The sequence below is a fragment of the Thalassotalea piscium genome, from assembly GCF_030295935.1.
Lineage (GTDB): Bacteria > Pseudomonadota > Gammaproteobacteria > Enterobacterales > Alteromonadaceae > Thalassotalea_B > Thalassotalea_B piscium.
This window is the reverse complement of record NZ_AP027362.1, coordinates 1,441,785-1,672,470: the sequence shown is the minus strand read 5'-3', so window position 1 is coordinate 1,672,470 and position 230,686 is coordinate 1,441,785. Positions and strand designations below refer to the sequence as shown.

199 protein-coding genes, 2 tRNA genes, 3 rRNA genes, 1 pseudogene, 1 riboswitch and 2 other annotated features (1 of these 208 running past the window's edge) are annotated in these 230,686 nt (G+C 37.6%); of the genes and pseudogenes, 90 read left to right on the top strand and 115 right to left on the bottom strand.

Annotation, left to right across the window (positions count from 1 at the left end; genetic code table 11):
- The 6 genes from QUD79_RS07250 to QUD79_RS07225 all read right to left on the bottom strand — a co-directional run.
- A protein-coding gene (locus QUD79_RS07250; RefSeq protein WP_184423982.1) for a BatA domain-containing protein crosses the window boundary here: on the bottom strand, positions 1 to 624 show its beginning. Its footprint begins 831 nt before the window's first position; only the first 624 of its 1,455 coding nucleotides appear in the window; the start codon lies at positions 622 to 624; the stop codon falls past the left edge of the window.
- Positions 621 to 1,532 (bottom strand): DUF58 domain-containing protein, encoded by a 912-nt coding sequence (locus QUD79_RS07245; protein ID WP_286290508.1) that lies wholly within the window; start codon positions 1,530 to 1,532, stop codon positions 621 to 623. The genes QUD79_RS07250 and QUD79_RS07245 overlap by 4 nt, the downstream gene beginning before the upstream one ends.
- A gap of 16 nt (positions 1,533 to 1,548) precedes the next feature.
- Complete coding sequence (locus QUD79_RS07240) at positions 1,549 to 2,556, bottom strand: AAA family ATPase (protein WP_184423981.1); 1,008 nt, start codon at positions 2,554 to 2,556, stop codon at positions 1,549 to 1,551.
- Between the two features lie 65 nt (positions 2,557 to 2,621).
- Positions 2,622 to 3,323 carry a DUF4159 domain-containing protein gene (locus QUD79_RS07235; RefSeq protein ID WP_184423980.1) on the bottom strand — a complete coding sequence of 234 codons (702 nt, stop codon included), beginning with the start codon at positions 3,321 to 3,323 and terminating at the stop codon, positions 2,622 to 2,624.
- A gap of 59 nt (positions 3,324 to 3,382) precedes the next feature.
- A complete protein-coding gene (locus QUD79_RS07230; RefSeq protein WP_184423979.1) occupies positions 3,383 to 4,717 on the bottom strand; it encodes a TldD/PmbA family protein in 1,335 nt (444 codons plus the stop codon).
- A 39-nt stretch (positions 4,718 to 4,756) separates the two neighbouring features.
- Positions 4,757 to 6,385 (bottom strand): TldD/PmbA family protein, encoded by a 1,629-nt coding sequence (locus QUD79_RS07225; RefSeq protein WP_184423978.1) that lies wholly within the window; start codon positions 6,383 to 6,385, stop codon positions 4,757 to 4,759.
- Positions 6,386 to 6,701: 316 nt separating this feature from the next.
- Here QUD79_RS07225 and QUD79_RS07220 point away from each other — a divergent pair, with 316 nt between their 5' ends.
- From QUD79_RS07220 to rlmA, 3 genes are all read left to right on the top strand, one after another.
- Complete coding sequence (locus tag QUD79_RS07220; RefSeq protein WP_286290503.1) at positions 6,702 to 9,371, top strand: CHASE domain-containing protein; 2,670 nt, start codon at positions 6,702 to 6,704, stop codon at positions 9,369 to 9,371.
- Positions 9,372 to 9,584: 213 nt separating this feature from the next.
- Positions 9,585 to 10,391 carry an exodeoxyribonuclease III gene (gene xthA / locus QUD79_RS07215; protein WP_184423977.1) on the top strand — a complete coding sequence of 269 codons (807 nt, stop codon included), beginning with the start codon at positions 9,585 to 9,587 and terminating at the stop codon, positions 10,389 to 10,391.
- On the top strand, positions 10,391 to 11,203 hold the full coding sequence (gene rlmA, locus QUD79_RS07210; protein ID WP_184423976.1) for a 23S rRNA (guanine(745)-N(1))-methyltransferase: 813 nt from the start codon (positions 10,391 to 10,393) through the stop codon (positions 11,201 to 11,203). The genes xthA and rlmA overlap by 1 nt, the downstream gene beginning before the upstream one ends.
- Before the next feature lie 15 nt (positions 11,204 to 11,218).
- Here rlmA and yfbV read toward each other — a convergent pair whose 3' ends face one another.
- The gene (gene yfbV / locus QUD79_RS07205; protein ID WP_281401824.1) at positions 11,219 to 11,644 is read right to left on the bottom strand and encodes a terminus macrodomain insulation protein YfbV; all 426 of its coding nucleotides are present in this window, start codon (positions 11,642 to 11,644) and stop codon (positions 11,219 to 11,221) included.
- Between the two features lie 174 nt (positions 11,645 to 11,818).
- Here yfbV and QUD79_RS07200 point away from each other — a divergent pair, with 174 nt between their 5' ends.
- The 7 genes from QUD79_RS07200 (at position 11,819) to QUD79_RS07170 (ending at position 18,446) form a co-directional block, all read left to right on the top strand.
- On the top strand, positions 11,819 to 13,021 hold the full coding sequence (locus tag QUD79_RS07200; protein ID WP_184423974.1) for an acetate/propionate family kinase: 1,203 nt from the start codon (positions 11,819 to 11,821) through the stop codon (positions 13,019 to 13,021).
- 1 nt (position 13,022) lies between these two features.
- Positions 13,023 to 15,134, top strand: coding sequence for a phosphate acetyltransferase (gene pta, locus QUD79_RS07195; protein WP_184423973.1), 2,112 nt, complete (start codon positions 13,023 to 13,025; stop codon positions 15,132 to 15,134).
- A 528-nt stretch (positions 15,135 to 15,662) separates the two neighbouring features.
- Positions 15,663 to 16,043, top strand: coding sequence for an ACT domain-containing protein (locus QUD79_RS07190; protein ID WP_184423972.1), 381 nt, complete (start codon positions 15,663 to 15,665; stop codon positions 16,041 to 16,043).
- 10 nt (positions 16,044 to 16,053) lie between these two features.
- Positions 16,054 to 16,398 (top strand): ArsC family reductase, encoded by a 345-nt coding sequence (locus tag QUD79_RS07185; RefSeq protein ID WP_184423971.1) that lies wholly within the window; start codon positions 16,054 to 16,056, stop codon positions 16,396 to 16,398.
- Positions 16,398 to 17,540 carry a succinyl-diaminopimelate desuccinylase gene (gene dapE, locus QUD79_RS07180; protein WP_184423970.1) on the top strand — a complete coding sequence of 381 codons (1,143 nt, stop codon included), beginning with the start codon at positions 16,398 to 16,400 and terminating at the stop codon, positions 17,538 to 17,540. The genes QUD79_RS07185 and dapE overlap by 1 nt, the downstream gene beginning before the upstream one ends.
- A gap of 5 nt (positions 17,541 to 17,545) precedes the next feature.
- On the top strand, positions 17,546 to 18,256 hold the full coding sequence (locus tag QUD79_RS07175; protein ID WP_184423969.1) for a M15 family metallopeptidase: 711 nt from the start codon (positions 17,546 to 17,548) through the stop codon (positions 18,254 to 18,256).
- Positions 18,249 to 18,446 carry a hypothetical protein gene (locus QUD79_RS07170; RefSeq protein WP_184423968.1) on the top strand — a complete coding sequence of 66 codons (198 nt, stop codon included), beginning with the start codon at positions 18,249 to 18,251 and terminating at the stop codon, positions 18,444 to 18,446. Before QUD79_RS07175 ends, QUD79_RS07170 begins: the two co-directional genes overlap by 8 nt.
- 161 nt (positions 18,447 to 18,607) lie before the next feature.
- Here the strand turns inward: QUD79_RS07170 and QUD79_RS07165 are convergent, their stop codons facing one another.
- Together QUD79_RS07165 and QUD79_RS07160 are read right to left on the bottom strand one after the other, a co-directional pair.
- Entirely contained in the window at positions 18,608 to 19,651 is a 1,044-nt protein-coding gene (locus QUD79_RS07165; RefSeq protein WP_184423967.1) for a T6SS phospholipase effector Tle1-like catalytic domain-containing protein, read from the bottom strand.
- Between the two features lie 143 nt (positions 19,652 to 19,794).
- Entirely contained in the window at positions 19,795 to 20,490 is a 696-nt protein-coding gene (locus QUD79_RS07160; protein ID WP_184423966.1) for a LysM peptidoglycan-binding domain-containing protein, read from the bottom strand.
- A 164-nt stretch (positions 20,491 to 20,654) separates the two neighbouring features.
- Here QUD79_RS07160 and QUD79_RS07155 point away from each other — a divergent pair, with 164 nt between their 5' ends.
- Positions 20,655 to 21,095 carry an energy transducer TonB gene (locus QUD79_RS07155; RefSeq protein WP_184423965.1) on the top strand — a complete coding sequence of 147 codons (441 nt, stop codon included), beginning with the start codon at positions 20,655 to 20,657 and terminating at the stop codon, positions 21,093 to 21,095.
- Between the two features lie 291 nt (positions 21,096 to 21,386).
- On the opposite strand, the gene speA is transcribed toward QUD79_RS07155, so the two are convergent.
- Together speA and speB are read right to left on the bottom strand one after the other, a co-directional pair.
- Positions 21,387 to 23,342 carry a biosynthetic arginine decarboxylase gene (gene speA, locus QUD79_RS07150; protein ID WP_221435167.1) on the bottom strand — a complete coding sequence of 652 codons (1,956 nt, stop codon included), beginning with the start codon at positions 23,340 to 23,342 and terminating at the stop codon, positions 21,387 to 21,389.
- 22 nt (positions 23,343 to 23,364) lie between these two features.
- Complete coding sequence (gene speB, locus QUD79_RS07145; protein ID WP_286290490.1) at positions 23,365 to 24,309, bottom strand: agmatinase; 945 nt, start codon at positions 24,307 to 24,309, stop codon at positions 23,365 to 23,367.
- A 259-nt stretch (positions 24,310 to 24,568) separates the two neighbouring features.
- Here speB and QUD79_RS07140 point away from each other — a divergent pair, with 259 nt between their 5' ends.
- From QUD79_RS07140 to QUD79_RS07125, 4 genes are all read left to right on the top strand, one after another.
- Positions 24,569 to 25,531 (top strand): adenosylmethionine decarboxylase, encoded by a 963-nt coding sequence (locus QUD79_RS07140; protein ID WP_184423964.1) that lies wholly within the window; start codon positions 24,569 to 24,571, stop codon positions 25,529 to 25,531.
- Positions 25,521 to 26,387, top strand: coding sequence for a polyamine aminopropyltransferase (gene speE / locus QUD79_RS07135; protein ID WP_184423963.1), 867 nt, complete (start codon positions 25,521 to 25,523; stop codon positions 26,385 to 26,387). Before QUD79_RS07140 ends, speE begins: the two co-directional genes overlap by 11 nt.
- A gap of 31 nt (positions 26,388 to 26,418) precedes the next feature.
- Entirely contained in the window at positions 26,419 to 27,009 is a 591-nt protein-coding gene (locus QUD79_RS07130) for an AAA family ATPase (RefSeq protein ID WP_184423962.1), read from the top strand.
- Positions 27,010 to 27,157: 148 nt separating this feature from the next.
- Positions 27,158 to 27,553, top strand: a complete 396-nt coding sequence (locus tag QUD79_RS07125; protein ID WP_184423961.1) for an ExbD/TolR family protein — start codon at positions 27,158 to 27,160, stop codon at positions 27,551 to 27,553.
- A 327-nt stretch (positions 27,554 to 27,880) separates the two neighbouring features.
- On the opposite strand, the gene QUD79_RS07120 is transcribed toward QUD79_RS07125, so the two are convergent.
- The 14 genes from QUD79_RS07120 to QUD79_RS07055 form a co-directional block, all read right to left on the bottom strand.
- Entirely contained in the window at positions 27,881 to 28,717 is an 837-nt protein-coding gene (locus QUD79_RS07120; protein WP_184423960.1) for a bifunctional allantoicase/(S)-ureidoglycine aminohydrolase, read from the bottom strand.
- A 12-nt stretch (positions 28,718 to 28,729) separates the two neighbouring features.
- On the bottom strand, positions 28,730 to 30,904 hold the full coding sequence (locus QUD79_RS07115) for a malate synthase G (RefSeq protein WP_184423959.1): 2,175 nt from the start codon (positions 30,902 to 30,904) through the stop codon (positions 28,730 to 28,732).
- A gap of 637 nt (positions 30,905 to 31,541) precedes the next feature.
- Complete coding sequence (locus tag QUD79_RS07110) at positions 31,542 to 32,201, bottom strand: TetR/AcrR family transcriptional regulator (protein WP_184423958.1); 660 nt, start codon at positions 32,199 to 32,201, stop codon at positions 31,542 to 31,544.
- A gap of 25 nt (positions 32,202 to 32,226) precedes the next feature.
- The gene (locus tag QUD79_RS07105) at positions 32,227 to 32,928 is read right to left on the bottom strand and encodes a GntR family transcriptional regulator (protein ID WP_184423957.1); all 702 of its coding nucleotides are present in this window, start codon (positions 32,926 to 32,928) and stop codon (positions 32,227 to 32,229) included.
- Between the two features lie 528 nt (positions 32,929 to 33,456).
- Positions 33,457 to 33,571 (bottom strand): 5S ribosomal RNA (gene rrf, locus QUD79_RS07100).
- A 224-nt stretch (positions 33,572 to 33,795) separates the two neighbouring features.
- Positions 33,796 to 36,791: ribosomal RNA gene (locus QUD79_RS07095) — 23S ribosomal RNA — on the bottom strand.
- Between the two features lie 396 nt (positions 36,792 to 37,187).
- A tRNA-Ala gene (locus QUD79_RS07090) sits at positions 37,188 to 37,263 on the bottom strand.
- 128 nt (positions 37,264 to 37,391) lie between these two features.
- Positions 37,392 to 37,468 (bottom strand) — tRNA-Ile (locus tag QUD79_RS07085).
- Positions 37,469 to 37,583: 115 nt separating this feature from the next.
- Positions 37,584 to 39,126 (bottom strand): 16S ribosomal RNA (locus QUD79_RS07080).
- The 16S, 23S and 5S rRNA genes sit together here with 2 tRNA genes alongside, the layout of an rRNA operon.
- Positions 39,127 to 39,697: 571 nt before the next feature.
- Positions 39,698 to 40,237 carry a D-glycero-beta-D-manno-heptose 1,7-bisphosphate 7-phosphatase gene (gene gmhB, locus QUD79_RS07075; RefSeq protein ID WP_184424794.1) on the bottom strand — a complete coding sequence of 180 codons (540 nt, stop codon included), beginning with the start codon at positions 40,235 to 40,237 and terminating at the stop codon, positions 39,698 to 39,700.
- 87 nt (positions 40,238 to 40,324) lie between these two features.
- Positions 40,325 to 41,086, bottom strand: coding sequence for an SDR family oxidoreductase (locus QUD79_RS07070; RefSeq protein WP_184424793.1), 762 nt, complete (start codon positions 41,084 to 41,086; stop codon positions 40,325 to 40,327).
- Between the two features lie 32 nt (positions 41,087 to 41,118).
- On the bottom strand, positions 41,119 to 42,249 hold the full coding sequence (locus tag QUD79_RS07065) for an enoyl-CoA hydratase/isomerase family protein (RefSeq protein ID WP_184424792.1): 1,131 nt from the start codon (positions 42,247 to 42,249) through the stop codon (positions 41,119 to 41,121).
- A gap of 41 nt (positions 42,250 to 42,290) precedes the next feature.
- Positions 42,291 to 43,301 (bottom strand): oxidoreductase, encoded by a 1,011-nt coding sequence (locus QUD79_RS07060; RefSeq protein WP_184424791.1) that lies wholly within the window; start codon positions 43,299 to 43,301, stop codon positions 42,291 to 42,293.
- Between the two features lie 124 nt (positions 43,302 to 43,425).
- The gene (locus tag QUD79_RS07055; RefSeq protein ID WP_184424790.1) at positions 43,426 to 46,806 is read right to left on the bottom strand and encodes a methylmalonyl-CoA mutase family protein; all 3,381 of its coding nucleotides are present in this window, start codon (positions 46,804 to 46,806) and stop codon (positions 43,426 to 43,428) included.
- Between the two features lie 194 nt (positions 46,807 to 47,000).
- Here QUD79_RS07055 and QUD79_RS07050 point away from each other — a divergent pair, with 194 nt between their 5' ends.
- Together QUD79_RS07050 and QUD79_RS07045 are read left to right on the top strand one after the other, a co-directional pair.
- Complete coding sequence (locus tag QUD79_RS07050) at positions 47,001 to 47,903, top strand: AraC family transcriptional regulator (protein WP_184424789.1); 903 nt, start codon at positions 47,001 to 47,003, stop codon at positions 47,901 to 47,903.
- A gap of 347 nt (positions 47,904 to 48,250) precedes the next feature.
- Positions 48,251 to 48,760 carry a flavodoxin family protein gene (locus tag QUD79_RS07045; RefSeq protein WP_184424788.1) on the top strand — a complete coding sequence of 170 codons (510 nt, stop codon included), beginning with the start codon at positions 48,251 to 48,253 and terminating at the stop codon, positions 48,758 to 48,760.
- Between the two features lie 73 nt (positions 48,761 to 48,833).
- On the opposite strand, the gene QUD79_RS07040 is transcribed toward QUD79_RS07045, so the two are convergent.
- The 3 genes from QUD79_RS07040 to QUD79_RS07030 form a co-directional block, all read right to left on the bottom strand.
- Positions 48,834 to 49,286 (bottom strand): hypothetical protein, encoded by a 453-nt coding sequence (locus tag QUD79_RS07040; protein WP_184424787.1) that lies wholly within the window; start codon positions 49,284 to 49,286, stop codon positions 48,834 to 48,836.
- Between the two features lie 59 nt (positions 49,287 to 49,345).
- Positions 49,346 to 49,957: a HutD/Ves family protein gene (locus QUD79_RS07035; protein ID WP_184424786.1), complete on the bottom strand. Its 612-nt coding sequence runs from the start codon at positions 49,955 to 49,957 to the stop codon at positions 49,346 to 49,348.
- A 90-nt stretch (positions 49,958 to 50,047) separates the two neighbouring features.
- Positions 50,048 to 51,232, bottom strand: a complete 1,185-nt coding sequence (locus tag QUD79_RS07030; protein ID WP_184424785.1) for an acetyl-CoA C-acyltransferase — start codon at positions 51,230 to 51,232, stop codon at positions 50,048 to 50,050.
- Positions 51,233 to 51,486: 254 nt separating this feature from the next.
- On the opposite strand from QUD79_RS07030, the gene QUD79_RS07025 reads away from it, so the two are divergent.
- From QUD79_RS07025 to QUD79_RS06985, 9 genes are all read left to right on the top strand, one after another.
- On the top strand, positions 51,487 to 51,879 hold the full coding sequence (locus QUD79_RS07025) for a MerR family transcriptional regulator (protein ID WP_184424784.1): 393 nt from the start codon (positions 51,487 to 51,489) through the stop codon (positions 51,877 to 51,879).
- A 58-nt stretch (positions 51,880 to 51,937) separates the two neighbouring features.
- The gene (locus QUD79_RS07020; protein ID WP_184424783.1) at positions 51,938 to 53,107 is read left to right on the top strand and encodes an isovaleryl-CoA dehydrogenase; all 1,170 of its coding nucleotides are present in this window, start codon (positions 51,938 to 51,940) and stop codon (positions 53,105 to 53,107) included.
- A 109-nt stretch (positions 53,108 to 53,216) separates the two neighbouring features.
- Positions 53,217 to 54,824: a carboxyl transferase domain-containing protein gene (locus QUD79_RS07015; protein WP_184424782.1), complete on the top strand. Its 1,608-nt coding sequence runs from the start codon at positions 53,217 to 53,219 to the stop codon at positions 54,822 to 54,824.
- 9 nt (positions 54,825 to 54,833) lie between these two features.
- Positions 54,834 to 55,694, top strand: a complete 861-nt coding sequence (locus tag QUD79_RS07010) for an enoyl-CoA hydratase/isomerase family protein (RefSeq protein WP_246454987.1) — start codon at positions 54,834 to 54,836, stop codon at positions 55,692 to 55,694.
- A 4-nt stretch (positions 55,695 to 55,698) separates the two neighbouring features.
- On the top strand, positions 55,699 to 57,720 hold the full coding sequence (locus QUD79_RS07005) for an acetyl/propionyl/methylcrotonyl-CoA carboxylase subunit alpha (RefSeq protein WP_184424781.1): 2,022 nt from the start codon (positions 55,699 to 55,701) through the stop codon (positions 57,718 to 57,720).
- Between the two features lie 11 nt (positions 57,721 to 57,731).
- Positions 57,732 to 58,640 carry a hydroxymethylglutaryl-CoA lyase gene (locus tag QUD79_RS07000; protein ID WP_184424780.1) on the top strand — a complete coding sequence of 303 codons (909 nt, stop codon included), beginning with the start codon at positions 57,732 to 57,734 and terminating at the stop codon, positions 58,638 to 58,640.
- Between the two features lie 54 nt (positions 58,641 to 58,694).
- On the top strand, positions 58,695 to 59,396 hold the full coding sequence (locus tag QUD79_RS06995; protein ID WP_184424779.1) for a CoA transferase subunit A: 702 nt from the start codon (positions 58,695 to 58,697) through the stop codon (positions 59,394 to 59,396).
- A gap of 27 nt (positions 59,397 to 59,423) precedes the next feature.
- The gene (locus QUD79_RS06990; RefSeq protein ID WP_184424778.1) at positions 59,424 to 60,080 is read left to right on the top strand and encodes a 3-oxoacid CoA-transferase subunit B; all 657 of its coding nucleotides are present in this window, start codon (positions 59,424 to 59,426) and stop codon (positions 60,078 to 60,080) included.
- 484 nt (positions 60,081 to 60,564) lie between these two features.
- Positions 60,565 to 60,651, top strand: a riboswitch (cyclic di-GMP riboswitch).
- A 60-nt stretch (positions 60,652 to 60,711) separates the two neighbouring features.
- On the top strand, positions 60,712 to 61,071 hold the full coding sequence (locus QUD79_RS06985) for a DUF3718 domain-containing protein (protein WP_221435209.1): 360 nt from the start codon (positions 60,712 to 60,714) through the stop codon (positions 61,069 to 61,071).
- Between the two features lie 106 nt (positions 61,072 to 61,177).
- Here the strand turns inward: QUD79_RS06985 and rnd are convergent, their stop codons facing one another.
- The 7 genes from rnd to rnm form a co-directional block, all read right to left on the bottom strand.
- Positions 61,178 to 62,320, bottom strand: coding sequence for a ribonuclease D (rnd, locus tag QUD79_RS06980; protein WP_184424777.1), 1,143 nt, complete (start codon positions 62,318 to 62,320; stop codon positions 61,178 to 61,180).
- A gap of 131 nt (positions 62,321 to 62,451) precedes the next feature.
- Positions 62,452 to 63,315, bottom strand: coding sequence for a 23S rRNA pseudouridine(2605) synthase RluB (gene rluB / locus QUD79_RS06975; RefSeq protein WP_184424776.1), 864 nt, complete (start codon positions 63,313 to 63,315; stop codon positions 62,452 to 62,454).
- 61 nt (positions 63,316 to 63,376) lie between these two features.
- On the bottom strand, positions 63,377 to 64,006 hold the full coding sequence (gene scpB / locus QUD79_RS06970) for an SMC-Scp complex subunit ScpB (protein ID WP_184424775.1): 630 nt from the start codon (positions 64,004 to 64,006) through the stop codon (positions 63,377 to 63,379).
- A gap of 38 nt (positions 64,007 to 64,044) precedes the next feature.
- Complete coding sequence (locus QUD79_RS06965; RefSeq protein WP_184424804.1) at positions 64,045 to 64,833, bottom strand: segregation and condensation protein A; 789 nt, start codon at positions 64,831 to 64,833, stop codon at positions 64,045 to 64,047.
- Positions 64,834 to 64,998: 165 nt separating this feature from the next.
- Entirely contained in the window at positions 64,999 to 65,679 is a 681-nt protein-coding gene (locus QUD79_RS06960) for a hypothetical protein (RefSeq protein WP_184424774.1), read from the bottom strand.
- A 471-nt stretch (positions 65,680 to 66,150) separates the two neighbouring features.
- Positions 66,151 to 66,771 carry an L-threonylcarbamoyladenylate synthase gene (locus tag QUD79_RS06955; RefSeq protein ID WP_184424773.1) on the bottom strand — a complete coding sequence of 207 codons (621 nt, stop codon included), beginning with the start codon at positions 66,769 to 66,771 and terminating at the stop codon, positions 66,151 to 66,153.
- Positions 66,772 to 66,825: 54 nt separating this feature from the next.
- A complete protein-coding gene (rnm, locus tag QUD79_RS06950) occupies positions 66,826 to 67,695 on the bottom strand; it encodes an RNase RNM (protein ID WP_246454986.1) in 870 nt (289 codons plus the stop codon).
- Positions 67,696 to 67,784: 89 nt separating this feature from the next.
- Positions 67,785 to 67,885 (top strand) — a sequence feature (Trp leader region).
- A 193-nt stretch (positions 67,886 to 68,078) separates the two neighbouring features.
- Between rnm and aroF the strand changes: the two genes are divergently transcribed.
- Genes aroF through trpA form a run of 7 tightly spaced genes read left to right on the top strand, consistent with a single transcriptional unit; the run spans position 68,079 to position 75,855 of the window.
- On the top strand, positions 68,079 to 69,092 hold the full coding sequence (aroF, locus tag QUD79_RS06945; RefSeq protein ID WP_184424772.1) for a 3-deoxy-7-phosphoheptulonate synthase: 1,014 nt from the start codon (positions 68,079 to 68,081) through the stop codon (positions 69,090 to 69,092).
- Complete coding sequence (locus QUD79_RS06940) at positions 69,089 to 70,717, top strand: anthranilate synthase component 1 (RefSeq protein WP_184424771.1); 1,629 nt, start codon at positions 69,089 to 69,091, stop codon at positions 70,715 to 70,717. Before aroF ends, QUD79_RS06940 begins: the two co-directional genes overlap by 4 nt.
- Positions 70,717 to 71,385, top strand: a complete 669-nt coding sequence (locus QUD79_RS06935) for an aminodeoxychorismate/anthranilate synthase component II (RefSeq protein WP_184424770.1) — start codon at positions 70,717 to 70,719, stop codon at positions 71,383 to 71,385. Before QUD79_RS06940 ends, QUD79_RS06935 begins: the two co-directional genes overlap by 1 nt.
- Positions 71,378 to 72,400, top strand: a complete 1,023-nt coding sequence (gene trpD, locus QUD79_RS06930) for an anthranilate phosphoribosyltransferase (protein ID WP_184424769.1) — start codon at positions 71,378 to 71,380, stop codon at positions 72,398 to 72,400. Before QUD79_RS06935 ends, trpD begins: the two co-directional genes overlap by 8 nt.
- Entirely contained in the window at positions 72,400 to 73,788 is a 1,389-nt protein-coding gene (trpCF, locus tag QUD79_RS06925) for a bifunctional indole-3-glycerol-phosphate synthase TrpC/phosphoribosylanthranilate isomerase TrpF (RefSeq protein ID WP_184424768.1), read from the top strand. Before trpD ends, trpCF begins: the two co-directional genes overlap by 1 nt.
- A gap of 1 nt (position 73,789) precedes the next feature.
- Entirely contained in the window at positions 73,790 to 75,028 is a 1,239-nt protein-coding gene (trpB, locus tag QUD79_RS06920; RefSeq protein ID WP_184424767.1) for a tryptophan synthase subunit beta, read from the top strand.
- A complete protein-coding gene (trpA, locus tag QUD79_RS06915) occupies positions 75,028 to 75,855 on the top strand; it encodes a tryptophan synthase subunit alpha (protein ID WP_184424766.1) in 828 nt (275 codons plus the stop codon). Before trpB ends, trpA begins: the two co-directional genes overlap by 1 nt.
- 28 nt (positions 75,856 to 75,883) lie before the next feature.
- Here the strand turns inward: trpA and QUD79_RS06910 are convergent, their stop codons facing one another.
- From QUD79_RS06910 to QUD79_RS06880, 7 genes are all read right to left on the bottom strand, one after another.
- The gene (locus QUD79_RS06910; RefSeq protein WP_221435207.1) at positions 75,884 to 76,774 is read right to left on the bottom strand and encodes a DMT family transporter; all 891 of its coding nucleotides are present in this window, start codon (positions 76,772 to 76,774) and stop codon (positions 75,884 to 75,886) included.
- A gap of 193 nt (positions 76,775 to 76,967) precedes the next feature.
- Positions 76,968 to 77,540 (bottom strand): hypothetical protein, encoded by a 573-nt coding sequence (locus tag QUD79_RS06905; RefSeq protein WP_184424765.1) that lies wholly within the window; start codon positions 77,538 to 77,540, stop codon positions 76,968 to 76,970.
- 138 nt (positions 77,541 to 77,678) lie between these two features.
- Positions 77,679 to 77,852, bottom strand: coding sequence for a hypothetical protein (locus QUD79_RS06900; protein ID WP_184424764.1), 174 nt, complete (start codon positions 77,850 to 77,852; stop codon positions 77,679 to 77,681).
- 167 nt (positions 77,853 to 78,019) lie between these two features.
- Positions 78,020 to 79,690, bottom strand: coding sequence for a glutamine--tRNA ligase (gene glnS, locus QUD79_RS06895; protein ID WP_184424763.1), 1,671 nt, complete (start codon positions 79,688 to 79,690; stop codon positions 78,020 to 78,022).
- 180 nt (positions 79,691 to 79,870) lie between these two features.
- A complete protein-coding gene (locus tag QUD79_RS06890) occupies positions 79,871 to 81,109 on the bottom strand; it encodes a lytic murein transglycosylase (protein ID WP_184424762.1) in 1,239 nt (412 codons plus the stop codon).
- A 356-nt stretch (positions 81,110 to 81,465) separates the two neighbouring features.
- Positions 81,466 to 83,700: a xanthine dehydrogenase family protein molybdopterin-binding subunit gene (locus QUD79_RS06885; RefSeq protein WP_246454985.1), complete on the bottom strand. Its 2,235-nt coding sequence runs from the start codon at positions 83,698 to 83,700 to the stop codon at positions 81,466 to 81,468.
- 1 nt (position 83,701) lies between these two features.
- On the bottom strand, positions 83,702 to 84,169 hold the full coding sequence (locus QUD79_RS06880; protein WP_184424761.1) for a (2Fe-2S)-binding protein: 468 nt from the start codon (positions 84,167 to 84,169) through the stop codon (positions 83,702 to 83,704).
- 286 nt (positions 84,170 to 84,455) lie between these two features.
- Between QUD79_RS06880 and QUD79_RS06875 the strand changes: the two genes are divergently transcribed.
- Positions 84,456 to 85,481, top strand: coding sequence for a GGDEF domain-containing protein (locus QUD79_RS06875; RefSeq protein ID WP_286290451.1), 1,026 nt, complete (start codon positions 84,456 to 84,458; stop codon positions 85,479 to 85,481).
- Here the strand turns inward: QUD79_RS06875 and QUD79_RS06870 are convergent.
- From QUD79_RS06870 to QUD79_RS06860, 3 genes are all read right to left on the bottom strand, one after another.
- Positions 85,478 to 86,176: a hypothetical protein gene (locus tag QUD79_RS06870; RefSeq protein ID WP_184424760.1), complete on the bottom strand. Its 699-nt coding sequence runs from the start codon at positions 86,174 to 86,176 to the stop codon at positions 85,478 to 85,480. The genes QUD79_RS06875 and QUD79_RS06870 overlap by 4 nt on opposite strands.
- A 94-nt stretch (positions 86,177 to 86,270) precedes the next feature.
- A complete protein-coding gene (locus QUD79_RS06865; protein WP_184424759.1) occupies positions 86,271 to 87,452 on the bottom strand; it encodes a DUF4339 domain-containing protein in 1,182 nt (393 codons plus the stop codon).
- A gap of 62 nt (positions 87,453 to 87,514) precedes the next feature.
- Positions 87,515 to 87,943 (bottom strand): DUF4339 domain-containing protein, encoded by a 429-nt coding sequence (locus QUD79_RS06860; RefSeq protein WP_184424758.1) that lies wholly within the window; start codon positions 87,941 to 87,943, stop codon positions 87,515 to 87,517.
- A 310-nt stretch (positions 87,944 to 88,253) separates the two neighbouring features.
- Here QUD79_RS06860 and lepB point away from each other — a divergent pair, with 310 nt between their 5' ends.
- From lepB to QUD79_RS06825, 7 genes are all read left to right on the top strand, one after another.
- Complete coding sequence (lepB, locus tag QUD79_RS06855) at positions 88,254 to 88,922, top strand: signal peptidase I (protein WP_184424757.1); 669 nt, start codon at positions 88,254 to 88,256, stop codon at positions 88,920 to 88,922.
- 5 nt (positions 88,923 to 88,927) lie between these two features.
- Positions 88,928 to 89,479, top strand: a complete 552-nt coding sequence (locus QUD79_RS06850; protein WP_184424756.1) for a YkgJ family cysteine cluster protein — start codon at positions 88,928 to 88,930, stop codon at positions 89,477 to 89,479.
- A gap of 572 nt (positions 89,480 to 90,051) precedes the next feature.
- Positions 90,052 to 90,282, top strand: coding sequence for a DUF2789 domain-containing protein (locus QUD79_RS06845; protein ID WP_184424755.1), 231 nt, complete (start codon positions 90,052 to 90,054; stop codon positions 90,280 to 90,282).
- Between the two features lie 54 nt (positions 90,283 to 90,336).
- Positions 90,337 to 90,564, top strand: coding sequence for a DUF6429 family protein (locus QUD79_RS06840; protein ID WP_184424754.1), 228 nt, complete (start codon positions 90,337 to 90,339; stop codon positions 90,562 to 90,564).
- Between the two features lie 139 nt (positions 90,565 to 90,703).
- Entirely contained in the window at positions 90,704 to 90,871 is a 168-nt protein-coding gene (locus tag QUD79_RS06835; protein WP_184424753.1) for a hypothetical protein, read from the top strand.
- 125 nt (positions 90,872 to 90,996) lie between these two features.
- Entirely contained in the window at positions 90,997 to 91,230 is a 234-nt protein-coding gene (locus QUD79_RS06830; protein WP_184424752.1) for a hypothetical protein, read from the top strand.
- A gap of 367 nt (positions 91,231 to 91,597) precedes the next feature.
- A complete protein-coding gene (locus tag QUD79_RS06825; protein ID WP_281401846.1) occupies positions 91,598 to 91,723 on the top strand; it encodes a hypothetical protein in 126 nt (41 codons plus the stop codon).
- A gap of 185 nt (positions 91,724 to 91,908) precedes the next feature.
- Here the strand turns inward: QUD79_RS06825 and QUD79_RS06820 are convergent, their stop codons facing one another.
- Positions 91,909 to 92,619 carry a hypothetical protein gene (locus QUD79_RS06820; protein WP_184424751.1) on the bottom strand — a complete coding sequence of 237 codons (711 nt, stop codon included), beginning with the start codon at positions 92,617 to 92,619 and terminating at the stop codon, positions 91,909 to 91,911.
- Positions 92,620 to 92,721: 102 nt separating this feature from the next.
- On the opposite strand from QUD79_RS06820, the gene QUD79_RS06815 reads away from it, so the two are divergent.
- Together QUD79_RS06815 and trxC are read left to right on the top strand one after the other, a co-directional pair.
- A complete protein-coding gene (locus QUD79_RS06815) occupies positions 92,722 to 93,300 on the top strand; it encodes a uracil-DNA glycosylase family protein (protein ID WP_184424750.1) in 579 nt (192 codons plus the stop codon).
- A gap of 87 nt (positions 93,301 to 93,387) precedes the next feature.
- Complete coding sequence (gene trxC / locus QUD79_RS06810; RefSeq protein WP_184424749.1) at positions 93,388 to 93,825, top strand: thioredoxin TrxC; 438 nt, start codon at positions 93,388 to 93,390, stop codon at positions 93,823 to 93,825.
- A 453-nt stretch (positions 93,826 to 94,278) separates the two neighbouring features.
- Here trxC and QUD79_RS06800 read toward each other — a convergent pair whose 3' ends face one another.
- Positions 94,279 to 94,554 (bottom strand): DUF2753 family protein, encoded by a 276-nt coding sequence (locus QUD79_RS06800; protein ID WP_184424748.1) that lies wholly within the window; start codon positions 94,552 to 94,554, stop codon positions 94,279 to 94,281.
- A gap of 263 nt (positions 94,555 to 94,817) precedes the next feature.
- Between QUD79_RS06800 and QUD79_RS06795 the strand changes: the two genes are divergently transcribed.
- Together QUD79_RS06795 and QUD79_RS06790 are read left to right on the top strand one after the other, a co-directional pair.
- Positions 94,818 to 95,408, top strand: a complete 591-nt coding sequence (locus tag QUD79_RS06795; RefSeq protein WP_184424747.1) for a zf-TFIIB domain-containing protein — start codon at positions 94,818 to 94,820, stop codon at positions 95,406 to 95,408.
- A 218-nt stretch (positions 95,409 to 95,626) separates the two neighbouring features.
- Positions 95,627 to 96,067, top strand: coding sequence for a hypothetical protein (locus tag QUD79_RS06790; protein WP_184424746.1), 441 nt, complete (start codon positions 95,627 to 95,629; stop codon positions 96,065 to 96,067).
- 172 nt (positions 96,068 to 96,239) lie between these two features.
- Here QUD79_RS06790 and QUD79_RS06785 read toward each other — a convergent pair whose 3' ends face one another.
- Complete coding sequence (locus tag QUD79_RS06785) at positions 96,240 to 96,377, bottom strand: glutaredoxin domain-containing protein (protein WP_246454983.1); 138 nt, start codon at positions 96,375 to 96,377, stop codon at positions 96,240 to 96,242.
- 2,058 nt (positions 96,378 to 98,435) lie between these two features.
- Here QUD79_RS06785 and QUD79_RS06780 point away from each other — a divergent pair.
- Positions 98,436 to 99,161: a hypothetical protein gene (locus QUD79_RS06780; RefSeq protein WP_184424745.1), complete on the top strand. Its 726-nt coding sequence runs from the start codon at positions 98,436 to 98,438 to the stop codon at positions 99,159 to 99,161.
- 57 nt (positions 99,162 to 99,218) lie between these two features.
- Here QUD79_RS06780 and sucD read toward each other — a convergent pair whose 3' ends face one another.
- The 8 genes from sucD to sdhC form a co-directional block, all read right to left on the bottom strand.
- On the bottom strand, positions 99,219 to 100,091 hold the full coding sequence (sucD, locus tag QUD79_RS06775) for a succinate--CoA ligase subunit alpha (protein ID WP_077338398.1): 873 nt from the start codon (positions 100,089 to 100,091) through the stop codon (positions 99,219 to 99,221).
- Positions 100,091 to 101,257 (bottom strand): ADP-forming succinate--CoA ligase subunit beta, encoded by a 1,167-nt coding sequence (sucC, locus tag QUD79_RS06770; RefSeq protein WP_184424744.1) that lies wholly within the window; start codon positions 101,255 to 101,257, stop codon positions 100,091 to 100,093. Before sucC ends, sucD begins: the two co-directional genes overlap by 1 nt.
- Positions 101,258 to 101,423: 166 nt before the next feature.
- Positions 101,424 to 102,929 (bottom strand): 2-oxoglutarate dehydrogenase complex dihydrolipoyllysine-residue succinyltransferase, encoded by a 1,506-nt coding sequence (gene odhB, locus QUD79_RS06765; protein ID WP_184424743.1) that lies wholly within the window; start codon positions 102,927 to 102,929, stop codon positions 101,424 to 101,426.
- A gap of 42 nt (positions 102,930 to 102,971) precedes the next feature.
- Complete coding sequence (locus QUD79_RS06760; RefSeq protein ID WP_184424742.1) at positions 102,972 to 105,776, bottom strand: 2-oxoglutarate dehydrogenase E1 component; 2,805 nt, start codon at positions 105,774 to 105,776, stop codon at positions 102,972 to 102,974.
- A gap of 154 nt (positions 105,777 to 105,930) precedes the next feature.
- The gene (locus QUD79_RS06755) at positions 105,931 to 106,641 is read right to left on the bottom strand and encodes a succinate dehydrogenase iron-sulfur subunit (RefSeq protein ID WP_184424741.1); all 711 of its coding nucleotides are present in this window, start codon (positions 106,639 to 106,641) and stop codon (positions 105,931 to 105,933) included.
- Between the two features lie 12 nt (positions 106,642 to 106,653).
- Complete coding sequence (gene sdhA / locus QUD79_RS06750) at positions 106,654 to 108,423, bottom strand: succinate dehydrogenase flavoprotein subunit (protein ID WP_184424740.1); 1,770 nt, start codon at positions 108,421 to 108,423, stop codon at positions 106,654 to 106,656.
- Positions 108,424 to 108,771, bottom strand: coding sequence for a succinate dehydrogenase, hydrophobic membrane anchor protein (gene sdhD / locus QUD79_RS06745; protein ID WP_184424739.1), 348 nt, complete (start codon positions 108,769 to 108,771; stop codon positions 108,424 to 108,426).
- Positions 108,765 to 109,139 (bottom strand): succinate dehydrogenase, cytochrome b556 subunit, encoded by a 375-nt coding sequence (sdhC, locus tag QUD79_RS06740; RefSeq protein WP_184424738.1) that lies wholly within the window; start codon positions 109,137 to 109,139, stop codon positions 108,765 to 108,767. Before sdhC ends, sdhD begins: the two co-directional genes overlap by 7 nt.
- 389 nt (positions 109,140 to 109,528) lie before the next feature.
- Here sdhC and QUD79_RS06735 point away from each other — a divergent pair, with 389 nt between their 5' ends.
- The 3 genes from QUD79_RS06735 (at position 109,529) to tcdA (ending at position 113,615) form a co-directional block, all read left to right on the top strand.
- Entirely contained in the window at positions 109,529 to 110,815 is a 1,287-nt protein-coding gene (locus tag QUD79_RS06735) for a citrate synthase (RefSeq protein WP_184424737.1), read from the top strand.
- A gap of 150 nt (positions 110,816 to 110,965) precedes the next feature.
- Entirely contained in the window at positions 110,966 to 112,348 is a 1,383-nt protein-coding gene (locus QUD79_RS06730; RefSeq protein WP_286288804.1) for an IS4 family transposase, read from the top strand.
- 478 nt (positions 112,349 to 112,826) lie between these two features.
- Positions 112,827 to 113,615 (top strand): tRNA cyclic N6-threonylcarbamoyladenosine(37) synthase TcdA, encoded by a 789-nt coding sequence (tcdA, locus tag QUD79_RS06725; protein ID WP_184424399.1) that lies wholly within the window; start codon positions 112,827 to 112,829, stop codon positions 113,613 to 113,615.
- A gap of 10 nt (positions 113,616 to 113,625) precedes the next feature.
- Here tcdA and QUD79_RS06720 read toward each other — a convergent pair whose 3' ends face one another.
- Complete coding sequence (locus QUD79_RS06720; protein WP_184424400.1) at positions 113,626 to 115,266, bottom strand: SufS family cysteine desulfurase; 1,641 nt, start codon at positions 115,264 to 115,266, stop codon at positions 113,626 to 113,628.
- A gap of 159 nt (positions 115,267 to 115,425) precedes the next feature.
- On the opposite strand from QUD79_RS06720, the gene QUD79_RS06715 reads away from it, so the two are divergent.
- On the top strand, positions 115,426 to 115,638 hold the full coding sequence (locus QUD79_RS06715) for a hypothetical protein (protein ID WP_184424401.1): 213 nt from the start codon (positions 115,426 to 115,428) through the stop codon (positions 115,636 to 115,638).
- 11 nt (positions 115,639 to 115,649) lie between these two features.
- On the opposite strand, the gene QUD79_RS06710 is transcribed toward QUD79_RS06715, so the two are convergent.
- The 9 genes from QUD79_RS06710 to rimP form a co-directional block, all read right to left on the bottom strand.
- Positions 115,650 to 117,059: a tetratricopeptide repeat protein gene (locus QUD79_RS06710; protein ID WP_184424402.1), complete on the bottom strand. Its 1,410-nt coding sequence runs from the start codon at positions 117,057 to 117,059 to the stop codon at positions 115,650 to 115,652.
- A 15-nt stretch (positions 117,060 to 117,074) separates the two neighbouring features.
- Entirely contained in the window at positions 117,075 to 117,959 is an 885-nt protein-coding gene (nlpI, locus tag QUD79_RS06705) for a lipoprotein NlpI (protein WP_184424403.1), read from the bottom strand.
- A gap of 399 nt (positions 117,960 to 118,358) precedes the next feature.
- Positions 118,359 to 120,488 (bottom strand): polyribonucleotide nucleotidyltransferase, encoded by a 2,130-nt coding sequence (gene pnp / locus QUD79_RS06700; protein ID WP_184424404.1) that lies wholly within the window; start codon positions 120,486 to 120,488, stop codon positions 118,359 to 118,361.
- Between the two features lie 267 nt (positions 120,489 to 120,755).
- Positions 120,756 to 121,025 carry a 30S ribosomal protein S15 gene (gene rpsO / locus QUD79_RS06695; RefSeq protein ID WP_184424405.1) on the bottom strand — a complete coding sequence of 90 codons (270 nt, stop codon included), beginning with the start codon at positions 121,023 to 121,025 and terminating at the stop codon, positions 120,756 to 120,758.
- Positions 121,026 to 121,172: 147 nt separating this feature from the next.
- On the bottom strand, positions 121,173 to 122,129 hold the full coding sequence (gene truB / locus QUD79_RS06690) for a tRNA pseudouridine(55) synthase TruB (RefSeq protein ID WP_184424406.1): 957 nt from the start codon (positions 122,127 to 122,129) through the stop codon (positions 121,173 to 121,175).
- 3 nt (positions 122,130 to 122,132) lie between these two features.
- Positions 122,133 to 122,543 (bottom strand): 30S ribosome-binding factor RbfA, encoded by a 411-nt coding sequence (gene rbfA / locus QUD79_RS06685; protein WP_184424407.1) that lies wholly within the window; start codon positions 122,541 to 122,543, stop codon positions 122,133 to 122,135.
- Positions 122,544 to 122,649: 106 nt separating this feature from the next.
- On the bottom strand, positions 122,650 to 125,304 hold the full coding sequence (infB, locus tag QUD79_RS06680) for a translation initiation factor IF-2 (protein WP_184424408.1): 2,655 nt from the start codon (positions 125,302 to 125,304) through the stop codon (positions 122,650 to 122,652).
- Between the two features lie 24 nt (positions 125,305 to 125,328).
- A complete protein-coding gene (gene nusA / locus QUD79_RS06675) occupies positions 125,329 to 126,825 on the bottom strand; it encodes a transcription termination factor NusA (protein WP_184424409.1) in 1,497 nt (498 codons plus the stop codon).
- 39 nt (positions 126,826 to 126,864) lie between these two features.
- Positions 126,865 to 127,323: a ribosome maturation factor RimP gene (gene rimP, locus QUD79_RS06670; RefSeq protein WP_184424410.1), complete on the bottom strand. Its 459-nt coding sequence runs from the start codon at positions 127,321 to 127,323 to the stop codon at positions 126,865 to 126,867.
- Positions 127,324 to 128,270: 947 nt separating this feature from the next.
- Between rimP and QUD79_RS06665 the strand changes: the two genes are divergently transcribed.
- The 12 genes and pseudogenes from QUD79_RS06665 to QUD79_RS06610 all read left to right on the top strand — a co-directional run bounded on the left by QUD79_RS06665 (position 128,271) and on the right by QUD79_RS06610 (position 142,913).
- Positions 128,271 to 130,145 (top strand): EAL domain-containing protein, encoded by a 1,875-nt coding sequence (locus QUD79_RS06665; protein WP_184424411.1) that lies wholly within the window; start codon positions 128,271 to 128,273, stop codon positions 130,143 to 130,145.
- Positions 130,146 to 130,634: 489 nt separating this feature from the next.
- Positions 130,635 to 131,216 carry an electron transport complex subunit RsxA gene (rsxA, locus tag QUD79_RS06660; RefSeq protein WP_184424412.1) on the top strand — a complete coding sequence of 194 codons (582 nt, stop codon included), beginning with the start codon at positions 130,635 to 130,637 and terminating at the stop codon, positions 131,214 to 131,216.
- Positions 131,216 to 131,770 (top strand): electron transport complex subunit RsxB, encoded by a 555-nt coding sequence (gene rsxB / locus QUD79_RS06655; RefSeq protein ID WP_184424413.1) that lies wholly within the window; start codon positions 131,216 to 131,218, stop codon positions 131,768 to 131,770. Before rsxA ends, rsxB begins: the two co-directional genes overlap by 1 nt.
- Before the next feature lie 11 nt (positions 131,771 to 131,781).
- Positions 131,782 to 134,022: an electron transport complex subunit RsxC gene (gene rsxC / locus QUD79_RS06650; RefSeq protein WP_286290404.1), complete on the top strand. Its 2,241-nt coding sequence runs from the start codon at positions 131,782 to 131,784 to the stop codon at positions 134,020 to 134,022.
- A 1-nt stretch (position 134,023) separates the two neighbouring features.
- Entirely contained in the window at positions 134,024 to 135,070 is a 1,047-nt protein-coding gene (gene rsxD / locus QUD79_RS06645; RefSeq protein WP_184424414.1) for an electron transport complex subunit RsxD, read from the top strand.
- A gap of 14 nt (positions 135,071 to 135,084) precedes the next feature.
- On the top strand, positions 135,085 to 135,714 hold the full coding sequence (gene rsxG, locus QUD79_RS06640; RefSeq protein ID WP_184424415.1) for an electron transport complex subunit RsxG: 630 nt from the start codon (positions 135,085 to 135,087) through the stop codon (positions 135,712 to 135,714).
- Positions 135,711 to 136,415, top strand: coding sequence for an electron transport complex subunit E (locus tag QUD79_RS06635; RefSeq protein WP_184424416.1), 705 nt, complete (start codon positions 135,711 to 135,713; stop codon positions 136,413 to 136,415). The genes rsxG and QUD79_RS06635 overlap by 4 nt, the downstream gene beginning before the upstream one ends.
- A 15-nt stretch (positions 136,416 to 136,430) precedes the next feature.
- The gene (gene nth / locus QUD79_RS06630) at positions 136,431 to 137,063 is read left to right on the top strand and encodes an endonuclease III (RefSeq protein ID WP_184424417.1); all 633 of its coding nucleotides are present in this window, start codon (positions 136,431 to 136,433) and stop codon (positions 137,061 to 137,063) included.
- Between the two features lie 158 nt (positions 137,064 to 137,221).
- Complete coding sequence (locus QUD79_RS06625; RefSeq protein WP_184424418.1) at positions 137,222 to 138,238, top strand: helix-turn-helix domain-containing protein; 1,017 nt, start codon at positions 137,222 to 137,224, stop codon at positions 138,236 to 138,238.
- Positions 138,239 to 138,486: 248 nt separating this feature from the next.
- Positions 138,487 to 139,692 (top strand): amidohydrolase family protein, encoded by a 1,206-nt coding sequence (locus tag QUD79_RS06620; RefSeq protein WP_184424419.1) that lies wholly within the window; start codon positions 138,487 to 138,489, stop codon positions 139,690 to 139,692.
- 211 nt (positions 139,693 to 139,903) lie between these two features.
- A pseudogene (locus QUD79_RS06615) lies at positions 139,904 to 140,139 on the top strand (endonuclease III); the annotation flags it as partial.
- 866 nt (positions 140,140 to 141,005) lie between these two features.
- Positions 141,006 to 142,913 carry an aminotransferase class V-fold PLP-dependent enzyme gene (locus tag QUD79_RS06610; protein ID WP_184424420.1) on the top strand — a complete coding sequence of 636 codons (1,908 nt, stop codon included), beginning with the start codon at positions 141,006 to 141,008 and terminating at the stop codon, positions 142,911 to 142,913.
- Positions 142,914 to 143,048: 135 nt separating this feature from the next.
- Here the strand turns inward: QUD79_RS06610 and QUD79_RS06605 are convergent, their stop codons facing one another.
- The 4 genes from QUD79_RS06605 to QUD79_RS06590 all read right to left on the bottom strand — a co-directional run bounded on the left by QUD79_RS06605 (position 143,049) and on the right by QUD79_RS06590 (position 147,218).
- Positions 143,049 to 145,121, bottom strand: coding sequence for a S9 family peptidase (locus QUD79_RS06605; RefSeq protein WP_184424421.1), 2,073 nt, complete (start codon positions 145,119 to 145,121; stop codon positions 143,049 to 143,051).
- 581 nt (positions 145,122 to 145,702) lie between these two features.
- On the bottom strand, positions 145,703 to 146,170 hold the full coding sequence (bfr, locus tag QUD79_RS06600; protein ID WP_184424422.1) for a bacterioferritin: 468 nt from the start codon (positions 146,168 to 146,170) through the stop codon (positions 145,703 to 145,705).
- Positions 146,171 to 146,197: 27 nt separating this feature from the next.
- A complete protein-coding gene (gene bfr / locus QUD79_RS06595) occupies positions 146,198 to 146,662 on the bottom strand; it encodes a bacterioferritin (protein WP_184424423.1) in 465 nt (154 codons plus the stop codon).
- Positions 146,663 to 147,023: 361 nt separating this feature from the next.
- Entirely contained in the window at positions 147,024 to 147,218 is a 195-nt protein-coding gene (locus QUD79_RS06590; RefSeq protein ID WP_184424424.1) for a (2Fe-2S)-binding protein, read from the bottom strand.
- Between the two features lie 749 nt (positions 147,219 to 147,967).
- On the opposite strand from QUD79_RS06590, the gene QUD79_RS06585 reads away from it, so the two are divergent.
- Positions 147,968 to 148,387: a VOC family protein gene (locus tag QUD79_RS06585; RefSeq protein WP_184424425.1), complete on the top strand. Its 420-nt coding sequence runs from the start codon at positions 147,968 to 147,970 to the stop codon at positions 148,385 to 148,387.
- A 396-nt stretch (positions 148,388 to 148,783) separates the two neighbouring features.
- On the opposite strand, the gene QUD79_RS06580 is transcribed toward QUD79_RS06585, so the two are convergent.
- Positions 148,784 to 150,889, bottom strand: coding sequence for a spermidine synthase (locus QUD79_RS06580; RefSeq protein ID WP_184424426.1), 2,106 nt, complete (start codon positions 150,887 to 150,889; stop codon positions 148,784 to 148,786).
- A 189-nt stretch (positions 150,890 to 151,078) separates the two neighbouring features.
- On the opposite strand from QUD79_RS06580, the gene QUD79_RS06575 reads away from it, so the two are divergent.
- Both QUD79_RS06575 and QUD79_RS06570 read left to right on the top strand, forming a co-directional pair.
- A complete protein-coding gene (locus QUD79_RS06575; protein WP_184424427.1) occupies positions 151,079 to 151,612 on the top strand; it encodes a YaeQ family protein in 534 nt (177 codons plus the stop codon).
- Positions 151,613 to 151,738: 126 nt separating this feature from the next.
- Positions 151,739 to 153,061 carry a M20/M25/M40 family metallo-hydrolase gene (locus QUD79_RS06570; RefSeq protein WP_246454955.1) on the top strand — a complete coding sequence of 441 codons (1,323 nt, stop codon included), beginning with the start codon at positions 151,739 to 151,741 and terminating at the stop codon, positions 153,059 to 153,061.
- 47 nt (positions 153,062 to 153,108) lie between these two features.
- On the opposite strand, the gene QUD79_RS06565 is transcribed toward QUD79_RS06570, so the two are convergent.
- From QUD79_RS06565 to topA, 3 genes are all read right to left on the bottom strand, one after another.
- Positions 153,109 to 153,549: a GNAT family N-acetyltransferase gene (locus QUD79_RS06565; RefSeq protein WP_246454956.1), complete on the bottom strand. Its 441-nt coding sequence runs from the start codon at positions 153,547 to 153,549 to the stop codon at positions 153,109 to 153,111.
- 12 nt (positions 153,550 to 153,561) lie between these two features.
- Positions 153,562 to 154,455, bottom strand: coding sequence for a DMT family transporter (locus tag QUD79_RS06560; protein WP_184424429.1), 894 nt, complete (start codon positions 154,453 to 154,455; stop codon positions 153,562 to 153,564).
- Positions 154,456 to 155,096: 641 nt separating this feature from the next.
- Positions 155,097 to 157,757, bottom strand: a complete 2,661-nt coding sequence (gene topA / locus QUD79_RS06555; RefSeq protein ID WP_184424430.1) for a type I DNA topoisomerase — start codon at positions 157,755 to 157,757, stop codon at positions 155,097 to 155,099.
- Positions 157,758 to 158,387: 630 nt separating this feature from the next.
- Between topA and QUD79_RS06550 the strand changes: the two genes are divergently transcribed.
- Positions 158,388 to 159,500 carry an arginase family protein gene (locus tag QUD79_RS06550; protein WP_184424431.1) on the top strand — a complete coding sequence of 371 codons (1,113 nt, stop codon included), beginning with the start codon at positions 158,388 to 158,390 and terminating at the stop codon, positions 159,498 to 159,500.
- Positions 159,501 to 159,588: 88 nt separating this feature from the next.
- Here QUD79_RS06550 and QUD79_RS06545 read toward each other — a convergent pair whose 3' ends face one another.
- Complete coding sequence (locus tag QUD79_RS06545) at positions 159,589 to 162,120, bottom strand: Ig-like domain-containing protein (RefSeq protein ID WP_184424432.1); 2,532 nt, start codon at positions 162,118 to 162,120, stop codon at positions 159,589 to 159,591.
- 171 nt (positions 162,121 to 162,291) lie between these two features.
- Between QUD79_RS06545 and QUD79_RS06540 the strand changes: the two genes are divergently transcribed.
- The gene (locus QUD79_RS06540) at positions 162,292 to 163,638 is read left to right on the top strand and encodes a dicarboxylate/amino acid:cation symporter (RefSeq protein WP_184424433.1); all 1,347 of its coding nucleotides are present in this window, start codon (positions 162,292 to 162,294) and stop codon (positions 163,636 to 163,638) included.
- A gap of 41 nt (positions 163,639 to 163,679) precedes the next feature.
- On the opposite strand, the gene sohB is transcribed toward QUD79_RS06540, so the two are convergent.
- Together sohB and QUD79_RS06530 are read right to left on the bottom strand one after the other, a co-directional pair.
- Entirely contained in the window at positions 163,680 to 164,720 is a 1,041-nt protein-coding gene (sohB, locus tag QUD79_RS06535) for a protease SohB (protein WP_184424434.1), read from the bottom strand.
- A gap of 201 nt (positions 164,721 to 164,921) precedes the next feature.
- Positions 164,922 to 167,351, bottom strand: a complete 2,430-nt coding sequence (locus tag QUD79_RS06530; RefSeq protein ID WP_246454957.1) for a VolA/Pla-1 family phospholipase — start codon at positions 167,349 to 167,351, stop codon at positions 164,922 to 164,924.
- 240 nt (positions 167,352 to 167,591) lie between these two features.
- Here QUD79_RS06530 and QUD79_RS06525 point away from each other — a divergent pair, with 240 nt between their 5' ends.
- Entirely contained in the window at positions 167,592 to 168,329 is a 738-nt protein-coding gene (locus tag QUD79_RS06525) for a YciK family oxidoreductase (RefSeq protein WP_184424435.1), read from the top strand.
- Between the two features lie 230 nt (positions 168,330 to 168,559).
- Here QUD79_RS06525 and fadD read toward each other — a convergent pair whose 3' ends face one another.
- The 8 genes from fadD to QUD79_RS06485 form a co-directional block, all read right to left on the bottom strand.
- Entirely contained in the window at positions 168,560 to 170,215 is a 1,656-nt protein-coding gene (fadD, locus tag QUD79_RS06520) for a long-chain-fatty-acid--CoA ligase FadD (protein ID WP_184424436.1), read from the bottom strand.
- A gap of 146 nt (positions 170,216 to 170,361) precedes the next feature.
- Positions 170,362 to 171,222, bottom strand: a complete 861-nt coding sequence (locus tag QUD79_RS06515) for an alpha/beta fold hydrolase (RefSeq protein WP_184424437.1) — start codon at positions 171,220 to 171,222, stop codon at positions 170,362 to 170,364.
- Positions 171,223 to 171,249: 27 nt separating this feature from the next.
- Positions 171,250 to 171,840, bottom strand: a complete 591-nt coding sequence (locus tag QUD79_RS06510) for a Slp family lipoprotein (protein WP_184424438.1) — start codon at positions 171,838 to 171,840, stop codon at positions 171,250 to 171,252.
- Between the two features lie 15 nt (positions 171,841 to 171,855).
- Positions 171,856 to 172,545: a M50 family metallopeptidase gene (locus tag QUD79_RS06505; RefSeq protein WP_184424439.1), complete on the bottom strand. Its 690-nt coding sequence runs from the start codon at positions 172,543 to 172,545 to the stop codon at positions 171,856 to 171,858.
- A complete protein-coding gene (locus QUD79_RS06500; RefSeq protein ID WP_184424440.1) occupies positions 172,545 to 172,901 on the bottom strand; it encodes a hypothetical protein in 357 nt (118 codons plus the stop codon). Before QUD79_RS06500 ends, QUD79_RS06505 begins: the two co-directional genes overlap by 1 nt.
- A gap of 102 nt (positions 172,902 to 173,003) precedes the next feature.
- On the bottom strand, positions 173,004 to 173,705 hold the full coding sequence (gene tsaB, locus QUD79_RS06495) for a tRNA (adenosine(37)-N6)-threonylcarbamoyltransferase complex dimerization subunit type 1 TsaB (RefSeq protein ID WP_184424441.1): 702 nt from the start codon (positions 173,703 to 173,705) through the stop codon (positions 173,004 to 173,006).
- Positions 173,706 to 173,714: 9 nt separating this feature from the next.
- Positions 173,715 to 175,649 (bottom strand): DNA repair helicase YoaA, encoded by a 1,935-nt coding sequence (gene yoaA, locus QUD79_RS06490; RefSeq protein ID WP_184424442.1) that lies wholly within the window; start codon positions 175,647 to 175,649, stop codon positions 173,715 to 173,717.
- A gap of 610 nt (positions 175,650 to 176,259) precedes the next feature.
- Positions 176,260 to 176,442, bottom strand: coding sequence for a DUF6435 family protein (locus QUD79_RS06485; protein ID WP_184424443.1), 183 nt, complete (start codon positions 176,440 to 176,442; stop codon positions 176,260 to 176,262).
- Between the two features lie 135 nt (positions 176,443 to 176,577).
- Between QUD79_RS06485 and QUD79_RS06480 the strand changes: the two genes are divergently transcribed.
- Positions 176,578 to 176,994 (top strand): hypothetical protein, encoded by a 417-nt coding sequence (locus tag QUD79_RS06480; protein ID WP_184424444.1) that lies wholly within the window; start codon positions 176,578 to 176,580, stop codon positions 176,992 to 176,994.
- A 77-nt stretch (positions 176,995 to 177,071) separates the two neighbouring features.
- Here the strand turns inward: QUD79_RS06480 and QUD79_RS06475 are convergent, their stop codons facing one another.
- Entirely contained in the window at positions 177,072 to 177,407 is a 336-nt protein-coding gene (locus QUD79_RS06475) for a hypothetical protein (protein ID WP_184424445.1), read from the bottom strand.
- A 538-nt stretch (positions 177,408 to 177,945) separates the two neighbouring features.
- Positions 177,946 to 178,082, top strand: a sequence feature (His leader region).
- Between the two features lie 144 nt (positions 178,083 to 178,226).
- Here QUD79_RS06475 and hisG point away from each other — a divergent pair.
- From hisG to hisA, 6 genes are all read left to right on the top strand, one after another.
- The gene (hisG, locus tag QUD79_RS06470; protein ID WP_184424446.1) at positions 178,227 to 179,126 is read left to right on the top strand and encodes an ATP phosphoribosyltransferase; all 900 of its coding nucleotides are present in this window, start codon (positions 178,227 to 178,229) and stop codon (positions 179,124 to 179,126) included.
- Positions 179,127 to 179,139: 13 nt separating this feature from the next.
- Positions 179,140 to 180,456 carry a histidinol dehydrogenase gene (hisD, locus tag QUD79_RS06465; protein ID WP_184424447.1) on the top strand — a complete coding sequence of 439 codons (1,317 nt, stop codon included), beginning with the start codon at positions 179,140 to 179,142 and terminating at the stop codon, positions 180,454 to 180,456.
- Positions 180,456 to 181,571, top strand: a complete 1,116-nt coding sequence (gene hisC, locus QUD79_RS06460) for a histidinol-phosphate transaminase (protein ID WP_184424448.1) — start codon at positions 180,456 to 180,458, stop codon at positions 181,569 to 181,571. The genes hisD and hisC overlap by 1 nt, the downstream gene beginning before the upstream one ends.
- Position 181,572: 1 nt before the next feature.
- Positions 181,573 to 182,655 carry a bifunctional histidinol-phosphatase/imidazoleglycerol-phosphate dehydratase HisB gene (hisB, locus tag QUD79_RS06455; protein ID WP_184424449.1) on the top strand — a complete coding sequence of 361 codons (1,083 nt, stop codon included), beginning with the start codon at positions 181,573 to 181,575 and terminating at the stop codon, positions 182,653 to 182,655.
- A gap of 14 nt (positions 182,656 to 182,669) precedes the next feature.
- Positions 182,670 to 183,293, top strand: coding sequence for an imidazole glycerol phosphate synthase subunit HisH (gene hisH, locus QUD79_RS06450; RefSeq protein WP_184424460.1), 624 nt, complete (start codon positions 182,670 to 182,672; stop codon positions 183,291 to 183,293).
- Between the two features lie 130 nt (positions 183,294 to 183,423).
- A complete protein-coding gene (gene hisA / locus QUD79_RS06445; protein WP_184424450.1) occupies positions 183,424 to 184,161 on the top strand; it encodes a 1-(5-phosphoribosyl)-5-[(5-phosphoribosylamino)methylideneamino]imidazole-4-carboxamide isomerase in 738 nt (245 codons plus the stop codon).
- A 315-nt stretch (positions 184,162 to 184,476) separates the two neighbouring features.
- Here the strand turns inward: hisA and QUD79_RS06440 are convergent, their stop codons facing one another.
- Positions 184,477 to 186,549, bottom strand: a complete 2,073-nt coding sequence (locus QUD79_RS06440) for a TonB-dependent receptor family protein (protein WP_184424451.1) — start codon at positions 186,547 to 186,549, stop codon at positions 184,477 to 184,479.
- Between the two features lie 561 nt (positions 186,550 to 187,110).
- On the opposite strand from QUD79_RS06440, the gene hisF reads away from it, so the two are divergent.
- Both hisF and hisIE read left to right on the top strand, forming a co-directional pair.
- Positions 187,111 to 187,887, top strand: a complete 777-nt coding sequence (gene hisF / locus QUD79_RS06435) for an imidazole glycerol phosphate synthase subunit HisF (protein ID WP_184424452.1) — start codon at positions 187,111 to 187,113, stop codon at positions 187,885 to 187,887.
- Positions 187,881 to 188,501, top strand: a complete 621-nt coding sequence (gene hisIE, locus QUD79_RS06430) for a bifunctional phosphoribosyl-AMP cyclohydrolase/phosphoribosyl-ATP diphosphatase HisIE (RefSeq protein ID WP_184424453.1) — start codon at positions 187,881 to 187,883, stop codon at positions 188,499 to 188,501. The genes hisF and hisIE overlap by 7 nt, the downstream gene beginning before the upstream one ends.
- Positions 188,502 to 188,580: 79 nt before the next feature.
- Here hisIE and QUD79_RS06425 read toward each other — a convergent pair whose 3' ends face one another.
- Positions 188,581 to 188,745 carry a hypothetical protein gene (locus QUD79_RS06425; protein WP_184424454.1) on the bottom strand — a complete coding sequence of 55 codons (165 nt, stop codon included), beginning with the start codon at positions 188,743 to 188,745 and terminating at the stop codon, positions 188,581 to 188,583.
- 495 nt (positions 188,746 to 189,240) lie between these two features.
- Between QUD79_RS06425 and QUD79_RS06420 the strand changes: the two genes are divergently transcribed.
- From QUD79_RS06420 to QUD79_RS06405, 4 genes are all read left to right on the top strand, one after another.
- The gene (locus QUD79_RS06420) at positions 189,241 to 189,540 is read left to right on the top strand and encodes a DUF6559 family protein (RefSeq protein WP_184424455.1); all 300 of its coding nucleotides are present in this window, start codon (positions 189,241 to 189,243) and stop codon (positions 189,538 to 189,540) included.
- Positions 189,541 to 189,597: 57 nt separating this feature from the next.
- Entirely contained in the window at positions 189,598 to 190,101 is a 504-nt protein-coding gene (locus tag QUD79_RS06415; protein WP_246454958.1) for a GNAT family N-acetyltransferase, read from the top strand.
- Positions 190,102 to 190,247: 146 nt separating this feature from the next.
- On the top strand, positions 190,248 to 190,715 hold the full coding sequence (locus QUD79_RS06410; RefSeq protein WP_184424456.1) for a helix-turn-helix domain-containing protein: 468 nt from the start codon (positions 190,248 to 190,250) through the stop codon (positions 190,713 to 190,715).
- Between the two features lie 404 nt (positions 190,716 to 191,119).
- Positions 191,120 to 192,502 carry an IS4 family transposase gene (locus QUD79_RS06405; protein ID WP_286288804.1) on the top strand — a complete coding sequence of 461 codons (1,383 nt, stop codon included), beginning with the start codon at positions 191,120 to 191,122 and terminating at the stop codon, positions 192,500 to 192,502.
- A 54-nt stretch (positions 192,503 to 192,556) separates the two neighbouring features.
- Here QUD79_RS06405 and adk read toward each other — a convergent pair whose 3' ends face one another.
- From adk to recR, 3 genes are all read right to left on the bottom strand, one after another.
- Positions 192,557 to 193,201 carry an adenylate kinase gene (adk, locus tag QUD79_RS06400; protein WP_184425671.1) on the bottom strand — a complete coding sequence of 215 codons (645 nt, stop codon included), beginning with the start codon at positions 193,199 to 193,201 and terminating at the stop codon, positions 192,557 to 192,559.
- A 230-nt stretch (positions 193,202 to 193,431) separates the two neighbouring features.
- Positions 193,432 to 195,393: a molecular chaperone HtpG gene (gene htpG, locus QUD79_RS06395; protein WP_184425669.1), complete on the bottom strand. Its 1,962-nt coding sequence runs from the start codon at positions 195,391 to 195,393 to the stop codon at positions 193,432 to 193,434.
- Between the two features lie 166 nt (positions 195,394 to 195,559).
- Positions 195,560 to 196,165, bottom strand: coding sequence for a recombination mediator RecR (gene recR / locus QUD79_RS06390; protein WP_184425667.1), 606 nt, complete (start codon positions 196,163 to 196,165; stop codon positions 195,560 to 195,562).
- Between the two features lie 220 nt (positions 196,166 to 196,385).
- On the opposite strand from recR, the gene QUD79_RS06385 reads away from it, so the two are divergent.
- The 3 genes from QUD79_RS06385 to QUD79_RS06375 all read left to right on the top strand — a co-directional run bounded on the left by QUD79_RS06385 (position 196,386) and on the right by QUD79_RS06375 (position 199,706).
- Complete coding sequence (locus tag QUD79_RS06385; RefSeq protein ID WP_184425665.1) at positions 196,386 to 197,651, top strand: MFS transporter; 1,266 nt, start codon at positions 196,386 to 196,388, stop codon at positions 197,649 to 197,651.
- Positions 197,652 to 197,982: 331 nt separating this feature from the next.
- The gene (locus QUD79_RS06380; protein ID WP_184425663.1) at positions 197,983 to 198,696 is read left to right on the top strand and encodes a substrate-binding periplasmic protein; all 714 of its coding nucleotides are present in this window, start codon (positions 197,983 to 197,985) and stop codon (positions 198,694 to 198,696) included.
- Between the two features lie 116 nt (positions 198,697 to 198,812).
- A complete protein-coding gene (locus QUD79_RS06375; RefSeq protein ID WP_184425661.1) occupies positions 198,813 to 199,706 on the top strand; it encodes a prenyltransferase in 894 nt (297 codons plus the stop codon).
- Between the two features lie 88 nt (positions 199,707 to 199,794).
- Here the strand turns inward: QUD79_RS06375 and curA are convergent, their stop codons facing one another.
- From curA to QUD79_RS06360, 3 genes are read right to left on the bottom strand one after another with little or no spacing between them, the layout of a single operon-like run.
- Positions 199,795 to 200,874, bottom strand: coding sequence for an NADPH-dependent curcumin/dihydrocurcumin reductase (gene curA / locus QUD79_RS06370; protein WP_221435248.1), 1,080 nt, complete (start codon positions 200,872 to 200,874; stop codon positions 199,795 to 199,797).
- Between the two features lie 26 nt (positions 200,875 to 200,900).
- A complete protein-coding gene (locus QUD79_RS06365; protein WP_184425659.1) occupies positions 200,901 to 202,058 on the bottom strand; it encodes an iron-containing alcohol dehydrogenase in 1,158 nt (385 codons plus the stop codon).
- Positions 202,059 to 202,075: 17 nt separating this feature from the next.
- The gene (locus QUD79_RS06360; protein ID WP_184425657.1) at positions 202,076 to 202,762 is read right to left on the bottom strand and encodes a type 1 glutamine amidotransferase domain-containing protein; all 687 of its coding nucleotides are present in this window, start codon (positions 202,760 to 202,762) and stop codon (positions 202,076 to 202,078) included.
- 142 nt (positions 202,763 to 202,904) lie between these two features.
- Between QUD79_RS06360 and QUD79_RS06355 the strand changes: the two genes are divergently transcribed.
- The 3 genes from QUD79_RS06355 to QUD79_RS06345 all read left to right on the top strand — a co-directional run bounded on the left by QUD79_RS06355 (position 202,905) and on the right by QUD79_RS06345 (position 205,483).
- The gene (locus QUD79_RS06355) at positions 202,905 to 203,825 is read left to right on the top strand and encodes a LysR family transcriptional regulator (RefSeq protein ID WP_184425655.1); all 921 of its coding nucleotides are present in this window, start codon (positions 202,905 to 202,907) and stop codon (positions 203,823 to 203,825) included.
- An 89-nt stretch (positions 203,826 to 203,914) separates the two neighbouring features.
- The gene (lgt, locus tag QUD79_RS06350; RefSeq protein ID WP_184425653.1) at positions 203,915 to 204,700 is read left to right on the top strand and encodes a prolipoprotein diacylglyceryl transferase; all 786 of its coding nucleotides are present in this window, start codon (positions 203,915 to 203,917) and stop codon (positions 204,698 to 204,700) included.
- A 3-nt stretch (positions 204,701 to 204,703) separates the two neighbouring features.
- On the top strand, positions 204,704 to 205,483 hold the full coding sequence (locus QUD79_RS06345) for a ribonuclease H family protein (RefSeq protein WP_184425652.1): 780 nt from the start codon (positions 204,704 to 204,706) through the stop codon (positions 205,481 to 205,483).
- Positions 205,484 to 205,508: 25 nt separating this feature from the next.
- On the opposite strand, the gene QUD79_RS06340 is transcribed toward QUD79_RS06345, so the two are convergent.
- The 7 genes from QUD79_RS06340 to moaB all read right to left on the bottom strand — a co-directional run bounded on the left by QUD79_RS06340 (position 205,509) and on the right by moaB (position 209,818).
- Positions 205,509 to 206,570, bottom strand: coding sequence for an ATP-binding cassette domain-containing protein (locus tag QUD79_RS06340; protein ID WP_184425650.1), 1,062 nt, complete (start codon positions 206,568 to 206,570; stop codon positions 205,509 to 205,511).
- Between the two features lie 20 nt (positions 206,571 to 206,590).
- Complete coding sequence (gene modB / locus QUD79_RS06335; protein WP_184425648.1) at positions 206,591 to 207,271, bottom strand: molybdate ABC transporter permease subunit; 681 nt, start codon at positions 207,269 to 207,271, stop codon at positions 206,591 to 206,593.
- Entirely contained in the window at positions 207,271 to 208,032 is a 762-nt protein-coding gene (modA, locus tag QUD79_RS06330) for a molybdate ABC transporter substrate-binding protein (RefSeq protein WP_184425645.1), read from the bottom strand. Before modA ends, modB begins: the two co-directional genes overlap by 1 nt.
- Before the next feature lies 1 nt (position 208,033).
- The gene (gene moaE, locus QUD79_RS06325; protein ID WP_184425643.1) at positions 208,034 to 208,483 is read right to left on the bottom strand and encodes a molybdopterin synthase catalytic subunit MoaE; all 450 of its coding nucleotides are present in this window, start codon (positions 208,481 to 208,483) and stop codon (positions 208,034 to 208,036) included.
- A gap of 2 nt (positions 208,484 to 208,485) precedes the next feature.
- Entirely contained in the window at positions 208,486 to 208,734 is a 249-nt protein-coding gene (gene moaD / locus QUD79_RS06320; RefSeq protein ID WP_184425641.1) for a molybdopterin converting factor subunit 1, read from the bottom strand.
- A 70-nt stretch (positions 208,735 to 208,804) separates the two neighbouring features.
- Positions 208,805 to 209,272 (bottom strand): cyclic pyranopterin monophosphate synthase MoaC, encoded by a 468-nt coding sequence (gene moaC / locus QUD79_RS06315; protein WP_184425639.1) that lies wholly within the window; start codon positions 209,270 to 209,272, stop codon positions 208,805 to 208,807.
- 3 nt (positions 209,273 to 209,275) lie between these two features.
- Positions 209,276 to 209,818 (bottom strand): molybdenum cofactor biosynthesis protein B, encoded by a 543-nt coding sequence (moaB, locus tag QUD79_RS06310; protein ID WP_184425637.1) that lies wholly within the window; start codon positions 209,816 to 209,818, stop codon positions 209,276 to 209,278.
- Between the two features lie 234 nt (positions 209,819 to 210,052).
- Between moaB and QUD79_RS06305 the strand changes: the two genes are divergently transcribed.
- Positions 210,053 to 211,123, top strand: a complete 1,071-nt coding sequence (locus QUD79_RS06305; RefSeq protein ID WP_184425635.1) for an MBL fold metallo-hydrolase — start codon at positions 210,053 to 210,055, stop codon at positions 211,121 to 211,123.
- 831 nt (positions 211,124 to 211,954) lie between these two features.
- Here the strand turns inward: QUD79_RS06305 and QUD79_RS06300 are convergent.
- From QUD79_RS06300 to QUD79_RS06235, 14 genes are all read right to left on the bottom strand, one after another.
- Positions 211,955 to 212,281: a YbaB/EbfC family nucleoid-associated protein gene (locus QUD79_RS06300; RefSeq protein WP_184425633.1), complete on the bottom strand. Its 327-nt coding sequence runs from the start codon at positions 212,279 to 212,281 to the stop codon at positions 211,955 to 211,957.
- Positions 212,282 to 212,370: 89 nt separating this feature from the next.
- Positions 212,371 to 214,596 (bottom strand): DNA polymerase III subunit gamma/tau, encoded by a 2,226-nt coding sequence (gene dnaX / locus QUD79_RS06295; RefSeq protein WP_184425631.1) that lies wholly within the window; start codon positions 214,594 to 214,596, stop codon positions 212,371 to 212,373.
- Between the two features lie 24 nt (positions 214,597 to 214,620).
- Positions 214,621 to 215,166: an adenine phosphoribosyltransferase gene (apt, locus tag QUD79_RS06290; RefSeq protein ID WP_184425629.1), complete on the bottom strand. Its 546-nt coding sequence runs from the start codon at positions 215,164 to 215,166 to the stop codon at positions 214,621 to 214,623.
- Positions 215,167 to 215,223: 57 nt separating this feature from the next.
- Positions 215,224 to 215,607, bottom strand: coding sequence for a response regulator (locus QUD79_RS06285; protein WP_184425627.1), 384 nt, complete (start codon positions 215,605 to 215,607; stop codon positions 215,224 to 215,226).
- Positions 215,608 to 215,647: 40 nt separating this feature from the next.
- Entirely contained in the window at positions 215,648 to 215,770 is a 123-nt protein-coding gene (locus QUD79_RS06280) for a hypothetical protein (RefSeq protein ID WP_281401855.1), read from the bottom strand.
- A gap of 208 nt (positions 215,771 to 215,978) precedes the next feature.
- On the bottom strand, positions 215,979 to 217,235 hold the full coding sequence (locus QUD79_RS06275; RefSeq protein WP_184425625.1) for a tetratricopeptide repeat protein: 1,257 nt from the start codon (positions 217,233 to 217,235) through the stop codon (positions 215,979 to 215,981).
- 10 nt (positions 217,236 to 217,245) lie between these two features.
- Complete coding sequence (locus QUD79_RS06270; protein WP_184425623.1) at positions 217,246 to 217,857, bottom strand: energy transducer TonB; 612 nt, start codon at positions 217,855 to 217,857, stop codon at positions 217,246 to 217,248.
- A 6-nt stretch (positions 217,858 to 217,863) separates the two neighbouring features.
- Positions 217,864 to 218,265: an ExbD/TolR family protein gene (locus QUD79_RS06265; RefSeq protein ID WP_184425621.1), complete on the bottom strand. Its 402-nt coding sequence runs from the start codon at positions 218,263 to 218,265 to the stop codon at positions 217,864 to 217,866.
- Positions 218,266 to 218,277: 12 nt separating this feature from the next.
- Entirely contained in the window at positions 218,278 to 218,802 is a 525-nt protein-coding gene (locus QUD79_RS06260) for a MotA/TolQ/ExbB proton channel family protein (protein ID WP_184425619.1), read from the bottom strand.
- Positions 218,802 to 220,151, bottom strand: a complete 1,350-nt coding sequence (locus tag QUD79_RS06255; protein ID WP_184425617.1) for a MotA/TolQ/ExbB proton channel family protein — start codon at positions 220,149 to 220,151, stop codon at positions 218,802 to 218,804. The genes QUD79_RS06260 and QUD79_RS06255 overlap by 1 nt, the downstream gene beginning before the upstream one ends.
- A complete protein-coding gene (locus QUD79_RS06250; protein WP_184425614.1) occupies positions 220,151 to 220,930 on the bottom strand; it encodes a DUF3450 domain-containing protein in 780 nt (259 codons plus the stop codon). Before QUD79_RS06250 ends, QUD79_RS06255 begins: the two co-directional genes overlap by 1 nt.
- A 610-nt stretch (positions 220,931 to 221,540) precedes the next feature.
- Positions 221,541 to 223,247, bottom strand: coding sequence for a tetratricopeptide repeat-containing sulfotransferase family protein (locus QUD79_RS06245; protein WP_184425612.1), 1,707 nt, complete (start codon positions 223,245 to 223,247; stop codon positions 221,541 to 221,543).
- Between the two features lie 60 nt (positions 223,248 to 223,307).
- Positions 223,308 to 224,951, bottom strand: a complete 1,644-nt coding sequence (locus QUD79_RS06240) for a tetratricopeptide repeat-containing sulfotransferase family protein (protein ID WP_184425610.1) — start codon at positions 224,949 to 224,951, stop codon at positions 223,308 to 223,310.
- Positions 224,952 to 225,081: 130 nt separating this feature from the next.
- Positions 225,082 to 227,958, bottom strand: coding sequence for a TonB-dependent receptor domain-containing protein (locus QUD79_RS06235; RefSeq protein WP_184425608.1), 2,877 nt, complete (start codon positions 227,956 to 227,958; stop codon positions 225,082 to 225,084).
- 797 nt (positions 227,959 to 228,755) lie between these two features.
- Here QUD79_RS06235 and QUD79_RS06230 point away from each other — a divergent pair.
- Complete coding sequence (locus QUD79_RS06230; RefSeq protein WP_184425606.1) at positions 228,756 to 229,520, top strand: TSUP family transporter; 765 nt, start codon at positions 228,756 to 228,758, stop codon at positions 229,518 to 229,520.
- Positions 229,521 to 229,525: 5 nt separating this feature from the next.
- Positions 229,526 to 230,134, top strand: a complete 609-nt coding sequence (gene priC / locus QUD79_RS06225; protein ID WP_184425605.1) for a primosomal replication protein PriC — start codon at positions 229,526 to 229,528, stop codon at positions 230,132 to 230,134.
- The last annotated feature ends 552 nt before the right edge of the window (positions 230,135 to 230,686 follow it).

Genomic DNA, 230,686 nt, shown 5'->3' with positions numbered 1-230,686 from the left:
AACCAGTGAATTTAACGAATATTGTTGGCTACTTTGTTGTGATGTGATGAACCACTTTATTGGTTGATTTAATAGTGGTTTTTCACCTGTAAAATTGATTGCATTAGCTTCTGTAAAAACTAAAATCTCTTTTGCCTGTTTAAATTTTTTACTTACTTTACTTAATTGTTGCCATATATTTAAAGGTTCAGCCGGCTCAACTTCAGTAACGTTTGTGAATGTTGTAAAGCTTTCCAAAGTTTGTAATGAGAGCACGTTGAAATCAGAAGATGTTAAGTATTCACTAATTTGCTCACGCTGCTCAGGCGTGGCCGCTTTAAACCATGTTTCACTCACTAAAACAAAAGTCTCGTCGCCGCTATAATCATTAATAAACGGTTGAGATAAAATAGCAACCGAGCATAAAACAATTAAACAACGAAGTAACAACAATAACCGCTGAGTAAGCTTGATTGTTGACATTTTTACAGGTTTTGACTGTGGTAAAAAGCGGGTTGTACCCCATTTAACAATTCGGCCCCGGCTCTTACTCAATAAATGAATGATCACAGGAATTGCTAGTGCAGCTAACCCATAATAAGCTAATGGCTGCAAAGAGGTTATAGAAAATAGTGACGTGGTCATACTGACAGCACTCTTTGCCTTGCCGCTAAGTATTGATAAAGCGTTTCGTCAATAGGCTGGTCAATATCTACCCGCCAGTGCGTCACCCCTTTACTACTTAGGTAACTATTTAACTCTTGATTGAAAGCAGCCCTATTGGCTAAGTAACTATTTTTCGCTAATTTTGGAGATAATAAATACGCTTGTTGGCTTTCAAGGTCTTCAAAACGGATAACGTCATCAAAGTCGAAATTAATTTCATCACTTGACTCAAGTTGCACCGCAATAACTTCCGTTCGTTTATCAACAAGTTGATTAATTAATTGATAAATTTCATCATTTGCTTGATAGAAATCACTAAAAACAAATACGATACCGGAACGGCGCATTGTTTGTAATTGCGTATACACCTGCTGATAGTCAGGAAAGTTATCACATGGTTTTATTGCATTTAAAGTTAATAGTAGTTTCTGCCAGTGCTTATAACCGCCATGCGCTGGCAGAAAAGTAGGTTTTTCTGCAGATAAAGCAATACAACCAAGGCTATCTCCCTGTAGTTGTGCAATATATCCAATAGTTGCCGCAACTACCTTAGCAAACTGAAGCTTAGTTATATTGTTAGAGTTGTTTTTGTTCGCTTGATTACGATGAGACATAGAGGCACTGCTATCAAGTGCAAACCAAAGGCAAGTATCACTTTCACGTTCAGCTTCACGTACAAAGTACTTGTCGGTTCGCGCAAATAGTTTCCAGTCAACCTTAGCCAAGTCATCGCCAGGTTCATAAGCTCTATATTGACTAAATTCAATACCAACACCGCGTTGAATACTGCCGTGGCTGCCGTGTAAAAAACCTTGAGCTAATGTTCTCGCAATAAAAGGCAAATCTTTACTGCGTGATAATGCTTTAAGATCAAGTAAGTTATTCACAATAGCGGTCAACCTATTAACTCAAGTCGCTAACAGGTTTTAACGTATCTGACAGTAACGCTGCAATAACCTCGTCTGTTGAAACTTGCTCAGCCTCAGCTTGAAAGTTAAGGAGTATTCGGTGACGTAATACTGCAGGTGCAACAAATTCAATATCAGCAATTGTAACAGCATACCGCCCAGACATTAATGCTTTAGCTTTAGCGCACAACACTAATGCTTGACCGGCTCTAGGTCCTGCCCCCCAACGAACATAATCAGCTACTAATTTGCAGGGAGAATTCTCCCCCTCTTTTACAGGACGAGTATTCCTGACAATTTGAGTCACGTAAGCCACTAATGCGTTTGAAATTTCAACATCGCGTGTTAACGACTGTAAGTTAAGCATTTCTTGTGCTGAGAGCACTTCGATTAATGTCGCCGCAATATTACCTGTTGTTCGTTTTAGAATTTCAATCTCTTCTTCAGCACTAGGATACCCTACACGAATAAACATTAAAAAACGGTCAAGTTGCGCTTCTGGTAAAGAGTAGGTTCCAGCCTGCTCTACTGGGTTTTGTGTCGCTAAAACGAAAAATGGTTTGGGTAAGTTATAACTTTTTCCTGCATAACTTATCGACTTTTCTTGCATTGCTTCAAGTAAAGCCGCTTGAGTTTTGGGTGGTGTTCGATTTATCTCATCGGCTAACAATATATTAGTAAAAACTGGACCTTGTTGAAATTTAAAAAATCGGTCGCCACTGTCATGATCAGTTTCTAATATTTCAGTGCCAATAATATCACTCGGCATTAAATCAGGCGTAAATTGCACACGATTAAAGTCCATCGCTAAGGTTTTTGACAATGAACTTACCATGAGTGTTTTTGCTAAACCAGGTACACCCTCCAATAAACAATGTCCGCCTGCCATAATACTAATGAGTAATTCTTCAATTACCTGCGATTGACCAACTATAACTTTACCAATTTCATTAATAGCTTGATTCAGTTTTGCTAACGTTTGTTCTACTTCTTGTTCGTTCATGAGTTAACCAATAATTAAAATTATAAAATATGCGTTATGGTAAATAGAGCCACGCTCAACACGCATTATGCAGTCATTGCATACATCACAATGTTTACAGCAAATCGGGTGTTATCTACGCGCATAAAGCGCTTGTTACGAAAGTCGAAGTCCCATTCACAACCTAAGTCTTTATTACTATATAGCACGCCTATTCGCCCATTTACTTCAATAGCTTTAAGGTAGTCATGCACTAAGTCATCGCCCCAGCCATTTAGCTCTATTGAGGTCCGCGGTGGCCCATCAAATTTAAAAAAAGAGGTATAAATAGGATGTGTATTAGGTATTTTTTTTAACGCATCGTCGCCAAATATTGTTGCCATTTGCTGCTCAAATGTTCGGGCAAACATTCCATCAATATCATGATTACAGTCATCTACAAATACAAAACCGCCATTTTCAACATATTGTTTAAAATTTTGGGTCTCTTCAGGTGTAAATTGTACTAAGCGATGCCCTGCTAAATAGCAAAAAGGGGCCGTTAACATTACAGGGTCAGACAAAGGAACAATGCGTTCTTTTATGTCTACTCGTAAACTTGTGTATTCAATTAAGGAATTTAATACATTCGCAGGCATTCTTTCATCGACTTCCCAGTCTCCCGACTCGTAACTTAGTCGCGTAAAGTAGAAGTCAAAATCACCGTTTGCATTAACACTTAAAGACATCGGCAAACAACTTGAAGCAGACAGTGCGGCAAGTGCTTTTAAAAATTTACGTTTGTTCATATGGCCTTAAATCAGGTTGAGTACTGTAGCAGTACCCAACCTATTTTCAGTTAGGCTTGTTATACAGCGTCAGATAAGCTACTAAAAGTAAAGTCGCGAATCTTCATTGGTGGTACTAAATTACCATCAATACGTTCAGGCTTACCTAAAGCTTCAATATTGTTTAACATAACAATTGGACTTTCATTAAAACGGAAGTTTTTAATCGGGTATTTAATTTTTCCATTTTCTATATAAAAAGTGCCATCACGTGTTAGTCCGGTATAAAGTAAAGTTTGCGGATCTAAACCACGAATATACCAAAGACGAGTCACTAAAATACCACGACGAGTATTTTTGATCATATCTTCAAGCGACTCGTTTCCACCAGCCATAATAAAATGACCGCCACTTGGTACATAATCGGTGTCTGTTTTCTTCGCCCAAAAAGGTGAATTAGGCATATTAGTGATCACACCATCTTTAATCCAATCAATTTTATTTCTTGGATAACCATTACCAGCAAATGGAGCAACGGGTACTAAAGCATCGTTTGGATCAGAGTAAATATGAACACGCTCATCAAACATTTTTTGACCCAGTTTATTCGTTGGACCTTTTTCACCTTTTTTTAGCTTGTTACTTAAAAAGCTACGTCCTTCATCGGCTTGTCGCTGGTTCATTGATCTCACTAAGTTATTTAATAAACCAACACTTGCTGCAGGCTCTAAAATAACAGTATATTTGCCTGGCTCCATTTCTTTTGCATCAACCGAGCCTTTTGATTTATCAATAGCTACTTGAGATGCTGATTTAGTATCTAGCAATGCTACATCGCTATAATCACGTGAAACCCAACCAGAGCCTCTACCATCTTTAGTACGTATCGTAACTGAAAAATCTACATTACTAGATTTGTTATAAGCAAAAGCACCAGCACTATTCATAATGGCTGTTGCTCTTATCGACTCTTCCAAGAAACCAGATGAAACCAAGTCGTTAGCTTTAGATGGTTTAATGCTATTTTCAGCCGCTTGCGCTCTATCGTCTGGCGTTACGTTAGCAGTACTTTCAAAAAAGTTATTCGCTTTTAGGTACTTTTGTTTACCAAAGTTTGGCATATGCTCGGGGTTTTCAGGTGCAAGTTTTGCCAATTCTTCAGAGCGACGCACTACTTTTTCTAATGAAGCGTCATCAAACTCGTTAATTGCAGCAGTACCTATGCGTTTACCAAAAGTTGACTGTACACTTAACGTTAAATCACTTTGTTCGCCTGCTGTTGAAACACTATTTCTTGCATATCGAATGTTACCAGAGACTTCGCCATTTAAGTTACATTCAATTTCGTCGGCTTTAGAGTACGCTATTACTTTACTTAGCAATTCTTTAGCATGTTTTTCTGTAAATATAGTCATGATAAAATTATTCCTTTCTTTGTATTATTCTTGGCAAAATCACACGTTTCGTGCGGTGTTAATAACATTAATATTGTTAAATCGCGTGGTTGGACAACCATGCGACACTGCACTTACTTGTGATGGTTGACCTTTACCATCAAAGAAAGAGCCCCCAAGTCGATAATCAGACTTACCGGCTAGTTGTGTACAACTATTCCAAAATTGTTGCGTGTTTGATTGATAGGCAACATCTTCAATTTGTTCGGTAATTTTACCGTCTTTAATTTGATAAAATAACTGGCCGCCGAATTGGAAGTTATAACGTTGCTGATCAATCGAATACGATCCACGACCCGCAATATAAATACCATTTTCAACATCTTTAATAACGTCGTCGGCAGAAATATCTTTTTTGTTTGGACGAAGTGAAACATTAGGCATACGTTGAAATTGCACATCACGCCAGCTTTGTGCATAACAACAGCCATGAGATTCTTTTTGATCAATCATATGTACTTGATCACGTGTTGCTTGATAATTAACTAACGTACCGTCTTTTACTAAATCCCAGTCTTTGGTTTTAACACCTTCATCGTCATAACCAACATTGCCTAACGAATAAGGCTGTGTTTTATCAGCAAACAAGTTAACAATTTCAGAGCCGTAATTAAACTTACCACTGCGCCACTTATCTAGCGTTGCAAAACTGGTCCCTGCATAGTTAGCCTCGTAACCTAATACGCGGTCTAGCTCTAAAGGGTGTCCTACTGATTCATGAATAGTTAACATTAAGTGAGCAGGGTCTAACACTAAGTCATACTTGCCTGGTTCAACTGATTTGGCTTTCAATTTAGCTTGTAGCTGTTGACCTGCTGCGGCAGCATCTTCAACCATATCGTAAGAGTTTTTATAACCGACACTTGCACCGGTTATACGAATTTTATCTTCTTCTTTACCGTCTAAGTACTCAAACCCCATACCTACAGGGTTACCTAAACCACTTCGTTGTTTAAAGCCTGACGCGCCAATTGCTGTAGCATTGAATGGTGCCCATAAACGATGAACATCTTGGTCAATGTATGAGCCATCTGTTGAGGCAAAGTATTTTTGCTCATTAACTAAAAACAACATAGAAGAGATATAGTTAGCACCATTTTTAAGTGCTGCATCGTTCACAGACAACAACAAATCTACCTTATCTTTGATAGGTATTTCCATTGCATTTTTTTGAATGGGTGTTTTCCAGCTTACTTCGCCAACGCCTTTAACTGGCGCTAATACAACAGGAGACGTTTGGAATTTAGCATTTGCTTTAGCTACAGCAACAGCCTTTTCAGCTGTTTTTGCGACACTGTCGGGTGTCATATTCGATGTTGAAGCAAAACCCCAAGTTCCATTAGCAATAACACGAACCCCTATACCTGCAGATTCAGTATTTACAATATTATCTACCCTTACTTCGCGCGTAGTAATAAATTGATTCAAGTATCGACCAATACGTGCATCAGCATAAGTTGCACCTTTAGCCTTAGCCGCATTTAATGCGATATCAGCTAGTTTCTTTTTATAAGCAATGTCCATTGGCTTATCGAGTAATTGCTCTGCAGATATAGCAATACCAGAAATTGGTAATGCTAATGCTCCTGCCCCAACGCCAGACAGCTTAATAAATTTACGTCTATCCATCAGTTTTCCCTTGTTGTAATTATTGTGAGTAAGACCTAGTTGTAAGTTTATAGTTATAAGTTTTACTAATATGGTTATAACTTATACAGTCAGTCTATACCAAATAGTTTATACAACTCAATTACCCTCAACGTGAAAAAGTAACAGTTCAACGAGAAAGAAGTTACAAAGTATTTCGACTTAACTTCAACACGCCCATACATATTCTTTGATCTTATGAATGTAAAGTTGACTGAAACGTGTAAAAAACAGATTATTGCTATACTGTTGATGTATCGTCTACCTAGTTAATTGATTTAAATGAAAGGATTACTGAGTGATTAAAGTTCCAAGAAAAATTAAACATCTGTCATTGCAGGTATTTATTCAACTTTTTATCATTATTATTGGTACTTCAATTACTGTATTTAATCATACCAAACACCTTGAAATGTTAGACAGTCAAGTAACTGAAGCATTAAATAAAAGACTTAATGTTATAACAACCGGTATAAACGATAGATTAGACCTATATCATTATGGTCTAAATGCTATACGAAGTGCTATTCACGGGATAGGAATAGACAACTTAAATTATCAAACAATTGCTAACTATTCATACAGCCATAATGACCAATTAGAACTTCCTGGCGCGAATGGCATTGGTTTTATTAAAAGTGTTTCTCGCAAAGAGCTAAGCAACTTTTTAATTGATGCACAAAATGATCGGCCAGATAACAACTTTAAGGTTAAGCTATCAAACAATCACGTTAGAACGCAGTTTATTATCCAGTATATTTTTCCTGAAGATAAAAACAAACAAGCAATTGGACTTGATATTGGCTCTGAAACCATGAGAAGAACCGCAGCACTCAATGCTGCTAGCAACAATCAAGTTCAACTTACTGGTCCAATTACTCTAGTACAAGCAAATAAAAAAGCTAAGCAAGGCTTTTTAATTTTATTGCCAGTGTATAAGTCGATTATTGCGCCAACTAATAGCGAAGAACGCATAAACGAATTGATAGGTTGGACCTACTCACCTTTACTTATCGACGAAGTTTTAAAGTCACTCGAAAGCTTTGACCTTAACCACTTACGCATTACTGATGTAAGTGATAGCGCACCATTAACTTTTTTTACTTATGGTAATGAACAAGATATAACTGACTACGTTGTTTCTAGCAACGCAAGTGTAATGGGACGTAATTGGAACATAACACTAGAAGGTACAAATGCATTTATTGATGAGTTAAGGCTACCACAAAAATACGAAGTTCTGCTTAATGGCGGCTTATTAACCTTGTTAGTTATGTTAACTGTATTAGCTGGGCAACTGGTTTATTACCGAAAAGCACAAAAAGCTTATATCGAAAAAGAATTAGCCAAAAAATATGAACAAGCACTAGAAAAAGCCAATATATCTTTAGAGGCTGAAATAAAAGCAAGAACTGAGCAACTCGCTAAAACAAATATGCTCCAGCGTAGCATTTTAAACAGTGCGAGCTATTCCGTTATTGCTACTGATATTAAAGGGGTAATTACTGAATTTAACCCTGCCGCTGAAAAATTACTAGGTTATAAAGCAGCTGAAGTTATCGGTATTGAAACCCCTGCACTTTTTCACATTGAAGAGGAAGTAATAGCGCAAGCTAAGCGATTATCTAAAGAGTTAAATATGCCCGTAGGTGCTAATTTTGATGTGTTTGCACTAAAGGCTTCAATGATGCGGTCAGACGTTAACCAATGGACATACAAAACAGCTACCGGTAAGTTCATACAAGTAAAACTGAATATTACCGCAATGCTAAACAATAACGAAGAAGTGGTTGGTTATGTAGGTATTGCCTATGATTTAACGGCACAAATAGCCCATGAAAAAGCGCTAGCCGATGCAAAAAATCAAGCGGAAAAAGCATCTTTAGCGAAATCTGAATTTCTGGCAAATATGAGTCATGAGATCCGCACCCCAATGAATGGTATATTTGGCACGTTGCAATTATTACAAGAGCTTTCTCTTAACAATAAAGCTCAAGAGTATGTAAAGACTGCTTTATATTCAACGAAAGCGCTTACAACGATTATTAATGATATTCTTGATTTTTCAAAAATAGAGGCAGGAAAGTTATCTATTGAAAATAAAACGTTTGAATTAGATGAATTAATTACTTGTCTACACTCAGATCTTTCTATACCCGCAAATGACAAAAACCTAAATTTAACCTTCAATTTATCCGTTGAACAAAACTATTGGTTAGGTGACTCGGTACGGTTGAGGCAAGTTTTTCTAAACGTAATTGCTAATGCAATAAAGTTTAGTCATAAAGGTGGTATAACAATAGATATAACACTTAACGAACAAGGAGCATTAGTCTTTGTTGTTGCTGACACAGGAATTGGTATGTCACAAGAAGCCATCTCTCGGTTATTTAAACGGTTTGAACAAGCTGATGCATCAACAACTAGAGAGTATGGTGGTACTGGATTAGGGTTATCCATTACCCGTTCATTAATTGAATTAATGAACGGGACGATTACAGTAGAAAGTGAATTAAATGTTGGTAGTAAATTCATTATTACCTTACCACTTAAAAAAGCAGAAGCTATAGCTAATAATAAAAGTGTTAAAGCGCTTAAACATCCTGATCTCAGCGGTAAAATAATATTATTGGCAGAAGATAATAAAATTAATCAGGTTGTTGCAACCGCAATGTTAGAGCCCTGTAATGCAACAATAGTTATTGCTAATAATGGACTAGAAGCAATAAGCTTATATAAAGAAATATCACCCGACATTATTTTTATGGATATTCAAATGCCTAAAATGGATGGTGTAGAAGCGTGTAAAAAAATCAAGCGTTTAGATAATGATCAAATAATAATCGCATTAACTGCAAATGTGCTTAGTGAGCAAAAAGCCCTATACAAAAAACACTTTAATGGTTATCTGGCAAAACCGATCGAAAAAGCTGAATTAATAGAGATGCTGCACTCACTCTTTCCTTAATTTTTTTTCGGCTTTAGATTTAATTAAAATAAGTATTCAAATATACTATACACTGTTGAACTTTCTTTTTAGTCGCTACTTTGACTGTTTTTAACAAAGATAAGTTAACAGTGAGCTATAGTCACTAAATCAAATATATTACACATCTGACACCAAGCTAATAAATTACATTTAGGACTGGTTAATAAACTTTAATAGGCACAATTAATAACAATGAAAATCATCTCTTTTAATATTAACGGTTTACGTGCACGACTCCACCAACTTCAAGCAATAATAGATAAACACAAGCCTGATATTATTGGCCTTCAAGAAATTAAAGTACATAATGATGCATTTCCGTTAGCTGATGTTGAAGCAATGGGTTATCACGTTTATTTTCATGGTCAAAAGGCACATTACGGTGTCGCAATGTTATGTAAAAAAGAAGCTGACGTTGTTATTAAAGGTTTTCCTACCGATACAGAAGAATCGCAAAAGCGAATGATTATGGTACAGACCACCAACGAGGCAGGAGAAAAAGTAACGGTATTAAATGGTTACTTCCCTCAAGGTGAGAATATATCTCATGAAACAAAATACCCTTATAAAAGACAGTTCTACAAAGATTTAATGAGCTACCTCAATATAAATCATTCTCCTGAAGAGAATATCGTTGTTATGGGTGATATAAATATTTCACCAACAGATATTGATATTGGCATTGGCGAAATTAACCGTAAGCGTTGGTTAAAAACAGGAAAATGTAGTTTTCAACCAGAAGAGCGTGAATGGTTAGCAACCCTATTAAATTGGGGCTTTAAAGATACCTTTAGAGAGCTACATCCAACAAGGGGAGAAAGGTACTCATGGTTTGATTATCGCTCAAGAGGCTTTGACGATAACAGAGGTTTAAGAATTGATGTGATATTAGCAACACCAAACTTTGCCGCAAGATGTATAGAGTCTGATATTGATTACGAACTAAGAGGAATTGAAAAGCCTTCTGATCATGCACCTATTTGGTCAACTTTTAATTAATGAACAACCTTGCTCACTACCTTTGTCCTATCTGCCAGAATGAATTGGTTATAGATGGCTCGATTTATCGCTGCTGCGATAATCATTGCTTTGATCAAGCGAAAGAAGGTTATGTCAATCTTTTACCTGTTCAGCTAAAACACTCTAAACAACCTGGTGATAATAAAGCAATGGTAAATGCTCGAAGAGATTTTTTAGCAAAAGGTTATTACCAACCTTTAGTAAAGCTACTAGTTGATTTGCAGCAACAATACGCGATAAATGCTACTAATATACTAGATGCTGGCTGCGGTGAGGGTTATTACACACATCAACATGTTACGTCATTTAACAATGTTTATGGGGTAGATATTGCCAAAGAAGCGATAAAGAAAGCGGCTAAAAAACACAAAAACGCACAGTTTAGTGTTGCTACCCTTTCTCACCTTCCTTTTGCAGATGGTTTTTTTCATTGGATTATATCGGTATACGCGCCAATTTTAGAGCAAGAGTTTAGTCGCGTATTAGCTGATCAAGGTTATTTAATAACGGTGACTCCTGGCAAGCGCCATTTGTACGAGTTAAAAGAGATCATTTATCAATCAGCAAAAGAGCATAATGATGAAAAGGAAGTCATTCAGTCACTTTCATTAATTCATGAACAACGACTTAGCTACCCAATGGTGCTAAAAACTGCAGATGACCTCTTAAATTTATTATCAATGACACCATTTGCCTTTAAAGCATCTAGTGAGGCAGTTACGGTTCTGTCACAACAAACACAATTCAACTGCCAAGCTGACTTTATTATTCGCTTGTATCAGAAAAACTAACGTTAAATTTAATTGTTAATGGGAATGACGTGAATTAGCATAGCTAATATTAAGTAATGTTGCTAAGTCTACGTAGCGAGGTTTATTACGAGTGAGTTTAATGTCACCATCTTGCTCGTTCACTTTAGCAACGCCTTGTTTATACCAGTCAGCAAGCGCTGGCGGCAGAAACTTGTCGGCTTTCACCCCTAGCATAACAACGGCTTGAAATGGGATACTTAATATAAAAAAGAAGTAAACAAGTGCTTGGGCTAAAATATTAGCGCCACCAAAGTATAATTGCATAACAAAAACAAAAAACGCCACGCCAGGTAAATACCGATAGACAAATCTACCAATCTGCACAGCACGATACTCATCAAAATATTGGCTAAGTTCAGCTTTATTTGGCCATAAATCCATATATTTACAGCCTAATTTGAAAATTTCTATTACGCTCATATTCATAGACAACAAAAATAGAGTAACTATTATCAAAAAGATAGCATATTATCTGCAAAAAAGAGAAACAATCATTAGTTTTTAACATCTTTTTGTAAAATATTGTTTGGTATCAAAACATTTAAATTCAAAAACGCTATAATTTCGTTAACAAATTTAAATAGTTAATCAAATATGAAAAAGTCTTTAGTTTTAGTTATTAATTGTGGCAGTTCATCGTTAAAGTTTTCTTTGATGGAGCCGAACAGTGGTGAAGAAGTTTTTAATGGCATTGCACAATGTCTTTTATTAAACAATGCCTCTATCTCCTTTAAAATGAATGGTGAAAAGCAAGAGTTATCATTAAAGGCTCCCTTTGATCATGACGTTGCAATATCGGCATTAGTCGCCTTCATTAACAACAACCATCTATTTCATCAAATTACGGCTATCGGTCATAGAGTGGTTCATGGTGGTGAAAAGTATTGCCACCCTACTTTAATTACGCCAAAAGTTAAACAACAAGTACATAAACTAGCCAAACTAGCGCCTTTGCATAATCCGGCTAATTTAGTTGGAATTGAAGCCGCTGAGAAAGTGTTTGGACACTTAGCACAAGTTGCTATTTTCGATACAGCCTTTCATCAAACTATGCCTGAAAAAGCTTACATATACGGATTACCATATAGTCTTTATAAAGAACATGGAATTCGTCGATATGGTTTTCATGGAACAAGTCATTACTTCGTGGCAAAACAAGCAAGTATTCATTTGAACAAACCTCTTGAACAATGCAATTTAATTAGCGCGCACTTAGGTAACGGGTGTAGCATTAGCGTAATTGCTGACGGTAAAAGTGTTGACACCAGTTTAGGCTTTACCCCACTTGAAGGCGTTGTTATGGGCACACGCAGCGGCGATGTTGATCCAGGTATTATCTTTTATCTGGTTAATCAACTCGGCTACTCGTTAGATCAAGTAGATAACTTACTCAACAAAGAAAGTGGATTACTTGGAATTTCAGGCCTTAGTAACGACTGCAGAACAATTGAAGCAGAATTACTTTCAGGTAATGTACGCGCTAAACTGGCAATTGATGTATTTTGCTATCGCATCGCTAAAAAAATTGCCAGCTTTAGTGCAAGTTTACAAACACTTGATGGCTTAATTTTTACCGGTGGTATTGGTGAAAACTCTAGCACCATCAGAGGGCTTATTTTAAATCAGTTATCGCTACTGGGCTTTACTGTTGATGAACAATTAAATTTAGAAAAACGTTTTGGCCAACAAGGTAATATTAACAGTACAAATAGTCGAGCTTGTTGGGTTATTCCAACAAACGAAGAATGGGTTATCGCTGAGCAGACACAACGATTACTGACAAGTATAGGAGAATAAAATGGCGAATCGGTTAATGTTGGTACCTGTTGGCTTTGGTGTGGGGCTAACAAGTGTTACTTTAGGTCTTATGCATGCATGTCAACAAAAAGGGATAAAAGTTGGACATTTCAAGCCTATTAGCCAACCATCAAGAAATTCGCTTGCAGATAAGAACCAGACGATTAGTTGGTCTGGTAATGACTCTTCTATTCCCCTAAGTTATGTTGAAGAAAAAATGGGGGATGGTCAGCACGATGTAATTTTAGAGCAAATAGTTGCTCACTATAATCACTTTAGTAAAGATTACGATCTAGTAATTATTGAGGGGGTAATTCCAACAACACGACAACCATATGCTGGCAGAATTAACAAGGAAGTAGCACAAGCACTTTCAAGCAATATTGTGCTTGTAGCCTCTCCAGATAGCGATAGTACCGAAGAGTTTGAAGACCGTATAGAAGTTAGTGCAGCAACTTTTGGCGGATTAAAAAGTAAAAAGTTACTCGGGTGTATTATTAACAAGCTCAATTCACCAGATAAAGACGAATTTGGATTATTACCGCGAGAAAATGAATTTGAACACAATCCCGACCTCACTCCTTGGCAAAATTTAACGATATTTAATCATGAGGGCTTTAGTCTTTTAGGCTCAATTGCTTGGGAGTTAGATTTAATTGCGCCAAGAGTTATTGATATTGCAAATTACCTTAATGCAACAGTGATCAATGCAGGTGATATGGAGCATCGCCGTATTCGTAGCATCAGCTTTTGTGCACGCAGTGTTAGTAACTTAGTTAGTCATATACAGCCAAGTCGTTTAATTGTTACCCCTGGCGATAGAACCGACATTATTATTGCCACCTGCTTATCGGCACTTAACGGTACAAAAGTAGGTGCATTAATACTAACAAATGGTTATTTACCTAATAAAGACATAATGGCGCTATGTGAACATGCTTTAGCTGCTGGGCTTCCGGTGTTATCTGTTCCGTGGGATACATGGCAAACCTCTCGTCATTTAATGAACTTTACGCCCGAGCTACCGCAAGATGATATTCAGCGTCAAGACAGAGTTAAACAGTATATTGCTGACAATCTATCACCTAGTTGGATTGAACAACTGTCACAAAAAGCTAATCAATTAAATCCTATGTCACCGCCAGCATTTAGACATAAATTAACAGAGTTAGCTAAACAGGCTAATAAGTTAATTGTTTTACCTGAAGGCACTGATATTAGAACAATTAAAGCAGCCGCAATTTGTGCCGAACGAGGCATTGCTCGGTGCCAACTTTTAGGCAACAAAGAGCAAATTCTAAAAATAGCAGAACAACAAGGTATAACCTTACCCTCAGGCTTAATTATTACGGACCCTGATCTCATCCGAGATAACTACATCAACCCGTTAGTTGAGCTAAGAAAACACAAAGGTATGACTGATGTCGTTGCAAAGCAAGAATTAAAAGACAACGTGGTACTCGGCACATTAATGTTAAAGCTAGGACAAGTAGACGGATTAGTTTCAGGAGCGGTTAATACCACGGCAAATACAATACGCCCTGCTTTACAGTTAATTAAAACGGCACCAAATAGTTCATTAGTTTCATCAATATTTTTTATGCTTTTACCTGACCAAGTATTAATTTACGGTGATTGTGCAATAAACCCAGAGCCTAACGCTGAACAACTTGCCGATATTGCTATTCAATCAGCAGACTCTGCAATTCAGTTTGGGATAGATCCTAAAGTAGCGATGATCAGTTATAGCACTGGTACATCTGGTCATGGAGCCGATGTAGAAAAAGTGAAACTAGCCACTAAACTTGCGCAAGACAAACGCCCTGACCTTATTATTGATGGACCGCTACAATATGATGCTGCAATTATGGAGAATGTTGCAAAAACTAAAGCACCAAACAGTCCTGTTGCTGGTCAAGCCAATGTATTCATTTTTCCTGATCTTAATACCGGAAACACAACTTATAAAGCAGTTCAACGCTCGGCTGATTTAGTCAGCATTGGTCCAATGCTACAAGGTATGGGTAAACCCGTTAATGACTTATCCAGAGGCGCACTTGTTGATGATATTGTTTACACTATTGCCCTTACCGCAATACAAGCTAAATTTTAAGCTATGTAGGTAAATTAACCATAAATAGCTCATACTTTAGTGAAGTTTTTGTCAAAGAGATGCTTTTTCCTATCAAACAGCCATTTTTACGCTAAAATTACACTTTATCGTTTGTTTTTTGGCTAGCCAAAAAACAAACGACCGTATAAACCAAACAATTACAGTAAGATACAAACATAGCCAAAGGTTGTGCACAGTGATATCCACAGGTTTTGTGGATATAAAGAAAACATTTAAAAGCAATTGCTTATGCTATTACAGCCAAAAACAAAAACTTAACATGCATTTACCGCACGTTCTAAAAGAATTCACGAACAAAGGTCTATTTATCTAAGTTATATAAATCACCTTAACTTTACTAAAGATAATTTCTGTTTGCGCTAGTCGTTTATAATAGAAGTCGTTATAGTTATATCAACGGTTATTGCAATAACACTCTGCGTTTTTACAGTAAGCAGAACATAACCAGAATACGTTTAAATTTTATGTAATTATTATTACTTTTAACCAACATATAAGCACATTTTAATGGCTAATTTAACACTAAAAATTTTACAACAAACTTTTGCTATTCACAGCCTTCATCCTAATAGTATCATTCCACCGAATGTTTTTAGTGCATCAATGTATTTTATTGCTAAAACTAACGATGAAATATCAATTGTATTACCAGAAGATGTGTCGATAGAAAGTGAAGAAAAAGAACTTGATTGGCGAGCATTTGAAGTTGTAGGACCATTAGGTTTTTCACTCACAGGTATACTTTCGAATATTTCAACAATACTCGCTAATGAAAAAATTAGTATATTTGCTATATCTACCTTCGATACCGATTATATTTTAGTAAAATCAACAACTGTTGATGCGGCTTTAGCTGCATTGTCATTAAACCAATATCAAATAATTTAATAGGAAAGTTATGACTACCGTTTATGGTATAAAAAATTGCGATACCGTTAAAAAAGCACTTAAATGGCTAGATAAAAATAATATTGCCTACACGTTTCACGACTTCAGAGCTGATGGTATTGATGAAAAATTAGTAAGCGACTTTACCAATAAACTTGACTGGGAACTACTGTTAAATAAACGTAGCACAACTTTCCGTTTACTTGATGATGAAATTAAAAACAATCTAAATGAAACGACATTTAAACAACTAATATTGTCGCAGCCTACATTGATCAAACGACCGGTACTACTTAGTAATAATACATTACACCTAGGCTTTAAAGATGAACAATATCAAGTGATTTTTAACTAATGGCATTTACAAACACCGATGTTATTACATTAGCTAAAGCATTAATATCTCGACCTTCGGTTACACCTGAAGATGCTGGCTGTCAAACTCTTATTTTTAGCCGCTTAGCACCTTTAGACTTTAATAATGAAACCATGATATTTGAAGATACAACCAATTTATGGGCAAGAAGAGGTACCACTTCTCCTGTATTTTGCTTTGCGGGTCATACCGACGTTGTACCTGCAGGTAACCTTGAGCTTTGGCAAACTCCGCCTTTTGAGCCTACCGTTATCGATGGCATGTTATACGGGCGAGGTGCAGCCGATATGAAAGGTAGTTTAGCTGCAATGATTATTGCAACGGAAAAGTTTGTCAATAACCACCCCAATCATAAAGGCTCTATCGCTTTTCTAATAACTAGCGACGAAGAAGGACCTTTTATTAATGGCACAACACGTGTTATTGATACCCTTGAAGCGCGCAAAGAGAAAATAGATTATTGTATCGTGGGGGAACCTTCTAGTAGCGAAGAAGTTGGAGATGTGATAAAAAATGGTCGTCGTGGCTCCATATCTGCTGAACTTGATATACACGGTAAACAAGGTCATGTTGCCTACCCTGAGCATGTTACTAACCCAATACATTTAGCGATGCCTGCATTAGCAGAACTCAGCCAAATACATTGGGATAAAGGTAATGATTTTTTCCCTGAAACTAGTTTTCAAATTTCCAATATACAGTCAGGTACCGGGGCAACTAATGTTGTTCCTGGACACCTAACCGCTTGGTTTAACTTGCGTTACAGTACAGAGCTAAGCGCTCAAACGATTGTTGATAAGGTAAATGCTGTGTTAAGCAAACATCAGCTCGACTTTGAAATACAATGGACTTACAACGGCCAACCATTTATTACTGAACCAGGGGTATTTATCAATGCAGTTGAGAATGCTATTTTAACTACAACAGGTATCACAACAACACTTTCAACTTCGGGCGGTACTTCAGACGGCCGCTTTATCGCACCAACCGGAGCCGAAGTTATTGAGCTTGGTCCATGTAATAAAACCATCCATCAAGTTAATGAATCTGTTTCTTGTGTAGATCTTAATTTGTTAGCTGATATTTATTATCAGACTCTCGTTAATGTTTTAGCTCCTTAGATATAATGAAAAATAGTAAAGTGAACCTAAATCAGTACAGTAGTTGTCAAGCTCTTGGTAAAAGCGATAACCATTTAACTTGGTTACCTACTAACCTAGCATTACATCATAGTGTTGTAGAACCTTGGAACACTATGGTAAACCATGCTAAAAAATCGGGACTAGAACTCACTATTGCTAGCAGTTACCGCAGCTTTGAACGACAATTATCAATATGGAATAGAAAGTTTACCGGTGAATTAGCCGTTCGAAATAAACATAATGACCTGATAGAAATACAGCATTTAAACGATACCGATAAAGTAATGGCAATATTAACTTTCTCAGCCTTACCTGGTGCAAGTAGGCATCATTGGGGTACAGATATAGACATTTACGCTTCAAACTTGTTACCGGATAAACACGCGTTACAATTAGAACCGTGGGAATATCAAGCTCAAGGGTATTTTTATAAACTATCTCTGTGGTTGGCTAAAAATGCGGACCAGTTTGGTTTCTTTTTTCCTTACGCGCACGATCAAGGTGGTGTTGCTATCGAACCTTGGCATATTTCATATAAACCCATTGCACAGCATTATCAAGATCAATTAACATTACCCCTACTCAGCCAAACACTAAAATTGAGTAATATTGAAGGTAAAGCAGCTATTTTAGCCAATTTGCCGATTATTTTTGAACAATACATCACAAATATTAACGAGGAACATTATGGATAACTGGTTAGCTTGGGTTGTTATTGTTATTTCAGCTGTTATTTTTATTGGTAATTTGAGTACTTTCCAAAAGAGCACTAAATTTCCTATGCGTAAAAAAGGGTTAAATGATTTAAAAGAAACATTACCGCGCAGCCATAAAACCGACCATAAGCTACCGACACACCCCAATAAAAACATACATAAAAAGTGATAATATAGTTTATTTAATGGCATTAGATTAAATACGAGATGCTATATATCATTAACCCGAGCTAAGGTTAGTTATGAAAATAAATGCCTTGTATTTGACTGTTTTCACTGCGTATAAAATAGATCACTTAATTAAACAAGTATTAATACCAATTAAAATGTTTACTCTTCTAAAATTGGCCAACCATTCGATTTTATCTCATTTACAAGGTTTGTTGGCCGATAGCTTTTGTCTGCATCATAGCGTGCTTTAACAGAGCTATGTAATTTGAGTTTGTATTCTTTATCGGTTAATTGTAATTTACGATAAGCTTTGCGTTTAACACGATAAAACGACTTTCTAGATTCTGTAATGGTTGCTGTAACTTTTGGTTTTAGCTCATTAACTAAATGTGATTCAACAAATAATGTATGTACTTGGGCTTCTTTGATCATCCATTGCAGTGGAATGTCTGATAATAACCCTCTATCTTCGTCGTCAGGAGCATAACTACCACCAACATTACTATGAGCTCCACAAAACCATACTTGCTTAATATCTACACTGTTGCGTGGTTGCCAAATAGTTGGTGTAAAGTCTTTACGGTGTTCATCAATGGCTAATGCATGTCGAGCAATTTGGATGTTTGATCCCATTTTAGTATCGTAAAACTCATCTTCATCTTCAAACAGTCCCAAAAATGAAATGGGGATCCCCATTGCGCCAACGGTATCCCAAACACCAACAAACTTAACAGACTTGCTAGCATGACAATTATCAGCGATAAACATTTCAGACAATGCACTTCTGGGTTCGTAGTCTTTATCACCATTTTTATAGTGTTCAAAGGCTTGCTCAATTAAATGTGCCTTATCTCGTTTTAAAATACCGCAATTATTAATTAATCCACATAACGAGCGGACTGTATAAGCTCCACGACTGAATCCAAAAAAATAAAGTTCATCTCCGTCATTATAATTTTGTACTATATAACGATAGTTATCTTTTATATTTTTTTGTATGCCTGCGCCGGTAGCTCCACCGACAACAGAATTATAATAAGAGCCTACACCCCAATCATAAAATACCTGTTGAGAAACACCATCGTCACCGATTGGTTTTATCGCACGAGCCAGTTTTAAAACATTGGTAGGAAAATCTTTTTCGAGGTCTTTTTCGGGACGATTCCATGTGCCATCTGCACAAATTACAATTCGCTTAACCATGCGTCAACTCCTTCTGTTGAATTATGGTTAATAATATAGCTTAGTTTACACAATAGCTGCAATATAGAGCATCAGATTACCGCGTTAGCCATAGCGTAGGTTCTTACGTTTTCTATGTGATTATTGTAATTTCGTTTAAGCAGCTAAAAAGGCAATTCATTTAAGCGGAAGAATTCAGCTCTCATTGCTTCTTTTTCTCCCCTCATAGCTATTGATTTTCTTGATGGACACGTTAACGATTCATTATCCATCAAGTGACCAATATGCCCTTGATTAAACTTGCTTTTATTAGTGTTAAAGATGGCTATCATTGCGCTAAAAACATTAACACGCCAGTTATCTTTATAACGATTAGCGATACTCCAAAGAGTTTCTTTAGGCTCACGTTCCAGCAAACAGGTTTGTTCAGTGCTAGATGGCTGAATAGACACTGGTACTGCATGTTGTTGATTATTATTGGTTATAATTACAGAAGGTGTGTTGGTCGTTGATTTTAACTCGTTAGATACATCTACTTGCTGTACTTTCGCCCAAGCTTGGCCATTAAATTCATATACTAGAATATAGCTTTCACCTATTGCTGGTCGTAAACTTGCGAGTCTAACCATAAATGTATTCAGGCGATGCGCTGCCATTTCTGTTTCAGTGCTTTGTGATAATAATGTAAACTTTAAAGGTAAGTTTTGACCACTGCCTACGATATTTAGCTTTAAAAAAAGTGGGGCACGCTCAGGTGATTCAATATCATGCAAGCTAACATAGTCGATTTGCGCGTATGCAGTATTTAATAAGGCACTTATTTGAACAAGAAACAATAGTGATAAAATTCGTGCCAACATAGTTTACCTTTAATGTTAGTAGTTAAGCTTTATTAGCATGATATTTCAAGGTTATATAATCAAGCACTTATTGCAATAATTTTTGGAAAAGTTGATCTTTTAGCAACAAATTTGTTAATTTGATGTGTGCTTACCTATTGATAATATTACCAAGGAAGGAAAAAATGAAAAAGAGAATCGCAATATTAAGTTCAATATTAGGGTTGCAGTTTTCTGCTATGGCTCAAACTAATAACTATGCTGACGTTAAGCTTACTCACCTAAATCCTGAAAAGTCTGCTGCGACATGGATTAGAGCTAAACAAGTCACCCCTAGATACCCTATGGATCTAGCGATAAAAGGTATAGCTGGCTGCGGAGTCTTTAAGCTGACAATTAATGAAGACGGTAAATCACAAGGTATAGAGCTAGTTTCTTCTATTCCTAAGAATAGTATTTTCAAACCTGCTAAAAAGGTCATTAAAAAGTGGCGTTGGAAAAACATTTCAGGTCAGCCAAACCAAGCTGAAGAAAAGACAATACGCTTAGATTTTTGTTTAGGCGGAAATTCTGAAGAAGAAGCAATAGCTAGGTGTGCTGAACAAGCAAACCTTAAATGTAAATAATACTTAAAAAACTTTCCAACTGAGCGTGAGAACAATAGGTAATTTCTACGCTTTCGCTAACTAAAAATAAATCAGGTTTAAACGTTTCTAATAGGTAGTGCCTATTCAGTTTTTTACTGTGTTCTTTTTTTTTACCGGGCGTACACCCGTTTAGCTTTATAGGAGTATTAAACGAACTGCTGTAAAAACTTACTACAAAGATCAACACGCCCTAGGTTTAAGCCCTAAAACAACTAAAAGAAAGCTTGCTCTTTCTTGGTTAATTACCTCAAAAGAGCAAGCTTCAATGGTTTAGCTTTTTAAATAGGTATAACCCGCTAAGCACTCTTCATAGAAATCTGTTAATTGAACTCCTTCTCGTGGTTTTATTTTGCCACGTTGAACTTGCTTATCAATTTCTTTCTTAATAACTTGCGCCATAATAACTGGCGTATACTGCATTGTTGAAAGCACATTTTCTACGGATGATCCTTTTACCGTTTCTTCGATATAAAAGTCTTTCGGGTCATCATCGTAACTAAAGACATGTACTTCATTTAAACGGCCAAATAAGTTGTGCATATCGCCCATCACATCTTGGTATGCCCCTGTTAAAAAGATCCCTAAAAAGTAATCTTCATTGGCATTAAGTTGATGTAAAGGAATATTACTTACCACTGTGTCTTCACCAATAAACTTATCTATTTTTCCGTCGCTGTCACAGGTAATATCAACCAAACTACATAGTTTCGTCGGCGCTTCATTTAAGCGAGAGATAGGTACTATAGGTAGTACTTGATCAATCGCCCAAGAGTCTGCCGCAGACTGAAAAACAGAAAAGTTAGCTAAGTACTGCGACGATAACATGGTTGAAATTTCACGTAACTCCTCTGGAATAAATTCCTCTGTTGATACCTGTTTTTCAATACTGTTTAAAATACGCCAGTACATAGTTTCAACTTTTGCTAATTCATCTAACGTAAATATACCAAACTTAAACGCTTGAAAAGCTTGCTCTTTTAATTGGCAAATATCATTATAAACTTCTTGATAGTTGCCCTGCGCCATATCAGCTTCAATCTCACGCATGTTAGTAACAATAATGTGCTCACTAGTCGCTTTCTTTGTTGAATACTGCGTGCCACTTGGGTGTATTTCACCAATAACTTGAGTGATCACGCAAGAGTGATGCGCTGTCATAGCTCGGCCACTCTCGCTAACAATATGTGGGTGTGGTACCGATTCAAGATCGCAATTTTGTTTAAAGCCATACACAATATCTGAAACATATTCTTCTAAGCCGTAGTTACATGACGAGTCATTCGTTGACTGCGAGCCATCGTAATCAATAGCTAAGCCACCACCTACATCTACATACTCTAAAGGCACACCTAATTGCACTAATTTTGAGTATATTAATGATGACTCTTGAACCGCTTCTTTCACTGCACGAATATCAGTAAGTTGGCTACCAATGTGAAAGTGCAATAATTTAATGCTCTCTTTCATCCCTTCTTTTTCTAGTAACGTTACGGCGTTTAATATTTCAGCAATACTTAAACCAAACTTTGCACGTTCGCCACTTGAGCTTTCCCATTTCCCTCTGCCCTTCACCATCATTTTTACACGAAGGCCAATAACAGGAGTTATGTTTAACTCTTTTGCTAGTGGAATGAGTTTTACTAACTCACTGAACTTTTCAATAACGATAATAATATTACGCTTTATTTTTAAACCAAGCAGAGCTAAACGTAAATACTCTTCATCTTTATAGCCGTTTAATATTGTCAAAGAGTTTTCGTTAGTATTGTATGCTAAAGCTGCGATTAATTCTGGTTTTGAACCTGCTTCTAAGCCATAGTTAAAGCGACTGCCTGCATCAACGATTTCTTCAATGACTTCTCGCATTTGGTTCACTTTTACCGGAAATACACCAAGGTATTTACCTTCGTAATCGGCTTCTTCAATTTTCGCTCTAAAGGTTTTATTAAGCTGTTCAACTTGTGATCTTAAAATATCATGAAAACGAATTACCGCCGGAAACTCAATACCGCTTTCAACCATTTCATCGATGACTTCGCGTAGGTTAATTTTAAGATCAGGATGATCATAACGAGGGCTAACAAGAATATTGCCGCACTCGCCAATATCAAAATAACCATTACCCCATCGTTTAACGCGATATGTTTTTTCTGCGTCTTCTATAGTCCAAGCTGAGCTAAGCTCATCAGAAACATTGATTTTTTCTTCGTTACTTGGATTGTTCAATTTGCTCAAGGCTTTATCTCAACTATGCTAAACAAAATATAAGTTCACGAACAACTTTTGCGGCAAAAACGTCGCTATTACCGCTGCTGTCAATTTCAGGTGCTAGTTCAACCACATCACACCCAACAAAATTCTTTTCTTTTAAAAGCTTACATAAGCTAATAAATGAATGAAAGTCTTCCCCACCCGGCTCAGGTGTACCAGTGCCAGGGAAAAAGCTTGGATCAAAATAATCAAGATCTAACGTTAAGTATATTGGTCGATCTTTAGCAATATTATTTACAGCATCTAAAAATTCCTTTCTCGATGTTTTTATGGTTTGATTTGCTTTCATCCATTGGTACTCTTCTTTTGTACCTGAACGAATCCCATACTGTATTAATTGATGCTGCTCGCCAAAATGATCGAGTACTCTTCGAATAATAGAGGCATGTGAATAATGAAATCCTTGATAACCATCTCTTAAATCTGCATGTGCATCTAAATGTATTAATACTAGATCAGGGTACTGCTCAAGATATGCTTTAATTGGCGCATAAGAAATAGAATGCTCACCACCCAAAGTTATTATCTTTACTTTATTTTTAAGTAAATCAATATCAGAAAACAGCTCAGTGAAATCATCACTCGCATATTGCCATTGCTGCTCAAGAATACTGTGTTTTTCTGCTTCATCACTTTCACTTTTCGCATTAAGCGCTGGGCGAATCTTTAAGTTGCCCAGATCATAATAGGTATAGTCACTTAAATCTGCATTAAAGTATGGCGAATAGGTTTCAATACCATCTGCCACCGCTCTTAACGCATTAGGCCCAGCTTTAGTACCCTTTCGAAAACAAGCTGTACCGTCATATTCAAAACCAATAATATGTATACAATTAGCATGTATGCCTTCAGCACTTTTTGATAATTGAAATGGAATATCTACACTATCTAAGTCAATAGTTAGTTGTTTTATTATCGTCACGTTAGTTTACCTTTATATACGCGAAAATGTACGCGAAAAAAACTTGGCGCATTATCCAAAAATATTAGAGAAAGTATATAAAAATTTTTAGTTATTTGTATTTATTTTACAACTTTATTTTTAACCTCATCTCTCTTAAAAATTATAATGATAAATTTGTTTGTTAACTATTGAAAAACATACTAAAATTCATTTTGTAATCAACACTTAAATTAATCAATAAAAATTGTTATAAACAACACAAAAAGAGGGTTAACTATTGTTTTTTGAAGGCGCCGAAAAAAAAGCTGAAATACAAACAGATCTTAAACAAATATCTTTGCTAAATGATCTACCCGATAGTTTCTGGAAAACACTGGTTTCATGCTGTAAAGCACAAGTACTTTCCACAATTAGTAATCCTCAATGCAAAGCTTTTTTATTGTCTGAATCCAGTTTATTTGTTTGGGACGACAGACTACTGATATTAACATGTGGTGAAACACAACTTGTTAACTCTATCGAATACTTTATCCAACAAGTTGGAACAAAAAAAATAAAGCAGCTCACTTATCAACGTAAAAATGAATATTTTGCCCACGCACAACCTAGTTGTTTTGGCGATGATATGAAGCAACTTTCACCATATATTAAAGGTTGTGCTTACCGTTTTGGCGAGCTAGATGGTCACCATAATTATCTGTTTCATTATGAGAATGATTTTACTGCACTACCCGACGACAAAACTTATGAGTTTCTTGCTTATCAAATTAGTGAAACAGCGTCTGAGCTATTAACGTCTTCAAACATATCAGCAGAAAAAATTCGAGAGTTTTTATCTATTGACTCATTATTGCCTGATTACGTTATTGATGACTTTGTGTTTAAGCCGTATGGCTATTCTTTAAATGCAATTAAGGAAGATAGATACCTAACCATTCATGTAACACCACAAGCAGGTAGTAGTTATATTAGCTTCGAATCAAATATCGACCTTATTGTTGTTGCACCTCTTTTTATTGATATATTAAAACCATTGTCTTTTGATATTTTAAGTTTTAATGAACATGAATTCTCACAAAAAACATTACCGTTTAAAGAAGCAAACTATGTCAGTAAATCGTTAGTAGAAAAAACGTTACCTAATGGCTATCACGTTAATTTTGCAAACTTTATTCTACCCCAATTACAATTTACACAACCTACTCAATTAAGCGTTGAAGGAGAAAACCATGCACTCTAATTTATGGATCGAAGAGACATTTGAAGATTATCTAGGCTTACGCTTTAAAGTTGAAAGAATATTATTTTCTGGTAAAAGTGAATTCCAAACGGTTGATATTGTAGAAACTAAAGGTCATGGGAAAATGCTACTTAATGACGGTTTAGTAATGGTAACAGAGCGTGATGAATTTGCTTATCATGACATGATCACTCATCTACCTTTATTCACACATCCATGTCCCAAGAATGTGTTGGTCATTGGTGGAGGGGACGGTGGAACAGCACGTGAAGTGATCAGGCATACAGGCATAGAAAAGTGCACTATGGTTGAAATTGACGCTATGGTAGTTGATGCTTGTAAACAATATATTCCTCAAACCTCCTGTGCACTTAATAATAAAAAAGTTAATTTAGTTATTGGTGATGGCGTTAAGTTTGTTAAAGAAACGAGTGAAAAGTTCGATGTTATTATTGTTGATAGCACTGACCCCATAGGTCCCGCACAACCCTTATTTGGCGAAGAGTTTTATCAAGACGTATACAACTGTTTATCTGACGACGGTATTGTGGTTTCACAAGGAGAGTCTTCTTGGTATGCAATTGATATTCAAAGATCATTATTAACTGTACTTAATCGTGTTTTTCCAAAATGTTTTTTATATAACTTTAGCAATTTAACTTACCCTGGTGGCCTTTGGTGCTTTACATTCGCGTCTAAAAAACATCACCCGATTAATGATTTCAATGAACAAAGAGTAAAAGATAGTGGACTAACCTTTAGCTATTATAATACCAGACTACATACTGCAGCATTTGCGTTACCTAGCTTTGTGATAAGTGAATTAAGCGATTTAATAGATAACAGTGAATTATAACGTTATTATTGTTGAGAGAGTTCAGAGCAATATGAATATAGTGAATATGAAAAAGCGCATTGTTATCACAGGTGGTCCAGGGGGTGGAAAAACAACAGCTCTTGACCTTATACGTCGTGAGTTTTCAGGAAAAATTGCATCTGTTCCCGAATCTGCAACTATGATATTTAGTGGTGGGATTGAGCGTTCAACAAATAATAGCGTATTAAAGGCGCAACAAACTGCAATTTTTAATTTGCAAAAAAACCTTGAAGATATTCAGCGCGCAGCATACCCTGAGTGTCTAATTTTGTGTGATCGAGGTACGCTTGATGGTCTTGCTTATTGGCCAGATAGCGAAGATAATTTCTTTACACAAATGAATACCACATTAGAAGAAGAGTTTTCTCGCTACGATGCGGTTATTTTTTTTGAAACGGCAGCTCGTTCAGGGGAGAATATTCGAAGCAACAACCCAATAAGAAACGAGTCTGAGCAACAAGCGGTCGAATTAGATACAAAACTAAAAAAAATATGGTCAAAACACCCAAATTTTAACTTAGTTGGTAGCTCAGAGTCATTTATTCGTAAAGTAATGTTTGGTATTATGACGATAGAAAATGTGATTGGGCAATACAGATAACAAAAAAAACCTAATTATTTTGTATCTTAGCTTATAACGTATACAAACAAGACTTTACTTTTTTATTATATTTTTACATTTATTTGAAATATTCTTTGTTATTACGTAACTTTTCGTACATAGTAATGAAAACTATAAGGGAAACATCATGAGTAGAAAAAGAAAGGCAATAGAAAATAATGATGCCGATGTAGATATGACACCTATGTTGGATATCGTATTTATCTTACTAATATTCTTTATTGTAACAACATCGTTTGTTAAAGAAGAAGGGTTGCTAATAAACAAACCAAAACCAAATAAAAACCCAAGTGCTGCTACCCCCATGGTACTTGTTAAAATAACTGAAAGCGGTATCGTTAGTTTAAACAATAAAATTGTTGATATAGAACGATTACCGGCACGAATTGAAAGTTTTCTTGCTGAAAATGCTACCACAAGTGCCGTAGTTATTGCCGACTATAAAACAAATCACAAAGATGTTGTTAGTGTAATTGATAAAATTAATGAGTTTCCTCAATTAACAGTGTCAATAGGTAAATAATAGCTACCTACTTAAGTAATTATTATTAACTAGTTTATTATAGCAATAAGTAACTCCAAAAATAAAAAGCCCGTTATCTAGATAACGGGCTTTTTATTTGATTAATTCTAAGCAGTTATAATATTGTTTTTTTTATCGATAGCATTACTCAAAAACACAGCGCTTACGTACAAACTCAATAAAGCAGGTAGATTTATACCAATCTCACTAACTATGTGAACATTTCTACTGGCTAAAACAGTCAACTACTGCGTATAAAATAGATCACTTAATTAATGAAACTGGTATTACTTATTAAGTTTGCCCTACCTGCCTTTTCGAGCGATATTAGTTTTTGGGACGAATAAAAGGCATATGTCTATTAACGTCTTTATACAGTAAGTATCTGAACGGCCCAGGGCCACCTGCATAACACGACTGAGGACAAAATGCGCGTAGCCACATAAAATCACCAGCCTCTACTTCAACCCATTCACCATTTAAATGATAAACAGCTTTACCTTCTAGTACATAAAGTCCGTGTTCCATTACATGCGTTTCATCAAAAGGTATTACACCACCTGGTTCAAAGGTTACAATATTGACATGCATATCATGTCGCATATCTGATTGCTCAGTAAACCTTGTTGTTTTCCACACACCTTCGGTATTTGGCATTTCAATTGCTTCTACATCGTGATCACTGGTAACAAAAGCTTCTGGTGCATTTATCCCTTCAACAAACTGGTAAGCTTTCCTGATCCAATGAAACTTCACATGGTTGTCGCTATTATTTTTTATTGTCCATTTACAGCCAGGAGGTAAGAATGCATAGCCACCGGCTTTCATATGATGGTTTTCATCTTCAATACATACATCCATTTCGCCTTCTACAATAAAGAGTACGGCTTCTGCACTTTGATCAAGCTCTGGCTTATTTGACCCCCCACCTGCTCCAACTTCAACGATGTATTGAGAAAATGTTTCCGAAAAACCACTTAATGGGCGTGCAATAACCCACATCCGCATATTCTCCCAAAAAGGTAAATAACTGATCACAATATCGGTTAATACTCGTTTAGGTATGATTGCATAAGCTTCTGTAAAAATAGCTCGATCAGACAATAATTGTGTTTGTGGTGGTAAGCCACCTGTAGGTGCATAATATGTGTGCTTTGATTTCATAATTTCTATTCCTTAAAGCTTTGCCGCTATGAGTTTGTTTCGGTATTCATGTAACAAAGGTTCTGTGTACCCGTTAGGTTGTTCTTTACCATTGAGAACTAACGCTAATGCCGTCTGAAAAGATAAGCTTTTTTCAAAATCAGCAGACATAGCTTTATAGTTAGGATCATGCGCGTTTTGTTTATCGACAACGCGCGCCATTTGTTCTAGAGCAGTGTTAACCTGAGATTTGCTTAAAATATTATGCGTTAACCAATTACAAATGTGCTGGCTTGATATGCGTAAAGTTGCCCTATCTTCCATTAAACCAACATTATTAATATCCGGAACTTTAGACGCTCCGATACCTAAATCGATCCACCGGACAACATATCCCAGTAAGCCCTGCGCATTATTATGAAGCTCCTTCTCTATTGCTGATTGACTAAGTTTACTAGTGTTATTTAATAAAGGCACTGTTAATAGGTCATCGATATCAGCGCGTGGCCTTTTAGCAATGCTTTCCTGTATCTTACTAACGTTAACTTGATGATAGTGTATAGCATGGAGTGTAGCTGCTGTTGGAGATGGCACCCATGAGGTATTAGCACCAGCTAAAGGATGAGCAATTTTTTCTTTCATCATTCCAGCCATTTCATCAGGTGTAGCCCACATTCCTTTACCTATTTGAGCCTTACCTGAGAAACCACAAGCTAGCCCAATATCAACATTCCAATTTTCATATGCTTTAATCCAAGGCTGCTCCTTCATATCCCCTTTAGGAACCATTGGACCAAGCAGCATACTTGTATGAATTTCATCTCCTGTTCTGTCTAAAAATCCTGTATTTATAAAAACAACACGACTTTTTACGGCCCTTATACACTCTTTTAGGTTTACAGTTGTACGACGCTCTTCATCCATAATTCCAATTTTAATGGTGTCTCTAGCAAGTCCTAATGTATCTTCAACTGCACCAAACAGTTTGTTCGTGAACGACACTTCTTCTGGTCCGTGCATTTTGGGTTTAACAATATACACATTCCCATTAGCAGAGTTACGGTTAATTTTAGATTTTTTTAAATCATGCAAGGCTATTAATGTGCTGATCATCGCATCCATAATCCCTTCTTGAATTTCTGATCCATGTTTGTCTATTATTGCCGGACTTGTCATTAGATGGCCTACATTTCGACAAAACAATAAGCTGCGTCCTGGTAAATAAAACTTTTTACCAGAAAGATCATAATACTCTCTGTTTTTATTGAGTACTCGCTTAGTTACTTTACCTGATTTATCTATAGATTCACTTAAGTCACCTTTCATTAAACCTAGCCAATTACGATATACATGAATTTTTTCTTCAGCATTTACGGCAACAACTGAATCTTCAAAGTCTTGTATTGTTGTAAGCGCAGACTCTAACGTGATGTCTTTTATACCTGCAGTGTCTATATTACCTATGGCTGAGCTTGGATCTATCTCTATGGCTACTCGTAAGCTATTATGGGTAAATAATATCGAACTAGGCTTACTTTTATCACCCTGTATTCCAAGTAGCTGTTTAGGTCTTTTTAATTCAGTAGTAGTTCCATCAATTAAACAGACCAAAAGTTTCTGGTCACTAATGCAATAACGAGTTGCTTGCGAGTGTGAACTTTGAAGTAAAGGAAAGTTTTCGTCTAAAAACTTTCGACCATAAGCAATGACTTTAGCTGCCCTTATAGGATTAAGCTCTGTATTTTTTTGTGAACCATCTTCATCACCAATTACATTTGTTCCATAAAGCGCATCGTATAAACTTCCCCAACGTGCATTTGCTGCATTTAATGCAAATCGAGCATTTGACGTAGGTACTACTAATTGAGGACCAGCCTGTATTGAGATTTCTTTGTCGACATTAGATGTACTAATGTTAAAGTCTTCACCTTCAGGCGCTAAATAACCAATTTCTTCGAGAAACTTTTTATACTGCGTTGAATCAAAGTTATTTTGATACTTTATATTCCATTCATCTATCTGCTGTTGAAGAAATATACGCTTAGCTAGTAATTTTCTGTTCTCAGCGCCAAATTCATGCACTATTGTTGAAAAGCATTGCCAAAAGTGGTCTTCTGGAATATCTAAACCTTGTAAAACTTCATCTGTAATAAATGTAACTAGATTACTGTCAACCTTTAGTGATTCTTTTTGTAGGTATTTGGTCATGCTCTACTAACTCGATAAGATTTATATTTTATGCGTATAAATGTAAACAAACCACCACCAACTGTCAATAAAGACCAGTAATTGCATACAAGATTGTTGACAATCCAAACAGTAATTGCATAGACTATATTTGCCTAATACTTTTCATAAGCTGGGCCCTACATTAATCTTAAGTAAAAGAATCTGGTGTAAAAGATGAAATGTGCATATCGACGCTAAACTCATCGAACCATCTATTTTTATTCACTTGTGACAACATAAGATATGAAAAACTGTGTAAGAGATAACCACATAAGAATATGGGTGTGTAAAAAAAACTCTCAGAGTAATTCGTACTAAATAAATTTCATAGAGCGGAATTTATTTACAAGGATATTTTTAAATAATTATACAAACTTCATTAATTAGTTGATCTATTTTATGTATAGTAAAGCTGTCGAATAAAGGATCTATTTTTCTTGTTCTAATAAGTAAATAAACAAATCAGCAGTTGATTGTTGTAGCCATTTGAAATGATCATAGTTAGTGAGATTGGTATTAGACAGAGAAAAACCTATAATAGAATTTAGAATGCATATAGGCTATCAGGACGTTTAAATAAGGGATAAACAACATCAAATTTACAAACAATTAGCCGCTATACATATCCCTTATATGTCATTCCACATCCTTTGAGAATAATGTGTTTTATCGTTTTTTTGGCTTGCTCAAAATCATCATAGCTAAGTTCACGATTAAAAGCTGCCTCAATTTCTACAGCAGAATTAGCGTAATACTGAGTTGCTCCCCAAATTGTAAATAACAAATGGTACGGGGATATAACATCTATTTTACCTTGCAACTGCCAAGACTCTATAACCTTCGCTTTATCTGCAATCCAAAGTTTGAAGTCAGTATTTAAATACTCACTTAAATGAGGTGCTCCATGTAGTATTTCACTGGCGAAAATTATTGATGCGGTAGGGTTAATACGTGAATATTCAATTTTTGCGTCTATGTAGTTTGCAATAGTTTCGCTCGGATCATCGGTTGACTTGATGTCTGAAAAGGCATTATTCCATAAATCTGTAATATGAGTGAGCACAGCACCATAAAGTGCTAATTTATTTTCGAAATAGTAATGAATATTAGTTCTGGGTAACTTCGCTGTTTCTGCAATGCGAGATATTGAAGCACCATTGAATCCATACTGCTTAAATTCTTGAGCGGCTGCCTCTAGAATCTTACTAATATTTAGCGTACGTGCCTTTTGTTGTCGGCTTACTAATGCTTCATTGGTAACTTTTATTTTTTTCATATATCAATCTGTAACTTAGGGATAACTAGTGCTTTTTAAAAACATCTACCAAATCACTCATCGGTTTCTTCTGTTCTAGTTTTAAACGATTAGTAATTCCATCTATATGTTGAGACATAAGCTTGCTAGCTTTTTCAACTTGACCTTTTTGCATCACATCTATTAATTCGAAGTGTTGATAATAGGAGCATTTAGGCGAATCTGGTGTTTGATACAGCACAATAACTAAAGATGTTTGCGGTATTAAAGTAGTGACAATTCGCTCAAGTGTAGAATTTTTAGATAATTTAGCTAACATCAAATGAAAGTCTCCACCTAACTGTATACCTTCAACAATTTGTTCTAAATCTATATTATCTTGTTCTGCTTTTACGATTCGCCTTAAAAGGTCGTAATCGCTTGCTGTAGCATGCTTAATAACATCTTTAATAATTGCTACTTCAATTAACTTCCTGGCTTCAAGAATATTCATCGCTTGTTTAGTAGTAGGTGTAGCAATAAAAGCACCTTTATTAGGTTGAATTTCAATAATATGATCTTGCGACAATCGTAATAAGGCGCTACGAACAGTAGTACGACCGACATTAAATATTTTAGATAAATTATCTTCGGTGAGTTTGGTACCAGGATGTAAACGAAATGATAATATGGCATCAAATATTTCTTTGTAGATTTCTTTATCACTTATTTTTTTATTTTTTTCATGAGTTTCTAGCGCTTTTTTCATCACTTTCCTAAATACAAACCGATAGTTTATCTTAAATACTACAATATGTAGTATATACACAAATATCATAAAGATGCGAGTAACAGAAAGCAAAAAAACCGTAGGATAAGCTATGGATTTTTGACGTGCATGGATGCACTAATGTCGAGCTGCCATGTTCTTACAAGGATGTAAGTCATTAGGGTAATGCAGGATCAATTACCGAGATGGCAAGGAACGACCTAAAGAGAAGTCTAGCAATGTCCCACTCTCACATAAAAGGAAGAACACCCACACGCTATACCATCCGCCGCTACTGCGTTTCACACAAAGCAAAAAGCCCGACTCTTGCGGATCGGGCTTTTGACGTGCATGGATGCACTAATGTCGAGCTGCCATGGATGGCAAGGAACGACCTAAAGAGATGTCTAGCAATGTCCTACTCTCACATAAAAAGAAGAACACCCACACGCTATACCATCCGCCGCTACTGCGTTTCACACAAAGCAAAAAGCCCGACTCTTTCGAATCGGGCTTTTTTAAAGAGAAGTCTAGCAATGTCCTACTCTCACATGGGAACTCCCACACTACCATCGGCGCTACTGCGTTTCACTTCTGAGTTCGGAAAGGGATCAGGTGGTACCACAGTGCTATTGTCGCTAGACAAAAAACGTTTTGTACATGGATGTACTTATGTCGCGAAGCCATGGATGGCTAGGAGCGACGTATCTCCATCTACAAATTAATTCGGAAAGCTTTATAAATACGTGTTATTCAATCTAATTCACTCTAACTCACTACTGAGTACGTGATTTGTGCTTATCGCACTCGTCAAACAAACAACCCGTTTACGTCTCTATCGAGCACGCAAAACTATTTGGGTGTTGTATGGTTAAGCCTCACGGGTAATTAGTATTGGTTAGCTCAATGCCTCGCAGCACTTCCACACCCAACCTATCAACGTTGTAGTCTCCAACGACCCTTTAGGGAGCTTAAAGCTCCAGTGAGAACTCATCTCAAAGCCTGCTTCCCGCTTAGATGCTTTCAGCGGTTATCAGTTCCGAACGTAGCTACCGGGCAATGCCATTGGCATGACAACCCGAACACCAGTGGTTCGTCCACTCCGGTCCTCTCGTACTAGGAGCAGCCCTCTTCAATTCTCAAACGCCCACGGCAGATAGGGACCGAACTGTCTCACGACGTTCTAAACCCAGCTCGCGTACCACTTTAAATGGCGAACAGCCATACCCTTGGGACCGACTTCAGCCCCAGGATGTGATGAGCCGACATCGAGGTGCCAAACACCGCCGTCGATATGAACTCTTGGGCGGTATCAGCCTGTTATCCCCGGAGTACCTTTTATCCGTTGAGCGATGGCCCTTCCATACAGAACCACCGGATCACTATGACCTACTTTCGTACCTGCTCGACGTGTCTGTCTCGCAGTTAAGCTGGCTTATGCCATTGCACTAACCGTATGATGTCCGACCATACTTAGCCAACCTTCGTGCTCCTCCGTTACTCTTTAGGAGGAGACCGCCCCAGTCAAACTACCCACCAGACAGTGTCCCCAAGCCCGATAAGGGCCCTAGGTTAGAACATCACGCATACAAGGGTGGTATTTCAAGGTTGGCTCCACCGCATCTAGCGACGCGGTTTCAAAGCCTCCCACCTATCCTACACATGTAGGAGCAATGTTCACTGTCAAGCTATAGTAAAGGTTCACGGGGTCTTTCCGTCTAGCCGCGGGTATACGGCATCTTAACCGCAAATTCAATTTCACTGAGTCTCGGGTGGAGACAGTGTGGCCATGATTACGCCATTCGTGCAGGTCGGAACTTACCCGACAAGGAATTTCGCTACCTTAGGACCGTTATAGTTACGGCCGCCGTTTACCGGGGCTTCGATCATGAGCTTCGCCGAAGCTAACCCAATCAATTAACCTTCCGGCACCGGGCAGGCGTCACACCGTATACGTCATCTTTCGATTTTGCACAGTGCTGTGTTTTTAATAAACAGTTCCAGCCACCTGGTTACTTCGACTCTCCGATGCTTACGCAGCAAGTGCTTCACATTAGAGAGCGTACCTTCTCCCGAAGTTACGGTACTATTTTGCCTAGTTCCTTCACCCGAGTTCTCTCAAGCGCCTTAGTATTCTCTACCTAACCACCTGTGTCGGTTTGGGGTACGGTTCCTATATATCTGACGCTTAGAAGCTTTTCCTGGAAGCATGGCATCAATGACTTCGTGTCCTTGGACACTCGTCTCGTATCTCAGCCTTAAGGATACCCGGATTTACCTAAGTTTCCAGCCTACATACTTTCACACGGACTACCAACGCCGTGCTCACCTAGCCTACTCCGTCCCTCCTTCGCAATATATAGAAGTACAGAAATATTAATCTGTTTCCCATCGACTACACCTTTCGGTCTCGCCTTAGGGGCCGACTTACCCTGCCCTGATTAACATGGGACAGGAAACCTTGGTCTTTCGGCGGGGGAGTTTTTCACTCCCCTTATCGTTACTCATGTCAGCATTCGCACTTCTGATACCTCCAGCAAGCTTTACAACTCACCTTCAACGGCTTACAGAACGCTCCCCTACCACTAGGACGTATCCTTAAGGTATCTGTTGACTTCGCTTCCCAACTCAACGTTCGGGTGAGCTTGACCGTTTTTCTTCTCTAAAACAATGAGAAAAACGTTAGTCTTAAATAGCTTAAGTGATACGTCCTAATCCGCAGCTTCGGTGCATAGTTTAGCCCCGTTACATCTTCCGCGCAGACCGACTCGACTAGTGAGCTATTACGCTTTCTTTAAAGGATGGCTGCTTCTAAGCCAACCTCCTAGCTGTCTATGCCTTTCCACATCGTTTCCCACTTAACTATGACTTTGGGACCTTAGCTGGCGGTCTGGGTTGTTTCCCTCTTCACAACGGACGTTAGCACCCGCAGTGTGTCTCCCGCATATCACTCATTGGTATTCGGAGTTTGCAAAGGGTTGGTAAGTCGGGATGACCCCCTAGCCTTAACAGTGCTCTACCCCCAATGGTGTTCGTGCGAGGCTCTACCTAAATAGATTTCGGGGAGAACCAGCTATCTCCCGGCTTGATTAGCCTTTCACTCCGACCCACAAGTCATCACCGCATTTTTCAACATACGTGTGTTCGGTCCTCCAGTTGATGTTACTCAACCTTCAACCTGCCCATGGGTAGATCGCCGGGTTTCGGGTCTATACCTTGCAACTAAACGCGCAGTTAACACTCGCTTTCGCTACGGCTCCCCTATTCGGTTAACCTTGCTACAAAATATAAGTCGCTGACCCATTATACAAAAGGTACGCAGTCACCCCGAAGGGCTTCCACTGCTTGTACGTATACGGTTTCAGGTTCTATTTCACTCCCCTCACAGGGGTTCTTTTCGCCTTTCCCTCACGGTACTGGTTCACTATCGGTCAGTTAGGAGTATTTAGCCTTGGAGGATGGTCCCCCCATGTTCAGTCAACGTTTCACGTGTGCCGACCTACTCGATTTCATGATAAGTTTATTTTCGTGTACGGGGCTATCACCCTGTATCGCTGCCCTTTCCAGAGCATTCCACTAATTTACAAACCACTTAAGGGCTAATTCCCGTTCGCTCGCCGCTACTAAGGAAATCTCGGTTGATTTCTTTTCCTCGGGGTACTTAGATGTTTCAGTTCTCCCGGTTCGCCTCTTTACGCTATGTATTCACGCAAAGATACTTGCTTATGCAAGTGGGTTTCCCCATTCGGATATCTCAGTCTGTAACGGTTTTTATCACCTTAACTGAGCTTTTCGCAGATTAACACGTCCTTCATCGCCTCTAACTGCCAAGGCATCCACCATATACGCTTAGTCACTTAACCATACAACCCCAAATAGTTTCCTATTGTGGTGTCTTGATGACAAGACCAAGACTGAATGTATGTCTGACATTTTCACGTACTCGTTATGGTACTTATTGCTAAGTAGTCATAATGGAGTTACTTGAATTAGATTTTTCGTTAACAGATAACAAGTTATCTCTTAACCAGCTCGTTCGATGACCGATAAAATCATCTGACTCGCTGTGGGTAGTTATCATTATGCATTTGAGCGCGCGACACGCCATTTGCCTGATAAATACCGGTATTTATATCAGCTTTCCAAATTGTTAAAGAGTTCGTTTTAGGACGCATTCGCCTAACCCGTGGTTTAAAAAACCAAACGTAATCTATTCATCTGAATACCTTAAGTTTGGTTTCTATTTCCTTTAGAAGAAGTGGTGGAGCTAAGCAGGATCGAACTGCTGACCTCCTGCGTGCAAGGCAGGCGCTCTCCCAGCTGAGCTATAGCCCCTCTTTTACTCAAAGAGAGTGGGTAACATGTTATTAAAGCAACTTCAATTACGTGATAGACAAGGCGAATAAATACGACGTGTGCAACGCGCACATGAGTGTTTATTCAACGCAGTATCTCGCGTAATTTGGTAGGTCTGGGCAGACTTGAACTGCCGACCTCACCCTTATCAGGGGTGCGCTCTAACCAGCTGAGCTACAGACCTATATAAATTGCCCGAAGCTTACATGTTAGGACTTCTTCTTTACTTTAGTTATCATTGCAATTTGTGTAGACACTCTGAAATGCAAGCATTTCCATTGAGCCGTTTTACTTCAAGATAAGGAGGTGATCCAACCCCAGGTTCCCCTAGGGTTACCTTGTTACGACTTCACCCCAGTCATGAATCACAAAGTGGTGACCGTCCTCCCGAAGGTTAAACTAGCCACTTCTTTTGCAACCCACTCCCATGGTGTGACGGGCGGTGTGTACAAGGCCCGGGAACGTATTCACCGTAGCATTCTGATCTACGATTACTAGCGATTCCGACTTCACGGAGTCGAGTTGCAGACTCCGATCCGGACTACGACGTACTTTGTGTGATTCGCTCCACCTCGCGGTATTGCAGCACTCTGTATACGCCATTGTAGCACGTGTGTAGCCCATCCCGTAAGGGCCATGATGACTTGACGTCGTCCCCACCTTCCTCCGGTTTATCACCGGCAGTCTCCTTAAAGTTCCCGACTTAACTCGCTGGCAAATAAGGATAGGGGTTGCGCTCGTTGCGGGACTTAACCCAACATTTCACAACACGAGCTGACGACAGCCATGCAGCACCTGTCTCACAGTTCCCGAAGGCACAAATCTATCTCTAGAAATTTCTGTGGATGTCAAGGGATGGTAAGGTTCTTCGCGTTGCATCGAATTAAACCACATGCTCCACCGCTTGTGCGGGCCCCCGTCAATTCATTTGAGTTTTAACCTTGCGGCCGTACTCCCCAGGCGGTCAACTTAGCGCGTTAGCTACGCTACCCACAGATCAAGTCCACAGACAGCTAGTTGACATCGTTTACGGCGTGGACTACCAGGGTATCTAATCCTGTTTGCTCCCCACGCTTTCGTGCCTCAGCGTCAGTATCTGTCCAGGTGGCCGCCTTCGCCACTGATGTTCCTTCCAATCTCTACGCATTTCACCGCTACACTGGAAATTCCACCACCCTCTACAGTACTCTAGCTAACCAGTTTCAAATGCAGTTCCGAGGTTGAGCCCCGGGATTTCACATCTGACTTAATTAACCGCCTACGCACGCTTTACGCCCAGTAATTCCGATTAACGCTCGCACCCTCCGTATTACCGCGGCTGCTGGCACGGAGTTAGCCGGTGCTTCTTCTGTTGCTAACGTCACAGTGCAAGGGTATTAACCTTACACCTTTCCTCACAACTGAAAGTGCTTTACAACCCGAAGGCCTTCTTCACACACGCGGCATGGCTGCATCAGGGTTTCCCCCATTGTGCAATATTCCCCACTGCTGCCTCCCGTAGGAGTCTGGGCCGTGTCTCAGTCCCAGTGTGGCTGATCATCCTCTCAAACCAGCTAGAGATCGTCGCCATGGTAAGCCTTTACCTTACCATCTAGCTAATCTCACTTGGGCTAATCTAAAGGCGAAAGGTGCCGAAGCATCCCCTCCTTTGGTCCGTAGACATTATGCGGTATTAGCAGTCGTTTCCAACTGTTGTCCCCCACCTAAAGGCATATTCCCAAGCATTACTCACCCGTCCGCCGCTCGTCAGCAGATAGCAAGCTATCTCTGTTACCGCTCGACTTGCATGTGTTAAGCCTGCCGCCAGCGTTCAATCTGAGCCATGATCAAACTCTTCAATTAAAAATCGTTTGTGCGCTCCTCTACCTAAGTAAAGGCTCGCTGCTCAATGAATTCTGTCGTGTTATCCACCGAAGTGAATAACTACATAAAACGTACTAATTATTCTTCCCTAATAAAAGGAGAGAAAATTAATACTTATTTGTGTGACTTCTTCATTGCGCTGTTTTTGCTACCTAAGTAGCTGGTAAAATCAACATCAATGTGAGTGCCCACACAAATTGCATGATAACTAATTGTTAAAGAAATTCTTCGACTTACAAGAAGTGGAAGAAAAGTTAAAGCACATTCGTTTAACTTTATCGCTGTAGGCCTTGCCTTAAGCGAGATGCGCATTCTACGCATTTGAATTTTAATGTCAACAGGTTTTTTAAAAAGTTTTTAAATTTATCAAAACATTTTTAAACCTTAGTTAACCGTTTAAGAAGCTAAAGCGCTTAGTAAACATTTTAAATCCACTTACTTCGGGTTTCCCTGAAGAAGTGGAGCGCATTTTAGGGATTTTTGCCGCTACGTCAACAGTTAATTTTAATTTATTAAAGCATTTTGTTTAAGTGCTTATTTAACGAACAAATCAAACAATAAACAGGCATGCTTGTGCAATATTATCAACGCGCTGTGCCTTCACTTCATTGTTATCATGGTATTGGCTAGATAATAATAGTCTATTATTTATTCCTGCAGCTTTAGCTGCTTGCATGTCAGAGACTTTATCGCCAATAAATACACTTTGTCCAACATCAATATTATGTTCACGCACTGCTTGTAAAATCATTCCTGGCTCAGGTTTTCTGCAATCACATTTAATAAGGAATTCTTTATTAGCATTTGTTGGATGATGTGGACAATAGTAAACATCATTTATAGTAATACCTTTATAGCTAAACTGCTTTTTCATCCATTGCGTTAATTTTTCAAATTGCTCAATTGAATATTTGCCGCGACCAATACCTGATTGATTGGTTATAACAATTAATTGGTAGCCCTTTTCCTGCGCTAGATGGCATAAGGAGAAAATACCCTGAACAAATTCAAAGTTTTCACTTTGATAGACATAGCCATGATCAATATTAATGATCCCATCACGATCGAGAAAAAGTGCTTTATTCTTCATATAAATGTTATCTTTTCAGCATTAAAATTAAAAAAGCGAGTATAACTCGCTTTTATCAGTGTTTAATATCAATTTGTATAACAACAATTACATTGCTAAACCGCCATCTATTTCTACTACTCTGCCAGTAAAGAAATCGTTTTCAAATATATATTTTACGGTATGAGCAATTTCATCTGCTTCACCAAGGCGCCCTACAGGTTTCATTTTTTCTAATCGATCGCGCATTTCAGGTTTCATTGCATCTGTCATCGCGGTACGAATTACACCAGGTGCTATTGCACCGACACGAATACCATGACGACCAAGTTCTCTTGCCCAAGTAACAGTCATAGCAACAACACCAGCTTTAGAGGCTGCATAGTTTGTTTGGCCCATGTTACCTCCACGAGCTATTGATGACATATTAATGATAACGCCTTTTCTACCACTTTCAATCATGTGAACAGCAGCTTCGCGGCCGCATAAAAACACTCCCGTTAAATTAACGTCAATGACTGATTGAAATTGATCTAAAGACATTTTTTTACTCACTACACCATCTTTAGCTTTGACAAACATTCCATCACGTAAAATACCGGCATTATTAATTAAGCCATCAATACCGTTAAAATCAGTATTAATTTGAGAGAAAGTTGCTTCAACTTCACTTTCATTCGTTACATTCGCCAAATAATACTTTGCGCTTGAGCCAGCATGTTCAACTAGGGTTACCGTCTCTTTTAATGCCTCTTCATTTAAATCAATTAATGCTAATTTAGCGCCATGCTGAGCTAAATTAAGAGCCATAGAACGACCAAGTCCTTGCCCGCCACCAGTTATTACAATTACCTTGTCAGCTAAATTCATTTACTTTCCTTTACTATTATTTTAAAACTTTTTTAATTTTGTTGATTCACTAGAGTAAAAAACCAGTCAACTTCTTTTGGATCAACTTTACTGATTTGATTATATTTCCAGTGCGGCTGGTTGTCTTTGTCAATAAGAAGAGCCCTAACGCCTTCAAAAAATTCAGTGTGTTGGCAGCAACGCATCGACAAGTTTAACTCATGTTTAAAGCACACTTTCAGCGGCAAACCTGCGCACTTATTTAGTTGATGATAAATCAAATTTATACTCAATGGACTGCCATGTTTTATTTTCTGTTGTGCTTTATTAAACCAAGCCGACTCTATATTTTCGTTGATAACATCATGATAAATAGTGATGATATCACTAGCAGATGTTACTTTTTCTATAACCGCTAAGTGATCTAAAATATTTGAATGAGACTTTTCAACATAGAGTGTTTGATATTTATTAAGTAATTCAGATAATAATTGTTGATTTTCCTTATTATTATCTGCCCAAGGAAGATTAATAAACTCATAAAGTATTAATTGCTTACTTGTAGATTGAATTTGGTAATCCGCTAACTTGAGTTCTTTCGCATCAGCTCCATTAAAGTTCATTCCCGTTAGACCTAGAAATAAGCCAACACCTTTAGGCATTTGATTTAAAAACCAACTTGCTCCAACATCTGGATATAAACCTATTGTAACTTCAGGCATTGCCATTAACGTTCGTTCAGTAACAACTTTATGACTTGCTCCTGCCATTAAACCAATACCACCTCCCATAACATAACCATCAGCCCATACGAATATTGGCTTTTGTGACTCATGAATGAGTAGATCTAATTGGTATTCTTTTGTAAAAAACTCAACGCCTAAAGAATCCTTAACTGTATTATCAGTGAGCCTTTCGTCTACAACACCTTGACGCATTGCAACAATATCATGATAAATACTAACGACATCACCACCTGCGCAAAATGCTTTATCTCCAGCACCTAATAGCACAATTACCGCAATAGCATCATCATTTTGCCAATGCTTGATTTGATTTAGCAGTAAATCAATCATAGTTAAGTTGAGTGCATTTAACGATTTTTCTGAATTTAGCAGGGCTGTGCCAATTTTTTTACCATTTGTTGTTTGTACTTCTGAGAATAGCACTAAGTCTTGATGCATTGTACCTTACCTATTTTATCTGTTGGTCTATCTCTTAAAAACTATAAGTTAGCGTCAATTTCAACAACAGTTCTGCCCGTTACTGTACCTTCGACGTAAGCTAAAAATGCATCTGGTAGCTCGCTAAAAGCAATGGTAGTTGCTGCAATTAAATCAAGCTTTGTAGGTTTTAAATCTGATGCTAAACGCTTCCAGCCCTGTTCTCTAACTGACAGTGGCATTTCAACTGAATTAATACCTAACAAACTGACACCACGTAAAATAAATGGCATTACTGTAGTATCAAGTGTAATTCCACCAGCGAGTCCTATTGATGCAATATTACCCCAAACATTAGTTGTACGCGTTAGCCAGGATAAGGTTTCACCGCCAACATTATCAATAGCACCGCCCCATTGCATGCTTTCAAGTGGTTTTGTCCCCATTTCAATCTCGTGTCGGCTGATAAGGCGACTGGCTCCAAGGGCTGTTAAATATTCTTCTTGTTCAGTTTTCCCAGTAAAGGCGACAACTTCATAACCGATATTAGACAACATATTAATGGCAAAACTGCCAACGCCACCTGTTGCGCCCGTAACAACAATAGGTCCACGCTCTGGAATTTGGCCATTATCTTCCATGCGTTGAATCGCAAGTGCTGCAGTATAGCCAGCAGTACCAATTGCCATTGCGTCTCGTAAGGTTATGCCATCAGGTAGGTTAACTACAGAATCTGCTTTTACGCGGGCGAATTCTGAATATCCCCCATCATAAAGTTCAGATAATTGTGCTCCGCATACTAAAACTTTATCGCCAGCTTTAAACCTATTGTCAACTGAGCTAACAACAACACCCGATAAATCAATTCCGCCAACCAGTGGATAAGTACGTAATATGCGCCCTTTTCCCGTGGCCGCTAGTGCATCTTTATAATTAATGTCAGAATAGGCTACTTTGACCACCACTTCACCGTCAGTTAAGTCATTAAGCGTTATTTGCTCAAAACCACTATTAATTTTTTTATCTTCACCTTGATGGATTCTAAATGCATTAAAACGTTCTGGAACGATCATATTAATAACTCTATAGTAATTAAGGGATATAAAGTGTAAGTAATCAGTTAGTCTAGCTCTATTAGACTATAGTGTTATTACGCTGTAAATTGAGTACGTACAGCGTAATATACGACGTTATCAACTACATATTGCGTCGATACTGACCGCCCGCCTCAAACAATGAGTTTACAATCTGCCCCAATGAACAGACTTTACAAGCGTCCATCATCAATTCAAATATATTCTCATGTTTAATAGCTGCTTCTTGTAAGCGTTTAAGTAGTTCTTGCGCCTCATTTTCATTAGCTTTATTTAAACTGGCTAACATGTCAATTTGGTAATTTTTTTCTTCTTCTGTTGCTCGAATAACCTCATCAGGTATTACCGTTGGAGAGCCTTTTGAACTTAAAAAGGTGTTAACACCAATAATTGGGTATTCACCAGAATGTTTTAAATGTTCGTAATGTAAGCTTTCTTCTTGAATTTTGCCACGTTGGTACATTGTTTCCATTGCACCTAACACACCACCACGCTCGTTAATTCGATCAAACTCCGTAAGCACTGCCTCTTCAACTAAATCAGTTAACTCTTCAATAATAAAAGCACCTTGAATAGGGTTTTCATTTTTAGATAGTCCTAATTCTCGGTTAATAATTAATTGTATAGCCATTGCTCGGCGTACACTATCCTCAGTTGGTGTTGTTATCGCTTCATCATAAGCATTAGTATGTAATGAGTTACAATTATCATTGATGGCATAAAGTGCCTGTAACGTTGTACGAATATCATTAAAGTCAATTTCTTGCGCATGTAATGAACGACCCGAGGTTTGAATATGATACTTAAGCATTTGTGCACGAGGATTTGCATTATATTTGTTTCTCATCGCTTTTGACCAAATACGACGAGCAACCCTACCAATAACGGCGTATTCTGGGTCAATCCCATTTGAAAAAAAGAACGATAAATTAGGACCAAATTCGTTAATGTCCATTCCACGACTTAGGTAATATTCAACAAAAGTAAAACCATTAGCTAAAGTTAACGCTAATTGAGTAATAGGATTAGCGCCTGCCTCTGCAATATGATAACCAGAGATCGATACTGAATAGAAGTTACGAACCCCCTTCTCAATGAAATACTCTTGTACATCGCCCATTAAACGTAGTGCAAATTCAGTTGAAAAAATACAAGTATTTTGCGCTTGATCTTCCTTAAGAATATCAGCTTGAACCGTTCCTCTAACTAAAGTTAACGTTCTTGCCTTTATGTCTTCATACACTTTTGGAGGTAATACTTGATCACCAGTCACTCCTAATAACATTAAGCCTAAGCCATCATTACCTTCGGGCAGTTCGCCTTGATAAGTTGGGCGCGAACAACCTTTATCTTTATAAATTTTAGTAATAGTGGCCGCTACTTCCTTTTCTAATCCATTTTCAATAATGTAGCGCTCACATTGTTGATCAATTGCTGCGTTTAAGAAAAAGCCTAACAGCATGGGAGCCGGACCATTTATCGTCATAGAAACAGATGTCATATGATGGGCTAAGTCAAAACCAGAGTAGAGTTTTTTAGCATCATCCAAACAGCAAATAGAGACACCAGCATTACCAATTTTTCCGTAAATATCAGGACGAATAGCCGGATCGTTGCCGTATAAGGTTACTGAATCAAATGCCGTTGATAAACGTTTGGCTGGCATACCCTTTGATACATAGTGGAAACGCCGGTTAGTTCGCTCTGGGCCACCTTCACCAGCAAACATGCGCGTTGGGTCTTCACCTTCACGTTTAAATGGAAATAACCCCGCAGTATAAGGGAATTCACCAGGCACATTTTCTTGTAAATTCCATTTTAAAATATCACCCCAACCTTGATACTTTGGCATACTAATTTTAGGTATATTACTGTCAGATAAAGATTTGGAGTGTGTCTCGATTGATAGTTCTTTGTCACGCACTTTAAACTTAAACTCAGGATCTTTATAGCGTTGTACTTTAGCTTCCCACTCTTCAAGTAAAAGTTTATTTTTAGGATCTAAATCTAATTCTACTTTCGTATAGAGCGCTTCAAGTTGAGTTACTAAGTCATCTGATACCGAGGTACCTGTTTCTTTGGCTGTTTCAATGGCTTTGTAAATACCATAAAGTTTTTGTGCTGTTCTCGCCTGTTTTTCAACCCAAGCATCGTAACTACGGTTATTTTCAGAAATTTCGGATAAATAACGAATGCGGTTACCAGGGATAACACTACTTTTGTTCGCTAATGTCCCGTCTGTAGATAAAATATCGCCAACAACTAATCCAGCTTTATTATTTAGTTCTGTTATTACCGCATTATAAAGCTCGGTCATACCGCGATCGTTAAATTGTGATGCAATTGTACCAAAAACAGGCACTTCATCATCACCTGCTTCAAACATGCCACGATTACGTTTATATTGTTTTTTTACATCCCGCAGAGCATCTAAAGCACCACGTTTATCAAATTTATTTAGCGCGATAATATCAGCAAAATCTAACATATCTATTTTTTCAAGCTGAGTAGCGGCGCCATATTCTGGGGTCATTACATATAAAGAAACATCTGAATGCTCTTCAATTTCTGTATCTGATTGACCAATACCTGACGTTTCTAAGATAATTAAATCAAAATCAGTCGCCTTTAAAATATCTAAGGTGTCATGAACGTAAAGCGATAGCGCTAGGTTTGATTGACGCGTAGCTAAAGAGCGCATATAAACACGGTCATTATTAACTGCATTCATACGAATGCGGTCACCTAGCAAAGCACCACCTGTTTTACGTTTAGAAGGGTCAACTGAAACAATGGCTATTTTACTATCTTGTGTTGCCATTAAGAAACGTCGAATTAATTCATCAACTAATGATGACTTACCTGCGCCACCGGTACCTGTAATACCTAAAACGGGGGTTTTACTTACTGAGGATATTTTGCGAATTTTATCTAGTGCGGCTTTGTTTTCTTCAGGCGCATTCTCAGCAGCTGAAATTAATCGAGCAATTGCCTGTTTGTCGTTTTTCTTTAAATTAGCAACATCATCTTTTTTAACATTAGTACCTGTTTTAAAGTCACAGCGTTCAAGCATATCATCAATCATACCTAACAAGCCCAACTCACGGCCATCATCAGGTGAATATATGCGGGTAATGCCATAATCTTGTAGCATTTTTATTTCTTCTGGCAAAATAACACCACCACCGCCGCCCACAATACGAATATGCTCACAACCACGCTCTTTTAAAAGATCGTACATATATTTAAAATATTCGTTATGCCCACCTTGATAAGAAGTCATCGCAATCGCATTAGCATCTTCCTGAATCGCGGTGTTAACAACCTCTTCAACACTTCTATCGTGCCCTAAATGAATAACTTCAGCACCACTCGATTGCAAAATACGGCGCATAATATTTATTGCTGCGTCATGACCATCAAATAAGGAAGCCGCTGTGACAATGCGGATTTTGTTTTTTAGCTGATATCTTTGTGTAGTCATTTAAAATACTCTTTTAATAAAGTCTGTAATTTAAGCTTACTATCGATTTACTGCACACAGGCAGTTTTAGTAAGGTCTTGCTGTTATCAATTTTCGTTAATTAATTAAAGCACGCATCTCAACGCATTAAAATTGATTTTATTGTTAAATTGATGGACTATATTGGCATCGATACACTTAAAAATAGTTTTTAGATGTCTTTAAATATTTCTAATCATAATAAGTCAAGAAACTCACCCGTTTTCATCAAAGACATCCGACTTGTTATTCCTTTGTTCTTATTGAACAAACTTAAAAACCACCCTCTGACACAAGGAACTTATCCAGTCTCATTAGGGAAAACCACGCATCAAGAAAATGTAAAAATAAATCATCTCAGTGCGAGACATCATTGTTTAATATATTGTCAATCTGGTAGTGCAATAGTAGACCATAAAAATAGAAAACGAGAAGTAAACCGAGGTGATCTTGTGATCTGCTCGCCTGATGAACAACTTCTATTTTCTACAAAACCAGACAAGAACAATGCCTTCTTTTGGATAAATTTTACAGGGAACCTTGCTCAGGACTTTGCCGAAAGATTATTAATGAAAATGGATGATGGTTTAGCTAACGTCGGGTTACTCACAAATATCATCAACGACTTTGATGATTTGCTCGCCCTTGGCAGCAGAGGTTATACCGCTACAAATGTTATACATGCCGTGCACGTTTTACAGCAAGCACTTAGTTTTCTTGCTTTACAGTTGCGCCTTACTGCTTTTAAAAGCAATGCTACCTTTGACATTGACGATATTGAAACGTTAATGCGTAATAATTTACATCAAGAATTAAGCCTTGATACATTAGCGCATTATAGTCGATTATCTAAATTTCATTTTGCCAAGAAATTCAAAGAGCTAACTGACACAGCCCCCATACAACATTTTATTAATATGAAAATGCAACAAGCCTGCAGTGAGCTCGATAACAGCGATAAAACGATTAAAGTAATTGCTGAATCACTTGGTTATAGTGATCCCTATTATTTTTCGCGCTTATTTAAAAAGATCATCGGTATGTCACCTAAGCAATATAGAGATTCAAGGCATAAATAATCGTTTAGCTAATACGATAGAAAATCATTTGATTATACCCAAACCACCTCAAGACGCGAGTTTCAGTTGGAATTAAAAGCGATTTAGACAAGGTATTGATTACAAGTAATAGTGGTTCTATTGTTAAAATGAATAACGCAGTATAAATTGCTTTTAAACCAAACTTTTAGGCGCTTCTCAGGCACTTACTCTCATCGTTGTTACGTCTTAAAAGGGACTGCCATTTTTGCAAACTCGATATTAAGTGCCTGTGAAACGCTGGATTCTGCTTCTTGAGGTGGCTCGGGTATTTAATGTGGTAGCTTCAAAATAATTAAACAGCGAACGTTAATTACACAAGGTACTTTATGAAACAAGTCATTATATTAGGAACTTCAAGATCGAATGGAAATACTCATAAACTAGTTAAGCTCTATCAAGAGTACTCACCTGCAGATATTATTAATTTAAGCGACTATTCAATTTCACCGTATGACTATGAACATAAGAATATAGATGATGATTTTGCGAATTTAATTAAAAACGCCCTAAATTACGATCATATAATCTTTGCCTCGCCTATTTATTGGTATTCGATGAGTGCACAAATGAAAATATTTTTTGATCGTTTATCAGATTTATTAACCATTAATAAAGAGTTGGGTCGAAGGCTACGAGGTAAAACGTGCGCTATATTGGCGACAGGATTAGAAATAAAAGCACCCAAATGTTTCGAACAACCTTTTATTCTAACAGCTAATTACCTTGGTATGCATTATCAACAAATGTTTTATTGTTCATGCAATGAGCAATTTATTGTACAAAAACATTTACCACCCTTGATAAGTTATTTAGGTATGCAATCCACTTATCAATAATGATTAAACAGGTTTTATCGTTAAAAACTCAGTAAATTAAAAGCAAAAAAGATTATAATAATTAACATAAAAACTATATTTCAGTTAAAGCTTTTTCTTTAGCAATTAAATTAAGTACCTTGTGTAGCTTGGTGGTTAAATAGGATAACAACAAGCTTTTTTTGGCTGTAAACAATTGCTGTTCGTTCTTAGTTAAAGCAACTATACAATCGAGTTGTAAACTACCATTTTCTTGGTAGCAGATAACATCATCAGCATAGCACTTTATGTTTATATTACTTTTTTGCTCAGAACTTAGTTTGTTATTTTGTTCGGTATAGTTTGAAAAATCATTTGGTGTTTCAAGCAGAAAACAAATCGTAAAAATACGTTCTTCGTCGCCATACCAGCCTGCTGTCATCGTTTGAAAATTAAATTGTGCTTCTAATTTATTACAAGCACTAGCTAACGAATTAAATTGTTTTAGCAATTCATCACTGGGAATTATTGAAATAGGTAACTGATCAGATATCAACATTGTTAGCATGTTAAGTTCAAATTATATAATCACTTTATCTGATTGGTTTTCATTTTCAACTAATTCATTCAACCTGTCATTTGAATGACAATTAAATGATGACCAACAACCTCTAATGACTCATAGCCGTCGGTAGTGCATTGAAACAACTCCCCTTGAGCTAATGTTAAAATTTCGGTACTAACAGATTTACCCGATCCTTTAACTGAAGCCATAGTGACTCTTGCCTCGCCTTCTATGCTATAAATAAATAACAAGCAATTAGCGATTATAGTGAAAGCAGCTTGTTGCGTGATCAGTTGAACCTTACTATCAATAACCTTTGTGTTTGTAATTATATTAAAATCTGTGATCTCACCATTAACTAACTTTCCATAAGTTTCATTAGCACCATCAAATTCAGCGATATCAAGTTTATTGACTAGTCTGTCGATTGATTCTACTGATGAAAGTACATTTTTATGGGTTAATTCAATACCATTACCATTAATTAATATTAATTGACGCTGATAGCCCTCAAAGTTTGAGAAAACACCATTTTTCGTAACTTTTGCCATACTTAAGCGCCAATCAAACCGCTTTAAAGTACCACCGTTATTTATCGCTAATTCAGTTGTTTCACCTAAACCATTTTTCCATGGTGTTGTGATAAAGTCTTTAGATTGTTTAATTAAATACATGGTCAAATTCACTGAGTAAAAGAAAAGCCGCAGAGCACTACTGCTCAGCGGCTTAAAAATGAAGTTACCTAAATAAGAAGGTAAATAACGCTATAGCATTTCAACAGCTATCGCCGTTGCTTCACCGCCACCAATACAAAGTGAGGCTAAACCTTTCTTCAATCCTTTATTTTTTAGCGCATGAATTAAAGTTACCATGATACGAGCACCACTAGCGCCTAGCGGGTGTCCTAATGCACAGGCACCACCGTTAACATTAACTTTTTCAACATCTAACGCTAATTCTTTAATTGCCAACATAGTGACCATAGCAAATGCTTCGTTGATTTCCCATAAATCAACGTCAGCTGTTGTCCAATTCGCTTTTTCAAGTACTTTTTTCATAGCGCCAACAGGTGCAACTGTAAATTCGGCAGGTTTTTGTGCATGCATTGCATGCGCAACAATTTTACATAAAGGTGTTAAACCACGTTTTTCTGCTTCTGATTGCTTCATCATTACTAATGCTGCTGCACCGTCCGAAATCGAGCTAGAGTTAGCAGCGGTAATAGTACCGTCTTTTTTAAACGCGGCACGTAACGAAGGAATTTTATCTGGGCGAGCGTTACCCGGTTGTTCATCAGTATCAACAACGACATCACCTCTGCGTGATTTAACCGTTACTGAGGCAATTTCATTTTTAAATGCTCCACCTTCAATTGCGGCATTAGCACGAGATAAAGAGCGAATTGCATACTCGTCCATTTGCTCACGAGTAAAGCCGGCATCATCTGCTGTTTCTTGTGCAAAGCAGCCCATTGCTATGCCGTCATAGGCATTTTCTAAACCGTCAGTCATCATGTGATCTAGTACTTTGCCATGTCCCATTTTAATACCTGAACGACCTGAAGGTAATAAGTGTGGTGCATTCGTCATACTTTCCATACCGCCTGCAATTGCGATATTAATAGAGCCCGCTAATAAAGCGTCATGTGCCTGCATCGCTGCTTTCATACCAGAACCACACACTTTATTGATTGTGGTACAAGTAGTTGATAATGCCATATCAGCTTCTAATGCTGCTTGGCGTGCCGGTGCTTGCTTTAAACCAGCAGGTAACACGCAGCCCATAATAACTTCATCAACCTGATCATTGGCAATTTTTGCAGCATCTAAGGCACCACGTATTGCGGTAGCACCAAGAGAAGGCGCGGTCACAGCAGAAAAACAACCAGAAAAACCACCCATTGGCGTTCGGGTAGCAGAAACAATAACAATAGGATCAACAGTAGACATATAGTGGTACTCCACATTTATAACGATAAAAATTGGCAATAGATTAGCTGAAAAATTAGGTTTACGCCAACGTAAAGTAAACCGATTAGATACTACTTTATTACCAGATGGAAAGTGAATTGAACAAAGAAGAATAACTGTACGGTAAAATTTCCACAAATATCACTTTTTTATTTAAAGTGAAATACTTCAAACTTTACGTTTACGTAAACTTCATGTAAGGTTTGAGCATCAAAGAAAAACAGAGCTAAAATATGAGTACCTCGTCTCGAATTACCTATTCAATAGGTGATCTTGCTAAAGAGTTTGATATTACCACCCGCAGTATTCGTTTTTACGAAGATCAGGGGCTAATTCATCCTACTCGCAAAGGTCAAACAAGAATTTATAACCAAAGAGATAGAGTTAGGCTAAAGTTAATTCTACGCGGCAAACGTTTAGGATTTTCGCTTGCTGAAACTGGCCGACTCTTTGAATTATACGACGCTGACAAAAGTAGTGTCACTCAATTAGTGACTATTATGGACTTAATTACTCAAAAACGAGCTGATTTAACCCAGCAACTTGATGATATACAAGCCGTTTTAGTAGAGCTCGATGGTCTAGAAGCAAATTGTAAAGAAACACTGGCTAGAATTGACAAATAACTTGTACTAATAACATGCCAATTACGCCCCCAACAACTTATTATTATTAGGATTTACCATGATTTCACGTTACTCATCACTCAACTTTAATTTAGGTGAAACGGTCGACATGATCCGCGATCAAGTTAACGCTTTCGCCCGAGACGAAATAGCCCCACGCGCTGAAGCTATCGATAAAGAAAACGAATTTCCAATGGACTTATGGCAAAAATTTGGTGACATGGGTCTATTAGGTATGACTGTTGAGGAACAATACGGTGGTTCAAACCTAGGGTACCTTGAGCACGTTGTTGCTATGCAAGAAATCTCAAGAGCTTCGGCTTCAGTTGGTTTAAGTTATGGCGCAATGTCTAACTTATGTCTTAATCAATTAAGTAAAAATGGTAGCCATGAACAAAAACTAAAGTATCTTCCTAAGTTATGTACTGGCGAACATATTGGCGCTTTAGCAATGTCAGAGCCTAATGCAGGCTCTGACGTTGTCAGTATGAAGTTACGTGCAGACAAAAAAGGTGATAAATACATATTAAACGGCAATAAAATGTGGATCACTAATGGTCCAGACGCCCATGTATTTATTATTTACGCAAAAACAGACACAAGTGCAGGTTCTAAAGGGATTACCGCTTTTATTGTAGAACGTGACTACCCTGGTTTTAGCCGTCATCAAAAACTCGATAAACTCGGCATGCGAGGTTCTAACACTTGTGAACTTGTCTTTGAAAACTGTGAAGTTCCTGCAGAAAATATTTTAGGTGAAGAAGGCAAAGGTGTTCGTGTATTAATGTCTGGCCTTGATTACGAACGTGTTGTTCTCTCTGGCGGCCCATTAGGTATTATGGACGCTTGTATGGATCTCGTTGTACCTTATATTCACGACCGTCAACAGTTTGGACAATCGATTGGCGAATTCCAATTAGTACAAGGTAAAGTTGCAGATATGTATACCCAAATGAATGCAGCAAAATCTTATATCTACATGGTTGCTCAAGCTTGTGATCGTGGTGAAACAACGAGAAAGGACGCCGCTGCTGTAATTTTATATTCTGCCGAGCTTGCCACCAAAATGGCATTAGATGCTATACAGTTACTTGGCGGAAACGGTTACATAAATGAATTTCCAGCGGGTCGACTATTACGCGATGCTAAGCTTTATGAAATAGGCGCTGGTACCTCTGAAATACGCAGAATGCTAATTGGTCGTGAATTATTTAACGACTCAAAATAATAAAGTAATATCATTACAGTAGAGTACCCAAACCTTTCGTTTATGTACTCTACACAATAACTTTACTTCTCATTTGATAATAAATAACAAGCTAATAAGGTAATATACCGTGGCTAAAATCACTTCTAAAATAAATACACGTAGCCCAGAATTTATTGAAAATGCTGAGCATATGCAATCGCAAGTAAACGATTTAAAAAGTAAACTAGAAAAAATTAAATTAGGCGGTGGTGAGCGTAGTCGAGAGCGCCATCTATCGCGTGGTAAGTTACTCCCTCGCGATCGTGTGTATGCATTATTAGATGCAGGTTCGCCTTTCTTAGAACTCTCACAACTTGCTGCTTATGACGTATATAAAAATGATATTCCTGCGGCTGGTATTATTACCGGTATTGGTAGAGTGTCAGGTCAAGAGTGCATTATTGTAGCCAATGACGCAACGGTTAAGGGCGGTACTTATTACCCTTTAACCGTAAAAAAACATTTACGCGCTCAAGCTATCGCACAAGAAAACAATTTACCTTGTATTTATTTAGTTGATTCAGGTGGCGCAAACCTACCCAACCAAGATGATGTATTTCCTGATAAAGAGCACTTTGGTCGTATATTTTTTAACCAGGCCAATATGTCAGCCCAAGCTATACCACAAATAGCGGTAGTGATGGGCTCTTGTACAGCAGGTGGGGCATATGTACCTGCAATGGCTGACGAATCTATTATAGTAAAAGAGCAAGGAACTATTTTTCTTGCGGGCCCTCCTCTTGTAAAAGCAGCTACAGGTGAAGTGGTCAGTGCAGAAGAACTAGGTGGTGCTGATGTGCACTGTCGTACTTCTGGTGTTGCTGATCACTACGCCCAAAACGATCATCATGCTCTGGAAATTGCGCGCACTGCAATTAACAATATCAATCGCGTTAAACCAGTTACTATGAATATTCAAAGCGTTGAAGAACCATTATACGATAGCAAAGAAATTTATGGCGTTGTACCAAAAGATGCTCGTCAACCCTATGATGTTCGTGAAGTTATTGCTCGTGTAGTTGATGGTAGTACTTTTGATGAATTTAAGGCACTTTATGGTACGACCTTAGTATGTGGTTTCGCACATATTTTTGGTTACCCCGTTGGTATTATTGCTAATAACGGCATACTTTTTGGTGAGTCAGCACAAAAAGGGGCTCACTTTATTGAGCTTTGTGCTCAACGCAAAATTCCATTAGTGTTCTTGCAAAATATTACTGGATTTATGGTTGGACAGCAGTATGAAGCTGGTGGCATTGCTAAACATGGCGCTAAAATGGTAACAGCAGTTGCTACTGCAAAAGTACCTAAGTTCACCGTACTAATTGGGGGTAGTTTTGGTGCAGGTAACTACGGAATGTGCGGTCGCTCATACGATCCTCGCTTTTTATTCATGTGGCCAAATGCACGCATTTCTGTCATGGGCGGAGAGCAAGCTGCAGGAGTATTAGCGCAAGTAAAACGAGATCAAAAAGATAAATTAGGCGAGCAATGGTCTGTTGAAGATGAGCAAGCGTTTAAACAGCCGATTATTGACACTTATGAACACCAAGGCCATCCCTATTATGCATCAGCACGCTTATGGGACGATGGCGTAATTGACCCAGCTGAAACCAGACAGGTACTCGGCTTGGCTATCTCTGCCTCATTAAATAAACCTATTGAAGATACCAAGTTTGGTATCTTCAGAATGTAGGAAAAGAAAATGACTACATCATCTATAGAACAAAGTATGAACACTACATCTGATAAAGTTTTATTTGATGTAGACCGCTACGGAGTTGCAACAGTTACATTAAATAACCCAGATAAACACAACGCTTTTGACGATGAAATTATCGCTCAACTTACGCGTGTTTTTATGGAAATTGCCAGTCGCAATGAAATTAAACTTATGATCCTAGCTTCTACAGGAAAGAGTTTTAGTGCTGGTGCTGATTTAGCATGGATGAAACGCATGGCAAGTTATTCACTAGATGAAAATTTAACCGATGCCAACGCACTTGCTCATATGCTTAAAGCCTTAAACTTTTTACCACAGCCAACCATAGCAAAAATTCAAGGTGCCGCTTTTGGTGGTGCCGTGGGTTTAGCAGCGTGTTGCGATGTAGTTATTGCTAGTGACAAAGCAAGCTTTTGCTTAAGTGAAGTAAAACTAGGCTTAATCCCTGCAACAATCAGCCCTTATGTTATTAACGCCATAGGACAAAAAGCATGCCGTAGATACTTTATTACCGCTGAACGTTTTTTTGCTGATAAAGCACAACAACTAGGCTTAGTTAGCGAAGTTGTACCATTAAACGAATTAGATAATACAGTAGACTCTATGGTAACAACTATTTTAAACAACAGCCCGGAAGCTGTTAAGCAAGCTAAAAAGCTTGCGTTAGATATTGCTTATCAAGACATTAATGAAGCACTAATAAGCCTAACAAGTGAACGAATAGCAAGCATTAGAGTTTCATCGGAAGGTCAAGAAGGTTTAACTGCATTTTTTGAAAAGCGTCCAGCTAATTGGCTAATCTCAGAAAAAAATTCTGACTCAGTCACCGACCAGAAAGGATAACACCATGTTTACAAAAATTTTAATCGCCAACCGTGGTGAAATAGCCTGTCGTATTATAAAAACAGCGCGTAAACTCGGTATTTTAACGGTAGCTGTGTATTCAGATGCGGATGCTAATTCACTTCATGTAAATATGGCTGATGAAGCCATTTATCTCGGACCTTCTCCTTCAAGAGAAAGTTATTTATTAGGAGATAAAGTTATTGCTGCCGCAGTAAAAACTGGTGCACAAGCTATTCATCCTGGTTATGGATTTCTCTCTGAAAATGCCGATTTTTGCCGAAAGTGCGAACAAGAAAACATTATCTTTATAGGGCCTCCTGTTTCTGCGATTGAAGCGATGGGCTCAAAGTCTGCAGCAAAGAACATTATGGAAGCTGCAAATGTACCACTGGTTCCTGGTTATCATGGTGATGATCAATCAGAAGCAGTGATCAAAAAAGCTGCTGATGATATGGGGTATCCGGTATTACTCAAAGCAACTGCAGGCGGTGGCGGCAAAGGCATGCGTCAAGTGTGGAATGAAGCTGATTTTAGTGAAGGTTTTGCCGCAGCCAAGCGCGAAGCTAAGTCTTCATTTGGTGATGATACGATGCTTGTTGAAAAGTACTTAACGCAACCTCGCCATGTAGAGATTCAGGTGTTTTGTGATAATCACGATAATGCAGTGTATTTATTTGAACGTGATTGCTCTGTTCAACGTCGTCATCAAAAAGTAATTGAAGAAGCGCCAGCATTTGGTATGAGCGAGGCTTTACGCCAGCAAATGGGTGAGTCTGCAATTAAATCAGCCAAAGCTATTGGTTATCAAGGCGCTGGTACAGTAGAGTTCTTACTTGACAGCGACGGTTCATTTTACTTTATGGAGATGAATACTCGCTTACAAGTAGAGCACCCTGTAACAGAGTTGATAACAGGTCAAGATTTGGTTGAGTGGCAGTTACGTGTTGCTGCAAATGAAAAGCTTCCAAAAAGCCAAGAGCAATTAAGAATTCATGGCCATGCTTTTGAAGCACGTATTTATGCTGAAGACACTAACAATGACTTTTTACCTGCTACAGGAAAGCTTTCGTTTCTACAACCACCAACAGAAAGTCGTCATGTTAGGGTTGATACCGGTGTTAGACAAGGTGACGAAGTTAGCGTTTTCTACGATCCTATGATTGCCAAACTGATCGTCTGGGACGAAAATAGAGATAAGGCTTTACAACGATTAGCCAAAGCATTGTCTGAATATCGAATCAGTGGCGTAACTACAAACATTGATTTTCTATACAATTTGGCAACCTGCCCTGCTTTTATAAATGAAAATATTGACACCGGTTTTATTGAAACACATCACGATCAAATTTTTCATAGCGATGCGCAAAAACTAGCTGAAGAGCTACCAATGGCAGCACTTTACCTTGTACTTGCTGAAGCACAAAAAGCTAGCCAAGCTGCGGCTAAAACCACAGACCCATATTCCCCATGGAATATGACTAATGCTTGGCGCTTGAATGAAGCACATATTCATCATTTAACGCTATCACACCTTGATATTGAATACCCAGTAGTTGTAGAACAGAAAAGACAAGGCAGCGATATCTACTATCTGATAACAGTAGCAGAGAGAACTTATGACTGCCAAGGTAGAATAGACGGTAATACGTTATTGTTTAGTAATCATGGTCACAGAAGCTCTGCCACTATTGCCCAAGATCATCAACATATCAGCCTCTATCATCAGCATGGAGTATTTAATTTTATTCACGTTAAGCCTGATTGTGGTGACAACAGCGCACAAGAAGATCAAAACGGCTTAATTGCGCCAATGAACGGCACTATGGTCAGTGTGTTGGTAAAAACAGGTGATATCGTTACCAAAGATCAGCCTTTAATGATTATGGAAGCGATGAAAATGGAGCACACTATTAAAGCTCCAGCTAACGGCACCGTCGACACTCTCTTTTATGTGGAGGGCGACATGGTAGATGGTGGTAGTGAACTATTATCATTTACAGCAGAAATAGAGACTGAGAAATAATGGTGACAAAAATGCGATTACCAAAGCAAGTGAAAATTGTTGAAGTTGGCCCGCGTGATGGTTTACAAAATGAGAAAACGCTGATCAGCGCTGACGACAAACTAGCATTAATCGAACAACTAGCGAACGCTGGGGTAAATTATATTGAAAGTGGTAGCTTTGTTTCACCTAAATGGGTGCCTCAAATGGCCACATCAAGCGAAGTATTTGAAAAATTAAACCGTATTAACAACGTAACCTACGCGGCATTAACGCCAAATATGAAAGGGTTTGAAGCCGCAATGGCTGTTAATGCGTCTGAGGTGGCAATATTTGGCGCAGCATCTGAAAGCTTTAGCCAAAAAAACATTAATTGTTCAATTGATGAAAGTTTAGCAAGATTTGAACCTATAATGCTTGCTGCCAAAAAAGCAAACATTAACGTAAGAGGCTATGTTTCATGTGTTGTTGGCTGTCCTTACGAAGGTCATATTGAGCCTGAGAAAGTTGCAGATGTCGCTGAAAAGTTATTTAACATGGGGTGCTATGAAATATCGTTAGGCGACACAATTGGCGTTGGCACCGCAGCAAGTGTTAAAACAATGATAGACACTGTTAGCCAGCGTATACCTATTGAGAAACTTGCTGTACATTTTCATGATACTTATGGACAAGCGTTAACTAACATTTACACAGCATTACAATCTGGGATCATGGTAGTCGATAGTGCCATTGCCGGATTAGGCGGCTGTCCGTATGCTAAAGGAGCTTCAGGTAATGTGGCAACTGAAGATGTTCTCTACCTATTAAATGGTTTAGGCATAAAGACAGGTATTAATATAGAAAAACTTCTCGAAGCAGGTTGGTTTATCAGCGATAAACTTGATAAAAAACCCGTTTCAAAAGTATCTAATGCCTATCGAGCACAAATATTAAAATAATACCCAATAAATAACTTCTATTGGGTGTCCCTTTTTATTACTAAGGAGTAAACAATGGCCGGATTTGACAAAGTAGTGTCAAGCTATGAAGAAGCCATGGCAGGTCTTGAAGATAACATGACCATAATTGCAGGTGGTTTTGGTTTGTGTGGTATCCCTGAAAATTTAATTGCAGAAATCAAACGTAAAGGGTCGAAAGGTCTTACTGTCGTTTCTAATAACTGTGGTGTTGATGATTTTGGTTTAGGTGTGCTTCTACCAGATCGTCAAATCAGTAAAATAGTGGCATCTTATGTCGGTGAAAACGCCGAATTTGAACGCCAAATGATGAGCGGTGAGTTAGAAGTTGTTTTAACACCTCAAGGAACGCTTGCTGAAAAAATGCGTGCTGGCGGTGCAGGCATACCCGCATTTTTTACTGCAACAGGCTATGGTACTCCTGTAGCCGAAGGTAAAGAAGAACGTGAATTTAATGGCCGCCATTACATTCTTGAAGAAGCTATCAAAGGTGATTTTGCCATTGTTAAAGCTTGGAAAGCTGATAGGTACGGTAATTTAGTATTTAGAAAAACAGCTCGTAACTTCAACCCTCTTGCTGCAACTGCTGGAAAAATTACAGTAGTAGAAGTTGAGGAAATAGTTGAACCTGGCGAATTAGATCCTGATCATATCCATACTCCTGGAATCTATGTTGATCGTTTAATTCAAGGCACTTTTGAGAAACGAATTGAGCAGCGCACAATTCGCCAAAAGTAAATACCTAGAGTCTGTAAGGAGTTAATAATGGCTTTATCAAGAGAGCAATTGGCACAGCGTGTCGCACAAGAATTACAAGATGGTTACTACGTAAACTTAGGAATAGGCATTCCGACCTTAGTGGCAAATTACGTACCTAAAGGTATGGAAGTTATGTTGCAATCAGAAAACGGTTTATTAGGCATGGGACAATTTCCCACAGAAGAAGAAATAGACGCAGATCTCATTAATGCAGGTAAGCAAACTGTTACTATGGCAACAGGCGCTTCAATATTTGACTCTGCAGAGTCTTTTGCAATGATCCGTGGTGGACATGTTGACTTAACCGTATTAGGTGCTTTTGAAGTTGATGTTAATGGTAATATTGCCTCATATATGATCCCTGGCAAGTTAATTAAAGGCATGGGCGGCGCAATGGATTTAGTTGCCGGCGCAGATAATATTATCGTAACCATGACACATGCATCAAAACACGGTGAATCTAAACTATTAAAACACTGTACGTTACCTTTAACTGGTAAAGGGTGTATAAAACGAGTACTTACTGATCTTGCGTTCATTGAAATTAAAGGCGGTAAATTTCATTTACTTGAACGTGCTCCCGGTGTAACGGTTGAAGAAATCGTTAAACTTACTGCGGGTGAGCTTGTCATTCCTGAGAATGTACCCGAAATGCAGTTTTAAACTAGTGCGTGTTGATCTTTGCTGTACATTTTTGCAGCGATTTATTTGGTGTTTATACAAGGCTGAACTTATGTAGTGGGGTTGTTCCCCATAAATAAGTGAAAACGCCGTAGAAAAGCCAAAGAAGCGCTGTCCTACGGATACGTTTAAACATGATTTATTTTTTGTTCTAGCTCATTTATGTAGAATAACTACACTTTACTCGCTACGCCTCAATTAAATCATGTTTAATTCGTACAAAATTCGTACTCGAAAGTTCAACACGCCCTATAGACTTTGTAAGATATTCTTAATAAATAAGGGCTTTACTGCCCTTTTTTATTACCATTTGATTGCAGATATGTGTACATTTAGTCAAATTAAACACTTAGAGTTAACTTAATAACTATAAAAATCAATAAACTACAAAATAACAAGTCCTTCAAAGCAAATAATAGTAGCATTAAATTTGCAATTAGCTTAGCCATTCGCGATACTAAAGTAGACAAAGAAAAGGCAAAACACGCGAAAACGTGTTACGCAAAACCACCGGTCTAAGGGTTCGATAACCTATGACAGCGGAGTTACCGAGTTAATAGGTACATCCTGTGGTTTTTTCTTTTATTAACTCATGAATTAAAAGGTTATTAAAATGAAAAAATTATTACTAGTTTCTACTATCACTGCTTTAACATTAACGTCTGTTGTATCTGTACCTCAGGCACAAGCTGCTAACATCGCCCAAAGCGTATGTGAATATGTAGCTGCTGACGACAAGAGACGCATGCGTTCTTTTTTAAAGACGAATAAATTAAAAATTCGTAATATTTTTGATGGTATTCAGTGTAATGGGAAAAACTTGTTAGAATTTGCCGCATCAGCGGGTTCTATCGATACAGGCTCAATGATAATTAGCAAATTACCAAAGAGTGTTGTGTCTGATAACCTAGCGCTTATTCAGACTGGATCGCAACCATTGATAGACGCAGCTAACGAACGCGTTAGCAGCTAATTTTATTAGCTAGTGGACATTCGTAATAATGTTTTACAGTTAATAATTCTTCTGTCATTTAAAAAAGCCAGTTAATACTGGCTTTTTTTTCCACTTCAATTTTTTCTTAGCTAACAAACTCAGCTTTTGCAAACGCTAAAAGTTGTTCACCAAATAGGCTCTTTCGCCAATTACGTAAAAGATCTACCTGTTCAATATTAATTAACTCACCTGGCAAGTTAAAGTGCCAAGTCAAAAATTGATTTATTTGTTTTTTTGAGGCTAAGTTTTCAATTGCAATTTCATTCGCTTTTGCTATTTCTGCGATAAAATTCTTTACTTTTTTGTACGTTTGCTTATAACCAGGATATTCATCTAAACGGCTAAGTGGCTCTGGGTATTCATCTTCGCTCATTTTATTTGCAAAATTTAAAACGGCTAACATTGCTTTGCCTTTATGGCGCACATCTAAAAGCTCTACTCCTTCAATACTTCCCATAACCTCTATGCTTTTAGGATTGACTTTAGCAAGACCAAATAACGTATGATCCTTGGCAATAAAACCAATAGGCATATCTCTTTTTTGAGCTTGCTCAAACCGCCAAATAACGAGCTGCTTTAGCAAATTTAGCTGTTTAGCATTTAATCGCCAACTCATTTTTATATTGCGATAGAGTTGGCTAGCATCCGTTGGCGTATATTTTCGCTCGATCATCATCTGAGTTTCTTGCTTTACCGCTTCAAACCAAGGTGTTAATTGCAGCTGTGATTTAAGTGTAGGATAAAGTTGATATAAGTAATCGACATCAGCTTGTGCGTAAACAATTTGGCTATCAGACAATGGCCGTTTAAGCCAATCGGTTCTAGAATCTGATTTATCTAATGAAACACCTAAAAAGTGCTCTACCATGGCAGCGTAACCTATTGATAAACCATACCCTAAGAATGACATCATTATCTGGCTATCAATTAAGTTTTTCGGACGACAATTAGCATGAGTTAAGAAAACTTCTAAATCTTCGGAGCAAGCATGAACCACTTTTTCTATTGATTCATCTGCTATTAATGCCCAAAAAGGCGACAGGTCATCAACCGCCAATGGATCTATTAATGCAAGGTATTCTCCGTTACAAACTTGTAGTAACCCTAATTTTGGATAAAAAGTTCGAGTCCTGACAAATTCTGTATCAATCATTAAAGCGTCAGAACTTTTTAAATGATGACATAACTCCACTAAATCATTTTGTTCATTAATGTATTTCTTTTGCACTAAGTTTCCTACTGCGTTGTCATGCCAAATGCTAGCGGCTCAAAAAAGTCATCGTTTATCTGCACATACGGCATATTTCATTTTATAAGTAAGCACTTTATTGATACTTATGTTCTTTACCGAAACTTCGTTTAACTTCGGCGTCTGCGAGTAGATTGCTGATGTCTGGTTTGATGTTTTTTAACTGAACGACGAATGCGACGACTTTTGGCGTTATCCATTACTTTTTCATCAACTTTAACTTTGCTTTGTACTTCTGGTGGTAACCCCACCAATTGTCGATAATAATTAACTTCTTTTAATGAAAGCTCTGTCCAACCGCCAGAAGGTAATTGGCGTTTCATTTCCATATCGCCATAACGTACACGGATCAATCGACTTACTTGCACCTCTTGGCTTTCCCATAAGCGACGTACCTCTCGATTTCGTCCTTCCGACAGCACTACATGAAACCAATGATTACGGCCTTCACCACCACGGTAAGTTATTTTTTGAAAGCGCGCTGGGCCATCTTCCAATTTTACGCCTGCTCTTAAGCGTTGTAGCATGGCCTCGTTAACTTCACCAAACACTCTCACCGCATATTCACGCTCAACTTTTCGTGAAGGATGCATTAAACGATTAGCAAGTTCACCATCGGTAGTAAAAAGCAACATACCTGAAGTATTAATATCTAAACGACCAACAGCGATCCAACGACTTGAATCAAGTTTTGGTAGACGGTCAAATACTGTCGGCCGACCCTCAGGGTCTTTACGCGTACACATTTCACCCTCTGGCTTGTTGTACATTAGCACCCGACAAATTTCATCGTCTTTGGCTTGTAAGCTAACAGAATGGCCATCGATTTTAATTTGTTCGCTACCTTCTACACGATCACCTAAGTAAGCAACTTTACCATTAACACTTACACGGCCTGCGCTAATTATCGTTTCCATTTCGCGGCGCGAACCTTTGCCCGCACGGGCTAATACTTTTTGCAATTTTTCAGACATGAATTATAACTCTCTTACGTCAGTAACATCATAGCTTAAGCTATTATACCAATTGGACTATTTATTTATTCCGCTTAGTGCTTGTTTCTGTCTCTCTTATTTGAGTATTATCTTCTTTAACGATATCTGTTCCTTTTATTTTAATATCGTTTATTGAAGATTCTGATAATGGCATTAGTTCTGGTAACTGTGCCAATGATTTTAACGAAAAATAATCTAAAAATTCTTTTGTCGTTGCTAATAGTGCTGGGCGCCCCGGCACTTCTTTATGACCGACTTCCTTTATCCAATCACGTTCAAATAATGTTTTAATAATATGACTACTTACTGAAACACCTCTAACATCTTCTATTTCACCTCGTGTAATAGGCTGGCGATAGGCAATTAATGCTAAGGTTTCCAAAACTGCTCGCGAATACTTGGGCGCTTTTTCTTGAAATAAAATTGCAATTTCACTAGCGATCGCTTCGACTACTTGAAAACGGTATCCAGAGGCAACCTCTACCAAATGGATAGCCCTAGTTTGGTAAGCACTTTCAATTTCTCCAATTGCATCAATAACTTGTTGGTGATTAACATTATAATCAACCAGTAATTGTTGTTTGATTTTGATTAAAGACAAAGGAGAGCTCGAAGCAAAAATAGCTCCCTCAATCAATTGTATTAACTTATGCCTACTTAAACTTGTCATTAGTTTACCATTATTATGCGTGTTTTCCGCCAAAATTATTATTTAGCTCGCACATTAATTCTTCCATAATTATCCGCTTGAATACATTCAATTAAATCATCTTTGATGAGCTCTAATAATGCTAAGAAAGTTACAACAACACCGTTGCGTCCTTCTAAAACGTTAAATAATTGTTCAAATGCTACAAAGTTATCTTCTTGTTGGTTAGTAAGCATTGCTAAAATATCACTCATACGCTCTCTTGTTGATAGCGACTCCTTCGCTATATGATGATGCTCATAAGCTTTCGTCCGTTCTAATACGGCATTTAACGCACTAACTAATTCAGCTAGTTCTACGTCGCTGTCGTTGTCACGCATTGGTAAGTTATCAGGTAACCTAGTATTAACGCTTAATAAGTCCCGCTCCATTCTAGGTAAAAGATCTATACTGTCAGCGGCTTTTTTAATTATTTCATATTCTTGTAAACGTCTAATCAACTCAGCACGAGGATCAACTTCTTCATCTTCAACTTGTAACTTGGGTAATAATAAACGTGATTTAATTTCTGCTAAAATTGCCGCCATCACTAAATACTCAGCCGCAAGCTCTATCTTTATGTTTTTCATTAGTTCAACATAATGCATATATTGCGTGGTTATAGGAGCAATAGGAAGATCGAGAATATCAAACTTTTGTTTTTTAATAAGATAAAGTAATAAATCTAGCGGTCCTTCAAACGTTTCTAAAATAACCTCCAGTGCGTCAGGAGGAATAAATAAGTCTTGAGGTTTATTTATGAAAGCTTCACCTCGAATAAAAGCCAATGGCAACTGTTGTTGTTGCATTTCCCCCAACTGATGTTGATTCACGTTATTCTTACCTGTCTTATTAGTTAGTTAGAGGTTTATAAGCTCGATAAATATTAAGTTTTTATATTCAATAACAACAGTATGTCACAATGACATGTATATCAATGCACAGCAGTTAAATATCACGCCCTTAAAACCCGTTTACCAATCCCCATTTCGACACCCCCTCTTATTACAATATTTAAATTTTCCTGTTGTCTTTTCATTAATTACAACCCAATCAGCCTTTATTTCCATATCTTTTTTGGTGTATATAACATCCGCGGAGCAATCAGAGTATTCAGTGAAAGTTGTACTTGAAGTTTTTGAAACGCCAATACTTTCTGAGTGAAAATACTCAGTGCCATCCTCACTTCTAGACCAAGTGTAATCAGACTTTGAACCATCTTTATCAAAAATAGTCATGGAACCATTCCAGTAGTTGGGTAATTCAGTAGAAACAATCATTTTTTTTATTTTAGCCGTTGCTCCTGCATCGACAATTGATTGTGTCATGGTATATTGGATTGCACTATTCCATGTGGTTTCCAAGACGATTTTTCCCCCATCAGAACTACCCATTTCATAGTTACATTTATTTTTAATTGCTATATCTGTACTGCAATAACCTAATAATATAGGCATAAAAGTAGTTTGAAGTCCGATAGCCGTTATTCCTGAAGATGCATACGCATAAATTAACTTATCTTCAGTAGGCACACTATCCATCTTTTCTTTAAAACCGTCAAAATAAGCACTAAATGAGTCCATTTGAACAAAAATATCAGCTCTTTCTTTTCCTGTATGTAACCGTCTTTTTTTACTTCTTTCACTTTCAACCACACAAGATTTACTAATTTTATTAGCTTATTGATTACCCTTGTTGATATTTTTAGTTTCAGTTGAATTAGCATGAATATTAAATGTTATTAAGAGTAAACTGCAGGCTAGTTTTGTTTTTAACCACATTATTTCCATTTGATTATTTCCTTTAAATTTCTTTTTCATTATTTATACCAGTTTCATTAATTAAGTGCTCTCTGAGCCAGAATTTAAGGGCATAGAAACAAAGCTTTGGTTGTATGAGGGGGATTTTCGGTAACTGCTCCTACGTTACATTAATTTCCTACTTCCATGCAGAGAACAAAAACAAATCATGTTTAACCGTATCCGAAAAAAAGTGTCTAGTCTGGTACTTCTATGACATTTTAATTATTTATGGGGAGCAAGCACATAACATAAGCTTAACTTTGTATAAACGCCAAACAAGTCGCTGTAAAATCTAAAAACAGGGTTAACCCACCGAAAGTTTTTTTAGTCAAATGGCGTTGGATCTCCTTGCCCAACTCTAACAATCTCACCACTACCTTCAGAGAAGTCAATTACAGTAGTGGGTTTTTCACCAAGATAACCACCATCAATAATTAAGTCCACTTGATGCTCTAAAAGATCACGAATATGCTCAGGATCAAATTCAGCTCTTTCTTCGCCAGGCATAATTAATGTCGTAGACATAATGGGTTTTCCTAATGCTGCTAGTAGTGCTTGAGCGATAGGGTTTTCGGGAATACGTATGCCAATCGTTTTCTTTTTAGGGTTAAGCAACCGCTTAGGTACTTCTTTCGTACCTTTAAAAATGAAGGTATATGCCCCTGGGGTGTTATTTTTTATCAACCTAAATATTGTATTATCTACACGCGCATATTCTGATAGCTCTGATAAATCTTTGCACACTAAAGTAAAATTGTGTGTTTTGCTGATATCCCTAATACTACAAATACGCTCTAACGCTTTTTTATCGCCAATATGGCAACCTAGTGCATAGCCTGATTCTGTTGGATACACAATAACACCACCCTGATCAATCATCTCTGCAGCTTGTTTCATTAGCCGACCTTGTGGGTTTTCAGGATGAACATAAAAATATTGGCTCATAATAAGGGTCCTCTTCTTCTGGCATTTAAATTATAGCAACTGAAATTTAGCGTGCTACCATTGCAGCCAAATAGGTTTACAGTTTTCGGGTAAGGTTAGGTTTTTTCCTAGATCAGCCCACTTGCTTGGATAATGAAAGTCTGATCCTAATGAAGCATATAAATCATATTCTAAACAATAATTTAGCATGTTTTTTCGTTGTTCTTTATTCATTTGTGGTAAAACAATTTCTAAGCCATCACCGTTAGCAGCTTTAAATTGTTCGATTAATCGCCTCAACCACTTTGCTGTCATATCATACCGTATAGGGTGCGCCATCACTGCACTACCACCAGCTTTATGAATAACGTCAATAGCCGTTTCAATTGAACACCAAGTTGGTTTTACGAATGCGCGCTTACCTTTACCAATATATTTATCAAAAGCACCCTGCATGGTAGACACATGGCCTTGTTGAAATAAAACTTTAGCAAAATGTGCGCGTGTAATTGAACCCTCTTGTGCTAAAAGTTTCGCTTGTTCATAGATATTAGGCAGGCCACACTTAACGAGTTTGTCGCCCATACTTGCTGCACGCTGCTCTCTTGCAATCTGCTGCTGCCCAATTAAGGCGTTAAGCTCAGCGTTTTTAACATCAATATTTAATCCTACAATGTGTATCTCAAAATTATGCCATGAAGTAGAAATTTCTATACCATCGATCAAAGTTATAGGAAGATTTTTATCTATTATATGCTTTTTCGCAATATCGAGTCCGGCTAGCGTATCGTGGTCTGTTATCGCAAGTGCATCTAATTGAAAGTTAACGGCCCTATCTAACAACTCTTGAGGTGTTAACCCACCATCTGAGCATTTCGTGTGACTGTGTAGGTCGACACGGCGGTTTGAGAAGTCTAATAAATTTTCGGTTGACATCAGCGACATAATCAGTTCTTCTATAGGGGATTTTTAGCAAAACTTATTTTACTCAGGTAATAATGATAATGATACAAGTAAAACAAACTATTTCTTTGATTTGGTGGTGGCATAACTCTACATAAGTGGGTTGTGATAGTTTGCTATATTTCAGTAAAAATTTTCCGAAAACCCGCTTATTTTGAGCGGGTTTTTTCATTTTTAGCATTTAAAAAATACAATATTTAACAAATTATTAGGATTTAAACATGTTAACAACCAGAGTTAAAAGTTGGTTTATATGGTGGCTTCAGCCTATTTACGCCGGTTGACCAAGCCTTAGACCACTTCGTATAAAACACCATAACCTTTTGATACGAAGTGGTATTAATAACTAGATTAGGATTTAGAAAATGATCATCATATTAAAACCTCAAGCATCAGAAAGTGATGCGCAAGAAATTTTAGACAAAATTGCCAGTTTAGGTCTTAAACCACTATATATGCCAGGCATTGAGCGTACCGTTTTAGGCGCATTGGGCGATGAACGTGTACTTAGCCAACTTCATCTTGACGCCTATCCTATGGTAGATGAAATAAAACCCGTATTAAGCCCCTACAAATTAGTAAGCCGTGAGCTACAAGCTCATGATTCAGTGGTTTCTATTGGCGGTGTAAAGGTGGGGGGTGGTAACTTTACCGTAATTGCTGGTCCATGTTCAGTTGAAAACCAAGATCAACTCTTTGGCGTAGCTCAAATGCTAACACAGCACAAAATTCCCTTATTACGTGGAGGTGCATTCAAGCCTCGCACTAGCCCTTATAGCTTCCAAGGTTTAGGTGTAGAAGGCCTTAAATTACTTAAAGCAGCTAAAGCCAAATATAACATGCCCGTTGTTTCAGAAATAATTGATCCTAGTGATGCACAATTAATGTACGACTACGTTGATTGTTACCAGGTAGGCGCGCGTAACATGCAAAATTTCCGTTTACTTGAAGCCCTTGGTAAGCAAGATAAGCCGGTATTGTTAAAACGCGGCATGAGCGCAACGATTGAAGAATTATTATTGGCGGCTGAATACATTATTAATGCAGGCAATTCAAACGTTATCTTATGTGAGCGTGGTATCCGCACCTTCGAAACAGCCACACGAAACACATTAGATTTAAGTTCAGTCGCCTATCTAAAAGAAAAATCTCACTTACCCGTTTTGGTAGACCCATCGCATGGTACTGGCGTAAAGTTTTTAATTAATCCATTGTCAAGAGCCGCTGTTGCAGTCGGTGCTGATGGTATTATTGTCGAGGCTCATTTAAATCCCAAAGAAGCGCTATCAGATGGTCACCAAGCGTTAACAGCTGAAGACTTTGCCACCTTAATGGCAGACATCAAGCCATTTATTACTGCGGCAGGTAAATCATTATGAAAGCGATATATAACCCAAACGACAATTTAGCAATTGGTCGCGTTGATACGCTTTCTGGCAAAGCAAAATACCAAGCCGATCCACTGACTTTATTCAAAAAACTCTGTGGTAACAACACCAACAATCTTTTATTAGAGTCGGCAGAAATTGACAAAAAACACCAATTAAAAAGTTTATTACTAGTTGATGCGGCTGTAAAAATTGTTTGTAATGGCAATGTTGTCAGCTTCAAACCATTAACCTTAAATGGTGAAGCAGCTGTTGAATTTGCGGCTAAACACATATCTGAACATGCACTAATAAGTTTTAAAGATAAAACCCTTGTTGCGGTTTTCCCTGAGGTTGACCAGGCACTTGACGAAAAGTCACGATTAATAGCAATAAATCCTTTTGAAAGTTTACGTGTATTTAACCAATTAAAAAATGAAAACAACCATCCTTTTGCTGTTTTTTTAGGAGGAGCATTTGCGTTTGATATGATCACTATGAGTGAGCAGCTGCCCAACGTTAAAGATGGTGAAAATAGCTGCCCCGATTATGTTTATTATTTGGCAGAAACATTAGTAGTTATTGACCACGAAAATCGTTCATCTGAAATTATTGCCAATGTTTTTTCGGGCAAGAATCAACGTAAATGTCATTTCGAAATAGCGCGTCGACTTTCTGCTATTAAAACATTAGTTGAAAGTGATATTGCCCCTCCAAAAACACGTGAAGTTATGCTTAATCATCCCATAGAGGTAATCACGGATATTAGCGATGAAAATTTTTGTAATACGGTTAATCAATTAAAAGCGCATATAAAAGCAGGTGATATTTTTCAAGTAGTACCTTCAAGAACATTTAGTTTGCCGTGTAAAGATACTTTTAACGCATATTTATCATTACGAGAAAGTAACCCAAGCCCTTACATGTTTTACCTACAAGATGATGATTTCTGTATGTTTGGTGCTTCGCCTGAGTCAGCCATTAAATATCAACAACATAATAGACAAGTTGAAATTTATCCTATTGCAGGCACAAGAGCCCGGGGCTATAAAGCAAATGGTGAATTTTCATTAGATTTAGATTGCCGGATTGAATTAGAACTTAGACAAGATAAAAAAGAACTTGCTGAGCACATAATGCTTGTAGATTTAGCTCGCAACGACGTTGCTAGAGTGTGCAAACCCGGGAGTCGACATGTCGCAGATTTACTTAAAGTAGACCGCTACTCTCACGTAATGCACTTAGTATCGCGTGTGTGTGGCACTTTGTCTGACGATTTAGACGCTTTGCATGCCTATCAAGCTTGCATGAATATGGGGACGTTATCAGGTGCACCTAAAGTAAGAGCAACTGAGTTAATCCGACAATTCGAGGGCAAGCGACGTGGCAGTTATGGCGGTGCAGTAGGTTATATTACTGGTGAAGGTGATATGGATACCTGTATTGTTATTCGTTCAGCTTTTGTGAAAAATGCTGTGGCTCATATTCAAGCAGGTGCTGGTGTTGTCTATGACTCTAACCCACAAGCAGAAGCTGATGAAACAAGGCAAAAGGCACAAGCTGTAATCAACGCTGTTATTAAAGCTGCAACAATGGAAAATACAACAAGTCAGCATTCGTCACAGGAGGTGAGCTAATGTCAATAAACCAACACAATACCACAACGATTAAAAAGCCGGTTAGAGCAAAAATTTTCATGCTGGATAATTTAGATTCATTTACTTATAACCTCGTTGATGAATTTCAATGTTTAGGCTTTGAGCCAATAATTTATCGCAACACATTAAGTGCAGAGTTTATTGTAAAGCAAATAGAGCAATGCCCAGATCCTGTAATTATTGTACTCTCGCCTGGTCCAGGTGAACCAAGTAAAGCTGGCTGCCTGATGGAACTGATTGCTAAAACTGCTGGCAAATACCCTATTTTAGGTATTTGTTTAGGGCATCAAGCATTAATAGCGCACTACGGTGGTACTATTGGGTCTGCCCCTGAAATAGTACATGGAAAAGCCTCAAGTATTACTCATACGGGTGAAACTGTTTTTAAGAATATTATCAACCCATTACCGGTTGCTCGTTATCACTCATTAGTCGCCACCGACATGCCAAAGTGTTTAACACTTATTGCACATTTTGAAACAGAACAAAATAAATTATTACCAATGGCGATTGCTCATGAACAAGATAACGCGTTAGGGTTTCAATTTCATCCTGAATCTATATTAACCACTTACGGTAGTACTTTATTAGCTCAAAGTATTGAGCAGTTAATCCTTAATAATTTATCAGGAGCATGTCATGCCTAATGTGCTGCAGTTACTTGTTGAAGGGCACTCTCTAAGCCAACAACAAGCTCAAGAATTTTTTAGTAGTGTATTCGCTGGAAAGGTAGACTCGGCTTTACTTGCTTCTGTACTTACTGCTTTAAAAATGAAAGGGGAAACCCCCGAAGAAATCTCTGGCGCTGCCATAGCCGTTCGCAGTTACGCTGCAGACTTTCCTGCGCAGCCTACAGGTGTTGCTGACTGTGTTGGTACAGGTGGAGACGGCGCTAATACAATTAACATATCAACTACTGCCGCTATTCTTGGGGCAGCATGCGGCTTAAAAATGGCAAAGCATGGTAACAGAAGTGTATCTAGCATGTCTGGCTCCGCTGATTTACTCGAAGCGCTTGGCGTTAACTTAGTGATGGCGCCTGAAGTTGCGAGTGAATGTATCGCAAAATCTAATTTGTGCTTTTTGTATGCCCCTGCCTATCATCCTGGCTTTAAACATGCTGCCCCTGTTCGTGCTGCAATGGGGATAAGAACGCTGTTCAATATATTAGGGCCCTTAGTTAATCCTGCATGTCCACAGGTGATGTTGTTAGGTGTTTATACACCAACCTTAATTCCAACAATGGCAAAAAGCCTAGTATTAACTGGTGTTAAACGTGGTTGGGTTGTGCATGGAAGTGGTTTAGATGAAATTGCATTACATGGTGCAACACAAGTAACAGAAATACGTAATGGTGAACTCATTGAGAAAATAATAACGCCAACTGATTTTGGTTTATCAAACGATCTATACACTCTTGATGATATCAAAGGAGGCACACCTCAAGAGAACGCAGATATTATCAAAGCAGTTTTATCTGGTAATGGCCAGCCTGCTCATAATGCAGCAGTTATTGTTAATTGTGCAGCCTTATTATATTTACATGGCAAAGCGGATAATTTGCAACAAGCAGCTGAAATAGCTTCTCAAGTATTAGCTTCAGGTAAAGGTTTAACAACACTTGAATTAATGGCATCTATCTCAAATGGAGAGCAACAATAATGGCAAATGTATTAGAGAAAATAGTTGCTAACAAACGAATTGAAATTGAGCAATTGAAAAAACAAAAGCCATTATCAAGCTTTGTTAATGAATTAACACCTTCAACAAAAGATATGTATGCTGCGCTAGATCGTAAGCAAAATAATGGACAAGCGGGGTTTATTTTAGAATGTAAGAAAGCTTCGCCTTCTAAAGGCCTTATTCGTCCTGACTTTAACGTAAAAGCTATTTGTCAGATATATGACAAGTACGCAGCGGCTATTTCGGTGCTTACAGATGAAAAATACTTTCAAGGTAAATATGAGTATTTAAAAATAGTAACAGATACCGTTTCTTGCCCTGTACTTAATAAAGATTTTTTTATCGACAGTTATCAAGTGTACCTTGCTCGCTTTTACGGTGCTGATGCAATATTGCTAATGCTTAGTGTTTTATCCGATACAGAGTATCAAGCGCTAGCTAAAGTAGCACACCAGCTTAACTTAGCTATTTTAACAGAGGTGTCGAATGCAGAGGAGCGTGATCGCGCGATAGCACTTGGGGCTAAGTTAATTGGCATAAACAATCGTAATTTACGTGATTTATCAACCAATATAGGTACAACCTTTGACTTTGCGCCCAGCTTTCCAGATGAATGCATCGTCATTTCAGAATCTGGCATATATACTAACGACCAAGTGAGAGAGCTTGCTCCCGCAGTTGACGGTTTTTTAGTAGGTAGTTCGGTAATGGCTCAAGATGACATTGACCTTGCATGTCGCACCCTCATTTATGGAAACAACAAGGTGTGTGGATTAACTTCACCAGATTATGCTGCTATGGCAAAAGACAGTGGCGCACAATATGGCGGCTTAATCTTTGCTAATAAATCACCCCGCTGGGTTTCAAACGAAATTGCCCAAAAAATTGTTACTGCTACTCCAAGCCTACGTTATGTTGGTGTGTTCCTTGATCACCCTATTGATTTTGTCGCTCAAACAGCTAAAGAATTAAGCTTACATGCAGTTCAACTCCATGGTAATGAAAGTGAAGCTTATATAAGATCGTTACAAGAAAACCTTCCTAAAAACTGTCAAGTTTGGAAGGCGCTCGCTGTAGATTCGTCTGTCCCTCCCTTAAATATAAACGCACACCACTTTGTGTTAGATGGAAAAAGTGCGGGTAGTGGACAAAGCTTTAACTGGCAAGTGTTATCGGAAACTGAACAAGATTTATCACACTGCTTTTTAGCTGGTGGCCTTAACATTAACAATATTGCAAACGCAACACAGTTGTTAACCACTCAAGAGTTATATGGTTTAGATCTCAACTCAGGTGTTGAATCTAGCCCTGGAATTAAAAGTCGTGAGAAGCTTAAAGCTGTGTTCACGCAAATACGGAATTATTAATATGTCAAATCAAACTGAAAGAACTACGACTCAACAGGCGTTACCCGCTTACTTTGGTGAATTTGGAGGGATGTTTGTTGGTGAACTACTAGTTCCAGCACTCGAGCAATTAGAGCAAGCATTTATTGCTTCTAAAACAGATGATGCATTTCAAGCTGAATTTAATAAACTGCTAACAAGTTATGCTGGCCGCCCAACGCCGTTAACATTAACGCGTAATTTAACGCCAAACCCTCTCGCTAAAATTTATTTAAAACGTGAAGATTTATTACATGGTGGTGCACACAAAACCAACCAAGTATTAGGTCAAGCGTTATTAGCAAAAAAGATGGGTAAAACAGAGATTATTGCAGAAACAGGGGCTGGCCAACACGGTGTTGCTACCGCAATAGCTTGTGCATTACTTGGATTAAAATGTCGTGTCTATATGGGTGCAGTTGATTGTGAGCGTCAACAACCTAATGTTTTTAGAATGAAGTTAATGGGTGCTACCGTTATTCCTGTTACTGCAGGCGGTGGTACACTTAAAGATGCCGTTAATGAAGCGTTACGCGATTGGTCTGCAAATTATGACAATGCCCATTACCTGCTAGGCACAGCTGCTGGCCCGCACCCTTTCCCAACAATTGTACGCGACTTTCAAAAAATGATCGGTGAAGAAGCTAAAGTCCAGTTACTTGAAGAAGAAGGTAGACTGCCAGATTACGTTATTGCATGTGTTGGCGGTGGTTCAAACGCAATAGGTATGTTCAATGACTTTATTCACGAACCAAGGGTTAAACTTATTGGTGTTGAAGCTGGTGGTAAAGGAATAAATACTCATCAACATGGTGCGACCTTATCTGCGGGAACTAAAGGTATGTTACACGGCAATTACACTTACATTATGCAAGATAAATACGGCCAAATCGAAGAGTCTTATTCAGTATCTGCAGGATTAGATTATCCTGCAGTTGGTCCACAACATGCGTATTTAAAAGAATCTGGACGAGCGCTATATGTGCCTATTAATGACGATGAAGCATTAGCAGCATTTCAGACTCTAGCAAGTTGCGAAGGAATAATACCTGCTCTAGAGTCTTCTCATGCGTTAGCTCAAGCATTAAAAATGGCAGAAGGTGTTACTGAAGAAACTATCTTCTTAGTTAACCTATCCGGGCGTGGCGATAAAGACTTAGCTCATGTACAAGCGGTATTACACCCTGAAACTGCAAAGACAATACAGAAGGAGCAAAACTAATGAGCCAAAAACATTCAGCCATAGGTTACAGATACCAGCAATGTTTTGCTAATTTAGCCGCCAAAAACGAAGGTGCATTTATTCCTTTTGTTATGATTGGCGACCCAAATGCAGAGCAATCAATAGCGATCATAAAAACCTTAATTGATGCTGGTGCAGATGCGCTAGAGCTAGGCATTCCATTTTCAGATCCGAGCGCCGATGGCGTAACTATTCAACAAGCTGCAATACGTGCGTTATCGTCAGGAATAAATACTGATACATGTATCAGTATATTAAAAGAAATTCGAGAATATGCACCTAATATACCTATTGGACTATTACTCTACGGTAACCTTGTTTTTGCCCGTGGCATTGAAAATTTTTATCAAGATATGGCAAATGCTGGTGTAGATTCTATTCTTATTGCTGATTTGCCGATTAGAGAAAGCGAGCCTTTTAGAGCCGCAGCATTAAAAAGTGGTATTGCACCAATATTTATTGCACCGCCAAATGGTAGTGAGACAACCTTAATTAACGTTGCTAATTTCAGCAAGGGCTATACTTATGTGTTAAGTCGCGCGGGTGTTACTGGCACAGAAACCAAAGCCACAACGCCAGCCGACCATTTGGTGGCAACACTAAAGGCCAACAATGCACCACCTGCCGTTATAGGGTTTGGTATATCAGCTCCAGAACAAGTGAAAGAGGCAATTAACGCCGGTGCAGCTGGTGCTATTAGCGGTTCGGCAGTAGTTAAAATTATTGAAGCTAATTTAGCTGATAACCAGACAATGCTTTCGAGTTTACGTGAGTTTATTCAATCGATGAAAGCAGCAACAGCTTAGTAACCGCTAGATCCCGAGGCTCTAAATACTAGGGTTTAGAGCCTATATTCAATTTATTTGTTTTATGTGTAATAACATAAACACTCGCAACGCATATTATCATCCCGATAATGCTAACGAGTGATAACCTTTCATCAAACAATAACCAAGCTTGAAATGCTGTAGCTGGTGGCACTAAATAAAAGTAGCTAGCTACCTTCGACGCGGCTCCATGCTCAATCATATATAAAAGTAATAAAATAGACACCGCCGACAAAGCAATCACTAACCAAAGTAAAGTATAAATAAATTCAGGCTGCCAACTAACTTGTGGGGCCGCTTGTACATAAGCTAAAGGTAAAAACACCGCTAAACTGGCGATATATTGCCATAATACTGAAGGTAATAATGGTTGGTGCTGACAGAATTTTTTTTGATATAAGGTGCCAACAGTTATTCCCAGTAAAGCAATAAATGCATAAATCAACGCACCCACACTTACTTTTGATAAGTCAACCTGGCTTGATACCACTAAAGCTATACCCAATACACCAATGGCAAGTGCAAGCCATTGAGTTCGACTTAATAGCTCTTTGAATAAATACATTGCAATAAAAGCCGTTAACAGTGGTTGCAAACCAACAATGATTGCTGTCACGCCGGCAGGTATTCCATGTTCGATAGCAGCAAATACGCCACCTAAATATGCACCATGAATGAGAACACCAGTTACCATGGAATGTAAAACTTGTTTTAAGCTTAGTTTTGGCTGTTTTAATAAAAGTAATAATAGGATAAAGATTAATATATTACCGACAGTACGAATACTTAAAAAGTCGCCGGTACCAGCATAAGGCAGGCCATATTTAGCACCAATAAAGCCGGTGCTCCACAATATAACAAAGAGAAATGGAATGAATTTTTTTAAGGTGATTTTCACATTGTTGGCCAACAGTAATACTAAGCAATAGTATAACTAAAGGTTAAATAAAACCTATCTACAATTGAGTCATTTATTTAGCTATACAGTTATTGGCGTTTTTAGGCGTTAAAAAAATAGGGCTAACTCCAATCAGGATTTAGCCCTATTTTGATTTGTTTAATTACTTTTCCAACTATTACACTATAAAAATTTAGTGTTCGTCTAAATCTTGTGGCATGTTTTTCATGATCCAATCAGCATTATCTTTAACAAATTTTTTATCTTCAGCTGAAGCATTTTTACTTAAATTCACCATTTTCATCATGTTGTTTGTTTGTGTTTCCATCATTTGTAACATTTGATCGCGTGCCTCTGCTGGTGTATTCGAGCTTTTCATTTTTTCAGCTACTTTTTGCTTGGCTGCTATTAGTTCATCAATGTTAGCCATTTCAGGCATTTGCTCAATATTCATAGACATTAAGCCGCCAATAAGGCGCAAACTAAGGTCATACACTTGTTCTAAATCTTTAATGCCAGCTGCTTTTATTACACGATTAATTTCTGGATAAAATGAAAGACCTTTCATTGTTGATAAAAACTGGTTTTTATCCATTAAGGTAAGGTTATCCATTTTATTAGCAAGTTCTGGATGTGTTGTTTTTAATTGTTGAAAATCTTTAGTGGCTCTAAAATATTGTTCAACTAGCGCTTTGGTTAAAGGCTCTTGTGCAAACGCTGTTTGCGTAAAGCAAATTATTAAAATGAAGGGTAATAGATATTTCATTAACTTTTCCTTAAGTGTCGGTATGGTTTTTATAGTTGTAATTTTATCGCTTTCACTTATAAAATGGAACAATTAATCAGCATTAACAGAGCCATTCAATACTAAGTGCAAACCGGTTTTAACAGTTCAGAATGTGCATTATGTTCGTTTTTGTGTTTTTTTCTTACCAAAAATTGAAAACCAAAATGTTAATTCAAAAACAAAGCCAGCAATTACAAATAGAAATACGCCTTCGGTAATTCCGTAGCTATACGAAACAAGTGCTGCAATAAATAAAGCGGCAATAATTAACCATCTATATAAAGTATTCATAATATCCTTCTGAGAATGAGTAACAACTAACGTTAATTTAGCGTATACCGGCACTAGCAAAAAAGCAAGAACACACCAAATATGACCTTCACCCTAATCAATACTCTAGCAATAATAAAACCGTTTATTCTTAAAATAAACGGTTTAACTGTGGCTAAACTTTAGCACTAATCGCCAATTTTAGCCCAAGTATCTCGTAAACCAACCGTACGATTAAACACTAAGTTACCTTCGCTTGCCTCTTTATTATCTAAGCAAAAGTAGCCTTGGCGTTCAAATTGAAATGCCTGTTCAGCTTGGGCATTAATCAAGTAAGGCTCAACTTTGGCGTTGGTAATAACAATAAGTGACTCTGGGTTCATTACTGCTTGAAAATCTTCAGCTGCGCCAGGGTTTGGTACTGTAAATAATCGATCATATAAACGCACTGTTGCATCAACTGCATGTTGCGCACTTACCCAATGAATAACACCTTTAGGCTTAGTGCCGTCAGACGGATTTTTACCTAAAGTATCTGGATCATAGTGACAATAGACAGTAGTAACATTACCAGCTTCGTCTTTATCGCAACGCGTTGCCGTAACAACATACGCGCCACGTAAACGCACAGCTTTATCTAACACTAAACGCTTATATTTTTTGTTAGCTTCTTCTCTAAAGTCTTCCGCTTCAATGTATATTTCTTTAGCAAAAGGTACAATACGAGTGCCTTGGCTTTCATCACTTGGGTGATTTTTTACAGTCAGCTCTTCCTCACTATTATTAGGGTAGTTTTCAATAACTAATTTAATAGGATCAAGTACTGCCATTGCACGCGGCGCATTGTCATTTAAGTCTTCTCGAATACATGCTTCAAGTACACCCATTTCAACGGTATTATCCATTTTTGTCACACCGATACGCTTAGCAAACTCTCTTAATGACGCTGGCGTATAACCACGTCGTCGAAATGCTGCAATTGTAGGCATACGTGGGTCGTCCCAACCACTAACTAACTTTTCTTCTACCAACAAGTTTAATTTACGCTTACTCATTACCGTATATTCCAAGTTTAAGCGTGAAAATTCATACTGACGAGGACGAGCATCAATAGTAATATTATCAATTACCCAGTCATATAAACGGCGGTTATCTTGAAATTCTAGCGTACATAACGAGTGTGTAATCTTTTCAAGCGCATCAGAAATACAGTGAGTGAAGTCATACATCGGATAAATACACCACTTATCGCCAGTTTGGTGATGGTGAGCAAATTTAACGCGGTATATCACAGGATCACGCATACACATAAAACTTGAACTCATATCAATTTTTGCGCGTAAGGTGCATTCACCTTCTTTAAACTCGCCATTTCTCATTTTTTCAAACAGTGTGATATTTTCAGCAATGCTTGTTTCACGATAAGGGCTGTTTTTACCTGGCGCTTTGAGTGTGCCACGATATTCTTTTGCTTGCTCTGCATTTAAAAAGCACACGTAAGCTAAGCCTTTTTCTATAAGCTCAACAGCAAAACCATGAAGCTGGTCAAAATAGCCTGACGAATAATGTACATCACCTGCCCACTCAAAGCCTAACCACTTAACATCCGCTTGAATGGAGTTTACGTAGTCAATATCTTCTTTTTCAGGGTTAGTGTCGTCAAAACGTAAGTTACATAAACCATTATAATCTTGTGCTATACCAAAATTTAAGCAAATAGATTTTGCATGGCCAATATGTAAATAACCATTAGGCTCTGGCGGAAAACGTGTCTGTACATTGGTATGTTTACCACTTTCCAGATCAGCATCGATAATTTGGCGAATAAAATTGGTAGGACGGTTTTCAGCTTCCGACATCTACAGAACCTCTAAAAGTATAAAATTAACAGTCAATTGGTTAGCATTATAACAACAGTTATTAGTGGCGAATAGCAACAAAGCTCGAGTATTTATCTTTTTTATTGAATTAACTGCTAGCATAGGACAAAACCACATTAGCTCAATTACTTTATCGTTAAAATACGGTATATAATCGTGCTAATTAATCGCTGTTTTATCTAATTCAACCGCATTGAACACCGCAAGACTTGGATAAGCATCAGCAACTAACTGATTAGCTAGTTGAAATGAACGTATCGCCTTTCGGCTATTAGGGCCTAAAATGCCATCAGGTTTGCCTGTTTTATAGCCTAAAGATTGTAATTTAGCTTGCAATAACTTTAGCTGTTCCCGTGTATATCGTTGCTTTTTATCTAAAGGGTCATACGTTTGTTTTTTTGCGCCAACTAAACGATCAGACAGTAAGCCTACCGCCGTGGCATAGTTTTTAGAAAGGTTCCACTTCATAATCACTTTAAAGTTAGGATAAACTAAAAAGGCAGGTCCATGATGCCCGGCAGGTAAAAAGAGTTCGGCATTGATTTTATAGTTAGCAAGTGGTTGTTGATAAACAGTTGTGATACCTAAGTTTTTAAAATTATTTAATGGATAAAATTTGTCTTGCTCTACTTGTGTATAATCAAAGTTTTCTGGTAATTTTACCTCTCTACCCCAGCGCTGGTTGGTGTGCCAACCAATTTGATGTAGATAATTTGCAGCCGATGTTAACGCATCCGCTTCGCTTTCCCATACATCAACACGACCATCATTATCTCCGTCTAAACCATAGGCTTTTAATGCTGTAGGCATAAATTGCATATGCCCCATTGCCCCAGCCCAAGAGCCTTTTAGTTGCTCTACCGCAACTCTTTTACTATCAATTAAGTCGAAAAGTTTAAAGAGTTCACCAGTAAAGTAGCGGCTACGTCTTTTATCACAAGCTAAAGTAGCAATAGCATTTAATACTGATATTTTACCTTTATAACCACCATAATTTGTCTCTAACCCCCAAAATGCCACCAAATACTGCGCGGGTATGCCGTATTTTTTCGTTAATTCCTTTAGTAATTCTTTATGTTGATTGAGCTTCTTCTTACCTTCTCTTACGCGATAATCTGTCACTCGTTTATTAATATATTCAGCAAAAGTCTCACTAAATTCAGCCTGATTATTATCTAACTGTTTTACGCGTTTAATAGGCGATAAGGCATTGATAACATCGTTAGTTATATAATCTGAATACCCTAATTCGCTAGCTGACTCTTTGAAGCTAACTTGACATTGTTCAAAGTTACTAGCCGAAACATTTAAGGATAAAATACCAAGCGAAATAAGAGAAGCTTTAATAATTTGTGAAATGGATCGTATATTAACGGAAGGAAAATGAAAGTACTGCATTAATTAAAAGGTCCTTTATTACCAGTGACTGAATACGTTAAGCGTATAAAAGTAACACAACCGATTTTATAAACCACTAATTAATCTTTAGTTTCATTAATTAAGTGATCTATTTTATACGCAGTGAAACCAGTCAAATACAAGGCATTTATTTTTATAACTAGTTTTTCAGGGCAATTATAAAATAAATAACGTAGTAGTTGATTGTTTTAGCCAGTACAAGTGATCACATAGTTAGTGAGATTGGCATAATTATATTAACCCAAAAATCAGGCCCTAATAAAAAGCCAAAGCATATACAATACCTTGGCTTTTATCTCGAAAGGTTAACCACGAAGCTCAAGAAGCCCGAGTGCTTATACAGACATTGGTTTCATTGGTAAATCACGGTAACGTTTGCCGCTAGCAGCGAATATCGCATTACTTAATGCGGGTGCAAAAGGAGCAACTCCTGGCTCGCCCAAACCGGTGGCTTTTTTATCAGAATCAATAATATGTACATTTACATTAGGCATTTCGTTAATACGTAGCACAGGGTAATCATGAAAGTTTGAATTAACTACCGCACCATCTTTGAAGGTTATTTCAGTATAAAGCGATAACGACATTCCCATAACGACCGCCCCCTCCATTTGAGCTGTTGCACCGTCGGTATTTAACACTTGACCACAGTCAATTGCACAATCAACATTCAGTACTTTAATATTATCTTTATCAACTTTCACATGAACTGCCATAGCAACATAACTTTGAAAGCTATGATGTATAGCAAGACCTATAGCTTCACCTTTAGGTAGCTCTTTACCATACCCTGATTTTTCAGCTGCAAGTGCTAATACGGCTTTTGAACGTTGTACTTGCTCTTGCTGCTCTGGATTTTTATTTGCATCATATACTTGATTTAAAAAGCGTAATGAGTCCTTACCCGCTTTATGTGCAAGTTCATCAATGAATGTGCCAAAGGCAAAACCATAGAAGATAGCATAAACAGCACGATACCACCCTATTCTGGTGTGTGCAGGTGCCTCCCCAGTTTCACTTCTAAAGTTTTTTATACCAAAAGGGTGATTATTAACATCACCTAAGCTATTGGCTGGCGCTCGATCTAAACTAGGATCAAATAAAGACGCTATCGCAGGGAAAGCGGCTCGGTGTAACCACCCCGTCACATTACCGTCTTTGTCTAACGACGCCTCAATATGTTGGGCATTTATTGAATGATAATAACCCGTTCGCATGTCTTCTTCGCGCGACCAAATTAATTGAACTGGTGCATTTACCGCTTGTGATATTGCTGCAGCTTCATGCACATAGTCACATTTAAATTTACGGCCAAACGCGCCGCCAGCCATCATCACATTCACTTTAATTTCTTTAGCATCTCTATTTAAAAAACCAGCTAATACTTTTTGAATGTCTTCAGGGCTTTGCGTCGAAGCCCACACTTCACAACTGTCTTTTTGAACCCAAACAACACTTGCATTTGGTTCAATAGGGGCATGGCATAAATGTCCGCCAGTATAAGTCGCTGATATTTTCTGGGAAGCATTGTCAAAGGCACTGGCTAAATTGCCCCTTTCAAGCACTAATTCCGCAGGTTTTTTAACATTAGCGACTAATTGTTCTTTATAACTCTTAGTGTTGTAAACGTTATTTGGCCCGCTGTCCCATTCAATTACTAACTTCTTAGCAGCTTGCTGTGCTGTCCAAGTGTTATCAGCAACAACTGCTACACCACCAACCGAGCCAAAAGGAACGTTCAAACGTTCTATTTCAACCACATGTGAAACACCTTTGAATGCTAATGCAGCTGTTTTATCAACACTTTTTAATGTACCTCCTAGCACAGGGCAATGCACAATAGCGGCATATTTTAACCCTGGCAATTTAGTATCAACGCCATAGGTTCTTTGTCCAACCACCACCATACCTTGATCATGACGATCAAGAGCCTTTCCTATATATTTAAACTGCTCTTTAGTTTTAAGTTGAGGATTTTCAGGAACAGCACTATTTGCTGCTAAAGTAGCTAGCTCTCCATAGGAAAGGGTTTGACCATTGACTTTATTGATTACAAAGTGATTTTCAGCATAACAATTGTCAATAGAGGTTTTCCAAACTTTAGCGCCCGCCGCAATCAACATCATTTTTGCAGTAGCCCCAGCTTTACGCATTGGCTCTAACATTACACGAATACTTGCAGAGCCACCTGTTGCTTGAGGACCATATTTTTCTTTATTCCCCTCGCCTTGCTTAACAGTAACGTATGACCAATCGGCTTCCATTTCGTCAGCGACAGCGCCAGGTAACGCAGTACTTATCCCCTGCCCCATTTCACAACGACCACAATATAAAACAAGATCACCATTTTCAAATAAATGAATATAAGCATTAGGATTAAAGTCACTTTCTCCTACTGAATTATCACTTTTGCCGAGTGACGGTAAACTAACACCAATAACTAAACCGCCAGTTGCCATTGATGCAACTTTCAAAAAACTTCGTCTGCTCTGGCTGTTCAGTGTTTCAAGTTTTTTTGAGGCCTGTTTATCGTTTGCATACGACATTGCTTCGAGTACATGAGGATTCATCTTAAACCTCCTTCGCTAAGTCATAAGCAACCGACTTAATCGCTTTTTTAATTCGTTGATAGGTACCACAACGACAAATATTCCCCTGCATAGCAGAATCTATTTCTTCATCGCTAGGTTTAGGGTTACTAGAGAGTAAACTCGCAGCATTCATAATTTGTCCAGCTTGACAATAACCACACTGTGGTACGTTGTTATCTAACCACGCTTTTTGTAACGGATGATCACCATTCTCAGACAATCCTTCTATTGTGGTTATTGACTTCCCTGCGAGACTACTTATAGGTAAAACACAAGAACGCATGGCTAGCCCGTCAATGTGAACAGTACATGCACCACACAGGCCAGCGCCGCAACCAAACTTAGTGCCAGTATATTCCAAGCGATCTCTTAAAAACCACAATAGTGGCATGTCATCAGGTACGTCTATTTCAAATGTTTTATCATTTATTTTAATTGTATTAGCCATAGTCTTTCACATGATTACCCTAGTTTAGATGAAACTAACAATAGCACCTTTTAATTAAAATAATAAATAGGTTGGCCCGATTCTGCTATAAATCACTTGATAAATGGGTGTAACAACACCGGATAACGTTAATTTTTTCTATCGTAGGTTTATGATAGTCTGTTTTATCAATAATTTTATGGACATTAGTTCAAATTTAACTGTAATTGAACTATCAAAAAAGGTACATTAATGCTCTTACACATTGCACAGTGTTATTTGATATATAGTTAGCAAGGTTATATCCGTGTATACAACAAATAATAATTATAAAGAAGCACAGTTATTGAGTGATAGAGCATTAGCTTTTATGGCTAATCACGACTTAATACCTAACCCTATTAATTATGCAGTAACCTACCATTATGTAAGTAATGATAGTACGGATCTAAAGTCTGCTATCGAAAAGAAGCTAAACAATAATGGACAAATAGACAATGTGTTTATTGAATGTTTATTCAACGAACATATCTGTGCAGCACAAAATATTGAAACGTTTATTCTCTCCCCTTTTGAAAAAACACTGACTAAAACACTCAAAAAAATTGACGCTCAAATTGTTAATGAAAAAGAAATAGCTTTCAATTTAAGAAAAGTTAATAAAGCACTAAACCAGTTTACACAACATAAGCCTCTAAAAAGTTTAATAAGTTTTATTATAAACTTAATTAGTAATTCACAAAGCCAGCGAAAATCTCTAACTGATGAACTCACGCATACCTATGCTGAAGTAAACTTATTACGCACTCAGTTAAATGAGTCAAGGGATCAAGCTGCCGAAGATATTTTAACAGGTTTACTTAATCGCCGTGGATGTCAGTCTAAACTGCAATCTTTTGACTTATCTAAAACACATTCAACTATCATGATTGATATTGATCATTTTAAACAAATTAATGATGGATTTGGTCATACAGTGGGCGATAAAGTTATTCAATTAATTGCTAGTATTATTAAAAAATCAATCACTGCAGATGACATCGCCGCAAGGCTTGGTGGTGAAGAGTTTATTATTGTAATGAATAACAAACCAACCAAAGTTGCAGAGCTGCTTGCAGAAAAAATTAGAGCTTCTGTTGAAAAACTTAAGCTTCTTCAGAAACATACCAATACTTACCTTCCTACAATATCCGTTTCTTTGGGCATTGCTGAACTTAATGAAAAGGAAAGCTGGGAAAGCCTATTTGATAAGGCTGATAGGGCTATGTATCAGGCTAAAAAACTTGGCAGAAATAGGTGTGTAGTGATCGAACAGTCACTCAAGCCTGCTTAGTTCATATAAATAATTAAGAATTCACAATTTAAAACAGATTGCTGATGAAGTTGTAATGGCTTAAAAGTATCGGCCTGGCGTGGACCTAAATGTGTTTCTTTTTCTTCTTTGGCATAAGTAAATCGTTGTGTAGTACCATTTTCCAAAAATAACGATAACTTTTTCCCATCGAAATCATAGTGCCCACGAATAGTACTTAATTGTTGTTCAGCGTCCTCCATCTTTTCAACTTTATCTAAACTATTAGCTTCATATTCGACAGTAAATGTATTATTACTAGAAAATTGAATTGTCGCGTCAGCGTATTTACAATATTGTGTTCTCAAATAACTTGGCATTACACGGTTACTACTGTCTTTTAAATAAACCCCTATATTATTTCCGTTATAAAAGTGCTGACCTTGTGCAAAACGAAACTCCTGAACAACCGACAAGCTATGTATAGCTAACGTTTGTTTAATTTTCTCTATCAATGCAAAGTCTGAATACCCCGGATTCATTGCTAAAGATACATCAGGAAATTCACTCGGTACTACAGCCGTAGATACAACAACATTAATATTTTCTTGTTCAAATGCGTTAACTAAACTACTAATTTTTGCTTTTGAAAGCTGTTGATGGACTAAGTGTATCTTTGTATGGCTACAACCTGATAGCAAGGCAGCCAAAAGCAACTTAAGTAAAAGGACTTTCATTACAGTGTAACACTCGAGGTTATCGCTTTATTAATATAAAAACGGCCACTTTATTTTAAAGTAGCCGCTTACTAATAGTTAAAGTATGTTGTTTTTATCTACGTCTTCTGCGACGGCGTGCTTTTTTAGTCTCATCACTGTCATCAACATCGCTAACTATTTCACTTTCATTTACTGCTGACTTTAACTCGACAATCTGGCCAATCTCATCGTTTGCTGAGGTATGATAAGCTTTCTCGTTACTTTCTTTTATCGCATCAGACATCTTCGATTGAGATGAAAGCTTTGCCGCAGGTTCATTACCTTTAAAGACTGACTTGAAAATTCCTTTAACACCTGACAGCCCTTTTTTATTAGGGGCCTCATTCTCTAGGCTAGTGATCTGGCTAGTTAATATGCTTTTCTCCTGAGTCTCACTCTGTATAGCTTGTGACTCTACACGCACATCTGTGTACTCTTGAGTATTTATTCTCATCGGTTGTCGATACGTGTCAGGTGCTTTTGTGTCAATGACTATACGTTTTTGAGCCGGTGCCTGCTCGTCTGCTTTTTTAGTACCAGTTTCAGTTGATATTTTTTTAATTTTTGGCGTTACTTTAGCATTAGCACTATTTTCTTTAGTTTCGTCTTGGTCTATTAAGCAAACTGTTTCTTCTACCAAGTCAAAATCTATATCTGTATCTTCTTTATCAGCAGTAACGGCGACATTTTTGTTACCTGCGTGGTTATTATCAGAAGTTGTCGATATTTTTCGTACCTTAGCAGCCGGCACCTCAATTTCTACGTCTTTATTACTGACTTGCTCTTTAAACTCTTCAGTGATCTGCTCAATTTCATTAGTAGCGATAGTTGCTACATCTTGTAAATGTAATAGCCGTTTTGAAAATGCTGAATATTTTTGCTCTATACTGACAATTGCTGATTGAACTTCTTCATTTAGATCTTCTGTTAAGTGTTTGTACAAGCTAATTTTCTTTTTCAGCTTAGCTTTTAATAGCTCAGTTTCTTTTATATTGTCGAGAATTATTGCAAGCTTTTCAGATAGCGCGAGCTTCTTATTATTAAACTCATTAATGATCTCTTTTGGTACTTGATTCGCGCTGTTATTATTATTAACAAGATCGCTAAACTCACCTATAACACCAATCGGCTTCCAGCTAATAAAAGAGGGATGCCATCCGTATAGATCAGCATTTTTTGTGACAAACGTTCTTGCGCTTGCAAGATCCATTGGACCACTAATTTCACCATTTTTTGAAAAATACCATTTCTTCATGGACGTCAATCCTTCTTCTAAATGTTTCTAATAAAATAAACTTACGCATTAACCTTAAAACTTTAAGGCTTTTTGTTAGCGACGGCTAGATTCTTTTTAAGTGCGGCAAATTGTTGTTCAATGTTGTCAATTGTTGTTTTCACTTCAACATTCAAGCTATGGGCAACTTCGATAGCATCATCAATGTCTTGATCAAGCTCGCTTAATGAATCGTTTGTGACACTCAACGTTTTATCAATACGCTGTAATGTAGCGATCATCTCTCTTTCTTTACCTACAAAGTCTTCATAAAGCTCTTTAGGCACGTCATTAGGAGGCGTTGGCACTGAGACAAATATGTCAAATTCATCAACACAACTTACAGGCATCCACTGTGCGTAAGATGGATGCCATGCAAAAGCATTAGGATACTTTGACACCTGCTCATTGGCCGCTTGTAAACCAAATGGACCTGTAATTTTACCATCATTAGAAAAAAACCATTTCTTCATAATAAGCATCTTATTTATCATATGAACGACTAAATGTTCGAACTATCATCACACGTTTATAAAGTGTAACATTTTGATACAAACACTTCCTTTAAGTTAAATCTAACAATAATTTTACAAATAATCACCTTTTTTTATGAGTTAGTTTTGTAATAATACATTAAACGATCAAATTAGATCGTTAATTTGATCTGATGTTTATTGTAAAAACCTATTATTATTAATCATTTGTTACATTTTTTAATGAACATACTTTAGCTTTAATATGTCAAACAATTAAATATTTAACAACTCAAATTAGGTCAATATTATGGTTAAAGATAAGAAGAACATTGGTAAATATCTACATGCCAATAAGTCATTATTACTATTTATTGTATTAATGTCTGTATTTCGAAGTGCTGTTGCTGACTGGTATACCATACCAACAAGCTCGATGATGCCAACTATCGAAGTTGGTGACCGTATCACTGTAAATAAAATGGCCTACGATATCCGTATTCCATTTACAAACACTGCAATAGTGCAACTAAACGATCCACAACGTGGTGAAATTATAGTATTCAATTCAAAAGCAGCAGACAAACGGCTGATTAAACGTGTTATTGCCTTACCCGGTGACAGTGTCTCTATGAGTAACGATATGTTGACTATAAATGGTCAAAAAGCATCATACTCTTCAATCAATGAGACGAGCATTGATTTCATTGAACAAGAGAGCATTTATGGTAACAAACGCAACATACGCTTTGACAAACACGCGCAATCCCCCCTTGCAAGTTTTTCAACGGTTATTGTGCCCAAAGATCATTACCTAGTATTAGGAGATAACCGCCGAAACAGCGCAGACTCAAGGGTTTATGGGTTTGTACCCCGAAATGAACTGTTAGGCCGTGCTGGTTATGTGGCTTTTTCACTTAATTACAATAATTACTACATACCGAAAATCGAACGTTTTATAAAAAATTTAAATTTATAAATTTTATGCAGCACACATTTAATGTGTGCTATTATTCATTTGAAATGCATATTGAGGCAACTACATCAATAATCTTGTCATTAGATTATTATTATCTTCGATATCCGCAATCTCATACCGCCTGTCTATTACCCTTGTCTACTCGCTTTATTGCCAAGAAATACACAATTTTACTATTTCAACTTCACCTGATTAACAAGGATAATTTAATTATCTCAACTCAACCAACAAGCGAGGTGTGCACTAAATGTGGCACTTGCTGTAAAAACTTTCCATTCGTACGAATGACAAAAGAAGATACTGACAGGTTAATTGAATTTACTAAGCTTTCATTAGATCAAATAGGCTACTCAGATCAAAATGAAAAGCCAGGTTACTTCCTACAATTTAAAGACAATGGCGAATGTAAGTTTTTAACTTCATCAAACGGTAATTTTTATTGCAGTGTTTACCAAGCAAGACCTGCACTTTGTAGGAGCTACCCTAAAGAAGAGAGTCAGTATAAAGTTTGTAGTGAAAACATAATCAAATTAGGGCTAATAGATTTATCTACATAGCGCTAACACCAACCTAACATAACCTGAGTTCTGGATAACGGATTTACGATCAACACAGATAAGTTATATTTTTAAATTGCTTATTACAGAACAATCGTATTGCTTATGTAGTTATATATCAATGCTATGAGTTTTGTGCGAATCAAGCCTGATTTGTGTATCTAATAGCCGGCAATTAGTAGCAAATTAAACGCAGATATGCGCAAAAATTGTAGCATCAGTGACTTAGCTTATCCCGAACTCAGGTTATCTGTAGATATAACTTACTTTAGAGGTATATAATGCTGCTGCGGTTTACTCTGCTAAAACATCTGGGTTTAACTGCCTATACATATTACTGCACCTGTTAATACATAAACAACAGTGCTACCTTTAAAGATAACATTCAAGTTATACCAGTTTCATTAAATAAGTGATCTATTTTATACGCAGTGAAAACAGTCAAATACAAGACATTTATTTTCATAACTAGTTGTTCTAATTATAAAATAAATAACGCAGTAGTTGATTGTTTTAACAAGTAGAAATGATCACATAATTAGTGAGATTGGTATTACAAGAAGGAGATTATTATGGATCGTTCAGTTCACACAATGTCGTGCTTATTTGCCCAACTAGGTAAAACAAATAACGCTAAAGACATAGAAGCTTTTATCAAGTCGCATAAAGGACTACCTGCAAGTACGCCTTTACACCAAGCGAATTTTTGGAATGAGTCTCAAGCTCGCTTTCTTAAAGAAGCAATTTATGAAGATTCCGATTGGGCTGAAATTGTTGACAGCTTAGATACACAACTTAGATAATAAAGCACACAAAGGACAAAAGCGTGATATGTCCTTCGGCTTTTGGAGTTAATTATGGATATTGATGAAGATAAAATTGATGAGGCAGCCTTAGCTTTAATGTATCTTACCTTGCATGATCACTTTCGAGCATGGAAACAAATTGATTGGGAAGTGACTAATCGGTTACATGCAAAAGGTTTAATTTGTGATCCTGTTGGTAAAGCTAAATCTGTTGTATTAACAGACGAAGGACTCAAAAAATCTGAAGAGTTGTTTCATAAACTATTTTCTAAAGATTAAATGGCAAAATGGCCTATAAGAGCCTTAAAGTCGGACACAAACAGTTGGCTGTTTTCGTTCCTCAACATTTTACCCAACAAATTTTCGCCCATCATTAGGGCGTTGAAATATACCTAATTCTAATCAGGAAGTATTAAAAGTGGATATTATTCAACTCGTTTTATTCTTATTGTTTGTTGTATTAACAACTGTCGGTTATAAAAATAACAACCGTAACCTTATGTTATTAGGTGCAGTAGCTATTACTTTTGGTTTTGTAGGTTTGGATTTTATGCTCGGCTTTGCTGAAGGCCTAGAAGGAGTTTAAACATATTTATAAGGCTTTAAAGCTGAACAAAGAACTGTTGGTTTTGCTCCTGCGTCGCCTATTTAAATCGGCTATCATTTGCCACTTTAAGTACGTTACTAAAGAGTAATGGAGTTAAATTCTAAATGGAGGTTAAAACATTCACAAAAATTCTAAAACCAAAGCAACGATTCTGGCCTAGCTCAGAGCCCCAATCTGATTATGACTTAGAAGCAAAAATCAATCTTTGGTTTGCTTCACAGCCTGATATAGAGATTAAAAACATTAAGCAATTACAAAGTGGTGGCTCATTGCTGCCTGAGAAGATAGTTGCTACTGTTTGGTATGTTCAGTGTATTATTTTATTTCATACTAGCTAGTCTGTGGATCTTGGTTCCTGTTTTCATCTTCTTAATTTCAAAAGAGTAAAACAAGTGCTCAATGTTATTGAGTCTTTCCAATCTGAAATTAAAGAGTTAAATGCAAATATTAAGTATTTAATATTCAAATATAATGAATCAAATGAGTAATTAAACATAACAAGCATATATTAAAATGCCCGACTTTAATTACTGAGATCAAACTAGCCAATATAGTGATTATAAGGTATTAAATTTAGGCTTAATGTACTCGCTTCCACCACTCTATCGCTATAATTATTTATTCATATAAAAATATGATCCAAATCAATACCCGAGTAATTTACTCAAGTATTATAGCACTATGATTAACTAACTGAGAAAAACTATGAGTTGTTGTGGACAATGTGGTGGCGAAGGTCATTCGCAAACTGAAAGTAAAGCTGAAGAAACAAATGAAGATTTAGCGAGTGGCACAGTACAACCGCAAGAGCCAGCAAAGGCCGAAGAATAAGATTTAATAGCTTTTGTCGCCATGGCCTAAAGATTATGACGAACCGCAGCGTTATAACTTAAGGCCCATGGCAACATTTCTAACAATTTCACACTGTTCAATTAAAGTTAAATAAAATTAATACCCCCCCTGTATCTCCTACTAATTAGCAAAAAATCACCATTATTTTATACAACTACAGTAATTTATATGCCTATTCGGTAACGCCTAAACAGATGAAAAAATATGATAAAAAGTGTAATAGGAAAGGTAATTACAAAGAGGTAATGAGCATAAAGCAAAGGCATAACAGTAGCTAAAGCAATTACACATGCATAAAGTGCAAACAGTGATTTATTCTTTTTGGCAAATGAAATTGCCATAACAAAGTTTTTAACCACTCCTTGATTATTAAGTTGCGCAATCAAGCACGGAAGCACTCCAATCACTAGAGATAGTAAAGAGAAGAACCAAGCGAGTAATAAATTCCCCCAATAAAAGTGACTTGTTAAGTCTGCCCTATTATCTTTTGTAATATTAAATGCTTTTGCTAAAAACGAGTCTTGATCAACATAGATACTATAAACAGCAACGGCATCTGTGATCCAAATTAAGAAAAACAAACATTGGATCACCATTACCAAACCAATATTTTTCAACATAATGCTAAAGGGTGAGCGTTGCTTTAAGCTTTCTTTTGAAAAAAGTAAGGGGTGCAAGAGCAAACTGATTAATGGCGTGAATAATATAAAGCCAACACAAAATGAGATAAACATTGAATTAAGCTCATACGCAATCAGATAAAAGCGAATAACCTCTGAAATTACATAAATACCTAACGTTGATAGCATTAACAAAAGGTAGCTAAGCAAATGTGAAAAATTTATTTGACGGCCTGTTGGTTTATCTTCTATCACAAGACTTCACTTTTTAATTAATATTCATGCAGTATAGTAGAATAATAAAGCCTAACTGATATTGATTTAAATTAAGGTATCAACATATAAGGATCGCAAGTGATGGAAAATTTATTAAAAGAAATTAGATTATGCACTTTATGCAAAGATATTTTACCCTGTGAGCCTAAACCGATATTACAAGCTAGTGGGCACAGCAAAATTCTAATTGTTGGACAAGCTCCTGGTATAATTACACACGAGAAAGGGATCCCTTTTGATGACAAAAGTGGTGAACGACTGCGTTTATGGCTTGGTGTCGATAAAAAGCAATTTTATGACCCTAGCCTATTTGCCATACTACCAATGAGTTTTTGTTATCCTGGGAAAGGTAAGTCGGGGGATCTTCCTCCTATAGCGACTTGCGCTGACACATGGCGGAATAAGCTATTAACAAAACTGAGCAATGTAGCGTTAACCGTAATACTCGGAAAGTATGCCATTAACTGGCACTTAAATTCGAAAGCCCCAATCACTGAGCTTTCTGCTCAATGGGAAAGGTTACTAGAAAACAATCAGATAGTACTTCCTCACCCTAGTCCCAGAAATAATATTTGGCTAAAGAAAAATAGCTGGTTTGAACAAAATGTTATTCCGGTATTACAAACTAAGGTTCAACTAATTTTGTCGAACAACGCCTAAATCTTATTTTACTAGCCACGACAATCCCATTAATATATTGCTTTAATCATCAGACAAGCTTTTCAACACTTCAAGGAATAAATTGTTATGAATATCACCTGCGCACATTGTTTTGCTACTAACCGAATTCCAGACAATCGAGATCATCAAGAGGCCGGCTGTGGCAAGTGCAAAAAAACAATTTATTCACCGATACCAATTAATTTAACTAATGACTCTTTTTACCCCTTCATAGAGCGTAATGATTTACCGCTAATTGTAGACTTTTGGGCTAGTTGGTGTGGGCCATGCCAAAACATGGCACCGATTTTTAATAAAGTTGCACAAGCAACTGACACTATACTTTTTGCTAAAGTTAATACCGAGCAAGCTCAAAAAGTTGCAGCTGAAGCAAACATTAGAAGTCTTCCAACATTGATATTTTTTCACCTAGGCAAAGAAATAGATCGTATTTCTGGAGGACTAAATGAAATGCAAATGAAACAATGGGTTATACAGTGTATAAGCAAAATTAACAGCAATTAACGAATACGCTAAACACAAAAATTTATCAAAAACTTGTTCAATGTGACGTTTTAGTATTAACTTCAAGGGTTTTCTGTAACCATTTCAACTGTTTTATGCAATGTTCACAAGTTGGGTGAGTCGTAGAAAAGTTAATTATAGGACTTAACGTTGTACTTAATGCCTTAAATGCTAATTCTCTTAAAGAGTCAGTTGCATTAGGGCGTGTTGATCTTTGCTGTACATTTTTGCAGCGATTTATTTGGTGTTTATACAAGGCTGAACTTATGTAATGGGGTTGTTCCCCATAAATAAGTGAAAACGCCGTAGAAAAACCAAAGAGGCGCTGTCCTACGGATACGTTTAAACATGATTTACTTTTCGTTCTAGCTCATTTATGTAGAATAACGACACTTTATTCGCTACGCCTCAATTAAATCATGTTTAATTCGTACAAAATTTGTACTCGAAAGATCAACACGCCCTAATATTTTGACTAGTAAAATAAGCCTGTTGGTATGCTTTTATCAAATAACCAATGGCATGCTCAAGATCACCTTGTTTTTCAAATAACGTTGATAAGTTATGACATGCGCATATCCATGCCATCAATAGAGACTCGTAACTTTCATCTTTGTTCCATCGACCTTCAAGTTGGCTATAGGCCGACTTATAATAACATTCTGCTTGATAACATTGTTGAGCCTCGAAGAAATCGTTTCCTTTAAGCAATAACTGCTGCCAGTGCATTTTCATTCCTTTTAAATTTAATAATTACCACACAAACAAATAGTAATGATTCTTATTTAGATTTACAAGAATTAATTGTCATTTAAATATCAACAGTTATTTTAAACATTAGTTGCCCACTTGAGTGTTTTGATAACAACTGGCAAGTGCTGCCGCTTAATTCGCTTCACAAATCCCATGATTGAATATACATATCTATTACACTATGATTTTGTATAATTTAAAAACTAACTTTGATTAAAGAAAGCGAATTAAGGAACTCTATGGTTCATTCACAATGTTTATCTTGTAAGCATATTGTCAAAGCAAAGGTTCATAATTGCCCTATGTGTAACGCCGGTATGAAAATTTCACAAGAGGACAACCCCAAGCAATGCCCTCGGTGCACAGTGCCATTAAAGATTAAACATTATCGTAATTTTGAATTAGACGAATGTAATAAATGCGAAGGACTCTGGTTAGAGCCTGACGAATTCTCTGTATTAACTTCTGAATTTGACGTTTATAGAGATAATGCCAGCAACCCACTATATCTGCGCCCTGCGCTTAAAAAGGCAGAAAACTATCTGCCTTGTGCGAATTGTCAGAAAATGATGTCTAGACGTAGCTTTAAAACAATATCAGGTGTGCTAATTGACAGCTGTATTCATTGTGGAGTCTGGTTAGACAAAGGTGAACTTGACAATATCAGAGACTTTGTTGCAAGTGGTGGTTTAGATAAAGCACAGGATAGAAAAATTATACAGCAAGAGCTTAAGCTAGATGCTTTAAATGATCGCGTATCTGATCTTGAGTTAATGGAAAAAATGCTTAACAAATTTGATATAAAGAGAATATTTTTTAGAGGTTTTTAAGCTATAAGTGTTCATTAAATAATTAAGAGTAATAAACATATAAAATTGGTCTACAGCCACTTTGATAAGGCATTATAAAATAACTTTTCATCTTTATTGTGTCCATCTAACTTATTATTTTAATTATAGGTTTAATATAAGTACTAATAGTGGTTAAATAACAAACTGCACTATCAATTTAAACATTAATAATTAAAACTAAAAAAATAGGTGGTTAAATGAAAACGGTTATAAATGACAGATTAATAAAGAATGAAAACTTATTTAGAGCTTGTGTTTGCGTACCTTCAGCTATTTTATTTATTTTGTTATCAATCAACTCAGTTGCAACTTCAGGTATTATTATATTTCAAATAATATTTACTTTAATGGCAGCATACTTTTCTTTAAGTGCCCTTTCATATGCGGCTTATTATACAAATGAACGTTATGAAGGAAAAACAGTGTCATTAATTGCGAACAAAAACTTATCCAAAGTAATAAAGTTTTTGCCAATAGCCTTTTTATTCACTTTCATAGCACACCATTCAATTACCACCTCTGCACATATTATTTTTCAAACAATACTCGTGATTATGGCTTTTTCTTTGGTGTTAAGCACAATTGGCTATGCTGCTTTTTATACAAACGATTGTTATGGAGACAGTGCGAAGGACTAGCGATAGTTAAGCATATAGTTTTAACGTTATTAAGCCGCTACCCGCGGCTTATTTCTTTAAACTTTATTATACTAACCTGCACCATACAATTTTTTGAATCTTTTTAGATCCCAACCAATCATAACTTCATTACCAACTTTAAGCGCCGGAACAGAGCGGGCACCGATCGCATCTAGCTCTTTTCTACCTCTTTGCATTTTTGCATTTTTGCATTAGTTAATCGATATTGAATACCATTATCGTCTAAATATTTTTTAGCTTCACGGCAGTGAGGACATTTATCTGAAACATATAAAACAACGCGCTTCATCGGTAACCCTTGAAAAATTATTAAGGATAAATATTTTACTGAAATCATCTAAGTAAAAACAGCTTATTCGCTACACAACAATAAACATTCAGAGTCGGGAGGTATTTATCTGATTAAAATACTTTGCAGCCTAATTATACTTTCACATTATATTACGGCAGTGGTCGCACGACGTACCGCCGTGCCTCCCCTTGGACCCCCTCCGACGCCCTGCTCAGCGAAAATTGAAGGATGAATTTTTGCCGTAAACCGATAACTGACGAATGCTCGTCCCTGCGCAGCGTCAGTTCCAGCCATCCATGGCTGTCATCGGTTAACGACTATTAAAAATTTAAACTTCAACGCTGGAGATGGGAATTGGTTAAATCCGCCCTACTCGTTTCTATAACTATCACCACTAAAGACAAAGAAGAGTCTACCAATATAAATAAGCTAGAACGGAGCATAAAATTCTGCTTGGAAAAATGTCTGAATGAATAATCAATATCAGCTATTGCTGGCAGGACGCTAGCAAAGTGAAGTAGCACATGGATGTGCTTTCTGAACATTAGCTCTATTATTGATTTATTTATGAAGAACTACATTTTTCAGCAGCTCCGAGGGTTTCCAAAGGGAGGCCAGAGGCAGCCTCCCTTTGGGTGTAGTCGCCACAGCGACAATATAATCAGAGAAAGAAATTAAACCATAAAGAATTTAACCCCAAACTATATGCCCTTTTAACGTTAGTAGGTGAAATCCTTTTTAAGTCTGGTTATTCTTTATAGTCCATTGCGGTCGTGACCGCAGCACCCAAGGGGCGACGTACCGCCGTGCCTCCCCTTGGAACCCCTCCGACGCCCTGCTCAGCGAAAACTGAAGTTTAAATTTTTGTCGTTACCGATACCTGACGAATGCTCGTCCCTGCGCGACGTCAGTTCCAGCCATCCATGGCTGTCATCGGTTAACGACTATTAAAAATTCAAACTTCAATGCTGGAGATAGGAATTGGTTAAATCCGCTCTGCTCACTTCTATTGTTAATATTTTTCAACTTAAAACCTACAACAAAGAGCTAAACCACCAATTAAAAAAAAGCTAGAACAGATCAAAAACTCTGCTTGAACAAACGCTGAAATAAAAACCAAATAGTCACGTATTATCATCAAGGATGATGACAAAGGCAAAGCCGCACATGGATGTGCGATCTTTGTCGGTACGTCGAACTATTGGTTTGAATGGAAGATCACGTTTGTTAGCAGCGCCTAGGGAGTCCAGAGGGAGATAAGTAAGATCGGAGTCAGCCTCCGCTCTTACTTTTGGGTGCCGTCGCCACAGCGACAATATAATCAGAGAAAGAAACTAAACCATAAAGAATTTAACCCCAAACTATATGCCCTTTTAACGTTAGTAGGTGAAATCCTTTTTAAGTCTGGTTATTCTTTATAGTCCATTGCGGTCGTGACCGCAGCACCCAAGGGGCGACGTACCGCCGTGCCTCCCCTTGGAACCCCTCCGACGCCCTGCTCAGCGAAAACTGAAGTTTAAATTTTTGCCGTAAACCGATACCTGACGAATGCTCGTCCCTGCGCAGCGTCAGTTCCGGCCATCCATGGCTGTCATCGGTTAACGACTATTAAAAATTTAAACTTCAACGCTGGAGATGGGAATTGGTTAAACCCGCTCTGCTCACTTCTATTGTTAATATTTTTCTACTTAAAACCTACAACAAAGAGCTAAACAACCAATTAAAAAAAAGCTAGAACGGAGCATAAAACTCTGCTTGGAAAAATGTCTGAATGAATAATCAATATCAGCTATTGCTGGCAGGACGCCAGCAAAGTGAAGTAGCACATGGATGTGCTTTCTGAACGTTAGCTCGATTATTGATTTATTTATGAAGAACAACATTTTTCAGCAGCTCCGAGGGTTTCCAAAGGGAGGCCGGAGGCAGCCTCCCTTTGGGTGTAGTCGCCACAGCGACAATATAACGAGAAAAGAAAACTAAACCATAAAGTATTTAATCTTTTCCTATTCAACTACAATAAACGATTAAATAATTATTTCTAAAAGGACTAAATGAATGGGGCAAATAAACTACTCATGTTTTACAAATGAAAGTTTATCTTTTCAAAAAGCGATAGTTATCGAGCATACAGAAATAAAAAAAGTTCATTTAAATTGTACTAACGGTATTTTAAATATACATCTTGATGTTGAAAATATATATGCTGAAGATGATCATTCCCATATAAATAAATTAGTTCAAAACCATATTGCTCAGTTGACAATAATCCATAATATACCGACAAAAGAATTTAAGATATGTGGAAGCTCTCTTCCGTATAAAACAGAGGAAAATGCAGGCCTTTTTAAAGTACATAAATCCTTCCAAATTAATATGAATTTAGAAGGGCAATTTAATCGAATTGATTGCAATGACATTAATAATGTATTTAATACCGATATTAAGCCTGAAAACATAGTGATTAACACGCAATTAGCTGTCGCATTATCGGAAGAAGAGCCAATAACTAAATTCATACTATTATATAACGTATTACAACAATGTTTAGGAAACGAACAGCGCTTAGTTGAACACCATATAAAACAATTCAACCCCAAAATAAAACTAATAAAAAGCCCTTTTAATGGAAGAATGGAGACAATATATTCAAGCTTAAGAAATGAGTTAAACCATAAAAGAAACAAAATTGAACCTAATTTAGAACTGACTAAAAAGAAAGTAATCACGCATTTAAATCAATTCACAAAAATTACAACTCAAATAATTTTGGATCAAAATTAACAAAAAACCCGCTAGTTAGCGGGTTTTCAAAAGAATAACAAGCTGTAAGCTACTCGCTTACCAACCTGTTTTCTCTTTAAGCGCAGAACCAATTTCCGCTAAAGAACGAACTGTCTTAACTCCTGCTGCTTCAAGAGCCGCAAATTTCTCATCAGCTGTACCTTTACCACCAGCGATAATCGCGCCAGCGTGACCCATACGCTTACCTTCCGGTGCAGTAACACCAGCAATGTAAGAAACAACAGGCTTAGTAACGTTAGCTTTGATGTATTCAGCCGCTTCTTCTTCAGCTGTTCCACCGATTTCACCAATCATAACGATTGCTTCAGTTTGAGGATCGTTTTGGAACATTTCCAATACGTCGATGAAGTTAGTACCAGGAATTGGGTCACCACCAATACCTACACAAGTAGATTGGCCAAAACCAGCATCAGTAGTTTGCTTAACGGCTTCGTACGTAAGCGTACCAGAACGTGAAACAATACCTACTTTACCAGGTTTGTGGATGTGACCAGGCATGATACCAATCTTAGTTTCGCCAGGAGTAATAACACCCGGGCAGTTAGGACCGATCATACGAACGCCTGATTGATCAAGCTTCGCTTTAACGTCAACCATATCTAAAGTTGGAATACCTTCAGTGATTGTAACGATAAGCTCGATGCCTGCATCAATAGCTTCTAAAATTGCATCTTTACAAAACGGGGCTGGCACATAGATAACTGTTGCTGTTGCGCCAGTTGCTTCTACAGCATCACGTACTGTGTTAAATACTGGTAAACCGAGGTGTGTTTGTCCACCTTTGCCTGGTGATACACCACCAACCATTTGTGTACCGTATTCAAGTGCTTGTTCTGAATGGAATGTACCTTGACCACCAGTAAAACCTTGACAGATTACTTTAGTATCTTTGTTAATTAATACAGACATTATTTGCCCTCCGCAGCTGCTACAACTTTAGTTGCTGCATCAGTTAATGACTCAGCAGCAATGATGTCTAAGCCAGAATTTTTAAGAACTTCACGACCTAATTCAGCATTAGTACCTTCTAAACGTACAACAACAGGTACTTTAACGCCTACTTCTTTAACTGCGCCAATAATACCTTCAGCAATCATGTCACAACGTACGATACCACCAAAGATGTTAACTAAAACAGCTTTAACGTTGTCGTCAGAAAGGATGATTTTGAATGCTTCAGAAACACGTTCTTTAGTCGCGCCGCCGCCAACATCTAGGAAGTTAGCTGGCTTACCGCCGTGTAAATTAACGATATCCATAGTACCCATTGCAAGGCCTGCACCGTTAACCATACAACCTACGTTACCGTCTAATGCAACATAGTTTAATTCGTATCTTGCTGCATGTGCTTCACGCTCATCTTCTTGAGATGGATCGTGGAATGCGCGCATTTTAGGTTGACGGTATAAAGCATTACCATCAATACCAATTTTACCATCTAAGCAATGAAGATTACCTTCGTCAGTAATAACTAACGGATTGATTTCTAATAAAGCGAAATCAAAATCTTCAAACATTTGCGCAAGTCCTAAAAAGATCTTAACAAATTGTTTCATTTGCGTTGGATTAAGGCCTAATTTAAAGCCTAATTCGCGTGCTTGGTAAGGTTGCGCGCCAACTAGCGGGTCAATCTCAGCTTGGTGAATTAACTCTGGAGTTTCTTCAGCAATCTTTTCAATATCAACACCGCCTTCAGTAGACGCCATGAATACTACTTTACGGCTAGCGCGATCAACAACCGCTCCTAGGTATAATTCGTTAGCAATATCTGTACAGCTTTCTACTAAAATTTTAGCAACTGGCTGACCTTTTTCGTCAGTTTGGTAAGTAACTAAGTTTTTACCTAACCAGTTTTGGGCGAAATCTTTGATTTCTTGCTTGGTTTTAACTAGCTTAACACCGCCAGCTTTACCACGGCCACCCGCGTGTACTTGAGTTTTAACAACCCACATATTGCCGCCGATTTTATCAGCCGCCTCTGCTGCTTCCTGAGCGGTATCGCAAGCGAAACCTTCAGAAACTGGTAAACCATATTCAGCGAATAATTGTTTCGCTTGATACTCATGCAAATTCATGGTGTTTTTTCCATTTATCTGTAGATGATAATGGCAACAAGTTTTACAAATTGTTACCATCGAAAAAAGTCGTCTGATTATAGTATAAAAGCTCTAAAGACGGTAGCCGATAGAGCTAATACTATAGCCTAAAACATAATATTTATTTCACGATCTGTTTAAGCGATTAAACATCAAGCAATAAACGTGTTGGATCTTCTAGTAATTCTTTAATAGTTACTAGGAAACCAACAGATTCTTTACCATCGATTAAACGATGATCATAAGAAAGTGCAAGATACATCATTGGTAATATTTCAACTTTTCCATCAACCGCCATTGGTCTATCTTGGATTTTATGCATTCCCAAAATAGCTGCTTGTGGTAGATTTAAAATTGGTGTTGAAAGTAATGAACCAAATACACCGCCATTAGTAATAGTAAAGTTGCCACCTTGCATATCTGCCATCGCAAGTTTGCCGTCACGACCTTTGATCGCTAGGTCGCGAATACCATTTTCTATCCCCGCCATACCAAGTTGATCAGCATCACGTAATACAGGCGTAACTAAACCTCTAGGTGTTGATACGGCTATAGAGATATCAAAAAAGTTATGATAAACAATATCGTCGCCATCAATTGAAGCGTTAACACCAGGGAAGCGTTTTAATGCTTCGGTAACTGCTTTCACGTAGAACGACATAAAACCTAAACGCGTATCATGGGTTTTCTCAAATAAATCTTTGTATTGAGCACGTAAATCCATAATCGGCTTCATGTTAACTTCATTAAAAGTAGTTAACATTGCTGTTGAGTTTTTAGCTTCTAATAAACGTGTCGCAATAGTTTTACGTAAACGTGTCATTGGAACACGTTTCTGAGTACGCTCACCTAGAGCAGATGACGCTTGTGCAGTAGGAGTTGGTTCTGCTGCCTTAGGTGCTGCTGCAGGTTTATTAACTGCGGCTTGTACGTCTTCTTTAGTAATACGTCCACCTTTACCAGAGCCTTTAACATCAGAAGCTGATAATCCCTTTTCTGTCATCAAACGACGTACTGAAGGACTCGCTAGTTCGTCAGCGCTAATTGCTTCTTCAGGCGCTGCAGCTGGTCCTTCTGCTGCTGAGCTTGAACCCGCAGACATTTCACCAATTTTTTGTTGACCTAGCACTGTGTCGCCTTCAGCGTGAATAATTTTACCCATTACTCCATCAGCAGTTGCTGGCACTTCAAGTACAACTTTGTCTGTTTCAATTTCTACCAGCACCTGATCTCTAGATACAGAGTCGCCTTCAGCAACATGCCATGTGGCAATTGTCGCATCAGCTACAGATTCTGGTAATACAGGCACTAATATATCAGCAGGAGCTGATTTAGATGCACTTTCTGCAGGCTTTTCATCGGCTTTGCTATCTTCAGTTTTAGCATCTGCAGTAGCTTTACCTTCAGATGCTTCACCCGCAGATAAAATTGCAATCACTTGGTCACCTAAAACGGTAGCACCTTCTTGTTGTGTTATTTCAGTAATAACACCGTCAGACGTTGCTGGTACTTCTAACACTACTTTATCAGTTTCAATATCAACTAATATTTGATCACGTGTAACGCTATCGCCTACTTGTACATGCCAAGTAGCTACGGTTGCATCGGCCACTGATTCAGGTAATACGGGAACCTTTATTTCGGTTGTCATTAATTTATTCCTTACTCACAAAATCTTTACTAAACAAATGGTCTATTCAACCGTTAGCGCCTCGTTAACCAGCGCTTGTTGCTCTTTAACATGTACTGACATATACCCAACAGCAGGAGCTGCCGATGCCTTACGGCCAGCATAAGTCAAATAAGTACCTTCAGGGATTGCTGCTCTAAAGTGATGCTGAGAGCAATACCAAGCACCTTGGTTTTGCGGCTCTTCCTGACACCAAACAAACTGCTTAACGTGTTGATATTGCTCTAACTCTTTTTGCAATTCTTGCTCAGGGAAAGGGTACAATTGTTCAATACGTATAATAGCAATGTTATTTAATTCATTCTTACGACGTTGATCAAGTAACTCGTAGTAAACTTTACCACTACAAAATACAACACGATCAACGGCCTTTGGATCAAGGTTGTCTATTTCACCAATTACATTATGAAAGACCCCTGTCGACAACTCTTCAAGTGAAGATACAGCAAGAGGATGACGTAATAATGATTTAGGCGACATAACTACCAACGGACGACGCATAGGGCGTACAGTCTGACGGCGAAGCATATTAAATACTTGAGCTGGTGTAGACGGAACACAGACTTGCATATTATGGTCAGCACAAAGTTGTAAAAATCGTTCTAAACGCGCAGATGAATGTTCTGGTCCTTGACCTTCATAACCATGAGGTAACAACATAGTTAGGCCACATAAACGTCCCCACTTTTGCTCACCTGATGAAATAAACTGGTCAAATACTACTTGTGCGCAGTTGGCAAAATCACCAAATTGTGCTTCCCAAATGGTTAAGCCTGCAGGTTCTGCAGTTGTATAACCATATTCGAATGCAAGAACCGATACTTCAGACAATACCGAGTCGTTTACATCAAATGGGCCTTGGCCTTCTCTAATATTTTTTAATGGTACATAGTGACTACCATCTGTTTGATTATGTAAAACAGCATGACGATGGAAAAAAGTACCACGCCCTGAGTCTTGACCAGTAATACGAACACGTTCGCCAGAGTCAACAACGCATGCATAAGCTAAGTTTTCAGCCATTCCCCAATCAAGTAATTTTTCGCCTGATGCCATTTTTACGCGGTCATCATAAATTTTCTTGACCCGAGCATTTACCGGATAAGATTCTGGGTAGCTTGAAATTTTTTCAGCAAGCTCTTTCAGCTTTTCAACTGATATTTCTTTTTTATAGTCATCATCCCAGTTGTGACCGATAAACGGTGTCCAGTCAACAGAATGTTCGGTCATTGGGCGCCATTGTTCAACTGTACATTGACCTTCGTCTAATAGCTTACGGTAGTAATTGGCTAATTCATCTGATTTTTCAGTACTTATACTACCTTCATTATCAAGTTGGGCCGCATACAATTGGCGAGGTGTAGGGTGTTTTCTAACCTTTTTATACATGAGCGGCTGTGTAGCACTTGGCTCATCAGCTTCGTTATGCCCATGACGGCGGTAACAAACTAAATCAATAACCACATCACGCTTAAATTCAGATCTAAAGTCTAATGCTATTTGAGTTGCTAAAATCACCGCTTCTGGATCATCACCATTAACATGAAGAATAGGCGCTGAAACCATTTTTGCTATTTCAGTACAATATTCGCCACTACGTGTATCAGCAGGGTTTGATGTAGTAAAACCAACTTGGTTATTAACAACTATTCTAATACTACCACCCACTTTAAATGCACGCGCTTGCGACATATTAAAGGTTTCTTGCACAACACCTTGCCCAGCAATTGCTGAGTCACCGTGAATGGTCACGGGTAAAACCAAGTCACCTTGGCTGCAGTTACGGCGGTCTAAACGTGCGCGCACAGAGCCCATTACTACTGGGTTTACAATTTCAAGGTGTGAAGGGTTAAATGCTAAAGCTAAGTGAACATTACCACCTGGTGTAACAAAGTCTGAAGAGTAGCCTTGATGATACTTAACATCACCTGACGATAATATTTCATCGTGTTTGCCGCCAAACTCATCAAATAACTTTGATGGGTTTTTCCCCATTACGTTAACAAGTACGTTCAGACGACCACGATGAGCCATTCCAAATACAACTTCTTTTGTTCCTTTGTTGCCAGCACGAGTGATTAACTCTTTCAACATAGGGATAAGCGCATCACCACCTTCAAGAGAGAAACGTTTAGCTCCAGGGAATTTAGAGCCAAGATACTTCTCTAAACCATCAGCAGCAATTAAGCCTTTTAACACTTCTTCTTTTTCTTCAATTGATAGCTTAGCCTGTGACTGAACAGATTCTAAACGCTGTTGAATCCAACGTTTTTCTTCTGTTGATGTCATGTGCATATATTCTGCACCAATTGAACTACAATAGGTTTTGGTTAGTGCTTTGTATAGATCACCAAGTTTCATTGACTCTTGGCCACCTGCAAAAGAACCCGTATTGAATTCTTTATCAAAATCATTTTCTGACAGGTCGTGATGAGAAAGTTGTAAATCACGTACTTTCTCACGTTGCCATAACCCTAACGGATCAATATTGGCGTTTTGATGACCCCGAAAACGGAAAGCATTAATTAACTGCAAAACTTTAACTTGCTTAGCATCACTACCACCTGAAACGATCACCGTTTTTTGGGTTTGTTTTGCTAACTGTTTAAATTCTTCGCGAATTTCAGAGTGACGATATTCAACATCGACACCTTCAATTTTAGGCAGTTGTTCGAAGACAGTTCGCCATTCTGCAGAAACAGATTGCGAATTATCTAGATAAGATTCATATAACTCTTCAATATAAGCAGCGTTAGCGCCACTTAAATGGGAAGACTCTATCCAAGCCTTCATTACACCTTCTGGCATTGCCTGTTCCTTTAGTGGGATAAAAGCAACCAATCAAATATGTTCTAAAGTAATATACATTCGTTAACTATTACTTTAGAACGGCTCTGTTGTGTAAATTTACCGATTTTTCAGCAAATTTACTACCAGCTTATTAATAAGCTGGTATAAATTGTTAAACTGCGCGAGAAACCAACATTGATTTAATATGGCCAATCGCTTTTGTTGGGTTTAATCCTTTAGGACAAACATCAACACAGTTCATAATACCGTGACAACGGAATACGCTGTAAGCATCTTGTAAATCATCTAATCGTTCTTCCGTTGCAGTATCGCGACTGTCTATTAAAAATCGATAGGCATGCAATAATCCTGCTGGACCGATGAACTTATCAGGATTCCACCAAAATGATGGACATGATGTTGAACAACACGCACACAGAATACACTCATACAACCCATCTAATTGCTCACGCTCTTCAATAGATTGTAAATGTTCACGTGCGGGTTGATCTTTACCATCGTTAATCAAGTATGGTTTAATTTTTTCATATTGATTATAAAACTGTGTCATATCGATAATTAAATCACGTACAACAGGTAATCCTGGTAAAGGACGTAATACTATAGTACTTGCTTTTAGGTCTGATAATGGCGTGATACACGCCAAGCCATTTTTACCATTCATATTCAGACCATCTGAACCACAAACACCTTCACGGCAAGAACGACGGAAAGATAACGAAGAATCTTGCTCTTTTAACAAGATTAACGCATCCAGTACCATCATATCTGAGCCTTCCGGTACTTCTAGTTCATATTCTTTCATGTAAGGTGCATTATCAACATCTGGGTTGTAACGGTAAATCGAAAAAACTTGTTTCATCGTCAATGCTCCTTAGTAAGTTCTAGCTTTCGGTGGGAAAGCTTCACGGTGAACAGGGGCCATATTAACATCACGCTTCGACATTCCTTCAGAGCTTGGTGTATAAATAGTATGGCATAACCAATTTTCATCATCGCGCTCTTGAAAATCTTCACGAGCATGAGCACCACGAGACTCAGTACGGAAGTTAGCTGCTTTTGCTGTACAGTAAGCAGTTTCCATTAAGTTATCTAGCTCTAAACATTCGATACGTTGAGTGTTAAAATCAGATGACTTATCGTCTAAATAGGCAGTTTTCAAGCGTTCACGAATTTCAGTTAACTCTTTCATACCTTCAGCCATTGCATCTCCTTCACGGAAAACCGAGAAGTTAAACTGCATACATTTTTGAAGATCTTTACGTATTTGAACAGGGTTTTCACCACTAGTAGATGTTTCCCAGCGATTATAACGCGCTAAAGCTGCATCTAAATCAGATTCAGAAGCATCTAAGCCACTCTGAGTTTGTGATAAGTAAGTACCAAGGAAGTTACCCGCGGCACGACCAAATACAACTAAATCAAGTAATGAATTACCACCTAAACGGTTAGCACCATGAACAGATACGTTTGCTATTTCACCGACAGCAAACAAGCCTTCAATAATTTTTTCTTCACCCGTTTCCGGGTTAAATTGAATAGCTTGACCGTTTACATTACACGGCACACCACCCATTTGATAATGACAAGTAGGAATTACTGGAATAGGTTCTACTGCAGGATCAACGTGAGCAAATGTTTTAGATAAGTCACAAACACCTGGTAAACGTTTTTCTAACGTTTCACGACCTAAGTGATCAAGTTTAAGCTTAATGTGTGGACCCCATGGACCATCACAACCACGACCTTCTCTAATTTCTGTCATCATAGAGCGGGCTACAACATCTCGGCCAGCTAAATCTTTTGCATTCGGCGCGTAGCGCTCCATGAAACGTTCGCCATCTTTGTTTAAGAGGTAACCGCCTTCACCACGACAACCTTCAGTTACTAATGTTCCTGCACCCGCAATACCTGTTGGGTGAAATTGCCACATTTCCATGTCTTGCATTTGCACACCAGCACGAAGAGACATACCAACACCGTCACCCGTGTTAATGTGAGCATTAGTGGTAGAAGCAAAAATACGCCCTGCTCCACCTGTAGCTAGAACAGTTGCGCGTGCTTTAAAATAAACCACTTCGCCTGTTTCAATGCAAATAGCAGTTGTACCTACTACGGCACCATCGCTATTTTTGACAAGATCTAAGGCATACCACTCTGAGTAAACATTAGTTTTGTTTTTAACATTTTGCTGATACAAACAGTGTAATAAAGCATGACCTGTACGGTCAGCTGCAGCTGCAGTTCGAGCAGCTTGTTCGCCACCAAAGTTTTTAGATTGGCCACCAAATGGACGTTGGTAAATTTTACCTTCTTCGGTACGAGAAAAAGGTAAGCCCATGTTCTCTAACTCGATAATCGATTCTGGGCCTGTTTTACACATATACTCAATAGCATCTTGGTCTCCGATATAATCAGACCCCTTAACTGTATCGTACATGTGTTGTTCCCAATGATCTTCATGAGCATTACCAAGTGCAACGGTAATACCACCTTGAGCTGATACTGTATGAGAACGAGTAGGAAATACTTTTGAAATCAGGGCACAAGATTTGCCTGATTCAGAAATTGCTAATGCGGCGCGCATACCTGCACCACCTGCGCCAATAACTATGGCGTCAAATTCACGAATTGGAACGCTCACTTACACACCCCACACTGTTAATAAGCCCACGACTAAATAACTTAGTAGTGTAACGGCAAAGAAAAATTGTAATACACCACGTAAAAATGAAGAGTTAACGTAGTCTGATAATACTTGCCACACACCGATCCATGCATGAATCAATAAAGCAAATAATGCCAATACTGTTAGTATTTTAGTGCATAGACCTGAAAAGAAGCCTAGCCAAACATCATAAGTTATTTCTGGCGTAATGAGAAAAAAACCAAGCATATAAAATACAAACACGGCTAAAATAACAGCACTTGCTCTTAGAAGAATAAAATCATGTACACCGCTACGGCCTACAGTTGCTGCATTAGTTACCATAATTTAGCTCCTACTAAGACGGTGAATACAATCCACAAAACAATAATCAACTTAGCACTTATGTTGCCTGAAGCTAACTCTTCAAAGTAGCCTAAGTCCATAAGTAAGTGGCGAATACCACCAAGTAAGTGATAAATCAAAGCAGAAAGAATGCCGATAATGATGAGTTTAAAGAATAAACCATCAAGTAATGCTTTTACTTGGGCGAATTCTTCCGCAGAAGATAAAGATAATGATAGTGTCCACAATAAAATTCCAATGGCAAATACCATAATAACACCAGAAATTCGGTGTAATATAGATGCATGTGCCGCGGGATGCATTTTTATCGTAGTTAGATCTAGGTTTACAGGACGTTGTTTTTTCACGATTGTTGCCTAAAGAGACTTCGATTTTTTATTGTTACTCAAAATAAGTATAAAAATGAGTAACCCCCCAGTGATATTAGGCTATATTTTATAAACTTACTTGAAATATTAAAAAATATAGCCAGATCAAACTAATTATATAGGTGATGATTTTCAATTACAATTTTCTTATATGACAAATTTCGAGCTAATTTAAAGGCTTGCGGTTATTTTTTAATCGATAATTAAAAAACATAGCACTTTAGTCGAATGATATCACAATTGGTTTGACTTTTAGGGGGTGTTTTGAAGTAGAATAACGACCAGTTTTATATTCAGAATATTCAGAAAAACTGACTAAACTTTCAATTAGTCAGATGACAAGATTTATAAATAGGGGATAAAACATTATGGCTGATTTAAAAGCCTCTCTCAGTATCGATGGTAAAGTTATTTCAGACTTACCAATTTTAAAAGGTAGTGCTGGAAACGATGTAATAGACATTCGAACTTTGGGTAGCTCAGGCTATTTCACATATGATCCAGGCTTTTTAGCTACCGCGTCATGTGAATCTGCTATTACCTTTATTGATGGTGATAAAGGCGTGTTAGAGCATCGCGGATATCCTATCGATAGCCTAGCAAAGCAAGCTGACTACCTTGAAGTTTGTTACATACTGCTAAACGGGGAAGCCCCGAGTAAAACAGAATATAATGAGTTTAAAAGTATCATCACGAACCACACAATGGTACATGAAAAATTAGCCCATTTTTTCCAAGGGTTCTTACCTGATGCGCATCCAATGGCGATGTTATGTGGTGTAGTAGGTGCTATGTCTTCTTTTTACCACAGTGATTTAGACATTCATGCACAAGACCAACGTACCCGTAGCGCACATCGCTTAATTGCTAAAATGCCAACGATTGCAGCTATGGCTTATAAGTACAGCATTGGTCAACCTTTCGTTTACCCACGTAACGATTTGACCTATGCAGAAAACTTTCTACATATGTTATTTTCTGTTCCGGCGGAAGATTACAAGGTTAAACCTGTTTTAGCTCGTGCGATGGACAGAATATTTACGTTACATGCTGATCATGAGCAAAACGCATCAACTTCAACTGTACGTTTAGCGGGCTCTTCTGGTGCTAACCCTTATGCATGTATTGCTGCTGGTGTTGCATCACTTTGGGGGCCGGCTCATGGCGGAGCTAACGAAGCTTGTTTAACAATGTTAGAAGAAATAGGTTCCCTAGATCGTGTTGACGAGTTTGTAGCTAGAGCAAAAGACAAGAACGATTCATTCCGTCTGATGGGCTTTGGTCATCGTGTTTATAAAAACTTTGACCCGCGCGCAACGGTTATGAGAGAAACGTGTCATGAGGTATTACAAGAGCTAGGTATTAAAGATCCATTACTAGACGTAGCAATGGCCCTTGAAAAAGTAGCTTTAGAAGACCCTTATTTCATTGAGAAAAAGCTTTATCCAAATGTAGATTTCTACTCAGGCATTATCCTTAAAGCAATTGGTATTCCTACTAATATGTTTACTGTAATATTTGCCATGTCGCGTACAGTAGGTTGGATTTCACATTGGGATGAAATGCTAGGACAAGCAGGACAGAAAATTGGTCGTCCTCGTCAATTATACATTGGCGAAGTTAACCGCGAATTTGTTCCATTAAAGAATAGATAGTATTCGTTAATTCCTTATTGTTCTTTTGTAAAGGTCGCGTCAGCCTGTCTTTCCTACACAAATCCCTCGATAAAAATCGAGGGATTTTTTTATGAACTTATTGTACAGAACGTGATCTGATCCATTTATTCAGTGATGAGGTGGATTTCTATGTTTACAACAAGTTCAGAGCAATGGGCAGAAGAAACATTTTTACATGCAAAATTGGGCGATACCCGCAGAGCTAAACGACTTGTTGTGTTAGCCTCTAATCTTTCCAACAAGTTAGGGCAATCACTCGTGCAATCATCTACGTCCACAGCCGATATTGAAGCGGCCTATCGTTTTACTCGTAATAAAGCTATTGATGCTCAAGCTATAGCTGAGGCTGGCTTTAAGGCAACAGCAGCAAAAGTTAAAGATTATGATTGCCTACTTGCTTTAGAAGACACCACATCACTTGAATTTAAACATCAAACGATTCGCGATGAAATGGGGCATACCACTTCGAATAAGCGTTCGCGTGGCATGCATGCTCATTCCGTATTGCTATTTGCCCCTGAGCAGCAGCATGTTGTTGGTCTGATTGAGCAAAAACGATGGACACGAGACGTCAGTTTGTACGGCCAAAATAATCGCCATGCCAGCCGAGCGTACGAAGACAAAGAAAGCTATAAGTGGGAGCAAGCATCAGAAGCGATGACTCCCCGTCTAGGTTCAACAATGAATAAGGTAATTTCAGTGTGTGATAGAGAGTCAGATATTATTGAATACCTGACTTATAAAACAGCGAGGCAGCAACGTTTTGTCGTGCGCTCAATGCAGAGTCGTTGCATTGAACAAAGTGAAAATAAACTTTATCAATATAGTGAGTCGTTAAAATCAGCAGGTCAACGTATTGTTTCGGTGAGGCAAAAAGGCGGACGCAAAGCGCGGGAGGCTTCTTGTCAAATACGTTATGCCAAAGTTGATGTAAAAATGCCAGCGAATAAAAAAGGCGCTTCGGTATCTCTCTATTATGTGGGTTGTCAGGAAGAAAACAATGACCAAGGATTAAGTTGGCACCTGTTAACATCTGAGCCTGTGACGTGCAAAGAGGAAGCCGAAAAAGTATTGACCTACTATGAAAAACGCTGGTTAATTGAAGAGTTCCACAAAGCGTGGAAAAGCGGCGGTACTCAAGTAGAAGATTTACGTATGCAAAGTAAAGACAATTTAGAAAAGGTGATTGTGATATTAGCGTTTATTGCCGCACGCCTTCATCAACTTCGTTACCTTGGCCTTAATAAGAAAGAAGCAGAAAAGCATAGTTGTGAAACGGTTTTAAGTCCGTTAGCGTGGAAGTTGCTATGGACAAAACGAGAAAAATCAAAACCACCGACAACGGCACCAAGCCTTTATTGGGCTTACATTAACCTTGGGAAGTTAGCGGGTTGGCACGATTCAAAACGTAATGGCCGTGTCGGGTGGGAGCGATTATGGGAAGGATGGTTTAAATTGCAAACCATCCTTGAAGGCTATGAATTAGCCCAATCTCTTGATCTGAAAATGTGATCAAGAGACAGGCGTCAGCGGCCTTTTTATTACCTCAACGTTAATTCCCATACTATTTCAAGTGCATTAATTAAATGTTCTACTTTATACGCAGTTAAAGCAGTCAAAGAATTAGTTTAAAAAGGTTTAGCGTAGATCATCACTCCTAATCTTCTCTCATTATCAAGCACAAAAAGCATACATTCTGTATTTTATAAAGACAATAATTACTGAATAAATGCTAATTTTATTTATCAAAAAGTGAATATTTATACAGATTGTTACTTTGTTATAAAACAAATAAAAAACACAACACGATAATACAAACATTATAAAAACATTTATTTAACAAAATATTTACACTGTATGTAATTATTAGTCATTTAACTCAATTTTTTCTCTAAAAAATTTTGAGTAAGGGATTAAAATGATAATTGTGGTGTCAAATAGCTTCGTTTTGATATAATTGCGCTCAACTTTTTTAGTATGTTATGGGTTTATGTCTAAGTATCAAGAAAGATTTGGCGGTATAATTCGTTTATATGGGGTTAATGCTGTAGAAAAACTACAACAAGCGCATTTTTGTGTGATTGGCATTGGTGGCGTAGGTTCTTGGGTTGCTGAGGCACTCGCTAGAACAGGTGTTGGTAAGTTAACTTTAATCGATCTTGATGACATTTGTATCACCAACATTAACCGTCAAATTCACGCATTGAACTCAACTATAGGTCAAAGTAAAGTTGAGGTAATGGCTGAGCGTATATATGAGATTAATCCCGACTGCCAAGTTACTTGTATTGAAGACTTTATTACCCTTGAAAACTTAACTGAAACTATTGATCAAACATTTGACTATGTAATAGACGCAATAGACTCAGTTAATGTAAAAACTGCCCTAATAGCGCACTGCAAAAGGCAAAAAATTGCGGTTATGACGATAGGCGGGGCCGGTGGCCAAACAGATCCAAGTCAAATTCAAGTTACTGATCTAAGTAAAACTTACCAAGACCCATTATTAGCTAAAGTACGTAACCAGCTAAGGCGCGACTTTAACTTTAGCCGCAATATTAAACGTAAGTTTGCTATAGATGCCGTTTTTTCAACAGAGCAGTTAATGTATCCAGACAGTAAAGGAAATGTTTGCCATAGCAAACAGCAGCAAGAAGGTGCCTTACGCCTTGATTGTAATAACGGGTTTGGCGCTGCAACACATGTTACTGCTAGTTTTGCCTTTTTTGCTGTAGGTGCAAGTATAAAAAAATACTTAAAAAAAGCACTCTCAGTATAAAATTGGTACGCTAGCTTACAATTGACTTAATTTTGTCCACTATTGCCAACAGACCATTACCTCTTGAAGGGCTTAAATGTTTTAATAGTCCTAACTGGCTAAAATAATTGTTTATATCAAAATTTAGAATTTCTGCTGCTGACTTCCCATTAAAAGCTAAAAGTACAACCGCTAACAACCCCCTTATAATTTTAGCATCGCTATCAGTTTGAAAATAATATAAATGATTAATATCTTTTGAATACGTTAACCAAGCAGCACTTTCGCAACCTTGTATTAGCGTGCTGTCACTTCGCTTTGATTTAGGCATTCGTGGTAATTTTTTACCGAGTAACATTAGTTCACGGTGCTTTGTGTCCCAACCTTTTAATTGACGAAATGTACTTATTATTTCTTGAACACCAGCGTTATCTTGTGCCTGTTTAACAGCACTGTCTTTTATATTGCTTAAGTAAGTAAGTTTATCAACGACAACATCTACTTCAGATAATGTATTATATGGGGCTAAAGAGAGGCGAATACAGCCATTAATATTTAAGAACTCAAATAATGGCATGGCACAGTGCCGCCCTACTCTAACTGAAATGCCAAACAAATCTAACTGACTTGCTACATCTTGCAAGTTTTCGGCTAAGGTAAAACTAAAAAGTGCAATATCTGGCTTACCTTCAACAATAAACTTGAGTGTTGGTACTGAGCTTAAACGCTCGAAAGCATAATTTAATAACGTTTTTTTATACTCATGGGTATTTGTTAACTGATACTCGTTGATAAACTCAATGGCTCTTGAAAAAGCAATTACACCACTAATATTTGGTGTGCCTGCTTCAAATTTAAATGGCAACGGCTGATAACTCGTCCCAGAAAAACTTACATGTTCAATCATTTCACCACCAGCCTGATATGGAGGCATACTATCAAGTAAGTGCGCTTTTCCAAACAGTACACCCACCCCAGTGGGTCCATACATTTTATGGGCAGAAAAAACATAAAAGTCGCAGTCTAGTGCTTGCACATCAACACTAATGTTTGCAACAGCTTGCGCACCATCAATTAATGTTAATGCACCAACAGACTTGGCCCTAGCAATGATTTTATTTATAGGGTTAATTTTACCAATAACGTTTGAAATATGGCTTACACATACTATTTTAGTTTTTTCACAGATAATATCTACCAGCGACTCAATTGCAATTGTGCCTTGTTTATTCAATGGTAGAACTTTGATCACTGCACCAGTTTTTTCAGCAACGATTTGCCAAGGTACTATGTTTGCATGATGCTCACCATAACTTAGCACGATAACATCGCCCTTGTTTAATTGATTACTCCCCCAAGAATGCGCCACTAAATTGATACTTTCGGTACAACTTTTTGTCCAAATTATTTCACTTGATTTGCTGGCATTAATAAATTGTTGAACAGTAATACGTGCCTGTTCAAATTTAGCCGTTGCCTCAGCAGCTAATTGATATGATGCTCGATGAACATTTGCATTACTAAGGCAATAAACATCATTTTGTTCATTAATTACACATTGAGGTTTTTGTGTAGTAGCGCCATTATCTAAATAGATAAGCGGGTGGTGGTTTACATTTGTCTTTAATATAGGGAATTGCTGTCTAAATTGCTTTATTTCAAAGTTTTTCATGTAGGTAATTGACAAGTAAACATAATATTATTGTCATCATTATAACGTAACATATCCCCTGAAACATAGATTAAATTATTTGGCCAATTCCGCTGCAAATATTAGGTCTTTTGTTCAAATTCTACTATAACTATATAAAGTACAATGCGAGATATAATAATGACATTATTTTCATGGTATTTAGCCACTAAACAAAAAAAATTATCACCCTCGGTAACCGAAAAATCGTCACACGTGGAAGGAATGTGGCCTATAGCCGAAGTAAGGCAAAACACACAAGAACAGCACTCCACATACGTTTCATGTAAATACGATAAACAGTATGCTAGTGAAAAAGAAAAAGCTACACAAAAAGTAGAAAACCCAGTGTAAAGCCTGTTGGTTTAATTATGAAATTTTACAGCCTCACTTCGCCACGTTTGGGCACCAATATGGTCGCCCTTATCATCTAATGCTGCGCTGATGTTATAATGAAAGCTTGGCATAAGGTATTTACGAACGCTACTTGAAAGTAATGCTTTATATTCTGGAGGTAATGGCAGCTCGAAATATGTTAGTGCTGTAGCATTCGCTATAGGTTTAACTGAGATTAACGTGTCGGTTTGACAAGTATTAACAAAGAACAACCCTACTTCACCCGCATGCTCACGAGGTGTTCCAATTTGCCAACCAGTGGTATTTTTTTGAAGAATGGGTGTTGTCGATTTGATCATTTTTGCCCAAGGTACGTTTTCTAAGACTTTCGTTCTGATTTGATTTCTTTCTCCCTGATGAGCCTTGTCTAATACCACAACATTATGTGAACTCGCTTGTGTACTATGACAAAACGGATGGTCTTTGGGGAGAGGATATTCATCAACAAACCCTAAAAGGTGCAGCAACTCATGCTTAAATACATCAACATCATCATTTCTGTCTAAATATACAATACCAGAATGAACATTTGCACCGCCCTTTGGTACTAACACGCCTAAATATTGACTATTAATACTTCCAATATATTGATGCCATATTGCCTCATTGCATGTGATAGCCTGATCTGCTGCATGCTGACACACTAGTTCACTTTGGGTAATATATCGAGGTGTTGGAAAGCAAAAGTACTGACCCACATCGGTTTTACTAATTTGAGATATTAAGTCTGAAGCATGGTTTAAATCGTTAAGGGTAGTAGCAAAAAGCTGTAAGCTTAAGCAGTCGCTTTTCGAGTCAATATTAGATGGTAACTTTGGCTTGAATACTTGATACTTTTGTAAAGTACTAAACAACGCTCTACCTTGTTCAGTTTGTTGTATTTGATTTTTAATACTCGTTATTTCTGACAAACTTCCTTGGCTGATTGCAATATTTACGATAAGTGCTTGGGCCCAAAAATGTTGAGTTTGCGTTTTAGCAATTGCTAATGATTTAGACCATTGTTTTTGCTTAAGGTAGTAATTAGCTAAAGGCTGAGCTGCATTTAAATTACCTAGCTCAAAAGCTTGTTGGTAGCGAAATATTGCATGGTCAACTTTTTTTAAAGACCGGTAATAGTTAGCTAGTGAGTAAGCAACATCACCATCATATTCAGATAAATATCTACTTGATTTACGCCAGTTATCGTCACCTATCTCACTATAATGATATTGAGTTAAATAGTAATTTTTTTTATCCAGTTTTGCTAAAACACTAAGGTTTTCAGTAGAAATGAGTTGACGGTCTAAAGCCCAATGAATTAAAGGTAAGTAAAAAAATACACAGATAGTAACAAGCCCTATTACTAAGCATGCCACTAGCGAAACTTTCTTCATCACCGAAGTCAACAATCACTATAATACTTTATTTGCTGAGCTTTCTCTCAATAAATCAAGTTCTAGTTTGGCATACCTGTGCTCTACAAATTCAAAAACATTAGTGCTTAATGCTAATTTAAAGAAATTTGCTGCATCATGTACGTTACCGTTTATTTGATTAATTTTGCCGAGATAAAAATACGCTTCACATAAGCGATCACTTAAATCTTTATTAGTATTTACACCTTTAACTAAGTTAGTCATAAAGCGTTTTTGCGATATATTACCTAAATAAAGGTTAATAATCTCTTTCGCCCAAACTCTATCTTCAATGTTTTCGGCTCGCTTGTGTAAATTAGCTAATGCTTGCTCAGTAGATATTTCGCGTTCAGCCAAATATAACCATAACACTCGATAAGGATCATCTAATCTATTACTATGGAACGCCTTTAAGTCTTCTACCGCTAAACTTGGTCGTCCACCGTAGTAAAGTGCAATACCACGATTTAAGTATGCAAATTCATGTTCAGCGTTTAATTCGATGGCTGAATCTAACGAATCATAAGCTTGGGTATATTCTTGTAATTGGGTAAAGTGAATGCCTAAAAAGTTATAAGCCTCGACTAGATCTGGTTTTAATCGCAACGCACGATTAAAGTCTAAACGCGCCAAAGAGCGCAGGCCAACGCTGTCATAAATAACGCCACGATCATAGAAGAGCTGAGCTCGTTGATCGTCAGTTATTTCTGCACGTTGAATTACTTCAGACATGCGCGCTAATGCGATTTCACTCTTATAATTAATTTCTACAGGCTCAGCAATAACCAGTTGACCTGAAACACTTCGTTCTTGTGATAATGATGAACACGCTTGACTTGATAATAGAAGCCCAAGAATTAATACACGATAATATAATTTCACTAAATGCTCTGACCTTTTAACCTACTTAACTCGATTATATACCCAAACGACGGACAATAAAAAGGCGAGTAACGAACCAATTTAATCTTAACCCAATTTTTTAGTAACAAGTTGTGAAAGCAATGTCGTTAAATTGATTCCAAACACAATCTTTATCACATTATTTAGAAAAAGCTAAACGACTTAAATAACGTTATTTAATCAGTTAAACTATCTGAGTGTATGTTTATTAATTTAAGCTAGCAAAAGAAAGTAACTTCACCGAAAGCAGATGTTTTTTTAACAATTATACCTGGCTTCTAAAGTTTTAATTTTTTCTGAATACAAAGTTAATATCAATACAAAAGGAGCTGTGAAGCTCCTTTTATTAAAACAAAATTGTTTTATTATTGAATAAATTTATTCTGCAGCATCTTCTGCAGGAGTAGCCGCTTCAGTTGCTTGTTTTTCAGCAGCTTCTTTCATACTTAAACGAACACGCCCTTGACGGTCAACTTCAAGTACTTTAACAGTTACTTCTTGGCCTTCAGTAAGTACGTCAGTTACTGCGTTAACACGCTCTTCTGAGATTTGAGAAATATGAACTAAACCATCCTTTCCTGGAAGTACATTTACAAAAGCACCAAAGTCTACGATACGTACTACTTTACCTGTATACACAGTGCCAACTTCAATCTCAGCAGTTAATGCAGTAATTCGAGCAATTGCATCTTTAGCTTGCTCGCCATCTGTCGCTGCAATTTTTACCGTACCATCGTCTTCAATTTCTATGGTTGTGCCTGTTTCTTCAGTAAGTTGACGAATTGTTGCGCCGCCTTTACCGATAATGTCACGAATTTTATCAACACTTACTTTCATGGTATGAATGCGTGGAGCAAATTCTGAGATATCGTCACGGTGTCCCTTTATTGCTTCATCCATTACACTTAAGATATGTGTACGAGCAGCTCTTGCTTGATTTAAAGCAATTTGCATAATTTCTTGAGTAATACCTTCAATTTTGATATCCATTTGAAGTGCAGTAATACCTTCAGTTGTACCAGCAACTTTAAAGTCCATATCACCTAAGTGATCTTCATCGCCTAAAATATCTGAAAGTACAACAAAGTTTTCACCTTCTTTTACTAGACCCATAGCGATACCAGCAACAGATGCTTTAATTGGTACACCTGCATCCATTAATGCTAACGAAGTACCACAAACCGAAGCCATTGACGACGAACCATTCGATTCTGTAATTTCAGATACAACACGAATAGCATAAGGAAATTCATCTGCAGAAGGCATTACAGCTAACATGCCACGTTTTGCTAAACGGCCATGGCCGATTTCACGACGTTTAGGCGATCCAACAAAGCCAGTTTCACCCACACAATATGGAGGAAAGTTATAATGCAACATAAAGTTATCAGTTTTTTCACCCATAATGGTGTCTAAACGTTGTGCGTCGCGCTGTGTACCTAAAGTAGCGGTAACTAATGCTTGTGTTTCGCCACGAGTAAATACAGCTGAACCATGAGTTCTAGGTAATACACCTGTCATTACATCTAATGCACGGATCATTTCAGGATCGCGACCATCAATACGTGGAGAACCTTGAGTTATACGCCCGCGTACTACAGTTTTTTCTAAATCATGAAATAAGTCTTTTGCTTCTTGAACATTTAACTCTGCATCGTCAGCAAGTAATTGCTCAATTACAGCATTACGTATTTCTGCAATTTTTTCATAACGAACAGCCTTTTCAGTTATTTGATAAGCTTCGTTAACTTGTGCTTCTGAAAGTTCAGCAATTTTAGCAACTAAATCAGCATTTTTAACAGGCGCTTCCCAATCCCACTTCGGATTGTTAACTTCTGCAGCCATTTCTTTAATCGCTGTGATAGCTGTTTGCATTTGCTCATGACCATATACAACCGCACCAAGCATTACTTCTTCAGATAATACATCGGCTTCAGACTCAACCATTAATACTGCAGAGTCAGTACCCGAAACTACTAAGTCTAATTGTGAAGTTGCTAACTCAGATTGTAATGGGTTAAGTAGGTATTTACCGTCAGTATAACCAACACGCGCTGCACCAACAGGACCACTAAATGGCATACCTGAAATAGCTAAAGCAGCAGAAGTACCTAATAATGAAATAATATCAGGTGCAATTTCTGGGTTAGCTGACACTACAGTGATAATTACTTGAACTTCGTTTGTAAATCCTTCAGGGAATAATGGACGTATTGGACGGTCAATTAATCGTGCAATTAATGTTTCTTCTTCTGAAGGTCGACCTTCACGCTTGAAGAAACCACCAGGAATTTTACCTGCTGCATAAGTACGCTCTTGATAATTTACCGTTAAAGGGAAAAAGTCTTGCCCTTCTTTTGCTTCTTTTTTACCAACAACAGAAACTAATACGCTAGTATCGTCCATGCTTGCCATAACAGCACACGTTGCTTGACGAGCGATAGCACCCGTTTCTAGGGTTACGGTATGTTGACCAAACTCAAATGTTTTTGTAACAGTATTGAACATAAATTGTTCCTTATTTTTTCGGATGTATCCAATCTGTACAATTATTTATTGACTCAACGTAAACCCTTGAGAACAACAGATAATTATACAGTTCGGATTATTTACAATTAAAATTTATACGATTTGAAAATCGCAGGCATATTATACTTACCTAGCCACTTTTTGCCAGTTAGATTAAGTAAAATTGCTTGTTTTTAAGTTTTATAAGGGTATTAAAAGAAAAAAGGAGCCTATAGGCTCCTTTTAATGATTCTGTTTGTGTCGAAATTAACGACGTAAACCTAATTTACCAATTAAAGACGTGTAACGTTCAACGTTTTTGCCTTTTAAGTAATCAAGTAATTTACGACGTTGGCTTACCATACGTAATAAACCACGACGTGAATGATGGTCATGGATGTGCGCTTTAAAGTGACCTTGTAAGTGGTTGATTTGTGTAGTTAACAAAGCAACTTGTACTTCTGGTGAACCTGTATCACCTTCACTTTGTGCATATTCAGCAACGATAGCAGCTTTTTCAGCGGCGTTTAAAGACATAATAAATCCTTAGTGTTTAAATAGTAATACCCGAAGGTATAAAAATTATTATCAAGCCAAACACTAATTCAGCAAGATAATGAAGAGCGCGTATTCTACCAGTATAAATAGCCAAAGCAACTCTTTTATCAATTATAACATTAGCGCCTATAAAGCTTCTACTACGGTTATTCTTTTGGGTGCTACTAAACCGTCATTATCTATTACTCCAACACCAATAAACTCGTGCTCTTCAGCATTTTGGCTATCTGTAACATATACTTGTACCAAGCCGTCAGCTGGTGCCCCAGAAGCTTGTACAGGGTTACCATGGCGTAAAAAGTTAGCTGACATATCATCAATATAAACTGCAGGTAATCCATCTACTGCTGTGTTCATTGGTAATAAGAGCGGGTCGAGTAATACTGACGGTGCTATTTCATCAGCTTTCGCTTGTTCTAATAACTTTTCTAGTTGTGCCATTGTCACCATTTTGTCAGTCGGATAATTACCTACTGCACTTCGACGCAAATGAGCAACATGTGCTCCACAGCCTAGCAATTCACCTAAGTCATCAATAATGGTACGAATGTAAGTACCTTTAGAGACATGAATATCTAAATCAACTTCATCCCCTTCAAAGCGGAGTAGATCAAGTCTAAACACTGTAATATCACGCGATTCACGCGGGACTTCAATACCTTCTCGTGCATACTTATATAAAGGTTGCCCTTGATATTTTAAAGCTGAATACATTGAAGGGATTTGTTTACTTGTACCGCGAAAAGTCTCTAATGCATTATTTAACTGTTGTTCTGACACATCTACAGTTTTTTCACTGACAACCTCACCATCAGCATCACTTGTAGTTGTGCGAATACCAAGCTTTGCAGTAACTTGATAGGTTTTATCAGTATCTAATAAAAACTGTGAAAACTTAGTTCCCTCACCAAAACATATCGGTAACATTCCAGTTGCTAAAGGGTCTAAAGCGCCTGTATGCCCTGCTTTTTGCGCAAAGTAAATACGTTTTGCCTGCTGTAATGCATGATTTGAGGACATTTCATAAGGCTTATCGAGTAATAGCACACCATTGATCGGACGGCCTTTTCTTCGTTTAGCCATTAATTAATCGTCCTTTGTATCGTTTTCATCTTTAGACTCTACGCTACCTGAGCGGCGTTCATCTTCAGCCACAGCTTGATCAACCAATGTCGACATTCGTACACCTTCAACCATAGACTGATCATAAATAAATCTTAGCTCAGGCATAATCCGCGCTTTAATACGCTTAGCCAGTAATGTACGAATAAAACCAGCAGCTTCATTTAAAATAGTTATTGATTCATCAATATTTTGCCCTTCTAAAGTAAAGAAAGTAACAAAAATTTTAGCATAAGCAAGATCACGAGTGATCTCGACTGCAGATACCGTTACCATGCCTAAACGAGGGTCTTTTACTTCTCGTTGAATGATCATCGCAACTTCTTTTTGAATCTCTTGACCGACTCTATCGGTACGAGCAAATTCTCTTGCCATGGGAACTCCTATAAATTAAAAATCCCAACAATACCGACGGGTAAATATTGGGATTAAAATGGGGGCATAGCCCCCACCTTTCAAACACTAAACGTAAATTAAAGAATTATAACGTGCGTTGAATTTCAACCGTTTCAAATACTTCGATTTGGTCACCCACTTTAACGTCATTATAGTTCTTAACACCAATACCACATTCAGTACCGTTACGAACTTCTTGTACATCATCTTTAAAACGACGTAATGATTCTAGTTCACCCTCGTAGATAACAATATTATCACGTAATACACGAATAGGTGCGCTACGTTTTATAATACCTTCAGTTACCATACAGCCAGCAATTGCACCAATTTTCGGTGATTTAAACACATCACGCACTTGAGCAAGACCAATAATTTCTTGTCTAAACTCTGGCGCAAGCATGCCGCTCATTGCTTGCTTAACTTCGTCAATTAATTGATAAATAATGCTGTAGTAACGTAAATCTAGGTTTTCAGTTTCTATTACTTTACGTGCTGCAGCATCTGCTCGCACGTTAAAACCAACAACAATAGCGTTTGAAGCAGCAGCTAATGACGCATCGGTTTCAGTAATACCACCAACACCAGAGCCAATAATTTTAACTTTAACTTCATCGGTTGACAATTTAACTAAAGAATCTGAAATTGCTTCTAAAGAGCCTTGAACGTCGGACTTAAGTACTACGTTCACTTCAGACACATCGCCTTCAGCCATGTCTGAGAACATATTCTCAAGCTTAGCTTTTTGCTGACGCGCTAACTTAACGTCACGGAATTTACCTTGACGATAAAGTGCTACTTCACGTGCTTTCTTTTCATCTTTAACAACAGTTGCTTCATCACCTGATTGTGGAACACCACTTAAACCAAGAATTTCTACAGGAATTGAAGGACCCGCTGTTTTAATGTCTCTACCTAACTCATCACGCATTGCTCTTACACGGCCATACTCTAAACCACATAACACAATATCGCCCTGATTTAATGTACCTTCTTGAACAAGTATTGTAGCCACTGGACCACGGCCTTTATCAAGTTTAGACTCAACTACAACACCACTTGCCATTTTATCAACAACAGCAGTAAGCTCTAGTACTTCTGACTGAAGTAATACAGCATCAAGTAAGTCATCAATACCTAAACCAGTTTTTGCTGAAACATGAACAAATTGAACCTCACCACCCCACTCTTCAGAAAGAACATCGTGCTGTGATAACTCACTTTTTACACGATCAGGGTCTGCAGTTTCTTTATCCATCTTATTAACAGCAATAATAATAGGTGATTCAGAGGCTTTAGCATGCTGAATAGCTTCAATTGTTTGAGGCATTACACCATCGTCAGCAGCAACAACAATAACAACAATATCTGTTGCTTTAGCACCACGAGCACGCATTGCAGTAAACGCAGCATGACCTGGAGTATCTAAGAAAGTGATCATTCCATGACCTGTTTCTACGTGATATGCACCAATATGCTGTGTAATACCACCAGCTTCGCCTGAAGCTACTTTTGCTTCACGTATATAATCAAGTAATGATGTTTTACCATGGTCAACGTGTCCCATAATAGTTACAACAGGTGCTCTTGTAATAGCTTCACCAGAATCACCACGATCAGACAATACCGCTTCTTCTAGTGCATTTTCTTTAACAAGCACCACTTCGCGTCCCATTTCTTCTGCAACCAAAGCTGCAGTTTCTTGGTCAATTACCTGATTTATGGTTGCCATAGCACCCATTTTAAACATCACCTTAACAACTTCAGCACCTTTAACTGACATTTTGTTTGCTAATTCAGCAACAGAAATTGTTTCACCTATTCGTACTTCATTAAGCTTAGTTTCTGCAGGCTTTTGAAAGCCATGTTGTAAACTTTGTGGTGCGGATAAAGTTTTCTTACCTTTACCTTTACCAAACTTATTGTTTCTATTGTCTTGAGCTGCTTTTTTCTTACGACGACGGCGTGAACCTTCATCTTCAGAGTCAACTTTATCTTCAGCTTCTTGCGCATATTTAGAAGAAGTTAAATGAACAATATCATTTTCATGTTTTTTACGTTCAGCTTCTTGCTCTTTCCAACGACCTTCGTTTTCTTCTGCAAGCTTTTTAGCAGCTTCAGCAGCGGCTTTAGCTTCCGCTTCTGCTTTTGCCTCTGCTTCTTTTTCAGCAGCTAAACGTAGTTTTTTAGCTTCATCGCTTTCTGCGGGTGCTGCTGGCTTTTCTACAGCTTTTGCTTTAGCTTTAGCCGCTTCTTTTGCTTTAGCATCTGCCTCGGCTTTTGCTTTAGCTTTCGCAGCAGCTTCTGCATTGGCTCTTGCTCTTGCTTCTTCAATTGCTTTAGCTTCAGCTTCCGCTTTTGCCTTAGCTTCTTCAGCAGCTTTCGCTTCTGCTTCTAAACGAGCTTTCTCTTCGGCTTCTGCGATTTGTTGCTCTTCAATATCAGTACGTTTAACATAAGTACGTTTTTTACGTACTTCAACTTGTACTGACTTAGCTTTACTACCGCTACCTAGCACTAACGTTGATTTCTTCTTACGACTTAACGTCATTTTACTTGGCTCTGATGATGTCTCGTCACCGTGTTGCTTTTTCAAATGATCTAAAAGTGCTTCTTTTTCTTTTTGAGTGATTGAATCAGAAGCTGACTTCTTCATTCCAATGTTTGCCAATTGGCTCACTAATCTCTCAACCGGTGCGCCAATGTCTTTGGCGAGCTCTTCTACAGTTACATCTGCCATCTTATTAAGTTCTCCCGGCTATAGTTATTCTTCGTTAAACCAACAAATGTTGCGAGCTGCCATGATAAGTTCACCGGCCTTCGCTTCATCTAGTTCGTCAATATCAGCTATTTCATCAACACCTTGTTCAGCTAAGTCTTCTAGTGTAATAATTCCACGACTTGCTAGCACAAATGCTAAATGACGCTCTAAACCTTCAAGGTTTAGAAGATCTTCAGCAGGTTCCGCATTTTCAAGTGATTCTTCACTTGCTAATGCTTGTGTTGTTAGAGCTGCTTTGGCTCTTTCTCTTAACTCTTCAACGATATCTTCGTCCATACCGTTAATTTCTAATAATTCAGATACTGGCACATAGGCTATTTCTTCTAATGAAGTAAAACCTTCATCAGCAAGTAATGTGGCAAAATCTTCATCTATATCAAGTTTATCTGTAAATAATGAAAGCACTTTATCTGTTTCCGCTTGATGCTTTTCATTCATTGCATCAACCGTCATCACGTTTAGTTCCCAACCTGTTAATTGACTAGCTAAACGTACGTTCTGACCGCTACGGCCAATAGCCATAGCTAAATTACTTTCTTCTACAGCAATATCCATGGTGCCTTTGTCTTCATCAACAATGATTGAAGCAACTTCAGCTGGTGCCATTGCATTGATAACAAATTGTGCAGGGTTATCATCGTATAAAACGATATCTACACGTTCGCCACCTAATTCTCCTGAAACGGCTTGGACGCGAGAACCTCGCATTCCAACACATGCGCCCACTGGGTCAATACGCTTATCGTTGCTTTTAACAGCAATTTTAGCGCGTGAACCTGGATCACGAGCTGCACCTTTAATTTCCAGCATTTCTTCACCAATTTCTGGCACTTCTACGCGGAAAAGTTCAATTAGCATTTCTGGCTTTGTGCGACTAACAAACAATTGAGCCCCACGTGCTTCTGGTTTTATTGCGTAAAGTAAACCACGTACTCTATCGCCTGGTCGAAACACTTCACGAGGTAACATATCATCACGATAAATAATCGCTTCAGCGTTATTACCTAAGTCTAGAATTATGCTGTCTCTGCTTGCCTTTTTAACAACGCCAGTAATTATCTCACCGACTTGGTCTTGGTATGCATCAACGATTAAAGCGCGCTCTGCTTCACGTACTTTCTGTACAATAACTTGCTTAGCTGTTTGTGTCGTAATACGGTCAAAAGTTACTGAAGGAATTTGCTCTTCAGCATAGTCACCCACGTTAAGTTCTGGATCATCATATTGTGCTGCAGCCAATCCAATTTCTGAATATGGATGTTCAACTGGCTCATCTGAGTCATCAACAACTAACCAACGACGAAAAGTGTCAAATTCACCGGTTTTGCGATCAATGCTTACTCTGACTGTAATGTCGCCTTCATATTTTTTCTTAGTGGCAGTTTCTAAAGCGGTTTCCATTGCCTCAAAAATACTTTCACGAGGTAATGCTTTTTCATTAGATACGGCATCTACAACTAGTAATATTTCTTTACTCATGCTTTTTAGCCTTACGTTATTCGTTTTAATTCAAATTAATTATTCAAAATTAGGTACAAGATTTGCTTTGTCTATGTTGCTAAAGACAAGCTCATACTCTTCGCCATCAACTTTTATTATCAAGGTGTCATTTTCAATAGACACTAACTTGCCCTTAAATTTTCTTCGACCATTAAGTGGCATTGAAACCTTTACATTAATAGTTTCACCAACAACCTCTTGAAAATGAGGTAAATCGAACAATGGTCGATCGAGTCCTGGCGATGAAATTTCCAAGCTATATTCAGTACTAATAGGATCTTCAACATCCAAAATAGCGCCTACTTGGCGGCTAACTTCTGCACAATCATCAACATTAATGCCATTTTCATGGTCAATAAATATTCGTAGAATTGAATGTTTACCTGCACTAATAAATTCAACCCCAAGTAATTCTTTTCCTACCTCTTCTACAGCAGGACGTAACATATCTGTTAATTTATGCTCAAACTTAGCCAATCAACTTCTCCAATAAATAGATACCACTTGGACTAATCAATTGACTACTTTAATGTAACAAGGCCATTAAAGTCTGTTAATACATTGCTAAGCCGTGTAATTACTTAGTCCAATTGGTATAAAAGTCCATAAACAAAAAAAGGGCTAATAGCCCAACAGTAATATTGATTTTACGTATCTCACCAATCGTAAGATACAAAAAAACCCCAAAATTCGGGGCTTTATTCACTGAACCCACGACAACAAATAAAAACGTAATTTATTTGCGATAACAATAATAAATTTAAAGGTTACCCTTTAACTCTACAGTGACATATTGCTATATTTTGATGCCGCGAATTATATAGTGAAGCGAGTCATTACGCAAGACCAAATCAAATATATCCACTGCAGCTTCGATAAAGTCGCAATTTACAACCCAACCCCATAGTAAATGCTTGATCCAACAAATAGCTATGATTTTTACTATGCTTACTATAAATAAGCACTACTACCAGTATTTGTATATAAGTAACCTGAGCTCTGGATAAGCTATGCACGTCAATGTCACGACTTTTGCGCGTACCTGCGTTAAACCTACTAGTAATAGCTCGAGATTAAGTACGCAAACTCGCCTTGATTCACTCAAACTTATAACATTGATACATAACCAATAAAAATACGACTAAATTAACAAAAACAATTGAAAAATATAGCTTTATAGGTAGCGCACGCACATCCGTTGTCCAAAACTCAGGTTAAGTAATATTACAGCTATCTAGTTGCTCTAATACATTTCGCTTAGGAAATAGCCACTAATCATGCTATAAATGCACTTAATATCTGAATACATGTAGAAAAAAGTATTTTTACACACAATTTAGTTGCTTATTCAGTCAATTGAATTAATCTAACTTATAGCGCTAGATCGCACTAATTTATAATAATTTAAGAATGCAAGGTTAACTATGTATACATATTCGCAGTTGTTATTTCGCAATATTATATTTGGCTTATTATTTAGTTTAGCAACTTCAGCCATTGCTGTATTTTTAGTTCAACAACTTTTTATTGAGCAACAGCAGCAACACAGGGTGTTATTGACTCAAATTACAGCGATAGAAAACATTGAATATCAGCAATTATTTAATCACTTAAACAGTGCTTTTAACTATAAAACCTTAATTATAAAAAATAGCAAGCAAGATGCGTTATTAGCGATAGCTAAGCCGTTATCTTTTTTTGAAGAGTTTCTTCTACCTAGCCGTACAAGCTTAACAACGAAGGATAACTTATCAATTAACTTTCAGATAAGTGTCACTAACGAAATTAACTTTCTGATGTCCTTTATTATAGCTGTGTTTGTATTTAGCATTGTTGCCTCCATTATTGCAGGTTGGTTAAGTTTAAATCGCTACACAAAAGTGATCACCCAAGTTAGTGAACAAATTAAACTAGGCATAAATCGCATTATAAGCCCTAATACAAAGCAAAAAGATAGTAAATACAGTGGGGTAATAAATCTACCAAGTATTCAAACTATATTAACTGATCTACAAGCACTACTTAACAAACATATTGAGGGTACTTCAAAACTTGAAAAAGAAGCTTATGTAGAGCCGCTAACACAACTTGATAATAGAAGTCGATTTGTGCAGTTTTTTGATCAACAAAATGAATCGGTAAAATTTGGTGTTTTGACCATTACACGCTGTTCTGAATTACAAACCATTAACCAAATACATGGCTACAATGAAGGTGACAATTATATTTGTAAAGTCGCTGATATCATGAAAAGTACAGTAGCACGTTATCAAGGTGCACAATTGTTTCGCCTAAATAGCTCTGACTTTGCCACTATTTTGCCCAACGTAAAAATGCAGGAAGCTGAACGATACGCTCAGTTACTTACAGACCAGTTTAACCATTACCAGCAAGCCTCAGATTTAGACTCAGTTGCCTATACAGGTCTTGTTGCTTTTGATACAGACAAACCGCTAGGTGAACTTTTAGCGTTAGTTGACACAGGTATTAGCATTGCGCAAACCAAAAAAATTAATGCGTGGTATGCGCAAAAAGACAGCGAAATATTAGAAAGTAGTAGCGCCAGTTATGGCAATCAAAACTGGCGTCAAGAGATTGATAGCGTTATAGAAAACCAACGAGTAACGTTGCTGGTTCAGCATATAAAACCAAGTAGCCGAAATAATAAAGTTTATAGTGAAGTGTTGGCAAGGTTTCTTAATTCAAATGATGAAATGCTACCTACGGCATCATTTATCGCTATGGCTGAAAAATTAGATAAAATTGTAGCAATTGACCGCATGATTGTTGATCGAGCGATTGAAGAAATAAAACAAAAGAATATGTCTGACCATCATTTTGGTATAAATCTCAGTGCAAGGACTATTCATGATGAACACTTTTTAATTTGGTTAGAACGTCGATTACTTAAAGACTCAGCTATTGCTTCGAAGCTAGTTTTCGAGATCACTGAATATGGTTTACAGCAAAACATTAAAACAAGTAAACGCTTTATAGATATGGTTCACCGTGTCGGTTCTCGTTTAACAGTTGAACGTTTTGGGGTTGGTTTAACCTCTTTTAAATTTTTCAGAGATTTAAAACCAGACTTCATAAAAATGGATAGCACTTATACACGTGATATTGATGAAGATAAAAACAACCAATACTTCTTGAGGTTAATGGTTGATTTAGCTCATCGCCTAAGTATTACTGTATTAGCTGAGAGTGTCGAAACACAAGAAGAAAAGTTTACGCTAGAGAAGTTATTTATTGACGGTTGCCAAGGCTTTTATATCGGCAAACCTGAGCCTATTTAACCTGTATCCAGGATAAGCTAAGTACACAAAACCTCCGACTTTATGAGTATCTGCGTTGCCTGCATGGACGTAGGTACTTGGTTTTTGTCTGGAACTAAAAAAACGTTAATTTACTACTACGTTACTTTGCTAATAATAGCCAGTTACTAGGTACACAAATCACCCCTGATTTACACAACACTTATAGCATTGGTAGTAAACTTGCACTTAGTACTAAGGAAATTAATCTAAAATATTGCATAGTATAACTTTTATATGCGTTAAACGTACATCCATTATCCAGAGTTAGGGTTATTTAATAACACCAAGCTCACGTTAATTAATTCTAACGTGAGTTTTTCAATGGTAAGTCACCCTAAAAAGTGGTGCTTTTACAGTATTACTTTCCAGAATCATAATTAATTGCAATAACCCTACACCTGACCTGTTGTTTATTAGCTAAGAAAATCGGATAATAATCAGCATAGTCAAATAAATAGCCACTATTTCATGACAGATTACTTACTGTTACTTATTAGCACCGTTTTAGTGAACAACTTCGTTTTAGTTAAGTTCCTAGGCTTGTGCCCCTTTATGGGCGTTTCCTCCCGCACAGAAACTGCGATAGGCATGTCATTTGCGACCACCTTCGTGATGACTATAGCGTCGTTATTAAGCTACATCGTCAATAGCTATATTCTTGCCCCTTTGGGGTTAGAGTACTTAACTACGATATCATTTATTTTAGTTATTGCCGTTGTAGTGCAGTTTACTGAAATGGTAGTTCATAAAACGAGTGCAAATTTATATCGATTATTAGGTATTTTTTTACCATTAATTACAACAAACTGCGCTGTACTTGGTGTCGCTTTACTTAATACCTACGAACAACATAACTTTTTTGAATCTATCGTTTATGGTTTTGGCGCTGCGGTTGGCTTTTCAATTGTGTTAATTATGTTTTCAGCTATGCGAGAAAAACTTGCTGATGCTGATGTTCCTACCCCATTTAAAGGTGCAGCTATTGCTATGATTACTGCAGGCCTTATGTCGTTGGCATTTATGGGCTTTACTGGACTGGTGAAGCTTTAATGAGTGTATTAATCGCCATTTTAATTATAGGTGCTTTAGCATTAAGCTTTGGCGCCCTACTTGGTTTTGCCTCTATAAAATTTAAAGTGGAAGGTGATCCACTAGCAGAGCAAATTGATGATTTACTACCTCAAACTCAGTGTGGTCAATGCGGTTACCCTGGTTGTAAACCCTATGCTGAAGCTGTCGCTAATGGCGAAGCCATCAACAAGTGTGCGCCAGGTGGCGATGATACTATCAAAAAAATTGCTGACTTACTTGGTGTAGATGTTCAACCACTTGATGAAAGTCATGAAGTCGATAACACGCCTAAAGTTGCCTTTATTATTGAAGAAGATTGTATCGGTTGTACAAAATGCATTCAGGCATGTCCTGTAGATGCCATTATTGGTACCACCAAACAAATGCATACAATTATTAGTGACGAGTGTACTGGTTGTGATTTATGCGTAGCCCCGTGTCCAGTTGACTGTATTATTATGCAACCGATTGCCAAAAACACGCGCAATTGGCAATGGGATCTCAATAGCATCCCAGTTGAACAAATTAGTTAGGTGTATAAATTGTGGAATCAGTAATTGAACGTATTGAGCAGGGTAAGTTTTGGAAGTTTCATGGTGGAATTCATCCACCTGAGCAAAAATTCCTCAGTACAGATAAACCTATTCGCCAGTTACCACTACCTGAAATATTAAGGATCCCTGTTCAACAACACATTGGTGAGCCTGGCGATATTTTAGTAAAGGTTGGTGACAAAGTACTTAAAGGCCAACCGCTAACCGCTTCTGAACATCCGATGGTGGTTCCCGTTCACGCATCTACGAGCGGCACGGTTACTGCGATTGAAAACGCCATTATTGCGCATCCTTCAGGCTTAAGTGAGTTGTGCATATTCATCAGTCCAGACGGGGAAGACAAGTGGCGCAATAGAGAGATTTGTCCTGATTATCAAAAACTTTCAAAAAACATAATCATCGATAAAATTGCACAAGCAGGCATATCAGGTATGGGTGGAGCTGGCTTTCCAACTCATATAAAATTAAACACAGCAGCTACCATTAATTATTTAATTATCAATGCGGCAGAGTGCGAGCCTTATATTACTGCTGACGACCTTTTGATACGTGAGCAAAGCGCTGCAATTGTTGATGGAATAAAAATACTTGACCATTTGTTAGCTCCCACTACGATTTTAATTGGTATTGAGGATAATAAGCCCGAAGCTATTTTAGCGTTACAAAAAGCAACTCAAACGTTAGATAAGGTAAAAGTATGTGTTTTACCTGTAATTTACCCAACTGGGGGAGAAAAACAGTTAATTCAGGTATTAACCGGCAAAGAAGTACCTAGTGGAACATTACCAAGTACCTTAGGCATTGTAATGCAAAATATTGCCACATGTTTTGCTATTGCCGATGCCATTATCAACGATACCCCGTTAATTAAACGTGTTGTCACTGTCACAGGAAAGTCAGTTGCCAAACCCCAAAATGTTTGGGCGTTACTTGGCTCACCTATAGAGTTTTTATTAAAGCAATGCGGTTGTCACCAAGGTAATAAAAAACACATTATAATGGGTGGCCCTATGATGGGCTTTAGTCTACCTTCATTTAATGTTCCTGTAGTTAAAACAACTAACTGTATATTAGCCCCTGATGAAGCTGAAATACCTGACAACGACAAAGAAGTACAGTGTATACGTTGTGGACAGTGTGCTGATGTATGCCCAAGCCAGTTGCTTCCGCAAGAGTTGCAATGGAGCGCTAAAGCCAACGATCAGCAAGCCTTAACAGATTTAAACTTATTCGACTGTATTGAATGTGGCGCTTGCGCTTATGTTTGCCCAAGTCACATCCCCCTTGTTCATTATTATCGTGTAGCAAAAGCTGAAATTCGACAACAAAAGCTATTAGATATTAAAGCAGAAAAAGCCAAGCAACGCTTTGAAGCACGTAAAGTTCGCTTAGAACGAGAAAAATTAGCACGTGAAGAAAAACATCGCCTTGCAGCAGAAGCTCGTAAAGCAAGAATGAATTCAGGCACAACTGAAGCCAACAATGAAAAGTCAGCTGTTGCTGCAGCTTTGGCTCGAGTTAAAGCTAAAAAGGCACAAGGAAGCCAAGATAATAAGCCAGCAGATATAAGTGTGACTAAAAATAGCGCTGATGGTTCAGAAAGCCAAAACAATAAAAAAACACAAGTTGCGGCTGCAATAGCCAGAGCAAAAGCTAAAAAACTGGCAACACAAACTAATAATAATGTTGGGGGGAAAGCAACTGAAGGCGAAAGTAATGCAATGAGTTCCAGTGAAGTTGTGAGTAAACCTGAGGCGAAAAACGAAACACCAACAACACAAATAGAAGTATCTAAAAAAGATAAAATAGCAGCGGCTATCGCTAAAGCTAAAGCAAAAAAATTAGCCGCTGCAGCTAAAACCAATGAAACCGATACAAGCACTGCAGATTATGCTGAGGTGAAATCTGAAGCACTACCTGAAAAACCAACAGCTTTAGCGAGCCAAGCTAATAGTGCTGAAACGCCTGAAGCAATCAAAAAAGCAAAAATAGCTGCAGCAATTGCCAAGGCTAAAGCCAAGAAGCTATCGTCAAATAAAGCAGCTGCACAGAATGAGCTTGCTGAAAAAAGCAAAGCACAAGAGCAACAGCCAGAAGATAAAGTAAAAGCAAATTCAAATAAAGTGCAAACAGCACCTAATGAAAATGATGCAGCATTAGAGAAAAAAGCACGTATTGCAGCTGCTGTTGCAAAAGCGAAAGCAAAGAAACAACAAGAGTCGAATAAATAATATGGCATTTTGGATCGCAAGTTCACCCCATAATCATGTGCAAAGTAAAACATCAGCACTTATGCGCTTAGTGATATATGCCACAATACCTGGCATTTTAGCGCAGTGGTATTTTTTTGGTTGGGGTAATATTATCCATATTACCCTAGCTATAGCGACAGCTATAACGGCTGAGTTTATCGTTTTATCGTTACGTAAAAAGCCAATACGACTCGAGTTATTTGATGGTAGTGCTATATTAACTGCTGTTTTGCTAGGGGTAAGTTTACCGGCATTGGCACCGTGGTGGATCACAGTAATAGGACTATTATTTGCCATTGTTGTTGTGAAGCAATTATATGGTGGTTTAGGGCACAACCCATTTAATCCAGCTATGGCTGCATATGTTATGCTGCTGATTTCGTTTCCTGTTCAAATGACATCTTGGCAACCGCCCTCATCATTAATGTCAATTAATTTAGACTTTGTTAATACCCTAACGGTTATTTTTACTGATTACTCTCGTGAGGGGTACTCAGTCGCACAATTACGTATGCATATAGATGGTGTAACTATGGCGACACCATTAGATACAGTTAAAACAAACATCACCTTAGGTATGACGGTAACTGAAAGCTTACAAAACAAAATATTTTCTCAAGGGCTGGGGATTGGCTGGGTTTGGATAAACATTGCGTTTTTAATTGGCGGGATATTTTTACTCTTTAAAAAAGCAATCGCATACCCTGCCCCATTAAGCTTTTTAACCACTATCTTTATCTTTAGTCTGGTTGCATTTCTTATCAGCCCCGATAGCAATCCTTCAACACTCTTTTACTGGTTTAGTGGCGCAACCATGCTAGGTGCATTCTTTATATTAACTGACCCTGTTACGTGCGCAACATCAGTAAAGGGGAGGATTGTATACGGTTGTTTAGCTGGCGTACTTGTATGTGTAATTCGAAAGTTTGGTGGCTATCCAGATGGTGTAGCCTTCGCCGTATTACTATGTAACATGGCAGCACCACTTATTGATCAATACACTCGCCCACGAACTTATGGACACTAAACAAGGATCAACACATGCGTAAAGCTATTGAAAAGAATGCCCGACTTCTTGCCTTGTTTGCTATTGCTTGCACCAGTGTGATCAGTGCTGTTCACCTAGTTACGAAAGACAGAATAAAGTCACAAGAAGAAAATAAGTTAATTAACACCTTAACTCATATTATCAATGAGAACTCTTATAATAATGATATTTATCATACCTGTATCATCATTAATGACACTCGGTTAAGTCCTGATCCAGAAAAAGTTTATTTAGCTAAAAACAATAACCAACCAGTTGCTGCAGCTATTACAACTACGGCTCCTGATGGTTATAACGGTAAAATCAAACTCATTGTTGCAATTAACGTTAATGGCACAGTAACGGGGGTTAGAACTCTTAAACATCAAGAAACGCCAGGGTTAGGTGATAAAATAGAAATTAGAAAAAACCAATGGATTAATACTTTTAAGAATAAAAAAGTGCTTAACGATAAAGATCCTCGTTGGGCTGTAAGAAAAGATGGTGGTGTATTTGACCAATTTACTGGTGCCACAATTACGCCTAGAGCAGTAGTAAAAGCGGTTCATAAGACGGTATTATATTTTAAAAGCCAGCGACACCAACTTTTTCAAGAAGTAGGTAATTGTCAGGAGCAATCATGAGTTTTCCAGCAGAATATAAAGAATTAGCTTGGCAAGGGCTATGGAAAAACAACCCTGGTATTGTACAACTACTAGGCTTATGTCCATTACTAGCCGTTACTTCAACTGTTGTTAACGCATTCGGTTTAGGCTTAGCCACCATGTTTGTTCTTATCTGCTCAAACATGACTGTTTCAGCAATAAGGCAGTGGGTACCTAAGGAAATACGTATTCCTATATTTGTTTTAATTATTGCAGCTTTTGTTACCTGTGTAGAGCTATTGATGAATGCTTATACGTTCGGCTTATATGAATCACTTGGCATTTTCCTTCCTTTAATTGTTACCAACTGCGCTATTATCGGGCGAGCAGAAGCTTATGCGTCGAAAAATCCAGTTAAACAAGCAAGTTTCGACGGTTTAATGATGGGGTTAGGCTTTTTAGCCGTATTAGTTATCCTAGGAGCTATAAGAGAAATACTCGGTCAGGGTACACTCTTTGATGGTGCAGAGCTGTTATTAGGCGAGTGGGCAAGTGGACTTCGTATTGAAGTATTTAAGTTAGATAGTCAATTTTTACTGGCAATACTACCACCAGGCGCTTTTATCGCGATGGGCTTTATTATTGCAGCTAAAAATAAAATTGATAATATTTTACTCGAGCTACAGCCGATAAAAGAAGAAAAAAATATTGAGCGCGTTCGCGTAAACTTTGAAAATTAAAGAACCAATAACCTAATGAATAAAGCAAAGCGATTAGAAATACTAACAAGGCTTAGAGATGACAACCCTAACCCTACCACAGAGTTAAACTTTACGACCCCCTTCGAGCTTTTGATCGCTGTATTACTTTCTGCTCAAGCTACAGATGTAGGCGTTAACAAAGCAACAGCTAAGCTCTACCCTGTTGCCAATACTCCTCAAGCTATTCTTGATTTAGGACTTGATGGTTTAAAAAGCTATATAAAAACCATTGGTTTATTTAATACTAAAGCGGTTAATACCATGAAAACCTGCCAAATGTTGGTTGACTTACATGGTGGTGAAGTACCAGAAAATAGGGCTGCCCTTGAAGCATTACCAGGTGTAGGCAGAAAAACAGCTAACGTCGTACTCAATACCGCCTTTGGCTGGCCAACCATAGCGGTAGACACACATATTTACCGTGTTTCAAACCGCACTAAGTTAGCAATGGGTAAAACCGTTGATGACGTTGAACAAAAGCTACTTAAAGTTGTCCCTAAAGATTTCAAAGTAGACGTGCACCACTGGCTTATTCTACACGGTCGTTACACCTGCGTGGCTCGTAAGCCTAAGTGTGGCGCATGCATTATTGAAGACTTATGTGAGTTTAAAGATAAAGTAGAGTAACAAATCGATTGTTGTAGGCTTAAGCTAAATTTTAATTTTCGTTACATGTTTTTAATGGCATTACCTTATTAATACTCATCTTATAAGTCGTTTACGAGCCTTAAGATACGTGAGATACTTTTAGTAAAATAATATATATCTTTACTTTAATAGACGGTATGGAATCACTCAATTTTGTTAACTTAATTCAAGCAGCGACTGTCAGCGTATCTTTATTGGGTGGCCTTTTGTTATGGCGAAAAGGAACTTTCTATGGTGTTGCTCTACTACTTGGATTAACTGCCTTTGCGACCATTGTTAATCTACTAGAAGAAACAGGTATTACTCGTGATATCTATATCATCAGCCCTGTATTTATTTTACTCTTTGGCCCCGCCGTTTATCTAGCCTCGAAACATATCACCAATGAAAAACTCGAAAAAAACGATTGGGTCCATTTATTACCAGTTGCTCCATTATTGCTGTTTAGTTCACACGTTTCTATCGTGATAGCCATTGGAACTATTTGGCGATTAGTCTACGCCTATTTTACGGCTGCATTACTGATAAAGCACAAGCGTATATTAGACGAAGAGCGTTCAGATTCTGACGAATACTCTTTTAAATGGTTAGTTTGGATTATTGTCATGACAGCTCTGTTTAATTTACTAGATTTAGTTAGGCTGAATAGCCAACCTTTTATTTCTTATGAAATGAATATTATTGGCCAAGGAATTAACAATAGCGTTTGGTTGCTTGCTGTCATGGTCATAACAATAAAACTGGTAGAGCAAAAATCACTACCTAAACCAATTCAAACCAATAGAGAGCAACCCAACAAGGAGCCATTGCAGGATAGTTATCATTCGACCTTTGAGGAGTTGAATAATTTAATTATTACCAACCAATGGTTTTTAAAGCCTCGTTTAACACTAACCGATGTGAGCGAGTTAACGGGGTTACAAACAAGAGATATTTCGCGAGCAATTAATACTGTTGCTAAAAAATCATTTAATGAATACATCAATGAGTTTCGGATTAAGCATATTTGCCAAGCACTTGATGCTAGCTCTAACTACTCTCTCACCCGCCTATATACCGATGCAGGCTTTAGCTCTAAGGCCACGTTTAATAATGTCTTTAAAGATTACACGAGCATGACGCCAAGTGAATATAAATCTAAATATAAAGTCTAAGAACAGGATGATAGCTGGCTAAAAGCAAGATACTAGACGTTCTTAAAAGCAATCATTGTTAACTTAACCTCATCTTTTAAAGGAGTTAACAATGAAAATATTTATCACATTACTCGCGATTATTTCTACTATAAGTTGTATTGCACGCGCTGAGTTAAAGCACAATTCAAACACATTCATCTTAAACAATATCAATATTATTGATGTTAAGAACAGAAAGGTTCAACGCGATAAATCAATCTTAATAAGTGAAGGAAAAATCAAAAAAAATTGCCCATTCGCCGATACTAGACTCGCCAAGAGACATCACAGTCATCGATGGCAATGGTGGGTATATAACGCCGGGCCTTATTGATATGCATGTTCATATGTATGAAAAAGCGGCACTTACCTTAGCACTAAGTCATGGTGTAACTCATGTACGCATTATGAATGGAACTCTTAGCCAATTAAAATGGAGAGATCAGGTAACTAATGGAGAGCTAATCGGCAGTAACGCAACAGTTAGTAGCCCAATTCTTTCAGGCTATGACGATGCATATTTTCACCATTCGGTGCATACTGCGGCACAAGCAAGTGCGGCTGTTAAGCAATATCATTCGCAAGGATATGACTTAATAAAAGCCTATGGAAATTTGAATGAAGAAGCATTAACAGCACTTATTGAAGCTGGCAATATCCTAAATTTTCCCATTGCCAAACATGGTCCACATGCCTCAGGTGATATGCCAGTATCTTCACTCGCAGGGTTCCAATCTTTTGAGCACGTAGAGGATATTTATCAAGGGCCTCTTAACTATAAGTTTGCTCCTGTGAAATTATTCAAAATAGCTGAAGAAACAAGAGCAACTGGAGTTCCGCTCACGCCAACCCTAAATATATATGAGCAACTCACGAAACTTAGTGATGAAAAAGAACAGTTCCTTGAAACTATACCTACTGAATACACATCAGACATCATCGCATTGGAAGCGAAACACAATCAGGTAAATCGTTGGTTAACCGCATCAAAGGAGATGGCGAAACACAATCAGAAAACGTTAACTTTTTTAAAGTATATTACTAATGTTTTTCACGAGTCAGGGATCACGTTACTTGTAGGTTCTGATTCCGGCGTATTGCTGTCACCGCACGGACTCGCAACTCATAATGAAATGCGCTTAATGCATGAGTCAGGCTTGAGTGCTTTTGACGTATTGGCCGCCGCTACGATTAACCCAGCTAAAGCATTGAATTTAGACAATCAAATTGGTCACATATTAGAGAACTATAACGCAGACTTTATTTTGTCCAAAATAAACCCTTTACATGATTTATCTGTGCTTGAATCGCCACGAGCTGTCGTCAAAAGTGGTGTTTTTTATCCCGACACAGTTTTAAAACAGTTAAGAGATAACGCTATAGAAACTCGTAGTTTTTGGGAGGAACTTGTAACCTTATTCGAGGCTCTGTAAAGCGATTAAGATGGCTGTATATATAGTGGCGCAGTGATTTTACGTTTAATAATTTTAACGAGCGAGTTACCTACTTTTATTTAAGTTAAATAGCCCACAGTTTTAATTAAAACAGGTAACTCTTAACTTATAAAGAATATAATTGAGTATAAGATATTTTAACTTACACCTTCAATGTTGAGCTTATCTACTTTTATTATCTTTTGGCTAGCCAACCATAGCAGTAGACACGCATATATTTAGAGTGTCAAACCGCACTAAATTGGCCACGGGTAAAATGTCGACCTAGTAGAACAAAAACTACTTAAAGTAGTACCCGCTAAGTTTAAGGTTGATGTACACCATTGGTTAATTTTACATGGTCGTTACACCTGCGTGGCTCGTAAGCCTAAGTGTGTCGCATGTATTATTGAAGACTTATGTGAGTTTAAAGATAAGACTGAATAACCTTTCACACTCATATTTACAATTCGATTCAATAGACAGTGCGATAAATATCGCCTTCTTGGCTTGCCATATCGCTCACCATTATAATGCCCTGACTTACATCGAATCGAGAAAGGCTGTTAAGCAAATATTTGGCTCGTGAATATTTATTACCCAGCGGTACAACGTGCAAGTATTCACGATGATTTTCAGCCAGAACATAATACAAAGTATTGTTATCTATATTTACTAAATAAAACTCTTGTGGCAGTACAACCTGTGTATCGTTAAACTTATCAAGCTGGATATCAAGTTGTTCCGAATGTCGCTTAAATTAGTTTGATACAATTTGTTGCTCTATAACATAAAAATAATCTGAATGAGTTGCATCAGTACGCCCATAAGCCCAATCTCCTCGTAGACTTTTAACTTTCTTATCGGACAAATCAGCAAGAATTAATTCAGGTGTTCCACTATTTATAACAGTGATTGTCGTCTTGTGGTCTCTATCATTAACTAGCTTGCTCCTTGACTACAACACAGTTTAAATTTGTTAAACTTCAACCTAAATCCTAAAACCATAGCTCCCTAGGTGAGCTTAAAACATCTACGTTATTGGGCGATAAGAAATTAAAATTTTGTTCAGCTTATTTGTGGTTATCTGGAATCTTTATCAATCCGTTTTCATCTTTAACACAGGTTTAATCAGATGCATATTCCACCAAAAAATCATTTGCTTTATCACCAGAAGTTATTAATGTTTTATTCGAATGGGTGTATCAGCGAAATATACGAAATGAATGTAACATTTTCAAAGTATTAATTTCACAAGTCTTAATCCTTTGGTTATGCTATTGCACATCATAAAATATTTTGCGAAAACGTCTATGTTACCTTTACTTCGTATCTTGTTAATTGAGCAAGACCCAGTCACTTTACAATTACTTTCAACGAATCTGTCGAAAACGATACCTAATTTTGAGCGAAGTGATATTGATATCGATATTATTGAACGTATCGAGCTTAAAGAAGCACTAGAATGTGTAGAAGAAGATGGTGATATCCAAGCCGTGGTGCTTAGTTGGGATGTAAATAACAAGGTTGGCGAACGTATTTATAGTCGTTTTATCGAGCAGTTGAAGAAGATCCGTATCGAGTTGCCAGTTTATGTTATCGCCGAAGATACAGAAGGACTAAAAATAGTTAACGAGTCAGAGGAGATCGAGTCATTCTTTTTTAAAGACGAGGTAATTTCAGATCCAGAAGCCATTTTAGGTTATATGATCAACGACTTTGATGACCGCTCTGAAACCCCATTCTGGACAGCATATCGCCGTTATGTTGGCGAAGCGAACGATTCGTGGCACACCCCTGGCCATAGCGGTGGTTCTAGCTTTAGAAACTCTCCTTATATTAAAGACTTTTATCAGTTTTATGGCCGCAATGTATTCGTTGGCGATCTTTCAGTTTCTGTAGATTCGTTAGGTTCATTGTCAGACAGCACCAATACCATTGGCCGTGCTCAAGAATCTGCTGCCGCAACGTTTGAGGTAAAACGTACCTATTTCGTTACGAACGGATCATCCACTTCAAATAAAATTATCTTGCAAACACTCCTTCGCAAGGGCGATAAAGTGATCATAGACCGAAATTGTCATAAATCTGTACATTATGGCATCTTACAATCAGCCAGTTTTCCCATTTACTTGTCGAGTATTTTAAACCCTAAATATGGGATCTTCGCGCCACCATCTTTAGCTGATACCAAGCTTGCGATCGAACAGAATACCGATGCAAAGTTACTTGTTCTCACTGGATGCACTTACGACGGTCTACTTAGCGATCTGAAACAAGTGGTAGATTTTGCCCATAAATATGGTATTAAAGTGTTTATCGACGAAGCCTGGTTTGCTTACTCTCTTTTTCACCCTAGCTTACGCTATTATTCTGCCATTCATGCTGGGGCTGACTATGTTACGCATTCAGCGCATAAAGTGGTATCAGCGTTTTCTCAGGCGTCTTATATTCATGTAAACGATCCAGACTTCGATGCCGATTTTTTTAGAGAGATTTACAGTATTTACGCTAGCACATCACCAAAGTATCAGCTTATAGCGTCGCTTGACGTGTGCCAAAAGCAATTGGAAATGGAAGGTTATAAGTTGCTCAATGCCTTGTTAAACCATGTCGATGAATTTAAACAACAGATGGCGTCGCTCAAGCATATTAAAGTGTTAGGTAAGCAAGACTTTATGAAAATATTTCCGCACTTTAGTGGCGATAACATGGGTCACGATCCTCTAAAAATTCTGATCGATATTAGCGAATTACCCTATTCATTAAAAGATATTCATAAATTTCTGCTGGATGAAATCGGGCTAGAAATAGAGAAATACACGCACAGCACTATCTTGGTTTTACTAACGCTTGGTGGTACGCGTTCGAAAATAATTCGTCTTTACAATGCGTTGAAGAAACTCGACAGCGGTAAGGTTAAACTCTCTGCTTCAACAAGACGCTCTCGCTTGCCGGAGAGCTTGCCGGCCATAGACCTAGCTTGTATTCCAAGCGATGCTTTTTATGGCGAGCGCGAATCTGTACCTATTGGCAAAAGTAACAACCGTATTTGTGCCGGTTTAGTTACTCCCTATCCACCAGGCATTCCGCTTTTGGTTCCGGGCCAACATATCACAGAAGAGCATATAGAGTATCTTAAAGAATTAGCGGGGCAAGGCTTAACAATTCAGGGAAGTTTTGATGGTGAGATCTATGTGTTAAAAGACAATATTAAGTAGTACACGAACTGTCATGGCTTTGAGCATTGAAAATTGATGCGACTATTAGGTTGAGTAAACTCGTAAGAATTAAGCAATAAGCCTCAATACTACAATAGCTATTGAGGCTTTAAATTTCAGATCTAGTTTTCGCTATTACTTATTTTCGCTATCTTTACCGTCTTTATACTTATCAAACCAAGCTAAAATATAACCCACTTTTCGTGCTAAATTAGAAGGTTTAGCGGCAATACCATGGTAAGCACCTTGAATGCGAACCAGTGAGCTTTCTACTCCTTGTAAGCGTAATGCACCGTAGTACTGTTCGCTTTCAGACATAGGTGTACGCACATCTAACTCACCCGTTAGTACCATTGTTGGTGTTTTTACATTACCAACTAATGACAATGGTGAACGCTTCCAATATTGTTCGTAATCGTTCCACGGTAAGTCGGTGAACCAATATTTGCTCATAAATGCATAAATATCAGAGGCACCTATCATGCTTGTCCAATTAATAACTGGTTTAGCAACAACCGACGCTTTAAAACGATCAGTTTTGCCTATTATCCAAGAAGTTAGTGTACCACCACCAGAGCCACCGGTGACAAACAGGTTTGATTTGTCTATATAGCCTTTGGCAATTGCGGCATCAACCATATCCATAAGGTCGTTATAGTCTTGTGATGGATAATTTTTATCGATTAAATTGGCAAATTCTTCGCCTTGAGAAGTAGAACCACGTGGATTACCGTATAAAACAACGTAACCAGCCGCAGCCATTAACTGTACCTCAGTTGAGTAGCTTGGGCCATACGCGGTATGTGGTCCGCCATGAATTTCTAAAATTAGTGGATATTTTTTCTTAGGATCAAAATTAGGAGGGGTTACAATCCAAGCTTGTAAAGCTCTATCATCTATACTGCTTTTCAGCTCCATTAATGTTGGTTTGTTTACTATTTTGTGATCAAAAATATCACCATTCAGATCTGTCAGTTGATTTACTTTCCCCTTCTTACTCACGATAGCAAGGTCAGCGGGACGGTTACCAGTAGAAGCAGTATAAACAACACTACCATTAGGTGTTACATCGTAATCGCCTGAAGTGTAAGGTCTACCTAAGCTAGTACCGCCCAAATTGCTTGTTATATTTGATATTTTACCTGACAAACTAACATAGGCTACATTTTTCTTTCCCATATCATCATAACTAAAATATAAACCTTTATCGTTATCAGCCCATGTAATATCGCCAACTGATCGGTCTAATTTACTTGTTAGGTTTTCAATATTAGAGCCATCTAAGTTCATTACGTATAATTGGCTTAGCTGATTTGACTTGCCATTATCTTCATTGCCAACAAAAGCTATTTTGTTGCCATTAGCACTCATTTGAGGGCTGTGTTCTGGTCCGCTCATATCAGTTAATTTTGTAACTTTTAGGTTAGTTATATCGATACTAAATAGATCGCTGTTAAGCATATCAAACTCTGCTTCATCTCTAGTATTTGCAGAGATAATTAGCTGTTGACCATTTTTAGACCATACCATTGAACCTGTGTGATCATGTGCACCAGAGCTGATCTGTCTTGGTGTTCCGCCAATAGTTGGTACAATATACACTTGCATATTACCAGGTCGGTTCATTCCCATGCCGTCGCGTTGGAAATTGGTTTGATCAATATACTGAGGTTTATCAGCCCACTCAGCACCTTGAGGTTTAAAGTCTAAAGTAAATAAAGGCTTGGCTTTAGTTGGTGTAAACATTGCAAAAGCCAAATATTGTCCATCAGGCGAAAAGCTCATATTACTAGGGCTCATTTCAACATCTGTTACACGAGTCGTACTTTTTGAGGCTAAGTGTTTTATATACACTTGTACCTTACCTTCTTTACTTGAAAGGTAAGCCATCTTTGTCCCATCAGATGAAAATACTGGATTAAAGTGGTTTTTGCTGTCAGATAAAATAGGTAAATGACTACTACCGTCTAATGCTACAGACCATAAGTTGCGACGCATTGAATCAGTCATAATATCCATGCTTCGACGCTCGTAAACAACGTGTTTACCATCAGGGGTTACTACCGGATTAGCAGCATATTCCAGATTAAATACATCTTTTAAAGTAAAAGTATTGTTGGCAGTTTCATCAGCAATAGCCATATTGCCGACGACTAATGTACTTATCACCAAGGTCAACACAGACTTGTTTAAGTATTTCTTATTCATGAAAGCTTTACCTCTTATTGTTTTAGTTAATAATTAAAATTAACAGAGCAGTCGCTAACATAGCTTATCTTTTGGTATAAACACCATTGAATTAATATAAAAAGTGCGCTTTATAAGTCGAACGACATGTTATACCAATTAAAAAAAATATTTGTTCATTCTGAGAGAATTATAAGACTTAGAGACAAGGCACTAATTACAGATAATGGTTATTCACGTTAACTGTTCCTGCGTTACCCCACCATCCCACTTCCATGTGGGGACCTTATCAAAATCAATAATGCTGCGTTTAAGCCTTTTAAACTCGCCCTTGGGAGTTCGACAGAAAAGTGATAACGTTACAAATTGATTGGATGGAGAATACTATACCCACATCAATTTACTTTGTTCTAACTTCCCTGACGATGCTCTCAATTGGTCAAATAGTTATTTCAATTGGTATTAACTAGATTTAGTGAGCTTAAACTGAAAGGAGCTGGAGGTACTAAAAATAAGTATATTGATCAAAAAATAAGAAGCCGACAGTTTTTAACTATCGGCTTTATAAGACTTTCTTAGCGTGAAAGCTAAACTTTACGTTATTACAGCTGTGATTGAATGTAGTTTTCTAAGCCAATTGTTTTAATTAGGCCTAATTGCTGCTCTAACCAAAAGGCGTGATCCACTTCAGTATCATCAAGTAACTTCTCTAGTATCTCTCGCGTCACATAGTCTTTTTCTTGCTCACATAAAGCAATAGCTTCTCTAAGTGTTTTAGCAACTGCATATTCTACATTTAAATCACTTTGTAACATCTCAGGTACATTACTGCCAATACTTAAGCCGGTACGGGTTTGCATATCAGGTATTCCTTCAAGAAATAAAATACGCTGTATAAGCATTGATGCATGCAATTTTTCATCGTCAAATTCGTGATCAATACGCTCAAATAATTTACTCATTCCCCAATCTTCATACATACGAGAATGAATAAAGTATTGATCCATTGCCGCTAGTTCATAGGCAAGTAGACTATTTAAAGCTGAAATAATTTTCGTATTACCTTTCATAATTTATCCTTTTAACTATGCATTATATTAGAGTTGAGATTGAATATACTTTTCAATACCAATGTGTTCAATTTGATACTGCTGGGTTTCTAGCCAGTCTAGGTGTTCTTCTTCATCATTTAGTATTTTATCTAACATTTCTCGGCTAACATAGTCTTGCTCTTGTTCACAAATTGTAATCGCCTCTCGTACCACATTTATTTGTGCCGTTTGAAAACCCATGTCGCAGCTAATCATTTCCTGTGTGTGCTCACCAATAGCAAGTGGCGACAGCTTTTGTAAATTTGGCAGACCTTCTAAAAAGAGTATGCGCTCAATTACTTTGTCGGCTTGCTTCATATCAAGAATAGATTTTTTATAACATTTATCATTGAGATTATTAATACCCCAGTTTTTATACATACGAGCATGAAGAAAATACTGATTAATAGATGTTAATTCGCTGGTAAGCACTTTATTAAGTGTTGCAAGAACAATAGAGTTACCTTTCATTGAAACCTCATTTTTTCGATAAATAAGTAGTATATAGTATTATATTGAATATAAGAGAGAAAAGCGAAACGATAAAGGATAAACCTTAAGATAAGCGTGTTTATGATATAAGAAACAGATAGAAATAGCTTAACTTATAATTGTTACATTAGGGCGTGTCTACTTTACATACAAGGAAGCATACTGGAAAAAGTCGAATACAAGGCATTCATTTTTACAAATTAGCTGTGCTAAAACAATTATACGTTGCATTGTCCACACAAATTAAATACTTGTAGCGATAATTATGAAATAAGTAACGCAATAGCTAATTGTTATAACCTCTAGAAATAATTACCTGAATAGAGAGGTTGGTATTACGTTAACCAACCTGCATAAATAAGCTTTCATCAATAATCGTGTTATCAATAATAGATTCTGTAAGTTTTATACAAGTACCACATTGATTGCCTAATGGCAGGTGTTGCTTCAATTCTCGTAAAGAGCCAACGCCGCCTTCGGAAACTAATTGTTTTATTTGTTGATCTGTTATGCCGTTGCAAACACAAACAAACATATAAATTACTCAAACTGATTACTAATGCGGATGATAATAATTCTTATTAATAATCAGTTCAACAATTAATTTTATTTAAATTTATATATTACTGAAAAATATATAAATTTATTTTTATCATTTGCGGCTATTTTACAGTTTAGCTAAACCAACTACCGCTCAAAGCATTTTTATACCAGAAGGCGAATGATTCAGTGCTTATCACATTACATAAAGGCGGTTATGCCTATTACCATCTTGATAAATTACCGTAAACCAAGGTAACCGTGCGCAACAATAACTTATTGAATAACTTTGCTTGTTTCAAACTTTGATTATTGAGGCAAATACACTACAGTACACGTCCATAAGTCTGAGTTATAATACACCAAGACTCAGGATGAATTGAAAGTATGGCTCCCCCACCCTAGTTAATTTACATAAGGGTCTGTTGATCTTTCATTTTAGCCTCTGCTATAGACTATTTTTTAAGATAACAAGGCGAAAATGGTGCAATGTAGTCATTCTCGGCTTTGGCATCCTGCGTCGCTCTACCTTCTGCATCCGTGCAGTCGTACTTTAACCATTTTTAACAATGTTAGGTTGAAAAATAGTCATAGCCCTTTGGGTTGCCTTGAAAAAGCGTCACTCTTTGTTACTTAATGTGCATTTGGAACAACCAAACATTACATTAAGTGCCTCGACTGTCATCTTTTTCAAGTGCAACAGAGCTATAAACTGAAAGATCAACAGACCCTAGAGGATAACAAATGAAATTTTTACATACTATGGTTCGTGTGAAAGATGTTGACGCGTCATTACACTTTTATTCAAATTTACTCGGTTTAGTGGAAACTAAACGAAAAGGTGTACCTGCGGGTAAATTTACGCTTATTTATTTAGCAACCGCGCCAGGTGAGCCTGAAATTGAATTGACTCATAATTGGGATACTAGTGAGTCATACGAAGCGGGTAGAAGTTTTGGTCATATAGCGTTTCAAGTCGACGATATTTATCAGTTATGCCAAAAGTTAATGGACTCTGGTGTAACCATTAACCGACCTCCTCGTTGTGGGCATATGGCATTTGTTAAATCTCCAGACGGAATATCTGTTGAGTTACTGCAAAAAGATAAACCACTCCCTCCACAAGAACCATGGCTTTCAATGGAGAACACTGGTACGTGGTAATACATAAACTGTGTCCAGTTTACCTTGTTTTACAGCCAAAATAAGGAAGTATCGCTTCCTTATTTCTACCTTTTAACATCTACGTATAAAGATAATACCAGTTTCATTAGGGCGTGTTGATCTTTACTGTACATTTTTGCAGCGATTTATTTGGTGTTTATACAAGGCTGAACTACACTTTATTCGCTACGCCTCAATTAAATCATGTTTGATTCGTACAAAAATTATACTCGAAAGAACAACACGCCCTAGTTAAATGATCTACTTTACACGCAATAAAAACGATCAAACACAAGGCACCAACCTTCATAACTATTTGTTTTAATTAAAAAATAACACGGCGGTTGATTTGGTTTGTCAGTATGAATGGTCACTTAGTTAGTGATATTGGTATAATTATTTCAACACAGACAATAAACTACTATTATTGTCAGTCCACAACACCTCATACTCAACATCATCAGGCCACGTACTTTGATAAGCCTTTATCAGTGTCTGTTCCATTAGCTTTTCATTACGGCTTAATAAAACCCATTGTGTATCATGCTGGTGTGACTTGTCTGCTGCACTATGAAAATAACGAATAGTACTGCCTTGTTTATTTGCCAAGCCTCTCATTAATGGTAATAAATTTAAATGACTATTTGACACATGTACCGCTAAAACACCAAAATCATTTAAATGTTCAAAATATAAATTAACAGATTCTAATGTTAATAAATGCTGCGGAATACTATCACCTGAAAATGCATCAACAACTAATAAATCAAAACGCTCTATACCTGCTTTAAAGTCGTTATGACTTTTATTTTGCTTTGCGAGCATATTTTTCAGCGATACACGCGCGTCACCCTGAATAATATCGATATTTGCAGGCGAATCTTTTAAATAAGTAAAGTATTCTTGAGCTGAAGAAATAACAGCAGGGTTTAATTCAAAAAACTGGAAGTTATCCCCTGTTTTACCATAAGCAGCTAAAGTGCCAGCGCCTAAACCAATTAAACCAACGTTTAACTGACTCGGTAAGGTTGATTCTACTTGTTTAAATAATCGTAACTGTGAAAATGCGATAGCAATACCCGTTTTATCACGATAATAACTCAGAGGTACATAACGGTTTTCAGGCGTTAAGGACTGTGTACCATGAGAAGTAGTACCATCAATTAACCTGCGCTCTACTTCACCGTTTACCTCAACGTCTTTTACACTGAGTACTCCATAAAAATTACGAGCACTATAAATATCTGTTTTAACGTAAAGTTGATTAACATAAATAAATACACCTGAAAATACGATAAAACACGTTAGGCTTACAACAGTTAAACCTGATTTCTTTGTGGATGATATTAAGCTAGCGAACACAAATAATATAAACACGCTAAGTATGGCTAACGGAAACTCAAGAAATTGAACAAACACGTTTTGAGCTACAAAAGCGACAAAAAGGCTCCCTAAAAAGCCACCTAACGACACTAAAAAATAAAATTTTGTTAAGCCATTAGCATTAGGTTTTAAACGAGCTAATTCGCCATGACAAATCATACAAGCAGTAAATAAAATACAAGAATAAATCACTATTTGAGAAACTATGTCAAACTGAGATCCGATAAAAAACATAAAAATAGCTAGTAATGCCGACAAGCTAAATAACGTAAAAAAATAAACTCTTACATACCATTTAGGGCTATGAAAACTAATAATAAAAGTAAGTAAATAAAGGCATAACGGTAATACCCATAAAAAAGGCACAGGTGGAACGTTCTGTGTCATTGCATTAGTTGTAGCCACCAACAATATCACACCAACACACGCTAGCGCAGCCCAAATTAATTGAAGTGGAATGGTTATACCTAGCCCGGTTTCATCAGCACCTGTTTTTATGCGTAGTAATGCACCTTTAGCTTTTAGCTGCACATACAATTCATACATAACACGACCAAATACGGCTACGTAAATACAATAAGTTGCTGACCAAAGCCAAGATTGTGTGCTTGCAGCTATTAATGGTTCAAATAAAAAAGGGAATGAGACTAATGCAAGTAAAGAGGCAAAGTTTGACAATGAATAAAGTTGATAAGGCAGTTTGTCTTGTTTAACAAACGTTATCCATCTCTGTACTAAAGGGCCAGTACTCGATAATAGAAAATATGGTAGCCCAACCGCAAAAGTTAACTGAAGTAAAATAGCACTAAGAGGTTGTTGATTAATAAAAGAATTTGAATCAACAGACATTAAGCTTATCTCTGACAAACCAATAGGTAATGCAAACAAGCTCGCAGTAAGTAGTAAGGTATGAATAATAAACTGTGTTTTTATTTGCTTAAGCTGAGAGAGTTTATGTGCATAAAAGTAGCCGAGTAATAATAAGGCTTGAAAAAATAGCAAGCAAGCTGTCCACACAGAAGCCCCTCCGCCAAAATATGGTAAAATAACTTTAGCAATAAGGGGTTGAACTTGAAAAAGTAAAAATGCACCAATAAAGATCAGCAATAAAAAAAACATGAACAACTTACAACATAATGAAAAATAAGTGGCGCGAATATTACCCAAGAAACCGCAAAAAGTATATTTAACACTTGCTTAATCGAGCAAAACCGCTTTTATGTATATCAATAATTACTTAAATAACAGATACCAATTGAATTATAAAAACATTATTATATGGCTGATTTTTATCACATGCAGTAATTTATGGCGCTAAAATCTACAATAAACAAAGCAACTATTCACTTATCAGATATGGATCGTAACTATTACGACACTATATCGTTAACTTTAGCTCAGCATCCATCAGAAACAGATTTAAGGCTAATGACCCGTGTTATTGCCTATATTTTAAATGCACAGCCTGACTTAGCCTTTGGCAAAGGCCTAAGCGATGAAGACGAAGCCGTAATTTGGCACATTGACTACTCAGACCAAATTAATTTATGGATTGAGCTTGGGCAACCAGACGAAAAACGTATCAAAAAAGCCTGTAACAAAGCTAGGCGCGTAAACCTTTATTGCTATACACATAGTAATGACGTGTGGTTTAACCAGAACAAAAATAAACTTTCTAATTACAGTAATTTATCTATTTATAAATTTGATTATAAAATACTTCAAGAATTAACAACATGGATCAGTAGAACAATGGAGTTTCAATGCAGTATTCAAGATGGACAATTGTGGTTGAGTAATAATGAGCATTCTTTATTAATTGAGATAGAGCAACTCCAGTAAGAAACTAACCCAAATTTAGGTAAACTACCTTCTCAACATGTTATTAGCCGTATTTCTCGTTGAAAAACTTGCAAAAAACAGTATTTTCTTCAATAGTAACCACACTAAAAATTAATGAAATACGTTATGAAATTTACTAATAAAACTTCCTATCTAGCAATGGCACTTGTATTGCCCTTTACTTTAAATACAGCCACAGCCAGTAATATCTCATTAGCTCAAATGACAACAGATGTTACTTACTTAGCGAGCGACGAACTAAAAGGCCGCGGTAACTTTACTGCTGAAATAGACCAAGCCGCCGATTACATCAGCAAACGTTTTAAAGACATTGGCTTAACTCCTTTAGCCGGTTCAACAGGTTTTAAACAAAGCTTTACTGTGATGAACATAAAGCCGTTAGCCATACAAGTGACGCTTAATGGCAGTGATATTAGTCAAGCAAACAGTGCAATGGCAAGCACCATTGCTAATATCGACTGGCAAAACCCACAAGATTTTACCACCCATGTAGTTGATGAAGATGGTAATTTTCGTGCCACAATTGGTGAAATAAACCAAACCGGCGGTAAGCATTTGGTTTTATTGAACACCGCTCACAGTAAGATATTTAAAGGTTACCAAGGCTACTTTGCACGTGGTTTAAACAAGCTAAATATAGATCATCAAGGTGCTGTAGTTATTATACTTACCGATGAAACTGAAGTTAACAACATTAATGTTAGTGCCAAAACCAGTATTACCAAGCAAGCACTAACCAATGTTGTCGGTGTATTGAAAGGCAATACAAAAGCTGAAGAAAACATCTTATTTTCAGGCCACTATGATCACTTAGGCAGTAAAGATGGTGAAGGTGATACTATTTACAATGGCGCAGATGATGATGCCTCTGGCACAGCGGCAGTGATAAATTTAGCGCAACACTATGCAAAACAAGGCAATAACAGCCGTAGTCTAGTCTTTGCTGCATTTACAGCGGAAGAAATAGGTGGCTTTGGCTCTCGTTATTTCTCAGAACAAATAGATCCTAATTCAATCACTGCAATGATCAATATTGAAATGATAGGTAAACCTTCAAAGTTTGGTGCTGGCCAGGTTTGGATGACAGGTATGGAGCGTTCAAATTTAGGTGAAATACTCAATCAATACTTGAAAAATAAACAAGGTAAAATTTATCAAGACCCTTACCCAGAGCAGAAGTTATTTTACCGCTCAGATAATGCAACCTTGGCGCGTTTAGGCGTACCTGCCCATAGCTTTAGTAGTACACAATTAGATAAAGATAAGTTTTATCATCAAGTATCTGATGATATTAACAGTTTAGATCTTAACTCTATGCACCAAGTAATTGAGAACCTTGCAATTGCTACACAAGGCTTAGTAGATGGTTCAATTACACCAACACGTATTGATGTAAATACGGTAAAAGGTCACGGTAAAATATTTTAATATTCTTTATCCGCTACTAAAACCGGCATTTGCCGCTTTTAGTAGCGCTAACTAGGTTGCCAACGCATTTTATATTCTAAATCACTCTGCCCTTCTACAATAAATCCCTCACGATCGTATAAGCGCTTAGCAGGGTTTTTTAGCAAGACATTTAAAGTAACAGGTAATAATCGCTCCGATGCTTTTTGCTTCACTAGAGTAACCACTTTACTACCAATGCCACCGTTATGGAATTCAGGCAGTATTTGTAGTTGTCTAATATGTAAACGATCAGGCAATAGGCCTAACTTAACCACACCAATACTTTTGCCATTATATTGAATAACAAATGACTCTTGAAAAAACTCATTTATCCGCTGTAAGTGCTCGTCATCAGATAAATTAATCCCGGCTGCTGCTAAATGCTGCCCCATTGATAACTTTCTTAATTCAAGTAAGAATCCTTTATCTTCAGTAGTTGCACGTTTAAAACTAATTTCTGCTTTCATAATATTGTAAAATTAATTATGTTTTATTGTTATCCGCTTATATAGCCATTCACCCCATTGATAAATACCTAACCCGCTAATGATAAATAATGCTCCAATAATAAGGTTTACACTTATGAGCTCGTTATTAAGTACTAAGCCTATCCAAAGTGCAATAACAGGTGTGATCATAGTGATCAATGCAACCGTACTCGCTTTTAGTTTTTGTAACACATAAAAGTAAGCAATAAAACCAATTAACGAACCAATAATGCCTAAATAAACAATACTCAATATCGATCGCTGACTCCATTGCTCATAAGGTAAAGTACCGTCAATAAAAAACCAAGTAAGGAAAAATAAAGGGATCGCAATAATTAACGCGCCAACAGTTGTCGCCATAGGGTTAATTTTTACAGTAACACTTTTAACCAAAACACCACTAAAGCTAAAGAAAAATACTGCAATTAAAATAAGAATTACGCCAATATACGCTTGATCGCCTAGTGAAATTTTATCATAACAAACACATGCTAAGCCCAGTAAAGCCACTACTAAAGCACTACGTTTAGCTATCGATAGCGGCTCATCTGATAAAATATATTTTGACAGAACACCCGATAATATAGGGGAAATTCCAAAAATTAAGGACATAAGCCCAGATGAGATATAACTTGCTGCTAAATATGAAAATAGCATTCCGCCAAATATTCCAATCCCAGAATAACAATATAAAGTAAAGGCTTGTCGATGCCATGGGAGTTCTATTTTAAACAACTTTAAAATAAGCCAGCCTGGCACAAGTGCGATAATCATGCGTAGCAACACTGCAAGTGTTGGTGCAACTGTTTCACTACTCCAGACAATACCCAAAGGGGTTGTTGACCAAATTAGCACAACAGCTAAATAGGCGACTGGTACAGACATTCTATATCCTTAACAATACGATTAGCTTAACTTGGACGTAGACAAACTAAAAAACCGCAGATAGTAGCTGCGGTTTAAAAAATTCAACAGGTGTATTTATACGCATTCTACTGGCTACTATAAACAACTACTACGTTATTTAATTATTATCGCTACAAGGATAAAGCTTAAGTGGACAATGCTAGAGCATAATACCAGTTTCATTAATTAAGTGCTCTATTTTATACGCAGTGAAAATAGTCAAATACAAGGCATTTATTTTCATAACTAGTTGTTCTAATTATAAAATAAATAACGCAGTTGTTGACTGTTTTAGCCAGTAGAAATGATCACATAGTTAGTGAGGTTGGTATAATTGTCCTGAACAACAAGTGATTAAAAACACCATGCTATTAATTGCTTTTTCGACGTATTAAATTGTTAACCTTATTGATGAAACGGGTATCAGATCACACTAGCTGCAACAGGCAAGCACACTAACGCAGTTCATTTATAACGAATTAACGCGAGTTTCAATGACATTGGAATTAATGTCAATAATTATCTAATTTCATAAGAGGATAATTAATACCAATTGAAAAGAAATAAAAAAGTGCCACTTAATATGTAAGTGGCACTTTATAAAGTTAATACGCTTAACTTTATTTTTTCTTTTTAACTGCAGCTTTTTTCTTTGGCGATTTTTTTACAGGTAAAGTTTCTACCCACTTGCCATCTTGATAAGTCGCAGTCCATCCCGTTGCTTTACCTTCAACTTCTGTCATCACATATTGTGATTTATTTTTACGACTATAACGAACTATCGCAGGGTTACCATCAGGATCTTGAACAGGCGCATCAGCTAAATAATAGAATTTCTCTGAAATTCTGTCTCTAAAGTGCTGAAGTTCTGACACTTTAGGTGCACGAGTTTCACGAGAGCGAGGAAAGGTATTCGCCGCCAAAAAGATACCCGCAGCGCCATCTCTTAGCACAAAATAAGCATCAGATTTTTCGCACGCTAATTCAGGTAAATGAACCGGATCCTCCTTAGGTGGAGCCGCTTCACCACTGGCTAATAGCTTACGTGTATTTTTACACTCACTGTTAGTGCAGTCAAAATACTTACCAAAACGTCCATTTTTCAATTCCATATCTGCCTGACAACGGTCACATTCAAGTACAGGACCATCATAGCCTTTAATTTTAAATGTGCCTTTTTCAAGTTCAACACCGTCACATTCAGGATTGTTACCACACACATGTAATTTGCGAGTTTCATCAATCAAGTAACTGTCCATTGCAGTGCCACATTTGTTACAACGTTGCATTGCCCGTAATGCTTCAGTTTCTTGATCATCAGATAAAACACTGACGGCTTCTTCGCCAGGTGTTAAGTTCATTGTTGTGGTACAACGCTCTTTGGGTGGTAATGCATAACCTGAACAACCTAAAAACACCCCAGTAGACGCTGTTCTAATACCCATTTTTCGTCCGCAAGTAGGACAGTCGATATCTGTAACAACAGGTTCGTTGGTTTTCATCCCGCCTTCTTCAACAGGCTGGTCAGCTAATGTAAGCTGTGTAGTAAAGTTTTTATAAAACTGATTTAATACATCTTTCCAGTTAATTTTACCTTCTGCAATTTCGTCAAGCTCTTGCTCCATCTCTGCAGTAAAGTTATAACTCATTAAGTTTTCAAAGCTGCCTGAAAGACTATTGGTAACTATTTCACCCATTTTTTCAGCATAAAAACGTTTCTTCTCCAAACGGACATAACCCCTATCTTGAATAGTTGAAATGATTGAAGCATAAGTTGAAGGGCGTCCAATTGAGCGTTTCTCTAATTCTTTTACCAAAGAAGCTTCACCAAAACGTGCAGGGGGTTTAGTAAAGTGCTGCGAAGGGTTTAACTTAACCAAGGTTAACGGCTCGCCAATCGCTAAATCGGGTAAATGTTTGTCGTTATCATTTTTCGATAACTGCGGATGAACACTCGTCCAACCATCAAACTGCATTACACGTCCTTTTGCTTTAAGATCAAATCCATTAGCAGACACTGTGATTGTAGATACGGTATAGCGTGCAGCTGTCATTTGACAGGCAACAAACTGACGCCAAATTAGATCGTAAAGCTTTTTACAATCTGCTTCCATATCAGTGAGTAAAGCAGCTTCTAATTTAACGTTTGACGGACGTATAGCCTCATGCGCCTCTTGTGCATTAGATTTACTGCCATAAACTTTCGCTTTTTCAGGTAAGTAATTTTCACCGAAGTTTTTACCAATATATTCACGACACATTTCAACCGCATCTTTACTCAAGTTAGTTGAGTCGGTTCGCATATACGTAATATGACCAGCTTCATAAAGTCGTTGTGCTAAGCCCATAGTACGTTTAACACCAAAGCCTAAACGAGTACTCGCCGCTTGCTGTAATGTTGAGGTAATAAACGGTGCAGAGGGTGTACTTTTAGACGGTTTATCCTCTCTATTGCTTACTTTATACGCAGCATCTTTTAATTTCTCTAACGCTTGCTGAGTGTCTTTCTCATTAGTCGGTTTGAAAACTGTACCATTATGATGAGTTACGGCTAATTCAAAAGGCTGTTCAGCTTGTGTCAGTGTGTCAGCATTTACTTCCCAAAACTCTTTAGGATCAAACGCTTTAATTTCATGTTCACGCTCAACAACCAGTTTAACTGCAACAGATTGAACTCGACCTGCAGATAAGCCTCTTGCAACTTTCTTCCATAATAGCGGGCTCACCATAAAGCCAACCACTCTGTCTAAAAAGCGGCGCGCTTGTTGTGCATTTACACCAGGCATATTCAACTCACCTGGCGTTGAAAAAGCCTGTTGTATCGCATTTTCAGTTATTTCATTAAACACAACGCGTTTAAACTTGTCGTCATTGCCGCCTATTATTTCTTTTAAGTGCCAAGCAATCGCTTCTCCCTCGCGATCCAAATCGGTTGCGAGATAAACAGTGTCTGCATTTTCTGCCAGTTTCTGTAATTCAGTAACTACTTTTTCTTTGCCAGGTAATATTTGATATTGAGCTTCCCAGTCTTTCTCAGGATCAATACCCATACGATTAACAAGCGCTAACTTGTCCCGCTTTGCTTTGTATTTAGCTTTAGCCTCAGGCGCCATTTTACGAACTTCTGCAGGGCTTTTAGACGCTACCTTTTTCCCATTACTTGACGTTGGGAGATCGCGCACATGTCCGACACTTGATTTAACAATGAAATCTTTACCAAGATACTTATTAATTGTCTTTGCTTTTGCTGGCGACTCGACGATAACCAGAGATTTTGCCATAAACTTATTTAATTCCTATTGTCTGATTAAAAAATCAGAAACAAATATGTAAATCAATCAACACGGTTTACAAGCGAGCAAATAGTAAACGCTTTGATTAAAACACACACTATATAATGTAAATTTGTAATTACTATTAGATATATCTGTAATTATCTTAGCTTACAAGAAAATTATTTTCATATAAGATTCAATTAATTGTTACATGCTTAATTTTTAGCGTACAAATACCTTCATTTAATATCTAATTTATATTCGCTATAATGCTATTGTTTTCGACACCTTGATAATAGATTTTTATAATCGCTAATAATAAAAATAACTAATAATTAAATAACCTTAGCTCGGGTTAAGAGATAAGTTACTGGTCTGAAATTGCTAGACTTGTGGTTGTAGCAACTCACTAGCTTGATAGTTTTTCTTAATTCAAGGCAAATTCATTAAGAATAGTTATGCTATTGTTTATGTATTTATCACAGAAGTAAGGAAAAATAGCTGCTAAAGAGCTATTTATTATCCCGAGTTGAAGTTAAATAATATAGTCAAGGCGCAGTAATTAATAAATCACGACAAAACACCTCCTTGCATTGGTAGCCTTCTGCCAATCATTGCACTATTAAGAGAGTTACTATGACAACCAACATAACTGAACTATTTTATCAAAAAGTTAGCCAATGCTTGTGCCCGCCCGGCAACGGTGTATTTACGGTTAATACAGCCAAAGAACGTAAAGAAAAGTTACATCAATCACTTTATGGCCAAACTACCGATATAGAAACAGTTTGGTTAAACTCGCTCAAACATTTAAATGAGGGTTCTGCTGCAGTTATTTTAGGTATTGCCTCTGATTGTGGTGGTGGCATATTACGCGGTGCAAACTGGGGACCTTTATTTGTTCGTTCAACACTGTTACAAAACTATCCAAATTTAAACACTTTTGATTTAGGCGATATTCGCGTTATCCCACATTTACTTGCCGACAAGTATCTAAATGATCCAACAATTACTAATTGCCGCCGTGCTTTATATCAAGATGAAAATTCAGCGTATGCAGTAAGTCCACTAACAATCACTGAAGACGTGTTACACGACTTTTATGCTGCCTACCCTAATAAAGGTATTTTCGGTATAGGGGGTGACCATTCAGTTAGTTACCCGCTCACTAAAGCGTATCTACAAGCAAAGAAAAAGCAAGGTAAACGCGCTGCTATCATCCACTTTGATGCTCATACCGATTTATTAGTAGAGCGTTTAGGCATCGATTTATGTTTTGGCTCGTGGTGTACCCATATTTTAGACGACTTACATGAAAACCATCACTTAATACAAGTAGGAATACGCTCAAGCGGCAAGCCTAAAAGCCACTGGGAAGGTACTTTTGGTGTGAAGCAACATTGGGCTCATGAAATAAAAGAAAATGGCGTACAATCAGTTATAGACAATATTCATAGCCAATTAGACGGTGAGAACATTGACGAGCTATACGTTAGCTTTGATATAGATGCATTAGATGAACGTTTTGCTGCAGCAACAGGTACACCTGAGCCTGATGGCTTAAGTCCTGATGAAGCCTTAGCCATTTTAAAGTCGCTAGCTAATAAATACCCTATTACGGGTGCCGACATGATGGAAGTAGCACCTTTTACCGATAGCACAGGTCAAGGCATTAGCGCCGCAGAAAAAACACTGAAAGTAAGTGCACAAATATCAGCATTCTTAATAGAACAAATGAATAAAAACTAAAGTTTGTCACACCTTATACTCTGAATTGAATACATAAAAAAACCGCTAATTTAGCGGTTTTTTATTTGATGCATAATGTTAATAATTACTATTGAATAATAATTGTAATACCACTAAATACAGTTGTCACACCTCCTGGTGTTTCAACTTTTATTTCTAATGGTCCACTCGTTGGCTCAGCCTCGCCTTTAATCGCCACACTAAAAGCTGTACCACCATTACGAGAATCTCCAGGCCAAGTATAACTACTAGAACCAACAACGGAACCTACACTCGCGACAAAAGTAACAACTGTGCCGGCTGGCATAGGCTGGTTATGTAAATCAGCAATAATAATACTGACTGTACCAGTACTTTCTCCAGCTATGTACAAAGTAGTATCATCAGCGTCAAAATCAGCCGAGCTTTGTGCAATAGAGTCATTAGTTGCTGTTACAGTTATATAAGGTGATGTACCAGACATTATAATAACAGCTGAACCACGCACATTTGTTGACACTTTTTCAGACTTCTTAGTAGGGTCCGGTTCGTCATCAGGATTTGCACAGTATTGATTAACGATTGTAGTTCCTGGATTCGTAACGTCATTGAACCCACAAAGAACGCCATTATAAACACTGTCTTGGGTATCAAACACACCATTACTATTAAAGTCTACAAACTCTTCTAACTCCCCTCCTATTTCGGTGCTCACTTCAACAGGGTTGTATAAATAATCCTCATTATGGTCAACAAATGCCTCCTTTAAGTCATAAGGCATACCACTAACATTTAAACCTTTAAACAAAGTGTATTCACTTTCATCAAAACGGCCATTTCCATTTTTATCAGGGAACGACTCTTCTCCGATTGCGGTTGCTAATACTGTCACTCGGCCGCCATACTTTTGTCCAAGATAGTTTTTACCATCAGCTAAAGGTTCTCTGGCACAAAAAATAGCAGGATCGTTATTATCAGCAACTGTACAAAAACTCTGAGTTAAAGTTTTTCCTGTCGGTCGAGGATTCTGACTCGTCCACATCACTGAGCATACGCCATTCTCAGTAGTACATGAAGAACCAATAGAGCCACCTTCCGCGGTAAAGTTAACGGCAGTACCATCAGGAACAGGATTATTAAAAGCATCAGCCATACGCACCGTTACAGGAACCTCTATACCGTCTACGTTCCATGCTTCAGGGTTTGCAACGCCTCTTGATAAACTAAAGCTATCTTGGTCAGGTAAGCCTGTTGAAACAACTAACTGGCTAGATTGTGTAAATACCACACTACCGTCAAGTGCTACTGTAGATGCTATTACACGAATAGTAGTTGGAACTGTTCCTGAATTGACAACTGTTTGCACTAAACCATCAGAATTACTAGTCGCTTTATCTTGGCTTAAACTAATACCGCCGACATCGGTATTCAAAGCAAAGTTAACTACGCGGTTGTTGTATGGGTTTCCATCAGTATCTTTTACTTTAAATACTACTGTAGAACTTTCTGAACCCGATACAATACCAGCGCCTAATATGCCAATATTTTCAGGTAAAGCTGAAACAAATTCAATACTACCAATATCTGCAGGTAGTACATTGATAGAGCCAGACGCTGATAAATTAATACCACCAGCATTAGCTGTAACATTTATAGGATCTTCACCTACGCACCCTTGCGCCAAGTATGTACTGGTAGCAACACCATTTGATGTAGTGATTGGGCTACTTAATTTGGCGACAGATTGTGTAGAGCAACTTGAAGAAAAGTTAACATTTACTGGTTCAGTAAATAAGTTACCTTGATCATCAACAATAGAAACTGAAATTACGCTAGTACCACCAGCAGAAATTTGCTCTAAACTAATATCAGCAACGCCTTTAACAAATGGTTCCCCACTTCCCATTGAGACAGTGGAAGAGCCTACAACAAATATCGCTTTGCCTGACTCACCACTGGCTATTTGCGCCGTTACCTCACCTGCACCTAATGTGTCACCGGCAAAAATATCTACAATAGCTAAATTATTACCATCAGTTATAGCCGAAGGTATTGGAATATTGCCAACAGTGGAGGTGAAATTAACAATTAAAGGTGCATTAATACCCTCAACAGTTGCGATTACACGGCCAGGTTTCGATGCTGTAATGGTATCAGTTGCATTACCATTTTCATCGACTAAGGCAACACTAATATTAACATCACCTCCAATATTTATGTCATCGCCTTGGGTATTAAAACCAAGAGGTGTAGATGAAGTTTCACCTGAACTTAATGAAGCAGATATCTCGCCAGCTCCACGAACACTCCCAGCAGTTAATGTGATTGTAGCAACACCTTTATCATTTGTTAGCGCTGTACCTGAAGCGGGTGAAAATGCTCCTAAATCGGTTGTAAAAGTTACAGCTCGATTTACAACAGCAACAGCTCCTTGCATAACCGTTGCTGTTACATCTACGGGCGAGGCCCCTGTTACGGTAGTATTTGATATAGCTAGAGTAATCGTTATCTCATCAGTTGAACCACCATCAGTTCCCCCTGTACCTGTTCCGGTACCTGGACTTAGGCCACCTTCACCGCCACCACAGCCGATAAAAGACAGTAGTAACATGATAAAACTTAAGCGTCGAAGTAGCGCCATATAAGCATCTCCCTGGTAGTATTATTATTAACTTTTTACTTATCTTAACCGAAAAAAAACCAAAAGGTCACTAACAAATGCAAAAAACCGTGAATCATTAGGTTTTTAATCAACAAAATAGCTGTTAATCTACGCTTCATTACATTCATTCTACATTCTTATAAAAATAATATGACAAATAAAAAACAATTAAGCTTAACCCAACGTATCGTAATTGGCATGGTTGCTGGTATATTGGTAGGTGCAGGTTTACAGTTTTTAATGCCTGATGGCAGTGACTTAATCATTCCTTTAGGCTTGTTCGACTTTTCCATTCGCTCATTCTTTGTTGATGGCATATTTGAAGTTGTAGGCAAAATATTTGTTGCAAGTTTGAAAATGCTTGTTGTACCGCTTGTATTTGTTTCATTAATTTGTGGTACTACCTCTTTAAAAGACACATCGAAATTAGGACGTATTGGCGGCAAAGCAGTTGTATTATATTTACTCACAACCGCTATTGCGATTAGTTTCGCGATGGGGCTCGCTTTCTTAGTTAGCCCTGGCGAAGGTGTTAACATGACAACAAGCACAAGCTTTACCGGTAAGGAAGCACCTTCTTTAGCGCAAGTGTTTATTCAAATGTTCCCAAGTAACCCTTTCGCTGCTTTCGCTCAAGGTAATATGTTGCAAGTTATCGTTTTTGCACTGCTCTTTGGTATTGCTATTGCGTTGTCTGGTAAAGCCGGAGATCGTATTGCAAGCCTCTTCGAAGACCTTAATGAAGTAGTTATGCGCCTAGTAGGCATTTTAATGAATATCGCCCCTTATGGCGTTTTTTGTTTACTCGCTAAGCTTTTTACAGACTTATCATTAAGCGCTTTTGGTAATTTAATCAGTTATTTCTTTGTGGTATTTTTTGCGCTAATTATTCACGGCACTGTCACTTACTCAGTAATGTTAAAGTTGCTCAGCGGTTTAAGCCCTTTTACTTTTCTTAAGAAAATGCGTGACGCTGTGCTGTTTGCCTTTTCAACTTCAAGTAGTAACGCCACAATTCCTATTACCATGGAAACAGTAACCAAAAAGATGGGGGCTAAAAACTCTATCGCTTCTTTTACCGTTCCATTAGGCGCAACAATAAACATGGACGGCACAGCCATTATGCAAGGAGTTGCAACGGTATTTATAGCCCAAGTATTTAACGTGGATCTTAGTCTTACAGACTTTTTAATGGTGATTTTAACTGCGACACTCGCATCTATTGGTACCGCTGGAGTACCAGGAGTTGGATTAATTATGCTCGCAATGGTGCTTGATCAGGTTGGACTACCCGTAGAAGGCATTGGCTTGATAATTGGTGTTGACCGTTTATTAGATATGACCAGAACAGCGGTTAATGTTACTGGCGATAGTATGGTAACGCTCATTGTGAGTAAATCAGAAAATCAATTTGACCACGAGGTATTCGATAACCCAAATGCGGGACAAAAAATTGAAGAAATAGATTTTCACAATTTAGATAAGAACAGTAATTAAGCATTAAATATAGGGCCTAGAATGCTAGGCCCTAACTACTTTTAACTTGGGAATATACGGTTATTTTGCCAAATTTTACTTATAAAGCTTTCAGCTGACATAGAAGCTGCTTTTGAAAATTTTTCTGCTAATCCTTTCTTTACTGAATACTTAACTTCAACCACTTGATTAACCTTGCTTGCTTTATGTAAGTAATCATCGCTCGTCATTATCTCATCAACCAAGCCTACTTCCTTCGCTTTTGTTCCAAACCAGGTTTCACCTGTAGCAACCTTAGTAATATCTAAGCTTGGACGGTGCTCGGAAACAAAGTCTTTAAATAATTGATGTGTATCTTCAATTTCTTGAGAGAATTTCTCACGGCCTTTATCTGTGTTTTCACCAAACATAGTTAACGTACGTTTAAATTCCCCTGCGGTAATTTGTTCAAATTCAATATCATTTTTCTTCAATATTTTATTGAAATTTGGCACTTGTGCAATTACTCCAATAGAGCCAAGAATAGCAAATGGTGCAGACACAATTTTATTTGCAACACAAGCCATCATATAACCACCACTTGCCGCAACCTTATCAACCGCCACAGTTAATGGTATATTAGCTTGTCTAACGCGATCTAACTGAGATGAAGCCAAGCCATAACCATGTACCATACCGCCACCTGTTTCAAGGCGTACAAAGACTTCGTCCTCCTTTTTAGCAACCATTAATATTGCACTTATCTCTTCACGTAAAGAGGTGACCTCTTTCGCATCAATACTCCCCTTAAAGTCAACAACAAAAGTTCGAGGTTGCTGAGCTGTGTCAGACTTTACTGCTGCTTTATCAGCTTTAGCTTTTTCTTTTGCCGCTTTTTTATCGCGTTTTTCTTTTTCTTTTAGTTGCTCTTTTGTAAAAAGGTGGCTGATAACCTCCTCTTCTACTTCTTTGTAGTGCTCGGATAAGTCAGTAATTTCTAATTGACCTTTTTTATCCCCTTGCTTAATTGCGGACGATGCAATTATTGCGATTATCACTGCTAGAGCGACAACAAATGTGATTGCTTTGGCTAGAAACAAGCCATACTCATACAAAAATTCCAATACCTTTCTCCTGTAAATCACACGCTGATTAAGTTTTCGTGCTTTATATTCATTTATATAATGAAGTTAATTAATCAAATTCTATTTTTTGATATGGGGATTAATTTATTAAACTAAAGTTATTATTTATTTTACTATCGGCTAAAAAATAAAAAAGCCCTCAATAAAGAGGGCTTATAACATTTTATTAATGAGTTGCGATTACTGCACTACAGAGTCATCAGTAACAACAATAGCTTTCCCATTTGAACCAAAGAAGCTAACAACTTGTGATTGCATTTCTTGCGTTGCTTTTGCACTCATTGCTGCATCTGGCGATGCACTATTAGGTGCAGGTGTTAAGATTGAACCATGATGACCTGCAGTAAACCTAACTGCGCCTGATACACCATCGGCATCTTGTACAGTAGTTGAAATAGCAGGTAAGCCTAATAATGCAATTGCCCCTTCAGTACCACCAAAAGGTGCTGTTGAAACAGTATTAGGAATAACTTGGTCTGATAAATTATCAGCGCCGTTGCCCACAACTTCTATAACATGCGTTGGTGTTTGTGTTGCTGCAAGTGCCGCTAAATAATTAACCGGGTCGCCTGCATCTGTTACCGTTTGTGCTGCAAAAGCAAATTGTTGGAATATACCGTTAAGACCTGCTTGCTGATCAGGAGTTAAGCTAGCATAAAACCCTTTATACGTTGCAACTAACTCAGCCTCACTTGCTCCTGAAGGGTAAGAAGTGTCAACATACGCTTTAAAGTCGGCAGATTGTGCATACGTTAAATTCGCTTTAATTACATCACCAAACGCACCAGACTCCATTAAGAAGTTAGCTACCATAACACCCGGCATTGCTAATGAATTACTTTTCACGTTAAACATAGGATCAATAGCTGGGTTTAAGGATGTATTCGCTATTGCCATAAAGCTCATGCCTGTAATTGCACCTAATGAATGTCCTAAAAAGTGAACGTTAGATGAATCAACATTAATTGGGTTGCCATTGATATCGCTACCCATTAAGAAGTTCAAACCAAAACGTAACCCCACCATGTCTGACACACTTTGACGCAGGTTATCACGTGTAGTTAATAAGCTTCCTAAGTTCATATAGTGAATAGCTGAAACCGTTGAAGCATTAATCTCATCACCAGGGTTAGTAGGGTCTAAATCAAAACCACGACCACCTAACTCAGGCTCACCATGCAAAGGATGGTTAATAGCAACTGTTGCCATACCGTAAAGCGATAAAACCCCCGTTAAAGGAAGCATATCTTCTTTTTTAGAGGTAATGCCATGCTGTAACATAACAACTGGCCAACCATTTTCAGGCTCAGTAATTGAAGGTAAGCCCATAGAGCCTCTTACACCATTAACGACAGCTAAATCAGGCGTTGTTACCTGTACAGCAATTGGCATCATAGCGTTAGGTTTAGCTACTGGGCTAAACTTAGTTAAATGACGCTCAGTGTCTATACCTAAATCACGTAAACCTGGTGCTGGCAAGCCATTTGCTTGTGAAATAGCCATACACTTAGCGTCAGTTTCACTAATAGGAGCGGCTGGAATAGCTGCAGGATTTTGAGCCGCTAAACCTGCTAACATAGCACCAGAATCACATAAGCTTTTCCACCATTGGTTTACTGGCGCTAATGGGTTACTTGCACTCGGTACACCAAGATAATATGGCAAAGTAATCGAGCCTTGCATATAGTTTGCCGCAGAAAATAACGGAACTAATGAAGGAGGAATTTTACCTGCTAAAATATCAGCAACTGAAGCACCAGTATCTGAAACCGCAATACTTGGAAAAACACCCTGTTGTACATTAGCGGCCATTAACGCTTTATTAGTAAATAAAACATCTGTCGTTGACTGAGTTGTTACAGCAAATGTATAAATAATTGATTCTTTATCTACACCTGAGCCAGACACAGCATTTTCAAAGCTATTAATAATTGCTTGTAAACCCAACTGCGCTGCACTACCTAAAGGTTTAGTACTTATATCTTGTCGGACTAATTCATAAGTAGAAGAACCTGCAACTGCTTGCCCTGTGCTATCTTGCAAACTATTTGTTAACGCAACTAAGTAAGTTGTTTTGCCTTTCAATGGTTTAAGTGGCACAACTGCAATGCTATTACCTGACTTTTGCGTAATAAAGTCTTGTGTGTAGGTAAGTTCACGAACAATTTTACATGCAAAACCACGTTCAACCGAAGCACAATCAGTGTCAGAAGAGTCCCCACCCATTATGGCTTCGAAAATTCGTACCGAATCAGAATTAAACACCGAGTTGCCGTCAAGAGTGCGGCCGGCAGGAAATTCTATATCCAAAACAAAAGGGTTTACCGTCGACCAGCCATCTAACGCACTTAAGGCTACGTATGGGTCTGACTCATCAGTTGGATCATCCACAGGTAAATTAAGCGTACCATCAGTTGTTCCTTGAAACAGTAGGTCATTAGGTACTGATAGCTTTCCTGCCGTTGGGTCAAATACCACTCTTGCAGAAGGTGTTACAGCAGGCTCTCCTGCTGCAACCTTGTCATTTACATCTTTTATTGTTTCGTTTTCACATGCAGTTAATCCTAAGCTGCTTGCAATAACCAAACTAAGCACTAGCTTTTTCATCATATCTCCCCATAGACGTGTCTGTTGTTCATATACTCTTATTTGTCTCGCATTGACTCTAATTATTAATAATTCGCGATACAGTCAAACAAGTTGGACCAGTCAAACTTAACCCAAGCACATTAATTTCGCCACTCTTTTTTACACTAAAGTAGCTTTTTTCTTAACAATAGTAACTTTTACTCGTTTCTCTTGCTGAGTCAGCGTAAAATTAACTTACGTTATTACAACCTTAACTATATTATGTTTGATTATTCTATTTCTACAAACTGCTTAGCTCAAAAAATTATTTTAGTCACCGGTGCGGGTGATGGAATTGGACGTACAGCTGCATTAACCTATGCAAAATTAGGCGCTACTGTTATTTTATTAGGTAAAACAGTCAAAAAGTTAGAAGCTGTTTATGATGAGATTATTGCTCAAGGTAGTGCAGAACCAGCCATTATTCCGCTTGATTTAAAAGGCGCAACCAAACAACACTATCTTGATATGTCTGCCACAATTGTTGAACAATTTGGCAAGCTTGACGGCGCCTTACTAAATGCCTCTATGCTTGGAGACTTAACACCTTTCACCCAAATAAATGAAAAAACGTGGGATGATGTAATGCAAGTTAATAGCACATCTCAGTTTTTAATGACGCAAGCGCTAATCCCTGCTCTATTAAAGTCAGAGATTGCCTCATTAGTATTTACTACATCAACAGTTGGTCATCAAGGGCGTGCTTTTTGGGGGGCGTATAGCGTATCTAAATTTGCAATTGAAGGAATGATGCAAGTTATTGCTGATGAATATGAAAACTCTTCGCTGCGAACCAATGCGATAAACCCTGGTGCTACTCGCACTAAAATGCGTGCAAGTGCATACCCAGCGGAAGATCAAGAAAAACTAGCTACAACAGAGCAAATTATGCCGCTTTATGTTTACTTAATGGCTGAAGATAGTAAGTCAGTTAATGGTAAAGTACTAAACGCTCAGTAATACTCAACTGCGTAGAACGCTTTTATAATCGAAAATATAAACAAAAAACGCCGACAATTGCCGGCGTTCTCAATTTATTTAACCTGAGTTCGGGATAATGGATGTGCATAAAAACATTTAAAATAATCGTTTACAGTGCTTTAGGTGACTTTTTATAAGTACTAGGTGCAATGGTGTACTTAGCTTATCCCGAACTCAGGTTATTTAACTCTGTTATTATGCACTGTTATTTAACGTAATTCTCTACGAAGTATTTTACCAACATTAGTTTTAGGTAACTCGTCGCGAAACTCAATAAATTTAGGTACTTTATAATTAGTTAACCCCGCCTTACAATGTGCAATTATCTCTTTTTTGCTAGGCTTAGGATCTTTCACAACCACAAACAATTTAACGGCTTCGCCACTTGCTTCATGAGGTACGCCAATAGCGGCTGCCTCAATGATTGATGGATGACTCACTGCAATTTCTTCAATCTCATTCGGGAATACATTAAAGCCTGAAACTATGATCATATCTTTCTTACGATCAACAATTTTAAAGAAGCCATTTTCGTCCATCACAGCAATGTCGCCAGTAGACAACCAGCCATCTTTCAAGACTTCGTCTGTGGCATCTTGGCGGTTATAATAACCAGCCATAACTTGCGGGCCTTTAACTAACATTTCCCCTGACTCGCCTTGTGCTACATCATTACCATCTTCATCAACGATACGTATATCAGTTGATGACGCAGGTAAACCAATGCTGCCACTATAATGCTGCTGATTATAAGGACATAAAGTGACTAATGGCGCACACTCGGTTAAACCATACCCTTCAAGTAAGCGCGTTTTTGTTACTTGCTCCCACTTTTCGGCAACAGGTCGTTGAACGGCCATACCACCGCCGAGTGAAACTTTTAAGTTGCTAAAATCTAGTGCATCAAATCCTGGGGTATTTAATAAACCATTAAACAGTGTATTAACTCCCGTTATTGCAGTAAATTTGTAGGCAGATAACTCTTTCACAAAACCTGGCATATCTCGGGGGTTAGTAATTAATAAGTTAGTGCCGCCTAAAGTAACAAATGTTAAGCAATTAGCCGTTAATGCGAAGATATGATAAAGCGGTAGTGCAGTAACTACGAGTTCTTTACCTTCTTCAAGTTGTGGCTTTATGGCCGCTTTAGCTTGCTCTAAGTTAGCCACCATATTTCGGTGTGTTAGCATAGCACCTTTAGATACACCTGTTGTTCCACCTGTGTATTGTAAAAAAGCAAGATCGCTCCCCGTTAAAGCAACTGGCGTGTAAGGTAAATTAGCCCCCTTGCTAATCACTTGATTAAAGTTAACCGTATTGGCAAGCGTAAATTTCGGTACCATTTTCTTGATGTACTTTATTACAAAGTTAACCAACTGTGCCTTAGGAAAGCCGAGTCTGTCACCCAACGAGGTTAAAATAACTTTTTCAATTGGTGTTTTATCAACTACCTCAGCTAACGTATGAGCAAAGTTTTCCACAATCATCATCGCTTTTGCGCCGGAGTCTTTTAACTGATGTTCTAATTCGCGAGCTGTATACAATGGGTTTACGTTAACAACAGTCAGCCCAGCTAAAAGTGCGCCAAATAATGCAATAGGGTATTGCAAACAATTAGGTACCATAATGGCAAACTTATCACCTTTTACTAACCCTAAATCATTTTGTAAATATGCCGCAAATGCAGTAGCTTGTTGCTCTAACTCGGTGTATGTTATTTCAGCACCCATATTAATAAACGCCGCTCGGTCAGCATAAATGCCCACGTATTTATGGAACATTTCCACTAGAGAAGAATATTTATCAGGATCTATCTCAAAAGGAACTCCTGGGGGATAGCTTTTTTCCAACCAAATTTTTTGCACTTCTCTCTCCTCTAATTTCAACCGAATTTTAGCTGTTATTAATATTCTTTTTGATGCGGCTAAAATTTAAAACACTCGTTTGAATTTCGTTTTACTTGAATACTGGTCTAATGTCTACACTTTTACTTTAAAAAATGCGCTATTGCTTAATTATTACACGAATTCTGATTAATGAAAGCTGAAATTTCTTCAGCTACCCTCTTCGGGCCTTCCATATGAAGGTGATGTCCTCCAGGAAGCTTTTTCATGACAATAGATTTAAACAAAGGACCAAAAAACGTTATTCCTTCACTTACCATGTCTAAACCTTTATCACCATAAATAAGTAAAACAGGTCTACTAATATCACTAATAAATTGTTTTGCTTGGGCTAGTGTTAGGCGATAAGGTGAAGTCATTCGCAAGCGGCTGTCAGAGCTCCAAACAAAACCATCACTTTGCTTAACTATACCTCGTTTAACAATTAATTCAGCATTTTCAACACTTAAATCTGATACTGCTACTCTAGCTTTTACCGCTGAAGAAAGCTCTGTATGTATTGCCTTTTTTTTAGCTGCATTTGCAAGTCGACTCAGCATACCTTGGCGTAATTGCTGTGTGGTTTCTTGCTCTGTAGCACTAATAAAACCTATAGAATCTACCAAGGTTAATGTGTTGACTCTCTCTGGAAATGCTGCAGTAAAGGCTGAAGCAATCATTCCTCCCATTGAGTGTCCAACAATATCAAGGCATTGCCATTGATTTAATTCAAATAACGCTAATAAATCATAAATATAATCAATAAAGTGATAATGCGCGTCTTGGCTTCTATGTGATGAAAAGCCATGTCCTGGCCAATCTATGGCTATTACACGCTTATCTTTTAAATAAGGCGCTAAGGGTAAAAAACTAGCGGCATTATCCAGCCAACCATGTAAACAAAGAATAATATCGTCATTTTCATCACCCCAAGCCATACCTCTAAGCGTTATTTCACCTAAATTAAAACTAACTTCTTCTTGTATCATGCGGTATGCGCCTAGTTAGAAAACAACTTACTTTTTATTGGTATTACTGGGTTGTTTTTGTTGAGCATGGCTTCTTTTTATAACAATGGGGCGTTGATAATACGTGTACGGATAAAATGGTTGGCCGTACATTGTTGAACCCCAATGACCGCTATGTGTAAGATTTACATCCACTTTTTCAATATTTTTCCATAAATGAACATTTGATGCTTTAATAATGGGAAACAAATACTCATGCTCGCCTATTTTTCCTTGCTCTGGGGCACTAATAGTACCTAGTGCAGTGATACTTCTACCAACTTTATAAATAACAGGATCAAGCAAGCCGTTATAATACACACGAAAACGTCCTAGCGTTTCATCTTTAGGCTTTGGACGAGCTGACGACGTCAAAGGAAAATTAACAATTTCTAGCATTGAGTTATCAGCATTATTAGTAACCTTAGCAATTACACCACCCCAACGTGCGCTATTGCCTATGTTTGCTTCTTGCTCTGCTTTGGCAGACTCAAAAGGAATTAAGCGGGTTGTATCTGCAACTGAAAGTTTTTCTGGGATATTGCTACAAGCTCCCAAGGTTGTGATCAACATTATACTTATCAATATATTAAACTTCATTTAAACACCTTTATTTTAATGCGATTTAGAAAGCTCACTATTCTTTTGTGCCTTTGCTAGCAATACTATGCCACTAATAGTGATAACACACCAACAGATTACCCAAAACATTTCAGGTATACCCGTTTGCTGTGCTAAAGCACTACCATCACCTATATTACGTCCGTCAATTAAATACCAAGGACTTTTAATACTATTTAATAGCACCATAACCCCAGTAACTTGCAAGCTCAACTTCAAATAAAAAGATCGGCCATATCTTAATTTAACAACAACTAAAGACAAGAGTAGTAAAATAATACCAATGGTTAATATATCTCTACTCCAAAGTAGCAAAGTAACAATGAATAATAGTATAAGTATCAGTGCGAATATTTGTGCAAGTCGGTGGTGAAGCCCTGCCATAAGGTAATAAATAACACCCCATATCGCCGCGCCAGCATAGCCAAAAAAGCTAATAAAAAATGTACTACCACCCAATGTTGTACATAAACCGGCACCGTTAGCAAATAGCTGAATTCGTACAATTTCGCCGCCGGTAGCTAACGCAGCAATTCCATGACTTACTTCATGAAAATAACTTTCTAGCCATTTAAACGGTATTGAAATAATAGGTATTTGCATCAATATCACTGCGGCAAGAACCACAAAATAAAAGTAATATCGAATAAATATAGAATTAGATGATGTTATTTTTTCGCTCATTATACGAACAAGTCGACGCCAAAGGTTTGTTGAATAGACTCTCTTTGTGCAATGTTTTCGACTGAGCGATAGCTATTTACAGCAAATTGATTTTGTTGAGAAGGTCTGTCATAACCATTTTTCTCAGAAACCACTTTATTCACATCGCTTGTACGCTCTTGATTAAATTGTGCTACTCGTGCCAACGCTTGTTTATCAATATCAAGTCGAGACCCTTGATTTTTCTCGTTATCTTGCTCTTTAGCACGAGCTTGATCACGTTGATTATTAATCAACGTTTTGCTCTGTGTTTGCTCTACTTTCCCTGTTATTTTCGACAACAATAACGGGTTAGTATTTGAATTATTAATTTGCATAAGTATCAATTTATCAAATATTGGCAAAATAACAAACTTTCTGCGAAAAATAGTTTAGTTACTACTTCAACCACTGCTTGGTTGTTTAACTTAACCACCTATTTAACGCCCTGGTAATTTTTTCCAAGAGACTGTATCTCGTACATAAACAGGCTGTGCAAATTCAGCAGAAACAGCTAAGCCATTTTTAAAATCTTCCATGCCTATAGTTAACATTGATCGTGCATCAGGATAAAGAATTTCAGGACTGCCCGCATTAGTTTTATACACTGACAATTCTTGATATGCGTCCCAGCCAGTTCCTACACCATAAACAGGCGCGGCTAACGTAACTTCAGCACTAGAATAATGTTCTACCACTTTTATCGGCGGCAATACTGCTTCTGGAATTTTTTCTTCCATAATCCCTTGAGCATTAACAGAAAAGTAGCCGGTATAAACCTCTGACATTCGAGCATCTATTGCAGCAATTACATTTGTTTGTTGAAACTGCTCATAAGCTTGCTGCGCCATCGCTCTTAAGGTAGACACGCCAACCACGTTTAATTGGGCTGAAAAAGCCAAACCTTGCACTACACCAATGCCAATGCGCACTCCGGTAAAACTGCCTGGTCCTCGGCCAAAAATCAAGCCATCGAGTTCGGCTAAGGTACACCCTGCTTTAGTTAATATACTGTCGATCATTGGCAACAACACAGTAGAGTGTGATTGAGGACACAACTCAAATTGATGATAAATATTGCCGTTAAAGTTTAATGCCACTGAACATGCTTCAGTTGACGCATCTATTGCCAAATAGTTCAAATGCTTTCTCTATAAGTGTGGTTTGCTTTTTTGATGTAACGCATTCAGAAATTCACTTGCTTGAGCAATGTTTCTACTGCGCTTCATATCAGGTAAGCTTTTTAAAAAAACTTGTCCGTAAGGACGGTTTACTAATCTATCGTCACATATTACCAGAACACCTTGGTCGGTTACATCACGAATTAAACGACCAACTCCTTGCTTAAGTGCAATAACAGCTTGTGGTAGTTGTATTTCGCTAAAGGGGTCTTTACCTTGCCGCCTAACGTCTTCACTTCTTGCTTGTAGCATTGGTTCATCAGGCGATGCAAACGGTAATTTATCAATAATAACACAGGTGAGTTTATCACCACGCACATCAACTCCTTCCCAAAAACTAGCCGTTGCTAATAACACTGCGTCTTCGTTTGCAATAAACTCAGCAAGCAATAGTCGTTTGCTCATTTGCCCTTGAACTAATAAAGGTGTGTCGGTTTGTTCAGATAATATTTCAGCGACTAAATTGAGCATCCGATAACTGGTAAATAATAAAAAACAACCGCCTTTACTAGCATTAATCAGGGGGATAGCTAAATCAGCCAATGCTTGAGCTCGACCAACATGATTTGCATCAGGTAGATATCGAGGCACAATTAATTGCGACTGATTTAAGTAATCAAAAGGACTATCAAGTAACTGCGTGGTAGCAGAATGAAGGCCAAGCTGTTCAGAAAAGTGATTAAAACCTCCATTAACCGCAAGTGTTGCAGAGGTAAAAACCCAACCAGCATTAGACTGCTTTATATACTCACTAAATTTATCAGCCACTGTTAATGGCGTTATATGTAACACCACATGCCGCCGTGTTGTTTCGTACCAAAAACTAATACCATCGGTTTCAACATTAGCCATCAGATCATACTTAGCTAAAATATTAACCGCTCGTTCGAAACAATTATCAATTGCTTCATTGCGAGAAATACAAAGCTTTAACACCTGATATAAGAAGTCGATATCCACTTTTAATACAGCAAAAACTTGTGCGAAGCGAGCCTGATTAATTTTATCACGCCAATTACCTCGCTCAGGATCACGCCCAAATAATAGGCGAAACTCTTGTGCCGTGCGTTGAAGCTTTTCAGCTGCCTTAGATAATTGTTTAACGTCAGTTAATTCTGTGTGGTATTGCTGCAACACGTCGCTGCATAAATCTAAAATTTGACGAGTTGAAAATGCTTCACCAAAATATTCACTAGCAATATCAGGGATTTGATGAGCTTCGTCAAATATTACCACATCTGCTTTAGGTATCAACTCACCAAAACCAGTATCTTTAAGTGCCATATCAGCAAAAAATAAATGGTGGTTAACCACAACAACATCGGCTTCAATAGCATTTTTACGCGCTTTAATTAAATAACAATCTTCAATGTTTGGGCATTCTTTGGCTAAACAGTTATCTAACGTACTAGTAACATAAGGGAAAATCGTTGAATCTTCCGCAACATTCTCTAACTCGCCAATATCCCCAGTGGAAGTACTATTAGCCCAGGTACGAATATTGACAAAATCAGCTAGCATTTGTGCATCAAGTTGACCTTTTTCTCTAGCATAAAGATCTAAACGGTATAAGCATAAATAATTGGCTCGCCCTTTTAATAATGCAATTTGGGCATTAGTTGCTAACGCTTTTCGTATAAGAGGAATGTCTTTATAAAAAAGTTGCTCTTGGAGATTTTTAGTACCAGTTGACACTATTACTTTTTTTTCCGATAGCAGCGAGGGGATCAAATATGCAAAAGTTTTACCTGTACCTGTACCCGCTTCTACAATTAAGCTTGTTTTGTTATTGATAACACGCTCAACCTCAAGTGCCATATCAATTTGAGCCTGTCTAGGTGAATAGGCAGTTAATACGTTAGCTAAAATACCGGAAAGGGAAAATGCGTGCTCTACTGGGGTCATTGGATCGGTAACGAGAAAATTTTGGCGTTATTATATACCTAAGCTGTTGTAATATGCGAGTTAGTGAAACATAGCGAGCGATAAAAGACGAGTTCAAAATATCTTTGAGCAATAACGTTGTGCTCAAAATACGATAAACATAATAAAATACTAGGGCGTGTTGATCTTTGTTGTACATTTTTTGCAGCGATTTATTTGATGTTTATGCAAGGCTGAGCTTATGTAATGAGGTTGCTCCCCATAAATAAGTGAAAACGCCGTAGAAATACCAAAGAGGCGCTGTCCTACGGATACGTTTAAACATGATTTACTTTTTGTTGCCTACATGGAAGTAGGTACTTAGCGTGAGCAGGACGCGGAAGCTGTGCCTACATGGAAGTAGGTACTTAGCGTGAGCAGGACGCGGAAGCTGTCTAGCTCATTTATGTAAATAACTACACTTTACTCGCTACGCCTCAATTAAATTATGCTTAATTCTTACAAAATTTGTACTCAAAAGTTCAACACGCCCTAATGTATGCTCTTAAACCATTAAAATCCGCAGCAAGAATTTACGCACCTACCTACTTAATGTCATTTAGCATAAAGAAATGGCATATCAGACTTGGGTTTATTGTTTGTCTGCGCTTTCAAGTTCTTTTATCTTATTTGCTATCGACTCAGCTTCAACAGTGATCATTGCATAAGATTTAATATCGCCATTTCTTTGCGCATGCATAGCTTGCTCAAGTTTAGCTTCGTAAGCACTATTTAGTTTCTTTATTGGGTTAGTTTTTTTAAATATTGAAAACATTAGTTTCATTTTTAAATGAATGGTTTAATGTAGTACGTATTAAAGTGGACTTTAGTTTAAAACTATGTAAAAAGTAGAGATTATTGCTAATTTATTTTTCTCTTATTAGAACAAGGATTTCACAGGTAATAACTTATGGATCGAGTAAAAATTACAGTATTAAGTGTTTTTCTAGGACTCTTGTACGCATATTTCGCTGTTTATATTGCTGGTATTGGCGCTGCTATAGCAATTCCTGCTGAAATTTTGACACCTTTTGTTAAAGACTACCCAATATTCACTTTTGCAATGATCGACCTGATTACAATAGGCCTCCCTTTAATTATTATTTATTGTGTATTTGCTTTGTTGATTAATCATTTAAATGTGAGCAAAAGCTATTTTCCGTATATTGCCCTATTGCTGCCATATTTTGCTTTAAGCATCTATTTTTTTTCCTTAATGGAGCCGCCTCAAAATTGGGTATATACATTCGGTACAATAGTCCCAAGGTATTTTGTGCTTATTGTGTTCGCCATTTTCTTTATCACTCGAGCGACTCGTTATAAATAGTGTTAAAAGCGGCGTAATAAAATATAGTGAAGAAAGTTGAAAAATTTATCAGTACTACTTAGCAACACAAAGGTATGCTAAACAAATATATCTAAATGAGGGCTGTCTTCTTCGTCTTTATCTTGATGGTCTTTCGGGTGTATAATTTCATCTCTATTTGTAATAACATCTTCAGACGCTTTAATGCCCTCTTCAAAGTCTTTCTCTTCTGGGTGTTCTTTATTATTTTTAGATGAACTTTTTTCTTCTTTATTTTTTGCCGACGAGTGATATCTCTCGTGATGCTCTAACTTATTTTCATCATCGTTTAACTCCTTTGTGCCCTGCTCTTTAAATAACGCTTTTACTTTAAGTGACTCTGGTTTAATAGTCACAGGCACAACTTTAGTAAGCGCCGTTGTAAAAATATCCACTGGGTATCCCTTACATATAATTATACTAAGCTTAACTACCTTTCTTAGGTTATCGGCAGGTTGATGCTTTTCATAAAGCTTATATCAATTTATTTCTTTGTCTTCTCATTCTGATTATCGAAACATAAAATGACTTAGCGTAAAAATAATGGTCAGATTTAACTATTATTAATCACTTCATATCTTAGATATCACCTAGTAACAAAATTATGAGCTTATTAAAGCGTGTTTAACAGCCAATACCTTGCTTTGGGTCGTCAAAAAAAATGCAGATAGATGCCTAAATAGCATTACTATAATTGTATCATTGGGTAAAAGCGCTTAAATCTAACTGAAGCTATATAAGTTTTATCAACCACATATAACAATTACTGATAACGTTAGCACATAAAACACTTGCCCTGAAGCGTATTTCACAGTAGTGTATTTAGCAATTAGGCTATTGCAGTGAAATTAAGCAGTTTCATTGCTTTATCAATTACCAAATAAACAGTTAATTAAAAGAGAACATAATGATTTTAAACCTGACTACTATCCATCATCATCACCATCACACGGATTAGCCACTCAGGTATATTCGCTGAAGGGCTATGGACCTTTCAGCGGCACTAGAATTAAAGTATATCAGTTTTCTAAACCCCCGAAAGAGTCCCACTCTTTCGGGGGTTTTCGCATTTTTGGGGCGGATAAATTGTATATACAGGAAGTAATACCAAAAACACTTACAAAAATTACTTTATAGCACTCTGTTTGAAGAAATATTCACTTTCTTATACAGATTGATATTACCAACAAATTCAATAGATTAGGAATTATAAAATGACAACAGAAACTCGACTACGCATAGCAATGCAAAAATCAGGAAGATTAAGCGACGACACACAGGCATTACTTAAACGCTGTGGATTAAAGTTAAACGTTAGCGATCGTCGTTTACTTGCACATGTTACAAATATGCCAATCGATATTATGCGCGTTCGCAGCTCTGATATTCCTGGGCTTGTAATGGATGGTGTTTGTGATCTTGGAATTGTTGGTGATAATACCTTAGAAGAAACAGCGCTTGAGCGTGAACGTATGGGAAATAAGTCTTCATATATTCGTACCACAGGATTAAATTTTGGCGATTGTAGACTGTCTATTGCAATGCCAGAAGGCTTTAATTACCAAGGTGTAAAAAGTTTGGATGGCTTACGTTTTGCCACCACCTATCCACAACTGCTAAACCGCTTTGCTCGTGATAAAGGCATAAACGTTGAATTTTGTCTATTAAATGGTTCGGTCGAAGTTGCCCCGCGAGTGGGGTTAGCCGATGGTATTTGTGATCTCGTTTCTACTGGCGCAACATTAGAAGCTAATGGTCTAGTTGAAGTAGAAGAAATTTTTCATTCAAAAGCTTCTTTAATTCAAACAGCATCTCCGCTGTCTGCACCCAAACAAAAAATACTAGACACACTACTGCCACGCATTCAAGGTGTAATGAAGGCCAAAGAAAGCAAGTACATAATGCTCCATGCCCCTAAAGATAAAATTAGTGAGGTAAGTGCATTAATGCCAGGGAAAGAAACACCTACTATTTTACCTTTAGCTGGTCGAGACGATTTAGTAGCCGTACATGTTGTTGCTACTGAGACCTTTTTCTGGGAAACCATGGAAGAATTGAATGCGCTTGGTTGTAACTCAATTTTAGTTATGCCAATTGAAAAAATGATGAGTTAATGCGGAATAGATCATGATTAAAGAAATTATTAATTGGCAAGCGCTAAATGCACAAGCAAAGCAAGATGTATTATCGCGTCCTGCCATTGCACAAAGCGCATTATTGTCCCACCAAGTAGCTAATATTTTAAATAAAGTAAAAGCAGATGGTGATAAAGCATTATTTGAATTAACTGAGCAATTTGATGGTATAAAGCTACCAACCCTAACAGTGCCCGAAAATACGATAAAGAACGCGAAAAAAGCATTATCTAGTGAACGGTTAGCGGCGATTGAAACAGCCTACAGCCAAATAAAGCGCTTTCATCAAGCACAAGTAGCCGAAGACATAACCGTAGAAACAACACCTGGTGTTCGTTGCTCTTTAAAAACTGAAGCAATAGAAAGTGTTGGTTTGTATATTCCCGCTGGCAGTGCACCACTACCTTCGACAGTATTAATGTTAGGCGTTCCGTCACAATTAGCGGGTTGTAAACGCACAGTTTTAGTTTGCCCACCAGACACACAAGGCAATATAGCCAATGAAATTATTGTGGCAGCACAGCTCTGTGAAATTGACGAAATTTATACTGTTGGTGGTGCGCAAGCTTGTGCCGCGTTAGCTTTTGGCACCGAAACAATAAAACCAGTGAATAAAATTTTTGGCCCTGGCAATAAATATGTTACTGAAGCTAAAAAACAACTCGCGCAACAGGTAGCTGGTTTCGCTATTGATATGCCTGCAGGCCCATCGGAAGTACTGGTAATTGCTGATAACAATGCCAATGCAGCTTTTGTTGCTGCCGACTTGCTCTCACAAGCTGAACACGGCCCTGATAGCCAAGTTATTTTGCTCTCAAACAGCCATGCTTTATTAACTAAAGTACAAGCCGAATTAACAATACAACTCGCCTTATTGTCTCGTCGAGAGATAGCCGAGGAAGCACTAAAGTTAAGTCGTTTAATTTTATGTAAAGATCTTAGTCAGGCTGTCACTATATCGAACGAATATGGCCCAGAGCACCTAATAATTCAAACCGACAATGCTCAAGCTTTATTAGCTAACTTACGCAATGCAGGTTCTATTTTTGTTGGGGCTTACACCCCTGAGTCAGCTGGCGACTATGCAAGTGGCACCAACCACGTATTACCGACTTACGGTTACTCTAAAGTGATCAGTAGTTTGTCTTTAGCTGACTTTTCAAGACGATTTACTGTGCAAGAAATTACCCCTGAAGGATTAATTGCACTTGCCCCATGCATAAAAGAATTAACTGATGCTGAAGGGCTAGATGCACATAAACGAGCCGTTACTATTCGTTTAGATACGCTAAACATGGAGAAAAAATAATGAGTATTGCCAACAAGCTAGCGCGCAAAGAGCTAGTAGAAATGGTGCCTTATCAATCTGCAAGACGGTTGCAGGCAGGTAATGGGTCGTTTAATTCAAAAGTTTGGTTAAATGCGAATGAGGCATCTGGTCCAGGTATTTATCAAGTAAACAGTGATTGCATTAACCGTTACCCTGACTTTCAGCCGGATAGCTTACTTAACGCATATGCACAATATTGTGGGCTACCAAGGTCACAAATTTTAGCAACACGTGGCGCTGATGAAGGCATAGAATTACTCATTCGTACTTTTTGTAAAGCCTATCAAGACAGTATATTAATTTGCCCCCCGACCTACGGTATGTATGCGATCAGCGCTGAAAATCACGGCGCAGGCATTATCAAAGCTCCTTTAATTGATTGCCAATTAAACTTAGAAGCTTTGCAAGCTCAAGTGGGCAAAGTAAAAGTGGTATTTTTATGCTCACCCGGCAACCCTACAGGTAATTTATTACCTGCAGAGCAAATTAAGGCTGCCATCAAAATGTTTGCTGATACAGCCATTGTGGTGGTTGATGAAGCCTACATAGAATTTTCGCCTGAGCAAACAGCTGTTAGTTGGATAAACCAGTACAGTAATTTAGTTGTATTAAGAACCTTATCTAAAGCCTTTGCTTTAGCCGGTTTGCGTTGTGGATTTACCTTAGCAAGTAGCGACATTATCAGCATGTTAAGTAAAGTTATCGCACCTTACCCTGTCCCTTCGCCCATCGCTGAAATTGCCAGTTCTATATTAACTGACGATGGTATTGCTCAAATGCGTATTCGAGTACAAGAAACGTGCATACTGCGCAAGCAGTTAATTGAGTGGTTAGACGAGCAACCATGGTGCACTAAGGTTTATGCGAGCGATGCTAACTTTGTGCTATTTGCCTGTGAAGATAAGGATCTAGTGTTTAATACACTTAGCCAGCAAGGCATTTTGATACGAGATCAATCTAAGCAACTACAACTTAGCAATTGTTTGCGCATCAGTATTGGTAGTGAACGAGAAATGTCACTGTTAAAGCAAACACTTATCAATTTATTACCTAGCATTACAGCTAACACTACAACCTCAGCAGCAGAGAAGTAACATGGCCACTAATACCAAAAATCAAAACATATTATTTATCGACAGAGACGGGACCTTAATTGAAGAGCCTGTTAGCGACAAACAAGTTGATAACCTAGAAAAACTAGTATTCGAGCCTAATGTGCTACCTGTACTGCTTTCACTACAAAGCAAAGGTTACCGCTTAGTAATGGTATCAAACCAAGATGGTTTAGGTACTACTAGTTATCCGCAAGCAGACTTTGATTTACCGCATAATAAAATGATGGATTTATTCACATCTCAAGGCGTTATGTTTGATGATGTTTTATTATGCCCGCATTTTGAGCATGAAAATTGTAGTTGCCGTAAGCCTAAGCTAGGTTTAGTCAGCGACTACCTACAGCAAGGAAAAGTAAATTTTGCTAATTCTTATGTTATTGGCGACCGTGAAACAGATGTTCAATTAGCCGAAAATATGGGCATTAAAGGTATTTTATATAGTCGAGAAAGCAATAACTGGAATGAGATCGCATCCCAATTATTAACATCGCCGCGTAAAGCAAACGTAGTACGAACAACAAAAGAAACGGATATTAATGTGGCAGTTAACTTAGATAGCATTAGCCCTGTTACTATCAAAACAGGTTTAGGTTTTTTTGACCACATGCTTGAACAAATAGCCACTCACGGCGGGTTTAGCTTAAGTGTTAATGTCGATGGAGATTATCATATTGACGAACATCACAGCGTTGAAGATACCGCCCTTGCACTTGGACAAGCATTAAAACAAGCACTGGGCGATAAGCGTGGTATTGGCCGTTTTGGTTTTGTACTGCCAATGGATGAATGCCGTGCGGAATGTGCAATCGATTTATCAGGCCGCCCATGGTTAGAGTTTGACGCTAAGTTCACTGATAATAGAGTGGGCACAATGTCTACACAAATGGTATCGCATTTTTTCCGCTCTTTAGCTGACTCTATGGCAATAACCATACATTTATCAACCACCGAAGGTAATTGCCATCACCAAGTCGAAAGCCTTTTTAAAGTATTTGGTCGCGCGCTTCGCCAAGCACTTACGGTAAATGGCAATGTACTTCCTAGTACAAAAGGAACGCTATAGTGATTTACCAAGAAATGCCTAATGAGAAAAACGATAAAGCAAAGAATGTAATTGTCGATACCGGGTGCGCTAATTTATCATCGGTGCAATTTGCTGTTGAACGCTTAGGTTTTAACGTGATTGTTACTGACGACATTGAGTTAATAAAAGCCGCTGACAAAGTCATTTTACCCGGTGTGGGTAGTGCCCGTCATGCCATGGAAAACATTCGTTCCAAAGGCTTAGTTGAAACGTTACAACAACTTACTCAACCGGTATTAGGCTTTTGTTTAGGTATGCAGCTGATGGCGCGCAGTTCAGTTGAGGGTGCAACTAATCAACCTATCGAATGCTTAGGGCTGATACCGACTGATATTGTTGCACTTAATGCTAACAACTTACGTTTACCACACATGGGTTGGAATACGCTGATTAATGTAAATAATCATCCAGTATTTAACAATATAGATGTCGGCGACTACTTCTATTTTGTTCACAGCTTCGCTGCCCCAGTTAGCGAGTTTACGGTTGCAAGTTGTGAGTATGGCACAAAGTTTTCAGCTGCAATTGCTAAAGATAACTTTATCGGTTGTCAGTTTCATCCTGAACGCTCAAGTGAACTAGGTAGTAAAATAATCAACAATTTTTTAAATTTATAACTTTCAATAACCGTTTCAAATAAGCACTATTTGAAGTGGGAACAATAAACTATTACGGAGTTTATAATTATATAATGAGTACTTTTGAAGTAGTAATTGAGAAAAAGAATAACATTAGGAGCGGTAATTTATGATGATCCCCGCAATAGATCTGATCAATGGTGAAGTTGTTCGTTTATATCAAGGTGATTACGAACAAAAAACAAACTATCAATATTCACCAAGTGAACGACAAAATGCGTATGCAAATGCTGGCGCAAAAGTGATGCACTTTGTTGATTTAGACGGTGCTAAAGACAGCACAAAACGCCAGCTTGATACATTAAAAACCCTTGTGAATCATCCAACGATGATCATACAAGTTGGCGGTGGTATTCGCAGCGAAGAAGATGTAAAGCAATTACTGGCACTTGGCGCAAACCGCGTTGTAATTGGTTCACTGGCCATTAAACAACCTGAAGTAGTGATTGAATGGTTAAAAAAGTATGGCGGTGAGAAAGTTGTTTTAGCACTCGATATTAAAATTGACGCTCAAGGTAATAAAACGTTACCAACGCATGGTTGGATAGAAGACAGCGGCGTTAATCTAGAAGATTTGCTAGTACAATATCAACATGCGGGCATCAAACATGTGCTATGTACTGATATTAGTAAAGACGGCACATTAACTGGAACCAATGTTGAGCTCTATCAAGAGCTATGTAGCAATTACCCTGAAATTCAGTGGCAGGCATCTGGAGGTATTGGCAGTTTAGACGATATAAAAGCACTTGTTCCTACAGGTGTTGCAGGGGTAATTTTGGGCCGTTCGTTATTAGAAGGTAAATTTACTCTAGCAGAAGCTATTGATTGTTGGCCACTTCCATAACTTCTACTTTTAGGGTGATTCAAGCAAATAGCTGTCAAAGAAAAGGCTACCAACTGATCTCCCCTATTAATAAAAAATAAAGCATAGTTGGTTACCCATACTATGCTTTATTTGATTTTGACAAGGTCTCAACCGGTATCTGGGCGTTAGGCTAACGCAGGAACAGTTACCGAGAATAACCCTTCTCTACAATCAATGCTTTGCCATTAATCCTTTAAGTTCCGGCCAAGAGATCACTTATACCAGTTTCATTAATTAAGTGATCTACTTTATACGCAGTAAAAATGATCACATAGTTAGTGAGATTGGTATTACTTAAAACTTATAACTAACACCAATTTCAAATGAACGCTCTGGTCCAACATAAATGCCTTGACGTAACCCCGTAATGTAGCGTTTATCTGTCAAGTTTTTTACAGCGCCAAACAAACGCAAGTTAGTCGCTAAATTATATTGTGCCGTTAAATCTAGTAACGTATAAGATGGCATTAAGCCGCCCCAAATACCGCCTGCAGCATCTGTTGGGATCTCTTCTACGTTACTTGCATCACCGTATTGCTCACCACGGTGATGAACAGTTAGCGCAGTATTTAAATGCTCAAGTTGATAATTAAAAGTTAAATTAGCAACAATTTTTGGTGCGTAAGGCAATCTATTCCCTTTATTTTCACCACTGGTAAACTCTGAGGTAGGCACCCAAGTAGCGTTACTATCTATGCTAAAGCCACCGCCTAGTTTATAACCAAGCATAAACTCCATACCTACATGCTCAGTTTTACCACCATTAGACTGTGATAAGTTTGGATCGCTATTACCAGTAACAACCTGATTACTAAAATCCATCAGAAAAGCTGCAACTTCATAACTAAAATCACCTTGATTGCTACGTAAACCTAACTCATAGTTAGTTGAGCGTTCGCCATCTAAATTTTGATCTGTCAAGCCATCAAGAGCAACACCATTTGATGCTGGAGAAAAAGCGCGGTATACACCACCATAAAACTGAGCAAACTCGTTTAAGTTATAAGTAACGCCAACACCTGGCAAATATTCAGTATTACTAGTTTTAGCGGTACTATTATCATCTGTTAATATCACACGTTTTTGCTCGTATGACTCAACTCGTAAACCCGGTGTAACAGCAAAACGATCACTTAACTCAATACGAGTTTGCCCATGAGCGGCAAAACTGTCTGCTGAATCAATTCTGTGACGATCATTCACACCTGTACGATCAGAGCTGCGCACTGCTCGAATACGTGTATCATTTGATTCTTCTTGCATATAACGTAAACCGAACTCACTATTTGCAGGCATACCAAATAGATCATGGTCTAATAGTAAACGAGTTTCTATACCTACACGTTCAAATGAACGATTATTACCTGATAGTGTGTCTTTATAAATCCATCGTCCAGCTAAGTTAGAGGCATCAGTATCGACATTATAGCGCCAATAATCACGACTTACTTCGCTCCAATACACCAACGTTTTTAATGTTGCTTGATCAGAGAAAGAGACTTCATGGTTAATATCAAATGCTGTGCGGTCTGTTAAAAATACATCATCCGCTCCTGGGTTATAATCAGCACCAGCTAAATAATCGTCCATTAACAAACCACGATAAGAGATCTCAGCGTCATTTTCATAGCGTGATACTTTAATACCAATCTTTTGATTTTGATTTAAAATAACGCCAGCCTTAGCCATAACATCTGTCATTTCATAGCCTTTATCCATAAAGCCGTCGCTAGAAGCATGTGTTGCAACAATTCCCGCAAAAGCATCACCAGATTGGCTTTGGCCACCCGCTTCTAAACTTAACTCTTGCATATTAAACGAACCGACTCGACCAGTAAGCATTACACCATCATCAGGTGTTTTTGTTTGGTAATTAACCACCCCACCTATAGTTGACGGGCCATAACGAAGTGAGGCTGAACCTTTTAATACTTCAACTTGTTCTATACGTTGAATACGAGGATTAAAATAGCGATCATTACCAATAAATAAACCTGGAGCTACCGGAACGCCATCTTCTAGCATAAGAGATTTTGACTCACTTGCTGATAAGCCACGTATACCAAAGTTTGCAACAATCGACGTTTCTTCTTCGCTTTTAATATTTACACCAGGAATACGACGTAAAACATCTTCAGTAGAAAGTGGTTGAATTTTTTCAATTTCCTGGCGATTAATAACCACAACAGAGCCCGTGTGATCTAATATAACCGAATTAGCATGGCCTAATACGCTGATTACTTCCATTGCAGGCATAATTTTTTTATTTTCGTTTTCTTCAGCAATGTCTTGTTGTTGAGCAACTGCATTTAAAGATCCTAAGGCCAGCGTAATGGCTAGTGACAGCGAAGTCTTGGTTGTTCTCATATTGAGATATTCCTTAAAAATTAAATAGGCTTATAAAAAATTAGCGCGATTTAAACACAAAACAAAATGCGAATCAATATCATTAAGCTTATCTAGTGATGTAAATCAAAAAAAAGTGATTTAGTGTGAATATAATAAAGTTGTATAGGAGGTTTGTTGGTTGACGCTAACTATGTTGGAATTATTACAGTTGTGATGCAAAGTATAAAAATTGTAAAAGCGTATAAATTTGGTGATCGCACAGCAGTATTTGTCATTTAATTTCATATTTTTTTCATAACAGCAAAGCGCTAATTTTTATTGAACAATGTCGAAGTTAAGAAGTGCAGATTGTTCTATATAATAACTATTTAATTAACACTTTTTCTTAAGTTTGAGCTAGAAATACTGTATATTACCAGTCATAAATAACTGCATATTATGCATTTATATTTTTATAATGAGTTCATATTCAGCGTTCTTTGAACACTAGTAAAATAAAGTGCATCCTACACACATAAGAAAACTAAGAAAAACAAATAATATGAAATATAATCAATCACTTAAACTGTGGTGTAAATCATGCTAGCTAAGCGCATAATTCCTTGCCTTGACGTAAGAGACGGCAAAGTAGTTAAAGGTGTTCAATTTCGCAACCATGAAATTATTGGCGATATTGTACCACTTGCACAACAGTATGCTGCAGCTGGCGCCGATGAATTAGTATTTTATGATATTACCGCAAGCTCAGATGACCGCGTAGTTGATAAAAGTTGGGTTAGCCGTATAGCAAAAGTAATCGATATCCCCTTTTGTGTTGCTGGTGGTATTAAAAGTGAAGACGATGCTAAGCAAATCTTAAAGATGGGTGCTGATAAAATTAGTATTAACTCACCTGCCTTAGCTGATCCTACTTTAATTAGTCGTTTAGCAGATTACTTTGGTCAGCAGTGTATTGTTGTTGGTATTGACAGTTTTTTTAACAAAGAACTAAACACTTATCAAGTTTATCAATTTACTGGCGATGAAAGCCGTACTCAACAAACCCAATGGAACACTTTTGATTGGATTGAAGAAGTACAAAAACGCGGCGCTGGTGAAATTGTACTTAACTGCATGAATCAAGACGGCGTTCGACAAGGCTACGACATTATACAACTTAAAAAAGCAAGAGCCGTATGTAACGTACCGTTAATTGCCTCTGGTGGTGCAGGTAAAATCAGTCATTTTACTGAAGTATTTCAGCAAGCCGATGTTGATGGCGCGCTTGCCGCTAGCGTATTTCATAAAGGCGTTATTGATATAAATGAATTAAAACAACAATTAGCTCAAAATAAAATAGAGATCAGACTATGTTAATTAATCAAGAGAATATGTCGCAATTAGCATGGGATAAAATGGCTGATTTAATTCCTGCTATTATCCAACATCACGCAACGGGTGCGGTGTTAATGCAAGGGTATATGAACCAAGCGTCGCTTGCGCAAACGCTATCAACTGGTAAGGCGACATTTTTTAGTCGTTCAAAACAAGCATTATGGGTTAAAGGCGAAACTTCAGGCCATTTTTTAAATGTTGAACAAGTATTAGCAGATTGCGACAAAGACAGTCTATTAATTAGCTGCGTTCCTGTTGGACCAAGTTGTCACTTAGGCACTGAGTCGTGTTTTCCTGAGCAAAAAATAAGTCAACAAAACTTTCTAAGCCAATTAGAACAAGTAATTGCAAGTCGAAAAAATGATGACCCAAAAGATAGCTATACTGCACATCTATTTTCACGTGGTACGACTAAAATCGCACAAAAGGTAGGTGAAGAAGGCGTAGAAGTGGCACTTGCAGCCGTAGCAGAAACTAAAGAAGATCTACTCGGTGAATGTGCTGACTTGTTTTATCACACACTTGTTCTTTTACAAGACAAAAACATTGAACTAAGTGAAGTTACTCAAGTATTGATGGAACGACATAACAAATAATACCAGTTTCATTAATTAACCGTTCTACTTTTATTCACATGAAAACAGCCAAATACCAGGCCTTTATTTTCATAAAGAGTTATTCAGGACTATTACGCTCCTGCATTGGCCAGAGAAACGACATCCTTGTATCGATATTGACTAAGTAAATAGCGCCGAAGTTGATTGTTTTTGCCAGTAGAAATGAGTACATAGTTAGGTTTAACTCATCGATAATAATGAAAGGCCAAGCAGGCCTTTTCATTACTTTCCTGTCTATATACAAACTCAACACTTAACATAAAAGTTTACCCAATATTAATACCATTAATCTCACCGCTGAAGTCAGAAAACTTAAAGGAATTCAATGTTAATAACAACAAATATGACTAGGGCGTGTTGATCTTTAGAGTACAAATTTTGTACGAATTAAACATGATTTAATTGAGGCGTAGCGAATAAAGTGTAGTATTCTACATAAATGAGCTAGAACGAAAAGTAAATCATGTTTAAACGTATCCGTAGGACAGCGCCTCTTTGGTTTTTCTACGGCGTTTTCACTTATTTATGGGGAACAACCCCATTACATAAGTTCAGCCTTGTATAAACACCAAATAAATCGCTGCAAAAATGTACAACAAAGACCAACACGCCCTAATTAGTCGGCTTATAGCAAAATATTATTTGAGTAAGGTTAAGCAAAGCGCTATGATGCGCCTCCCAGAAATTATGGAAATTTTTTTCGTGCCAAGGAACGCTTATGTTTAAGTACTGGTCAATTAAAAAATACGGTAGCAAACTGTTACCAACTCTCGAAAAATACTATGGTGTAAAAAACTTTTATACGCCTTCTGAAATAAGAACTACTGTTTATCAGCAGGACTTTAATCCAGACTATCTGCCACTTGCCTATTTGCTTTTTTTAAATTCCGCTGATGTAAAGTCAGTGTTTGCTAAAGAGTTTCCATTAATTTGTCCAGAAAACTACAAAAGAGAAACGCTAGCCTACTTGCATAAAAAACAATATTTAGGTTTTTTACATATATTAAATCAGCACTAAAGTTGTAGGGTAATTAGTTCCTTGCCTTTACTTTTCACTTCACTTTAGCGCGATACCATGAAAAAATGGGTTAATGGTAAACAAGTAGATATACAAATGACCCAATTAAATTGGCAAATCAAAACATTTGATCAACTATCCAATAATGAATTGTATGATGCTTTGAAACTTCGTATTGATGTTTTTGTTGTTGAACAAACTTGCTATTACCCTGATTTAGATAACTTAGATAGAGACATACATACCCTGCATTTATTTAGCTATGAAAATAAGCAGATGGTCGCGTATGCACGCATATTAGCTAAAGGCATCTGTTATCCAGATCACATAGCAATAGGTAGAGTATTAACCGCAGCTAGTGTACGTTCAAAGGGTTACGGTCACCAACTCATAAATAAAGCTTTAACCTACTGTCAACAATACTTCCCAAGACAAAACATTAAAATATCAGCACAACAGCATTTAAGTGCATTCTATCAACAGCATGGTTTTATTCCTTGCTCAGCAATGTACTTAGAAGATGGTATCCCTCATATCTCAATGTACAAAGCGTGTACTTAATAAAACATTTAACAGAACACATTGTAAGCCATTGATTTAAAACAACTGTCATGAGGGTGTCGCGTCTTTGTCGTGGTGATATATTATATTTTAGGTAAAAGTTACTACTCCATTTACTCGTAGTGAAACAAAAGTTAAGGAACAAAATGATTATTAGAAAAATAAGATTGCAACGCGGGTGGTCACAAGAGCAATTAGCAGAGCTAAGTGGCTTAAGTGTACGAACCATTCAACGAATTGAGCGTGGACAATCAGCTGGACTTGAATCATTAAAATCTTTAGCGGCTGTCTTTGAAGTACAAGTAGCAGATTTACAACCGGAGTTAGCAATGAATACAACATCAAAATTAACCATTGAAGAAGAACAAGCTATTGAATATGTTAGAGACTTAAAAGGGTTTTATAGTCACCTAACCACGTATGTGATAGTTATTGCTTGTTTGTTTATATTTAATTTAACTTTCACACCCAGTTATTTGTGGGTTTTATGGGCAGCATTTGGCTGGGGCATTGGCGTAGTTTCTCATGCAATTAGTGTTTTTGAAGTGTTTAGCTTTTTTGGGGCTGACTGGGAAAAGAAACAAATTGAAAAAAAGTTAGGGCGGAAACTGTAGTTAACCTGAGTTCTGGATAACGGATGTACGATCAACACAGGTAAAGTTATATTTTTCAATTACTTATTATAGAGCAATCGTATTGCTTATGTAGTTATATATCAATGTTATAAGTGTTGAGTGAATCAAGGCAAGTTTGCGTACCTAATAGCGAGCTATTAGTAGCAAATTAACGGTTTTTTAGTTCCAGACAAAAACCAAGTACCTACGTCCGTGCAGGCAACGCAGATACGCGCAAAAATCGTGACATTGACGTGCTTAGCTTATCCAGAACTCAGGTTAAAAAGCCTGCATCTGCCTGTCTTTCCTACACAAATCCCTTGATAAAAATCGAGGGATTTTTTTATGAACTTATTGTACCGAACGTGATCTGATCCATTTATTCAGTGATGAGGTGGATTTCTATGTTTACAACAAGTTCAGAGCAATGGGCAGAAGAAACATTTTTACATGCAAAATTGGGCGATACCCGCAGAGCTAAACGACTTGTTGTGTTAGCCTCTAATCTTTCCAACAAGTTAGGGCAATCACTCGTGCAATCATCTACGTCCACAGCCGATATTGAAGCGGCCTATCGTTTTACTCGTAATAAAGCTATTGATGCTCAAGCTATAGCTGAGGCTGGCTTTAAGGCAACAGCAGCAAAAGTTAAAGATTATGATTGCCTACTTGCTTTAGAAGACACCACATCACTTGAATTTAAACATCAAACGATTCGCGATGAAATGGGGCATACCACTTCGAATAAGCGTTCGCGTGGCATGCATGCTCATTCCGTATTGCTATTTGCCCCTGAGCAGCAGCATGTTGTTGGTCTGATTGAGCAAAAACGATGGACACGAGACGTCAGTTTGTACGGCCAAAATAATCGCCATGCCAGCCGAGCGTACGAAGACAAAGAAAGCTATAAGTGGGAGCAAGCATCAGAAGCGATGACTCCCCGTCTAGGTTCAACAATGAATAAGGTAATTTCAGTGTGTGATAGAGAGTCAGATATTATTGAATACCTGACTTATAAAACAGCGAGGCAGCAACGTTTTGTCGTGCGCTCAATGCAGAGTCGTTGCATTGAACAAAGTGAAAATAAACTTTATCAATATAGTGAGTCGTTAAAATCAGCAGGTCAACGTATTGTTTCGGTGAGGCAAAAAGGCGGACGCAAAGCGCGGGAGGCTTCTTGTCAAATACGTTATGCCAAAGTTGATGTAAAAATGCCAGCGAATAAAAAAGGCGCTTCGGTATCTCTCTATTATGTGGGTTGTCAGGAAGAAAACAATGACCAAGGATTAAGTTGGCACCTGTTAACATCTGAGCCTGTGACGTGCAAAGAGGAAGCCGAAAAAGTATTGACCTACTATGAAAAACGCTGGTTAATTGAAGAGTTCCACAAAGCGTGGAAAAGCGGCGGTACTCAAGTAGAAGATTTACGTATGCAAAGTAAAGACAATTTAGAAAAGGTGATTGTGATATTAGCGTTTATTGCCGCACGCCTTCATCAACTTCGTTACCTTGGCCTTAATAAGAAAGAAGCAGAAAAGCATAGTTGTGAAACGGTTTTAAGTCCGTTAGCGTGGAAGTTGCTATGGACAAAACGAGAAAAATCAAAACCACCGACAACGGCACCAAGCCTTTATTGGGCTTACATTAACCTTGGGAAGTTAGCGGGTTGGCACGATTCAAAACGTAATGGCCGTGTCGGGTGGGAGCGATTATGGGAAGGATGGTTTAAATTGCAAACCATCCTTGAAGGCTATGAATTAGCCCAATCTCTTGATCTGAAAATGTGATCAAGAGACAGGCATCTGCAGGCTTTTAATAAATAGTCTTACTGTAATTATCAATTAACCAAGTTTAGCCGCTAACAATGCAGTTACTTCGTCTACAGGCTGTGTTCCATCAATCGTTATATATTGACATGCACCTGCTTTTGCTTCAGCTTGATAATATTCAACTAAAGGTTTGGTTTGCTCATGGTATACACCTAAACGCTTACGTACAGTTGCTTCTTCATCATCTGGGCGAATTAACAAGTCTTCACCTGTTTCATCATCTTTGCCTTCTGTTTTAGGTGGGTTATAAGTAACATGATATACACGACCCGAACCAGGATGTACGCGTCGTCCAGCCATACGTTCAACAATCACTTCATCTGGCACATCAAACTCAATAACGCTATCGACTACCACACCGTTTTCTTTCATCGCATCTGCTTGAGGTATAGTGCGAGGGAAACCATCAAGTAAAAAGCCGCCTTTACAGTCGTCTTGTGCAATCCGCTCCTTAACTAAACCAATAATTAGTTCATCTGAAACTAATTGACCAGCATCCATCACTGTTTTTGCTTGCTTACCAAGTTCAGTTCCCGCAGAAATTGCGGCTCTAAGCATATCACCGGTAGAAATTTGTGGAATGCCATATTTAGCCATTAAGAATTGTGCTTGGGTACCTTTGCCTGCGCCCGGAGCACCTAATAAAATAATACGCATATAGTGTAGCCCTATACTATTAATGAATTGGGATAATGAATACCAGTTGTACTAAGTAATTATTACTAATATTACTAAGTGAAAATTAGCTAGTTCGCTTGGATTATTTAAAAGCAAATACTATACATTTACAAAGGGGTCCAAACAAGTAGCAAAACTGGTCAAACACTAAAAAAGGGGCAAAAAAGCCCCTTTTTATACTAAAGTCTATATAAATAGATGTTTGAATATTATTTCGTTAAGCTCAACATCAATTTATTCAAACGAGTAACGAAGCTAGCGGGATCTTTCAAACTACCGCGCTCCGCTAACATTGCTTGTTCAAATAAAACTTGAGTCCATTGGTTAAACTGGTCATCGTCTTGTTCATCCGCGATGTGTTTAACTAATTCATGTTCAGCATTAATTTCAAAAATCGGTAATGACTCTGGTACTTCTTGACCAACTGATTGCATTAATTTCATCATTTGGCTACTCATATCGTTTTCGTCAGTAACGATACATGCAGGTGAATCAGTTAAGCGTTGCGACAACTTAACTTCTTTCACTTTGCCTTCAAGCGATGCTTTAATACGAGTAACAACTGAATCGAATTCTTGCTCAAGTTTTTCTTGTGCTTCTTTCGTTTCTTCGTCATCCATTTGGCCCAAGTCTAATCCGCCGCGAGTAACTGATTGTAATTGTTTACCATCAAACTCAGTTAAATGACTAATAAGCCACTCATCTATACGATCAGACATTAACAAGACTTCTATGCCTTTTTTGCGGAACACTTCAAGATGAGGACTGTTTTTAGCAGCTTCAAAACTATCAGCAACCACATAGTAAATTTTCTCTTGCCCTTCTTTCATTCGCTCAACGTATTGATCTAATGAAACGTTTTGAATGGCACTATCTTCATTAGTTGAAGCAAAGCGTAGTAATTTACCAATTTGTTCTTTGTTACCAAAGTCTTCAGCTGGGCCTTCTTTTAATACTTGACCAAATTCGTTCCAAAATACTTGGTATTGCTCTGCATCTTTCTTACCTAAACGTTCAAGCATTTTTAAAACACGTTTTGTACAACCCTTACGAATTGCTTGTGTGACTTTGTTATCTTGTAAAATCTCACGAGAAACGTTTAGTGGCAAATCGTTTGAGTCGAGCAATCCTTTAACAAAGCGCAAGTACGTGGGCATGAATTGCTCCGCATCATCCATTATAAATACGCGTTGAACATAAAGTTTTAAGCCGTGTTGTTTTTCACGGTTGTACATATCAAATGGTGCTTTTGTTGGAATATAAAGTAGCGATGTATATTCAGTTTTACCTTCTACTTTATTGTGCTCCCATAACAGCGGGTCGGCAAAGTCATGCGAAACATGCTTATAAAACTCTTTATATTCATCGTCTGAAACATCTGCTTTTTCACGTGTCCATAACGCAGTAGCTTTATTCACAGGCTCCCACTTTGCAGGTACTGCTTCTTTTGCTTCTACTGCAGGCTGAGTAATATTGCCATCTGCGTCTTTTTGCTCTTCAACTGCTTCAACGGCAGGTACTTCAGGGGTTAACATTTCAACCGATACTGAAATATGATCAGAGTACTTAGTTACAATTGATTTTAAGCGCCAATCATCAGCAAACTCAGTTTCCTCTTCTTTTAAATGAAGAATGATATCTGTTCCGCGATTTGATTTTTCGATAGTGCTAGTAGTGAATTCTCCTTCGCCAGCACTAACCCATTCAACACCTTCTGAAGCTAGAACCCCAGCTGCACGTGAGCGAACAGTTACTTTATCTGCTACAATGAATGCAGAATAAAAACCAACACCAAATTGCCCGATTAACTGCGAGTCAGCAGCTTGGTCACCTGAAAGTTGCGAAAAGAATTCAGCGGTACCTGATTTCGCAATAGTACCTAAATGCTCGATAACTTGATCATGCGTCATACCAATGCCGTTATCTGAAATCGTTAAGGTATTGTTTTCTTTATCAGCACTTACTCTTACACGTAAATTACCATCACCTTCGAACAAGCTGTCATCTGAAAGTGCTTTGAAACGCAATTTATCTGAAGCGTCGGCAGCATTTGATACTAATTCACGTAAGAAAATTTCTTTATTTGAATAAAGTGAATGGATCATTAGTTTAAGTACTTTAGCCGCATCTGTGCTAAAGGAATGATTTTGGGTTTGACCTGTCTCAGCCATCTGAAACATCTCCTAATTAACGATTGAACAAAACGAGATTAAAACGAACAGCCTAATCACTATAAAGGATAAGCTGTAGCGCTATTGATAGTTAACATGTGGGGGTAGAGAGATTTTTTTCAAGAGAAAAAAATAAAAATAAATTATTCAAAATTTAAAACAGTCACTAATACTGATAACTTTTTCGCCCAGAAAAAGCATGAGATAAAGTATTACCATCAACGTACTCTAGTTCACCTCCTACAGGTACACCATGCGCAATACGTGATATTGTTAATTGATATTTACTTGCAAGCTCAGCAATGTAATGAGCCGTAGCTTCACCTTCAACCGTTGGGTTTGTGGCTAATATAACTTCTCTGAACTGACCTGTTTCTAATTGCTTTGACAACACATCTAAGCCTAAATCGTCAGGACCAATACCATCTAATGGTGACAAATGTCCCATTAGAATAAAATAACGTCCTTGAAATTCACCTGTTTGCTCTATCGCTATTACATCAGCAGGGTTTTCAACTATACACATAGTTTCGCTAATTTTACGCTTAGGGCTTTGACATATTTGGCAAAGTTCGTCTTCGGTAAAATTACGACATTGCTGACAATGACCAATATGGATCATCGCCTTTCCTAAGGCATTAGCTAATTTTTCACCACCTGCTCTATTGCGTTCGAGCAAATGAAAAGCCATACGCTGAGCGGATTTCGCACCAACACCAGGCAAGCACTTTAACGTATCAATCAATTCTTGTACTAAAGGACTAAATTTCATAATCAACAATAACAAAATAAATTTTCTTTAGTTTAACATCGTATTGTTAACCCTAATACCTGTTTCAACAACTTTGTAAGCTTGCGCTATTAATGCTAATCATAATTAAAAATATAGGTAGTTCAACTCAGTACTATTGAAATGCGCTATAACTTCACCAGTGAATAGTTTTTTATGGTAGCATTTCAAGTAATTCACCTTATAAAGTAACTCTCTCGCAATGCTGTCAAATATTCTGATCACATTACTAGTGTTGATCATCACCACCATTATTTTATCTCGCCTATTTACCTTACCTCGTAATATTTGGGTTTTATTTTTAGCGCAACCATTAGTGATGTCTTGCTCACCTGTTATTGTTTTTATTGGTGGGATTTTATCCGCTCAGATGGTAACAGATAAAACACTATCAACATTGCCAATTACTATTATGATTTTAGGTGTAGCCGCAGGCGCTATACCTGCTGCTCTACTTGCCAACAAGAAAGGGAGAAAGTTTGCTGCGCTATTTGGTTTTTCTATAACAGTTACCGCATGCTTAATTGCCAGTTATGCAGTATATATTGCAAGATTTGAATATTTCATTATTGCCAGTGTTATGTTTGGCTTCAGTACTGCCTTTGTTCAGCAATTACGGTTTGCTGCGATAGAAAGCACAAAGGACGAAAAAAGCATACCTACCGTGTTATCCATTTTAATGTTAAGTGGTATTTTTGCCGCGTTTATTGGTCCTGAAGTTGCTGTAATGGCAAAAGATTGGATTGACTCGCCCTTAGGGTATTCAGGCTCTTTTTTATTTTTAGCCGTACTGGTTATTATTGCGATGTTGGTGATGCTGGCATTTAACAATCCCACTATTATTCATCAACCTAACGAAAGTGCTACACGTCCATTATGGGTAATAATAAAACAGCCTGTTTTTTTAGTTTCAATTGCCGCAGCTGCCATAGGCTTTGCTTTAATGAGTTATTTAATGACGGCGACGCCAATTAGTATGCATCATATGCAAGGGCATAGTATTAATGACACTAAATGGGTAATTCAAAGTCATATTGCTGCTATGTTTATACCTTCGTTATTTACCGGCTTTTTAGTAAAAAAAATCGGTTTAACAAACTTACTAATGTTAGGTACTATTATTTATACTATAGTTGCAATTATTGCTTTTTCTGGTGAACAGGTTATGCATTATTGGTGGGCACTATTACTACTAGGTGTGGGTTGGAATTTTCTTTATTTAACTGGTACTTCTTTATTACCCCAAAGTTATCAGCCTAATGAGCGTCATAAAGTGCAAGCAATAAATGATTTTATTATTTTTGGTTTTCAAGCAACAGCATCATTATTCGCTGGCTGGGTATTATTCAAAGCTGGATGGCATGCAGTGGTATTCTCTAGTATACCTTTTATTATTTTGTTGTTTGCTGTGTCGTGGTATTACTACAGAAAAGAACGCGTACCTAAGTGTGATAGAGTAGTTTTGTAATAGCACAACCGTTAAAGTGGTTAGATTGAACAAAATTCAAGCTCGAAAGTTTAACCGCTCCTAGTAACTGTGCTATAACTTAAGGTAACCAACAAAAGCTAGGGGGAGCTTTATACCTGTTTCATTAATGAAGTGATCTATTTTATACGCAGTAGTTGACTGCTTTAGCCAGTAGAAATGATCACATAGTTAGTGAGATTGGTATTAGATAATTGCAGTAAATTTGCCCCTACAATAAACAAACAGTACAAAGTATGATAAAACTGTACAAATGTACAAAGCAACTTTAAACTGGCACGAGAATTAAATGCATTATTGTGTTGAGAAATAAATGACAAAGTTAACTTTTTTGATTGTATATGGATTACTTTCGCTAAGTACCATTCCAATGTATAGCTATGCTCAAAAAGTTGATGTTTTTACTGAAAACTTCCCTCCTTTCCAAACTTATCAAGACAATCGTCTTGACGGTATAGCAACACAAAAAGTTAAAAAAATATTACAAAATGCTAATTTACAACCCGAATTTTATATTGTGCCATGGGCTAGAGCTTTTAATAGTGCTAAAAAAACTAAGAACACCCTAGTGTTTTCCATGCAACGTTCGCCAGAAAGGGAGCAATACTTCCATTGGTTAGAGGTTGTTACCAAAATTGAAAATGGTTTTGTATCTTTGAAAAAACGTAATATAAAACTTAATTCCTTAGATGAAGCTAAACACTACCTAACAGCGGTTGCTTTAGACAGTTACCCATATGAATATCTGATTTCTCAAGGTTTTTCTGAAGATAAAAACTTATTAGTTGTTAGCTCAAGAGAGACCCAATTAAATTTATTTTTAAGTGGAAAAGTAGATTTTGTTTTTCTAGATTTATACCATATGAAAGAGAGGCTGCTCTCTAGAAACTTACCTCCTACAATAATTGAGCATGCCTTAAAGTTGCCTGAATGGACCAAAGAGCTCTATTTAGCAATTAATAAAGATAGTGATCCTGAGCTTGTAAATAAACTAAAATCTGCTGTCAAAAAACACACTTCGCCTTAACATTGCCTTCAAAATTGTATTAAACTCCCATAACAATCATAAACATAAACTTGAAGTTACCGAAAAATTTAATGCAACTCCGAACTTATGTATTGCAATAGGCTTATACTAAATACATGAAAAACCTTCTTTTATCTTTTCCTGCAATTCGTCCAAAGTTTTTACTTTTAGCGCCTATTTGCGTATTTTTTGGTACAAGTATCGCTTTCTATCAACAAGTACCCCTAAATTATTTACATTTTACCCTTGCCATTATTGGAGCTCTATTCGCGGCGATTTCAGTTAATACGTTAAATGAATACCAAGACTTTCAAAGTGGCTTAGATTTAAACACAAGTAAAACCCCTTTTAGTGGTGGTAGTGGTTTACTTGAAAAACAGCCTGAGCTAGCCCCTACGGTCTTTAAAATATCAGTTGGTAGCTCTCTCGTTGTTTTCCTTATCGGTTGTTATTTTTTAACTACAATTGGGCCTGTTATTTTAGGTTTTGGTATTGTGGGGTTGGCCATAATTTGGTTATACACCAAATGGTTAAACAAACTGCCTTTTGCTTGTTTAATTGCACCAGGCTTAGGGTTTGGTTTGCTAATTGTGTTGGGGAGTTACTTTGTTGTCACCGGTACGCTTAACTTAATGGCTTCACAACTGGCCTATGTACCTTTCTTATTAGTAAGCAACTTATTGTTATTGAATCAGTACCCTGACATTGAAGCTGACAAAACAGCAGGTAGAAATCATATTTTAATTAAATACGGGGTAAATTTTGCTAATTACACCTATTTATTTTTTTCTATTCTTACTGTAATAAGTATTATTGCTTTATATTTTTATCACCAGTTGCCCCTACTAATTTTAGCGTCACTTATCCCTGCGTCGCTTACATTTATCGTATTTAAGGGGCTGTTAACCTATGGTAAAGACATTGGAAAGCAGCCCACTTATCTGGTGATGAATGTCATTGCAGCTAATATTACCCCATTAATTATGGCGCTGGTATTAGTCGCTTGTTAATTAGTGCGAGCAGGCACTTAGTAAAAACTAAAAGGGTTATACCCGTTTCATTAATTAGGTATTCTACTTTATACACAGTAGTATAACGTTATGAAAGTTCGTCTGGCCCCACTCGAACTATCACCTTACCAAAGTTCTTACCTGCTAATAGTCCAATAAATGCATCTACAGCATTTTCAAGCCCTGTTACTAGGTGCTCTTTGTCTTTAATTTCACCAGCCATTAGCCATTTTGACATCTGTTGGCTAAATTCAGCATAACGATGACCATAGTCATCAAAAACAATAAAGCCCTGCATTTTAATTCGTTTAACTAATAGTGACCCCATTAGCATTGCCATTCTGTCAGGCCCTTCAGGTAACTCAGTGGCGTTGTACTGAGAAATTAAGCCGCATAAAGGGATACGTGCACAGCTATTTAATAACGGCAATATAGCATCAAACACTTTACCACCAACATTTTCAAAGTAGACATCAATCCCTGCTGTTGCTACTGCGGACAACTGTTCTGCAAAATCATCCGCATAATGATCTAAACAATGATCAAATCCTAACGTATTAACGGCGTACTCGCACTTTTCAGCGCCGCCAGCAATACCAATAACGTTACACCCTTTTATTTTAGCTATTTGCCCCACTAAACTTCCTACAGCACCCGTTGCTGCTGCAACGACAACGGTTTCACCAGTTTTAGGCTGACCAATATCAAGTAAGCCCATATAAGCGGTTAAACCTGGCATTCCTAAAATACCGAGCGCTTTCGACGGATAAGGTAAATTATCTGAAAGTTTAAGCAGGTCTTTACCATCTGAAATACAGTAATCTTGCCATCCACTAAAAGCCACGACCCAATCACCAGTTTTATAGTCATCATTAAGTGATGATTCAACTCGACAAACTGCGCCACCTACCATAACTTCACCAAGGCCCACAGGTTCAGCATAAGACTTGGCATCATTCATTCTACCGCGCATATACGGGTCAAGTGACAAATAAACCGTGCGCAATAATACTTCGCCTTGTTTAGCGGTTGGTTTATCGGTTACTGCTAATTTAAAATTGTCTGGGTCAGGGGCGCCAAATGGGCGCGAAGCTAACAGTATTTGACGATTAGATTCAATTGTTTGAGATAACATAACTTCTGTCATATTTTGTTTTGTCATTGTCATTCCTAAGTGTATTTATGAGGCAGCTCTTACAACGCTTGCATCAATATTTTTCGACTAACTTCAGGGGTAATATCTTTGTTTTCACCTAAGGCGATCATGCCGTGCTGTTTAAGTCTTTCAATCAATCCATCAATTTTATCTTCACCAATATCCACTTGCGATAATCGGGTTGGCACTTGCATTGTTTCAAAAAAGCTTTCAGTTAACGCTATGGCTTGATCTATTCGTGAATTTTCATCACCTTCAGTTATCTGCCAAACTCGTTCAGCATACTGTAAAAGTTTTTCACGCTTAGCTGCTCGGCATACTTTCATTACCGCAGGTAGTACAATTGATAAAGTGCGTGCATGGTCAATGCCATAAGCACCTGTTAACTCATGGCCAATCATATGAGTAGACCAGTCTTGCGGTACGCCTGCACCAATAAGGCCATTAAGAGCCATAGTAGCTGACCACATAATATTGGCACGAACAGAAATATCAGCTTTTGAATTTTCAGATAATGCTTTCGGTCCTTCTTCAATCAGCGTCATTAACAACCCTTCAGAAAAGCGATCTTGTACTTTACCGTTAACACTGTAATTTAGGTATTGCTCCATTACATGTATAAAAGCATCGACCACACCATTACTAATTTGGCGATCTGATAATGACAAAGTCACACTTGGATCTAATACCGCAAATGTTGGGCATACTAACGGGCTAGAAAACCCAAGTTTATTGCCATCGCGTGTTACCACTGAATTACCATTACTTTCAGAGCCCGTTGCAGGTAAAGTTAAAATAGCGCCCAATGGCAGTGCTTGTTTCACTGGCTGTTGTTTCGCGAGAATATCCCAAGGATCATCACCCTCAAATAATGCTGCAGCTGCAATAAATTTTGCACCGTCAACAACAGAGCCTCCGCCTACCGCTAATAAATAATCGATATTTTCATTTTTAATAAGGGTTTGCGCTTTAATTAACGTGTCGTACTTTGGGTTTGGTTCAATACCTGAGAATTCACACCAAGTATGATTGGCTAATGCAGTTACAACTTGGTCGTAAACGCCATTACTTTTAATTGATCCACCACCATAAATAACTAATACTTTTGCGGTTAAGGGTATCTCACGTGTAACTTTTTTAATTTGACCTTCACCAAAATGAATTGCCGTTGCATTTTTAAAACTGAAATTTAACATTGAAAAACCTACTTATATTAAGAATTGATGTGTGACAACAGCTTTTCAGCCGCTAGTGCTGAACTTGCTGGATTTTGACCTGAAATAATTAGGCCGTCTTGAACGGCAAAAGGATGCCAGTCTTGGGTTTTTTGATAAACGCCACCACGTTTAATTAACTCATCTTCGAGTAAAAAAGGCACAATATTAGTTAATTGAACAGCATCTTCTTCACCATTTGTAAAACCTGTAACCGCTTTACCATTAATTGCCAATGTACCCGAGCTATCTTTTACATTTAATAATGCAGCACTTGCATGGCATACGGTGGCAACAGGTTTATTAGTCGCTAAAAAACGCTCAATTAATGCTATTGAATGAACACTCTCAGTTAAGTCCCATAATGGACCGTGACCACCTGGATAAAAAACCCCATCATAATCTGTTGCATTAACTTCTGATAACTTTACTGTTGTAGCTATTTTTTGTTGGGTTTGTGTATCGTTATCGAAACGTTTAGTGGCTAATGTTTGAAAATCAGCTAGCTGACTTTTAGGGTCAATAGGTGCTTGACCACCTTTTGGCGATGCCAGTACAACCTCTACACCAGCATCAAGAAATATATAGTATGGTGCTGCAAACTCTTCAACCCAAAATCCTGTTTTCTCGCCTGTGTTACCAAGTTCATCATGCGATGTGAGAACCATTAATACCTTTTTAGTCATTTCTTTTCGCCTTTTATCGCTTTATTTCTTTAATGCGGCAAGTATAGTCCTATAGTTACAGACTAACAATGTAGAGAAATTTAACTTTATTAGTCAAATAATTGATACAATAATATTCTAACGTTTAGAAATGTAATTACACATGAATATTTCATTTGAACAACTTAAAAGTATGGTCGTTTTTGCTCAAGTTATTGAACAAGGCAGTTTAAGCGGTGCAGCAAGACATATTGGCCTTTCACGCGCCGTAGTTAGCTATCATCTAAAAAAGCTTGAGGCACAATTAGGAGTAAAGCTACTAAACAGAACAACACGTTCAATAAATCTTACTGAAGCAGGACAAGCATATTATTTACGCTGCAAAGTTATAGCTGAACAAGCAAACGCGGCCAATCAACAAATTGAAAGCATTAAAAATGAACCTGAAGGCTTATTAAAAATTACCTGCCCAGTAAATGTTGGTTTACAAATGGTGGTGCCTGCATTAAATGACTTTAGAAAGCTATACCCAAAAATAACATTAGATGTAATGTTAACCGATGAAGTCGTTAACATTATGAAAGAAGGGATTGATCTAGCCATAAGAGGCGCGCCGTTAGCAGACTCTGGTTTACAAGCAAAAAAATTAGCCACATTACCTACCTGTTTATGTGGCGCACCTGAATACTTTCAGCAATATGGCTACCCTAAAACACCAGCCGACTTAGGTAGTCATCAATGGGTAATTTATAAACTTACTTCTGGCGTATTAACACTTAAGCAAGGGAGTCGTTCGTATAGCATTGCAACTAAAGGTTCAATCAGCACAAATAATGCTGCCGCGCGAACTGCATTTGTTGAAGCGGGTAATGGACTGGCACGAATACCTACATATGATGCTTGGCCAAAAATACAATCAGGAACATTAGAAGTTGTGTTAAAAGACTACAAGTTAAATGATATCAATATTTATGGTGTTTTCCCTCCTGGCACTGCAAGTAACAAAAAACTCAGGTTGTTATTAAACTTCTTAGAGGGTTTCTTTGAACGGCAGTTAGGGCATACCGAGATTTCAGTAAAATAAATGTCCTTTGCTTATTTTATCCGCTGCAAATATAGCTCACTCTTGATATATTATGCGCTAATTACGTTTTCACATTTTAAGGTTATCTGTTGAGTCATTTTATTTGGAATATCGACCCAGTACTTATTGCTATTGGTCCCCTCACTATTCATTGGTATGGCGCTTTATTTGCCAGCGCTATATTCGTTGGTTTGTATTTTATGAAGTGGATTTTTATACAAGAAAAGCAGCCTGTTGATAAGCTAGATAATTTATTAATGTATGCCGTTATTGGCATTGTTATTGGCGCTCGTTTAGGTCATTGTTTATTTTATGATCCAGGGTATTACTTAGCAAACCCATTAAAAATATTAGCTATCTGGGAAGGCGGATTAGCCAGCCATGGTGGCGGCTTAGGTGTTATTATAGCGGTTTACTTCTATTGTAAACGTCATCAACAAGACCTGCTGTGGTTACTTGATCGTTTAGCAATAACTACCGCGCTTTTTGGTATATTTGTTCGTAGTGCAAACTTTGTTAACTCAGAAATTATTGGTAAAGTAACTGATGTTTCATGGGCTGTCGTTTTTCAGCGTATTGATAACTTACCTCGCCATCCGGCGCAACTTTATGAAGCGCTCGCTTATTTAATTATCTTTGTCGTTTTAACGTTAATTTATCGTTCAACCTCAGCTAAAAATAACCGTGGTATGCTATTGGGCTTATTTTTAATTATGACTTTTACAGCTCGCTTTATTGTTGAATTTTTCAAACAACAACAAGCTGCTTACTCAATAGAAGTGTCTTTAAATACGGGTCAAATGCTAAGTATTCCATTTTTTATCATTGGTATATACCTCGTACTTTCTTCAACCAAACGTATGACTAAAGGATAGATCATGGCTAAAAAACATTACGTTGTTTGGAAAGGTGAAAAAACGGGCGTTTTTGACAACTGGGGCACTGTGCAACGCTTAACAGCCGGACGTTCTGATGCTCAATTTATGGGGTTTCCTTCAAAAGAAGAAGCAGAGGGCGCCTTTAAATCAAGTTATACCAAAGCACTAATGAACCGTTCAAAAAATAAAAGTGGTTCGGCTATAAGTTCTGGCACTAAAGCATCAGGCAATAAATCAACAAGTGCGTCTCCAGTAATTAAAGCCGACATTCAAATATACTGTGATGGTGCTTGCTCGCCTAATCCAGGTAAGTCAGGAACTGGTCTAGCTGTATATCAACATAATAAACTTACGCAATTATGGTACGGTTTATATAATGCTAATGGCACAAATAACACAGCAGAATTAAACGGAATGCTTGCTGCATTTAAACTTGCTAAACAATACTTATTAACACATGAAAGCGTGCAAGTTTTATCTGACTCTAAATACTCAATAGACAGCATAACTAAATGGGCAGTAGGCTGGAAAAATAAAGGCTGGAAAAAGGCAAATGGCGAGGCAATTAAAAATCCAGAATTAGTACAAGCATGTTTCAGCTTATACCAAGAAATTAAAGACAAGGTTACTGTTACTCATGTTAAAGGGCATGCCAATAATGAAGGTAATGAGTTATCAGATCGTATGGCGGTATACGCTCGTATTCATAAAGAAGTGGGCTTGGTACGTTTTACAGAAACACTAGATATTAAAACAATATTGGCGATGGAGTCTGGTTAACAGCTCAACTTATATCAATTAGGCACTATAAAACCTTAAACTGGGCATAAACTTGTTCATCAATCGCTAATGTCAGTTTATCTAACGACATTAGTGATATTTCAGCTAAAATTAACTGTTCATTTAATGCCAGTGTGATGAGTGCAGCACTTGGTTGGCGTTCAATCTTTCGCACTGTCACTTTCAATAAGTTTACAATACTGGTGAGGCTTGGCTTAGTTTTAGATAAACTCACTTTGTTCGCGTTAAGTGATAACAACACATTACCTTGATACATATCATTAGCATGCACAGTCACTGCTTGTTCATTTTCTCCATCGAGTAACACTTTTGCTAATTGGTACTTTTCAATATGCTCAATAACTTTACCGCGTAAAGCTGTTACCGCTTGTTGGCCATGCCCTTGACTATAACGAGTGATAATTTCATTACTAACGCCATGCTTAATCACTTTACCCTGCTTTAATATAACAATATAACTGGCGACTAAACTCAACTCACGTAGTGAATGACTAACAATTATAAATTCAATGCCATAATTGGCTTTCAACCAAGGGAGCAATCTAAGCATTTGCTCTCGTGTTTGCCAATCTAAAGCTGAAAATGGTTCATCCAATAGAATTAATGATTTACCCGACAACAAGCTGCGGGCAAAAGCAATACGCTGTATTTCTCCGCCTGACAACGTTGATATATTCTGTTCAAGTAAAGGTAAAAGGTTGCACCATTTAATAACTTCATCGAAAGTAAAAGGCACAGTATCACTATAATTTCCGTGCCTTAGCACCAACGCTAAATTTTGTTTCACTGTTAAATGAGAAAATAAATAGCCATGCTGATTTTGATAGCAACAAGGTGAATGTTCGGGCAATAACGCAGTAATATCGTCTTGATAGTAAACAATTTGCTTTCCCCTGGTTTGAACGATACCCGCTATATGTTTAAGCAAGGTCGACTTACCTGCACCAGAATCTCCAAAAACACCCACAACATGTTCTTTTATCGAAAGCATTAAATCAAGCTCAAGCACAAAAGCTGACGCTGTATTATTATCTAAGGGATGACAGAGCTTTATCGATAAACTCATATTACAATGCTAACTTCATATTAAGACTCAAACATAGACGGACGATTAAACTTATATAATAAAATTAAGCTAAAAAAAGAGCTTAGCAATAAAATCAAGGCTAACACATGTGCTTTCTCATAATCGAGAGCTTCTACATGATTATAAAGCGCGATCGACATTACTTGTGTTTCACCGGGTAAGTTACCACCAATCATCAACACCAAACCAAACTCCCCTAGCGTATGTGCAAAGCCAAGTGTGGCAGCAGTAATAATAGCCGGTTTTATCATAGGCAATACTATGTATAACATGCGTTTAGTTGAATTTAAGCCCAAACTGGCCGCTACACTTTCATACTGGCGTCCTAATTGACAAAAACCTGAATAGAGTGGTTGTACAACAAAAGGTAAAGAATAAATAAGTGAACCTAATAAAATACCCGTAAAACTAAAGACTAATTGCTGCCCTGTTACCGTAACCCACAAACTGCCAAACCAAGATTGTGGTGAAAAAAATATCAACAAATAAAACCCTAGCACCGTTGGAGGAAGCACCAATGGCATTGCAATGAGCGCTTGTATAATAGACTTGCCTCGACCATGGTAACGCGATAACCACCATGCTAATGGCAGTCCAATAATCAATAAAATAACCACGGTAAATAGCGCAAGTTTAAGAGTTAGCCATAACGCAAGTGCATCAGACTGCCAAGCATCCATTAAATAGCACCTAAAGCAATTGCTTTATTTACTGAGCTGTAGCCCATTGTTTGTAATTTAGTTTGAGTAGAAGCAGAAAGTATAAATTCAAGCAAAGCTTGTGCTGCTTTTTTATGCTTTGATGCTTTTAATAAAACAACTTGTTGAGCAATTGGCCCGTGAAACGTTTGCGGTACCAGCCAATAATTATTATTAATTGACTGATTTTTTAATAGTGAATAGGCAACAAAACCAGCAAGCACATTACCTGAGTCAACAAATTGAAATGTTTGATTAATATTATTACCTAATATAAGGGTTGAATTAAACTTAGTGCTTAGCTTTAAATACGCTAACGTTTGTTCAGCCGCCTTTCCATAAGGTGCTAGCCGGGGGTTAGCAATCGCTAATCGTTGATCAAAGTTAGTTAAAAACGACTGACCAACAATTGCTTTGCTCTGAGGCGACCATAACGCTATACGCCCGTAAACATAGGTATTTCTATTAGTTGTTAAACCTTGGCTTTCAAGTAACTCTGGGCGCTCTACATCAGCTGAAAAAAACAAATCGAATGGAGCGCCCCGAACCACTTGCGCATAAAGTAGTCCGCTAGCGCCTGAAGATAATTTAACTTTTATGCCAGTTTCTTGCTCAAACTGACGAGATAGTAGAGTGAGCGCATGATGAAAATTACTTGCTACCGCAACACGTAATTCTTTGGCTATAGCACAGGGTTGAAATAGGCTTAATAAAAAAAAAGTACCAATTATGTGTTTATACATATTACTCTTGCCAACGTAACATAGCTTGTTGATCTTTATCATTAAAATCAACCCATTTATCACCCTGCTCAGTGCTTTCTTTTTTCCAAAATGGCGCCTGATTTTTTAAGTAATCCATAATAAATTGGCAAGCCTCAAATGCAACTTCGCGATGACGACTGGTTACACCCACAAAGACAATTTGATCACTCAGCGCTAATTGCCCTACTCGATGAATTACTCGAACCTTACCTAAATCCCAGCGCTGCTTAGCTTGCTGCACTATACTTTTCAATGATTTTTCTGTCATACCTGGATAATGCTCTAAGGTTAATTCTTTAACCGAATTACCTTGATTAACATCGCGCACTAAACCAACGAAAGTAACAACGGCCCCTTCCGAACGAGCATCTTGAATTAGTGCATGATACTCATCACCTACGTTAAAGTCTTTTTGCTGCACAGATATCATAGTTAACCACCTGTCACTGGGGGGAAAAATGCAATTTCATCACCGGTGTTAATCACATAGTCGTCGCTTGCCATTGTTTGATTAACCGCAGATAACACAGTACCTTGCTCTAATAATTGCAGCCAAAGACCACCACGTTGCTGTAACTTAGCCTTAACTTGTGCAACTGAACTTGGGTATGGCAACTCTACTTGAGTGTTAGCACACCCTAAACGTTCTTTAAGTTGACCAAAAAAAAGTATTTTATTCATAGATTCCTCATCTATAACTGCTAAAGCCAAAGAGTCAATTAAATACACTAAACAAATAAATAGTCAGTCATTAGCGCTGCCAATGCCCTGTTTTACCGCCTTGTTTATCCATTACTTTAATGCCAGATATTTCCATCAATGGATCACTTGCTTTACACATATCAAATAATGTTAATAATGCCACACTAACCGCAGTAAGTGCTTCCATTTCTACGCCTGTTTTACCGGTTAGTTTGCACATACCAGAGACAAAAATTTTTTGTTCTTCTTCATTAATGTCGAAGTTAAGTTCAACTTTAGTTAATGCTAACGGATGACATAAAGGAATTAAGTCAGCACACTTTTTTGCGGCTTGAATACCAGCGATACGAGCAGTGGCAATAACATCACCCTTTTTATTACTGTTATCTTTTATTGCAGCAATAGTTTGGCTATTCATTGAAATAGCACCTTGTGCTGTAGCTATACGTACTGTATTACTTTTATCAGTAACATCAACCATATTAGCTTGGCCTTGCTCATTTACGTGCGTTAGCATAGCTTACCCTCTTGTAGCACAGCTATTAGCTGACGGTACTGATAAATGAGGAACAAAGTTACAAGGCTTATGGCTTGCGTCTAGTTGCGATTGAATTATTTTTTGCCATGCTGTTTTACAAGCACCTGTAGAACCCGGCATACAAAATATTACAGTGCCATTTGCAAGGCCAGCAATAGCACGAGATTGAATAGTAGAGGCTGATATTTCACTGTAAGATAACTGCCTAAATAACTCACCAAAGCCCTCAACCGTTTTATCAAATAATGGTGTTAACGCTTCTGGAGTAGAATCTCTTTCAGTAAACCCTGTTCCACCGGTAACTAAAATAACTTGAATTGTTTCACTTGCAATCCACTGCGATATAACAGCGCGCATTTGATATATATCGTCTTTAACGATCTCTTTATCAGTGAGTTGATGTCCTGACTCTTGTAGGGCACTTACTAAATACCCCCCCGAAGTATCGGTTGATTCATCACGTGTGTCTGAAACGGTTAATACCGCAATATTTAATGCTTGAAATGGTAACGAAGTATGAGACATGCACAACAGCCTTTTAACAAACTTAAAGTAAATCACTATAGTACCGCAGGCCCTTAAAAGATGAAACATACGAGAGCTACTAATAGAAATAAAAACCGATCAAATTAACAAAGTTAAAGTAAAAAATAGCCTTAACTTACTTACAAACTAACTAAGCGCTTTAATTTAAATGAGTATAACTTATACTTGGATATTCTATACCTTAGTATGCTACTTATTATCGAAGGCAAACTTATGATTTTCAGGCAATTATTTGATCAAAAATCTTCCACTTTCTCTTATCTTTTAGCCGATAGAAAAAGTAAAGATGCGATATTGATTGATCCCGTACTCGAACAAGTCAATAGAGACTTAGCCTTAATTAATGAGCTCGGCTTAACGTTAAAATATACAATTGATACACATTGTCATGCCGATCATGTCACCGGCGCATGGCTGATAAAGCAAAAAGTTGGCAGTAAAATAGCTTGTGCAAAGGCAATAGAAGCTAAAAATACAGATATAGCATTAGCACATAGTGATACCTTATGCTTCGGAGAAGAAGCACTTGAAGTGAGAACAACACCAGGTCATACAAATGGATGCATTACATTAGTTAGTCATAGCCATAAACTGGCTTTTACCGGTGATGCGTTATTAATTAGAGGGTGTGGCCGTAGCGATTTCCAACAAGGAAATGCTGCACAATTATTTGATTCAATTACACAGCAAATATTTACATTACCAGATAATTACGCCATATACCCTGCCCATGACTATTCTGGTCGGTGCGCGTCATCAGTAGCTGAAGAAAAGCAATACAATGCACGTATTGGAGGAAACGCAAACAAACAAGACTTTGTTGGTTATATGAACAATATGTTACTAGAACACCCCAAGTTTATTGATATTGCATTACCAGCCAATTTAACATGTGGCGAAGTGTCGTACTTACCTGAACAACCAACTTGGGCGCCTGTTGAGCTCACCTATTCAGGTGTATATGAGGTTTCACCGCTTTGGGTTGCCGAAAATCAAACAAAAGTTACATTATTGGATGTAAGAGAACATGATGAAATTATTGAAGTGAGTATTGATGGCGTAGTAGTCATCCCTTTAGGTGAACTCAGTGAAAAATTAAACGCGCTACCCATTAATAAACCTATTGTAATTTTGTGTCGTTCTGGAAGACGGTCGGCATTGGCAGTTAGCATATTAAGCGATTCAGATATTACACAAGCAGCGAGTATGAGGGGTGGTATTATCAAGTGGAAAGATTACGGTTTACCAGTAATTAGCAATAAAAAGAGCCAATGTGACAGTTGATTTTTTAAAATTAAGCAGCTCTGACGACATAAATGCACGACTTACAAATATAGTCCTTTGTAGGTTGGGCTTTAGCCCATCAAAGATGGCGGAAGTAGGCTAATGCCAGAGCAATTACCGATAAGCCATCAATATCAACGCCAATCTAATTGAAAATAACACCTTTGTCGGCATAAATGCACGACCTACAAATATAGTCCTTTGTAGGTTGGGCTTTAGCCCATCAAAGATGGCGGAAGTAGGCTAATGCCAGAGCAATTACCGATAAGGCTATCAATATCAACGCCAATCCAATTGAAAATAACACCTTTGTCGGCATAAATGCACAACTTACAAATATAGTCCTTTGTAGGTTGGGCTTTAGCCCATCAAAGATGGCCGAAGTAGGCTAATGCCAGAGCAATTACCGATAAGGCTATCAATATCAACGCCAATCCAATTGAAAATAACACCTTTGTCGGCATAAATGCACGACCTACAAATATAGTCCTTTGTAGGTTGGGCTTTAGCCCATCAAAGATGGCGGAAGTAGGCTAATGCCAGAGCAATTACCGATAAGCCATCAATATCAACGCCAATCTAATTGAAAATAACACCTTTGTCGGCATAAATGCACGACTTACAAATATAGTCCTTTGTAGGTTGGGCTTTAGCCCATCAAAGATGGCGGAAGTAGGCTAATGCCAGAGCAATTACCGATAAGCCATCAATATCAACGCCAATCTAATTGAAAATAACACCTTTGTCGGCATAAATGCACGACCTACAATTAGCCTGAGTTTAGAAAACTAAAAAGCCGACTTAAAGTCGGCTTTTTCATACACTTACGAGTTAAAACGGCATTTTCATCCCTGGGGGCATTTGCATACCACCTGTTAAAGCGCCCATTTTTTCTTTATTTTGCTCTTCTACACGACGTACTGCATCATTAAATGCTGCAGCAACTAAGTCTTCTACCATTTCTTTGTCGTCTTCCATTAAGCTATCATCTATCTCAACACGACGCACATTGTGGTTACCTGTCATGGTTACTTTAACCATGCCTGCACCTGCTTCGCCTGTAACTTCCATTTTGGCAATTTCTTCTTGAGCTTTTGCCATTTTTGCTTGCATTTGTTGGGCTTGCTTCATTAAGTTGCCCATGCCACCTTTCATCATAGTTTTTAACTCCAAAATTCTAATGTGGGAACAATAGTGTTTATATCAAAAAATTTCAAGTAACCATTAACTCTCTGTGCAACTAATCATTATCGCGCTGCAATAGTATCTTCTGAAACTATTGCTTGGAATGTGTTTTTCATTGCTTTAACAACCTCGTCGTTACTTATCAATTCTTTTGCATATTCCAGTCGCTTGTCATTAATCTGACTTTGGATCTGAAATGGATCGTCTTTAGTCGATTCGACCAATTCAAGTACAATCGATATTTTTTGATTTAATAATGACGATAAGTTTTCTTCTAATTGTTGATGCGCGGTTTCACTCTTTAAATGTTTAACCGACTGATTAAGCTTAAAAACCCATCTATCATTAGTAGATGACTCACAAATAGTAGAGTTACCCGCTAATACTCTTAATCTACCACCAAGTTCCATGGTATCGATCATATTTGCCCAGCGATCTACTTGATTAGCAAATTTAATTTCAGCAGGGTTTATAACCTCAGGGGTGAAACCTTGCTCAGGTAATGCTTCAAGCTCTGGAACATGTGCGGGCTTTTCTTTTACTGATTCATTGCTAGCGTTAGACGCTAATTGACGCTCATCGGCGCCATCAGACTTTTTTCCTTCGTTCTCCAACGCTTTCTTTCGACTTCTTAACATATTACGAGTGGCTAAAACTGACTGTACTGGAGACTGCATTAAAGCTTCTGGTGCTGTTGCTAAATTTTCAGGTTCAGTGCTAATGGTATCAGTTGCATTAATGTCTGACGCTGACTCAGATGCAGCTGATTCACTATTATAAGATTGTGCTTGATTAACAATGTCATAACTAACGGGGTTAAGCTCGCCTTCTGTTGTCGAATTAAGACTATCGTCATCAAGCGGTAGACTATTATTGGGCTGTTGTTCTTGATCCCCTGCATCGCTATAAGGTGCAATGGGTAACGTTTCATCATCAATTAACGGCTCAGTCTTGCTCGGAACTGCTAATTCAACCGCCTTATGAGGCAATGATGAACTATTTGCGTTATATGGTAAAACATGCAGATCTTGAGCTGCTTGTTCAATTGAAAGCATCTCGGTGGTAAGTTGCTGCTGTGATGACTGCTCTTGATATTCAACAGGGGCTTCTACAGGTTGATTTATTGAAGTTAAAGGTAACGCACTTTCATCAAAATTAACCTCTGATGATGGTTTTACTGTAGCACTCTGTTGTGAAACCTCTACTTGGGGTTTAAATGCTAATAATCTTAATAGCACCATTTCAAAAGCAGAGCGTTCATCAGCAGCGTAAGGCATGTCTTTACGCCCTGTTAGCGCAATTTGGTAATAAAGTTGAACATCATCTGGTGACATTGCTTGTGAAAATTTAATTAATAGCTCTGCTTGCTCTGGCGGCAGGTCAAAATGGCTGTTAATGACTTGATACATTGCAACTTGATGTAATAGTTGGATAAGCTCAGCAAGTAAACGGCTGTAATTGGGTGCATAAGTGGCAATTTCTTGCGACAGTGCCATTAACGATTGACTGTCATTTTTAATTAGATGAATTAAGATCTTAAAGACCCAATTATCATCAACTCCACCAAGCATTTGTCTAACATTAGCTAATGTTATATGACCTTGCCCTTGCGCTATCGCCTGATCAGTTAAACTTAACGAGTCTCTAATACTACCTTTTGCAGCTTTTGCTAGTAACAAAATAGCAGCAGGTTCATAGGTAATCTGTTCAGCGGCTAAAATGGTATTTAAATGGTTATTTATTTGTTCAACCATCAATGCTTTCAAATGAAACTGCAAACAACGTGATAATACTGTAATCGGCAACTTTTGCGGATCAGTAGTCGCTAAAATAAACTTTACGTGCTCGGGAGGCTCTTCAAGCGTTTTAAGTAGCGCATTAAAGCTACTACGCGACAACATGTGCACTTCGTCAATTAAATATACCTTGTATCGGCCTCTTGTAGGTGAGTATTGAACGTTATCAAGTATTTCTCGAGTGTCGTCAACCTTAGTTCGGGAAGCGGCATCTATTTCTAATAGGTCAACAAAACGGCCTTGATCTATATCTTGGCAAATATCACATTTGCCGCATGGCGAAGCACTTACACCTTCTAAGCAGTTTAAACTTTTAGCAAAAATACGAGCGATTGTTGTTTTACCCACACCTCGCGTACCTGTAAACAGGTAGGCGTGGTGTAAACGATTTTGCGACAATGCATTGCTAAGCACTGTTACAACATGCTCTTGCCCCATTAATTCTTGAAAATTTCTAGGTCGCCATTTTCTCGCTAAAACTTGATAACTCATTATTTGTCCAACATTAGCTTAGGCCTAATCGCCTGCGTACTGTAGTAAGGAATAAACATTTAATTTGCACTTAGCAAGCGTTTTTTCACCACCTAAATCAGGCAAAGAAATAACAAATGCAGCATCAGTTGCCTTAGCGCCAACCCTTTCAATTAACTTAAGCGTTGCTTCAATTGTGCCACCGGTAGCTAGTAAGTCGTCCACTATTAACACTTTATCAGTAGCAGTTAATGCATCTTGATGTATTTCTAAAGTATCTGTGCCGTATTCTAGTTGATAGTCTTGTGAAAATGTAGGTCTGGGCAATTTACCTGGTTTACGTACAGGCACAAAACCAATATTTAATGCTAGTGCTAATGGTGCGCCAAATAGAAAACCACGCGCTTCGGTTCCAACTATCTTAGTAAAGCCTTGGTTTTTATATTTTTCTTTTAATAAATCGATAGTTAACGCGAAAGCTTCTGCGCTATCGAGTATACCTGTAACATCTCTAAATAAAATTCCTGGCTTTGGATAATCCGGAATTGTGTGTATAGCTTCTTTAAGAATAGATAATTGAGTTTCAGTCATTGTGTAGCAAAAAAGTTAATTTATATTTGCTACAGAATAATGGAAAACGACGCAAATTTATAGTGACTGACGCACAGTATTTTGAGGTAAAAGCTGATTTATTACTTGATAAAATGATTCAGGTACTATCGGTTTATGAATAACCGCACTAAACAGTGGGAACTCGGCTAACTTTTCTACATAGCTGAGTTGTTTGGTTGTCATGAAAAGAATGGGAGCATCAGCGGTATTAGGGCGAGACTTTAAACTTTTAACAAGTTGTAAGCCATCCATTATTGGCATTAAATGATCAATAATATACAAGTCATAATCAGCAACGATCGCCTTTTCATAACCATCAAGACCATTAATCGCAACATCAACGTCAACATTATACTGTTGCAGTAAGCTTATTATTGATTCATGAATGTTTACTTTATCGTCTACTACTAGAATTTGCATATTATCAATCAATCCCCCGTTTAAAGAACTTGAATAAGACTTAGCTTAGAAGAGTAAACCAACCTGCTAACATAGGTAATAAAGCTGTGGCAAAAAGTGCAGCAAGTGCTCCTAACAAGTGAATAAAAGAAGAGCTATCTTTAAAGTTTTCGTCATGTGACATTATACAACTCCGTTCTGAAATGGGAAACTAAAATCAACGCGACATATTCTAGCTTAATTACGACATTTTTAATAGTATTAGTTGATCTAGATCACAATATGGTTAGCAATAAATTTATGAAGGCAATTTAAGTTTAATCTGGATTTTAAAACATTTGAGCAAAAAAAAAACCAGCGAAGAGCTGGTTTTTTTAAAGTGTAGTTCAAAACTAAATGGACTTACCCTTACGTTGAGCAGTATCTTTGGTATGGGTTAACCATACTCTTGCATACTTTCTCGTCTTAGGATCTTTAGCCGCTTGTTCAAATGCTTTATAAGCCTGCTTATAATCTTGCAAGTAAAAGTGTGACTCGGCGATACTCATATAAATACGGCCTTTATCTTTAGCACCTAACTCAATAGCTTTATTAAGCGCAACAATTGCAGGTTTAAATTGCTCATCTTGCTTTAATAAATTGCCTTGCTTACTGTAGTGTTTAGCATCATTTGTCATTTTTGCTAGTTCACCATAGTATTTTGCCGCTTTATCAATATGTTGAGCTGCATGCCAAGCATTCGCTAATGACGTAACATTAGTATCATCACGCTTAATGTCACCTGCGTTAATATGCTTTTCAAGCAATAAAGCCGCAGTATGAGGTACATCACTTTGCTGATACAAACTTGATAGCAATTTAAGTTCAGACTCTTTCTTTAAAAAGTTTTGCTTATATGCCAAGTCTAAAGTTTGTAACGCTTTTGGATAATCTTCAACTAAAGTATAGAACTGACCTAGCTGAACCCAAAACGCTTTATTTTCAGGAAAGATTTGTACTACTGTTTCCAATACCTCAACCGCTTCTTTAAACATTTTTCGTTCATAATATGAAGTTATTTTCAAAACGTATGGGTTAGTACTATGTTTGTCACCATAAGCTGCAATCGCTTTGTCGGCAGGAACAATCACTTTATCAAGGGCTTTCATTGCATAATAACCATTTGCAATTTTAGTCCAAACATCACCGTCTTCTTTACCGGTAAAGTCCATCCAAGCGTAATAGTTTTTAACCGCATCAGCATAGGCTTTTTCTTGCATTTGCAAGTCACCTAATAGCTTCAGACTATTACCTTGATCTGCTTCATTAAGAATATCAGGCGCTACGGCTGCCTTTAAGTATTCAATTGCTTTAATTGAATCTCCCTTCATCGCGAACATTTGACCTGTAAAGAAATTAACAAATGCTTTGTCATAATCTTTAGAAGCTTCAATGTCAGTCAAAATAAGTAAAGCACCGTCGATATCATCAGCTGAGTATGCTTCAAATGCTTTACCAATTTTTTTACCTACAGTAGGTCCGGGTAAATAGACTTTACGTTTTGGTTTTTCATCAGCGCCTAAGCCAGCCGCTTCAACTTGAAAAGAAACAGGAAGCTGAACGGTTACAAGTGATGCACATAGCATCAAAGATGTTACTATCTTTTTCATATATCCCCCATTAATCCTTATTCATCTTAAAGTCTAGTTGTACTGTTAACCCAGTTTGCTTCTGTGGTTTACCGTCTACAACTTTCGGCTTGTATTTCCATTTACGAAGCGCTCTTCTTGCTTCTTTATCGAAAACACGTTTTGGATCTGCGTCAATTACTTCAACATCGTCTACACCACCAATTTCATTGATAGTAAATGAAAGCCTAACCCAGCCCTCTTTACCATCTCTAGCAGCTTGCATTGGGTATTTAGGCTCAATACGCACAATTGGTGTTGCATCTCCGTCGCGACCAAACGCGCCGGGTGCAGCTATACTTGTTGAAGCTCCACCTAAATTAACATTAGGAAGATTAAATGAAACTCCCCCAGTGTTAGTATTAGCTTCAGGCTCTGGCGCTTGAGGCTTTGGTGGTGTCTTGGGCGGCGGCGGTGGCGGCGGTGGCACGCGACGACGCTGCTCGGCTGACGATTTAGGTGGTGTCGTATTAACTTCTACTACGATATTTTCTTGTTGTTCTTCCTTGCTTCTATCTCCGCTAGAAACAAGAAAGGCCATAAAAGAAAATAATCCAAAAGTTATCACGGCGCCTAATAGTATTGATGCTAAAAAGCGAACCATAAAACTTTACCCCTTAGCTGCAGCAATAGAAATTCGGTCTATGCCTGCTTCTTTAATAGCATCCATCACTTTAACAACGACACCATGTTTGGCATCTTTGTCAGCTTGGACAATTACAACGTCTGTTGGTTGCTCTGCTAATAATTTTTCAATGTTAGCCGCAACACGCTCGATGTCAACACGACGCTTATCTAACCAAATTTCGCCAGTATCTCTAACTGCTATAAAGATGTTAGCTGACTTTTGCTTGGTTTGATTCGCCGCCTTTGGTTTGTTTACTTCAATACCTGCTTCTTTCACGAAAGAAGTAGTTACTATGAAGAAGATCAGCATGATAAACACGATGTCGAGCATCGGTGTCATATCTATCGCTGCTTCTTCGTCTTCACGAGTTCGTTTACGTGCCATTACAATATCTCTCTAGTGATGAGGTAAACTGTCAACCAGTTTAGCCTTAGCTAGTTTAACTTTTGCGTCTAAACGACTACTAAAAAATACGCCAGATAATGCTGCAACCATACCCGCCATTGTCGGGATTGTTGCCATTGAAATACCAGCTGCCATTAGACGTGGATTACCTGTTCCTTGTTGAGCCATAGTTTCAAAAACAGATATCATACCTGTTACTGTTCCTAGTAAGCCAATCAGCGGACACATTGCCACCAAGGTTTTAATAGTAATCATGTTACGTTCGAGTAATTCTGTCGCTTCGGAGATCCATGTATCTCTGATTCGATGTGCATACCAAGAAGTTGTATCTTCTCTAGCTTCCCAACGTGCGATAATGTCATCACGTAGTTGAGGATAGTTAGCTGATAAGAACCAATAACGTTCTATCATTAGTATCCACATCAATAAGAGCGCAAAGGCGACAAAGTAAAGTACATTACCGCCAGTTGCAACAAAACTCCTGACAGATTCGATAAGCTCTATCAGGAATAACATTAGTTAGACTCCTTCTCTGCAATTGCAGCAATTAAACCAGCACTTTGCTCGTCTAATTTGTGAAGTACAGATTTACTACGTCCAGCTACAATGCTATGAACTAGAATTAATGGTAATGCCGCTATTAAACCTAGCGCTGTTGTTACAAGTGCTAGTGAGATGTTACCCGCCATAATTTTCGGGTCACCTGTACCAAATAATGTAATTGTTTGGAAGGTCATGATCATACCAATAACCGTACCTAATAGACCCATTAATGGTGCAATCGCCGCAAACATCTTGATTAAGTTAATACCACGATCAACTTTTGGCGTTTCGCGTAATATGGCTTCATCAAGTTTAAGCTCTAACGTTTCAGAATCTGCACCCTTGTTGTCATGATAAACCTTCAATAAACGACCTAGAGGGTTGTTTTCATTCGGTTGATCAAGATTTTTCTCTTGAGCTTTCATTTTTGCACTTACCGCGCCTAATACAATCATACGCTCAAGAGCAATCAACATACCGATAATTAACAATACCGTAATACCGTAACCAACTTCTTTACCTTCATGGTAAAATTCCATTAGGGTTTTCTTACGTGTTTCTAATGCTAAGATAGCGCCACGTGAAGGGTCGATATATACAGGATGGTAGCCAGAAGTTTCACCAAAAAACTTTGACGCAGTATCGGAAATATAACCTGCAGGTTGCTTAGCAAGAGGTTGAACTTGACCAACTTCATCGTTGTAGTTCAAGAAACCGTTTGCAGAAACTAAGTTAAAAGTACCAATACGTGTAACTTGTTCAGTCGACTTGCTTCCGTCTAACTTAGTTACTTCTACGTTAAACTGTGAAACCTGACCTGATTGAGTCATTTCAGTTTGTAGTGCAATCCATAACTCTTCTAGTTGCTCTAACTCTGGAATTTTTTTAGAGTTGGCAATTTCGTTAAGTTTTTCACCACGGCCTGGGTATTCAGCACTTACAATCGATGTAACAATTTGACCATAAGCAGTAGCGGCTGCTGCGCGGCTTACACCGAACATTTCACCTAATGTACCTTGAGCCGTGTCTAGTTCAACTTCTTTTTGCGCTAATGTAATTTCATTATCCGCATATTCTTTCGTTAAACGCTTGTTACGTTCTTGTTGTGCTTTTAATTCAGCTTTTGCTTTATTTAATAAAGCTTGCTTGTCTGCACGTGCAGATGTGAATTCAGCTTCACGCTTTTTATCAAGTTTTGCTTGAGAAATACGGTCATTTTTAACTTGCTGTAATAATTTGTCTAGTTCATTAGCGTTAGCTGCTGTAGACAAACCAAGTGTCATTGATGCGGCAAGTAACACAAAATTAATAGTTTTCTTCATTATTTTGCTCCTGCTGCAAATACTGGTAATTTAGTTAAGTCCATTGGCAACTGTTTACGTGCCATACGAATAGAGTCGGTAACAGATTTTAAGTATTCGTCACCTAATTCATCCCATGAACGAGATTGGTTATTCCAAACCCAAGCATTTTTCATATCAAGAGACTGTGCAATTAATGCGATACGTCCCATATGAACGAAGTCAGCAGTTAACACTTGACCACCTAGGTCTAACTCACCTTGGTATGCATCAAAAATAGTACCGTAAGTAGCTTCAATTTCGTAGGCTTCAAGCACTAAACGAAATTGCTCTGATACAGAAACGTTTGAATCGTTCATTACGTCACGTAAGTTTTCAATACGCTCTTTACGTGCTTCTAGGTTCATTGGCACATCAAGTTGTACGAACTTATCTAAGGTATCAATCATCTTATACATTAGCGGAACAACACCTTGCTTGGTTTTATCAATACCTGCAATTTGTTGTTGTAATGATGCAATGTTAGCTTTTTGACCGTCAACCATTCGTTGTACGTGATCGTTATAGCCTTTCAATACTTCAGCTTCATCAACAGTGTTACGGTATTCACCAAGCATATCGATGGTTTGTTCGTAAATACTGTTAATTTTCTTTTGTGATTTTACAGAAGCACTAATAATACGCGCTTCTTCATTTTGTAGATCTGAAAGTTTATCAGCAGCTGCTAAGTTGCTCACTGATAATGTTAAGGCGCCGATTATCGTCGAAGCGATAAGGCTTTTTTTGCTTAATTTGGACATAGTTCCCAACCAATTGCTATTGAATTTAGATAACAAATTTTATGCTAACGCAAATTTAATAATCTGCCATTATGTTATAAGTTTTAATTTCTCTAGAATAAAACCATGCAATATTCCCAGACGACAGCCTAGCTGTCAACCAAGACCTATTAAAAAGATTGTTTATTTACTACTGTTCTAAATAATTATTTAAGCCGACCAGCGAATAAAATACCCAATAATTAACTAGGATATCTACCCTGCTTTCCTATATTGACTTAGGTAAAGCATAGTCAAGAAATTAATAATTAAACAATCTTATTACAAGTCAATAAATATTGCTGTTTACTGTTTTACTAATTCTTTCGTAGTAAGTCAAATTTTATTAATTTAAATTATCTTTTAAGATAAAGTACTTTTGTTTAACTGGGTTATTTATCAAACAATAAATTGATTAATAAAAACATTCAAACTGGCAGTGCAGCTAAACCATAATTTAAGCTACTTACACTACCCCAGACAGTGCTAACTTTCTATTACTTAGCAACTCTATGCAACAAATTTAAACGCGCTAACTGATGCTTACGGTTAGTTACAACGCATTTATAAATTTTAGAGATAAATGTTGCTATTAAGACTTGTCTAACTCATTTAGCAAGGGGGAAAGAAAACTTTCATATTTTTGCCATAACCCAACAGAACTATTGTAAATAGGTTGCCTAACTTGGTATGCACTAGCGGTTGTTACTACCGCCTTTGACTTATGAAAGTTTAAGCACTCTTCTTGCCACTCTAAACCACACGCTTTTATTAACTTTCTTATTTCAATTTCAGGATTCGAAATCAAGGATTCATAATGAACATCATATATCTCTCCTGGAAAAGTAAGGTGCCAATGCGCCATTAATTCTGTGTATAACCGATGAAATTGGCCCAAAGCCTTTAAGTTATAGGCAAAGCGATAATTATCGGTAGTAAAGTTCTTTTTATATATTGATACGCAATTATCTTTCGCGTCTCTCACGCAGTGAATAATTTTTGCATTAGGTAACACTAACTTAATTAAACCCACTAACAGCATATTAAAGGGGAGTTTATCAGTTATATAACTCTCTTCTTTAGTGAGACTTTTTATCTTTTCAATGTATACCTTACCAATATCTTGTAGCGTTTTCTTAGCGTAGTTATTCAGTGGTAAAAATAAAAAGTCTGAAGTCTCACTTAGTAAACCACTGGTCCCTAACTCAAAAAAGTACTCTAACTCACCTGCCCCGTGTACCTTGGTATGTGTTGCCAAGATCTTTTCCACTAACGATGTTCCAGAGCGCGGCATTCCTACAATAAAAATGGGGATTTCAGAGCTTTCAGTTTCAATATTAATAGCACTGATTGCTTCTTTATTAAAAATTTTGATAATATTTTTAATAAACAGATCATCTGAATCAATATGATAATTATAACCACCAAACCTCAAGCTATTCCCTTCATCTAGAAACTTAAACGCAGTTTCGTAGTCTTGTATATCTTCAAAGGCTTTTGCTAATGCAAAACACAGCTGTATTTTATTGTCCAGATTTATATTAGGCTTTTGATATTGCGATTGCATCAACCTTACGTGAGGGTCGTTTTTATCAACATATTTGTGAATTACGGAGTAAGTAAAGTGTGCCTGTGAAAATTCAGGTTGAATAGAAAAAATTTGTTGATAACACTCACGCGCCTGCTCAAAATCACCTTGTGATTTTAGTAAATTACCCAAGGCATAAAGTGCTTTCACACTTTTTGAATTTTCGCTTAACACGCTATTAAGCACCTGTTTAGCTTGAGTTAAATCTCCTTTAGTAATAAGCACTTGCCCTAAAAACTCTTTTGCTTGAATATAGTTTGGCGCAATCGCCAAAGCTTTTTCACATGCAGTTATGCTGTCATTAAGCTTACCAATTTGTTTATAACAGTAGCTTAAATTTAAGTACGCCAAGGCATGTTGTGGGTTTCCCGCAATCACTTTTTTATAATAGTCTGCTGCTTTTATAAAGTTCTTCTCATATTTACATATATCGCCCAACCCAAGTAATGCATCAACAAACGCCGGCGCTATAGTCAACGCGTATGTCCATAAACTTTTAGCTTCAGCTATTCTGTTAGACATTGCACACAACATTGCAAGCTGAGTATAAATTTTAGGTACTTGTACATTTTCTTGTATTAGCTGCCGATATAATGACTCCGCAGTTTGAAAGTCTTGTTTAGTAAAAGCCTGTTCTGCTGATGAAAAGCGTTGTTGTTGATTCGATGAAATAGCTGGGTGAACTTGAGATTTGTTGATCTTAGAAGTCATATTCATTAACCACTTAATAATTAAAGTTATTTAAGGTTGGAGAAATTACCTTAAGGAAAATTAAGATATAAAAGGAGCTAGTTGCTCTTGGTAATTTTTCCACCGGCCTGACGAACGCTTATATAAAGGCTGCCTAACTTGCCATACGCTTGCTGTTTTTATCTGATTGTCGGCCAAATGAAAATTAATACATTTATCTTCCCACGGTAGCTCAACAAATGAAAGTAATTGACGAGTACACTCTTCAGGCTGTTCAACAAGTTCATCATAATTAAACATAAAAATATCTTCAGGAAATAACGACTGCCAATGTGCCATTAGCTTTTCTTGTTGCTGATAAAAATGCACTATATTGCTAAATTCCGTAGAGTATGGCATTGATGCACCTAAACGGAGAAAATATACAGATAAACAATTATCAAGCATTGAGCGCTTAGTCCAAATAATTTTTGCTTTTGGCATTAATGTTTTAATTAACCCCAAATATAAAAAGTTATCAGGGCGTTTATCGGTTAATTGATCACCTTTGGTTCTAAAGTGATTTATTTCGTTTAAGTACTGAGCGAGTATCTCGTCTCTATTTTTCTTAAAATTCTCACTCACATTCAGCGGAAATTCTGGATAATTATTAACAACTAACCGATGAAAAAACTCTTGCTCACCACCTATACTAATACCAGTGTGTGCCGAAAGTATCTGCTCACATAATGTCGAACCTGAACGAAACATTCCGCAAATAAATACTGGCACATTTTCAACGTGATCTGTTGTAATCGTGTTAAAACGTTCAAACCACGATTTATCAAAAGTCGTAATAATTTTATTAATCTGTCTCTCAACCTGATCAGGATTATATTTAGGCAATGTTTGTTTATCTAACATATTGGCTTGTTGGTAATAGTCGAAAGCTTGCTGGTACTCCCCACAGTCATCATGTACTTTACCTAATGCATAACCGAGGTTAATTCTGTCTGAATTTGCTATATTTTTCTTATTAAATGCAGTGATCAACAAGCTGATCAGCGGATCATTTTTACTGTTAACCCTATAAATATCAGCCTGACGAGCAAGTGCAGTAAAGTTATTAGGGTTCGCTTTGCAAGCCAATTTAAAATAATGGTTTGCTTTTTCTTTATCGCCTAACTGCTCATAGAGGTTAGCAAGATTATATAATAAGCTATCTACTGACGGATGTTTCTCAATTGCTTCAGTTAAAATTTTTATAGCCTTGGTAGGGGCAGACATATGTTCACTATAAATTGTTGCAAGATTTAGTGACACTTCAAAGTCGTCATCAATACCTAGTGCTAATGCTTTTTGATAATAGTTAATTGCTTGGTCAAAATTTCCAGACAGTTTTGCGTAATAAGCACAGTTAAACGCGGCTGTGGCATTGTTGGGTTGACGTTTAAATAAGTCTAAATAAAGCGCTGATAATGCTTGCCATCGGCTTTGATGCTGATAAAGGTCGGTTAAGGCACTGAAGAAGCGTTCTGATAATGGTTGAAGTGTTAGCAGTGCAATTAAATGTTTTTCGGCTAATGCTAAGTTATGGTCAGTAAAACCTATTTTAACCATCAGCTTGTGGGCATTTATATTAGCGGGGTCTTGCGTTAATAGCTGTTCAATCAATTCTTGCCCTTGTGCTAATTTATTGTTGTTTAATAACTGTAGTGCATTGTCGATTGTTATGTCTGATTTCATAGCTATTTAAAAAGGTAATATTCCTAAAGATTAAATAATAACGTATTAGAAGTTTAAAAAAGCGGCTCACCTTTCAGCTCGCCGCTTTATCATTTTTTAGATTATTTCTAATTAACTGTCTAATTAACTATTAGAAAGATAATGAAACTGATGCATGAATATAACGACCTAATTGGTCATAAAACGCACCATTATCCATAGTATTACCAGTTAATGCAGGCTCTTTGTCTAAAATATTGTTAATACCTAAACGTGTAGTAACATTTTCAGTAACTGTATAACGAGCACTTAAATCTAAGTAAGTTTGTGCACCGATACCAGTACCAACTAACTGATCATTCTTATCGGCCTTTGCTGGATCTGTATCAAAATCACCGTTATCAACTGCACCCATGTAACGAATTTTAGCATTAAAACCTAAATCGCCCATGTCGTAGTTTACATTAACAACATGTCTCCACTCTGGTTGAGGGAAACATTTAGCGCTAACAGTACCCGCACAGTCATAAATCGCTTCAGGTGTACCTGGAAGTGGTTCAAACTCTTTAGTCATCATATAAGTAGTCATTGAAGTAACACTAAGTGGGTGTCCATTAATTTCAGTGTTATAAGAACCACTAATATCAACACCTTCCCATTTACGACTTGCAAGGTTTAGGTTTGTTGCTGTAATAAAACCTTGTGTACCAGCCCAAAGGCTGCCACCATTGTTACGGTTGATGTTGTCACAGAATGCTGCGTTACCAGTTTCAGCACATTGCGATAAAGTAACATCTTCAGAAACTGTGCCAATTACTTCTTCAATTTCAATTGTCCAGTAATCTAATGAGAAATCAATTTCATCAGTAATTTGACCAACTAAACCTAAAGTATATGTATCAGCAATTTCTGGTTGTAAGTCAGGGTTACCACCAAAGAAACCATTGTATTGGCCTGCCGGGCTTGGTACAACATTACCATATTGTGAACCAGAAACACCTGTGTTGGCACATTGCGCAGCACTATAGCTAGGGTTTGCACCCGCACATGGATCATCACCCGACCATAAACCTAAGGCTTGGCTTGCATATAGCTCACCAATGTTTGGCGCACGTACTGCACGGTTATAGCTTGCACGTACTTTCCAGTCATCAACTGGTGTCCAATCAAGGGCTACTTTATATGTTTCATGCGCACCAATACTGTCATAATCTGAGTAACGGAAACCTAATTCAGCTACTAACAACTCAGCAAACTCAACACCTTCAAGAAGTGGTACACTAAATTCAGTATATAATTCTTTAACAGAATAGCCACCAACTAAACCTTTCGTTGGACCACCTTGACCTAATAATAAGCCTTTGTCGTATACTTCATCAACAATACGTTCGTATTCTTCTTTTCTGTACTCTGTACCAAATACAGCAGCAACTGGAGTATCTGCGCCAGGCATTGTAAAGCCTAACTCACCAGTAACAAACGCACTAAAAATAAATTGGTCTGAAAGTTCAACCATAGACGCTGTGCCAGTTAATGGCTTAGCTTGCTCAGACGTGACACCTTGATAAGTAAATACTTCGTAAGGTATACAATCTGCTGTTGCTGCACAGCTTTCACCACTAGCACTTAAGGCAGTAGTTATGCGTGGTGCGAAGAAGTCATTAATGTAAACGTTATCTACCGTAGTAGAACCTACTTGCATGCTTACATCGTAAGACCAAGTATCATTAATTTCACCCTCTGAACCTAGCACTATGCGGAACGAGTCATGCTGAATAAGGTTAGCACGTGCGCCACCTTCAACGTTACGCTTACCAATATAAGTTGCGAATTGGTCACCAGAACCAATACCGAAGGTATCTGTTAAATAACCACGCTGTCCATCTGAAAGTAATGGGCTGTCATAATCAATAAGGTAGTTTTCGTTAAAGAAAGTACCAGACTCTGCAATTTGACCAGTGGTTTGGTCACGCATGTACATAAATTCCATGTATGGACGTGCATGGTCATTAATTTCATAATCAACGAAAGACCCGATAGCGATTTTTTCATCTGGGCGCATAAAATGGTTAACAGGGTTGTAGTTATAAACATTACCTGCAGCAGACGTAAAATTGCTATTACTATCTAATGTTTGATAGGTGCTGTTATCCCAATCGAAACCACCATTAGCTAATGGTTTTGAAAGATAAAAGTTAGGATTTACCGCATTACCTGAGCCACCACATGCTGAAGCTGTGCCATTTAATGCACAAGATGTATAATCACGTGCTTCATATTTTAATTCATTGTTACGCTTCCAGGTTGCATAAGCAACTGCATGGCCTTTGCCGTCTGCAAAGTCGCCACCAATGGTAAGTTCTAAACCAAAGTTTTCACCGTCTAAGCCTGAAGACCCTTCTGGGTATTCAAAACCAGCCGTATCCATTAAACCTTGAATGTAACCGTTGTTGTTATTATGCTGATATGCACCGGCATTAACGTCAAGTTTAAAGCCTTCAAAGTCGTCGTTCATAATAAAGTTAACAACACCGGCAACAGCATCTGCACCATATACTGAAGCACCACCACCAGTCATAACTTCTACACGTTGTACAAGTGCGCCAGGAATGCTGTTTATATCAGCAGAGCCTGAAGAGCCACCACCTGGTTGCATACGGCGACCGTTGATCAATACAAGCGTACGCTGTTGACCTAAACCACGTAAATCTAAGCCACCACGGCCAGTTGCGCCGTTAGCTTCAAACGCAGTAGAAGACGCTTCAATTTGAGGTAGAGTGTTAAGCATGTCTTCAACACGCGTAAAACCCGATACTTCAATGTCTTCAGCACTTGTTACTTGAATTGGGCTTGAAGTTTCCATATCGGCACGTTTGATACGTGAACCGGTAACTTGAATTTTTTCAATTTTGTCTGCGCCTTCTTCAGCGCCTGCAGCAAATGACGTAGTTGTCATTGCAGCTGTTGCACCAGCACCAAACATTACGGCTAAACGAACAGCCTTGGCTATTTTACTATTGCTATACATATTTTCTCCCTGAACCACTGAGTGTAGTTTCTAGTGTTTAATATTGAGCTATTTACTCAATTTTTTTTAATATTTTGCTCTAAGGCAAAATCAACGGCTAAAATACTAATAGTTACTAGTCTATATAGCAACATAATTTGTGTATATAAAATAAAGTTAAAATCAACAATGTGTAAACAAAAAAAATAAAACAAACAAAAACAACAAGATAAAAACCACTGCAAAAGTTTACATTGTAGAAACAACACAGCTAAACAAAAAAAAATACAAACTTAAACCCATTTTTTTCAACAACTTGATAAAAAACTAGTGTAAAAAATCATATCCTAAGGTAAAAAAGTGCATTAATGCCATCAACCTCAATTAAAAAGAAGAATTTCGTATATAGCACTGTATATATCAGCCTCAAAAAACGGTTAAATATCAAACAATTTAAAGCCTAAAAGTTATACCAAATGGTATAAAATAGTAGTGCTATTACAACTTTTAACAATTGAAATTTTGCACCTTTAAAGAGAACCGCTGTTTAACAAGACAGCGGAAATATAAAATTATACTTTTGTGATAACCTATTAAATCGAAAATTGCTTTATCAATTAACATCGTTAAATTTATTTGTTTATAAAACTGCAAACATAAAATCAAAAGGATAGACTACTAGGTTAATTTTTAGTTTGCTTACAATATAGTGTTTTTGGCATAAGTTAAGTTAAATTAACTGGCTAAACATTCCTAATTTCATGTTAAACTTGTTAGCAGTTTAATTGATATATATGAGTAGTTTGATGGATCCGATAATGGATTTGAATTTATGGATCACATTATGTAGTGTTGGCTTTATTGCAGGGCTAATAGATGCCATTGCTGGTGGTGGTGGCATGCTCACCATACCTACTCTGCTTACTGCAGGTTTACCCCCTCATATTGCACTAGGTACCAATAAACTTGCTGCTACTTTTGGTTCATTAACTGCTTCAGTTACTTTTTATAGAAAAAAATTATTTGATCCAAAATTCTGGCGCTTGTCCATTATATTTACCGCAATCGGTGCTATTGTAGGCACGTTAGTTGTTAGCCAGATGCCCGTAAGCTTTTTAGATAAAGCGCTTCCTGTATTAATTATTATTACTGCAATTTACACCTTGCTCGCTAAAAACGTGGTTATTACCGAGGCTACTTTACCTGAACGAAACCAGAAGCTTAAAGTAACACAATCAATTCAAGGGATTGTTCTTGGCTTTTATGATGGTGTTGCAGGACCCGGAACAGGTGCTTTTTGGACAGCTTCGTCAAGCGCACTTTATAAAATAAATATTCTATTAAGCTCTGGTTTAGCGCGTTCAGGTAACTTTGTCAGTAATTTTTGTAGTCTACTAACCTTTATTTATCTTGGTAGTGTAAATGCCCTGTTGGGCATTTCAATGGGCCTATTTATTATGGCTGGTGCATGGGTCGGTGCACACACCGCAATTAAGTTTGGGAGTCGTTTTATTCGCCCCTTTTTTATTACCGTTGTTGTAATAATGTCGTGTAACCTTGCTTATCAAGCTTGGGGGAATTAGCCTTTATGTTAACCAATAAAGCAATTTCAAAAATAGAAGTGGTGCTTAATGCATTGTATAGCCAAGCAGAAGCTATAGACACAAGAAACAAATCGAATAAAGCCTATAAACTTCGTAAAGATAGTCACCTTTTTGCTGAAACATTATTTTCGACCAACAGTGAATTATTGGTGCCTTATGTTGAAGAAATACAACAAAAATGTAATGAACTAAAACGACTGCTTGAGCAAAATCAAAATGCGTTATCTCAACACCGTCTGATATTGATTGAACAACAAATTTCTTCTGTTATCACTGCTATTGAGGCAAATTCGAGCATTAATAAAGCCGATAATATTACGCTAAGTGCTAATAAACAGCGTAACTATAAGAAGGCAGCACAATCGCTATTTCAACCCATACAAAGCTTATACGCTAAACTCTCTGAAACAATTGAGTTTGAACGTAGATTGTTAGTTATACTTGAAGAAAAGCAACAATTGCTAAAGCTTGCAACACCTAAAGCAAGCGCTCAAGCGTCTAATGATGTATTAATTGTTCACCAAAGGTTGGGGCGTTGTCGACAAGCTATTTCAAAAATAGAGCTGCAGATTGAAATGCAAGAGAAGCGTTAACGCGTAAATTAACCACTTAACCTGAGTTCGGGATAATGGATGTGCATAAAAAGATTTAAAATAATATTTCACAGTGCTTTAGGTGACTTTTCAAAAGTACTAGGTGCATTGTAACTCAACCAATGCTAAAAGTTTTGTGTGAATCAAGGCTGATTTGTGTACCTAATAGCTGGCTATTAGTAGCAAATTATACGCAGATACGCGCGAAAACCTTAGCTTTGGTGTACTTAGCTTACCCCGAACTCAGGTTACTTAATCCTAAAACATTAGCTTTTTCATTAATCTAGCATTACTCTTTAACTAACCTGAGTTCGGGATAATGGATGTGCATAAAAAACATTTTAAATAATAGTTTACAGTGCTTTAGGTGACTTTTTTAAGTACTAGGTGCATTGTAACTCAACCAATGCTAAAAGTTTTGTGTGAATCAAGGCTGATTTGTGTACCTAATAGCTGGCTATTAGTAGCAAATTATACGCAGATACGCGCGAAAATCTTAGCTTTGGTGTACTTAGCTTATCCCGAACTCAGGTTAACTAGATTAACATAACG

Excerpts from the sequence above, each read along its gene's own strand:
- gmhB (WP_184424794.1), bottom strand. The coding sequence starts at position 40,237 with ATGAAGAATAAAGCACTTTTTCTCGATCGTGATGGGATCATTAATATT.
- trpCF (WP_184424768.1), top strand. The coding sequence starts at position 72,400 with ATGGCAAATGTATTAGAGAAAATAGTTGCTAACAAACGAATTGAAATT.
- QUD79_RS06525 (WP_184424435.1), top strand. The coding sequence starts at position 167,592 with ATGTTTGATTATTCTATTTCTACAAACTGCTTAGCTCAAAAAATTATT.
- QUD79_RS06935 (WP_184424770.1), top strand. The coding sequence starts at position 70,717 with ATGTCAATAAACCAACACAATACCACAACGATTAAAAAGCCGGTTAGA.
- nusA (WP_184424409.1), bottom strand. The coding sequence starts at position 126,825 with ATGAGTAAAGAAATATTACTAGTTGTAGATGCCGTATCTAATGAAAAA.
- curA (WP_221435248.1), bottom strand. The coding sequence starts at position 200,874 with ATGACAATGACAAAACAAAATATGACAGAAGTTATGTTATCTCAAACA.
- QUD79_RS06410 (WP_184424456.1), top strand. The coding sequence starts at position 190,248 with ATGATTATTAGAAAAATAAGATTGCAACGCGGGTGGTCACAAGAGCAA.
- QUD79_RS06860 (WP_184424758.1), bottom strand. The coding sequence starts at position 87,943 with ATGAAGAAATGGTTTTTTTCTAATGATGGTAAAATTACAGGTCCATTT.
- QUD79_RS07125 (WP_184423961.1), top strand. The coding sequence starts at position 27,158 with ATGAGTAGAAAAAGAAAGGCAATAGAAAATAATGATGCCGATGTAGAT.
- QUD79_RS06405 (WP_286288804.1), top strand. The coding sequence starts at position 191,120 with ATGTTTACAACAAGTTCAGAGCAATGGGCAGAAGAAACATTTTTACAT.
- QUD79_RS06840 (WP_184424754.1), top strand. The coding sequence starts at position 90,337 with ATGGATATTGATGAAGATAAAATTGATGAGGCAGCCTTAGCTTTAATG.
- QUD79_RS07240 (WP_184423981.1), bottom strand. The coding sequence starts at position 2,556 with ATGAACGAACAAGAAGTAGAACAAACGTTAGCAAAACTGAATCAAGCT.
- QUD79_RS07060 (WP_184424791.1), bottom strand. The coding sequence starts at position 43,301 with ATGATCGTTCCAGAACGTTTTAATGCATTTAGAATCCATCAAGGTGAA.
- QUD79_RS06735 (WP_184424737.1), top strand. The coding sequence starts at position 109,529 with ATGGCTGATTTAAAAGCCTCTCTCAGTATCGATGGTAAAGTTATTTCA.
- QUD79_RS06890 (WP_184424762.1), bottom strand. The coding sequence starts at position 81,109 with ATGCAGTACTTTCATTTTCCTTCCGTTAATATACGATCCATTTCACAA.
- QUD79_RS06845 (WP_184424755.1), top strand. The coding sequence starts at position 90,052 with ATGGATCGTTCAGTTCACACAATGTCGTGCTTATTTGCCCAACTAGGT.
- QUD79_RS06780 (WP_184424745.1), top strand. The coding sequence starts at position 98,436 with ATGGGGCAAATAAACTACTCATGTTTTACAAATGAAAGTTTATCTTTT.
- QUD79_RS06830 (WP_184424752.1), top strand. The coding sequence starts at position 90,997 with ATGGAGGTTAAAACATTCACAAAAATTCTAAAACCAAAGCAACGATTC.
- QUD79_RS06440 (WP_184424451.1), bottom strand. The coding sequence starts at position 186,549 with ATGAGAACAACCAAGACTTCGCTGTCACTAGCCATTACGCTGGCCTTA.
- QUD79_RS07070 (WP_184424793.1), bottom strand. The coding sequence starts at position 41,086 with ATGAATTTAGCTGACAAGGTAATTGTAATAACTGGTGGCGGGCAAGGA.
- QUD79_RS06265 (WP_184425621.1), bottom strand. The coding sequence starts at position 218,265 with ATGGCACGTAAACGAACTCGTGAAGACGAAGAAGCAGCGATAGATATG.
- rsxG (WP_184424415.1), top strand. The coding sequence starts at position 135,085 with ATGCGTAAAGCTATTGAAAAGAATGCCCGACTTCTTGCCTTGTTTGCT.
- QUD79_RS06885 (WP_246454985.1), bottom strand. The coding sequence starts at position 83,700 with ATGAATCCTCATGTACTCGAAGCAATGTCGTATGCAAACGATAAACAG.
- QUD79_RS06730 (WP_286288804.1), top strand. The coding sequence starts at position 110,966 with ATGTTTACAACAAGTTCAGAGCAATGGGCAGAAGAAACATTTTTACAT.
- QUD79_RS07025 (WP_184424784.1), top strand. The coding sequence starts at position 51,487 with ATGAGTACCTCGTCTCGAATTACCTATTCAATAGGTGATCTTGCTAAA.
- QUD79_RS06375 (WP_184425661.1), top strand. The coding sequence starts at position 198,813 with ATGAAAAACCTTCTTTTATCTTTTCCTGCAATTCGTCCAAAGTTTTTA.
- QUD79_RS06665 (WP_184424411.1), top strand. The coding sequence starts at position 128,271 with ATGTATACATATTCGCAGTTGTTATTTCGCAATATTATATTTGGCTTA.
- hisG (WP_184424446.1), top strand. The coding sequence starts at position 178,227 with ATGACAACAGAAACTCGACTACGCATAGCAATGCAAAAATCAGGAAGA.
- QUD79_RS07170 (WP_184423968.1), top strand. The coding sequence starts at position 18,249 with ATGGATAACTGGTTAGCTTGGGTTGTTATTGTTATTTCAGCTGTTATT.
- QUD79_RS06260 (WP_184425619.1), bottom strand. The coding sequence starts at position 218,802 with ATGTTATTCCTGATAGAGCTTATCGAATCTGTCAGGAGTTTTGTTGCA.
- apt (WP_184425629.1), bottom strand. The coding sequence starts at position 215,166 with ATGACTGAAACTCAATTATCTATTCTTAAAGAAGCTATACACACAATT.
- QUD79_RS06300 (WP_184425633.1), bottom strand. The coding sequence starts at position 212,281 with ATGATGAAAGGTGGCATGGGCAACTTAATGAAGCAAGCCCAACAAATG.
- rbfA (WP_184424407.1), bottom strand. The coding sequence starts at position 122,543 with ATGGCAAGAGAATTTGCTCGTACCGATAGAGTCGGTCAAGAGATTCAA.
- QUD79_RS06480 (WP_184424444.1), top strand. The coding sequence starts at position 176,578 with ATGGATCGAGTAAAAATTACAGTATTAAGTGTTTTTCTAGGACTCTTG.
- sdhD (WP_184424739.1), bottom strand. The coding sequence starts at position 108,771 with ATGGTAACTAATGCAGCAACTGTAGGCCGTAGCGGTGTACATGATTTT.
- glnS (WP_184424763.1), bottom strand. The coding sequence starts at position 79,690 with ATGTCGGAAGCTGAAAACCGTCCTACCAATTTTATTCGCCAAATTATC.
- QUD79_RS07010 (WP_246454987.1), top strand. The coding sequence starts at position 54,834 with ATGACTACATCATCTATAGAACAAAGTATGAACACTACATCTGATAAA.
- QUD79_RS06255 (WP_184425617.1), bottom strand. The coding sequence starts at position 220,151 with ATGAAGAAAACTATTAATTTTGTGTTACTTGCCGCATCAATGACACTT.
- QUD79_RS07165 (WP_184423967.1), bottom strand. The coding sequence starts at position 19,651 with ATGGTTAAGCGAATTGTAATTTGTGCAGATGGCACATGGAATCGTCCC.
- QUD79_RS06500 (WP_184424440.1), bottom strand. The coding sequence starts at position 172,901 with ATGCAAATTAATAATTCAAATACTAACCCGTTATTGTTGTCGAAAATA.
- QUD79_RS07190 (WP_184423972.1), top strand. The coding sequence starts at position 15,663 with ATGGCTAATTTAACACTAAAAATTTTACAACAAACTTTTGCTATTCAC.
- yfbV (WP_281401824.1), bottom strand. The coding sequence starts at position 11,644 with ATGAGCGTAATAGAAATTTTCAAATTAGGCTGTAAATATATGGATTTA.
- hisC (WP_184424448.1), top strand. The coding sequence starts at position 180,456 with ATGAGTATTGCCAACAAGCTAGCGCGCAAAGAGCTAGTAGAAATGGTG.
- QUD79_RS06625 (WP_184424418.1), top strand. The coding sequence starts at position 137,222 with ATGGAATCACTCAATTTTGTTAACTTAATTCAAGCAGCGACTGTCAGC.
- nth (WP_184424417.1), top strand. The coding sequence starts at position 136,431 with ATGAATAAAGCAAAGCGATTAGAAATACTAACAAGGCTTAGAGATGAC.
- QUD79_RS06415 (WP_246454958.1), top strand. The coding sequence starts at position 189,598 with ATGAAAAAATGGGTTAATGGTAAACAAGTAGATATACAAATGACCCAA.
- QUD79_RS06795 (WP_184424747.1), top strand. The coding sequence starts at position 94,818 with ATGGTTCATTCACAATGTTTATCTTGTAAGCATATTGTCAAAGCAAAG.
- rsxD (WP_184424414.1), top strand. The coding sequence starts at position 134,024 with ATGGCATTTTGGATCGCAAGTTCACCCCATAATCATGTGCAAAGTAAA.
- QUD79_RS06510 (WP_184424438.1), bottom strand. The coding sequence starts at position 171,840 with ATGAAGTTTAATATATTGATAAGTATAATGTTGATCACAACCTTGGGA.
- infB (WP_184424408.1), bottom strand. The coding sequence starts at position 125,304 with ATGGCAGATGTAACTGTAGAAGAGCTCGCCAAAGACATTGGCGCACCG.
- QUD79_RS07115 (WP_184423959.1), bottom strand. The coding sequence starts at position 30,904 with ATGACCAAATACCTACAAAAAGAATCACTAAAGGTTGACAGTAATCTA.
- QUD79_RS07155 (WP_184423965.1), top strand. The coding sequence starts at position 20,655 with ATGAAAAAGAGAATCGCAATATTAAGTTCAATATTAGGGTTGCAGTTT.
- sucD (WP_077338398.1), bottom strand. The coding sequence starts at position 100,091 with ATGTCTGTATTAATTAACAAAGATACTAAAGTAATCTGTCAAGGTTTT.
- hisF (WP_184424452.1), top strand. The coding sequence starts at position 187,111 with ATGCTAGCTAAGCGCATAATTCCTTGCCTTGACGTAAGAGACGGCAAA.
- QUD79_RS06955 (WP_184424773.1), bottom strand. The coding sequence starts at position 66,771 with ATGAGCCAATATTTTTATGTTCATCCTGAAAACCCACAAGGTCGGCTA.
- QUD79_RS06940 (WP_184424771.1), top strand. The coding sequence starts at position 69,089 with ATGAAAGCGATATATAACCCAAACGACAATTTAGCAATTGGTCGCGTT.
- scpB (WP_184424775.1), bottom strand. The coding sequence starts at position 64,006 with ATGACAAGTTTAAGTAGGCATAAGTTAATACAATTGATTGAGGGAGCT.
- QUD79_RS07055 (WP_184424790.1), bottom strand. The coding sequence starts at position 46,806 with ATGACTACACAAAGATATCAGCTAAAAAACAAAATCCGCATTGTCACA.
- odhB (WP_184424743.1), bottom strand. The coding sequence starts at position 102,929 with ATGACAACCGAAATAAAGGTTCCCGTATTACCTGAATCAGTGGCCGAT.
- QUD79_RS06590 (WP_184424424.1), bottom strand. The coding sequence starts at position 147,218 with ATGTTTGTTTGTGTTTGCAACGGCATAACAGATCAACAAATAAAACAA.
- QUD79_RS07120 (WP_184423960.1), bottom strand. The coding sequence starts at position 28,717 with ATGAAATCAAAGCACACATATTATGCACCTACAGGTGGCTTACCACCA.
- rsxA (WP_184424412.1), top strand. The coding sequence starts at position 130,635 with ATGACAGATTACTTACTGTTACTTATTAGCACCGTTTTAGTGAACAAC.
- bfr (WP_184424422.1), bottom strand. The coding sequence starts at position 146,170 with ATGAAAGGTAATACGAAAATTATTTCAGCTTTAAATAGTCTACTTGCC.
- sucC (WP_184424744.1), bottom strand. The coding sequence starts at position 101,257 with ATGAATTTGCATGAGTATCAAGCGAAACAATTATTCGCTGAATATGGT.
- QUD79_RS06755 (WP_184424741.1), bottom strand. The coding sequence starts at position 106,641 with ATGAAACAAGTTTTTTCGATTTACCGTTACAACCCAGATGTTGATAAT.
- QUD79_RS06580 (WP_184424426.1), bottom strand. The coding sequence starts at position 150,889 with ATGTTTTTTTTATTGCTGATCTTTATTGGTGCATTTTTACTTTTTCAA.
- QUD79_RS06870 (WP_184424760.1), bottom strand. The coding sequence starts at position 86,176 with ATGAAAGTCCTTTTACTTAAGTTGCTTTTGGCTGCCTTGCTATCAGGT.
- yoaA (WP_184424442.1), bottom strand. The coding sequence starts at position 175,649 with ATGACCCCAGTAGAGCACGCATTTTCCCTTTCCGGTATTTTAGCTAAC.
- QUD79_RS06280 (WP_281401855.1), bottom strand. The coding sequence starts at position 215,770 with ATGTCACATGACGAAAACTTTAAAGATAGCTCTTCTTTTATTCACTTG.
- QUD79_RS06760 (WP_184424742.1), bottom strand. The coding sequence starts at position 105,776 with ATGCCAGAAGGTGTAATGAAGGCTTGGATAGAGTCTTCCCATTTAAGT.
- QUD79_RS06340 (WP_184425650.1), bottom strand. The coding sequence starts at position 206,570 with ATGAGTTTATCGATAAAGCTCTGTCATCCCTTAGATAATAATACAGCG.
- dapE (WP_184423970.1), top strand. The coding sequence starts at position 16,398 with ATGGCATTTACAAACACCGATGTTATTACATTAGCTAAAGCATTAATA.
- QUD79_RS06560 (WP_184424429.1), bottom strand. The coding sequence starts at position 154,455 with ATGTCTGTACCAGTCGCCTATTTAGCTGTTGTGCTAATTTGGTCAACA.
- moaB (WP_184425637.1), bottom strand. The coding sequence starts at position 209,818 with ATGTCTCATACTTCGTTACCATTTCAAGCATTAAATATTGCGGTATTA.
- QUD79_RS06545 (WP_184424432.1), bottom strand. The coding sequence starts at position 162,120 with ATGGCGCTACTTCGACGCTTAAGTTTTATCATGTTACTACTGTCTTTT.
- trxC (WP_184424749.1), top strand. The coding sequence starts at position 93,388 with ATGAATATCACCTGCGCACATTGTTTTGCTACTAACCGAATTCCAGAC.
- QUD79_RS06850 (WP_184424756.1), top strand. The coding sequence starts at position 88,928 with ATGCAGCACACATTTAATGTGTGCTATTATTCATTTGAAATGCATATT.
- QUD79_RS06635 (WP_184424416.1), top strand. The coding sequence starts at position 135,711 with ATGAGTTTTCCAGCAGAATATAAAGAATTAGCTTGGCAAGGGCTATGG.
- QUD79_RS06250 (WP_184425614.1), bottom strand. The coding sequence starts at position 220,930 with ATGTCCAAATTAAGCAAAAAAAGCCTTATCGCTTCGACGATAATCGGC.
- QUD79_RS06790 (WP_184424746.1), top strand. The coding sequence starts at position 95,627 with ATGAAAACGGTTATAAATGACAGATTAATAAAGAATGAAAACTTATTT.
- QUD79_RS07050 (WP_184424789.1), top strand. The coding sequence starts at position 47,001 with ATGTCTTTAAATATTTCTAATCATAATAAGTCAAGAAACTCACCCGTT.
- trpB (WP_184424767.1), top strand. The coding sequence starts at position 73,790 with ATGTCAAATCAAACTGAAAGAACTACGACTCAACAGGCGTTACCCGCT.
- rnm (WP_246454986.1), bottom strand. The coding sequence starts at position 67,695 with ATGTCGCTGATGTCAACCGAAAATTTATTAGACTTCTCAAACCGCCGT.
- hisIE (WP_184424453.1), top strand. The coding sequence starts at position 187,881 with ATGTTAATTAATCAAGAGAATATGTCGCAATTAGCATGGGATAAAATG.
- QUD79_RS07105 (WP_184423957.1), bottom strand. The coding sequence starts at position 32,928 with ATGAAAAAAGCGCTAGAAACTCATGAAAAAAATAAAAAAATAAGTGAT.
- QUD79_RS07175 (WP_184423969.1), top strand. The coding sequence starts at position 17,546 with ATGAAAAATAGTAAAGTGAACCTAAATCAGTACAGTAGTTGTCAAGCT.
- lepB (WP_184424757.1), top strand. The coding sequence starts at position 88,254 with ATGGTTAAAGATAAGAAGAACATTGGTAAATATCTACATGCCAATAAG.
- QUD79_RS06565 (WP_246454956.1), bottom strand. The coding sequence starts at position 153,549 with ATGAAAGCAGAAATTAGTTTTAAACGTGCAACTACTGAAGATAAAGGA.
- QUD79_RS07040 (WP_184424787.1), bottom strand. The coding sequence starts at position 49,286 with ATGCTAACAATGTTGATATCTGATCAGTTACCTATTTCAATAATTCCC.
- QUD79_RS06995 (WP_184424779.1), top strand. The coding sequence starts at position 58,695 with ATGGCCGGATTTGACAAAGTAGTGTCAAGCTATGAAGAAGCCATGGCA.
- moaD (WP_184425641.1), bottom strand. The coding sequence starts at position 208,734 with ATGAATAAAATACTTTTTTTTGGTCAACTTAAAGAACGTTTAGGGTGT.
- QUD79_RS07065 (WP_184424792.1), bottom strand. The coding sequence starts at position 42,249 with ATGCATCAAGACTTAGTGCTATTCTCAGAAGTACAAACAACAAATGGT.
- QUD79_RS06240 (WP_184425610.1), bottom strand. The coding sequence starts at position 224,951 with ATGAAATCAGACATAACAATCGACAATGCACTACAGTTATTAAACAAC.
- QUD79_RS07005 (WP_184424781.1), top strand. The coding sequence starts at position 55,699 with ATGTTTACAAAAATTTTAATCGCCAACCGTGGTGAAATAGCCTGTCGT.
- QUD79_RS06605 (WP_184424421.1), bottom strand. The coding sequence starts at position 145,121 with ATGAATAAGAAATACTTAAACAAGTCTGTGTTGACCTTGGTGATAAGT.
- priC (WP_184425605.1), top strand. The coding sequence starts at position 229,526 with ATGTTAACCAATAAAGCAATTTCAAAAATAGAAGTGGTGCTTAATGCA.
- recR (WP_184425667.1), bottom strand. The coding sequence starts at position 196,165 with ATGAAATTTAGTCCTTTAGTACAAGAATTGATTGATACGTTAAAGTGC.
- QUD79_RS07110 (WP_184423958.1), bottom strand. The coding sequence starts at position 32,201 with ATGAAAAAAATAAAAGTTACCAATGAAGCATTAGTAAGCCGACAACAA.
- QUD79_RS06235 (WP_184425608.1), bottom strand. The coding sequence starts at position 227,958 with ATGTATAGCAATAGTAAAATAGCCAAGGCTGTTCGTTTAGCCGTAATG.
- QUD79_RS07020 (WP_184424783.1), top strand. The coding sequence starts at position 51,938 with ATGATTTCACGTTACTCATCACTCAACTTTAATTTAGGTGAAACGGTC.
- QUD79_RS06905 (WP_184424765.1), bottom strand. The coding sequence starts at position 77,540 with ATGAAATATCTATTACCCTTCATTTTAATAATTTGCTTTACGCAAACA.
- QUD79_RS06515 (WP_184424437.1), bottom strand. The coding sequence starts at position 171,222 with ATGATACAAGAAGAAGTTAGTTTTAATTTAGGTGAAATAACGCTTAGA.
- QUD79_RS06990 (WP_184424778.1), top strand. The coding sequence starts at position 59,424 with ATGGCTTTATCAAGAGAGCAATTGGCACAGCGTGTCGCACAAGAATTA.
- QUD79_RS06285 (WP_184425627.1), bottom strand. The coding sequence starts at position 215,607 with ATGCAAATTCTAGTAGTAGACGATAAAGTAAACATTCATGAATCAATA.
- QUD79_RS06420 (WP_184424455.1), top strand. The coding sequence starts at position 189,241 with ATGTTTAAGTACTGGTCAATTAAAAAATACGGTAGCAAACTGTTACCA.
- QUD79_RS07230 (WP_184423979.1), bottom strand. The coding sequence starts at position 4,717 with ATGACTATATTTACAGAAAAACATGCTAAAGAATTGCTAAGTAAAGTA.
- xthA (WP_184423977.1), top strand. The coding sequence starts at position 9,585 with ATGAAAATCATCTCTTTTAATATTAACGGTTTACGTGCACGACTCCAC.
- QUD79_RS06610 (WP_184424420.1), top strand. The coding sequence starts at position 141,006 with ATGTTACCTTTACTTCGTATCTTGTTAATTGAGCAAGACCCAGTCACT.
- QUD79_RS06270 (WP_184425623.1), bottom strand. The coding sequence starts at position 217,857 with ATGGTTCGCTTTTTAGCATCAATACTATTAGGCGCCGTGATAACTTTT.
- rluB (WP_184424776.1), bottom strand. The coding sequence starts at position 63,315 with ATGTCTGAAAAATTGCAAAAAGTATTAGCCCGTGCGGGCAAAGGTTCG.
- topA (WP_184424430.1), bottom strand. The coding sequence starts at position 157,757 with ATGGCAAAATCTCTGGTTATCGTCGAGTCGCCAGCAAAAGCAAAGACA.
- bfr (WP_184424423.1), bottom strand. The coding sequence starts at position 146,662 with ATGAAAGGTAACTCTATTGTTCTTGCAACACTTAATAAAGTGCTTACC.
- QUD79_RS06305 (WP_184425635.1), top strand. The coding sequence starts at position 210,053 with ATGATTTTCAGGCAATTATTTGATCAAAAATCTTCCACTTTCTCTTAT.
- trpA (WP_184424766.1), top strand. The coding sequence starts at position 75,028 with ATGAGCCAAAAACATTCAGCCATAGGTTACAGATACCAGCAATGTTTT.
- QUD79_RS07000 (WP_184424780.1), top strand. The coding sequence starts at position 57,732 with ATGCGATTACCAAAGCAAGTGAAAATTGTTGAAGTTGGCCCGCGTGAT.
- QUD79_RS06720 (WP_184424400.1), bottom strand. The coding sequence starts at position 115,266 with ATGAAAAACTTTGAAATAAAGCAATTTAGACAGCAATTCCCTATATTA.
- QUD79_RS07160 (WP_184423966.1), bottom strand. The coding sequence starts at position 20,490 with ATGTTGGCACGAATTTTATCACTATTGTTTCTTGTTCAAATAAGTGCC.
- QUD79_RS06485 (WP_184424443.1), bottom strand. The coding sequence starts at position 176,442 with ATGTTTTCAATATTTAAAAAAACTAACCCAATAAAGAAACTAAATAGT.
- QUD79_RS07235 (WP_184423980.1), bottom strand. The coding sequence starts at position 3,323 with ATGAACAAACGTAAATTTTTAAAAGCACTTGCCGCACTGTCTGCTTCA.
- trpD (WP_184424769.1), top strand. The coding sequence starts at position 71,378 with ATGCCTAATGTGCTGCAGTTACTTGTTGAAGGGCACTCTCTAAGCCAA.
- QUD79_RS06365 (WP_184425659.1), bottom strand. The coding sequence starts at position 202,058 with ATGTTAAATTTCAGTTTTAAAAATGCAACGGCAATTCATTTTGGTGAA.
- QUD79_RS06985 (WP_221435209.1), top strand. The coding sequence starts at position 60,712 with ATGAAAAAATTATTACTAGTTTCTACTATCACTGCTTTAACATTAACG.
- QUD79_RS06865 (WP_184424759.1), bottom strand. The coding sequence starts at position 87,452 with ATGAAGAAATGGTATTTTTCAAAAAATGGTGAAATTAGTGGTCCAATG.
- rpsO (WP_184424405.1), bottom strand. The coding sequence starts at position 121,025 with ATGTCTTTAAACGCCGCTGAAAAAGCTGCTATCGTTGCTGAATATGCA.
- QUD79_RS07185 (WP_184423971.1), top strand. The coding sequence starts at position 16,054 with ATGACTACCGTTTATGGTATAAAAAATTGCGATACCGTTAAAAAAGCA.
- QUD79_RS07200 (WP_184423974.1), top strand. The coding sequence starts at position 11,819 with ATGAAAAAGTCTTTAGTTTTAGTTATTAATTGTGGCAGTTCATCGTTA.
- QUD79_RS06540 (WP_184424433.1), top strand. The coding sequence starts at position 162,292 with ATGACAAATAAAAAACAATTAAGCTTAACCCAACGTATCGTAATTGGC.
- QUD79_RS06880 (WP_184424761.1), bottom strand. The coding sequence starts at position 84,169 with ATGGCTAATACAATTAAAATAAATGATAAAACATTTGAAATAGACGTA.
- QUD79_RS07035 (WP_184424786.1), bottom strand. The coding sequence starts at position 49,957 with ATGTATTTAATTAAACAATCTAAAGACTTTATCACAACACCATGGAAA.
- hisD (WP_184424447.1), top strand. The coding sequence starts at position 179,140 with ATGATTAAAGAAATTATTAATTGGCAAGCGCTAAATGCACAAGCAAAG.
- QUD79_RS06275 (WP_184425625.1), bottom strand. The coding sequence starts at position 217,235 with ATGAAAAAGATAGTAACATCTTTGATGCTATGTGCATCACTTGTAACC.
- hisB (WP_184424449.1), top strand. The coding sequence starts at position 181,573 with ATGGCCACTAATACCAAAAATCAAAACATATTATTTATCGACAGAGAC.
- hisH (WP_184424460.1), top strand. The coding sequence starts at position 182,670 with ATGCCTAATGAGAAAAACGATAAAGCAAAGAATGTAATTGTCGATACC.
- modB (WP_184425648.1), bottom strand. The coding sequence starts at position 207,271 with ATGGATGCTTGGCAGTCTGATGCACTTGCGTTATGGCTAACTCTTAAA.
- truB (WP_184424406.1), bottom strand. The coding sequence starts at position 122,129 with ATGGCTAAACGAAGAAAAGGCCGTCCGATCAATGGTGTGCTATTACTC.
- QUD79_RS07130 (WP_184423962.1), top strand. The coding sequence starts at position 26,419 with ATGAATATAGTGAATATGAAAAAGCGCATTGTTATCACAGGTGGTCCA.
- QUD79_RS06715 (WP_184424401.1), top strand. The coding sequence starts at position 115,426 with ATGACATTATTTTCATGGTATTTAGCCACTAAACAAAAAAAATTATCA.
- QUD79_RS06900 (WP_184424764.1), bottom strand. The coding sequence starts at position 77,852 with ATGAATACTTTATATAGATGGTTAATTATTGCCGCTTTATTTATTGCA.
- pta (WP_184423973.1), top strand. The coding sequence starts at position 13,023 with ATGGCGAATCGGTTAATGTTGGTACCTGTTGGCTTTGGTGTGGGGCTA.
- QUD79_RS06355 (WP_184425655.1), top strand. The coding sequence starts at position 202,905 with ATGAATATTTCATTTGAACAACTTAAAAGTATGGTCGTTTTTGCTCAA.
- htpG (WP_184425669.1), bottom strand. The coding sequence starts at position 195,393 with ATGGCTGAGACAGGTCAAACCCAAAATCATTCCTTTAGCACAGATGCG.
- QUD79_RS06230 (WP_184425606.1), top strand. The coding sequence starts at position 228,756 with ATGGATTTGAATTTATGGATCACATTATGTAGTGTTGGCTTTATTGCA.
- QUD79_RS06530 (WP_246454957.1), bottom strand. The coding sequence starts at position 167,351 with ATGATGAAAAAGCTAGTGCTTAGTTTGGTTATTGCAAGCAGCTTAGGA.
- QUD79_RS06825 (WP_281401846.1), top strand. The coding sequence starts at position 91,598 with ATGAGTTGTTGTGGACAATGTGGTGGCGAAGGTCATTCGCAAACTGAA.
- QUD79_RS06345 (WP_184425652.1), top strand. The coding sequence starts at position 204,704 with ATGGCTAAAAAACATTACGTTGTTTGGAAAGGTGAAAAAACGGGCGTT.
- adk (WP_184425671.1), bottom strand. The coding sequence starts at position 193,201 with ATGCGTATTATTTTATTAGGTGCTCCGGGCGCAGGCAAAGGTACCCAA.
- dnaX (WP_184425631.1), bottom strand. The coding sequence starts at position 214,596 with ATGAGTTATCAAGTTTTAGCGAGAAAATGGCGACCTAGAAATTTTCAA.
- QUD79_RS06550 (WP_184424431.1), top strand. The coding sequence starts at position 158,388 with ATGACAACCAACATAACTGAACTATTTTATCAAAAAGTTAGCCAATGC.
- QUD79_RS06425 (WP_184424454.1), bottom strand. The coding sequence starts at position 188,745 with ATGAAAAGGCCTGCTTGGCCTTTCATTATTATCGATGAGTTAAACCTA.
- QUD79_RS06800 (WP_184424748.1), bottom strand. The coding sequence starts at position 94,554 with ATGCACTGGCAGCAGTTATTGCTTAAAGGAAACGATTTCTTCGAGGCT.
- modA (WP_184425645.1), bottom strand. The coding sequence starts at position 208,032 with ATGTATAAACACATAATTGGTACTTTTTTTTTATTAAGCCTATTTCAA.
- hisA (WP_184424450.1), top strand. The coding sequence starts at position 183,424 with ATGATGATCCCCGCAATAGATCTGATCAATGGTGAAGTTGTTCGTTTA.
- QUD79_RS06965 (WP_184424804.1), bottom strand. The coding sequence starts at position 64,833 with ATGCAACAACAACAGTTGCCATTGGCTTTTATTCGAGGTGAAGCTTTC.
- QUD79_RS06245 (WP_184425612.1), bottom strand. The coding sequence starts at position 223,247 with ATGACTTCTAAGATCAACAAATCTCAAGTTCACCCAGCTATTTCATCG.
- speE (WP_184423963.1), top strand. The coding sequence starts at position 25,521 with ATGCACTCTAATTTATGGATCGAAGAGACATTTGAAGATTATCTAGGC.
- moaC (WP_184425639.1), bottom strand. The coding sequence starts at position 209,272 with ATGCTAACGCACGTAAATGAGCAAGGCCAAGCTAATATGGTTGATGTT.
- tcdA (WP_184424399.1), top strand. The coding sequence starts at position 112,827 with ATGTCTAAGTATCAAGAAAGATTTGGCGGTATAATTCGTTTATATGGG.
- pnp (WP_184424404.1), bottom strand. The coding sequence starts at position 120,488 with ATGTTCAATACTGTTACAAAAACATTTGAGTTTGGTCAACATACCGTA.
- QUD79_RS07045 (WP_184424788.1), top strand. The coding sequence starts at position 48,251 with ATGAAACAAGTCATTATATTAGGAACTTCAAGATCGAATGGAAATACT.
- QUD79_RS06505 (WP_184424439.1), bottom strand. The coding sequence starts at position 172,545 with ATGAGCGAAAAAATAACATCATCTAATTCTATATTTATTCGATATTAC.
- moaE (WP_184425643.1), bottom strand. The coding sequence starts at position 208,483 with ATGATATCTGTGCAGCAAAAAGACTTTAACGTAGGTGATGAGTATCAT.
- QUD79_RS06385 (WP_184425665.1), top strand. The coding sequence starts at position 196,386 with ATGCTGTCAAATATTCTGATCACATTACTAGTGTTGATCATCACCACC.
- rsxB (WP_184424413.1), top strand. The coding sequence starts at position 131,216 with ATGAGTGTATTAATCGCCATTTTAATTATAGGTGCTTTAGCATTAAGC.
- QUD79_RS07030 (WP_184424785.1), bottom strand. The coding sequence starts at position 51,232 with ATGTCTACTGTTGATCCTATTGTTATTGTTTCTGCTACCCGAACGCCA.
- rlmA (WP_184423976.1), top strand. The coding sequence starts at position 10,391 with ATGAACAACCTTGCTCACTACCTTTGTCCTATCTGCCAGAATGAATTG.
- QUD79_RS06380 (WP_184425663.1), top strand. The coding sequence starts at position 197,983 with ATGACAAAGTTAACTTTTTTGATTGTATATGGATTACTTTCGCTAAGT.
- QUD79_RS06785 (WP_246454983.1), bottom strand. The coding sequence starts at position 96,377 with ATGAAGCGCGTTGTTTTATATGTTTCAGATAAATGTCCTCACTGCCGT.
- QUD79_RS06360 (WP_184425657.1), bottom strand. The coding sequence starts at position 202,762 with ATGACTAAAAAGGTATTAATGGTTCTCACATCGCATGATGAACTTGGT.
- QUD79_RS06585 (WP_184424425.1), top strand. The coding sequence starts at position 147,968 with ATGAAATTTTTACATACTATGGTTCGTGTGAAAGATGTTGACGCGTCA.
- QUD79_RS06570 (WP_246454955.1), top strand. The coding sequence starts at position 151,739 with ATGAAATTTACTAATAAAACTTCCTATCTAGCAATGGCACTTGTATTG.
- QUD79_RS07225 (WP_184423978.1), bottom strand. The coding sequence starts at position 6,385 with ATGGATAGACGTAAATTTATTAAGCTGTCTGGCGTTGGGGCAGGAGCA.
- QUD79_RS06815 (WP_184424750.1), top strand. The coding sequence starts at position 92,722 with ATGGAAAATTTATTAAAAGAAATTAGATTATGCACTTTATGCAAAGAT.
- QUD79_RS06575 (WP_184424427.1), top strand. The coding sequence starts at position 151,079 with ATGGCGCTAAAATCTACAATAAACAAAGCAACTATTCACTTATCAGAT.
- aroF (WP_184424772.1), top strand. The coding sequence starts at position 68,079 with ATGATCATCATATTAAAACCTCAAGCATCAGAAAGTGATGCGCAAGAA.